We start from the raw sequence: 225,482 nt of genomic DNA, 5'->3' as shown, positions 1-225,482 counted from the left end.
TTTGATCAGCTGATGCGTTAGCGGCGGCCAGCCTCGAGGCCATACGAGATACCGCGCGGCGGTATTCCGGAGAGTCGGTGGCGCAGAACCTCAACTCGGTCCAGTCCTCCCACTGGAATCGCCGCACGAGCTCGATGGCCTCGTTGCCCGTTGGGTTGTTTTCCAGAGCTGGGAAGTCGATGTACTTGATCGGCATAATTAGTTCGCCGAGACCTAGGGTGTCTGCACGCCGCACAAAATAGTTTAGTTCGCGACGGCACTCGATGCTCTGGAAGTATCGGGGGGTGATGACTGGAATGAAGAATGCCACTGAAGCCAGGGAGGCGTCGATTTTGCCGTGCCAGTCGTCGCCCCAGTGGAGTTCGTCCCGGTCCAGGAAAAGCGAGATGTGTTCACCTGTGATCATCTCGAACTGGGCGACCACGTCTCGGGCCAGTTTGGCGATGCGTCCACTCTCGGCGTCGTCGTCTGCGTGTACGTACGACCAGAAGCCCTTTTGGGTTTGTCATGGCCAGGACCTTAGCCCAGATAGTTGAACGGGCGATTGCGCTCCGCGTAACTACAAGTTCTCGTCGGGATCATGCCGCCGCCGGTCCGCACGTCCGCCCCGGTCGGTGCGGGGATCTCCGGATCGAAGGGGATCATCGGCCGGTCGATCCGGGTGTGACCCAGCCGCAGCAGGTCCTGGTCCACGCCGCCCGGTGTGAGCGCCAGCATCCAGTCCGCGGCGGCCTCGTACTGGTCCGGCTCGAGATAGCCCATCTTCACCGTGACCACGTCGAAGCCGGTCATGGACAGCCCGAGCCGGGCGAACATCCCGCGCGTCGCCCACTGGGAGCGGCGCGCGGTGACCACGACGGTCAGCCCCGTCCACGCCGCATCGGCGAGAGCGGCCGACGGGTCCGCATCCGTCGGCGCTGCGGCCGATACGTCGGCACCCGGCCCGCCGGACCGGAGCCCGTCTGCGGTGCCCGCCCCGCCGTCCAGCACCCGCAGCGCCGCCGCGCGGCCCGTCGGCCCCGAGTCGTCCAGCGCCTCCACCTCCACCGCGAGTGGGACCGGACCCGGGGCGCGGGCATCGATCCGGCCTCCCATCTGCACGTCCAGGCGTCCGCCGACGCCCGCCGACCAGGCGGCGTCGGCCGATCCCGGATCCACGAGCGAAACCATCAGGGCGCTCACCTCGCCGCCGCGGATCTCGGGCCGGGCCGCGAGACGGGCGAGGCAGGGCGTGGTGTCGTCGGCCCCGCCGGCGCCGGGGTTGTCGCCGGAGTCGGAGATCCAGAACGGCCGGGCCGACGAGGCGATCGCCCGGTCCAGGCAGTCGTCGAAGCTGCCGGTCGGGGCGACGAACTCGAACTCGTGCCGCACCTCCCACAGCGCGGTCGCGAGCTCGAGCGCCGCCTGCCGGACCGCTTCCGCGCTGTCCCCGAAGGCGACGATCGCCGCCTTGCAGCGCGGCTGGTCGGCCCAGGCGAAGCCGATCCAGCAGGACACGTCGGTGACGCCGTCGCGGCGGGTCAGCTCCGGGATCCGCGCGTACAGCGAGCGCGCCGGCTCGATGCGGGTGGAGGTCTTCTCGCCGGGCAGCAGGATCGGCACATGGACGAGGGCCTTGTGCGGCCGGGCCCCGCCGTCCCGCACCCGCGCCGCCGCCTCGACGAGGTCGCGCAGGCCGCGCTCGCGGGTCTCCCAGGGGTCGATGTGCGGGGCGTGGCGGTAGCAGGTCATGAGGTCGCAGCCCTCGAACAGGGTTTCCGACACGTTGCCGTGCAGGTCCATCGCGGTGCCGACCACCACGTCCGGACCGATCACGGCGCGGATCGACGTGAGCAGGTCGCCCTCGGCGTCCTCGAGCCCCACCACGCTCATCGCGCCGTGGATGTCGAAGAAGAACCCGTCCAGCGGTGCCTCGGCGTGGGCGGCGGCGAGCCCGCCGGTGATCTCCGCCTTCCAGCCCTCGTAGACCTCGCGCTCGAGCTGCCCGCCGGGCAGGGCGCGGGCGTGGAGGACGCCCACGTACTCCGCCTCCGGCGCCTCGGAGGGATAGCGGTCCAGGATCTCCGCGGTGCCGCGTCGCACCTCGAAGTCCGCCGCGCCCGAGCGGTACGGGGTGAAGGTCGAGGACTCGATCGCGATCCCGGCGATCGCGATCCGGGGCGGCGGGGGAGGGGTCTGCGTCGTCGCAGGCATGGGGGCTCCGATCAGTCGAGCAGCAGCCGCAGCCCGGTCCACAGCGACAGCGCCGCTCCGATGAAGCCGAGCACGATCACGAGCCGGTGGATGCCGAGCTCCCCGAGCTTCCGCTGCAGCGTCTCGCCGAGACCGACCGCGAGGACGAGGGCGCCGAGCATCGCCGCCCACACCCAGACCGGCATCTCCGGCAGCTGGCCGTCGTCCCAGGCCAGCTTGGTGCCGAAGGAGACGAACGAGACCAGGATCCACAGCGGCTGCAGCGTGGCGACCATCGGCAGGGCCGGCCACCGCGAGAGGACCGCGTACACGGTCGCAGCCGGTCCGCCGACCCCGCCCAGCACGGTGCCCAGACCGATCCCGATCCCGGTGCCGAGCTGCACCGGGACACCGTCGACGGTGGTGTGCACGCGGGCGAGGAGCACCGAGATCACCAGGCTCAGCAGCACCAGCGTGGAGACCACCAGGTACAGCGGCGCGGGCGGGGAGATGGAGGACAGCCAGGCGGCGAAGGGCATCACCGCGATCGCCGGCAGCCCCAGCCGCAGCACCTTGCCCCACTCGATCTGCGACCAGATCCGCGGCAGCATCACCACCGGCACAAGCCCGCCGAGCAGGTTCGCGAGCATGATCCCCTCGTGCGCGCCGATCAGCACCACCGCGTAGGGCGCGAAGACGATGCCGAGCCCCATCCCGGCCACGCGCTGGATGATCGCGCAGACCAGGACCAGGGCGATCAGGCTCAGGGACAGGGTGAGGGACACACGGCCACGGTATCGGGAAGCCCCCCGGCTGCCGCCGCCGCGCTCACGGGGCGCCGCTGCGCAGCATGCCCTCATGACGATGCCCGGGACGACGGAGGCGGGCGCCGGGGATCCCGCCCAGATCCGGCTGCGCCCCGTGCGGAGCGCAGACGCGGACCTCTACCTCCGCCTGCGCTGCGATCCCGCGCTGATGGCGGAGCTCGGCGGCGCGCTGCCGGCGGAGCGGGTCCTCGCCAGCCTGCGACGCGAGGTGGAGGAGACCGAGCAGTGTCGCGCCCGTGTGGTCATCGTCGAAATGCGCGATGGGGCGACCTGGCACGGCGCGGGCAGCATCACGCTCGTGCCCGAGGCGCCCGGGGAGAGCGAGATCGGGTGGATGCTGCTCGCCCGATGGCAGGGCGCCGGCCTCATATCCGCGGCGCTGCGGAAGTTCCTGGCCGCACTCGACCGGGACCGCTTCGGGACCGTGAACGCCTACCCCTCGATCACGAACTCCGAGTCGAACCGGCTCTGCGCCGCGCGGGGGTTCACCCTCCGCGGGACCGTCGAGGTCGACTTCGCCGGCAGCACGTTCTCCTGCCACCACTGGACGTGGTGAGCGCAGGCGGCGGCCTACCAGTCGGACGATCGTTGTCGACCCGGAGCCCGCAGTCATAGGCTGGGCCGGCAAACGCATACCGAGGAGGCCCCGTCCATGACCGCTGTTCCCGCTCTGCCCTTCCATGACGGCAACTCCGTCCCTCAGCTCGGCTACGGCGTCTGGCAGGTCGAGGACGAGGTCGCGGCCGACGTCGTCCGCCAGGCGATCGACGCCGGCTACCGGCACATCGACACCGCGGCCGGCTACCAGAACGAAGGCGGCGTAGGCCGCGCCGTGAAGGCCTCGGACGTCCCGCGCGAGGACCTGTTCATCACCACCAAGCTCGCCAACGAGGACCAGGGATTCGACTCCGCGAAGGCGGCTCTCGACGCCTCGCTCGAGAAGCTCGACACGGACTACGTGGACCTCTATCTCATCCACTGGGCCAGCCCCCAGCGCGGGAAGTACCTCGAGTCCTGGAAGGCCCTGATCGAGCTGCAGCAGGAGGGGAAGGCGAAGTCCATCGGCGTCTCGAACTTCCCGATCCCCCAGCTCGAGGAGATCATCGCCGAGACCGGAGTGGTCCCCGTGATGCATCAGATCGAGCTGCACCCGGAGTTCCAGCAGTCCGAGCTGCGCCGCTACCACGCCGAGAAGGGCATCCTCACCGAGGCGTGGTCGCCTCTGGGGCAGGGCGGCGACATCCTGAAGGATCCGGTGATCACCGCGATCGCCGAGACCCACGGCGTCGACGCCGGCCAGGTGATCATCGCCTGGCACCTGGCGATCGGGAACGTCGTGATCCCGAAGACCGTCACGCCCGAGCGGATCGTCTCGAACCTCGCCGCCGCGCAGCTCGTCCTCACCGACGAGGAGGTCGAGCGCATCGACGGCCTGGACCGCGCGGACGGACGGATCGGCGCGGACCCCGCGAACCCCGGGTTCTGACTCGCCCGGTCCCGACCGGCGGGGTCGGAGCCGCCGGGCCGGGCAGCGGGGGTTCGCAGCGGATCGTGTCCGCCGAAGGGACGTGAGGAGCACGTGGGCTGTCATATGCAGGCCGCGTGCCGCTGACGTCCCTTCGGAGGGCACACCGTGCGGAAAGGCCGACGGCGGGGCCACGGCCGGGCACCTGTGAGGGATCGGCCCCCGCCTCAGCGGCCGGAGAACAGCGCCGCGATCTGCGGGTGTCCGGCCTCGTACCCCTCGAGCAGCCTCCGGCCGAGCTCGGGGGAGCTGACCAGCGGATGCGTGGCGAAGCCCTGCCAGGCCGCCTCGCGGGAGCCGGTCGTCGCGGCCTCGAGGATCTTCCGCTCGGCGGCGCGGAGGGTCGACATCATCCCGAGCCTCCCCAGCTCCACCGGGGCGATCGGCAGGGGGTGCACCCCGTCGCCGTCGACCTCGCACAGCACCTCGAGCACGCAGTCCGCGGGCAGCTCGGGCACGATCCGCTCGCTCGCGGGGGCGTCCTCGCGGCCGGCGGCGATGTTGCCGACGTCCAGGATCATCCGCTCGGGACGGCCGGTGGCGAGCGCGGTCATCAGCCGCATCGCGACCTCCTGGTAGCCGCCGCCGGCGACGTCCTCCTCGCGCCGCTCCTCGTCGCGGGACTCGGCCATGTAGGTCGCCTCCCGCTCGTGGAGCGTCTCGCGCCAGAGGTCCAGCGGGGAGGTGCAGCAGGACTCGGCGGCGCGCGCCTCGGGCCTCCGCCCGTCGGCCTCCGCGGCGGCGAGGTAGAAGTCGCCCTGCTGCTTGGCCAGGAACTCCCCGCGCGTGGTCGCGGCGCCGGTGATCCGCTCGATCGCGTCGTCGGTGTGCAGGTAGTAGAAGAGGTACTCGTTGGGCAGCGCGCCGTCGGCCCGCACCCAGTCCTTGCCGATCAGCCGCGCCTCCTCGATCTCCTCGAGGGCGTCGTCGTCGGCGAGCAGGCCGGGCAGGCGCTCGGTCCCCTCCAGCCGCACCGAGCGCAGCCAGCCCAGATGGTTCAGGCCCACGTAGTCGACCTCCGCGCCGCGCTCGCCGGCGACGAGGTCCGCGCCCAGCAGCCGGCCGACGCGACGCACCAGCCCGATCGGGGTGTCGCAGATGCCGACGACGCGGTCGCCGAGCACGGAGCGCATCGCCTCGGTGACGATCCCGGCGGGGTTGGTGAAGTTGATGGTCCACGCCGACGGGGCCAGCTCGGCGATGGTCCGCGCGATCTCGAGGGCGACGGGGATAGTGCGCAGCGCGTAGGCGAGGCCGCCCGGGCCGATCGTCTCCTGGCCCAGCAGGCCGAGGCCGAGCGCGACCCGCTCGTCGATCGTGCGGGCCTCCGCCCCGCCCACGCGCACGGCGCTGAACACGAAGTCCGCGCCGGTCACGGCCTCGCGCAGGTCGGTGGTGGCGATCAGGCGGGGGAGGGCGACGGCCCGCCCCTCGGCGGCCAGGCGCGCGCCCTGCTCCTCGACGACCGCGCTGATGGTCGCCAGGCGCTCGGGGTCGACGTCGTGCAGCGCGATCTCGTCGACGGTGAGGCCGGTGGCGGCGGTGGCGACCGCCTCGTGGACGAGGGGGACGCGGAACCCTCCGCCTCCCAGGATGGTGAGCTTCATGGCAGCAGGACCTCCACGGCCTCCCCCTCGGGGAGGTCGATCTCGATGGGCAGGGGGCGGTCGGTGAGCAGGGCGGTGAAGCGCGGCAGGCGGGCGACCTCGAGGAAGCCGGAGCCGGGGAACTTCTCGTGGTCGGCCAGCAGGTAGGAGCAGGTCGCGACGTCGAGCAGGCCCCGCTTGACGGGGACTTCGCTGGGGGTGGAGTCGAGCACCGCGCCGTCGGCCCGCACCCCGGCGGTGCCGAGGAAGGCGCGGTCCACGCGCAGCTGGCGCAGCGCCGACTCGGTGAGGGTGCCGACGAGGGAGTCGTAGTTGGGGCGCAGCAGCCCGCCGAGCACGACGATGTCGATCGCCGGGGCGCTCGCGAGCGCCCGGACCACGGCGAGGGAGGCGGTGACCACGGTGAGGGATCGCTCGGCCAGCAGCGGGCACATCGCGGCGACGGTGGTGCCGATGTCCAGCGCGATCACCTCGCCGTCGCGGATCTGGGTGCAGGCGAGCGCCGCGATCGCCTGCTTCGCGGCGGGGGCGGAGGCGGCGACGTCCGCGAAGGAGCGCGGATCGGCCTCGGGGCGCACGGATCCGCGCGGATCGGTGGCGCCCCCGCGGACCCGTCGGACCAGGCCCTGATCGGCGAGCACGTCGAGGTCCCGGCGGATCGTCGCCTCGGAGACGTGCAGGTCAGCGCTGAGGGCGGCGACGGTCGCCGCGCCGCCGCGACGGATCGCCGACACGATCGCCCGGTGGCGCTCCTCGCTCAGCATGGCGATACCGTAGCACCGAGCACGCAACTTCACGCAGCTTCGAACAGGAACGTGCAGTCCCGCGCAGATCATGCCATCATGGTGTCGTGCACCACACCCGGGTGCTCGGACGGGCGGACGCGACGGAGCGGCACCGCCGACCCTTCAGGAGGACACCATGCGACGACGTCATTTCCTCGGGACCAGCGCAGCGCTCGGCGGCCTGGGGCTCCTCGCGGCCTGCGCCCCCGGCTCGGACGGCGGCGGCGGGGACGCCTCCGACGGCGGCGGCCCGGCGGCCGGCGAGGTCGAGACCGACATCGCCTCCCTCGGGGACGTGACCCTCACGGTCTGGGACCAGGAGGTCCGCGGCGCGCAGAACGACGCGATCGAAGCGCTGATCACCGCGTTCCAGGAGAAGTACCCCAACGTCACCGTGGACCGGCAGAGCCAGTCCTTCGACGACCTCCAGCAGCAGACCGGCCTGGCCCTGTCCGGCAACGACGTGCCCGACGTCCTCCAGGTCAACAACGCCCGCGGCGACATGGGCGCCTACGTCGCCGACCAGCTGCTCACCGACCTCACCGGCTACGCCGAGGCCTACGGCTGGGAGGACCGCTTCAGCGACAGCGTGCTGGCGAAGATGCGCTACTCGGCCGACGGCGTCACCTTCGGCGAGGGCGCCCTCTACGGCCTCGCCCAGACCGGCGAGATCTGCGGCATCTACTACTCCCAGAAGAAGCTCGACGCGCTCGGCCTCGAGGCGCCCACCACCTGGGACGAGCTCTTCGCCCTGGTCGACGCCGCGAAGGAGGCCGGGGAGCAGCCGATCATGCTCGGCAACCTCGACCAGTGGCCGGCCCTGCACGTCTTCGGCCCGCTGCAGGCGAACTTCGTGCCCGCCGAGGAGATCGTCACCCTCGGCATGGGCAACGCCGGCGCCGACTGGACCACCGAGCAGAACGTCGCCGCCCTCACCCAGCTCGCCGAGTGGGGCACCACCGGCGCGATGGGCGACTCCCCCAACGGCCTCGCCTACGACGACGCCTGGCCGCTGTACACCAAGGGCACCGGCGTGCTCCTCATCGGCGGCTCCTGGCTCGCCCCCGACATGGAGGCCGTGATGGGCGAGGACCTGCGCTTCATGGCCCCGCCGCCCGGGGTCGACGGCACGGTCGCCACCACCGGCGGCACCGGCATCCCCTTCTCCATCCCGGCCGCCGCCGAGAACAGGGACGTCGCCGCCGCCTACATCGACTTTCTCACCAGCGACGAGGCGATGCAGCTCATCGCCGACAACGGCGGCATGCCCGTGAACCGCACCGCCGAGCTCGCGCCCGAGTCCGGGGTGAACAAGGACGTCTACGAGGCCTTCGACGCGGTCTCCACCGACGGCACCCTGCTGCCCTATCTCGACTACGCCACCCCGTCCTTCGCCGACACCGCCGGGGCCACCCTGCAGGAGGTGATCGGCGGGCAGACCGAGCCCGCGGCCGCCGCCGACGCGCTGCAGGAGGACTACGCCGCGTTCACCGAGGGGTCCTGACCACATGGCGTCAGCTCACGGGAGCACGGCCCGGGCAGGCGGCGGGGCCGACGGGGCGGCCGCGCGCGCGTCCGCCGACGGAGCGGCCGTCCGCGCGTCGGGCGACGGGGCGCCCGCCCGCGCGTCGACCGACGGGACGCAGGTGACACGACGTGGCACATATGCCACATCGCGCCGCCCGCGTCCCTCGGCCGTGGCCCGCTCGCGGGCCACGCCGCTGCTGTTCTTGCTGCCCGCCTTCGCGGTCTACGCCGCGTTCGCGCTCTACCCGCTGGGCCGCGCCGCGCAGTTCTCCCTCTTCGAGTGGCGCGGCTTCGGCGCGTCCACCTTCGTGGGCCTCCAGAACTACGTCGACCTCGCCGGGGACGCCGCCTTCCGCGCCGCGATCGGGAACGCCCTGGTCCTGATCGTGTTCTACGCGGTGATCCCGCTGGTCGTCGGCCTCGTGCTCGCCGCGATCCTGCGCCGCGGCCAGGTGCGCGGGATGGGCTTCTTCCGCACCGTGATCTTCCTGCCGCAGGTGATCGCGCTGGTCGTCGTCGCGGTCGCCTGGCGACAGATCTACTCGCCCGTCGGCCCGCTGAACCAGATCCTCGAGGCCGTCGGCCTCGGCGGCCTCACCCGCGGCTGGCTCGGCGACCCGGGCACCGCGCTCGCGTCCGTCGGCTTCATCGGCACCTGGGTCGAGATGGGGCTGGTGATGCTGCTGATGCTGTCCGGGATGAGCCGCATTCCCGCCGAGCTGTTCGAGGCGGCGCGGCTGGACGGCGCCGGCCCCGTGAAGGAGTTCTTCGCGATCACCCTGCCCGCGGTGCGCGGCGAGATCACCGTCGCGCTCGTGCTGACCATCATCGCGGCGCTGAAGACCTTCGACCTCGTCTACATGACCACCTCCGGCGGCCCCGGAAACTCCACCACCGTGCCCAGCTACGAGGTGTACTTCCGCGCCTTCGACCTGCGCGAGGTCGGCTCCGCGAGCGCCGTCGCGATCGTGCTGACTCTGCTGATCTTCGCGATCAACGTGGGCGTCACCCGCATCGGGGAGCGTGAGTCATGAGGGTCTCCCGCGGCGAGGTCGTGATGAACTACGTCCTCCTGATCGCCTTCGCGCTGTTCGCGCTCGCCCCGGTGCTGACGATCCTGATCGGCTCCGTCTCGGCGCCGCTGGGGGAGCCGGCCGGCTTCTACCCCGGCAACTACCTCGAGGCATGGACGGTGGGCGGCTTCGGCAGCTCGCTCGGGAACTCCGTCGTGGTCGCCGCGATCGTGGTGGGCCTGGCGACCGTGCTCTCGATCGGCTCCGGCTACGCGCTGGGCACCATGCGCTTCCCCGGCGCGACGGTGCTCTTCTACCTGTTCCTGCTGGGCATGATGATCCCCGCCGAGGCGACGATCATCCCGCTGTTCTTCGACCTGCGCACCCTGAGCCTGACCGACACCTATCTCGCGATCGCCCTGCCGCAGGTCGCCCAGTCCATCGCCTTCGGCACCTTCTGGCTGCGGGCGCAGTTCCGCTCGATGCCGACGAGCCTGCTCGAGGCCGCCGCGCTCGACGGCGCCGGCCCCCTGCGCGCGCTGCGCAGCATCCTCGTGCCCGCCTCCCGGCCCGCGATCGTGACGCTCGTGGTGCTGGTGTTCATGTGGACGTGGAACGAGTTCCTCATCGCCCTGATCATGACCCCGAGCGGCAGCCGCCGCACCGCCCCGCTGGGCCTGGCGACCTTCCAGGGCCAGTACACCTCCGAGACCGCGCTGCTCGCTGCGGCCGCCGTGATCATCGCCCTGCCCACCGTGATCCTGTTCCTGTTCCTCCAGCGCCACTTCATCCGCGGGATGCTCGAAGGAGTCGCCAAGTGATGACCGAACGCCCCGACGCCCCGACCGACGGGCCCGTCGCCGACGGATCCGCTCCCGACGGAGCGACCGCCGGCCGCATCGCCCCCGCCGACGGGCCCGCCGTCGGCCGCGCCGCCCATGACGCCGCCGGGTCGCACGCCCCGGGCGCCGCGACCCCGGCCCCGCCCGAGGCCGCCGAGCGGCAGGACTGGGACCCGCTGGCCTCGCTGCGCGCCCCGTCGGACCCGCCGCTGGACGTGCTGCTCTCCGGCACCGTGTTCTTCGACATCGTCTTCACCGGCATGGACCGCCTGCCCCAGCCCGGCGAGGAGCTGTGGTCCAAGGGGATGGGCTCGAGCCCCGGAGGGATCGCGAACCTCGCCACCGCCGCCGCCCGGCTCGGCCTGCGCACCGGTCTGGTCGCGGGCTTCGGCGACGACGCCTACGGCGACTGGATGTGGCAGACCCTCGCCGAGGAGGAGGGCATCGACCTGTCCGCCTCGCGACGCTTCGACGACTTCCACTCGGCGCTGACCGTCTCCATCGCCGCCCACGGCGACCGGGCCATGGCCACCCACGGCCACGACCTGCCCGAGCCGCTGTCGGCGATGATCGCCCGCGCCCCCGCGGCCCGCGCCGCCGTCGTGGACCTCGCGGGGGAGACCTCCTGGTGGGCGGAGCTCGCCCGCGGCGGCGCGCTGATCTTCGCCGACATCGGCTTCGACGCGACCGGCCGCTGGGATCCCGCGGACCTCGCCCCGCTCGCCCACTGCCACGCCTTCACCCCCAACGCCCTCGAGGCCACGGCCTACACCCGCACCGACAGCCCCGGCCGCGCCGTGCGGGCGCTCGCCGAGATGGTGCCGCTGGCGGTCGTGACCGACGGGGTCGACGGCGCCTACGCGATCGACGCCTCCACCGGCGAGGAGGCGTTCTGCCCCGCCGTGCCCGTCCACGCCATCGACACCACCGGCGCCGGGGACGTGTTCGCCGCCGGGATGGTGCTGGGCACCCTGGCCGAGTGGCCGCTCGAGCAGCGGCTGCGCTTCGCCTCCCTGTGCTCGGCGCTGGCCGTGCAGCAGTTCGGAGGCTCCCTCGCCGCGCCCGGCTGGGGCGACATCACCGACTGGTGGCGCCACCTCAGCGACGCGTCGGCCGACGGGGATCTCCGCGCCGCCTACACCCGCGGCGGCTACGAGTTCCTCGACGGCATCGTCCCCGACCACCCCGTCCTCGGCCGACGCCGCGCCCAGGGCACCTTCGCGCTCCGCTCCGACGCCGGCCGACACTGACCCCGGCCGGACCCGTACGACCCCGACCCGCCTGGACCCATCCACCGGTGCATCGACGCACCGCCGCACGAGAGAAGTCAGGAACCATGTCGCACCGTCCCCTCCCCGCCCGCCCCGCCGCTTCCGCACCCGTCCCCGATGCCCCCGCCCCGCGCGGGCTCTCCCGCCGTCGCCTCCTGCAGGGCTCGGCCGTGCTCGGCCTCGCCGCCGGCGCCACCGCCCTGGACCTCAGCGGGCTGCCGCCGATGGAGCGCGCCCTCGCCGACGGCGGCGTCGACCTGGACATCCTCTACATCGGCGCCCATCCCGACGACGAGGCCTGGACCCTGGCCGCCTTCGGGCAGTGGAACGAGTACGAGGACCAGACGGCCGGGGTCATCACGATCACCCGCGGCGAGGGCGGCGGGAACGCCGTCGGCCTCGAGGAGGGCCCGGCGCTGGGCCTGATCCGCGAGGGCGAGGAGCGCACCGCCGTCGGCTTCGCCGGGATCGAGCACGTCTTCAACCTCGACGCGGTCGACTTCTTCTACACCCTCTCCGCACCGCTCAGCCACGAGGTGTGGGGCGGACGGGACGTGCTCAGCCGCGTGATCCGCGTCGTGCGCGCGACCCGGCCGGACGTGATCGTGACGATGAACCCCTCGGCCGTGCAGGGCAACCACGGCAACCACCAGCAGGCCGCGATGTTCGCCGTCGAGGCGTACCTCCTCGCCGGCCGCGAGGACGTCTTCCCCGAGCACTTCGAGGAGGGGCTGAAGCCCTTCGCCCCGAAGCGACTGCTGCGCTCCGGCTCCGACGGGCAGGCGCCGACCGGGCCCGACGCCGTCGCGACCGGGTTCACGCCGCTGGTGGCGAGCGACGTCGTGTTCGGGGCGTGGAACGGCACCGAGTCCGAGAAGCACGGCAAGCGCTGGTCGGCCGTGCGCGACGACTCGATCCACGCCTATCGCACCCAGGGCTGGCACGTCTTCCCGCCCACCACCACGGACCCAGCGAAGATCCCCGCCGCCTGGTTCACGCTCATCGACTCCCGCACCCCGTTCCCCGACCCGACCAGCGGCGACACCGCAGCGCTCGGCGGAGCGAGCCTCCCGGTCGAGGGCGGGCTGCCGCTCGGCACCACGCTCGAGCTGCGCAGCGAGCAATTCGCCGTGCAGACCGGCGGCAGCGTCGAGGTCCAGGTGGAGATCGGCTCCCCGGGCAGCGCCCTGCCCGGCGTGCAGGTCGAGCTCGAGGCCCCGGACGGCTGGGACGCCGGGCGGAAGCAGGTCCTCGGCACGATCCCCGCGAAGCAGTCCCGCACCGCGACCTTCACCGTCGAGGTGCCGGAGAGCGCGACCCCCGGCGAGCACGTGCTGCTGCGCGCCCGCGTCACCTCCCGCAAGGGCAGCGGCGAGAACGTGCTCTCGCTGCGCACCGCCGGCGTGGTCGAGGCCGGCATCGCCGACCGCGCCGAGATCGCCGCCTTCCTCGAGTGGACCGAGGAGCTCGGCATGCAGCGCCTCGACGCGCTCGTGCCCACCCGGCGCTCGCTCGGCCAGGGCCGCGCCGAGGAGTTCGAGATCGTGGTGCGCAACCGCTCCGAGCAGGTGCAGGACGCGGAGGTCACCCTCGCCCTGCCCGACGGATTCACGGCCGAGCCCGCCCAGCTGCTGGTGGAGGACGTGCCCGCGCTCGGCGAGTCGACGGCCACGGTGCGGATCGAGAACACCGATGCCTCGCTGCCGACGGCGAACCGCGCCCCGGACGGCGGCGTCTACGCCGTCACGGTCACCGCGTCGGCCGGAGGGGTCGCCGCCGCGACCGCGCAGGGCCTGCACCTCGTGCCGCGGCTGGTCGCCTCTCGCACCGAGGGCGTCGAGGTCGACGCGGTGCGCGGCACCGGGGAGTACCCCGGCGAGCCGATCGACATCGGCACCCTGTGGGAGGGTGCGGCGGTCACCCCCGAGGACGCCTCCGGCTCCACCTGGGTCACCTACGACGACCAGGCGCTGCACGTGTTCGTGCAGGTCATCGACGACGTGATCGGCACGCTGCTGCCGCCGGAGGACAACAAGCAGCGCTTCCGCACCGACTCCGTCGAGATCATGATCGACCCGCGCGGCACCTCCGACCACACCGCCACCACCTTCATCCTCGGGGCGCTGCCCGGCACGGACGACGGTGCGGGCGGGATCGGCGGGCCGGTCGCCGGACGCGACCACGACAACCGCCAGGGCCCGATCGAGGAGGTCGCGCCCTCGGTGCGGATCGCCGCCGAGATCTCCGAGCCCTACCAGGGCTACGTGCTCGAGACGACGATCCCCTTCGCGGAGCTGCCCGACGGCATCGACCCCACCCGCATGGGCTTCAACGTGGTCGTCTACGACTCCGACACCCAGGACCGCACCGGCCAGTCCCGCATCGGCTGGTCCACCTTCCCCGGCGTGCAGGCCGACCCCTTCCGCTGGGGCGTGCTTGAGCTGCCGGACCTGGAGGCCCAGCCGTCGGCGCCGGTCGAGCCGCGGATCCCGAACACCTCGGCCCGCTCCGTCGCCTCGCCCCAGTCGATCCTGCAGTCCGCGGCCGACGGGGTGGGGCTCGGCGGCTCCCCCTCGCTCGGCGCGGACGCGGTGCGGGTGGACAAGGCGACCCGCCGACGCCGCGAGATCAGCGCCGTGGTGCGCACCGCGGCGCCCGGCACCCGACGCGTGTTCGTCTGGGACGGGGAGCGGACCGTCGGCGCGCTCGAGGCCACCGACGTCCGCTCCGCCCGCGAGGTCGTGACGATCCCGCTGGTCGGGGACGTGCCGGCCGATGCGACGCTGACCGTGGCCGTGTCGCTGGAGAACGAGGACGGCGCCGGGGCGGGCGCCGCGGCGGTGCGCTGAGCGGGCGGGCGGCGGCTACTCCGCCGTGACCGCTCGCTCGAGCGCGGCGAGGGACTCCTCGAGGAAGCTCGGCGGGAAGGGCGGCAGGCCGAACTGCTCCTTGAGCGCGGCGGGCACGGCGCTCCAGTCGTAGGTCAGCGTGACCTCGGTGGCTGAGTCCCCGTCGCCCGCGCCGCCTGCCGGGGCGAGGTCGTAGCGCCAGGTCCAGCCGCCGGTGCCGAGCTCGCCGTCCGGGCCGTACTGCCCGGGCTCCCACGCGATCGTCCGGTCCTGCGCGAAGGCGATCACGCGGTTGTGCATGTCGTAGCGGCCGTGGGCGTTCTCGTGGAACATCTCGATGCCGAACACCTGCCCCACCTCCGTCAGCGGCGCCGGATCCTCCTCGAGGGAGCCGCGGACCCAGTCCGTCGGCTCGGTCTCGTGGTGCCGGGCCGGGTCGGCGAGCAGGGCGAACACCGCCTCGGGCGGAGCGGCGATCGTGCGGGTGACGGCGTAGCGGGTGTCGGCGTCCGGGGAGGGGTCGGCGGTGGTCATGAGCGGTCCTTCCGGGAGGTCCAGCGGGTGTAGGTGACGCCGGCGGCGAAGGCGTGGTGCTCGACGAGCTCGAGGCGCTCGCTGTGCCCGTCGGGGAAGAGGCGGCGCCCGCGCCCCTGCACGTACGGGTAGGTCCACAGGCAGTAGCCGTCCACGAGACCGGCCGCGATCAGCGCGTGGCACAGCATGATCGAGCCGGTCAGGGAGATCTCCGCACCCTCCGACTCCTTCAGCGCGCGCACCTGCTCGACGGGGTCGCCGGTGAGGATCGTGGAGTTCTGCCAGGCGGGGTCCGTCATCGTGGAGCTGACCACGTACTTCTGCAGGGCGTTCAGCTCGTCGGAGACGCCGGTGGTGTCCTCGGTCTGCTGCGGCCAGAAGCCGCGGAAGTCCTCGAAGGTCTGCCGGCCCAGCAGGATCGCGTCGCAGGCCGCGCTGTCGCGGGCGACGATCTGGGCCTGGTCGGCGTCCTGGGCCATCGGGTCGAACCAGTCGTCGAGCATCTCGACGCTGCCGTCGGCGGTGATGTTCTGGGTGAGGATCAGGGAGCGCACGGGACCTCCTCCGGTCGGTGCCTCGGAGCGTCCACGCTAGTGGGGCGGGGAGGCGCAGGTGCGTCCGATCCTGCGCAGTCCGGGCCAGTCGCCACGGCCGGCAGAAACGCGCAGTCCGGGGACCGTCGTCGCGGCCGGCAGAAAGGGGCTCCCAGCGGCACGCCGCGGAGCTCAGCTCCACGGCGTGCCGCTCAGAGCCCCATTGTGCAGATCACCTGCCGCCGCAGGCTGATCCGGGAGACGCCGGCCGGTGCCGCCGCAGGTCGACTCCGGCCGTCCCGCCAGGTCAGCGGTCCTCGATCTCCAACAGGCTCGCGGCGCTCTCGATCTCCTCGTGCTCGGGGCGCTCCTTCTGCATCCGCTCCATGTACGGCCGCGCCCGCTCGACCTGCTGCTCCAGGTTCGTCACCGTGGTGAGGAAGTTCTGGTTGGCCTGGGTGCGGAAGGAGTCGATGCCGTCCATCGTGGTGAACAGGTTGTCGAAGGCCTTCTGCAGCGTCTCGGCGGAGACGCCGGAGCTCGCGGCCTGCTGCTGCACCTTCACCGAGTTGTCGGCGAGCATCTTCGAGGTCGAGGAGATGAGGTTGTCGGTGGTGGCGTTGACCGCGTCGATCTGGTCGAGCACGAGCTTCTGGTTCTCGAGCGCCTGCGCGGTGATCACCGCGGTGCGCAGCGCGGTGACGGTGGTGGTGCGGGCCCGCTCCACGCCCTGCTGGAGCTTGGTGTTGTTGTCCTCGATGACGCCCATCGAGAGGTAGGCCTGCACGGTCACCGCGATCTGGGTGGCGACGTCCTGGCGGCGCTGACGCACGGCGAAGAGAACGTCCCGTTCGAGCGCGTCGGCGTCGGCCTGCTTGCCGGAGGCGCGCATCTCCTCGGCCTTGCGCACGGCCCGATCATCCAGCAGCCCCAGCAGGTGGGAGGCCTTCTGGAGGGCGCCGAGGTCCTCCCAGAGGGCGCGGCGCTCCACGGCGAGCTCGGCGTTGTCGCGCTGGAGCCCCTCCTGGCCGCGGGAGAGCGCGCCGAGGACGTGGTCGAGCTGGTCCTGGTTCGACTCGAAGCTGCGGAAGTAGCGCTTGGCGCGGTTGCGGCCGGGCAGGAAGCCGAGCGCCTTGTCGGCGAAGGTCTCCTCCTTCGGCGCGAGCTCCTCCATGGTGGTGCGCAGCTCGGTGAGCGACTTCGCGACGTTCTCCTGGGCGCTGCCCTTCTTGTCCTTCGCGTCCCGCAGCGACTGCTCCATGAAGCGCGAGGAGGTCTGCGAGGTGCGCTCGAAGGTGCGCCGCGCGACCGCGCCGAGGGCGTTGACCTGCGCGGTGAACTCCTGGGAGTGCGGGTTCAGCTGGGAGACCTGGTCGACCCAGGCGTCGGCCCGCTGCTCGAGCTCCTGCTGCTGCTCGGCAGGGAGGTCGGGCAGGACGGAGACCGCGTCGTCGTCGCTGATCTCCTCGACCGGCTCGGCCGGGGTGATCTCCTGGGCGGGGGTGGGCGGCTGGAGCTTGTCCATCGGTGCCTCCTGGGCGGGTCGCGGATGATGGCTGGTGGTCGATGCCGGCGGGGCCGGGCATCTCTCGGGCGGATGGTCGGTGAGTGCGGGTCGGTCGGCGGTGGTGCGGACGGGCGGCGGCGCGGCCGACGGGGCGGGTCAGACGTCGATGATCGGGTCCAGGTGCTGGTCGGCGAAGCGCTGGCGCAGGAACTCGGAGTGCACCTCGAGCGAACGGGAGACGCCGCCGACGAGATCGCTCTCGATCCGCTCGACGCCCTCGCCGAGCACGTCGAGCTGCCGGTCGATCGAGGCGAGGTTCTCCAGCGCCTCCTCGCGGGCGGATCCGGCGAAGGTGCGCAGGAACCCGATGATGTCGGCGGCGGCGTCGACGAGGTCGGGCACGTAGCGGGTGGCGATGCCCTCCAGCATCGTCACCTCTCCCGCGGACGGTCGCATCGCCTGCAGCTGCTCGGCGCCGACGAGCGCGTCGATCCTGGTCAGCAGCGAGTCGACGTCGTCGAGCACCTGCATCGCCGGAGCCGCGGCGGCCTGCGGGCGCAGCTCCCGCACCCGGGCGCGGCTCTTCTCGTCGGCGGCGAGGATCCGCTCGAGCACCTCGCGGGTGCCGCCGGCGACGCTCGCGTCGATCACGGGACGCTCGGCGGATCCCGACCGGGGCCGGTTCACGGCCACGCCGACCCCGCCGAGGGCGACGGCGCCGACGCCGACCGCGGCGCCGAGGGCCAGCACGGGCCCGCCGAGGCCGGTGCCGAGCACGACCAGCAGGGTCGCGAGGCCTGCCAGACCGCCGAGGACGACGGGAGCGCCGAGCCGCACCAGCCAGGAGGGACGCGGCGCGGACACCTCGCGGGAGGCGGGGCCGCGGACCGTGCCCTCGAGCGCAGTCTGCTTCGGTCCCCACAGGTCGCGTCGCTCCGCGGTCGCCTTCCACGGCAGGTCCCGGGCGCCGGGGCCGACGGATGGCCCGTCGGCCGACGGGGTGGGCCGCTGCGCCGGAGAGCCGGACTGGTGGGCCTGCGGAGGCGGCGAGTCGGGCGCGAAGGGGTCCGGGAACCGGCTGCTCCCGCTGCTCGGCCGCTCGGCCGAGGGTGTCTCTTCTGCGCTCACTGCGATTCGCTGTCCTCCCCGGGACGGTGACGAGGCCCGAGCGTCGGCCCGTGCAGGCGGGGGACCGCCTCGAGGGCCGTGCGCACGCCTCGTCCTGGGCGTGCTGGAAGGCTACCGCGAGCAGCTGGACCGCAGGTGGGCGCGGGCTGGATTCGGGGGATGGCCGGGGGAGGGCATGGGGAGTTCTCCCCAGGCAGTTCGCCCCATCGCGCATTCCGGGCGCCCGTCATAGATTTCAGGCACTGGGTGCGGGACTCTCGGGGGAGAGGGATGACGGCCCTCCGCGGGGGCGGAGGCCGGCGCCGGGCCCGTGGCCCAGCGGAGGCGGGAGACGGATCGGGGGATCCGCTCCCGCCTTCATGCCGTCCGCGCCGTGCAGGTCCTCCCACAGCGGCGCTGCCCTTCGGCGGCATCGTCGAGGGCGCCGCGCGGGAAGGGCGCAAGACGGGGCGACGAGCAGTGCGCCCGGGGCGGTGTGATCCCGCTGACGGGTGGTGGACAGCTCTTTCGCGCGCGCCCGCGAGGACCCTAGTCTTGACCGGTGCGCCGAGGCGCACGATTTCCCCGACTGACCTGGCAGGACGCGTCTTGCACCAGGCGCGTCCCACACACCGCTGAAGGAGGCTTCCGGCATGGATCCTCGCCCTGACATCCACCTCGGTCACGAGATGACCCCGACGACCCATACCGGGCCCATCCCGGTCGTGTCCGCGAGCGCGGACGCCGGGCAGCGCGATTCCTCCGCGCGCACCACCGCCGCCGTGATCATCGCGCTCGTGCTCGCCTTCATCGGCATCGTGCTGATGGGGCTCTGAGAGGCAGGTCCCTCCCCGGGAACGGCCCGGGAAGGATCCGCGAGCCCGCGGCGTTGCTCCCTCGCAGCCCGGGGTGTGAGGCCCGCGAGGCACGAGGAGAGGACCCACCCATGATCGATCTGGACCTGACCGGCAGGGCGGCTTTCGTCAGCGGCTCCACGCAGGGCATCGGCCTCGCGATCGCCCAGCGGCTCGCGCTCGCCGGAGCGCGCGTGGCGGTCAACGGCCGCAGCGCAGAGCGGGTGGAGGAGGCGCTCGATGCCCTGGTCGGCGCCGGGGTCGACCCGTCCCGTCTGATCGCGGCGCCCGGCGACGTCACGGCGGAGGACGGGCTCGCCGCCGCGCTCGAGGCCGCCGGCGAGGTGGACGTGCTGGTGAACAACCTCGGCATCTTCGGCGCCGCGCCCGCGCTCGAGATCACCGACGAGCAGTGGCAGCGCTACTGGGACGTGAACGTGATGGCCGCGGTGCGGCTGATCCGCACGACCCTGCCCGGCATGAAGGAGCGCGGCTGGGGGAGGGTGCTGAACATCGCCAGCGACTCCGCGATCGTCACCCCGGCCGAGATGATCCACTACGGCGTCTCCAAGACGGCGCTGCTGGCCGTCTCCCGCGGCTTCGCGAAGGACGCCGCCGGCACCGGCGTCACCGTGAACTCCGTGATCGCCGGGCCCACATACACCGAGGGCGTGCAGGACTTCGTCTACGAGCTGGTGGATCCGTCCCTGCCCTGGGAGGAGGCGGAGGCCGAGTTCATGCGCCTGCACCGCCCGCAGTCGCTGCTGCAGCGCCTGATCCGGCCCGAGGAGATCGCGAACATGGTCGTCTACCTCGCCTCGCCGCTCGCCTCCGCCACGACCGGCGGGGCGCTGCGCGTGGACGGTGGGTACACGGACGCGATCCTGCCGTGAGCGCTGCGGCGTGCGGGAGCGTGCCTCGCAGTTTTTCTGCACAACCGTGTGATGTCGGCGGCATCGGACGAAAGTCCTGCTCATTCGTGGTCGTTGAATCGTAATCTTCAAGGGTCTCTGCTGTGGAAACGCAGGGGACGGGCGACTGCCGCCGACGCCCCGGTCCGTGCCGCGCACGGACATCGATGACGATCACGAAGGATGGGCATGAACGCTCAGAACCCGACTCCGCCGCGCCCGGACGGGAGCCAGAACTGGCCCTCGGCGCCTACGTACGGTCAGAGCCCGCAGGGAGGCCTGCCCTTCGAGCCGGCCACCTCGGCGCGGCAGCCGCAGCGCCCCGTGCAGGCCCCGGCCAAGAGTTTCCCGATCGCCTGGGTGCTCTCGCTGTTCCTGGGGGTGTGTGGAGTGGACCGCTTCTACCTCGGGAAGTGGAAGACCGGTCTGCTGAAGCTCGTCACCACGGGAGGCTTCTTCGTGTGGTGGCTCATAGACCTGGTGCTCCTGACCATGGGGCAGGTGAAGGATTCCAAGGGCCGTCCCCTGCGCGAGTTCGAGACGATGAAGTGGCCCTCGCGCGCAATCTCCGCAGTGGTCACGCTCGGGTTCGTCGGCGTGATGATCCTCGGCGCCACCGCCCCGACGCCTCCGCCCGCGGAGGTGACCGCCGCCGAGTCCGCAGCCCTTGAGGAGGCCTCGGTCCCGTCGGAAGAGCCCACCACGGCGGAGCCGACGGCGGAGGCCCCGACCAGCGAGGCGCCGACCACTCCGGCGCCCACCACCACGGCCACCCCGACGCCCACCACGGCCCCGCAGCCCGTCGCCGCCGAGGGCACTGCGCTCGCAGTCCTCGGGGGACTCGACGAGAAGGGCCGCGCCCCGAAGACCGACTACGACCGCGAGCTGTTCGGCTGGCGCGACGACATGGACCGCAACGGCTGCGACACCCGCAACGACGTCCTGCGCCGCGACCTCACCGCGATCACCCTCAAGGGCGGCACGAACGGCTGCGTGGTCCAGCGCGGCACCCTCGCCTCCCCGTACAGCGGCGACACCGTCGACTTCGACCGGGAGAACAGCACGGTGGATATCGACCACGTCGTCGCGCTCTCCGACGCCTGGCAGACCGGCGCTGCGAGCTGGGACGAGCAGACCCGCCGCGAGTTCGCCAACGACCCGCTGAACCTGCTCGCCGTCGAGTCCAGCCTGAACCGGCAGAAGGGCGACGGCGACGCCGCCACATGGCTCCCGCCGCTGAAGGACTACCGCTGCGATTACGTGGCCCGGCAGATCGCCGTGAAGGATAAGTACGACCTGTGGGTCAAGCCCGCCGAGGCCGACGCCATGGAGCGCGTGCTCAGCAGCTGCGAGGGTTTCCTCGCGGTCGAGGACGACGACCAGTGGCCCGCGACCGGCGAGGGCGACGTCGTCGCGACCGAGGAGGAGCCCGCGCCGGAGCCTGAGCCGGAGCCGGCCCCCGAGCCCGAGCCTGCTCCGGAACCCGAGCCCGAGCCCGCTCCCGCGTACGAGCCTGCCCCGAAGGAGGAGTCGAACGACAGCGGCTCCGGTGGCGGCAGCGCCTATTACAAGAACTGCGACGCCGCGCGCGCGGCCGGTGCGGCCCCCGTGCACGCCGGCGACCCCGGCTACAGCAGGAAGCTGGACCGCGACGGCGACGGGGTCGGCTGCGAGTGAGGCCGACGGCGCGGGCATGACCTGACCGGTCATGCCCGCGCTCCACGAGGGCGTCCCGCTCCTACCCGCTGAGGGCGAGAGGTCGTCAGCGCCGCTGCAGCACCAGCACCGCGTCGAGGTGCTCGCCCTCCGACCCGTCGGGCGCGGTCCCTACGCGCGGCCGCTCCTCGGCGAGCTCGACCTCCCACTCCTCGGCCGAGCCGCCTAGCTGTGCCGCCTCGTCCTGCACGGAGACCATCGTCGCCGGGTGGTCCTTCGCCCAGGAGGGCGGCGCGGCGTGGGAGACGGTGACCAGGCGTCCGCCGGGGCGCAGCGCGGTCATGCCGCGGCGCAGGATCGCGATGCGGTCCAGCGCCACGCTCGACTGGAAGAAGCTCGCAGTGACCAGATCGACCGATGCAGGCTTCGGCTCCCAGGTGTCGAGGTCGACGGCCTCGAAGCTCGCCCCGTCGAGGCCCCGCGCGGCGGCCTCGTCACGGGCCCGGCCGACGGCGGTGGCGGAGATGTCGAGACCGAGTGCGGTCCAGCCCTGCTCGGCGAGCCAGAGCACGTCCCCGCCCTCCCCGCAGCCGAGGTCGATGGCCGTGCCCGGCGACAGCTCGGCGACGACGGAGGCCATGGTCGCGTTGACCTTCCCCGACCAGACCCGCTCGCTGCCGGAGTAGCGCTGCTCCCAGTACTCGGTGGGGGAGAGATCGGTGTCCGGTTCGGCGTGCGCGGGCGCGTGGGCGTGCGAGGCGTGATGGTGTGCGGTCATGGGCTGAGCCTCGCAGACCCTCCCGCAGCGCGAAAGCGCTCTTGCCGGGGACGCCAGAGCGAGCCGGTCCCGCGTGCGGAGTGCGGAGCTCGGGGTAGATTGTCGCCACTTCCAGCGGCTCCGCCGCCGGGTTGAGGGGAGGGGACCCGATGACGAGCACGCGCCCGAGCCGCGCCGAGAAGGTCGACGCCGCGACGCCCGCGAGCCGTAATCGCGTGGTCGACTTCCTGCGCGCCGCCGCGATCACGGTGGTGGTGCTCGGGCACTGGACGATCATCGCCGTCGACCCCGACGGCGGGATCCTCCCGCACGGCGTCCTCGATGGCGCGCGGTGGACCCATCCGCTGACCTGGCTGTTCCAGGTCATGCCGATCTTCTTCCTGGTCGGCGGCTACTCCAACGGCCTCTCCTGGCGCTCCGCGAGGCGCAAGGAGATCGGCTACGCCGAGTGGCTGCGCACGAGGCTCCGGCGCCTCGGCATCCCGCTGATCCCGCTGCTGCTGGCCTGGCTCGTGATCGGCGTGGTCGCGGTCGCGCTCGGCGCCCCGCACGCCACCGTGCAACTCGCCTCGCAGATGGCGCTGATCCCCACCTGGTTCCTCGCCGCGTACCTGATGGTGATCCTCGTGGGCCCGCCGTGCCTGTGGCTGTGGGAGCGCTTCGGCTGGTGGTCCATCGTCGGCGGCATCGCGCTCGCCGGGATCGTCGACACGATCAGCATCGCCGCCGACCAGCCGCTGCTCGGCTACCCGAACTACCTCCTGGTCTGGGCGGCGTTCCACCAGGTCGGCTACGCCTGGCTCGACGGCCGGCTCTCGGGCGTCGGCCGACGGATGCTGCTGGCCGGGATAGGTCTTGTCGGCCTGCTGCTGCTCGTGCTTGTGGGTCCGTATCCGGTCTCGATGATCACCGCGGGGGGAGACGCGATCTCCAACTCGAGCCCGACGCGCGTGACCATGGCGTTCCTCGGCATGCTCCAGGCGGGGCTCGTCCTCTCCCTCGAGAAGCCGCTCGAGGCGCTGCTGCGTCGGCCGAAGCTGTGGTTCGTGACCGTGCTCGTGAACCAGCGGATCATGACCTGGTTCCTGTGGCACCTCACCGTCATGGTGGGCCTCGCCCACCTGCTGCTGGCGCTCGATGCCGGGGTGCTGCTGCCCGAGCCGCTGACGGGGATGTGGTGGGCGACGCGGCCGTTGTGGGTGTTCGTGCTGCTCGCTCTGACGGGCCTCGTGGTGCTGGTGATGGGCCGCTTCGAGACACTGCGGCCCGACGATCGCCCCGCGCCGCCGCTGTGGAAGCCGCTCGCTGCCGCGGTGTGCGTGATCGCGGGGCTCGCGGTGATGGCGAGCGTGGGCGTGGCGGGGGAGGGCGGCGTGACCTGGTGGTGGCCGCTGCTGCCGGTTGCGGGGCTGTGGGGGTTTGGGGTGGTGTCGGTCGGTCGTCGTCGCGGCCTTTAAAACCCGGCCGGTTGGACGTGCCTACGCCACCGACCGAGCTTCCATGAAGAGGTCTGCGGGCATCGTCCTGTCTAGCCGCCAAACGATCTGCATCGGCCGAGACCCCGTCGCTTGCTGGAACTGGGCAGTGCCGAGGCAGGTGTAGGGCTCGGTGCCGATGTCGCCGGTCTTCGCGCGCCGTACAAAGAGGACGACGCTGGAGCCGCGCGATGCGTGGTTGATGTACCGCTGCCCCGTGGGGCTCTCCACGCTCGTCGTGCTCTGGGACTCCCAGTGGAAGAGCTGCTGGTTGATGGCGTAGTCGCGATACATAGTCGTGGGGGAGTAATCCGCTTCGGACTTCTTGAGCGTCACCAGTAGCGCGTCCACGTTCATGCCGGGGAGCCACTTCACGCCTTCGCGGATCGAGCCCGGCGCGCCGGCGTCCAAGGTGCCAAGCCCCAACCCGGCCAGGAGCTCCTCGCGGGAGTAGCTCGCATGCGATCGCAGCGGTGAGTCCGCGACCGAACCAGACAGTGCTTCCGGGCGGACTCGAGAGGACTGCTCCTGGAACGCGAGCAGGTGGAGTAGCTCTTCGACTACCGAGGCGTGTGAACGTAGCTCGTCGAGGCCCGTACGAATGTTCCGCTCCCCGGCGGGCCAGAAGGAGTACACCAGCATCGCGGCGTGCAGATCCTTCTCAATCCCGGTGGGAAGAGTCGGCGCGGTGAGAAGCCGGCGGTACGCCTGGATCCGCTCAGGATCATCGATGTGAGTCAACGTGCCCACGCGGCGCAGGAGGGCTTCGGCCATGTCTGAGAGCGGCTCTCCCCGGTTGGCAGGGAAGGCCCAGTCCACGAGAGTGGACCAGCTCGCTGAGCGCTTTTGGCTGTTCAAGCTGCGCGTCCCCGGACCGTAGATGTCAGCGAGGGACCGTTCTGCCGCGTGCAGGTAGGAGCCCAAGCCGTAGTCACTCGGGGTGGCGCCGGTCGGCTTGTGCTGACGAACGTCTGCCACCAAATCGCGCGTGGAGAGCTTGAGCTGTTTCTTCACGTTCGAGAGCACGATGTCCTGCGCAACGCGGTCGAAGACGATCTGCGTTCCGGGAGGAAGGAACGGGAACCCCTCGCGAATGCTGCGCTCGAGCCGGTTCCGCGAGAGTCCAGTGAGTGCCCGGTACTTCAGATCGAAGCGGAAGTTTGTGTGCTGGAGCCCCACGAAGTCGAGGACCGTCAGCACGGCCTTGTTGTCCGCGCGCCGGAGGCCGCGGCCGAGCTGTTGGAGGAAGATCGTCGCGGACTGTGTGGGGCGCAGCATGAGGACGGTGTCTATCTCGGGGATGTCGAGGCCCTCGTTGAAGAGATCGACTGCGAACAGGCAGACGATGTCGCGCTTCCGCAGCTTTGTGAGCCCTTCTCTTCGCTCGTCGGACCCGGAGGCCCCGCTGAGGGCGAGCGACGGCAGCCCGGCGCGGCTGAACACCTCGGCCATGTAATGGGCGTGCTCGACGCTGACGCAGAATCCAAGCGCTCTCATTCGACTCGGATCAGTGACCTTGGATCGCAGGGCCTGAAGCACCTTGGCGGCTCGAGCATCGTTGCCGGTGTACAAGCTGTTTAGCTGGTCAATGTTGTACGCACCGCGGGTGAATCGCAGCCCGCTGAGGTCCACACCGTCGGCGATCCCGAAGTAGTGGAAAGGCACAAGCAGGTCGGCGCTGAGCGCGTCCCACAGCCGCAGCTCACTCGCCACGCGACCCTCGAAGAACTCCTGAGCCACGTCCACCCCGTCGGCCCTCTCGGGTGTCGCGGTGAGTCCAAGGAGTTCGCTGGGGGTGAAGTAATCGAGGACCTTTCGGTATGTCGCCGCCTCGGCATGATGGAACTCGTCGATGACGATGATGTCGAAGTGGTCGCGCGCCCATCGCTCGAGCTCGCCGGCCTGCTGCAGCGACTGGATCGAGGCGAAGACATGCCGCCGCCGGATGGGCTTCCGCCCGTCGACGAACAGTTCCCCGAACGCGCCGTCCTTCAGAACGTCGCGGTAGGTCCTCAGGGACTGCTCGAGGATCTCCTTGCGGTGCGCGACAAAGAGGATCGCCGGTTGGTCGGAGTCCGATGACCGCAAGCGCTTGTAGTCGAGCGCGGCAACCACGGTCTTGCCCGTGCCAGTTGCCGCGACAAGCAGGTTGTGGCGTCGATCGTGCACCTCCCGCTCGGCGGCGAGGTCATCCAGCATCTCCGTCTGATGCGGGTATGGACGCACGTCGAGATGGCTCATCGACAGGTCTGCCGAGGAGACGCGGCCGCTGTTCTTCGCGAGAAGTGCATCGAGAAACTCGGCGTCGGTGTCTGGGTTGTACGGCGCAAACGCCGCGTCGTCCCAGTAGGTCTCGAAGGTCGACTCAAACTTGTCGACCAGGCTCGGGGTCGCGAGGTGCGAGAGACGGACGTTCCATTCCAGTCCGTCGACGAGCGCTGCCCGGCTCATGTTCGAGCTGCCCACATACGCGGTGGTGTAACCGCTGGACCGATGGAACATCCACGCCTTCGCGTGGAGATGGGTGGACTGCGCGTCGTAGTTGACCCGCACTTCGGCGTTCAGTGAGCGCACGAAGTAGTCCAGCGCCTTCCGGTCCGTGGCACCGATATATGTGGTGGTCAGAACCCGGATGGGCACTCCGCGATCAGCCGCCTCGCGCAAGGCCGATTCCAGCACGCGGATCCCGCTCCACTGCACAAACGCGCACAGCAGGTCAATCCGATCTGCGCTCGCCATCTCGAGGCGCAGTTCCGAGCCGAGCTGCGGGTCCATTCGCGAGTTCGTGAAGAGCGCGACGTCGCTGAGTGGCGTTGATGGGCGGGGCAAGAGCGGTGTCTCCGTTGGCGTCACCGAGGTAAGGAGACGCGGTCCAGGTGACACTTCGGGGTCCGGGGCAGAGGAGGGCAGCGCGGAGAGGAGGCGGTTCGCGAGGGCAATGCGCTCCTCGCGGGGTGCAGTCTTCAGCGCGTGCTCGACGGTCCGTGCGACGTGCTGAGTGAGGACGTGCGCGACATCTGCGTCGTCGACGTCTTCCGTCGGGGTGAGGAAGCCCTGCTCTTCGGTCGACTGGACTGCCTTGGTGAGGCCCGTGGTGAGGAGCAGTTCGTAGAGACCAGGGTCCAGAGCCTGTTGCGCTTCCATCACTCCGCCTCGGACTCGCGGCGAAGAGAGGCAAGCCGCTCTGGCAAACTGTCGAGGAGGGGGACATCGCCCGGCGCCCATTCCAGCAAGGACAGCTCCGCGAGCGGCACCCACTGCATCGCGTCGTGGTCGCTGCTGGCGGTGGGGTCCTCGCCCGTGAACTGCGCGGCGTAGCAGGAGAGCTCTATGCGCGCATTGCCGAGATGGCTCAGGCTCCGGTCGACGAACGGGCCGACGGCGACGTCGACGCCCAGTTCCTCCTGGAGTTCGCGGCGCAGCGCGTCCTCGGCAGTCTCTCCCGCTTCGATCTTCCCGCCGGGGAACTCCCACAGCCCGCCAGCACTGCGCTCGGCGTTGCGTCGGGCGGTGAAGACTGCACCGTCACGTTCGACGATGGCGCCAACGACTCGGATGATTGGACTCTCCACCGCGAATGCTCCTCTGCCTGGGCCGACACCGTCGATCGTACGAAGAGCCGGTGACAGGCGCAGCGAAAGCCGCAGGACGGATGGGAGCTTATGTGGCGAGGGTGAGCTCTCGCTTCGCCCGCACCCCCAGCACCCACGCCCCCACCAGCGCCACGACGATCCCGTTCAGCGGCGCGATCCCGATGCCGTACTCGTTCGACACCCACGCCACCACGCAGCCGAGCACGTACGGCACGAGCGCCTGCCAGCGCACCTTCTCGGTCAGCGTGGACAGGGCCGGCTGTCCGCTCCGCCAGCGGGCGATCCAGTCGCCGAGGAGCACCCCGCCGACCGGCGGGATGAGGATGCCGATGAGGCTGAGGTAGCCCACGATGTGCCCCTCCACGCCGAGCAGCGCCAGCACGGTGCCGATGGCGACGCCGCCGATGATGAAGGGGCCCTTGCGCCTCGCGTTCGCGAGCTCGGCCCCGGCGACGCCGAAGGCGTAGGCGGCGTCGGCGTTGGACTTCCACAGGTTCCCGAACAGGAAGAACAGTCCCCAGCCGATCATCCCCATGCCCAGCAGCAGGGTCGTGAAGTCGCCCTCGCCGAAGGCGAGGGCGGAGACGGCGCCGAAGAACACCATCAGGCCGTTGCCGATCACGAAGCCGAGCCCGCAGGCGATCACGGCGTCGCGGCCGCGTTTCGCGAAGCGGGTCCAGTTCGCGGCCTGCGTGCCGGCGGAGGCGAAGGTGCCCACCACGGTCGTCACGGCCGCGGCCCAGGTCATGGAGGTGGTGGGGGCGATGTCGAACAGGCCCCGCCAGCCGCCCACCTCGGTGAGCGCGAGCGCGGTGATCCAGAAGGCGAGCACCAGGATCAGCGGGGTGGAGATCAGCGAGACCCAGTACATGCCCTCGTAGCCGTACAGCGCCGTGAGCATCATCAGGGCGGAGACGCCGATCATCACCAGCGCCGGCGCCCAGGCGCTCTCCCAGCCGAAGGCCAGCGCGGTCATCTGCCCGATCGAGCCGACCGCCACTCCGTACCAGCCGATCTGCGTGCCGCCCAGCAGTACGGAGACGAGCTTCGACCCGGCGGTGCCGAAGGTAAACCTCGACATCACCACAGTGGTCAGCCCCGTGCGGGCGCCGAGGAAGCCGATCGCGGCGACGTACGCGCCGAGCACCACCGAGCCCACCAGCAGTACCGCCAGGAACTCGCTGAAGCGGAAGGCCGCGCCGATGGAGGCGCCGGCCATGAGCGTCGGCGCGAAGACGGTGAAGCCGATCAGCACCACCGAGATCGAGACGACGCCGCGCCGCGCCGAGGCGGGGACCGGAGTGACCGGGTAATCAGGGTCGACGGGCTCCGTGCCCGCCTCCTCGCGCAGCTCGGCCGCGGTCACCGGCCGGCGCCGTCGATGTCGGAACCCTCGGCGCCGGCAGCGCCCGCGCCGTCGGCAGACGCGCTGAGCTCGTCGGCCTCCACGCCGATGTCCTCGCTCCAGATCTCGGGCCGCTCGGCGATCATCCGCTCCATCAGCGCGATGCAGTCGGGGTCGTCGAGCACGTCCACGACCACACCCCGCTCGCGCAGCAGGTCCTCGGCCATCTCGAAGGTGCGGTTCTCGCCCACCACGATCCGCGGGATCTCGTACAGCAACGCGGTGCCGGAGCACATGATGCACGGCGACAGGGTCGTGTACAGCACCGACTGCCGGTACACGCTCGCGCGCAGGCGTCCGGCCTTCTCGATCGTGTCGGTCTCGCCGTGGAGGATCGCGGAGTCCTTCTGCACGCGCTGGTTGTGACCGGCGGCGAGCACCTGCCCGTCGTGGACCAGCACCGCGCCGATCGGCACCCCGCCCTCTTCCCAGCTCTTCTGCGCCTGCTCGATCGCGAGGGAGAGGAAGCGGCGGTCGTCCTCGGCGGTGGGGGTCCAGGTCATGGCGGTGCTCCTGCGGAACGGGGGAGGGGGCGCAGAGCATCGTAGAGCCGATCCTGCCGCCCCGCGCGCCGGGCCCAGTGGCGAGACCGTGCCGTTCCCTGCCGACACCGCCCAGGGCGTTCCCGCGGGAACGCCCGCGATGCTCTCCGCCGGCTCCGGCCTCCAGGACTCGCGGCCCGGACGCCGCCGTGCTACGCATGGGGCATGGCCCTCACCTGTCCCGCCCGCACCGCCACCGCCCTCGCCGCGCTCGTGCTCTCCCTCGCCGCCTGCACCGGGACCGAGCAGGAACCGGCGCCGAGCAGCGACGGCGGGGGCGCCGAGACGAGCGACTCCGCGCCGGAGGCCTCGGAAGCGCCGTCGGCCGAGGGCGGCGCGCAGCCCGGCCACGAGACCGGCACGCTGACCATCACGCACGACGGCGAGGAGACCGCCTTCACCCCGGAGGTCGTGCGCTGCGAGGGGGAGCCCGGCACGATCCGCCACCTCACGCTCAAGATGGAGGGGGACGAGCTCCCGCTGGTCGAGGTCACGCCCGGCGAGTTCGCGATGGTGAAGCTCGAGCGCGAGGGCGCGCCGGAGAAGAGCACGTCCACCGCGGGGATCACCGCCGAAGACGGTGCGGTCGAGTTCGACGCCGCCGAGATCGGCGACGTCGTGGTCCACGGGACGGTCAACTGCCCCGAGGGAGCGCAGGACTGAGGGGCCGCGCCGGGTGAGACCACGGGGGCAGGATCGCGATCAGCACCGGTGCTGGGCCGGCCTTGCGCATGCCCGCAGCGATCCTCAGCCCATGTACGCCTCCGCCAGCAGCTCCGCGGACCGCAGCCGCTGCTCCACCCGCGGGCCCTGGTGGGCGATGATCAGCTCGTCGGCGCCGGTGGCATCGGCGAACTCGGCGACCTGGTCCCGCACCACGTCCGGCGTGCCGACGGCGCTGTAGGTCGCCATCTGGTGCAGGTGCTGGGCCTGGGGCGCGGCGAGCAGCTCGTCGGCCTGCTCGTCGGTGTACTCGGTGCCCGGGCGCAGCAGCAGCGCCACCCGGCTGCGCATCATCTCGTGCTGCTGGCGCTCGGCATCGGCCCGATCATCGGCGGCGATCACGTTGAAGCCGGCGATGACGTGGGGCTTCTCGAGCTGCTCGGAGGCCTGGAACTCGCGGCGGTAGAGCGCGATCGCCTCATGGAGAGCGCCGGGGGAGAAGTGCGAGGCGAAGGCATAGGGCAGCCCGAGCGCGGCCGCGAGGCCCGCGCCGAACAGCGAGGAGCCGAGGATGAACAGCGGGACGTCGGTGCCCTTGCCCGGATAGGCGTCCACGCCCGGGATCCGCGACCGGCCCTGCAGGTAGCCCTGCAGCTCCATGACGTCCTCGGGGAAGGAGTCGGCGGAGGCGCCGCTGCGACGCAGCGCGCGCATCGTGTTCTGGTCGGTGCCCGGCGCACGGCCGAGACCCAGGTCGATCCGGCCCGGGTGGAGCGTCTCGAGGGTGCCGTACTGCTCCGCGATCACGAGCGGGGAGTGGTTGGGAAGCATGACGCCGCCCGCGCCGAGCCGGATCGTGCTGGTGTGCGCGGCGACGTGGGCGATCAGCACCGAGGTCGCGGAGGACGCGATCGACGCCATGTTGTGGTGCTCGGCGTACCAGACCCGCCTGTACCCGGCCCCCTCCGCCTTCCGGGCCAGGGCGACCGTGCCCTCGAGTGCGTCCGCCGGAGACTGGTCGCGTGCGGCGGTCGCGAGGTCGAGGATCGAGAGCGGGACGGGCATGGGGCACCTTTCGTCGAGTGTGGGTGCCGGCCGGCTCGCCCGGCACCCACGGGGTCAACGCCTCACGTGCCGTTCCTCTTCCCGGGCGCCGGGGACTGCGGGGAGTCCGCGCCCCGCTCGTCCTGGCGGACCGCCTGACCGTCGCCGGCGCCGCGAACGCCTCCTGCTCCACCGGCGCCACCATCCTCCGCCCCGCCCGGGGTCCACCCTGGTGCTGTGCGGGGCGCGCGAGGACGGCTGCGTGAACGCACTGAGGCCGAGGGACGTGTGCTCGGACGTTCCCGTGGGAACGCCCCGCCGCGTCCGCGCCGCCTGAGACTTCGGATCACGAGAAGGTCACGGGCCCCTCCGGGCCTTCGCCGGGGCCGCCGCACCGGACACGATGGCCGCACCCCGCTGCAGGCGCACGGGACATGACCGACCCCGCCCACGCCAGGAGCTGCCATGTCCTACGTCCAGCCCGCCGATCTGGTGGACCGCCTCACCGCCGCCGGCGCCGCGAAGGCCTCCTACTCCACCGGAACCACCCTCCTCCGCGCCGCCATGGGCGGGGCGATCCTGGCGCTGGCCGCCGCCTTCGCCGTCACCGTCTCCACCCAGACCGGCCAGCCGCTGCTCGGCGCACTGCTGTTCCCCGTCGGCTTCATCATGCTGTACCTGATGGGCTTCGACCTGCTCACCGGGGTGTTCACCCTGGTGCCGCTCGCCTGGCTCGCCCGCCGCGACGGCGTCACCTTCCCCGCGATGCTGCGCAACTGGGGTCTGGTGTTCCTGGGGAACCTTCTCGGAGCGATCACGGTCGCCGTGCTGATGGCCATCTACTTCACCTACGGCTTCTCCACCGAGCCCAGCGCTGTGGGGGAGGCGATCTCCGAGATCGGGCACGGCCGCACCGTCGGCTACGCCGAGTACGGAGCGGCCGGGATGCTCACCCTGTTCGTGCGCGGGGTGCTGTGCAACTGGATGGTCTCCACCGGGGTGGTCGGCGCGTTCATGTCCGACAGCATCCTCGGGAAGATCGCCTGCATGTGGATGCCCGTGATGCTCTTCTTCTACATGGGCTTCGAGCACTCCATCGTGAACATGTTCCTGTTCCCCTCGGGCCTGCTGCTCGGCGCGGACTTCACCCTCATGGACTACCTGATCTGGAACGAGATCCCCACCGTGATCGGCAACCTCGTGGGCGGCCTGACCTTCGTGGGCCTGCCGCTCTACCTCGCCCACCGCCGCCGCTCCGCCCCGACGGCCGATACCGCGCCCGTCATCACGGCCGACGCCGCTGCGGTCGCCCCCGCGGCTCCCGCCGATCTCCCCGCGGCCGTCTCGCCCGCCGCCGCCCCGGCCGCCCCGTCGGCCGACGGCCCCACCGAGACCCCCGACCTGGTGGGAGCGACCCGATGAGCCCCCGCATCGTCGTGATCGGCGCCGGGATGGCGGCGCACCGCCTGGTCGACTCCCTGGTCACCCGCGCCGACGGCCGCATCTCCCTCACCGTCCTCGGCGACGAGGACCGCCGCCCCTACGACCGGGTGGGCCTGACCCGCTTCTTCGACGGGGAAGGTCCCGAGGAGCTCACGCTCCCGGACACGATCTTCGCCGACCCCCGCGTCACCCTCCACGAGGACGACGCGGCCACCTCGATCGACCGCGCAGCCCGCACCGTCACCACCGCCTCCGGCGCCGTCCACCCCTACGACCACCTCGTCCTCGCCACCGGCTCGGTCGCCGCCCGGCCCCCGGTCGACGGTGCGGAGCTGCCCGGCTGCTTCGTCTACCGCACCCTCGCCGACGTCGACTCCCTGCAGCGCCACGTGCAGGAACGGGCCGCGGCGCTGGGACGCCCGGTGCGCGGGATCGTCGTCGGCGGCGGACTGCTGGGCCTCGAGGCGGCCGGCGCCCTGCAGGGCATGGACGCCGAGGCGACCGTGCTCCAGTCCAGCGACCGGCTCATGTCCGCGCAGCTGGACCTGCCCGCCGGGACCGTGCTGCGCCGCCTCATCGAGGCCCGCGGCATCGCCGTGCGCACCGACGCCCGCACCACCGCGATCCTGCCCGGGCCCGACGGGGCCGTCGAGGCCGTCGCCCTCCGGGACGGCACCGAGCTGCCCGCGGACCTCGTCGTCCTCACCGTCGGCGTCCGCCCCCGCGATGAGCTCGCCCGCGCGGCGGGCCTTTCCTGCGAGGAGCGCGGCGGGGTGCGGATCGACGCGGCCTGCACCACCTCCGACCCCTCCGTCCACGCCATCGGCGAGGTCGCCTCCTTCGAAGGGCAGTGCGTGGGCCTCGTCGCCCCCGGCTACGCCATGGCCGAGGTGGTCAGCGACCGGATCCTCGGCGGGGACGCGACCTTCGACGGCTACGACCTCTCCACCAAGCTCAAGCTCTCCGGAGTGGACGTCGCCTCCTTCGGCGACGCCTTCGCCACCACCCCCGGCGCCCTCGACGTCGTCTACACCGACCCCGTCTCCGGCGTGCACAAGAAGCTCGTCCTCTCCGACGACGCGAAGACGCTGCTCGGCGGGATGCTCGTGGGCGATGCGAGCGCGTACGGGGCGCTGCGCCCGCTGGTCGGCGGACCCCTCGGCGCCGACCCCGCCGTGCACCTCCTGCCCGCCGGCGGCGCCGCGGCCCCCACCCCCGAGCTGCCCGACGAGGCGATCGTCTGCTCCTGCTCCTCGGTGAGCGCCGGCACCATCCGCCACGCCGTGCGCGAGCAGGGCTGCGCCGACGCCGCCGAGGTCACCGCCTGCACCAAGGCCGGCGCCACCTGCGGCTCCTGCACCGTCATGGTGAAGTCCCTGGTCACCGGCGAGCTCGCGAAGCTCGGCAAGGCCGTCTCCACCGGGCTGTGCGAACACTTCGACCTCACCCGCCGCCAGCTGTTCGACGCCGTGCACGTCTCGGGCCTGACCACCTTCAGCGCCGTCATCGAGCGCTTCGGCCGCGGCCGCGGCTGCGACGTGTGCAAGCCCGTGCTCGCCAGCATCCTCGCCGTCCTCGGCGGGGAGCATGTGCTCGACGGCGAGAACGCGACCCTGCAGGACACCAACGACCACGTCATGGCGAACCTGCAGAAGGACGGCACCTACTCCGTCGTCCCCCGCATGCCCGGCGGCGAGGTCACCCCCGAGGGGCTGATCACCGTGGGGGAGGTCGCGCGCGACTTCGGGCTGTACACGAAGATCACCGGCGGCCAGCGAGTGGACATGTTCGGCGCCCGCCTCGAGCAGCTGCCCCTGATCTGGCAGCGTCTGGTCGACGCCGGCTTCGAGTCCGGCCACGCCTACGGCAAGTCCCTGCGCACCGTGAAGTCCTGCGTCGGCTCCGCCTGGTGCCGCTACGGCGTGCAGGACTCGACCTCCATGGCGGTGCGGCTCGAGCTGCGATACCGGGGCCTGCGCGCCCCGCACAAGTTCAAGCTCGGCGTCTCCGGCTGCGCCCGCGAATGCGCCGAGGCCCGCTCCAAGGACGCCGGCATCATCGCCACCGCCCAGGGCTGGAACCTGTACGTCGGCGGGAACGGCGGCGCGACCCCGCGCCACGCCGAGCTGCTCGCCGAGGGCCTGGACGACGACACGCTCATCCGCACCCTGGACCGGTACTTCATGTACTACATCCGCACCGCGGACAAGCTCCAGCGCACCGCCCCCTGGGTCGAGTCCCTCGACGGCGGGATCGACTCCCTGCGCGAGGTGATCATGGAGGACTCCCTGGGCCTGGCCGCCGACCTCGACGCGGCGATGGCCCGCCACGTCGAGGGCTACCGCGACGAATGGGCCGCGACGCTCGCCGATCCCGCCAAGCTCGCCCGCTTCCGCTCCTTCGTCAACGCCCCCACCACCCCCGACCCCGGCCTCGCCCACGTCCCCGAGCGCGGTCAGATCCGTCCCGCCCGGCCCGAGGAGCGCGGCAGCGACTCCGTCCTGATCGCCGGCACGACCCTGGAGGTACGACGATGACCACGACCCTCACCACCCCCACCCTCGCCCCGCAGCTCGCCGCGAACTGGGAGCGGCTGTGCCCGCTGGCCGATCTCGAGGTGGAGCGCGGACGCGCCGCCCTCCTCGGCGAGGAGCAGGTCGCCCTGTTCCTGCTGCCGGACGGGGACGTGCGCGCCGTCGACAACCACGACCCCTACTCGGGCGCGAACGTCATCTCCCGCGGCATCGTCGGCTCCCGCGCGGGACGCCCCACCGTCGCCTCCCCGATGTACAAGCAGGTCTTCGACCTGCGCTCGGGCACCTGCGTCGACACCCGCGGGAAGTCCGTGGAGCGGCTGCGCGTCTGGCCCGTGCGGACCCTCGACGGGGACCTGTACGTGCTGCGCGGGGGTGCGCGGTGAGCGGCGCCGTCCCCGGCCGCGTCGCCCTCGTCGGCGGCGGGCCCGGGCCGCTGGATCTGCTCACCGTGCGCGCCCTGCGCCTGCTGCGCGCGGCCGACGTGGTGATCGCCGACCGGCTGGGCCCCGCCGCCGAGATCCGCGCGGAGCTGCGTCCCGACGCGCTGCTGGTCGACGTGGGCAAGCGCCCCGGCCACCACCCCGTCCCGCAGGAGCGGATCAGCGCGCTCCTGGTCGAGCACGCCCTCGCCGGACGCACGGTCGTGCGGCTCAAGGGCGGCGACCCCTTCGTGCTCGGCCGCGGCGGGGAGGAGGTGCTCGCCTGCCGGGCGGCGGGGATCGAGGTCGAGGTGGTCCCCGGGATCTCCAGTTCCCTCGCCGTGCCCCAGGCCGCCGGTATCCCCGTCACCCATCGCGGCACCTCGGCAGGCCTGCACGTGGTCAGCGGTCACGACGCCGCCGGGCCGCACGGCCCGTCCCCGGCGACCCTCGCCGCGCTCGCCGACGACAGCATCACCACCGTGGTGCTGATGGGGGTGCGGACCCTGCCCGCCCTCGTCGCCGCCGCCCGCGCTCACGGCGTGCCGGGGGAGAGGCCCGTCGCGATCGTCGAGAACGGGCACACCCCGCTCCAGCGCACCACCCGCACCACCCTCGAGCGCGCCGTGCGCGCGGCGGAGGAGGCGCAGGTGCGCAGCCCGGCCGTGATCGTGATCGGCGAGGTCGCCCGGCCCGGGCTGCTCGGCGAGGAGCCGCCGGCGCTCGACGCGCGCGTCCTCACGGCTGCTCCGTCCGGCTCCTCTCCCGCGCCCCTCGCCCCGCCGATGGAGTCCGCCGGCTCCGCGGCACCGACCGCACGGCCGACCGTCGCGGGACCCGGGGCGTGAGCGCCCCCGCGAGCCTCTCGTCCGCGCTCGAGGGGCGTCGCCTCGTCCTGGCCCTGGACCGACGGGCCGACGAGCTCGCCGCCGCGCTCCGGCGGCACGGCGCCGCGATCCAGCACGCCCCCGCGATGAGCATGATCCCGCACGTCGACGACCCGCTGCTGCTGGAGCGCACCGCCGAGCTCGTCGCCCGGCCGCCGAAGCTCCTGATCGCGACCACGGGGGTGGGGATGCGCGGCTGGTTCGAGGCGGCCGAGGCCGCCGGCATCGCCCCCGCTCTGCGCGCCGCGCTCGCCGGCACCCGCGTCCTCGCCCGCGGCCCGAAGGCCCGCGGCGCCGCCCAGAACGTCGGCCTCGCCGTCGACTGGGTCGCGGCCGACGGCACCTCCGCCGAGATCATCGAGCACCTCGCGGGCCGTGACCTGCACGGGATCCGCGCCGCCGTGCAGCACCACGGCTCCGGCGCCGACGGCCTCGACGAGGCGCTCGAACAGGCCGGCGCCCAGGTCACCGCCCTGACCGTCTATCGCTGGGGGCCGCCCCGCAACCCCGCGGCCGTGCACCGCTCCGCGCTCGCCGCCGCCGCCGGCGAGGTCGATGCGGTGCTGTTCACCGCCGCACCCGGCACCGAGAACTGGCTCGCCGCGGCCGAACGGGCCGGTGCCCTGCCCGGCATCGCCGCGCACGCCCGCGCCGGGCGCCTGCTGATGGCGGCCGTCGGCCCCCTCACCGCCGGGCCGCTCGAGGCGCGCGGCATCCCCGCTCTGCTGCCCGCCCGCAGCCGGATGGGCGCGCTCGTGCGCACCGTCGTCCAGCACTTCGATCCCGCCGACGCCGACGCCCACCATCCCGCCGCCCCTCGGAGCCGCCGGCCCGCCCGTCACCAGGAGGACGCCCCATGACCACCCTGGTCGCCTGCTCCCACGGCACCCGCTCCCCGGCCGGCCGCACCGTCATCGCCCGGATCCGTGCCGCGCTCGCCGTCGCCGTGCCGGACGCCGCGGTGCGGGAGGCCTACGTCGACGTCGAGCAGCCCGAGGTCGCGGAGGTCATCGCCGAGGCCGCGTCGCGCGGACCCGTGGTGGTGCTGCCGCTGCTGCTCTCGACCGGCTTCCACACCTCCGTCGACATCGCCGCCGCGGTCGCCCCGCATCCCGGCGCCGTGGCCGCCGAGCCCCTCGGCCCCGACGGGCACCTGGTGCGGGCCCTGCGCGACCGACTGGCGGCCGTGAGCGGCGGCGATGCCGGGCACCGACCAGGCGATCACGTGGTGCTCGCCGCCGCCGGCTCCACCGACCCGGCGGCCGCCCGCGCCGTGGAGCGGATGCGGGACCTGCTCTCCGCGCGCCTGCCCGCTCCCGTCACGACCGGTTACGGCGCCGGCTGCGCGCCCGGTCTCCCGGAGGCCGTGGCCGCGGCCCGCGCGGCCGGGGCGCGCCGCGTGATCGCCGCGAGCTACGTCCTCGCTCCCGGGCACTTCGCGGGTCTCGTCCACCGGGCCGGCGCGGACCTCGTCTCCGCCCCGCTCGGCGACCACCCGGAGGTGATCGCCGTGGCCGCCCAGCGCTATCGGGAGGCTCGCGCCGCCCTCGCGCTGGCGGTGGGCTGAGGCCGCGGTCCGTGAGCGCCCACGAACGCGGCGCGCGAGGTCGCCTGCCGGTCTGGGAGACTCCTGTCCAGAGCGCCGCCCATCAAGGGGCGGTCCGGAGAACGCGAGGTCGACGATGTCCATGCAGCACCGCACCCCTGCCCGCCTCGGCCGCCCGCTGTCCGTGATCGGCCAGGGATGCTGGCAGATCGGCGCGGACTGGGGCGAGGTCGGCGACGACGCCGCCCAGGAAGTGCTCGCCGCCGCCCTCGAGGCCGGGGTGACCTTCTTCGACACGGCCGACGTCTACGGCGACGGCCGCAGCGAACGGCTCGTCGGCGCGATGCGCGCCCGCGTCGCCGCCGACGCCACCGCTGCCGAGGGCCTCCCGTTCCTCGCCACCAAGGCGTCCCGGCGTGCGGAGCCCTTCGCGCCGGAGTCCTTCACCGAGGAGGCGCTGCGGGGCTGGGTGGAGCGGTCACGGCAGAACCTCGCCATGGACACCCTGGACCTGGTGCAGCTGCACTGCCCGCCGCCGGCGATCTACCGCGACGACCGGGTGTTCGAGGTGCTCGACGCACTGGTCGAGGAGAGGCGGATCGCCGCGTGGGGCGTCAGCGTCGAGACCTGCGAGGAGGCTCTGATCAGCCTCGAGCGCGAGCACCTCGCCTCGCTCCAGATCATCCTCAACCCCTTCCGCCTCAAGCCCCTGGACGAGGCGCTGCCCGTCGCGCGGGCAAAGGGCGTGGCGGTCATCGCCCGGGTCCCGCTGGCCTCCGGGCTGCTCACCGGCAAGTTCTCCGCGACGAGCGAGTTCGCCGAGAACGATCATCGCCGCTTCAACCGTCACGGGGAGGCGTTCGACCAGGGCGAGACCTTCTCCGGCGTCGACTACGCGACGGGCCTGGAGGCCGTCGCCCGGCTCGAGCAGGCGCTCGACGGGGAGATGGCGCTGCCCGAGGCGAGCCTGCGCTGGATCCTCGCGCAGCCCGGGGTCACCACCGTCATCCCCGGCGCGAGCAGCGGCCGGCAGGCCCGTGCGAACGCCGCCGCGGGCTCCGCGCCCTCGACCGCGGAGCAGGACGTCCTGGCCCGGTTCGACGCGGCGGTGCACGAGACGTACGATGCCCTGCTGCGGGACAGCATCCATCCGCGATGGTGATCGCGCGGACCCCGAGCACCACGCCCCCGCCGACGACGGCGGGCGGACCCCGGAGCTAGAGCACCTTCGCCGCTGCGACGACGAGCTAAACAGCCCCGGTTCCTCGCACCGGGCCGACGGCGCAGTGGCCTGCGGCGGCCCTCAGGCCTTCGCGTCGGCCGCGTCGTCGGCGGTCACGTCGTGCTCGGCATCGCGAAGCAGGTGCTCGCCGCCGACGGGGCTGGAGATCCAGTCCTCGACACGCCAGCCCGACGCCGGGTCCCCCACCAGGGTGACCAGGCCCGTGTTGTACAGCGGCCGCTCGGACAGCGAGGCGGCGCCGAGCCCGCCGGCGACCGAGGCGAACACGCGGATCGCGGCGCCGTGGCTGACCACGACGACGGTCGCGTCCTCGGCGTGCTGATCCGCGATGTGCCGCAGCGCCTGGGTCCAGCGGTCCCAGAACTCCCGCCCGGTCTCGCCGCCGGGCAACCCGCCCTCGAGCTCGCCCGCGCTCCAGCGGTGGTGGTTGTCCTGATAGGCGTCGACGGCCTCCGCGTCCTGCCGGCCCTGGTGGATCCCGGCGCGGATCTCCTCGATCCCCTCGGTCAGGCGCGGGCTGAGCCCGCGCGCGGCGGCGAGCGGGGCCGCGGTCTCATGGGTGCGCAGCAGGCGGGAGACGTGGATGGCGGCGATGTCCTCGTGCGCGAGCGCGGCGGGGACCGCACGGGCCTGGGTGTGGCCGAGCGTGGTCAGCCCCGGCCCGGGATAGGCGGCGTCGAGGATCCCCTCGACGTTGGAGGGCGTCTGGCCGTGGCGGAGAAGGAGGAGGCGCATGCTCAGCACCGTACGAGATCCGTCCGGCAAGTGCAGGACCGGTCGCGCCGCGGCGGTGTGCGTCACAGTCCGAGCGTTCCTGACCAGGGGCTCCCAGCCGGCTCCCGGGCACCCTCCCGGCAGATCACGGAAAGCTGACAGCGGCTCTACAGCCTGCGCTTCTAGCTTTCCGGCTCCACACCAGGAGACCGAGAGGACCCGTCATGGACACCACCGACCCCCGCCACGTCGGCCGCCCCTATCCCGAGGCGCGCGAGCACACCGCCGCACAGAACTCCGCCGGATCGGTCCCCTCGGGCACCGCACCGCGCAACAGCTTCGAGGGCCGGCCCCTCCACCACCCGGACGAGGACGTCGAGGACCAGGGCCTCGCCTTCGACGTCGGCACTCTGGTCTCCCGACGCGGCGCGCTCGGCGTGCTCGGTGCGGGCAGCGTCACCGCCGTCCTCTCCGCCTGCACCGGCGGCTCCGCGTCCACCACCGCCGCCGCGAGCGACGGGGGAGGGGCGAGCGATGCCGGCGGCTCCAGCGCCACCTCCGAGCTGACCGAGATGCCCGGCGAGACCGCTGGCCCCTACCCGGGCGACGGCTCCAACGGCGCCGACGTGCTCGAGACCAGCGGTGTGGAGCGCTCCGACATCCGCTCCTCGATCGACGGAGGCACCACCGTCGAGGGCGTCCCCCTCGACATCACCATGACCATCATCGACATGGCCGGCGGCGACGTGCCGATGGAGGGCGCGGCCGTGTACCTGTGGCAGTGCGACGCCGCCGGACAGTACTCGATGTACTCCGAGGGGGTGGAGGAGGAGACCTACCTGCGCGGCGTGCAGATCGCCGACGCGCAGGGCAAGGTCACCTTCACCTCGATCTTCCCCGGCTGCTACACCGGCCGCTGGCCCCACCTCCACTTCGAGGTGTTCCCCGACGCGGAGTCCATCGTCGATGCGACCAACGCGATCCTCACCTCGCAGATCGCGCTGCCCCAGACGGAGGCGGACGGCGTCTACGAGCTCACCGAGTACGCGGGCAGCGCCGAGAACCTCTCCCAGCTCACCCTCGAGACCGACGGGATCTTCTCCGACGGCTACGAGCAGCAGCTCGCGAGCCTCTCCGGCGACCTCGAGGCCGGCTACTCCTTCGCCATCGACGTCCCGATCGACACCACCACCGAGCCCGAGGCCGGCGGGATGGGCGGCGGCGAGGGCGGTGCGGGCGGCCAGCCGCCGGCCGAGGGAGAGGGCGGTCCCGGCGGTGAGGGTGGCACCCCGCCCGAGGGTGCGCCGGGCGAGGGCGGCGAACCCCCGGCGGATGCGCCGTCCGACGGCGGCGGAGACACGCAGAGCTGATCCGGCGCTCTGCGCGGCCCGGCGCTCTGCGCGGCCCGGCGATCGCGCGGCCCGGCGCAGAGCTGACGCGGCATCGGCAGAGCTGATGCGTGCGGGTGGATCCGACGCCGGGAGGGGGATCAGCAGAAAAGGGACTCCAGCGGCACACGGCGGAGCTCAGCTCCTCGCCGTGCCGCTGGAGTCCCCTTTGTGCAGGCACCTCCTCAAGAGGCAGCGCGCCAGGGAAACGGGACGTAGCCGATGATCATCCAGCTGCCGTTGAGGATGATCCCGATGACGGCCAGGAACACCAGGGCGAAGCCGATCCGCATCACCGGGCCCCTCGCGGAGATGCCGCGCCCGTTCCGCGGGGCGATGAAGCGCTCGGGCCGGTCGCGGTCGTGGAGCACGGTCACGCTCATCCCGCTGCGATCCACGGTTCCGATGTCGCTGACCACCGGGTTCGCGCGGACCGTCTGCCCGCGGTCGGTCGTGAACTCGATCGTCTCGACGACGCGGCTGGAGCGGTCCTCCCGGGTGGCGCTGTAGTGCACGTGCGAGGAGATCACCCGCCCCTCGGCCCGCATCCCGCTCGAGGCCAGACGCCGCGCCCGCAGCAGGTCCCGCACGGCCGAGAACATCATCCACAGCGCCACCAGCACCAGCAGCAGCACGACCAGCGCGAAGAGCGTCGCGAACGCGCCGAAGCCCAGGCGCACCCCGTCCATGCTCCCCCCTCGTCCTCACCCGTCGGCCCCCGCCGACGTGTCCCTCCGGCCGAGCGTACCGGGCACGGTGCGGCGCGGGACGGCGGAGGCTAGAGTCGGGATCGAGCATCCGCCCGCGGGAAGGACCCTCATGCGACGCAGCATCGTCAACGACCCCGACCAGCTCGCCCCCGAGGCGCTGGAGGGCTTCGTCCTCAGCCACCCGGGACGCCTCGCCCTCGACGTCGAGCACCGCTTCGTCCGACGCGCCGAGCCCGCAACGGGCAAGGTCGGCCTCGTCTCCGGCGGCGGCTCCGGCCACGAGCCGCTGCACGCCGGCTTCGTCGGGAAGGGCATGCTCGACGTCGCGGTCGCCGGTGCCGTCTTCGCGAGCCCCACCGCCCTGCAGGTCCTCGAGGCCACGAAGGCCGCGGACTCCGGCCGCGGCGTCGTCCAGATCGTCAAGAACTACACCGGCGACGTGCTGAACTTCCGCATCGCCGGGGAGATCAGCGGCGACGACCAGGTCGAGACCGAGATCGTGCTGGTGGACGACGACCTCGCCACCGACACGGCCGACGGGGGCGGCCCGGGCCGCCGCGGCACCGCCGCCACCGTGATCGTCGAGAAGGTGTGCGGCGCCGCCGCCGAGGAGGGCCAGGACCTCGCGGCGGTCGCAGGCGTCGGCCGACGCGTCGCCGCCTCCGCCCGCACCATGAGCCTCGCGCTGACCGCCGGCACCCACCCCGGCGACGAGGAGCCCCAGTTCGCCCTCGGCGACGACGAGGTCGAGCTCGGCGTCGGCATCCACGGCGAGCGCGCCGCCCGGCGGGCCCCCTTCACCAGCGCCGACGGACTCACCGACCTGCTGCTCGACCCTCTGCTCGAGGAGCTCTCGCTCGAGCGCGGCACCGAGGTGCTCGCGATCGTCAACGGCCTCGGCGGCACCTACCCGCTCGAGCTGAACCTCGTCGCCCGCCGCCTCCACCACCGCCTGGGCGACGCCGGCGTCGCCGTCGGCCGCAGCCTCGTCGGCTCCTACGTGACCAGCCTCGACATGCACGGAATCTCGCTGACCCTGATGCCGCTGGACGACGATCTGCGCCGCCTCTGGGACGCGCCCGTCCAGACCCCTGCCCTGACTTGGTGAGGAGCACCGCGATGACCGACCACGCCCTGCCCGACGACGTCGGACGTCTCGTCGTCACGACCCTTCGCGAGACCCTCGAGGCCGCCGCGCCCGCGCTCGGCGACCTCGACCGCCGCGCCGGGGACGGCGACTTCGGCGACAACGTCCGTACCGCCATGAAGAACCTCGGCCGCGAGCTCGAGGCCGGCGAGCCCGCCGACTACCGCGGCTGGGTCACCGCCATGTCCCGCGCCTGGCTCGGCGTGGGCGGCACCTCCGGCCCCCTGTTCGGCATGTTCTACCGCGACCTCGCCAAGGCCGCCGGCGACGGCGAGGTCCCGGACCTCGCCGCGCTCGCCGAGGCGCTCGAGGCCGGGCAGGCCGTGATCCAGAAGTACGGCGAGGCCGAGGTGGGCGACCGCACCATGGTCGACGCCCTCGCCCCGGCCGTCGCCGCGCTGCGCGAGGCCGCCGGCTCCGGGGCCGATGCCGTGCACGCGCTCGGCGCCGCGGAGAAGGCCGCGATCGACGCCGCGAAGGGCACCGCCGAGCTCACCGCCCGACGCGGCCGCGCCAGCTACGTCGGCGACAGCGCGAAGGGAGTCATGGACCCGGGAGCCTGCGCGATGGCGCTGGTCGTCGGCGCGCTGCGCGCCGCGGTCGGGGCCGACGGGGGAGAGGTCCGCGCCGACTGGATCGGGTAAGGCTCCCTCACGTCTGAGCGGCACCGCGTTCCGGCGGCGACCTGCCTGCGGACGCCCCGCCGATGTCGGGGCATGCGCTGATAGGTTCGCTGATCGTGTCCGACCTCGCCGGCCTGCTCCCCGAACTGAGCACCAGCTCCTGGCTGCTGGTGGTGCTCGGCGCGCTCATCGTCGGATTCTCCAAGACCGCGCTGCCCGGCGCAGGGACCCTCGCCGCGGGCGCGTTCGCGCTGGCCATGCCTGCCAAGGAGTCCACCGCCGCGCTCCTGCTGCTGCTGATCCTCGGCGACATGACCGCGCTGTGGGTGTACCGGCGGGAGCCCGACTGGCGCACCCTCGTGCGCCTGCTGCCCAGCGCCATGGTCGGCGTGATCATCGGCGTGTTCTTCTTCGCCGCGGTCGACGACACGACTGTGCGCGTCACCATCGGCGTGATCCTGCTGGCGCTGGTCACCCTCACCCTCGTGCGCCGCGCCCAGGCCGCGCGGCGCACCGCCGCAGAGGCCGAGTCGTCGGACGGCCCGCCCGCGACCCGCGCCGAGGCCGAGGGCGGCAGCCGCAAGGGCGCCGCCGCGACTGCGCAGGGCGTCGGCTACGGCCTGCTCGGCGGGTTCACCACCATGGTCGCCAATGCCGCCGGGCCCGTCATGTCGCTGTACCTGCTGATGATGCGGATGCCGGTGCTGACCTTCCTGGGCACCTCGGCGTGGTTCTTCGCGGTGATCAACCTGTTCAAGCTGCCCTTCTCCGCGGGGCTGGGCCTGTTCACCGCCGAAACCCTCGCGATGGACGCGCTGCTCGTGCCGGTCGTGCTGCTGGCCGCGTTCGCGGGCGCGAAGGTCGCCCGCCGCATCCCGCAGTCGGTCTTCGACAAGCTGGTGCTGGGGCTGACGGTGCTCGCCGCGATCGGCCTGCTCATCCCCTGACCGGGGCAGCCCGGCCGCTCACCGTGGCCCCGGCCCTCACGGGATCTCGTCGGCCGTCAGGCCGGCGGTGAAGCCCCAGTCCCGCAGGTCCTCGTCGCTCGCCGCGAAGAGCACCTCCCGCACCTCGACCCGCCGCGGTTCCCCGCCGTGCTCCTCGAGCTCCGCCGTCCACACCGGCTCCTCGCGGTCGAAGTAGAGCGTCGCGGTGGTCTGGTCCAGCAGCAGTGCCGAGTCCGCGCCGCAGTGGAGCCAGGACTGCCGGCCCGCGCGGTGCTCGAGGTCGTCGCGCGGCACGGCTCCGCACTGCGTCCCGTCGGCCAGCACCACGACCATCGGGTTCGGCATCTCCGAGGCGGGGGAGGTGAAGCCGACGAGCATCGAGGAGCGGATCCGGGCCGCGGAGCGGGTGAGCGGATCGCGCACGCACAGCGCCTCCCCGGCCTTGCCTCCCTGGACGGCGCGGCAGACCAGCAGGCGCTTGTCCGCGCTGCCGCAGCGGAAGTAGTCCTCGCCGATCGCCCAGTCCGTCGCCCGCGGCAGACTTCCTGCGCAGGCGTTCCCGGGAAGGTCGACGATCTCCCAGGTCGAATCCGGCCAGACCCCGGCCACCCGGGTGCGGGTCAGCGGCGGGGACTCCGCAGTGGGCCTCAGGCTCGCAGCGGGCTCCTCATGCTGCCCGACCGACGCGGTCGTCGGGGACGGGTCGGGGGCGAGCGGCACCTCCTGCGGCGCGTCCTGGCGGACGGCGATCGTCGCCGGGGCGGACGTGGACTCGGTCGCCTCCGGGGCCGCGGGCCCCGCGAGGCACCCTGCGAGCACGGCCCCCAGCAGCAGCGCACCGCTCGGTGCGAGAGCGCGCCCGGCGGAGGCAGGGTGCCCGGGGGCGGCGAGGCGCCGGGGCGCGGCCGGGCGTCGGGGCGCGGCCGGACGTCGGGACGCGGCGGGGGACGGCGAGGAGCGGCGCGGGGTCATGGCGCATCGAGTCCGTTCGGAGGGGTCCGCTCCCTCGGGGAAAGGCGATCCGCTGCCGCCCCCGGGGATCATGACCAGGATAGATCGCGCCCGCCGCAGGACACAGGGGGCCTACCGCTCGGGTACCGGCCCGCTCCCCGTCGGCCCGGTCGCTCCGGGCCCGGCCGACGCCGCCCAGCGGCCGAATCGCCGGATCTCCTCCAGCAGCGCGGGCGGGTCGATGACCTCGACCGGCGCGCCGACCCCGGCCAGGTGCAGCGCCACCCAGGTCAGGTCATCCGCGCCGGCGCGGAGCACGCAGGCGTCCTCCCCGTCGGCCTCGAGCGTGCCGGAGCGCGCCGGGATGTGGGGTGCGATCTCGTCGTAGGGGGCGAGGATCCGCACGGTGCAGGCGGTGGGATAGGCGCTGACGGTGATCGACTCCCGCACCGCGGCCTCGATGTCCGGGACGGGGCGGTCGGCGATCGGCAGGGTCGAGGCGCTCACCTCGTGCATGCGGTCCAGGCGGAAGGTGCGCCAGTCCTCCCGCTCGAGGTCCCAGGCGAAGAGGTACCAGCGCCCCTCCATCGACAGCACCCGGCGAGGTTCGATCCGCCGCTCGAACCGCTCGCCGTCGGCCCGTTCGTAGTCCACCCGCACCCGCACCCCGTCCCGCACCGCGGTGACCAGGGACAGCAGCACCTCCGAGCGAGCGCCGGGAGCGTGGCGGGAGATCACGCCCATCGCCTCGGAGACCGCGCCGACCTCCGCGCGCACGGACGCGGGCAGGATCCGGTCCAGCGCCGCGAGCGCCCGCAGCGCCTCCTCGTCCAGCCCCTCGAGCCCCGAGGAGGCGGCGAGCCGCAGGCCGACGGCGACCGCGACCGCCTCCGGGGAGCTCAGCAGCAGCGGCGGCAGGGCCCGGCCCGCGCCGAGCTGGTAGCCGCCGCCGTGCCCGGCCGAGGTCAGCACCGGGTAGCCCATCTGCCGCAGACGGTCGACGTCGCGGCGCACGGTCCGCGTGGTCACGCGCATCTCGTCGGCCAGCTCGGGACCGGTCCACACCGAGCGGGACTGCAGTAGCGCCAGCAGCCGCAGCGCCCTCGTGGTCACGTCGCTCATCGCGCCTCCTCACCTCGTGGTGCACAGTCTGCCCCGCTTCACGGACAGGATCTGTCCGCATCCCTGTGGAGGGTGGGTCCTGTCAGCATCCGCACCCACGAGGAGCACCCCATGCCATTCCTGACCCCCGAGGCCACCGGCGAGAACGACAGCCTCGCCACCTTCGCCCAGCAGCAGATCGAGCAGGTCGCCACCGCCCTGCACGGGCTCGACCAGGAGCAGCTCGCCCTGGTCCCGAGCGCCTCCGGGATGAGCCTCGGCGCGCTGGCCCGCCACGTGCTGTTCATCGCGGGCGGCGCGGCGCTGTCCATCGCGGCGGCTCCCGGGCCGGGCACCGATCCCGAGCGCACCCCGCAGCAGCTGCAGGCCGAGGGCGGGCTCGCCCCCGACGCCCTGCGCCCCGAGGACACCCCGGCCTCCCTCATCGCGCAGCTGCACCAGGTGGGGGAGGAGCTCGCCGCCGCGATCCGCGCCGCCGACCTCGACATGCTCGCGCCCGTCCCCGACGCGCCCTGGTTCGAGGGCCGCACCCGCTGGAGCCTGCGCTGGTACGCCCTGCACCAGATCGAGGAGAACGCCCGGCACGCCGGCCACGCCGACATCCTGCGCGAGAGCATCGACGGGAAGGGCGCCTACGAGCTCAACGCGCTCGCCGCCGGCCAGGAGTGGCCGCCCGCCGGGTGGTGAACGCCGGGCGCCCCCGCGCTGCACTCCTTGACCCCGCACATGAACCGACCCTGCACACGAGCGACCCCAGGAGGACCGCCATGACCGCCGACGACACCGACCGCACCCCCGCCCCGACGACCCGCGGACGCGACGGCGACCTGCCCACCGTGCTCGTCGACCAGATCGAGTTCCACATGCGCGAGCAGCTGCGCCCGCGCCTCGAGGGGCTCACCGACGAGGAGTACTTCTACGACCCGACCGGCGACGGCGACCTCTGGACCGTCCACCCCCGCACCCCCGGGGGCGGCACGGCGCCGACCTCCATCCAGGGCGGCGCGGGGGAGATGGTCATCGACTTCGAGTTCCCGGAGCCCGACCCCGCCCCGTTCACTTCCATCGCCTGGCGGCTCGGCCACGTCATCGTGGGCGTGCTCGCCGTGCGCAGCCACTCCCACTTCGGCGGCCCGCCCGCGGACTACATGAGCTGGGACTACGCCGCGACCGCCGAGGAGGCGCTCGCCCAGCTCGACCGCGAGTACGCCCGCTGGATCGAGGGCGTGCGCGGCTGGGACGAGGAGGACCTCCAGGTCGCCGTCGGCGAGGCCGAGGGACCGTGGGCCGAGCACTCGCGCGCCACCCTCGTCGCCCACATCCACCGCGAGCTGATCCACCACCTCGCCGAGGTCGCGCTGCTGCGCGACCTGTGGGCCCATCGGGGCTGAGCGGCCGGTGGGCGGCGCCGCCCGGACCGCCCGCACGTGGACCGCCCTGGCCACGGAAAACGCCTGCCCATAGACTCGCGAGGGTGAGCATCCCCGACGCCGAGCAGGCACCGCCGACCCTGACTCGACGCCGCACCGCCGGGGCCCGCATCACGCTCACCCTCGCCGCGCTCGGCATGCTCGGACCGTTCACGATCAACACCGTCTTCCCCGCGTTCGCGCAGATCGGCGAGGAGTTCGGCGCCTCCGACGTCGTCCTCCAGCAGCTGATCAGCGTCTACCTCGCGTCCTTCGCGGTGATGAGCGTGTTCCACGGCCCGCTCTCGGACGCACTGGGCCGCAAGAAGGTCATGCTCACCGGGCTCGCGATCTACATCCTGGCGATGTTCGGGGCGGTGCTCGCCACCGGGCTCGGGGCGCTCATCGCACTGCGGATCCTGCAGGGCGTCAGCGCCGGCGCCGCCACGATCGTCTCCCGCGTCGTGGTGCGGGACCTGTTCGCCGGCGCCGAGGCGCAGCGGCTGATGGCCCGGATCATGATGATCTTCGCGCTCGCCCCCGTGATCGCCCCGATCCTCGGCGGCTGGCTGCTGCTGCTCGGCGACTGGCGCTGGGTGTTCGCCGGCGTCGGCCTCTACGGCGTGCTCGTCCTCGTGCTCACCGCCCTGATGCCCGAGTCGCTGCCGAAGGAGGCCCGGATCCCGCTGCGGCTCGGCGCCGTGCTCGGCTCCCTGTGGGAGGTGGGCCGCTCCCCGGTGATGCTGCGGATCGCACTGGCGACCGCCTTCGGCTTCGCCGCCCACTTCGTGTTCGTCGCCGCCGCGCCGATCATCGTGGTGCGCCTGCTGGGCCTGGGCGAGCAGGACTTCTGGGTGCTCTTCGCCCCGCTGATCATCGGGATGATGGCCGGCTCCCTGGTCGTCGGCCGCGCGGCCGACGTCATGGACCGCAGCCGGCTGATCACGATCGGCTACATCGGCACCCTCGCCACCAGCGTGCTGAACCTCGTGCTCGTGCTCCTGGCGCCCGACCCGGCCGGCGGCCTGGACCTCACGCTGCTGCCCGTCCTCGTCGGCCCCGCGCTGATGTCCTTCACCGCCTCCCTGTTCTTCGCCCCGATGCAGCTGGAGATCCTCGAGCTGTTCCCGCACCAGCGCGGCGCCGCCGCCTCGATGGGCACCTTCTTCACCCTCGTGATGAACGCGCTGCTCTCCGGCGTGATCGCCCCGCTGATCACCGGCAGCCTCACCGTGGTGGCGCTCGCCGCGCTCGGCTATGTGATCGTCGGCGCGCTGCTGTGGGCCTGGCACCTGGCGGATCGCTCCCGGCGGCTGGTCGCCGCCGCATGAGCCGACCGGCCGACGGGCCCGCTCGTCGCCGCGCCGGGATCGACCCCGCCCCGTCCCCGGGCTACGGTGGTGCCGCCACCGCGCCGGCCCGGCCGCGACCGACCTCGGGAGAGCACATGAGCATCACCGGAAGACTCGACGGCAGCGACCTCGTGCTGCGCCGCACCGTCCCCGCCTCGCGGACGCGGATCTGGCAGCACCTCACCGACCCGGACCGCCTCGCCACCTGGTACGGGACCTACTCCGGCGACCCCGCGAGCGGCGTCGTCGAAGTGACCATGACCGCCGAGCCGGGCGAGCCCTCCACCTCCCCGTGGAGCATCCACGCCTGCGAACCCGAGAGCCTGCTCGCCGTCAGCTCCGCCCTGGGGGACCAGGTCTGGAAGCTCTCGCTCGAGCTCGAGGGCGGCTCCGACGGGGCCGGCGGCGCCGCGGGCGACCTCACCCATCTCGCGCTGCGCCACCACGACGCGCCCGCCGACATGGTCGAGCACATCGGCCCCGGCTGGGAGTGGTACCTCGACCGGCTCGTCGGCGCGGTCACCGGCTCGCGGATCCCGGACATGGACGTGTGGGACGCTGAGTACATGAGCCGAGCCCCCGAGTACGCCGCGCTCGCCGGCTGAGGCGCGCCCCTCAGAGGAGCTGGAGGAGACCCCGGCCGAGCGCGATCAGCGCCCCGGCCGCGAGCGCGGTCACCACGATCGCTGGGCGTCGATCAGAAGAAGCGCCCCAGGGCGTCGCGGAGGTCGTCGGCGGTGTGCTTTAGGAATCTGGTCACGACCTCGCGCTCGTCGGCGGTCAGGCTCGCCGCCGCGTGGAATCGCTGCGCCTGAGCCCTGCCCATCGACGCCATGGCCGCGGCCTTCGTCTGCTCGGAGAGTCGAATGGTGCGAGACCTGCGGTCGGTCGGGTGCGCCAGACGTTCGATGTGGCCACCGCGCTCGAGACGGTCGAGCAGCTTCGTCACCGAGGCGTTCGATATCCCCAGGTGCGCGGAGAGGGCGCTCGCCGTGGGCGCCCCGCCCTTGTTCGCGGAGACGATCAGGAACTGGACCGCCTTCATGTCGGTCGTCCCGAGCCGCATGTACTCGCGGCCGGCGAGAGACAGTGCCTCCTCGGCTCGGCGCAGATCAGCCATGGCGCCCATCAGGCGACCGATCTGGACGATGTCCTCACGACTCACGTGGTCGCGGGAGACGAGCTCGGACAGCGGATCGGTCGCGTCGAGGTCGTACAGCCATCGATGCGCCCCGTCGCCCTCGGCGTCGCCGCTCGCTTCTTCGCCGTCCTCCCGATCGCCCATCCGTAAACCGTACACCAGGGCATATGTATGCTGAGCGTATAACTTCCTCGGCTAACTAGTTTCAGGAGCCCCCCTGTGCCACGCTCTCTCGCCCGCTGGCTGCGGGTTCTCGTACCGGCCGTGCTGATCGTCGCCTGGCTTGCCGCGGCCGCCGTGGGCGGGCCCTACTTCGGCCGGGTCGAGGAGGTCTCCTCGAACGATCAGACGACCTTCCTGCCGGAATCGGCGGATGCCACGGTCGTCCAGAGCAGGCTCGATGAGTTCCAGGACAGCGACTCCCTGCCCGCGATCCTCGTCTTCACCTCGGACGAGAAGCTGTCGGAGAGCGCGCTCGGCGAGCTGCAGGAGAGCCTCGACCGGGCCGCCGGCGTCGACGGGGTGCTGGAGGGCGGCTCGCCGGCCATACCCTCCGAGGACGGGCTCGCCGTCCAGGCGATCCTGCCGCTGGACCCGGATGCCGAGACCGGCGAGGTGCTCGCGGAGGTCGAGGACGCGGCCACGGACGGCATGCAGGAGGGGGTTCGCCTCCACATCACCGGCCCTGCGGGATTCTCCGCCGAGTTGAGCGAGGCGTTCGCCGGGATCGACGGCGTGCTGCTGCTGGTCGCACTCGCGGCGGTGCTGGTCATCCTGGTGCTCGTCTACCGCTCGGTGATCCTCCCCATCGCGGTCCTGCTGACCAGCGTCCTCGCGCTCTCCGCCGCGCTGCTCACCATCTGGTGGCTCGCGAAGGCCGGAGTCCTCCTCCTCAGCGGACAGACGCAGGGGATCCTGTTCATCCTCGTCATCGGCGCGGCGACCGACTACTCCCTTCTCTACGTCGCGCGATATCGCGAGGCTCTGCGGGAGAACCGGAGCAAGCGCATCGCCACCGGCGTCGCGCTCCGCGGCACCATCGAGCCGGTGCTGGCCTCCGGCGGCACCGTGATCGCCGGCCTGCTGTGCCTGCTGCTGAGCGACCTGCGGTCGAACAGCACCCTCGGGCCGGTGGCGGCGATCGGCATCGCGTTCGCGATGCTGGCTGCTCTGACGTTCCTCCCGGCAGTCCTCTACGCGCTGGGGAGGGTCGCGTTCTGGCCGCGGCGTCCGCACTACGATCCCGAGCTGTCCGCCTCCGGCACCCAGGCCACCGCACGAGGGGTGTGGGCCGCTGTGGCACGCTTCGTGCGCCGCCACCCCCGACCGATCTGGATCATCACGACCCTGCTGCTGGTCGTCGGCGCATCCGGTCTGACGCAGCTGCGCGCCGACGGCGTCCCGCAGTCGGACCTGGTCCTCGGCGAGTCCCAGGCGCGAGATGGTCAGGTCGCGCTCGGCGAGCACTTCCCCGGAGGATCCGGCTCGCCGGTGTACGTCCTCACGCCCGAAGAGGACATGGAGGAGGTGGCGGGGGTGATCGCCGGGAGCGAGGCGATCGATGGAGTGACGATCACGGTCGACGGCTCCTCGTCCACCACCGCGACCCTGAGCGCTGACGGCGGTATCGAGTCGCTCGTCCCCGGCGAATCGCCGGCGGCGAGGGTCTCCCAGGGCGACGTGCTGATCCAGGCAACCCTGGTGGAAGCGGCGGACTCCGAGCAGGCCGCGGAGGACGTGCGCGCGCTCCGCGGGCCGCTGCACGAGATCTCCGAGCAGGTGTACGTGGGAGGGGTCACGGCCACCGCGGTCGACACGAACGACGCGGCCGTCCACGACCGCGATCTCATCATCCCGCTGGTTCTCGGAGTGATCTTCGTGATCCTCGTGCTCCTGCTGCGCTCCCTGCTCGCTCCGTTCCTCCTGATCCTCACGACCGTGCTCTCCTTCGGGACGGCGCTGGGCGTCTCGGCGATCGTCTTCAACGAGATCCTCGACTTCCCGGGCGCGGACGCGGCCGTGCCGCTGTACGGCTTCGTCTTCCTGGTGGCGCTGGGCATCGACTACAACATCTTCCTGATGACACGGGTCAGGGAGGAGGCCAAGGCGCACGGCACACGGGACGGGATCACGCGAGGTCTCGCCATCACGGGCGGCGTGATCACGTCGGCCGGGGTCGTGCTGGCCGCCACGTTCTCAGCGCTCGCCGTCATCCCGATCCTGTTCCTCGCGCAGCTCGCCTTCATCGTCGCGTTCGGAGTGCTGCTCGACACCTTCGTCGTGCGCTCTCTCCTGGTCCCTGCGCTGGCCGACGACATCGGCAAGAGGATCTGGTGGCCGTCTCGCCTCGCGCGTGCGGACGACTAGGCGCATCGCACACCGCGCTCGAGGGGGAGCGGGGCCTGCCCTGGGCCACGTCGGACACAATGGCTCCGTGACCTCCACCGCCGCTCTCGACACCGTCCTCGACCTCCTGCGCACCGATCCGCAGAGCGAGGCCGAGCTCGAGCACCTCGCCCGAGAGGCGCAGCTCCTGCCCACCGGCGAGCTCGTCTACCTCGTCGGCGCCCGCCCCGCGACCGAGGCCGCCCTGCTCTTCCGCGTGCTGGACAAGGCCCGCGCGCTCGCCGTCTTCGAGGGCCTCAGCTCCGGCCACCAGGCCGAGCTGATCTCCGCCCTGCGCACCCCGCAGGTCGCCGAGATCATCGGAGACCTCGACCCCGACGACCGCGCCTCGCTGTTCGACGAGCTGCCCGCCTCCGTCGCCGAGCGCCTCATGCACGGCCTGGACGCCGACGAGCGGGCGATGACCACCGCGGTGCTCGGCTACCCGCGCCATGCCATCGGGCGCTACATGTCCCCGGAGGTGCTCGCGCTGCGCCCCGAGCAGACCGTCGCCGAGGCGCTCGCCGAGGTGCGCGAGCGCGGCGAGGACGCGGAGACCGTGTACCTCCTGCCCGTCGTGGACTCCTCTCGCGTGCTGCTGGGGGTGGTGGGCCTGCGCCGTCTGCTGCTGACAGATCCGGAGGAGCGCGTGGGCGACCTCGCCCACGAGGCCGTCCGCGCCCTGGCGACCGACGACCGGGAGGAGGCCGCCCGGCGGTTCTTCGCCGCGAAGCTGCTGGCCATGCCGATCGTCGACGCGGAGGAGCGGCTCGTCGGAGTGCTCACCGTCGACGACGCGGTGGACATCATCGAGCGGGAGAACGCCGAGGACTCCGCCCGCACCAGCGGCTCCGAGCCCCTGACCCGCTCCTATCTCGCCACCCCGATCCTGCGCGTGGTCCGCTCCCGCATCGTGTGGCTGCTGGTGCTGGCGGTCTCCGCGATCCTCACCGTGCAGGTGCTGGAGATCTTCGAGGACCGGCTCGATCAGGTGGTCGTGCTCGCGCTGTTCATCCCGCTGCTCACCGGCACGGGAGGCAACACCGGCAACCAGGCCGCGACCACGGTCACGCGCGCGCTCGCCGTGGGGGAGGTGCGCGTGCGGGACCTGCCGCGGGTGGTGTGGAAGGAGCTGCGCGTCGGTGCCGTGCTCGGCGCGGTGCTCGGATCCCTCGGCTTCGTGGTCTCCGGGCTCGTCTACGGCCTGTCGATCGGGCTCGTGATGGGGCTGACGCTGCTGTCCATCTGCATCATGGCCGCGATCGTCGGCGGGCTGATGCCGCTGCTCGCCAAGCGGATCGGTGCGGACCCGGCCGTGTTCTCCAACCCGTTCATCTCGACCTTCTGCGATGCGACGGGGCTGATCATCTACTTCACGATCGCGACGTTGGTGCTGGGGCTGTAGGAGCGGGGCGTCAGCCGAGCGCCGCGACGGTGAATCCCGTCGGCGCGAGCGTCGCCAGCTGCTCCCGCAGTAGCGCTCCGACCTCCTCGCGCCGCGCCGCGTCCATCCGCTCGATCGGACCGGTGACGCTCACCGCGAGTGAGCGCCCGCCCGGCCGCACCAGCGCCACGCCGACGCAGGCGATCCCCGCCTCGTTCTCCTCGACCTCGGAGGCCCAGCCCCGCTGCTCCGCCTCCTCGATGACCTCCTCGAGGTGCGCCGTCGTCACCGTGCGGCCGCCGTCGGCGCACTCGCTCGCCCGGGCGTAGGACTCCAGCCCCGCACCGCGGACCCCGTCGGCCGTGAGGATCGCCCGGCCCATCGCGGTGCGGGCCGCGGGAGCCCGGCTGCCCACCCGCGACCACACCCGCAGGGCGCGCTCGGGCTCGACCTTGTCCAGGTAGAGCACGTGCGGCCCGTCCAGGCGGCCCAGGTGCACCAGCTCCTGCACCTCCTGCGAGATCGCGGCCAGGGCCGGCGCCATGAGGACGGGCAGATTCTCCTCCCGCTCGAAGCGGCTGGCGAGCATCGGGAGCGCGGCCCCCAGGCGGTAGGTCTGGTCCGAGGCGGCCTGCTCGGCGAAGCCCCGATGCATCAGCGCGCGCAGCAGCCGGTGTGCCGAGGCCTTGTTCAGGCCGCTCTCGGCGGAGATGTCGCGCAGTGTCATCCCCTCGGGCCCCGCCTCGGCGAGGACCTCGAGCAGGGACAGCGCCTTGTCGACGCTGCCGACGGGGGAGGGGCCGGGGGAGGGCGTCGTCGTCATGGGGTCCATTCTCTCCGGGGCTGTCCACTGCCGCCCCGACGTCGAGAACCGGTTCCTCGAGAGTCGTTGCCGTCGGCGGCTCGCACAGTCTATGCTTGTAACGCATGATGAAACTAGCGTTTTGAAACACGAAACGCACGCGGTGGAAACTGCTCTGACAACTGCGTCAGGCCGGTGCGAAGCCGTTGCACCCCTGAAGACCGCATCAACTAGCTGTCGGTTCCGGACGTCGTCTCCTGATCGAGGACGCATCTCCTCGATGCTCGGCGAAGCGGATCGCTGACGGGGCCCGTCACGGATGACGTGCCCGCGAAGGAGACACGATGAAGTGCAAGCTGTGGCTGAGCGGCGTGCTCGCTGCTGCGCTCACGACGCTCACCGGATGTGCGCAGTTCACCCCCATCGACGAGAGCGCGATCCTCGAAGGCGGATCGGGCATCGAGGCCGAGACGGTGTATCGCGTGGCCTTCAACCAGCCCGAGAGCCACCCGCAGTACGTGGCTCTCAGCCATCTCGGCGAGCGGATGCGCGACGCGACCGGAGGCGCCTGTGCGCTCGAGGTCTTCCCGAACGAGTCGCTCGGACCGCAGGCCGACACGATCGAGCTCGTCCAGGCGGGGAGCGTCGACTTCTCGATGGTCGCCGGCTCCCTCATGGAGAACTTCAATCCCGACTTCGTCGTCTTCAACCTGCCCTATGTCTTCGACTCCAAGGAGCATCAGCGCCAGGTCCTCGACGACCCGGAGATCACCGGGGAGCTCTTCAGCTCCCTCGAGGACAAGAACATCACCGTCGTCGCGGGATTCCACGGCGGCATCCGGAACGTCTACAACTCCGTGAAGCCCGTGGAGACCCCTGAGGACCTCGCCGGGATGAAGATCCGGGTCATCGAGTCGGACACCAATATCGAGATGCTGCGGCTCATGGGCGGGTCTGGCGCGCCGATGGGGCAGGGCGAGGTCTACACGGCGATCCAGTCCGGGATCCTCGAAGGCGGCGAGAACAACGAGTCCATCTACGCGAACCTCTCGCACGACGAGATCGCGCCGTACTACTCGTACACGCAGCATCTGATGTTCCCCGACTACCTCATCTCCAGCCCGGGGACGCTCGATCGGATGGAGCCGCAGTGCCGCGACTTCCTCGAGCAGGACATCCTCGCCACGACCGAGGAGGAGGGCGAGCTCTGGGTCGAGGAGATCGAGCGATCGCATCAGCTTGCCGAGGAGTCGGGGGCCCAGTTCAACGAGGTGGACCTCGACGTCTTCCGCGAAGCGGTCCAGCCGCTCGTCGACGAGAGCCTCGACAACGACGTGACCCGTCGGCTGTACGACGACGTGCGCGCAGTCGCGGAAGAGGACTGAGAGGACGCCGTCATGAACATGCTCAAGGAGAAGCTCGACAGAGCACTGGAATGGGTCTGCTTCGGCCTGTTCGTCGTGCTGGTCGCCACCGTCGCCTGGCAGGTCTTCACCCGTCAGATCCTCAACAGTCCCAGCGGCTGGTCCGAGGAGCTCGCGAAGTACGTCTTCGTCTGGCTCGGCCTCTTCGGAGCCGCACTGGTCTTCGGGGAGCGAGGGCACATCGCGGTCGACTTCCTCGTCCGGAGGCTCCCGGCCGCGCCGCAGAAGGTCGTCGGGATGCTGAGCCATGTCCTCGTCCTCGCGTTCACGGCGCTCGTGCTCGTCTACGGCGGCAGCTCCATCGCCTCGCTCGCGTGGGGGCAGACCATCCCGGCCCTGCCCGTCTCGGCCGGGCAGATGTATCTCGCGATCCCGGTGTCCGGGGTCCTGACCCTCTTCTACTGCGTCCACCACCTCGTCCAGATCGGGGCGGGGCGCATGGAGCCCCTCGAGGCCGAGCAGGCAGAAGCCCTCTAGGAGACATCGTGGACATCACCACCCTCATTGGCCTGATCCTCCTCGTCGGGATCTTCCTGCTCCTCGCCATCGGCGTGCCCATCGCCGTCGCGGTCGGCATCGCCTCAGCGCTCGCCGCGATCGTCGCCATCGGCCTCGACAACGCCATGCTCACCTCTGCCCAGCAGATGTTCCGGGGAGTCGACTCCTTCGCGCTGCTCGCCATACCGTTCTTCGTGCTCGCGGGCGTCATCATGAACAACGGCGGCATCGCGCTGCGGCTCATCAACGCGGCGAAGGTGCTCGTCGGCTGGGCACCCGGCTCGCTCATGCAGACCAATGTCGCGGCCAACGCCCTGTTCGGCTCGGTCTCCGGCTCCGCGGTCGCCTCGGTGGCGGCGGTCGGATCGACGATGGCGCCGCTGCAGGCGAAAGAGGGGTACGACCGCAACGTCGCGGCGGCGACGAACATCGCCTCGGCCCCGTCGGGGATGATCATCCCCCCGAGCAATCTGATGATCGTGTACTCGCTGGTCTCCGCCACGTCGATCGCCGGCCTCTTCGTCGGCGGCTACATCCCCGGCATCCTCTGGGCGCTCGTGTGCATGTTCATCGTGTACCTCTATGCCAGGAAGCGCCCGGAGCTGCGGGTCCAGGAGAAGGCGTCCTGGGGGCAGCGGGGCAAGGTACTGCTCGACGCGCTGCCCGCGCTCCTGCTGATCGTCATCGTCATCGGCGGCATCCTGGCCGGAGTCTTCACCCCCACCGAGGCGTCCTGCATCGCTGTCCTCTACGCGTTGGTCCTGTCCTTCGTCTACAAGGCGATCAAGATCTCGGACCTCAAGCCGATCTTCCTCGATGCCGCCCGGACCACCTCGGTCGTGCTCTACCTGATCGCCGTCTCGAGCGTCATGAGCTGGGTCATGTCCTACGCCCGGATCCCCGCGCTGGTCGCCGACGGCCTCTTCGCCATCAGCGAGAACCCCTACGTGATCCTCGGGCTCATCATCGCCGGGCTCCTCGTCGTGGGCGCCTTCATGGACGCGACCCCGGCGGTGCTGATCTTCGCCCCGATCCTCCTCCCGGTGGTGACCGCCTTCGGCATGGACCCGCTCCACTTCGGAGTGTTCATGGTGATGGCGTTGTCGATCGGCACGATCACGCCGCCGGTGGGGCCGGTCCTCTTCGTAGGAGTCCGCGTGGCCAATCGCAGGATCGAGGACGTGATCCGCCATCTGGTGCCGTTCTTCATCGCCCTTGTCGTCCTGCTCATCCTGGTCGCCTACACGCCGTCCCTCTCCACCTGGCTGCCCGGGCTGCTGGGCCTCTGACACCCATCCCCACTCATCACAGGAGCAGATACATGGATCTCATCGAACAGCGCTACGCGACGCATCCCGGAGACATCCCTCGGATGGACACGGCGGAGCTGCGCGAGAGATATCTGGTGGAGGACCTCTTCGTCCCCGGTGAGGTGCGCGCGGTCTACACCCATCACGACCGTGTGGTGCTCGTGGGCATCTCGCCCACGGACGAGCCGCTGGCGCTGGAGGGCTTTCCGGAGATCCGCTCGGAGGAGTTCTTCGAGCATCGCGAGGCGGGGATCGTGAACGTCGGAGGAGCGGGCACGGTGGACGTCGACGGGACGACGTACGATCTCGCCCACGGGGCCTGCCTGTACATCGGCCGCGGCGCCTCCACGGTGACCTTCTCCTCCGGGGAGGCGGCCGACGCGCGCTTCTACGTCTTCTCCGCGCCGGCCCATGCATCGCATCCGACCACGCTCGTCGGACCGGGGGAGGGGAACGTTCGCGAGCTGGGAGACCCGCTGACCTCGAACCGCCGCACGCTGAACCAGTACATCCATGAGGGCGGCGTGCAGTCCTGCCAGGTCGTCATGGGGGTGACCACCCTGCATCCCGGATCCATGTGGAACACCATGCCCGCGCACACTCATGACCGCCGCACCGAGTGCTACCTCTACTTCGACCTCCCCGAGGAGGCACGCGTCATCCACCTCCTCGGCCGTCCCGACGAGACGAGGCACATGACCGTCGCCGATCAGCAGGCCGTCATCTCCCCGAGCTGGTCCGTGCACTCCGGAGTGGGGACATCCGCCTATTCGTTCGTCTGGGCGATGGCCGGGGAGAACAAGTCCTTCGACGACATGGACAGCTTCCCGGTGTCGGAGATGCGCTGACCGTCCTCGCAGATCGGGAGGTCCCCGATGCCTGCACATGCCCCGCACGATCCACGAGAGAGGAACCTCCACATGACGAACCGCACGGTGGTCATCACCGAGTGCGACCACGATGCCTTCGAGCCCGAGACCGCGGTGGCCGCCGAACGCGACCTCGAGCTCCGCATCGAGCAGTCGACCCCTGAGACCCTGGTCGGCAACATCCAGGACGCGGACGGGATCCTCGTGCAGTACGCGCAGATCACCGCAGAGGTGATGGACGGTGCCCCGAGTCTTCGCGCCATCGGTCGGTACGGGGTGGGCGTCGACACCGTCGACATCGACGCCGCGACCTCCCGGGGCATCGCCGTCACGAACGTGCCCGACTACGGGACCGAAGCCGTGTCCGACCATGCGATCGGACTCGCGGTCTCGCTGGCCAGGGGCATCCCGCTCCTGGACCGCAGCCTTCGCGCCGGCACCTACGACGTCAACCTGGCCAAGCCGCTGTTCGGCTTCCGGGATCGTGTGTTCGGCGTGCTCGGGCTGGGACGGATCGGGACCGCGACGGCGCGCAAGGCCGCCGGGCTCGGCTACAAGGTCATCGGATACGACAGCGGCACGACCCCAGGGGCTCGGAAGGACGGCATCGAGACGGTGACCTTCGAGGATCTGCTCGAGCAGTCCCAGGTCCTCTCCGTCCACGTCCCGCTGACGGACGAGACCCGAGGCCTGATCGGCACGAAGGAGCTCGGTGCGATGCGGGAGGACGCCGTGATCATCAATACGGCGCGCGGCGGCATCATCGACACCGACGCTCTCGTCGACGCACTGCGGGACGGCGCCCTCCTCGGTGCCGGCATCGACTGCCACGACCAGGAGCCGCTGCCGGCGACGCACCCCATCACCGCGTTCGACAACGTCGTGCTCACGCCCCATGCCGCCTGGTACACGGAGCAGTCCTACACCGAGCTCAAGCGACGCACCCTGGAGGGCGTCGCCGACGTGCTCGCCGGACGCAGCCCCAGGAACCTCGTGAATCCCGAGGTCCTCGAGCATCCGCGCTTCGCGACGGTGGCCGCGCAGAGCTGAGCCCGCCGTCGAGGTGAACGCGCGAAGAGGCGCCCCCGCGGATGTCGCGGAGGCGCCTCTTCCCGTGCGGAGCAGGTCAGACGAGGGAGACGACCCCGTAGATGACCAGGACCAGCACGAACCCGGTGACGGACTCGATGGTCTGCTGCACCGTCCAGGTGCGGAGGGTCGTCTTCACGTCCATCCGAAGGAGCCTAGAGACCAGCCAGAACCCTGAATCGTTGACGTGTCCCGCCAGCACGGAGCCGGCGGCCAGGGCGAGCACGATGCACGCCACCTGCAGCTGACTCAGATCGCTCGCGAGCACTCCGGGCGCGACCAGCGCCGCAGCAGTGGTCAGGGCGACCGTGGCCGACCCCTGAGCGATGCGGATCGCCCCGGCGATGATGTAGGCCGCCAGGATCAGCGGGATGCCGACCGACGCGAGCGAGTCGGCGATCGCGTCACCGATCCCGGTGGCTCGCAGCACGCCGCCGAACATGCCTCCCGCGCCGGTGATGAGGATGACCGAGCAGACCGGACCGAGCGCGTTGTCCAGCGTCCGTTCGATCGCCGTGCCGCTCTCGCCTCGGCGGAACCCGAGCAGGAGCGTCGTGGCGATGACCGCGATCAGCAGGGCCACCGGGGTCTGGCCGAGCATCCGGAGAGCCTCGACCCAGCCGGCCTCGGCGTCCACCACGCCGGCGGAGCCCAGGGCGTCCAGACCGGTGTTGAGGAGGATCAGGAAGAGCGGGAGCAGCAGGAGGAACACCACGGTCCCCGGTCCCGGGGGATTCTCGATCTCCTCCTCCTCGCCGGTCATCTCGCCGAACACCGCATCCGGGACGTCGACGAAGAAGCGCTGCGCGACGACCTTGCCCCAGAGATGGCCGGAGACCCACCAGATCGGGAAGATGACCAGAAGGCCGAGCAGCAGCACGTACCCGAGGTTCGCCTCGACGAACTCCGTCGCGGCGACGGGGCCCGGGTGCGGCGGCAGGAACACGTGCATGGTGGACAGCGCTGCCGCGACCGGAAGTCCGACGGCGATCAAGTTCATCCCGAGCCGCCGCGCGACGGCGTAGACGATCGGGATCATCAGCACGAAACCCGCATCCATGAAGATGGGGAAGCCGATGAACAGGGAGGCGACGCCGAGGGCGAAGGGGGCGCGGTGCTCGCCGAAGACGTCGATCATCTTTTCGGCGAGGGCTCGTGCGCCCCCCGAGGTCTCCACGAGCGCACCGAGCATCGCGCCGATGGCCACCAGGAGGGCGACGTTCCCGAGCGTGCTCCCGAAGCCGGAGACGAGCGTGTCTACGACGTTGCCGACGGGGATGCCGGCTGCGAGTGCGGTCAGGAGGCTGACGATGATGAGCGCGAGGAAGGCATGCACCTTGAAGCGCATCACCATCAGCAGAAGCAGGAGGACGGCGACGACTGCGACGCCGATGAGGCCGCCGGTGCCGAGCCAGCTCTCCCAGCCGGTCTCTTCTATCCACTCCATCGTGGTTCCTTTCTGTCGGGCAGGGCAGCAGGGCCCGCCCAGGGGGAGGTCGGTCAGGCGATGTGGGAGCCGCCGTTGACGTCGTAGGTCACGCCGGTGAGATAGCCGCCCTCGCGACCGAGGAGGAAGTTGATGACTCCTGCGACGTCGTCGACGGTGCCGACGCGTCCCACGGGGAGCTCCTTCAGGAGGAACTCCTTGCGCTCGTCGGTCAGGCGGCCGCCCATGATGTCGGTGTCGATCGAGCCGGGGGAGACGGTGTTGGCCGTGATCCCGTAGGGGCCGAGCTCCCGCGCGAGGGTCTTGGCGATTCCCATGAGCGCGGCCTTGGAGCCGGAGTACGCCGCCCGGCCGTACACCCCGCCGCCTCGCTGTGCCGAGGCGCTCGCGATGTTCACGATGCGACCGAGGGAGTGCTCCACCATGATCGGAGCGACGGCGCGGGTCACGTAGAAGGTGCCGTTGACATTGATGTCGATGACCCGCTTCCACTCCTCCGAGGTGACCTCGAGGAACGGGACGGGCGATGAGACTCCCGCGTTGTTCACGAGGCCGACGATCTGCGGGAGCTCGGCCTCGATGCGGGCGACGGCCTCCCCCACCGCCTCCTCGTCGCTGATGTCGACGCCGAGGCCGAGGGTGGGGACGCCGTGCTGCTCGGCGACCTCCGTCGCGATGCCCTCGCTGGCCGTCTGGTCGAGATCGATCACCGCGACGGCCCAGCCGTCCTTCGCGAGTCGATGTGCGGTCGCGCGGCCGATGCCGCGCGGGGACGCGGCCCCGGTGACGATCGCCGTGGGGGTGGTCGGGAAGTCGGATGCCGGGTAGGGCGTCAGCGCCATCGGGCTGCCTCCTTGCAGTGGGACGTCTGGTCGGTCCAGATAGTACACAATATATAATCAGGGCAGAAGCCTCCCCGGGGCGATCGATGAAGACGAGGTGTGAACGTCATGGCCAGCACGACAGCGGTCCTCGGACTCGGCCCGATGGGGGCACCGATCGCTCGGAACCTGCTGCGCGCAGGGATCCCGCTCCAGGTGTGGAACCGGACCCGCGGGACCGCTCTGCCGTTCGCGGACGAGGGCGCCGAGGTCCGCGACGAACTGGCCCGGATCGACGCGGCCGTGATCCTGTCGGTCCTTCCCGATGTGCCCCATCTGCGCGGGAACCTCACGGAGGAGGTCCTGGAGGCATGGAGTCGTGTCCGTCCGCTCCTGGTGATCATGTCGACGACGTCGCCCGCGCAGGTGGAGGAGCTCGCCTCCGACCTCGCGCCATGGGGGATCCGCGTGGCCGACGCACCGATGTCCGGCGGGGATCGCGGGGCGCGGAACGCGACCCTGAGCCTGATGGTCGGCGCCGAGGAGCGGGATTTCGTCGAGCTCGAACCCGTCCTGCGACCTCTCGGCCGCACGATCGTCCGTTTCGGGGGTCCCGGCACCGGGTCCCTGGCGAAGCTCGCGAACCAGGTCGTCGTGGCCGGGACTCTGAGCGCGATCGGCGAGGCCATCGCCCTGGCCGAACGGGCGGAGATGGATCCGAAGCTGCTCGTGCAGGTGCTCGAGGGAGGACTCGCCTCCAGCGCAGTACTCTCCCTGAAGAAGGAGAAGCTGCTCGACGGCGACTACAGCCTGGGCGGGAGCGCCGCCAACCAGCTCAAGGATCTCGTCTACGCGTCCGACGCCGCCGAGCGGCTCGCAGCACATGCTCCGCTGACACGAATGCTGCGGGAGATCTTCGACGAGATCGTGCGCTCCGGAGAAGGGGAGCAGGACCACAGCGTCGTGCTCGAGCACTTCCGCCGAGGCGCCGGCCGGCGCAGCGGGGCATCAGCTGCTGCCGGGGACGAGGAGAATCATGGCCGATGAGACAGTCGCACGGGTTCCGCTGACCGATGCGGTCCACGATCGACTCCTGGAGATGATCATGGACGGGTCCCTCGCCCCCGGGGCACCGCTTCGCGTCCAGGCCCTGGCGGCACGGCTCGGCGTGAGCCAGACCCCGGTCAGGGAATCCCTCGGGCGACTGGCCGGATCCCAGCTGGTGGTCCGGGCGCCGATGCGCGGGTACACCGTCGCGCCCCTCCTCTCCGACAAGGAGGTCGTCGAGCTCATGCATGCGCGGCTGCTCCTCGAATCGGAGATCGCCGCCCAGGCCGCCGGCGCGGAGGGGCTCGACGACGCCCTTCGGGAGAACCTGGAGCGGTCGCGCCGAGTGGAGGTCGGACCGGCCTACGAGCACTATCGCGAGTACCTGGAGCTGAGCGCCGAGTTCCACACCCTCATCGGGCAGGCGTGCGAGAACAGGTTCCTCCGCTCCGCGCTGGATTCGCTGCCCGTCCATGTGCAGCGCTTCCGTCTCTTCGGCTCCGAGGGTGTCGATGACGTCGAGGTATCCCTCGCCGAGCATGACGCGGTGCGGCGCGCGCTCGCCACCGGCGACCCGGAGAGTGCCCGGCGCGCGGTGGAGGAGCACATCCGAGGAGTCGAGGCGAGGTCGAGGCGCTCCCTCGAGCGCTGACCGGCGCACAGGATCCGGCGTGGAGTCCTCGCGCCGCCCCGCTCACCGCGAGACCGGATCCGCCTCCCCGCCGTGCAGGAACGCCTCCAGCGCCGCGCCGTCGGGCGCCCCCTCCCAGTCCCCGGGAGCGGTGCAGGCCAGCGCCCCGCAGGCGTTCGCGCGCTCGAGCCGGCCCGCCACGTCCCGCCCGTCCAGCCGCGCGCTGAGGTAGCCGGCGACGAAGGCGTCCCCGGCCCCGACCGTGTCGACCACGTCCACGCGATGCCCGGCCGCCTCGTCCAGCCGCCGGTCCACGAGGGCGGCCGCGCCGTCGGGCCCGAGCTTCGCGACCACCTCGCGGCCGGGCCGGGCGAGCGCGGTCAGGAGCGCGTGGGCATCGCTGCCGTCGACCTGCGGGGCCAGCAGCGCGAGCTCCTCCGTGCCGCCGAAGAGGACGTCCACGTGCTCGAGCACGTCCCCCAGCAGCTCGGCGAGATGCTCGGCGGAGCCCAGGCGGGAGCGGTGGTTCACGTCGAGGCTCACCGTGGTGCCCGCCCCGACCGCGCGCTCCACGGCGACGCGCACGGCCTCCCGCGCGGAGGGGGACAGCAGCGGCGTGATGCCGCTGACGTGCAGGATCTCCGCCTCCTCGATCAGGCCGCCCGGAAGGTCCGCGGGGGAGAGGGCGGAGGCGGCGGAGCCGGCGCGGTAGTAGTCCACACGGGTGGTCGTGCCCGTCGGGCGGGACTTCAGCATCAGCCCCGTCGGCCGTTCGGGATCCACCGCGCAGCGCACCTCGACGCCCTCGCCCCGGATCTCCCGCACCACCCGCGTGCCCAGCGGGTCGGCCCCGACCCGGCTGATCCAGGCGGCCTGCACCCCCAGGCGCTGCAGCCCGATGGCGAGGTTCGACTCGGCGCCGCCCAGGGAGATGTCGACCGACGGGAGATGCGCGAGCGAGCCGATCGTGCCGCTGCGCAGCAGCGCCATGGTCTCGCCGACGGTCACCACGCGGGCGCGTGCGCTCATGCCCCGGCCTCGCGCGTGGTCACGGCGACGAACTGCGCCGCCCGCTCCGCGAGCGCCTCGAGGCTCCCGCCGGAGAGCGCATCGCCCAGCAGCGGCCCGCCGACGGAGACCGCGTCGGCCCCGGCGCGCAGCCAGGCCCGCGCGGCCTCAAGGTCCACGCCGCCCGAGGGCACCACGCGGATCCCCGGGAAGGGGCCCCGCAGGTCCTTCACGTAGCCGGGCCCCACGACCGAGGCGGGGAACACCTTCACCGCCGCCGCCCCCGCGGCCCAGCCCCCGTGCAGCTCGGACGGGGTCAGCCCGCCGGGCACGATCGCGATGCCGGCCTCGGCGGCCGCCTCGAGCAGGTCCGCCCGCGTGATCGGGGTGACGATGTAGTGCGCGCCCTGCCGCACGGCCGTGGCGAGGTCCCACGGGTCCGTGACGGTGCCGATCCCGATGTCCATCCGGTCCCCGAATCGCTCGAGCAGCTCCGGCAGCGCCTCGAGCGTGCCGGGCGTGGACAGCGTCAGCTCGACCGAGCGGATGCCGGCGCCCGCGAGGGTCTCGAGCACCGGGGCGTACTGGTCCGCCTCACGGCCCCGGATCACGACGATCAGACGGGCGGCGGCGGTGCGCTCGGGGAGCGGGGGGCGGGCGGTGTCGGTCATGCGGGTCTCCTGGGAGGTCGGGCGGGTGGCGGACGGGCTCAGAGGGCCAGCAGCACCTTGGCGGAGCGGGAGGCGTCCCGCGCGGTGGCGAAGGCCTCCGCCGCCTTCTCGAGCGGGATCGTCTGGGTGACCACGGCGTCGAAGCGCGCATCGCCCGCGAGCAGTGCGATCGCCTCGTCGATCTCGGTGTCGAAGCGCTGGGTGCCGCGCAGCTGGACCTCCTTGGACACCAGCGCGGCGAGGTTCACCGGGATGTCCTTGTCGGGAAGGATCGCGACCTGCACGATGATCCCCGCGGGCCGCACGGCCTGGACTGCGGAGGACAGCGAGACCGGCGCGGCCGAGCACTCGAGGACCACGTCGTAGGAGTTCGCCTCGGGCGTCTCCTCGGTGACCAGGATCGTGCGCTGCGCGCCGAGCGCGGCTGCGCGCTCGAGCGGCTCCGGGCGCACGTCGGTGACGTGCACGGAGGCGGCGCCGCGGTGCAGCAGCGAGGCGACGGCGAGCAGGCCGATCGGTCCCGCGCCCAGCACGAGGCAGTCCTTGCCCGTCACGTCGCCGGCGATCGTGACCGCGTGCAGGGACACGGCCAGCGGCTCGGCCAGGGCGCCCCGCTCCAGCGGCAGCGACTCCGGCAGCACGCGCAGGTTCGCACGCTCGATCACGAGGTACTCGGCGGCGGCGCCCTGGCGGTGCGGGGTCACCGAGGCGCTGCCCAGGTAGTCGCCGCCCGGCCACAGGTGGGGGCGGTCCTCGATGCCGGGGGCGCTGGTGCCGTAGCGGGCCGGGTGCACGGTGACGGGGGTGCCCGGGGCGAGCTCGCCGCTGGGGTCCAGGTCCACCACGGCCGAGAGCTCGTGGCCCGGGATCAGCGGCTCCGTGATGACATAGGCGCCGTTCGCCCCGTTGTAGTAGTAGTGCAGGTCGGAGCCGCAGATGCCGACGTAGGCGACCTTCAGCCGCACCTGCCCCTCCTCGGGCTCGACGATCGGGACGTCCTCGAGGCGGGCGTCCTCGGCGGCGTGGATGAACAGGGCCTTCATCAGCGGTTCTCCTTCAGGGATGCGTCCAGGGCCTCGGCGGCCGCGGCGCGCGGACCCGAGGTGACGAGGGTGGTCAGCAGCGCGCCGACCAGGTCGGTGAACTCCTCGCGGGCGGCGAGCTCCTCGGTGAGGCAGCCGCTCTCGAGCAGGATCCTCGCATGCTCCGCCGGGGAGCTCGCCCGGGCGGCGACCTCCTGCAGACGAGCCTGGGCGGGGTCGGTCATCGCGCGCGCCTGCTCGCCCGGGTCGAACCCGCGCGGCGGGACGACGCAGGCGAACCAGGCGGCGACCGTGAGGGCCAGCAGCGCGGGCGTGCGGCCGGCCTCGAGATGGTGCAGGGCCGGGACGGGGATCCGCTGCGGCAGCCGCATCGACCCGTCGGAGCCGACCTGGCGGGTGCGGTGGCCGAGGTCGTGGTTGTGCCAGCGGTGCGCGAGGTCCTCGAGATAGGCGTCGGGGTCGAAGCCCGCGGGCCGGTCGATCGTGGGGAGCATCTCGTCGCGGATCAGGCGCATCGTCGCCTCCGCGATCCAGTCCTGGTCGAAGGCCTCGGGGATGATGACCCGGCCGTCGAGCGCCCCGAGATACGCGATCAGGGAGTGGGGGCCGTTGAGCAGGCGGAGCTTCACCTGCTCGTAGCGCTCGACCTCGGAGGCGTCGGGGGTGAGGATCGCGCCGCCGCGCTCCCAGGCGGGGCGTCCCGCGGCGAAGTCGTCCTCGACCACCCACATCGAGAAGCGCTCGGCCCGCACCGGGGCCTCGTCCCGCACGCCCAGCAGCGCGGCGACCTCGTCGCTCGTCGCCGCTGTGGTGGCCGGGACGATCCGGTCCACCATCGCGTCGGGGAAGGAGACGTGCTCCCGCACAAAGCGCAGCACGTCGCTCCCGGCGTTCGAGAGCTCGAGGAACTCCTCGACCATCCGGCGTGCGGTGCGACCGGCGGCGGAGACGTTGTCGCAGGGCAGCACCGTGAACGGCTCCCCGCCCTCTGCGCGGGCGGCGAGGCCCCGGGCGAGCAGGCCGATCACGGTGCGCGGCGTGCCGGCGCCCTCGAGGTCGGCGCGCAGGGCGGGATCGTCCACGTCGAGACGCCCGGTGCGCGGGGAGACGTAGTAGCCGCCCTCGGAGACGGTGAGGGTCAGCAGGCGGCGGTGCGGGTCCGCGATCTCGCGCACCACCCGGTCCGGCTCCTCGGTCATCACGCCGAACCCGCGATGCACGTCCACCAGGTCCGCGCGGGTGCCCGCGTCGGACATCTCGAGGACGGAGTAGATCCCGTCCTGACGGGCCATCGGCTCGATCACCGAGCGTGAGCGGTTCGCGAAGCCGATGATGCCCCAGTCGCCCTCCTCCGCGGCGAGGGCGCGGGCGGTGTGCACGGCGGCGTGCGCGCGGTGGAAGGCGCCGAGGCCCAGGTGGATGATGCCGGCACGCGCCGGGTCCAGCGGGGCGGAGGCGCCCAGCTGCGGCAGGCCGCCGAGGCGGGAGCGGTCGAGCCGGGGTGCGGGGGCGACGTCGGACACGGGACCTCCTGGTCGATGCGAGATCGCGGGGACGCCGCGATGCGATGCCCCGACGGCGAGGGGTCGTGCTCGAGCATCGCACCCCCGGTTAGCGTTTTGCATAGCAGAACGCATGTTTCGGAACACGCAACAGCTTAGCAAGTCAGGCGTCCGACGGGAATCTCCGCGAGCGGGCCGGCTCTCACACCTCGTCGCCGGCGGTGATCGCCTCGGCCTCCTCGGCGGCGCTCAGGTGGTGCTCCTGGCCGACCGCGGCGAGGTGCCGCCGGCCGATCGTCAGCATGGCCATGCTGAGCGCGAGGGCGAGCGCCGCGAGCAGGTAGGGGGCCCCGGCGGTGGTCGCCGCCGCGAGGGGTCCGGCCACGGCCGGGGCGATCGCGCCGCCCAGGAAGCGCACGCCCGAGTAGGCCGAGCTCGCCACGCCGCGCGGCAGATCGGTGGCCTCCATGACCGTCTCGGTCAGCGCCGTGTTCATGATGCCCAGCAGCAGCCCGCCGATCACGATCAGCACGATCATCGCGGTCATCGAGGTGTGGACCAGGGCGAGCACCACCATCAGCACGGTGAGCAGGCCGAGCGTCGTCAGCAGCGTCGGGATCAGGCCCAGGCGGCGGGTCAGCACGGGCGCGGCGAACACCGAGGTGATCGCGAGCGCGAGGCCCCAGCCGAAGAACACCCCGCCGATGCCCATCGCGCCGAACTCCATGCCGTGCGCGGCCGCGGCGGCCTCGAGCGGGAAGGGGGAGTAGGCCAGCAGCGTGAAGAAGCCGAAGTTGTAGAAGATCGCGGTCAGCGCCAGGGTGCGCAGCGCCGGGTTCCCCAGCGCCCGCAGCGCCGCGAGCGGGGAGACGTGCGCGGGCTTCGCCTCGCGCTGCAGCAGCACTGCGATCGCGAGCGCGCCGATGCCCATCAGCACTGCGGTGCCGGCGAAGGGGGCCCGCCAGGAGACGGAGCCGAGCAGACCGCCGAGCAGCGGCCCGAGGGCCATGCCGATCCCGAGCGCGGTCTCGTAGAGGATGATCGCGCTGCCGCTCGGGCCCGCGGTCGCGCCGACGATCGCCGCGAGCGCGGTCGAGATGAACAGGGCGTTGCCGAGTCCCCAGCCCGCGCGCAGGCCGATGATCTCGTTGACCGAGCCCGCCCCAGCGGCGAGCGCCGCGAAGAGCACTACGAGCACGAGGCCGATCATCAGCGTGCGCTTCACGCCGACGGCGGAGGCGAACCAGCTGGTGAAGAACATGGCGATCGCGGTGATGAAGAGATAGCTGGTGAACAGCAGCATCGCCTGCGAGGGGGAGGCGTCCAGCTGCTCGCTGATCGCGGGGAGGATCGGGTCCACCAGGCCGATGCCCATGAAGGACACGGTCGCGGCGAAGGCGATCGCCCACACCGCGCGCGGCTGGTGGAAGGCGTCGCGCAGCGTGGGCGCCGACGGGGCCGCCTGCGCGGCGGCCTGGGTGGTCGTGGTCATGCGGTACTTCTTTCCGGGGAGGGGAAGGGGTGGGCGGGGTGCGGCGGCTCAGCCGTCGTGCGCCTCGAGGATCCGGGCCAGGAGCTCGGAGGCGCGGGCGAGGGTCGCCAGGTCCTCCTCGGGCAGGGGCTCGAGGAGGGCGCCGACGCCGGTGGCGAGCTGCCCGCGCCAGGCGGTCAGCTGCGTGGAGCCGGCCTCGGTGGTGCTGACCAGGGACGAGCGGGAGTCGGTCGGATCCGCCTCGCGGCGCACCAGGCCCTCCTCCTCCAGGCGCTTGATGACGGTGGTCGCGGTGGGGCGGGAGACCCGCTCGCGCTCGGCGATCTCGCTGAGCCGCAGCGGTCCGAGCCGCTCGATCGTCGCCACCACCCGCCAGGACACCGAGCCGACGCCCACCTCGGAGCGGCGCGCGGCGAGCCGGGCGAACTGGCTGCACACGAGCGCGAGGTGCTGGGGCAGCTCGGCGAGGGCGGGATCGGTGGGCGTGGGATTCACGGCCGACGGGGTCGCGGCGTCCCGCTCGGCATCACCCTCCGGCCCCGACGTGGTGCCGGCAGGGGTCTGCGGGAACGGGGAGGGAGGCGGTGTTCTGGTCACGACGACCGATAGTAGTTCGCAATGCTAACTAGTGCAAGGGGGCCTGCTCCTCCGAACCGTGCCCCCGACCCCGCCCCCCTCTGCCCCGATTCCCGACCCGGTCCGCGCGCCTTCTCCTCCCGGAGCGCGACGACGTCGGCGGTGTGTCCCCGACCCTCTCGCTCAGCCCGTCCCCTGCCAATCCGTCCTCTTCCCGCCGGCGCGACCGTTCCTCCACATCGACCATCGGTCCACATCCGTGCAGGTGAGGGTGCATTCCGCGGCGGCGTCGACTGGACTGGGGAGCCGCACTCCCGTCACCCGGTCGGAGGACGTCATGACCCTCATCGCCCCACCACCGCCCAGCCCCGACATCGACCCGCCACCGTCCGACTCCGCTCCGCCCGCGCGGCTCGACCGCGAGGACGCCGAGCGGCTCGGCCGACGGATCCAGAGCCAGGCCGCGGTGATCGCCCAGGCCACATGCGAGTTCCTGCTGATGCTCGCGGAGTTCGACGCGCGCGAGGGACTGCGGTTCTACGAGGGCCTGAAGTCGACCGCGCACTGGCTCGGCTGGGCCTGCTCGATGGCCGCCGGCACCGCCCGGGAGCACCTCCGCGTCGCCCGAGCGCTGCCCGAGCTGCCGCTGACCGTCGCCGAGTTCCGCGCCGGCCGGCTCTCCTTCTCCAAGGTCCGCGAGATCACCCGCGTCGCGGACCGCGTCGAGGAGGAGGCCCTGGTCGAGATGGCCCGCGCGATGACCGCCTCCCAGCTCGCGCGCACGGTCTCCTCGTTCCGGGCGGTCGACGGCTCCCGGCTCGACCAGGACTCGCGCCGCGAGGCGCGCTGGCACGTGCGGGAGGACGGCATGGTCGAGATCCGCGCGGTCCTGCCGGCCGAGACCGGCGCCGAGCTCCTCACCGCCCTCGAGCTGGCGCTGGACCGCGACGGCACGGCCCCGCCGTCGAGCGCGGAACCGGTCGAGGCCCCCGACACGATCGCCGAGCGCTGCGCCGAGATCACGACCGAGGCGACCCTGGACCAGCGACGGGCCGACGCCCTCCACGACCTCGCCCGCACCTATCTCGCCGCCGAGCCCGACGACCGCTCCGGCGAGGACCGGCACCTCGTGGTCGTGCAGGTCAACGCCGAATCCCTCTCCGAAAGCGTTCCCGCGGGAACGCTTCCGCGCTGCGGAGTCGCAGGCGGTGGTCCTCTCGAGCCCCGCACCGCCGAACGCCTCGCCTGCACCGGGAAGGTCGCCCTCGTGATCGCCGACGTCCACGGCGAGATCCTCCACCTCGGCCGCGCCCGGCGCCTCGCCTCCCGGGCCCAGCGCCGCGCCCTGCGGCTGCGCGACGGGACCTGCGTCTTCCCCGGCTGCCACCAGAGCAGGCACCTCGACGCCCACCACCTCACGCCCTGGTCGGAGGGCGGGCCGACGGACCTCGACGAGCTCGCGCTGCTGTGCCGTCGCCACCACGTGATGGTCCACGAGGGCGGACTGCGGCTGGTCCGCGCCGACTCTGCGCCCGGTGGTACGGGCCCGCGATTCCAGGTGCTCGACGCCGACGGCCGGCCTGTCCAGGCGCGCTGGCCGGCCATGCTCGAGCGGCTGATCCTCCGCCCGGACGCGGCGACGGACGGAGCCGCACCCGTCGCCCATGGAGGGACCGGCACGCCGGACAACCGCGACCTGGAACGGATCGCGGCCACCACGGGCGGGGCAGGATTCCGCCTCGCCGACTGCGTGCAGGCGCTGTGCGAGAGCGTGCAGGCCCGGGCTGCGTGAGCGCGGGCTCAGTCCTCCTCGAGCCGGATCGCGGTCACCGGGCAGGCCAGCACCGCGGCCCTGGCCTGGCCGCGCAGTTCCGGGCCCGGGGTCTCGTCGAGCACCGTGGCGACCTCGTCGTCGTCGCCGAGGGCGAACAGGGCGGGGGCCACGAGCACGCACTGCCCGTGCGCCTCACAGAGGTCGGTGTCCAGATGCAGTCGCATGATCTCCTCCGATGCTGGGGACTGGGGTCGGGGCGGCGAGGCGGCGCTGGTACTCGCGGTGGACCGACGCGGCGTTGAGCGTCACCGCCCCGAGCAGCGCACCGTCCCGTCGGGCCTCCACGACCAGCCGGCCCCGCGACGGGTCCTCCTCGAGCACGGTCATCGAGGTGGCGTCCTGGATCCAACCGGCGGCGCGGACCCGCAGCTCGCCCTGGTCGGACCAGGAGGTGGGGACCGGGTCGTACACCGGCCCCGGCCCGGGACCGGCCAGCAGCGTGGCCGCCGCGGCGCGGGCCATCTCCGCCGCATGCGACCAGTGCTCGAGCACCCGGGGCATCCCCGTGGCGACGTCCTGCCAGGCGGCGACGTCCCCGGCGGCGACGATCCCGTCGAGCCGCGCCCCGTCGGGGCCGGTGCCCTCGGCGCCGAGCACGCGGCAGTCGGCGCCGCACAGCACCCGGCCCCGGTGGAACATCGCGCCGCTCGCGACCAGCCAGCCGGTGTTCGGGACCGCGCCGAGCGCCACGAGCACCACGTCGGCCTCCAGCGTCGTGCCGTCGGCCAGATGCACCTGCTGCACCCGGTCCAGCCCGCTGATCGCGGTGACCGCGGTGCCCAGGTGCAGGTGCACGCCGTGCTCGCGATGGCCGGCGGCGATGCGCTCGCCGACGGCCGTGCCCAGCGCCGGCAGCGGCAGGGCGGAGCGGCCCACCAGGTGCACCGTCTCCACCCCGCGGGTGCGCAGGGAGAAGGCGGCCTCGCTGCCCAGGAAGCCGGCCCCGGCGATCACCACCTTCGCCTCCGGGCCGATCTCGCGCTCCAGCGCCTGGACGTCGGCGAGCTCGCGCAGGGTGTGCACCCCGGCGGCGGGCACCGGACCGGGCCAGGGCGCGGCCCGGCAGCCGGTGGCGATGACCAGTCCGTCGTAGCCCAGCGCCGTCCCGTCGGCCAGCGCCACGCGCCGGGCGGCGGGGTCGAGTCCGACGGCCGATGTGCCGAGCCGCCAGTCGACCTCCAGGTCCTCGGCGGGGAAGGGCTGGGAGGCGGCGGTCCCGGCGAGGACCTGCTTGGACAGCGGAGGCCGGTTGTAGGGCCGGTGCGGCTCCTCGCCCAGCAGCGTCAGCCGGCCGTCGAAGCCGCCCTCGCGCAGCGCCTCGGCCGCGCGCAGCCCGGCCATCCCTGCGCCGACGACGAGGATGCTCTCCCTGCTCTCCCTGGTGCGCATGATCCGCTCACCCCTTCCCGATCCGCAGCACGACGGACTTGGTCCGCGTGCAGCTCTCCAGCGCGACCAGCCCGCGCTCGCGGGCGTTGCCGGAGAGCCCGTCCCCGCCGAAGGGGACCTCGACCCCGCCGGCGAAGTACTCGTTGACGGTGATGTAGCCGGCCCCCAGATCCCGGGAGAAGGCCAGCGCCCGGTCCACGTCCTGCGTGTACACCCCGGCGGCGAGGCCGTAGTCGGTGTCCTCCGCGAGGGCGAGCGCCTCGGCGTCGTCCTCGAAGGTCTGCACGGTCAGCACCGGCCCGAAGATCTCCTCCCGCGCCACCGTCATCCCGGGCGTGACCTGGTCCAGGATCGTCGGCGCGAGGAAGAAGCCGCGCTCGGGCAGGCCGGTGGGGGCCGTGATCAGGCGCGCCCCGGAGCGTCGGCCCTCCTCGATCAGGGCGCGCACACTGGCGCGCTGGTCCTCGGAGATCAGCGGGCCCATGTCCGGATCCTCGGCGCCGGGGCCGATCCGGAGGCGGGCCATCCGCTCGGCGAGGTCCTCCACCAGCTGCGCGTGCACGCTGCGATGGACCAGCAGGCGGGAGCCCGCGTCGCAGTACTGGCCGGTGTTCGAGCAGATGCCGGTGAGGACCTGCTCGGCGGCGAGGTCCAGGTCCGCGTCCTCGAGCACGATCTGCGGCGACTTCCCGCCGAGCTCCGCGACGACGGGGGTGATGTGCTCGGCCGCGGCGCGCAGCACCTGCCGCCCCGTCGCCACCGATCCCGTGACGGTCAGCGCGTCGATCCCGGGATGGGCCGCGAGCGCCGCCCCCGCCTGCGCGCCCGTCCCGGTCAGCACGGAGAAGGTGCCGGCCGGCCACTCGCTGCGCTCCACGATCTCGGCCAGCGCCAGGGCGGTCAGCGGTGTCAGCAGCGCGGGCTTGACGATCACGGCGTTGCCGGCCGCGAGCGCGGGCGCGACGGAGCGGCACAGCAGCGACAGCGGCGCGTTCCACGGGGTGATGTGGACGGTCACCCCGAGCGGCTCCCGCACCGTCATCGCCAGATGCCCCGGCCCCAGCGGGATGGTCTCGCCGTGGAGCTTGTCCGCCGCGCCCGCGTAGTAGTCCAGGTAGCGCACGCAGGTGCCGATCTCGCCCCTCGCCAGGCTCCACGGCTTGCCGGTGTCCCGCACCTCCAGGGCGGTGAGGCGATCGGCCTCGGCCTCCACCGCCCGGGCGAGGCGCGAGAGCAGCGTCGCCCGACGGGACGGGGTCATCCTGCACAGGGGTCCGTCGGCCGCGCCGCGCGCGACGGCGACCGCCTCGTCCACGTCCCGGGCGGTGGCGAGGGCGACCTCGGTGAGGACCTCCTCGGTGGAGGGGTCGATCGTCGCGGCGGTCGCGCCGTCGCCGGAGGGACGCCGGCGCCCGCCGAGGAAAAGCTCGCCGCGGGGCAGCCGCCCGGCCTGCTCGATCTGCCCGACCTGCTCAGCCATCGCCGCTCACCCCCGCCTCCGCCTCGTCGACGAACATCGGGGTCATCTCCTTCTCGTCCCCGCCGGGGACGCGGCGGATCCCCACCATCCGGTCGATGACCATGTTCTGGAAGCGCTGCAGCGGCTCCTCGAAGCGGTAGCACATGCGTCCGCCCTGGTAGGCGGGATCGGAGATGCCCTGCTGCACCCGTTCGACGATCTCGATGTCCTGGTCGTTCACGAGCGTCCAGAAGGCGAGCAGCCGGTCCAGCTCCTCCTGCGCCTCCGGGCCCTGGATGCTGTCGGGGTGGGAGAGGATCACCGCGTCCTCGATCGTGAAGTCCACCCGCTGCGGCTTCGTGAGCAGCACGAAGGCGTGGTTGGGCAGCACCACCAGGGCGGTGTACGGGAACAGCCACACGAACCGTCCGGAGACCGCGTCCTGCGGATCGAGGCCCGGCATCGGCGGCAGTCCCTTCCAGCCGCCGGAGGCGCTGTTCTCGGCGATGGGGGAGGTGCACATGCCGGTGTACATCCCCGGGCCCTGCCAGCGGTAGTGGTCCTCCAGCGGGGAGACCTGGATCAGCTCCGGGTGCACCCACGGCAGGTGGTAGTACTCCATGAAGTTCTCGCCGATGAGCTTGTAGTTCGCGCCCACCTCGAAGCGGGTGCGGCGCTGGGTGGTCCACTCCTCCAGGCGGTACCCGGCGAAGCGCTCGGGCAGATCGCCGAGCTGCTCGGCGAGCGGGCCGGCGTCGGGGTCGCGGGTGACGAACACCAGGAACCCCCAGGTGTCCACGCGGACGGGGTGCAGGCCGTAGTCGGCCTTGTCGAAGCCCTTGACGTCGGACATGTCGAACACGCCCTGCTGGTCCTCGGGCACGTCGGAGCCCTCGAACAGCGGGGTGCCCAGGCAGTTCCCGTCGAGGTCGTAGGTCCAGGAGTGGTACGGGCAGCGGATCCGCTGGCTGCGGCCGACGGACTCCACGCCCTGCAGCAGCCGGGTGCCTCGGTGGCGGCAGGTGTTGTGGAAGCCGCGCAGCTCGCCGTCGCGGTTGCGGGTGATGATCAGGGAGCTGCGTCCGACGTCGGCGAGGATCACCCGGCCGGGGGAGGCGATCTGGTCGGTGGTGCCGACCGCCACCCAGCCGCTGGAGAGGACCCGCTCCCGCTCGATCGCGAAGAACTCGGGGGAGGAGTAGGCGTCCGGGATCAGGGTGGAGGCGAGGTCCACCGGCAGGCGGGTGAGACGGTAGGTCTCCTCCGACGTGAAGGCCTCGACGGGCAGGGGGCGGGCGGAGTCGCTGATGCTCATGGGGGACCTCCTGGGCTCAGGTGGCGACGGCCCGCGCGAACGCGGGGTCGGTCAGGGCGGGCCGATCCAGCGCGAAGGCGTCGATCGGGTGGCGGGAGCGGCCCTCGCAGGCCAGCTCGGTGAGGATCGTGCCGATCAGGGCGGAGAACTTGAAGGCGTGCCCGGCGCCGACGGCGACGACGACCCGGGGATCGTCCGGGACGGCGCCGAGGACGAAGTGCTCGTCCGGCGGCAGCGTGTACAGGCAGGTCCGGGTGCTGATCTCGTCGGCGGCGAAGCCGGGCAGGCGGTGGTCGAGGAACTCCCGGTAGCGCTGCTGCCGCACCGGGTCGGGGTCGGTGCCGCGGGTGCGGGCGGTGGTGACGGGCCCGCCCATGTGCTCGCCGAGCTTGGTCATGCCGCCGGCGTGGAGGGGGAAGCCGTAGAAGTTGTGCTCGCCGTGCCACATGAACACCCCGAAGCGGTCCGGGGCGAAGGGGGCGGGGTCGTGCGGGCGGTAGTAGGTGACCTGCTCCTGGGTGACGGTCAGCGGCATCGGCGGGCCCCAGCCCTCCAGCAGCTCGGCGGTCCAGGCGCCGGCGGCGATCACCAGCCGGTCCGTGAGGAGCACGGCGTCGTCGGTGTGCACCTCGACCCCGCCCGGGGAGGGCCGCACGGCGCGGACCGGGGTGTGCTCGAGGATCTCCGCTCCCGCGGCGCGGGCGAGCTCCTGGTGCGCGGCGACCGCCGCGGCGGCGTCGACCACGGCCGTGTCCCGCTGGTACAGGCCCTGCTCGTCCCCGTCCAGGCGGAACTGGGGCCAGCGCTCGGCGAGCTGCGCGGCGTCCAGGAACTCGTGCTCCACCCCGAACTCCGCCAGCAACGGGGCGTAGCCGGACATGGTTCGGGTGCCGATGCCGGCCTTCGCCCGGTGGGCGGCGTCCTCGATGATCAGCCCGCCCGTGATCGTCACGAGCTGCCGTCCCGCGAGCTGCTCGACCTCCCGCCAGGCGTCGTAGGCGGGATTCACCAGCAGGGCGTCGGCCCGGTGGTGCTGCACGCGGCGCAGGATCCGCGAACGGTCCTGCGAGGCGCCGAGCTCATGGCCGAGGGCGTGCTGCTCGAGCCCCAGCACCCCCGGTCCGAGCCGGGCCGCGAGCCGGTACAGGGCGGCGGACCCGAGGCCGCCGCAGCCGATGACGATCGCCGGATGACGGGCCATCACGCACCACCCTTCGTGCGGAGCTGCTCTGCTCCTGAGCCCAGGATGGACCCGCCGACCATCCGCGTCCATCTCAACTGTTCGCCAGGAACCGTGTACCGTCCGTACATGATCGATCGGCGTCTCGAGCTGCTGCGCGCCGTGGAGCGGCAGGGCACCGTCACGGCCGCGGCCGAGGTCTGCCATCTCACCCCGTCGGCCGCCTCCCACCAGCTCAAGGCGCTGGCCCGCGAGCTGGGGGTGGAGCTGCTGGAGCCGATCGGGCGCAATGTGCGCCTGACCGCCGCGGCGCACACGCTGCTGACCCACGCCCAGATCCTCTCCGCGCAGTGGGAGCAGGCCCGGGCGGAGCTGGCCGAGTACCGGGACGCGGCCGCCTCCGGTCCGCTGCGGCTGTGCGGCTTCTCCTCCGCCGCGACCGCCCTGGTGCCCGATGCCGCCGCCCGCCTGCGCGACACCCATCCGCATGTGATGGTGCAGGTCAGCGACGCCGAGCCGCGTCAGGCCTTCGACCGCCTGCTCTCCCGCGACGTGGACATCGCCGTGGTGGTCGCGACCCCGGACATCCCCTCCCGCGCCGATCCGGACTTCGAGCTGCGCTCCCTGCTGGAGGACCCGCTGGACCTGGCCGTGCCCGTGGACCACCCCTTCGCCGCGCGCGAGTCGATCGCCCTGTCCGAGGCGGCGGAGGAGCCGTGGATCGTGGGCGCGACGGGCAGCACCTACTACCAGCTGGTGATGCTCGCCTGCGTCGATGCGGGCTTCGCGCCGGGCGTCGCGCACCACGCCTCCGAGTGGGACACCGGCGCCGCCCTGATCGCCCACGGCTTCGGGGTCTCGCTCGCCCCGCGCCTGGCGCACCTGCCGCTCGGCGACCGCATCGTGCGGGTGCCGCTGGCCGGACCCACCCGCCCCGCCCGGCACGTGCTGGCCGGGATCCGCGCCGGCTCCTCCCGCCAGCCCTCGATCGCCGCGGGGCTCGAGGCGCTGCAGGCGGTCGCGGACAGCAAACGGCCGGACGGCGCAGGAGTGCGCCGTCCGGCCGATCGTCCGTGAGGCCCTGAGAGTCCGGGCCGAGCCGGCTCAGGCCGTGCGGCCGGTGAGCTCCTTCGCCGCCTCCTGGGCCCTGAGCGCCAGCTCGACGGCCTTGAAGGCGTGCTCCTGGGTCATCGCGTTCTCGGTGCGGTGCAGCACGTCGAGCACGAGCTCGCCGAAGAAGGGGTAGCCCACGTTCCCGTCTGCCTCGAGGCGGTGCTCGCCCTCGGCGTCCACGAGGATGACCTGGTTGGGGCCGTTGTCGGTGGTGACGTCGACGTACTTGCGCAGCTCGAGGTAGCCCTCGGTGCCCACCACGAAGGTGCGGCCGTCGCCCCAGGTGCGCAGGCCCGACGGGGTGAACCAGTCCACGCGCACGAAGCCGGTCGCCCCGGAGGAGAGCGCGATGTGCGCGTCGCCGAAGTCGTCGAGCTCGGGATGCTCGGGGTTGCCGAAGTTGCCGATCGAGGAGGAGAGGATCTCCGCGTCGTCCGAGCCGGTGAAGGTGAGCATCTGCTCGAAGTTGTGCGAGCCGATGTCGGTGAGGATGCCGCCGTAGCGGGCCCGCTCGAAGAACCAGTCGGGACGGGTCGAGGGGTCGCCCATGCGGTGCGGGCCCATGCCGGTGACCTGCAGGACCTTGCCGATCGCGCCCTTCTGGATGAGCTGCGTGGCGAGCACCGCGGCCTCCACGTGGATGCGCTCGGAGTAGTAGACCATGTACTTCTTCCCGGTCCGCGCGACGGCCGCCTTCGCCTCGGCGAGCTGCTCGAGGGAGATCAGCGGGGTCTTGTCCGTGAAGTAGTCCTTGCCGGCCTCCATCACGCGGATGCCGAGCGGGGCCCGGTCCACGGGGACGGCCGCGGCGGCGACCAGGTGCACCTCCGGGTCGGAGAGCACCTCCTCCTCGCTCGTGGCGATGGTGACCTCGGGGAACTGCTCCTTGAACGCGGCGGCGCGCTCGGGCTGCGGGTCGAACACCCACTTCAGCGTGCCGCCCGCACCGAGCAGGCCCTGGGTCATCCCGCCGATGTGGCCGTGGTCGAGATGCATCGCGGCGAACACGAACTCCCCGGGCTCGACCACCGGCTTCGGCATCGCGGCGGGGGCGTAGTTGGCACCTTCGGAGTCGGCCATCGACAGTCCTTTCGGTCGAGAGTGCGGGCTGGGGCCCGGTCATAGTCGCCACCAGTGTCGTGCACCACGAGGCGCGATGGCGCGGAGTGCCGGGGGTTGCCAGTCGCGCGGGGCGGCGCCGTCGCGCGGGCCGCGAGCACCGTCGGCCCTCCCTTCCGGCGTGACCTCGGACAACCCCGGCTCGTCGGGCACGGCCGACGGGCCTATCGTGGACCTGAACCCCACACTGCGGTGCCCGTGCACGAGCGCGCCCGTCCCGCTCGAGGGCGGGCCCGGGAAGGACCCCCGTGATCGACGCCCTCGCGAACAGCCCCCTGCTCACGCTGTTCCTGGTCGTCGCGACCGGGGCCGTGCTCGGCGCGATCCCGTTCGGCCGGATGCGCTTCGGCGCCGCGGGCGCACTGTTCACGGGCCTGGCGCTGTCCGCGATCGCCCCGCAGCTCGGCGACGGGATGCAGATCGTGCAGACCCTCGGGCTCGCCCTGTTCGTCTACACCGTCGGCATCTCCGCCGGCGCCACCTTCTTCGCCACGCTGAACAAGCAGCTGCCGCTGCTGGGCGCTGCGACCGTCGCCACCGTCATCGCCGCGCTCGCGACGATCCTGCTCGGCCACGCCCTCGGGATCGAGCGGGACCTGGGCCTGGGCCTGTTCACCGGCGCGCTCACCGCCGCCCCCGCGCTCGACGCCGCCTCGCGCCTGACCGGCACGGCGGGACCGTCCGTCGGCTACTCCTTCGGCTATCCGATCGGCGTGATCGTCGGGATCGTGCTGGTCTCCATGGTCGTCGGCCGTGCCTGGCCCGGGCGGGGCGACACCCCCGCGCTCGCCGGGACCAGCCTCGCCTCCACCACCGTGCTCGTCCACCGCACCGTGAATCTGCGCGACGTGCCGCAGTGGTACCAGCAGCGGGTGCGCTTCTCCTACCTGCGCCGGGACGGCACGGTACGCGTGATCGTGCCCGGCGAGGACCTGCTGGCCGGGGACGAGGTGGTCGCCGTCGGGATGCCCGAGGCGGTCGAGGAGGTCGTCGCCGAGCTCGGCGAGCGCTCGACCCGGCACGTCGCCCACGACCGCTCCCTGGTCGAGTTCACGCGCATGACCGTCTCGAACCCGGACCTCGCCTCCCGCTCCATCGCCGAGCTGAACCTGCCCGTCCGCTTCGGCGCCGTGGTCACCCGGGTGCGGCGCGGGGATCTGGAGCTGCTGGCCCGCGACGACCTCATCCTCGAGCCCGGGGACCGCATCGCCGTGGTCGTGGACCGGGCGGAGCTCGACGCCGTGCACCGCTTCCTCGGCGACTCCGACCGCCAGGTGAGCGAGCTGGACGTGCTCTCCCTCGGCCTCGGGCTCATGCTCGGCGTCGCGCTGGGCATGATCACCGTGCCGCTCCCCGGCGGGGGCGCCTTCGCCCTCGGCCCGGCGGCCGGCCCGCTGATCGTCGGCATGGCGCTCGGCGCGCTGCGCCGCACCGGCCCGATCGTCTGGTCCCTGCCCGGCGGCGCGAACACGACCGTGCGCCAGCTCGGGCTGCTGCTGTTCCTCGCCGCGCTCGGCCTCACCGCCGGGCCCGAGGTCGCCTCCGTCCTCGCCTCCCCGACGGCGTGGCGCGCCGCGCTGCTGTCCGTGGTCGTCGCCGCGCTCTCCTGCGTGGTGCTGCTGCTGGCCGCCCGCTGGGTGCTGGACCTCTCCGCCGCCCGCGCCGCCGGCGCGGTCGCCGGCTTCCTCGGCCAGCCCGCGGTGCTCGACGCCGCGAACTCCCGGAAGGCCGACGAGCGGATCGAGACCGCCTACGCCACCCTCTTCGCCTTCGCGATGGTGGTGAAGATCCTGCTGGTCCCGGTCATCTGGAACGTGTGACATAGCGTTCGCCCATGGAGCTGTTCACCACGACCTGGTCCGCGCTGCGTCGCGCGGTCGGCGACCTGCCGGCGGGCGCCTTCGATCTTCCCTCGGGATGCCGTGGCTGGCTGGTGCGCGACCTCGTCGGCCATCTCGTGATCGACGTGCAGGACGTGCTGATCACGCTGGCGACCCCCGCGGAGGACGCCCCGACGGCGGACGCGCTGAGCTACTGGACTCCGTCGCCCACCCCGCCCGACGGCACCGATCCGCACGACGCCCTCACCGTGCGCCTCGCCGCCGCGTACGAGGATCCGGGACTGCTTCGGAAACACCTGGATGATCTCGGCGGGGCCGCCGAGCGGGCCGCGCTGCTCGCGGAGCCGGACCTGCCCGTCGCCACCCAGGGCATGAGCCTCACGGTGCGGGACTACCTGCATGCCTACGTGCTCGAGTGGACCCTGCACCACCTGGACCTGCTCGCCCACCTCGACCCTGCGGATGCGCCCGCTGGCCCGCCGGCCGACGGTCTCGCCGAGGCGCGCTCGATGGTCGAGCGCCGGCTGCGGCTGTGCCTGCCCGCCACCTGGTCCGACGCCGATGCGCTGCGGCTCGCCACAGGCCGGATCCCGCTCACCGACGCGCAGCGGGCCGAGCTCGAGAAGCTCGGCCCGCGCGGGGGAATGCTGCCGCTGTCCTTCGGGTGAGCGGCCCCGTCGTCAGCCGGCGACCACCGCGCCGTCGGCCGCGGTCAGCGGCACCGCCGCCGGACGCTCCACGGTGCTGGTGATCTCGACGCGCGTGCCCGACGCGGCGGCCTCGAGCACCCCGTTCATCACCTCGAGCACGTGCTGGCCGAGCTCGCCGGAGGCGCGCAGGTCCGCGCCGCGCACGGCCATGTCCTGCAGCCCGATGCCGCGACCGGCCTGCTCGTAGCCGCCGGTCACGGGCAGCGTCTCCCAGCTCTCGCCGCCGAGGCGGTGCAGGCGCACGTCCCCGTCGAAGCGGTTCGGATCCGGGACGGCGAGGGACCCGGCCGTGCCGTGGATCTCGATCGGGTGGGCGGCGGTCGCGACCGCGTCGAAGCTCATCACGAGCGTGGACAGCACCCCCGACTCGTGCACCAGCACGCCGGTGACGTGCGTGTCCGTGGTGACGGGGATGGTCTCGCCCTCGCGGGGGCCGGAGCCGATCGTGCGCTCGGTGCGCAGCCGGCTCGCCGCACCGATGACGGCGCTGACCGGTCCGAGCAGGGTGACCAGGGCGTGGATGTAGTAGGGGCCCATGTCCAGCAGCGGGCCGCCGCCGTGGACGTAGTAGAAGTCCGGCTGCGGGTGCCAGCGCTCGTGGCCCGGGGTGACCATCGTGGCGGTCGCCGCGATCGGCGTGCCGATCACGCCGTCGTCGATCACGGCGCGCGCAGTCTGCGTGCCGGTGCCGAGCACGGTGTCGGGGGCGGAGCCGGTGAGGACGCCCGCCTCCGCCGCTGCGGCGAGCACGTGGGCGCCCTCCTCGGTGGTGACCGCGAAGGGCTTCTCCGAGTAGACGTTCTTGCCGGCGGCGATCGCGCGCAGGTCCACCTCGGCGTGCGCGGCGGGGATGGTGAGGTTCAGGACGGTGTCCACCTCGGCGTCGGCGATCAGCTCGTCGACGGTGAGCACCCGCACCCCCTCGCGTCCCTCGGCGGCGGCCTCCGCGCGGGCGCGGTCGAGGTCCGCGACGGCGACGAGCTGCACGTCGGGCAGGCGGTCGAAGCTGTCCAGGTACTGGCGCGAGATGACCCCGCAGCCGATCATGCCGACCTTCATCGGGTCGCCTCCTTCGCTCGGGTCCTGCCGTGGTCGCCGTAGGGCATGTCGCTGCCGCGCGCGGCCCAGAGCATGCCCCGCTCGACGATGGTGCGGACGTTCGGGTCCTCGAGCACCTCGACGCGGTGCCCGGGCGTGGTCACGAAGATCCGGCCCTTGCCCCACAGCCGCGTCCACAGCGCAGGCGAGGTGATCTCCCGGTGCCACGGATCCCAGTCCCGCACCTTCTGCGTGGTGGTCGCGAGGACGTCGCAGTAGTCGTCGGCCAGCACCCAGTACTGCTCGGTGACCAGGTCGAAGTCGCTGATCCCGGCGGTGATCGGATGGTCCGCCGCCTCCGGGAGCAGGTTCACGGTGTAGGGGACGTAGTTGTCGGCCTGCTCGCCCTTGCGCTCGTCGGGGTGCTTGCCCGGGTGGCAGCCGAACTGCCCGCCGATGAGGGTGAGGTAGTCGGACTCGTTGCGGTAGCTGTCGGCGATCCCGCCATGCCAGCCGGCCATGCCGGTGCCGGCCTCGATCGCGGCGCGCAGCCCCTCGAACTGGGGCCGCTCGATGGTGCTCATGGTGTTGCACTGGACGATCAGGTCGACCGTGGCCATGTACTCGGCGTCGGCGTAGACCGCGGGGGACTCCTCGATCCGGACGCTGAACCCGTTCTCCTCGAGGAAGGGGAGGAACATGTCGGTCGCCTCGACGGGCTGGTGGCCGTCCCAGCCTCCGCGGACGACGAGGGCGACTCGGGTGGGGGCGGTGCTCATGCGGTGGTCTCCTCGGTGGTGGGGGTCTCGACGGGGGTCCAACGTGAGCCGTCGGCGTCGCTCGCCTCGACGGCGGCGAGGACGCGCTGGACGTGCAGCGCCTCGGCGAAGGACGGCGAGGGGTCGGTGCCCTCGCCGATCGCGCGGACCAGGTCGGCGATCTCGTGGGTGAAGGTGTGCTCGTAGCCGAGCCCGTGGCCGGTGGGCCACCACGCCGCGGCGTAGGGATGCTCCGGCTCGGTGGTCAGCACGCGGGTGAAGCCCTGCCGGCCCGCCGGGGCGGTCGCGTCGTAGATCTCCAGCTCGTTCATCCGCTCGAAGTCGAAGGCGACCGACCCGTTCGCGCCGTTGATCTCCACGCGCATCGCGTTCTTGCGGCCCTGCGCCATGCGGGTCGCCTCGAAGGCGCCGAGCACGCCGCCGGCGAAGCGGGCGGAGAACAGGGCGACGTCGTCGACCGTGACCTGGCCCCGCTCGCCGGAGGCGTCGCCCTTCCCGCCGAGGCCCTGCGCGGTGCCGGCCGCGGGACGGGTGGGGACGACGGTGGCGAGGGTGCCGGAGACCTGCTCGATCTGGGTGCCGGTGATCCACTGGGTCAGGTCGATGACGTGCGCGCCGATGTCGCCGAGCGCGCCGGAGCCGGCCTTGTCCTTGTCGAGCCGCCAGGTCATCGGGGCGTCGGCGTCGGAGAGCCAGTCCTGCAGGTACTGGGCGCGGACCTGCCGGATCTCGCCGACGAACCCGTCGGCCACCAGCTGGCGCGCGTAGGCCAGCGCCGGGGTGCGGCGGTAGGAGAAGCCGCAGATCGAGCGGATACCGCGCTGCGCGGCCTGGGCCGCGGCCGCCGCCATCTCCCCGGACTCCGCGACCGAGTTCGCCAGCGGCTTCTCGCACAGCACGTGCTTGCCGGCCGCGAGCGCGGCGAGGGCGATCTCGTGGTGCGTGTCGCCCGGGGTGCAGATGTCGATGACATGGATCTCGGGGTCCTCGATCAGGTCCTGCCAGCGCGTGGTGTGCCGGGCGAAGCCGTACTGCTCGGCGGCGTCCGCGACCGCGGCCTCGGTGCGGCCCGCGATCGTGTGCAGCACCGGGGTGGCCGGCAGGTCGAAGAAGCGGTGCGCGGTGCGCCAGGCGTGGGAGTGGGCGGCGCCCATGAAGCCGTAGCCGATCAGGCCGACGTTCAGGGGGGTCGAGCGGGCAGGCGTCGAGGTCACGACGGGGACGTCTCCTTGCAGTTCGCGAGCGGGGTCGGGGGTCACTTGCCGGATCCGGCGGTCATGCCGCTGACCAGGTAGCGGCGGCCGAAGGCGTACAGGATCACGATCGGGATCGAGGACAGCACCACGGCGGCCATCACGACCGGGACGTTGGTGGCGTACTCGCCCTGGAAGCTCCACAGTGCCAGCGGCAGGGTGCGCTTGTCCGGGCTCTGAGTGAGGATCAGCGGGAACAGGAAGCCGTTCCAGGACATCAGCGCCTGGTACACCGCGACCGTCACGAGCGCCGGGCGCACGATCGGGAAGGCGAGGCGCCACATCTTCTGCCACTCGGTGGAGCCGTCGACGTCCATCGCCTCGAAGAGCTCCTTGGGCACATCCCGCAGGGAGTTCGAGATGATCAGGATGCTCAGCGGCAGGCCGAAGGCGATCGCCGGGATCATCAGCGCGGCCAGGGAGTCGTACATCCGCATCGAGATGATCATCAGGTAGATCGGCACGATGGTGGCCTGCACGGGGATCGCCAGTCCCAGCAGGAACAGACTCCGCATCGGGCTGAACACCCGGCGGGTCCCGCGCACGAGGGAGTAGCTGGCCATGAAGGCCATCAGGACCAGGGGGATCACGGTGCCCACGGCGACCAGCACGCTGTTGAGCAGGTACTGGGTGAAGTCTGCCTCGAGGACCGCGGTGACGTTCTCGAACGCCAGCGGCAGCGAGGGCAGCACCGGGTTGGAGCCGAAGTAGGTCGAGATCGACTTGAGGCTGGTGATCAGCACGAAGTAGATCGGGAGCAGCACGACGGCGAGCCACAGCCAGCCGAAGGCCCCACCTATCCAGTTGCGCTTCATGTCAGGCTCCTTCCATCTGGCTGGCGGCTGAGTCCTTGCCGCCGAGTCGCTGCACGCCGAGGGCGAGCCCCAGCCCGAGCACCACGAGCATCACGGCCAGAGCGCTCGCGACGCCCATCTCGTTGCCGCGGAAGCCGGTGAGGTACATGTCCAAGGGCAGGATCCGGGTGGCGGCGCCCGGGCCGCCCTGGGTGAGCACGAAGATGATGTCGAAGTAGGTCAGGGCGCCCACCACCATCAGTGTCGAGCTGGTGATGAGGGTGTACTTCAGCTGGGGCAGGGTGATCGAGAAGAACTGCCGCACGCGGCCCGCCCCGTCGATCTCCGCCGCCTCGTACATCGAGCGGGGGATCTGCCGCACCGCGCCCTGGTAGATGAGGGTGTGGAAGGGGATGAACTGCCACGCGATGATGAACAGCAACACCACCCAGACCAGCACGGAGTCGCCCAGCCAGTTCTGCTTGAGCAGCGGCATGTCCAGGCCGTTGGCGAGGCCGAAGTTGGGGTCCAGCAGCGACTTGAAGGTGATCGCGATCGCCGCGGAGGAGAGCAGCAGCGGCAGGAAGTACAGCACCGCGAGCACGTTGCGGTACCGCTGCGGGCCCGCCAGGAAGGCTCCGAGCAGGATGCTCATCGGGGTCTGCAGCAGCCACGTCGCGACGATCATGAGCAGGACCAGCCCGAGACCGTTCCAGGTGCTGGACCTCCCGAGCGCCTCGATCCAGCTGGTCAGCCCGGTGAACTCGATGGCGCCGATCCCGTTCCAGGTGGTGAAGGAGAGCGCCACGACCCCCACCAGCGGCAGCAGCGCGAATACCGCGAAGAACAGCAGCGCCGGCAGGACGAAGAGGAGGTGGGAGATCTTCACCCGGTCCTCGCGAGGACGACGGACCGACGGGGTCGAGCGCGCTGACTCCGCGCGCTCGACCCCCGCCCCGGTGGCGGGGAGGGCGGACTCCCTGGACAGGGCCGTCATGCTCAGGCCCCCTTGCCGGCGGCCATGTTCTCGGCGAACTGCTCGGCGGTGATCGCGCCGAGGAAGAGCTGCTCGGTGTTCACCAGCAGCGTCTCGGCGTCAGTGGGCTGCAGGGCCTGGTCCCAGGACTGCGTGAAGGCGGGGGCCTCCTGGATCGAGGAGTAGACCCACTGGAGGTACTCGGCGTCCTCGCTCGCGGCGAGGGCCTCGTCCTGGCCGACGATCACGGGGACCGAGCCGGAGGCGATGAGGTCGGCGGCGACCTGGTCGGACATCGCCCCGTCCTTGAGGAACGCCTTGGCCACCTCGATCTCCTCGTCGGCTGCGGCCGAGGAGAGCGAGAGGTAGTTGCAGGGGTTGCCGACCAGGTTCTTCAGCTCGCCGGCGCCGCCCTCGATCGTGGGGAACGGGCCGAAGCCCAGGTTGCCGCTCGGTACGAACTCCCCGCCGCTGGCCTTCATGCTGCCGAAGGTCCAGCCGCCGTGGAGCATGAGGGCGGCCTGGTCGGTCCAGAGCAGGGCCTGGTCCGTGTTGGAGTCGGCCGCCATGGACTCGAAGCCGTCGGCGAAGGCCTTGATCTCGAGCAGCTCGTGGACCTTCTCGCCCATCGCGAGGACGGCGTCGTCGAGCCACGCCTCCTTGTCGCCGGCGGCGATCTTCGCGAAGACCTCGGGGCCGCCGACGCGGTCGAGGAGGTACTCGAGCCACATCATCGAGGTCCACCTCGACTGCCCGGCGAGCGAGATCGGCGCGATGCCGGCGGACTTCGCCTTCTCGACCACGCCCAGGAGGTCCTCCCAGGTCTCCGGCGCCTCGGCGCCGATGTCGCCGAGCACCTTCTTGTTGTGGAACAGGATGATGGGCTGAGTGGCGCCCTGGGGGAGGGCGTAGATCTTGTCGTCCACCGTCGCGGCGTCCCAGACGGACTCGACGAAGCGGTTCTTGTAGTCCGCCTCCTCGTCCAGCCAGGCGGTGACGTCCAGGACCTGCGACTCCTCGGCGTACGTGCGCAGACCGCCGCCGCCCCAGCCGTAGATGATCGTCGGCGCCTCACCCGCGCCGATCGCGGTGCGGATCTTCTGCTTGTAGGCGTCGTTCTGGAAGAACGTGACCTCGACGGTTCCCTGGTCGCCCCCGTTGAAGGCATCCACGGCATCGCCGTAGATCGTCTCGTTGGGCTCGCCGGACAGGGCCCAGTAGGAGGCGCTGTCGCCGCCTCCGCCGCCGCCGGCACCGCCGGGTCCGGAGGTGCCGCAGGCGCCGAGGGTGAGGGCGGAGAGCCCGGCGGTGGCGCCGAGCAGGGAACGGCGGGAAAGCTTCTCGATGGTCATGACCTTCTCCTGGTGTCGACGATGACGGGATGCGACGGCCTGGCGGGAGCGCGCTGCTCCGGCGTGAGGGTCCTAACGTACGGAACAGAAAGTCTTGCGGTCAAGCACGTAGAAGTTTCGGGATGGTCTCGGTGTGCCGAGTGAGGAACGGTCCGTACGGCGTGTGGGTGGTGCGGCCACTGGACGCACCGTCCTTGCTGGGAGACGAGAGGGCATTGACCGTCGGACGCCCGCTGCCCTAATCTGTGCCCAGCCGAAATTGGACAGAAAGATTTCTGGACATGCCCTCGTCGGGCAGATGGACCGGGTGCCTCGCACCCCTCAGGATCGTGCGAAGGAGCACCCCATGACCGCTGCCCCGTGGAGAGACCCTGCGGTGAGCGTCGAGGAGCGCGCGGAGGCGCTGCTCGCAGATCTCACGCCTGAGGAGAAGATCGCCCAGCTCGGAAGCTTCTGGAAGCGCCCCGAGATCGGCGATGCCGAGGGCTTCGCCCCCATGCAGTCGACGTTCGACGAGGGCCGCGACCCCTTCGAGGAGGCCGTGCGCCACGGTCTCGGCCACCTCACCCGCACCTACGGCAGCGCGCCGCTCACCTCCGAGGAGGGTGTGGCGACCCTGCGCCGCCTGCAGAGCGCCGTGGTCGCCGGCTCCCCGCACGGCATCCCGGCGATCGCCCACGAGGAGTGCCTGACCGGGCTCATGGCCCACGAGGCCACCACCTACCCGGCGGCCATCGCCTGGGGCGCCTCCTTCGCGCCGGACCTGATCGGGGAGATGGCCGCCCGCATCGGCCGGGACATGCGTGCCCTCGGCACGCACCATGGGCTGGCGCCCGTGCTGGACATCGTGCGCGACTACCGCTGGGGCCGCATCGAGGAGACCATGGGCGAGGACCCGTATCTCACCGGGGTCCTGGCCGCCGCCTACGTGAAGGGCCTCCAGAGCGCCGGCGTCATCGCGACCCTCAAGCACTTCGCCGGCCACGCCGCCTCCCGCGCCGGCCGCAACCACGCCCCCGTGTCCATCGGCACGCGCGAGCTGCACGAGATCGACCTGGTGCCCTTCGAGATGGCTGTGCGCCAGGGCGGCGCCCGATCGGTCATGAACTCGTACGCCGACATCGACGGCATCGCCCCTGCCGCCAGCCGCTGGCTGCTCACCGAGCTGCTGCGCGAGACCTGGGGCTTCGAGGGCACCGTGGTCTCGGACTACTGGGCCGTGAACTTCCTCCAGTCCATGCACCGCGTCGTGGAGACCACTCGCGAGGCGGCGGTGACCACCCTGCGCGCCGGGATGGACGTGGAGCTGCCGGAGACGAACACCTTCCCGGAGCTGCTCGAGGCCATCGAGGCCGGGGAGCTCGAGGTCGAGGTGCTCGACACGGCGGTGCGACGCGTGCTGCGCCAGAAGATCGAGCTGGGGCTGCTGGATCCCGACTTCGACCCCGCCACCACTGGTGAGGCGATCGATCTCGACCCCCCGGAGAACCGCGAGCTCGCCCGCCGGGTCGCCGAGGAGTCGATCGTCCTGCTGCGCAACGACCGCGGCACCCTCCCGCTCGCCGCGCCCGGCCGCATCGCTCTGCTCGGTCCGGCAGCCGCCGAGCCGCGCAGCTTCCTGGGCTGCTACAGCTTCACCAACCACGTCTTCTCGCGCCTGCAGGACAACGGCACCGCGGTGCCCGTGCCCTCCCTGGGCGACTCCCTGCGCGCCGAGTACCCGGAGGCGAGCATCACCGAGGCGGGCGGGGTGCCCTTCCTCGAGGCCGACACCTCCGGGATCCCCGAGGCCGTCGCGGCCGCCGAGGCCTCCGACGTCGCCGTGCTCGCCGTGGGTGACATCGCGGGCCTGTTCGGGGCCGGCACCTCCGGCGAGGGATGCGACGTGGCGGACCTTCGTCTGCCCGGCGCCCAGCACGAGCTCGTCGAGGCCGTGCTCGCCACGGGCACGCCGGTGGTCCTGGTGCTGGTCACCGGCCGTCCCTACGCGCTCGGGGGCTACGTGGACCGCTGCGCGGCGATCGTCCAGGCCTTCATGCCGGGGGAAGAGGGCGGCAGCGCCCTGGCCGGGGTGCTCTCCGGCCGGGTCAACCCCTCAGGACGCCTTCCGATCGGGATCCCCGGCGGCATGGGCGGTCAGCCCGGCACCTATCTCGCCCCGGTCCTCGCCTGGGTCAGCGACGGCATCTCCAACATCGACCCCAAGCCCCTGTTCCCCTTCGGCTTCGGCCTCGGATACACCCGCTTCGAGTACTCCGATCTGCAGGTCTCCGCCGCGGAGATCGCCGCCGACGGCACCGTGGAGATCTCCGCGACCGTCACGAACGTCGGCGACCGCGACGGCAAGGAGGTCGCCCAGCTCTACCTCAGCGATCCCGTCGCCTCGGTAGTGCGACCCCTCAAGCGGCTCGTCGGCTTCACCAAGATCGCCCTCGCGGCGGGAGAGGCGGCGCGGGTCGTCTTCCGCCTCCACGCCGACCGCACCTCGTTCATAGGGCCCGACCATCGGCGGATCGTCGAGCCCGGCGAGTTCCGGGTGTGAGTGGGGTCCTCGAGCGAGGACATCACGCTCGAGGGCGGCTTCCGCGTGACCGGCCCGGTGCGCACCGTCGTCGACGGCGAGCGTGTGCTGGGCACCCCGGTCGAGGTCGCCCCGGTCCCTGTCGCCACCGGGACGGCGGACGCGGCGGCCCCGGCGGCCGCCGGTCGATGAGCCGGGGCGCCGCCCCCGCTGGGCGCCTCGAGATCCTGGAGGTCCAGCTGGTCGACGAGGCGGGCTCCCCGCGCGTCGGGGTCCCCGTCGGCGTCGAGCAGACCTCCCACGCCTTCGGCTTCGGGTGCATCGCGTTCAGGATGCCCGTCACGCAGGACGAGCGCGAGCAGGACCCGGACGACGCCCGGCTCGCCGACCAGTGGCTGGACCTGTTCAACACGGCGACCCTGCCGTTCTACTGGCGCTGGTTCGAGCCGTCGCCCGGCGGGCCGACGGACGCCCCGCGGCTGAGAGCCCTCGCCGAGCACCTGCGCTCTCGCGGTGTGCGGCTGAAGGGGCACCCTCTGCTGTGGCACACCCTCGCACCCATCTGGCTGATGGAGCGCGACCAGCAGGCCATCGAGGACGCGATCCGCGCCCGCATCACACGGGACGCCGGCGACTTCGCCGGGCTCGTGGACCACTGGGACGCGATCAACGAGACGGTGATCCTGCCGGTGTTCGAGGCGGAGGAGAACGCGGTGACGCAGCTCGCCCGGGCTCGTGGCCGGATGCATGTGATCCGACTGGCCTTCGAGGCCGCCCGCGCCGCGAATCCTGCAGCGCGCCTCGTGCTCAACGACTTCGACCTCACCGCCGACTACGAGGCTGTCATCGAGGAGTGTCTCGAGGCGGGCGTGCCGATCGACGCGATCGGCCTGCAGACCCACATGCACAAGGGCTATCGGGGCCAGGAGCAGATCGCCGAGGTCCTCGAGCGCTTCTCCCGCTTCGGCCTGCCGCTGCAGATGACGGAGACGACGCTGCTCTCCGGGGACCTCATGCCCGCGCACGTCGTGGACCTCAACGACCACCAGGTCGAGTCCTGGCCGTCCACGGCCGAGGGCGAGGAGCGACAGGCCGAGGAGCTCCTCAGCCACTACCGCACGGTGCTCGCGAGCCCTGCCGTCGAGTCGCTGACCTATTGGGGCCTGGACGACGCCTCGGCGTGGCTGGGCGCCCCGGCCGGACTGGTGCGGGTCGACGGCACGGCCAAACCCGGCTACGACGCGCTGAAGCAGCTGATCACCGAGGACTGGTGGGTGGACCGCGAGGAGCACCTCAGCGATGCGGAGGGGCGCGTCAGGCTGCAGGGCTTCGCCGGGGACTACCGCCTCGAGGCAGGCGGAACCGCGCACGAGGTGAGCATCCCGCGCGGCGGGGGCACCCTCCGGCTCGGCGCGGGCGGCGTCCTCACGACGCCGGGCTGACCGACGGCTCCGCGCCGACCGCGGGCTCCCCCGTCGTGAACTGCTCGGTGAGCAGCTGGGCGATCGGGCGCTCCGAGGCCCACAGGGCGAAGACGAGCAGGGACGCTGCGGCCGTGAGCACGAACTCGCCGACCGCCAGGACGATGCCGAGGGTCAGCACTCCCAGCGAGAGCAGCGCCAGGGTGGACAGGGGCCTGGTCAGCAGGGTGAACACCGACAGTCGGAGCACGTCCCGGGCACGGAAGCTGAACCGGGAGACGATCGAGAGCGCCCGGATCAGCACCAGCAGCGCCGCCGCGCCCACGACCAGGAAGGCGATCTCGCCCGCTCCGAGTGCGGGGGAGGAGCTCCGGGTCAGGTTGAACGCCGCCAGCGCCGCCACGAGCAGCACGGGAGAGCCGGCCACCAGGCTGTCCCGGACGTTCACCCGGTAGCCGCGCAGGAACTGCCGGGCGGGGACCAGGTCCTGGTCCTCCCGCCAGGATCGGCAGGCGTACAGGCCGGCGGACAGCGCAGGCAGGAGGGGCAGCGCGGCGACCACGAACAGCAGCGATCCCAGCGGCCCCGGGGACATGACGGTCCACAGCAGGATCGTCGGCGATGCCGACAGCAGCAGCATGACGTCGAGCACGAGGAACCAGTACACGCCCTCGGTGAGCTCGGAGAACAGCCCGCGGGGGCGGAGGTGTGACGTCATTGCTCCTCCAGGGGGGCGAGCGCGGCGAGGCCGACAGCCACGGTGACGTCGGCTCCACACCATAGTGAGCGAAAGTTTCGCGCTAGTCCAGTGATGGTCGCCGAGTCGTTACCGACTCGTGTCCTATGGACGGAGTGGCTACGAGTGTGGAGTGGGCGCCGAAGATGCAGGCAGAAGTAGTTTCTCCGTGCGATCTCCGTGGTTCGCAAGGTTTCGGGAAGTTCTTGACCGATGTAGCTCGCGCAGTTATGTTAACCAGCACAACTAACACATGACGTGAGTCACGTGGTTCCGCCGGCACAGTCGCCGAGCGGAGTCGCACACCCCGACCCCGCGGTCGGGCTCGGACGGGTGGGGATGCCGTGAGTGCAACCCGCCGCCGAGGCATCTGCAGCACCGGTTCGATCTGCTTCGCCCCTCGCCGCACCGTCCGGTTCGGCTCAGATCCCCATGAGGAGACGGCAATGACCACACCCCGCCCCTTCCCCTTCGCTCCCAGCCGGCGCAGCTTCGTCGGCCTCTCCGCCGCGGCCTTCGCCACGGTGGCCGTGTCCGCCTGCGGCTCCGGCTCCGGAGAGACCGTCGACGCCGAGGCCCAGAACGTCGGCGCGATGGACGACTACACCGCAGACATGCAGTTCAAGGCGACGGAGCCGATCCAGGTCAGCATGCTGTGGACCGACTGGCCCGAGGTCCCGGTCGAGGACACCTGGAGGATCTTCGACCACATCAAGGAGCTCACCAACGTCGAGATCACGCTGACCCACATCCCCTTCAGCGATGCGACCGAGAAGCGCAGCCTCCTGATCAGCGCGGGTGACGCCCCGACCCTGATCCCGCTGGTCTACACCGGCGAGGAGGCCCCCTTCGTCTCCTCCGGCGCCGTGGTCCCGATGAGCGACTACGTCGACAAGATGCCCAACTTCCAGAAGTACGTGAAGGAATGGGATCTCGGGGACATGATCGACAACCTCAAGCAGTCCGACGGCAAGTACTACATGGTGCCGGGCCTGCAGGAGGTGTCCGTCCCCGTGTTCAGCCTCGTCATTCGCAAAGACGTCTTCGAGGAGCTCACCGGCGCGGTGCCGAACACCTGGGAGGAGCTGCACGAGGGTCTCAAGCTCATCAAGGAGAAGTACCCCGACGCCGTGCCGCTCGCGGACGGCTTCGAGGCCGCCTCGATGCTGAACTACGCCTCCCACGCCTTCGGCACGAAGGCCGGCTGGGGCTTCGGCGACGGCTCGATCCCGGGGCCGGACGGGAAGCTCACCTACGTCGCGATCACCGACGAGTACAAGCAGATGATCGAGAACTTCCGCGTGCTGGTCGAGGAGGGGCTGCTGGACAAGGAGTCACTCACCGCCTCGAACGACGGCAGCGGCGCCGCCTCGGTCAGCGAGAAGTTCGCCGCCGAGACCTGCTTCGCGGCATCGGGCTCCTCCGGCACCGCGATCGAGTTCGCCACCGCGCTCGACGAGACGGTGGGCAAGGGGAACCACTCGGTGACCCTCATCCCGCCGCCCGCGGGCCCGGCCGGCGACAACGTCGAGCCGCGCAACTTCTGGCACGGCTTCATGCTCAACTCGCAGATCACGAAGTCAGAGAACTTCCTCGCCACGCTGCAGTTCCTGGACTGGCTCTACTACAACCCCGACGCCCGCGAGATGCTGCGCTGGGGCGAGAAGGACACGAACTACACCAAGGCCGAGGACGGCACGATCACGCTGAAGGACGAGTTCAGCCTCGACGACTACGCGATCAACCCCGACGGCACGACCGACATCAAGGTCGACCTCGGCTTCCCCACCTTCCCGGCGGAATCCAGCGAGTCCCGGGCCCTCAAGGAGTCCTACAGCACCCCGGAGTTCGTGGAGTACATCGACGAGGTGCTGTCCGTGCGCACTCCGCGCGAGCCCTACCCGCCCAAGCCCATGGACGAGGCCGAGCTCGAGCAGGCCTCGCTGCTCGCGACGCCGATCAAGGACGCTGTGGACACCGCGACCTTGCAGTTCATCATGGGCGAGCGCGACATGAGCGAGTGGGACGCCTTCAAGGGCGAGCTGGAGGCCGCGGGCCTGCCCCAATATCTCGAGCTGCTCAACACCGCCCGTGACCGCTTCGTCGAGGCGAACGGGTGAGCGGCGCGCTGACGCCGACCTCGGGACCGCTGTCATGACACTCGCAGAGCCCACGATGGCCGGGCCGCAGGAGACTGCGCCGCGCCCACCGTCTCCCGCGCGCCGGCCGGGGAGGTGGAAGCGGTCGCTGAGGCGCGACTGGCCGCTGTACACGCTGGCGGTCCTGCCGCTGATCTTCCTGGCGATCTTCCGGTACCTGCCGATGCTCGGCAACGTGATCGCCTTCCGGCGGTTCCGTCCGGGCGGCAGCATCTTCGGCGACGAGTGGGTGGGAACCTTCTACGTCGAGATGTTCATCCACGATCCCGCGTTCTGGAAGGTCTTCGCGAACACGGCCATCATCGGCGGCATGACCCTCGTGGTCTGCTTCCCGCTGCCGATCGTGCTCGCGCTGATGCTCAACGAGGTGCGGCGCACGCACTTCAAGCGGATCGTGCAGTCCATCAGCTACCTGCCGCACTTCCTCTCGGTCGTGATCGTGGTGGGCATGGTCTACCAGCTCCTGGCCCTGCAGGGGACGGTCAACCAGATCGTCGACGCCTTCGGCGGGGACGCCGTGGCGTTCCTGCAGAAGCCCGAATGGTTCCGCTTCGTCTACGTGGCCTCCGAGGCCTGGCAGACCGTCGGCTGGGGCACGATCCTGTACCTCGCCGCGCTGACCGCCGTGGACGATGCGCTCTACGAGGCGGCCCGCATCGACGGCGCCAACCGCTGGCAGCAGACCTGGCACGTCACGATCCCCGGGATCCGGCCCACGATGGTCACCCTGCTGATCCTCAACATCGGCAACTTCCTCAACGTCGGGTTCGAGAAGGTCCTGCTGCTGTACAACCCCATGACCTACTCCACCGGTGACGTCATCTCGACGTACCTGTACCGGGTGGGCCTGGTGTCCAACAACCTCAGCTACGCCGCGGCCATCGGCCTGTTCCAGGCGATCATCGGATTCGCGATGGTCATGACGGCGAACTACATCTCGAAGCGATTGGTGGGGACGAGCCTGTGGTGATCGAAGCAATGGCCCCGGACTCTCCGCGTCCGGCGCCCGTCAGGGCCAGGACCTCCCGGATCAAGGACTCCACCTCGTACCGGGTGTTCACGGTCGTCAACACCGTGCTGTTGGTGCTGATGTGCGCCGTGATGCTCTACCCGTTCGTCATGCTGCTGGCGCAGTCCTTCAGCTCGGCCGGGGCGATCAACGCCGGCAAGGTGAACCTCTTCCCGGTCGACTTCAACCTCGACACCTATCGGGCGGTGGCGAACAACAACAGCTTCTGGCGCAGCTACGGGAACACCGTGGTCTACACGGTGATCGGCACGAGCATCGCGATGGTGCTCACCACGACCTACGCGTTCGTGCTGTCCAAGAAGCACCTGCGCGGCCGCGGACTGCTCATCGGCATCGCCGTGTTCACGATGTTCTTCAACGGCGGCATCGTTCCCAACTACGTGCTCATCTCCTCGCTGGGCATGAAGAACACGATGTGGGCGGTGATCCTGCCGCCGGCGCTGTCGGTCTTCAACCTGCTGGTCATGAAGGCGTTCTTCGAGAACCTGCCCACGGAGCTCGAGGAGGCGGCGCACATCGACGGCCTGAGCTGGTTCGGGATCTTCTTCCGGATCGTGCTGCCGCTGTCCAAGGCGGTCATCGCCACGATGGTGCTGTTCTACTCGGTGCAGTACTGGAACGACTGGTTCGCCGCGTTCCTCTACCTGGACCGGACCGACCTGTTCCCGGTGACGCTGTTCCTGAGGAACCTGATAGCCGGCGCCTCCACGGCGGCGTCGGAGGGCGCGGCCGCCTCGGGCGGCAGCGTCAACGACATCAACGCCAACATCCAGTCGGTCACGATGATCCTGATCCTGATCCCCATCCTGTGCGTGTATCCGTTCGTGCAGCGGTACTTCGTCTCGGGGATCATGCTCGGCTCCGTGAAGGGCTGAGCACCCAGCGTCCCGTCGGCTCTCCTCCGCCGGAGGGGGCGCCCGCACGAGGCGCGGCAGTCCCGTAGTGGAAGACCCGTCGAAGACGTCGAAGGAGACAGCATGAGACGCCGCCAGATCCTCACCGCCGGAGCAGTGGCCACGACCATGGCCGCCGCCGCACAGTCAGCCTCCGCCGAACCCGGTGGAGGGCGCGGGCCGACGCGGCCCCCGGGGGACGGGGCGTCGAAGCCCCCGGGCCTGGCGAAGAAGGACAACCTCGCGTTCGCCGCGGGCGGCGCCCTGAAGATCGGCTGCGCCGTCGCCGGCGGCGGGCACCATGCGGACGCGGACTATCCCGACCCGTTCACCGCCGACGAGCCCTATCGCGACGTGCTCGCGACCGAGTTCACCTCGCTCTCGGCGGAGAACCAGATGAAGTGGGACCACCTGCGACCGGCGCAGGACACCTACGACTTCGCCGACGCCGACGCGATCATGGACTTCGCCGAGGCGAACGGCCAGGTGGTGCGCGGCCACACCCTGATGTGGCACAGTCAGAACCCCGCCTGGCTCACGGAGGGAGGGTTCGGCCCCGAGCAGCTGCGCGAGATCCTGAAGGACCACATCACCACGGTGGTGGGCCGCTATGCGGGCCGGATGCAGCAGTGGGACGTGGTCAACGAGATCGTCGGCGACGACGCCGAGCTGCGCCTCGAGGGGAACATCTGGCTGCGGGAGCTGGGTCCCGAGATCATCGCCGACTGCTTCCGCTGGGCGCACGACGCCGATCCGCAGGCGCTGCTGTTCGTCAACGACTACAACGTCGACGGCATCAACCCCAAGTCCGATGCCTACTACACCCTGGTCCAGGATCTGCTCGCCGACGGCCTCCCGGTCCACGGCTTCTCCACCCAGGGCCACCTGTCCACCCGCTACGGCTTCCCCGGGGATCTCGCCGAGAACCTCCAGCGCTTCGCCGACCTCGGGCTGCAGACCGCGATCACCGAGCTCGACGTCCGCATGGATCTGCCGGAGAGCGGGGAGCCGACGCAGGCGCAGCTCGAGCAGCAGGCCGACTACTACCGCCGCGTGGTCGAGGCGGCACTGGCCGTGGACGGCTGCGAGTCGCTCACCCTGTGGGGCGTGCTCGACAAGTACTCGTGGGTGCCGGGCACCTTCCCCGGCGAGGGAGCGGCGACCGTGCTGTGGGACGACTTCACCCGCAAGCCCGCCTACTTCGCGGTGCAGGATGCGCTCGCCGAGGCCAGCGGACGCGCGGGGCATCCGGCGCTGCGGCGCTGAGGATTCCGTTCACAGGCGGGCCCGCAGCCAGTCGAGCTGTCGGCGCTGCTGGGCGGGCCCGCCGCCCTCGTGGTGGTTGTACGGGTAGACGACCATCTCCCGTTCGGGATCGGTGCCGCTCGCGCTGGCGTAGAGGTTGTGGGCGGCGAAGACGGTCGACGGCGGGCAGATGGTGTCGCGCAGGGCGACCGAGAACATCGCGGGGGCGGTTGCCCTGCGGCCCAGGTGCAGGGCGTCGACGTAGGACAGGGTGCGGAGGGTCTGCTCCTCGAGCTCCCGGTGCACCGCCAGGTAGCGCACGATCTCCTGGTATGGATCGGCGTCCGTGATGTCGATCGCGCGGCGCATGTGGGTCAGGAACGGGACGTTGGCGATCAGGGCGTCGACGTCGGGCACCAGGCCGGCGGCGCCGAGCGCGAGCCCGCCACCCTGGCTGCTGCCGGTCACCGCGATGCGACCGTCGGCGCCCGGAAGGATGCGGGCGGCGTCGACGGCGCGGACCGCATCGGTCAGCAGACGGGTCAGGTAGGCGGTGTGCGGGGAGGCGATGCCACGGGTCATCGATCCCGGCGCGGCCGGGCCGGAGCCGACCGGATCGGCGGTGTCGCCGCCCGCGCCCCAGGCGGAGCCCTGGCCGCGCGTGTCCATCACGAGGTGCCCGTACCCGGCGGCGGAGAAGGACAGGCGTTCGAGCGGCTCGCCCCGGCCGCCGCCGTAGCCGAGATACTCGACCACGACCGGCAGCTCCGCCTCGGTGACGGCGGGCCTGTTGTACCAGGCGCGCACGGGGGAGCCGTCGTGTCCGGCGAGGGCGAGGTCCCAGGTGTCGATCAGCGTCAGGCCATTGTCGACCGGCTCCAGCGAGAGGATCGGCGAGGAGGCGTCCCGCGCCCGGGAGAGCGTCCTGTCCCAGAAGGACATGAGATCGTCGGGTTCGTCGAGCTGTGGTCGGTACTCCCGGAGCTCGTCGAGCGGCAGGTCGAACAGTGCCATGCGGGAGGCCTCCACGATGGTGACCGGGCGGAGTCCACGCTCCTGCCCCGGCATGCGAAACTGACATGAAACTGCGCTGAAAGTTGCGTGCTGATTTAGGCTATGGACGCCGCCGGGGCAGGTCAAGACCTGTTCGCGCGGGTAACGTTCACGATGGTGCGCCGGAGTCGGCGCAGCCGAGCCGGTCGGAGCAGGGAGGTGCGAGGACATGACGCAGAGCGAGTCGCGAGGCGAGCGCGTCACCTTGAAGGACGTGGCGGAGCGAGCCGGGGTCTCCCTGGCCACCGCGTCCAAGGTGATGAACGGGCGAGCGGACGTGCGCCAGACCACCCGCGAGACCGTCGCCCGCTCTGCCCGCGAGCTCGGCTACGAGCCCCGGCGCCGCGACACCGACCGTCGGCGGTCCGCCCTGATCCACTTCGACACCCTCACCAGCCCCTATTCCCTGCAGGTGCTCGAAGGGGCCGAGCAGGCCGCGCACCGCGCTGGCGTGGATCTGCTCGTGATCAGCGGAGATCAGACCCCTGCCGGGCTCACTCGCGCCTGGATGGCCGATGCCGCCGCGCGAGGTGTCGAAGGCGTCATCCTCGTGACCACCCCGATCGGCGCACAGCACGCGCGCTGGAGCAAGGATCTGCGCCTGCCGCTGATCGCGATCGACCCGGTCTCCATCGATCCGGACGTCAACGGCATCGTCACCATCTCGGCGACCAACTGGGAGGGCGGCAGCTCCGCGGTGCAGCATCTGCTGGACCTCGGCCACCGCCGGATCGGCGTGCTCGCCGGGCCGAAGGACTCGGTGCCCGCCCGCCAGCGCCTCCAGGGATACCACTCGGCGCTCGGTGCGGCCGGAGTGGTGTGGGAGCGGGACCTCATCGAGCACGGGAACTTCTCCTACGAGGACGGACAGATCGGCGCCGAGCGCCTGCTGGCGCTGCCCGAGCCGCCGAGTGCGATCTTCGCCGTCGCGGACACTCTCGCCGTCGGCGCCCTGCGCGCGGCGCGCGGACTGGGGGTGGACGTCCCCGAGCGGCTCAGCGTCGTCTCCTTCGACGACACGATGATCGCCCGGTGGGCCCATCCGCAGCTGACCGCCGTGCGTCAGCCGCTGTTCTCCATGGGGCAGGTCGCGATCGAGCGCCTGCTCGCCCTGTCCTCGGATCCCGGGCTGTTCGCCCACCCCTTCAAGCTCGAGACCCACCTGATCGTGCGGGAGTCCACTGCGGCACCGCAGGACGGGGACTGAGGCACCGCCGGCCGGGGTGTCCTCAGCGTGCTCGGGAGCGGGGGTGTCCGATCCATTCCCCGGGGGTGCTGAACACCGGCTGCAGCGCCGCTCGCGCGGCCCCGTGGAGTGCAGGATCCGTGAGGCAGTCCGAGCGCTCGATCAGCACGGGCCCCGCCTCGGCGGCGAGGGCGTGCTGCTCGACCGTCTCCCGGATCACCGGCGTGATCTCCTCCGCGATCGGCGCGAGATAGCCGGAGAGCACCACGGTGGACAGGTCCAGCACGTTCAGGGCGTTGGCGATCGCGAGGCCGAGGGAACGGCCGATCACCCCGATCACCTCGGCGCGGCTCGAGCTGCGTGCGAGCTCCTCGACGAGGTCCTCGATCCGCACGTCGTCGGAGAGCCCGGCCTGGCGCACCAGCGAGAGGTAGGAGATGTAGGCCTCGAGGCAGCCGCGCCGCCCGCAGCGGCACCGTCGACCGTCGGGGGCGACGACCGTGTGCCCGAACTCGCCGGCCCAGCCGTGCGCGCCCTCGAGGATCGTGCCGTCCAGCACCACCGCGCCGCCCACGCCCGTCGATCCGCGCACGTAGAGGAACGACTCGCCGGGGCGGCGATCGATCTCCGTGAGCACGGAGAGCCGGTTGTCGTTCTGCGCGTCGACCGGCCACTGAGCCGGGGCGAGCAGCTCCTGCAGACGGGCGATCACGGGCACGTCCGCCCAGTCCAGGCCCGGGGCGGAGAGGATCCGGCCGTCCTCGGGGGCCAGGCGGCCCGGGATCGCGGCGGTCACGCCGACGACGGGCAGGTCCGGCGCCTCCTCGCGCACCTCGTGCACGAGCTGCGCGGCCAGCGCCAGGGCGTCCTCGGCGGTGCCCTCGGCGACCCGGTGGTAGGTGGTGCGGCGCGCGAGCTCGGCGCCGGTGAGATCGATGCCGAGGCAGGAGATGTGGTCCGCGGCGACCTCGAGGCCGATCGCGAGCAGTGTCCCGGAGGCGGTGCGCAATGGCACCATCGGCCGCCCGGCGCCCGCCGCGACCGGCTCGCCCTCGGTCACCAGGCCCGCGCCGATCAGCTCCTCGACGAGCTTGGAGACGGTGGGCTTGGTGAGGTTCGTGAGCGTCGCGAGGCCTGCACGGGAGGTGGGGGAGGGGGCGGTCTGCAGGGCGCGCAGCACGGCGGAGAGGTTGTGCTCGCGCAGGTGGGTGGACTGCATCGGGTCCGTCCTCTCGTGCTCGTCCGTGCTCGTCGTCATCGGCGTCCGGGGTTCGTCGGCGCCCCGGGTTGTGCGGGACAGCCTCCCATGCGTAGATTAGTAACGGAAAGTTACTAAGGGAAGGGGTGCACCGCCCCACGGCGGACCGCCGCCGTGCGCAGCACCCCCGACGACGCCGTCGACCACCACCGAGGAGCACCCCATGACCGCACCCACCCCCACCCGTGACGACAAGTTCTCCTTCGGCCTGTGGACGACCGGCTGGGAGGCCCGCGACCAGTTCGGCCTCGCCACCCGCCCGCCACTCGAGCTCACCGCCCACATCCGCCGCCTCGCCGAGCTCGGCGCCTGGGGCTTCACCTTCCACGACAACGACGTGATCCCCTTCGACGCCACCCCCGAGGAGCGCTCGCGGATCATCGACCAGGTCAAGAAGGTCACCGAGGAGACCGGCCTGGTGATCGAGATGGTCACCACCGACACCTTCGCCCACCCCGTCTTCAAGGACGGCGCCTTCACCTCCAACGACCGCTCCGTGCGCCGCTTCGGCCTGCGCAAGGTGCTCGCCAACGTCGACCTCGCCGCCGAGCTCGGCGCGAGCACCTTCGTGATGTGGGGCGGCCGCGAGGGCTCCGAGTACGACGGCTCCAAGGACCTCCACGCCGCCCTCGAGCGCTACCGCGAGGGCCTGGACACCGTCGCCGGCTACATCAAGGACAAGGGCTACGACCTGCGCATCGGCCTGGAGCCCAAGCCCAACGAGCCCCGCGGCAACATCTTCCTGCCCACCGTCGGCCACGCGCTGGCCTTCATCGAGCAGCTCGAGCACGGCGACATCGTGGGCATCAACCCCGAGACCGGCCACGAGCAGATGGCGACGCTGAACTACACCCACGGCCTCGCCCAGGCGCTGTGGAGCGACAAGCTCTTCCACATCGACCTCAACGGCCAGCACGGCCCGATGTACGACCAGGACCTCGTGTTCGGTCACGGCGACCTGATCAGCGCGTTCTTCACCGTGGACCTGCTCGAGAACGGCTTCCCCTCGAAGCCCGGCGCCTACGAGGGCGCCCGCCACTTCGACTTCAAGCCCTCTCGCACCGAGCACGAGCAGGGCCAGTACGACTCCGCCGCGGCGAACATGGAGATGTACCTGATGCTCAAGGAGCGCGCGATCGCGTTCCGTCAGGACTCCGAGGTGCAGGAGGCCATGGCCTACTCCGGCATCGAGGAGCTCTCCCAGCCCACCCTCGGCGAGGGCGAGACCCTCGAGGACCTGCTCGCGGACCGCTCCACCTTCGAGGACTTCGACGCCGATGCGGCAGGGGAGCGGAACTACGGCTTCGTGCGCCTGCAGCAGCTGGCCATGCAGCACCTCCTCGGCTTCCGCGCCTGACGCCTGCGGGGCCCGGCGTCGGCCCCGTGTCCCCTGGTGGTGCTCAGCCCGCCTCCATCGACCCGGCCCGGGTCCCGAGGCTGGTCGGCAGGCGCCCTGCGTCGGGCCCGTGTCTCCCACTGGCGCTCAGCCCGCAGCCATCGGCCATAGGCCGGGTGGTTGCGGGCTGAGCACCACTGGATGCAGCGGCCAGGCCCGCGCACGCGCCGGCACTACCCCGGGCCGAGGCCGGCTTCCGGGGCGGCCGGTCGCTCCTCGCCCGTACCCTGGCCTCGTGCGCGGGGCGCGGTGCGCGTCCGCGCCCCGCAGGCCGCCTGACATGCCCCGCCCCACCTGCTCTTCCGTCCCGACCCGCTCGCAAAGGACCCCTCATGGCCCCGCTCGTCCTCGGCATCGACTCCTCTACCCAGTCCACGAAGGCGCTGCTCGTCGACGCCGAGACCGGGCAGGTGCTCGAAGAGCGCCGCGCCTCCCACCCCGACGGCACCGAGGTCGACCCCCGCGTCTGGCTCCGGGCGGTCGACGAGGCGGCGGGCCCCATGCTCGAGCGAGCCGACGCGCTCGCCGTCGGCGGCCAGCAGCACGGCATGGTGCTGCTCGATGACCAGGGCGAGGTGGTGCGGCCTGCGCTGCTGTGGAACGACACCCGCTCCGCCGACGCCGCGACCGCGCTGATCGAGGAGATGGGCGGCGCGCAGGCGAGCGTCGAGGAGATCGGCAGCCTCATGGTCGCCTCCTTCACGGCGTCCAAGCTGCGCTGGGTGCGCGACGAGGAGCCCGAGAACGCGCGGCGTGCTGCGCAGGTGCTGCTCCCGCACGACTTTGTCTCCCTCCACCTCGCCGAGTCCGGCACCGCCCCGTTCACCGATCGCGGCGACGCCTCCGGCACCGGCTACTACTCCACCCGCGAGGAGGCGTGGAAGCCCGAGCTCGTCGAGGCCGCGCTCGGGAAGGGCCTCGAGCTGCCGCGCCTGCCCGAGGCCCCGAACGAGGTCATGGCCCGCACCGCCTCCGGGGCCGCGATCGCGGCCGGCACCGGCGACAACATGGGCGCCGCACTCGGCCTGTCGCTGGGCCCCGGCGACGTCTCCGTCTCGATCGGCACCTCCGGCGTGTGCGCGATGGTCAGCGATGCGCGACCCGGCGATGCCAGCGGCACGGTGACCGGGTTCGCCGACGCGACCGGCCGCTTCCTGCCGATGACCACCACCATCAACGCCTCCCGCATCCTCGAGGCCGGCCGTGCCCTGCTCGGCGTCAGCCACGAGGAGATGGCCGAGCTGGCGCTCGCCTCCGAGCCCGGCGCGCGCGGCGTGACCCTGCTTCCCTACCTCGACGGGGAGCGCACCCCGAACCGGCCCCACGCCCGCGCGACCCTGACCGGCATGAGCAGCCCCACCACCCGCGAGGACGTGGCCCGCGCCTACGTCGAGGGTCTGCTGTGCTCACTCGCCGACGGCATCACCTCCCTCGAGGAGCGCACCGGCACCGACGCCCGCCGCATCACCCTGATCGGCGGCGGCGCCCGCTCCCGCGCCGTCCAGCAGCTGGCGCCCGCGATCTTCGGCCGCGAGGTCACGATCGCGCCCGACGGGGAGTTCGTCGCCCTCGGCGCCGCCCGTCAGGCCGCCTGGGCGCTCGCCGGCACCGAGGAGCCGCCCGCCTGGGAGATCAGCGGCTCGCGGATCGTCACGGCCGACGCGACGCCGCAGGTGCTCGAGGCGTACCGGGAGCTGAAGGAGCGCACCGCGGACTGGAGCTGAGGGCGCGGAGGCGTTCCCGCGGGAACGCCTCCGGGCCGTGGTCAGGCGAGCGAGCGCTCGTCGGCGGTGCCGGAGGGGTTCGCGGCTCGCTCGATGTCGTGCAGCACGGTGATCACGGCGTCGGCGTCCTGTTCGCGTGGAAAGACGTAGTCGATGCGTGTCGCTGCGCGGTCCTCGTACGGGGACTGGAACAGTCGATCGGGCGTCATCTCGCCGCGCCGGGTGAGCTCGTCGATCACCATCGTAAGGAACTCGAGCTGGGTGGCGTTCAGCCCGCCCATGGCGATCTTCTCCGCGAACGCAGCCTCGGCGGCAGCTCGATCGAGGCCCACGAGGGAGCGCACGAAGATCCCGAGCCCGCGCTCTCCGCTCACCGACGCGAGGGCTTCCGGAGTTCCTTCGCCCTGTTCGACGAGGATTCTCTCCAGCTCTTCGAGGTCAGTCTCGGTCAGCGGCATGTTGCGACGCAGACGCTGGATCGCGATGTGGTCCTTGTGCTCACGGATGTAGGCGGTGACCTTCTCGCGGAAGCGCTTCTGGTCGACGCCGGCAGTCGCGAGCGGCAGGTCGACAGAGCGGGACTGCCCGAGGTCGTCCTCGAAGTCCGTGATGATGATCGAACGCTTCTTCCGGTCTAGGAACTGCACCAGGGCACGCATCCCGCGCCGGGCCCGTTCGAGCATCGGGAGGGTGACATCCTCCCACCACTCGTCCCCGGCCACCTCCTGCAGCAGTTCCGCAGCGGCGGCGACCTGCGGGATCGTCTGCTTCTCGAGGAGCTGGGCCGCCACCGACTGCATGACCGTCCGCGTGCGTGCGGCGAGGGCGTCGTCGTTCTCGAGCTGGGCCAGCTCTCGCTGCAGGACCACGAGATCGAACCTCTTGGCCTGCTCGTCGTCGGTGGCGGCCGACGACGGCAGGGCGCCGAGGGCGGCGGCGACGTCGTCGGCTGTGATCGCGCTCAGCGGGGCGTCCCATCCTTCGGGTGACGAGTAGGCGTCGAGAAGTCGACGGTGGGGACGGGCGAGGAAGGAGTCGGCGGGGACGCCGGCGACGAAGCCGCTCAGCCAGGTGACCGCCTCGGCACGGACCTCGTCGTCGCCGGCCGTCGCGTCGATGCCTGCGACCAGTCGTGCTCGCACGGTGAACAGTCGCTGCGAGAGGGGGACCTGCACGCTCGCGGCGCGATCGGCGGGGTCCTGGGCGAAGTACTCGACGTTCCCGCAGACGTCGAGGACGCGGAACGCCGTCTTGTCCCCGTCGCCGAAGATCCCGGGTGAGAGCCGGGTTCCGCGGCCGATCATCTGCCAGAACTTGGTCTTGGAGAACACCTGCTTGAACAGCACCAGGTTCAGCACCTCGGGCACATCGATGCCGGTGTCGAGCATGTCCACGCTGATCGCGATGTGCGGGGCTTTCTCCGGCTGGGAGAAGGAGTCGATGAGGGTCTGGGCGTAGGCGGAGTGGCTCGTGATCACCTGGGCGAAGTCCCCGCCGAGGTGGGGGTACTGCGCGTCGAAGCGCTCCTTGAGGAACTGGGCGTGACGCTGGTTCATCGCGAACACGATGGTCTTGCCGATCCGGTCGCCGCCCGCGACCGTGAATCCGTGCTGCATCAGCTCGGCGAGCACCTTGTCGGCGGTGTCCGCGTTGAACAGCGAGCGGAACACTCGCGGCGCCTCGACCTCGGTGGGCATCTCCGTCTCGGGATGCTCCTCGCCATCGACGCCCTCCCAGTCGATCTCCTCCCACTTCTCCTTCTCGTCCTCCGGCAGGTCGTCGTAGCGGATGCCCTTGCGATGGAATCCGAAGTCGTAGACCAGGTTCTCGGGGCCGACGAGATAGCCCTCGGCGATGGCCTCGTCCAACGCGTACAGGTCTGTAGGGACCCCGTCCTCGATGTTGAACAGCCGAAAGGTGCTGCGGGCGATGTCGTCGACGGGGGTGGCGGTGAGCCCGAGCAGGAGGCCGTCGAACCAGCCGAACAGCGCTCCGTACTTCTGGTAGACGGAGCGGTGCGCCTCGTCGATGACGACCAGGTCGAAGAACCCGGGGCCAAAGCGTCGGCCCCGCGCATCGCGTGCGGCATCGACGAGGTTGAGCATCGTGGGATAGGTCGAGAGGTAGACCCTGGCCTCGGTCTCCTTGTCGACGGTGAGATTCACGGACGCGACGTCCGGCAGGAGGCTGGAGAAGGCGCGGTGGGCCTGCTTCACGAGCGCAGCACGGTCGGCGAGGAACAGCACCCGCTTCGCCCATCCCTGCTCCATGAGCTGCTTGACCAGCGCGATGGTGGTGCGGGTCTTCCCGGTGCCGGTCGCCATGACGAGCAGGGCGCGCCGCTGCTTCTGATCGAAGTGGGCGCCGACCTTCGCGATCGCCCGCTGCTGGTACGGGCGCCCAGCGATCGCGGGATCGACGTGCGCGCCGGAGAGCGGGGAGCGCAGCGCGCGCCGGCGGATCATCGTCTCGAGCTCGCCGCGGGTGAAGAAACCCGCGACCTCCCGGGGCGGGTAGCCCGCCGCGTCGTCCAAGAGCAGGTGCCGGTCGCCGTTGCTGAGGAAGATCACCGGGCGCTGCTCGAACCGGGCCTCGAGCGCGTCGGCATACAGCCTTGCCTGCTGTTCTCCGGCCGACGGGTCGACGGTGGAGCGCTTAGCCTCGACGATGCCGAGCGGCCGCCCGTCGGCTCCCCACAGCACGTAGTCGACGCGGCCGATGCCGGTGGCGTTGATGCCGGGGTTGATCGGGAGGCCGTCGACGGGATACTCCCGGTCCTGCGGGTCTTCGAGCGCCCAGCCCGCATCGCGCAGCTGCTCGTCGATGAGCGCGGTGCGGGTCTCGTCCTCGCGGTAGTCGTGGGTATCGGCAGCGGTGTCGGCAGCCTTCGCCTCGGCAATCTGCTTCCGCAGCGCCTCGAGCTCCTCCTCCAGGGCGGAGAGCTTCTGGTCGCGCTCGGCGATCTCGCGCCGAGAGGTCTCCTGTTGCTCGGTGAACCGCTTCGCCAGCTTGGCGAGCTCGGCGGGGCCTAGCGGTGCGCGCTTCTGGGCGATGGTGACGTCGAAGGCGGTGCCAAGCGGTGCGGCCTCCGGGAACGTGGACTGGTGCTTGACCGTCCACACGATCACGTCGAAGAGGTCCCGCAACGTGGCGACGCCCTCCTGGCGGGAGAGCCGACGGTTGCCGTGGGCGGCGTCGTTGCCACGCCGGCGCAGGAGGTTCAGTTGGTTGTTGATGGCGTTCGTGCGGTTCTTGAACGCCGGGGCGTTCATCCGGGCGCTGAGATCGGAACGGTATCCCTCGGGCAACCCGAACACGTCCACGAAGAGGTACTCGACGACCTTCTCCACGGCGACGCGCGCGTGGAAGGCGGCGCTGTCGGGGTCCGAGAGGGCATAGGACTCCGCGCGCTGGCACGTGTCGAAGAGCTCCGGCCAATGCTGCCGGATGAACCCGAAGTTGCTCACTGCCGCCCTCCTTGGTCGTTCCCCAAGTCAGAGTGTATCGGCGAGGTGGGACGGTTGGCGAAGTTCGATCCTTTTGGCGTAGTGGCACGCGTGGCCACGATCGGATTCTCGAGAGGCCGTGTTTCTCTTCATGGGAAACAGTGCCTCTCGAGAAACGGAGCCAATGGGTGGCGCTCTCCGGGGACGGTTCGGGCACCTCATCCGGGACGGAAGACGAAGCGCGGGTCAGGACGCCCGAGTCTGATCGGAGTAGGCTTAGGGCTCGAGTGAAGAACGTGTCCTGGGGCTGTTACAAGGCTTCGCCTCACACAAGGCCGACGGGCATGCTCGTGCCGTCACAGTAGAGGCCACCAAGATTTACCGCGCGGAAACCTTGACGGTGAACGGCCGGATTGCACAGCCGCAGCCGCAACGGCGCACGGCGACAGGGACGGTTGCGCCGTAATTCGCGACGTTGGCGGCGGAACTTCTGGGCGAGCTCTGAGGGGGGTCAGAGCTCCCCGCGAAACGCACGGTGCTGAAGGGTGGCGAACAGCTCTTCGTCGGTTCTGAGGGCTGTGGCGACCCGGTCGCGCTCGGCACGAATGTACTCGTCATTGTGTGCCACTTCGATTGCGCGTTCAGAAAAATTCTCTGGCACAGGGAGTTCAAGCACGGCTTTCTGATTGATGTTGAGCATCGTGACTCCAGAGGCGCTTGCTTCGAGTTGCCTTCTAGTTCTTGGGCTGTTCAGGTAGCTGGCGATGAGTTGACCGTGTTCGGGATTGTTCGGTCTAACAATCATGGAGCCGGTGCCACAAAGAGCCGGACCGCTGTTCGGGAGGAAGATGCCAGCTCGGCCCATCTGGCCCCGGCGCGCCAATACGACGTCGCCTGGTTTTAACGAGAAAGCAGACAGCTCTTCAGCCTTGGCTCGAGGGACCGATATGGCTGCGTCTGGCTTTACGAGACCTTCGATAAGGTGTGTCGGATTGATAAGGGGCACTCCGCCTGTCACGTAGTCTTCGCGATGGACCGAACTGCCGAAAGGTCCTGTCTTCAGGGTTGCAAAATCTCCTAAGCGGCTGGAGGGATACCTGTTGCCCTCAGCGAGTTTGCTGGCATGGGTGGCGCTCTTCAGTTCCTCGAAATGGGCGAGCTGCGCTCGGCGCTTTGTGCGGATCGCGTCGGCCCCATCGAGGATTGTGGCGATGCGTCGCTGCTCTTCGAGAGAGGGGATCGGGATCTCAATCCGCTTAACGTGTTCTGGGCGGGCGCGGAGGAGTGAACCCCCGACGCCCGACACGGTTGCCATGAATTGAGTGTGAAATTGGTCGCTGACTAGGAAGTGGCGTAGGTACCCAGGGGCGGCTTTATCTCCGCGGAAGACGATCCATTCGCTTGACGCGATCTGCGTCGCGCCACCTCGTTCTTCGACAATGTGGGCCCTCCGAATGTGCGGAACAAGCTTTGATAGGAGAGTGTCGCCTGGGCTGACTATTTGCTTTGTGGATCCAATATTTCTGCCGTGAATTATCTCAGGCGTTCCATGGTCATGTGCGGGGATGCTGTGAAGTTCAAACAGCTCGTCCGGTGTTTTCCGGGGGTCTATTGACTTCGCTCGAGCGGGCATCAGAGTGCCTAGAGGTACGCTTTCCCATTCGCTCACCCCAGCACCTCCCGTAGCCGTGAAACCCCCGCTGAGATCTCGTCGTTCAGTCGCGCCACATCGGCGAGGATCTCGTCGGTCGAGCGATGCTCAACCTCCTCGAAAACGACTTCCTTGTAGCGGTTTACCGAGAGGTTGTAATTCTCGGCGACAATGTCCGCCTTTGGCACCAGAAAGCTATTTTCGGTGCGCTCGCGATCACGCTCGCCATCGAGGTTCTGCCAGCGCACCAGCACATCGGGTAGATCGGACCCGGCGAGCGGCGTGCGCTTGTCATCGAGCGAGAAGCCGTCGGAATCGACGTCGTAGAACCACACGTTGTCCGTGCCGCCCGCGCCCGTCTTCGTGAAGAACAGGATCGCGGTGGAGACCCCGGCGTAGGGCTTGAAGACGCCCGAGGGGAGCTTCACCACGGCGTCGAGCTTGTGGTCCTCGACCAGCATGCGACGCAGCTCCTTGTGCGCCTTCGTCGAGCCGAACAGCACGCCGTCCGGAACGATCACCGCAGCCCGGCCGCCAGTCTTCAGCAGCCGCAGGAACAGCGCCAGGAAAAGCAGCTCCGTCTTCTTCGTCTTGACGACGCGCTGCAGGTCCTTGCTGGTCTCCTCGTAGTTGAGCGACCCCGCGAACGGCGGGTTCGCGAGGATCATCGAGTACAGGCCCTCATCGCCCGACGCGCCCTCAGAAAGCGAGTCGCGGTAGCGGATGTCCGGCGCGTTCACGCCGTGCATCAGCATGTTCATGCTGCCGATGCGGAGCATGGTCGAGTCGAAGTCGAAGCCGTGGAACATCGAATGGTGGAAGTGACGGGACTGCTCCCGGTCCACCAGGGCGTCGGGGTGCTTCTCGCGCACGTGCTCGCTCGCTGCCATGAGGAAGCCAGCCGTTCCGCAAGCGGGATCGCAGATCTCGTCGGCCGGGGTCGGGGCCATCATGTCCACCATCAGGCGGATGATGTGCCGAGGTGTTCGGAACTGACCGTTCACGCCGGCGGAGGCGAGTTTGGAGAGCAGGTATTCGTACAGGTCGCCGTTGGTGTCCCGATCGTCCATCGGGATCTGGTCGAGCATGTCGACGACCTTGCCGAGCAGGTTCGCGCTCGGGATCGTGTAGCGGGCATCGTGCATGTGCGCGCCGTAGGTGGTGGTCTCACCCGCGATGTCATCGCCGAGCCCGCGCAGGAACGGGAACACCTCGTTCGTCATCAGGTCGTGCATCGCCAGGGTGTCGCCCATCTCGCGGAGCCGCGACCAGCGCAGGTGCTCCTTGGGCTGCGGGAAGGGCATCGGCTTGTCGGTGCGCCCCAGACGGCGCAGCTCTCGCTCGGCGGAGGTCTGTTGATCGTCGAGCCGGCGCAGGAACAACAGGTACGTGACCTGCTCGATCACCTCGAGGGGGTTCGAGATGCCCCCGGACCAGAACGCGTCCCATACGCGGTCGATGCGACTCTTCAACTCACCTGTGATCACCCTGGTGAGTGTATTGGTCTACTCAGACCATCGTCACCGGCAGCCGCACGCTCGCCTGCACCGGCAGGTGGTCGCTCGGGAACACCCCTCCCGGCCGCTCTGCGTTGATCGACGCCTCGAGCACTTCCACGCCTGGGCTCGCGAGGATCCAGTCGATGCGGAAGTCGGAGACCTCGACCTCGCCGAAGTGGGGGAAGGTGCCCCAGCCGGGCGTGGTGCGCTCGGCAGCCTCCCGCCACGTGTCCTGCAGCCCGAACTCCTCGACCAGCACCTCATAGGCGGGGGAGTCCCCGGCGACCGAGTTGAAGTCGCCGGTGACCACCGCCGGCAGGTGCAGGAGGTGGAACTGGCGCAGGTGGTCGGCGATGAGCTGGGCGCCCTTGACCTTCGCCTGCGTGATCACGTGGTCGAGGTGGGTGTTCAGGTGCACGAGCTCCCCGCCGGTCTCACGGTCCCGGAAGCGCGCCCACACCGCGACCCGCGGTCCGGCGTTCCCCCAGGTCGCCGAGCCGATCTCGCGCGGCCTGTCCGAGAGCCAGAACTGGTTCCACGCCACGAGCTCGAGGCGGTCCGTGTCGTAGAGGATCGGGTTGATCAGCCCGTCGCCGCCGCCGCGCGTACCCATGCCGAGGCGCCGGTACGTCGGCCCCAGCCCCCGCTCGACAGGCCCGAAGGTGTGCTCCTGCATCTCCTGCAGTCCCACCAGGTGGGGGCGCTCGGTGGCCAGCAGCGACTCGATCGCGGGGGCGCGGTGGGGCCAGTGCCCGGGATCGGCCTCGGTGGTCGTGTCGGTCGCGAACAGCGCGTTGAAGCTCATCACCCGCAGCGGCGCGAGATCGGCCGACGGGGCGGGCAGGGCGGGGCTGGTCATGCAGGGACTCCTGGGTGGGGCGGTGCGAGGGAAGGGTGGACGGGGCGGGTGCGAGGGGCACCGATGGCCGGACGGTGGGCGCGGGCGGGACCGTCGGCGTCGGCCCCCCGCTCACCAGTACCGTTCGAGCGCCTCCTCGACGGAGGAGAGCGCCTCGAGGGAGCGCTCGTGATGGCGCACCACCACACCGCTGGCGAGCACGTCGGCGAGGTACATCTCGGCGATCCGGCTGGTCAGCGTGCCGACGCGCAGCGGCGCCCGGTCCTGCACGGCGAGCAGCACGTGGTCGGCGATCTCCGCGGCCGGGGAGCTGGACAGCCGCGTGATCAGCACCGTGAGGCAGCCGCGTCGCTTCGCCTCGGCCAGCTGCGGCACGGTCTCGCTCGCCGTGCCCGTCTCCGAGACCGCCACGAACACGTCCCCGGGCCGGGCGGCGGCGAGCCCGATCACGGCCGACGGCGGGTCGTGGAAGGTGGTGGCCGGGATGCCGAGGCTGCGCAGCTTGTGCTCGAGGGAGACCGCGACCACGTGCGCGGAGCCGGCGCCCGTGGCGAACACCTGCCGGGCATCCCCGAGGGCCTGCACGATCGTGGCGACCTCGGCCGGGTCCAGCAGACGGGAGGTCTCCTCGATCGAGCCGGTGGAGAGCACGCCGAGGCTGGCGATCAGCTCCGGCAGCGGAGTCTCGGCCGTGATGTCCCCGGTGACCCGCGGACCACCGCCGGCGGCGGGACGCTCCGCGGCCAGCACCAGCTCGGTGCGCAGCGTCGTGAACCGCTCGATGCCGAGGGTGCGGCACAGGCGGGTCACCGAGGCGGCAGAGGCGCCGGCGCGCTCGGCGTACTCCGTGATGGTCATCCGCCCCACCTCGGCGGGGGACTCGAGGGCGAGCACCGCCAGGCGCTGCAGCTGCGGAGGCAGCGTCGGCAGCGAGGTGCGCAGCAGCGCGAGGACGGGCGGATGCGGCGTCCCCGGGGCGCCAGGTCCCGGTGCGTCGGGTGAGGTCGAGGGCATGGGGCCTTCCTGGTCGTGGGCTCCCGGACGGGGCCGGGCCCGTGTGCTGGGCATCATGGCATGTGGGGCAGGGCGAGCGGCGCGGGCAGGGCGGGCGGCCCGGCGTGGGGCCCCGGGTGCTACTTCAGGGCGCCGGCGCTCAGGCCCTCCTGCACCTGCCTCTGGAAGAGGACGTACACGATCAGCACCGGGAGCATCGAGATGATCAGCCCTGCGAACAGCTGCGCCATCGACGTCGGTGAGGTCTCGTAGTTCTCCCCGAGGGCCAGCGCCGCCAGGCCCTGGCTGAGCACGAAGTTCGAGCGCTCCTCGTCCTGCTGCGGGTTCAGCACCTGCGGGAGCAGGAACTGGTTCCACTGCCCCAGCACGTTGAACACCCCGATCGAGATCAGCCCCGGCCTGGCCAGCGGCAGCATGATCCGGAAGAACACCCCGAAGTGCCCGGCACCGTCGAGGAACGCCGCCTCGGCGAGCTCCTTGGGGAGGGTGCGGAAGAACCCGGTGAGGAAGAAGATCGAGAACGGCAGGGAGAACGCGGCGTAGACGAGCACCAGGCCCAGGTTCGTCGCGAACAGTCCGAGCCCCTGCACGATCCGCACCAGCGGCACGATCGCGAGGAACACCGGGAAGGTCATCCCCGCCAGGTACAGCCAGTACAGCACCCGGCTGCCGGGGAAGGGATAGCGCGCCATCACGTAGGCGGTCATCACCGACAGCAGCATCGTCAGCACCACTCCGCCGCTGACCACGATCACGGTGTTGGTGAAGAACGCGCCGATGTTCGCCTGCTGCCAGGCGTCGACGTACACGCCCAGTCGCAGCTCGCCCGGCAGGCCGAAGGGGTCGTTGTAGATCTCCTCGTTGGTCTTCAGCGAGGAGGCGAGGATCCAGACCAGCGGCACCAGCACCACGAGCGCCCAGGGCACGAGCATCAGGTGCGGCAGGCCCGAGCCGCGGGGTCGATGCGGCCGACGGGGACGGTGCGGCCCGTCGGCCGACGGAGACGCGGTCGTCGCCGACGAGGCGGACCCGTCCGGGGAGTGCCCGGCGGGCTCGCCCGGCGGCCGGTCGTCGAGCGCGGGGCCCGTCGGCGCGGAGCTGACCTCGGGGCGCGGCTGCGCCGGTGCGGACGAGGAGGTCGCGGGGGAGGGGGTCATCAGTACTCGAGCTCCTCGCGCTTGGTGAGGCGGAAGGTGACCAGGGCCAGCGCCACGGAGCCGAGCATCATCACGGTGCCCATCGCCGAGGCGTAGCCGAACTGGGAGTTGAAGGAGAACGCGGTGCGGTAGAGGTAGGTCGACATGACATCGGCCCCCGAGTCCGCCGCCGTACCGGTCATCGACATCACGGCGACCAGCGCGTACGAGTCCAGGGTGCCGATCGCCAGATAGATCAGCGCGGTCTGGGCGTGGGACCAGATCAGCGGCAGGGTCACGTGCGCGAAGCTGCGCAGCCTCCCCGCCCCGTCCAGCGACGCCGCCTCGTACAGCTCCTGCGGCACCCCGCTCATCGCGGAGAGGAACAGGACCATGTAGAAGCCGACCGAGGACCACACCGCCGCCAGCGCGATCGCGAGCAGGATCGTGCGCGGGTTCCCGAGCGGGCCGTTCGGCACGACCGCGAGGATGTCGGTGCCCACCAGGCGCAGCAGGCCGTCCAGCAGTCCGCCGCGGGAGGCGTAGATGTAGCTGAACATGATGCCGATGATCACCACCGGCACCACCTGCGGGAAGAAGAACAGCACCCGGTAGGCGCCCGCCCCGCGGACGGCCCGGAGCGTGCCCGAGCCGCCGCGGGTGATCAGCGTGGCGAGCAGCAGCGCGAGCCCGAGGGTGACCACCGGGATGATCACCAGCAGCACCGCATTGTGCGACACCGCCCTCCACCACGCCCCGTCCCTCGCCATCCGCACGTAGTTGTCCAGCCCGACGTACTCGAGCGTGGGGGTAAAGCCCGTCCAGTTCGTGAACGAGATCTGCACCCCCTGCGCGAAGCTCGACAGGACGAACACCGAGTACAGGACCAGACCGGGCGTGATGAAGGTGAGGATCAGCCACCACCTTCCGCGCAGATGCATCAGCGGGTCTGCTTCGCGATCGCGTCGTCACCGGCGACCTGGTCCGCCGCCTTCTGGCAGCGGGCCAGGAAGCCGTCCACGTCGAGGTCGTCCAGCAGCAGCGCGATCAGCGCGGCGCGGGTCTCCTCCGCCATCGCCGGGTACCAGGTCGGGTACTTCACGACCTGCCAGGGCTCGACCGCGTTGGAGCGCTCGATCATCTCGGTGAGCGTCATGAACGGGTCGCTGAGCTGCTGGTCGTCGTGCGCGCCGGCGACCATGGTCACGCTGTTGGAGAGCTCGGCGTAGTTCTGCGAGGACTCCTTCGACAGCAGCGCGCGCAGCAGCTCGAGGGCGGCGGGCTTGTTCGCGGCGCCCTCGGGCACGAACCAGCCGGCCCCGGGGTTGTTCGGGGTGAGGTCGGCGAGCGTCGGATCCGGGGAGGGCAGCGCCGCGGCGGTCATGCGGAAGCCCTCGGGGATCGCGGACTTCATCTCGTTCTCCAGCCAGGCGCCGACGGGGATGAACACCGCCTCGTGGTTCAGCCACGCGGTCTGCGACTGGACGTGGGTCATCTGGGCGACGCCGGGGAGGATCAGCTCGTCGGTGCGCAGCTGCAGCAGCGCCTCCGCGGCCTCGCGCACGGCGTCCTGCTGCCAGGCACCGTCCTCGAGATTGTCGATGTTCTTCCAGACCTCCTGCCCGCCGATCTTCGCCACCAGAGGCTGGAGGATGCCTTCGTCGGGGTAGTTCGCGTGCTGGCCGGTGAAGGCGAACGGGAAGATCCCGTCGGCCTTGATCTCGGTGCAGAGCGTCATCAGCTCGTCCCAGGTGGTCGGCGCCTCCCAGCCCTTCTCCTCGAGGAGGGCGGCGTCGTGCCAGAGCGCCCAGGCGTACTGGACGGTGTTCAGCCCGACGAGGGTGCCGTCGACGGTGCCCGCCTCGCGCACGCCCGGGTTCAGGGACTCCTCCACGGTGATCTCGGAGTCGTCCCAGCTGGGCGCGGCCATGAGGTCCTCGAGCGAGGCGAGCTGGCCGTTCGCGGTCAGCGAGGTGATGTCCAGGGCGCCGGCGCCGGAGTTCTGGAAGAGGTCCGGGGGAGTGCCGTTCACGAACTGGGGCTGGAGGGTGCTGAGGTCCTCGGTGCGCACGATGTCCGCGGCGAGGTCCGGGTGCTTCTCCTCGAGGAGCTGCTCGGTGAGGTCGAGATACGGCACCCCGCCGCCGCCGTCGAAGACGAAGGCCTTCAGCTCGCCGCCGGCGACGCCGAAGGGATTCTCGGGGCTGGTCTCCGCGGCCCCGGCGGAGCCGCCGTCGGAGCCGCCCGCGTCGGCGCCCGGAGCGCCGGAGGTCGCGCAGGCGGAGAGGCCGGCCGCGCCGAGCGCCCCGGCGAGGCCGAGCAGCGCGCGGCGCGTGGTGCCGGTGCCGGCGCTGCCCGGGGCGGCGGGAGCGGGGGTGGTGCGGTGCGTGGAGAGGGCGGAGAGGCGGGAGGAGCGAGGGGTGGACACGACGGGCCTTTCGACGTCCGAGGGGTGACGACGACAGCGTGGCGGGCCGAGATGACGAGCCGGTGACCTCGAGATGAAAAGCGGCACCACGTTGTGTCGGCATGATGGTAACTATTTCCATCCGCTCTCGGAAGGGGCGCGCCCTCGTCGGTGCGCCCGCCCGGGAGGCGGACGTGCCGCAGCTCCACGAGCTGGGAGGCAGCTCGACGAGACCGGGAGCGCCCAGCGGCCGGCGGCGGGTACAGTCGGTGATCGACACGGGGTGCCCCGCCAGGGGCTGAGAGCACACCCGGAGAACCTGATCGAGTTCATGCTCGCGGAGGGATGTCGTCGATGCGCTGCGCGCTGTCGCCCTGCAGGCCACGGTCCTGCGGGCCAGGGCCGTGCTGGTCGCGAACCGGCACGCCGCCGCCCTGCACGCCGCCATCCCCTCTCCCGGTCCCCGTGTCGCCTCCCGCGCAGCGCCGCGCCCCGATCCGGCCCTGCTCCGACCGCGACGCGTCCCTCCCGCTCGGCGGCGGGCGTGCTCGCATGCCCTGAAAGGACCGCACGACCATGACCCCCTCCACCCCGATCACCCCCGCCTCCCGTACCGCCCCGCCGCTCTCGACGCAGGTCGTGCTCGTCACCGGGGGCGCTCGCGGCCTCGGCCGGGCCCTCACCGAGGCGTTCCTCCGCGAGGGAGCCAGGGTCGTCATCGACCACCTCACCAGCGAGGCCGCCGCCCGGGAGATCGCCGACGCGCACCCCGGCCGGGCGATCGCCGTGCGCGCCGACGTGCGCGAGCGCGACCAGGTCGGGGACCTGTTCGCCCGGGCCGAGGCCGAGTTCGGCGACCCCGTCGACACCGTCGTGAACAACGCCCTGGCCGGCTTCTCCTTCGACGGGGACGCCCGCGCGAAGGCGCACGAGATCGGCTACGAGGCCTTCGCGGGACAGTTCTCCGGCGCCGTGCAGGGCGCGCTGCACACCATCCAGTCCGCCCTGCCCGGCTTCGACCGCGCCGGCTCGGGACGCGTCGTCAACATCGGCACGAACCTCCTCCAGCACCCCGTCGTGCCCTACCACGACTACACCGCGGCGAAGGCGGCGCTGCTGGCCCTGACCCGCACCTTCGCCGCCGACCTCGGCCCCCGCGGCATCACGGTGAACATGGTCAGCGGCGGCCTGCTGCGCACCACCGACGCGAGCTCCGCGACCCCGGAGGCGGTGTTCGACGCGATCGCCGCGAGCACCCCGCTGCGCACTGTGACCACGCCCGCCGAGCTCGCCGACGCCGTGCTCCTCCTCGCCTCGCCCTGGGCACGGGCGATCACCGGGCAGAACCTCGTCGTCGACGGCGGGCTGGTGATGGACTGATGGCCGCCCACGCCCATGCCTCCGTGACCGGCGCCGCCCGCCGCCCGGTGCGACTGAACCTGTTCGCCCATGCCTGCGGCCACCACTCCGCGGCCTGGCGTGCGCCCGGCTCCTCGGTGGAGCGCCTCGCGGACATCACGTACTGGGAGGAGCTCGCGCGGATCGCGGAGCGGGGCCGGCTCGATGCGGTCTTCCTCGCCGACGGCCAGTCGATCGGCACGGCCGGCGTCGAGCGCGGCCCCGCCTGGATGCTCGAACCGCTCACCGCGCTCACCGCGATGGCCCGCGCCACGGAACGGGTCGGGCTGGTCACGACGGTCTCCAGCACCTTCTGGGACCCGTTCCACGCCGCCCGGCTGCTGGCGAGCCTGGACCACATCTCGCGCGGCCGGGCCGGGGTCAACGTCGTCACCTCGATGACCGACGAGGAGGCTCGCAACCACTCCATGACCGCCCTGCCGGGCCATGCGCAGCGCTACGCCACGGCGGGGGAGTTCCTCGAGGTGCTCCAGGGGCTGTGGGACTCCTGGCCGATGGACAGCATCCTCGCCGAACCGGACGGCGCCTACGTCGACCCCGCTCTCCTGCGTCCGCCGCTGCATCGCGGGGAGGCCTTCGCCGTCGACGGGCCCTTGAACGTGCCGACCCCGCCGCAGGGCCGCCCGGTCCTCTTCCAGGCCGGTGCCTCGGAGCCCGGGCGCGCGCTCGCCGCCCGACACGCCGAGGGGGTCTACGCCGTGGCCTGGGATCTCGCCTCCGCCCGCACCTATCGCAGCGACATCCGCTCCCGCGCTGCGGCGCTCGGACGCGACCCCGACGCCCTCGCCGTCATGCCGGGTCTGGTCCCCTACGTCGCCTCGACCGAGGAGGAGGCACGACGCCGCAAGGCCGAACTCGACGCCCTGCTGCCCGTGCAGGACTCGCTGCGCCAGCTCTCCTTCTTCGTCGGCCAGGACACGTCGGACTGGGAGCTCGACGCCCCCGTCCCGCCGCTGCCGCCGCTGGAGGAGTTCACCGGGCCGAAGGGCCGCTACGCCACGGTGCTGCGCATCCTCGAGACCGCCCGCCCGACCGTCCGCGAGCTGCTGGGGCTCCTCGCCGCAGGCGGCGGCCACGCGACCGTGATCGGCACCCCGGAGCAGGTGGCCGACGAGATCGAGCGCTGGGTCGATGGGGGAGGGGCCGACGGCTTCAACCTCATGCCCCCCACCCTGCCGGGCGGCATCGAGGAGTTCGTGGACCAGGTGGTGCCGGTGCTCCAACGGCGTGGGCGCTTCCGCTGCGAGTACGAGGGGACGACTCTGCGCGACCATCTCGGCCTGCCGCGGCCGCCGCAGGGGATGCCGGTGCCGACGGGGCGCTGACCGACGCTGGAGAGCGGCCGGTCGGACGGGACCGCTGAGGGAGGGGACGGGGCCTGTTCGCGGCGCCGGCCCCTCCCGCGGGAGGGGCGTCGCCCCGAGCGCTCAGAGCGAGCGCTCGGGCTCCGTCGCTCGGACCCGTCCCAGGATCGCGTCGACGAAGAGCTCCGTCACCTCCGGAGCGAGGTGCAGGTTGTAGGTCGGCTCGAACAGCTCCGCCTCGATCAGCACCCGCCCGTGCTCGGCCGAGTCGACCAGGTCGATCCGTCCGTACAGCGGCGTGCCGAGGCCGGTCACCTCGGCGACCGCCGCGAGCACCCGCTCGGCGAAGGCCTGCTCGTCGGCGGAGGCGCCCACGAGCTGGGGGTTCTCCTGGTACTGGCCGCCGCGCAGTCCGCCGCCGCGGGCGAGCAGCGCGCCCTTGGCGACCGCATGGGTGAAGCGGCCGTCGAGGGTGTAGACCGCCTTCTCGAGGCCCTCGGAGAGCTCGGGCACCTCGGGCTGGACCATCACGGTCCCGCCCGCGTCGAGGATCTCCCGGGCGAGGGCGAGCGCGGCGGGGTCCTCGCGCGCGAACAGGCCCGTGCGCTGCGATCCCGCGCCGACGGCGGGCTTCACGACCACGTGAGCGGCCTGCGTCGGCGCCGCAAGGGCGTCGCGGACCGGGTCGAGCGTGCGGTGGTAGCTCGTGGGGATCACGGGGATCCCCGCGGCCTCGAGCTCGAGGAGATAGTGCTTGTCCATGTTCCAGCGGATCAGCTTCGGCTCGTTGAGCACGCGGGTCTGCGTCCCCGCATGCTCGAGCCACGCCGCGAACTCCGCCGGGTGCTGGGCGTAGTCCCAGGGGCTGCGGAGCACGGCGAGGTCCCAGGAGGCCCAGTCGACCGACGTGTCGTGCCAGTCGAGCGAGTCCGCCTCGACGCCGCGATCGCGGAGGGCAGCGACCAGCGGCGCGCAGTCGCGGTCGGGATCGGCGGAGGTGAAGGCGCCGGGGGAGGTGGTCACGATGCCGATGCGCGTCATGATTTCGAGGGTAGGGCGCAGGGCGGGAGGTCCGACGCCGCGTCCGCCCGTGGGGCGGGCGGGAGCGAGCGCCCCCGGCCGAGGAGGGCGCCGACGGTCCTGCCGCAGGGGAGGGGCGCGCCGAGGGAACGTCCTGCATCTGTATGCGACGCATGCAGCCACGGTGTCCCGATCGCCACCCTGCGAATGTCTGACAATCAGCAATACCATGTGACCTGCAGTAGTTACTCGTTCGTTACCGGCTGCCTGGCAATCCCCTGAGGTCTGTGCGAGTATCTATGCGACTCCACGCGTGATCGAGGGCGGGGGAGCGGCCCGGGAGGGCCCACCCGTCCCCGCCGTCAGGGCGCGCCCCATGCGGCGCAGAGGCGAGACCTCGCCCGGGCGATGTTCGACGCGATCCGCGACGGGGGTCGATCGCCGGTCGGCCCCGCGAGGGGTCCCACCTGGCCCGAAGCGCCCCACGGCGCGGGGGACCGGCTGTACGTGACCGGTCCACCGCGACGAGAGGAAGTCCATGCCGCCCGCTCCCTCAGGCGAGATCATCCAGCTGGGAATCATCGGGATCGCCCTGCTCCTGCTCCTGTTCTACGGGGGCACGATGTGGATGTCCGTGGCGATCTCCCGCAAGCAGGAGAACGCCGACGACTACATGACCGCCGGCAACCGCATCGGCTTCGGCGTCTCCGCCGCCTCGATGACCGCCACCTGGATCTGGGCGTCCTCGATGTACGCCTCGGTGACCGCCGGCTACACCTACGGCGTCTCCGGCCCCATCCACTACGGGCTCTGGGGCGCGCTGATGATCCTGTTCATCTACCCCTTCGGCAAGCGGATCCGGAAGGTCGCCCCGCGCGCCCACACCCTCGCCGAGGTGATGTACGCCCGCCACGGCCGCTCCTCGCAGCTGATGCTCGCCGGCTCCAACGTGCTCGGCTCCGTCATCTCGCTGACCTCGAACTTCATCGCCGGCGGTGCGATCATCGCGATGCTCTCCCCGCTCAGCTTCGGCGCGGGCATCCTCATCATCGCCGGCGGCGTGCTCCTGTACACGCTGTGGTCCGGCTTCCGCGCCTCCGTCCTGACCGACTTCGCGCAGGTCCTGGCGATGCTCGGCGCGGCCGTCGTGATCATCCCGTCGGTGTTCTTCCTCGCCGGCGGCCCCTCGATGTTCGCCGAGGGGGTCGCGGCCGGGAACGTCACCCCGCAGCAGGAGAGCTTCTTCTCCTCCGACGCCTTCATGAACCAGGGTGCCCCCTACATCGCCGCGGTGCTCGCCTACGCGATCGGCAACCAGACCATCGCCCAGCGCCTCTTCGCCGTGCGCGAGGACCTCATCAAGCCCACCTTCGTCACCGCGACCGTCGGCTACGGCGCGACCGTGATCGGCGTGGGCATGCTCGGCGTGATGGCGCTGTACCTGGGCGTGGAGCCCATGGGCGGCGACGTGAACAACCTGATGCCGCAGATGGTCGGCACCTACCTGCCCGTCGCCCTGGTCGCTCTCGCCTTCGTGATGATCATCGGCTCGCTGTCCTCCACCGCGGACTCCGACCTCGCGGCGCTGAGCTCGATCGTGATGACCGACGTCTACGGCCAGTCCGTCGGCCGGAAGAACGTCGACCCGAAGCTCATGCTGCTCATCGGCCGGATCACGATGATCGTCGCGACGGGCCTCGCGCTCTACTTCGCCACCGCGCGCTTCAACATCCTGGACCTGCTGGTGTTCGTCGGCGCCCTGTGGGGCTGCCTGGTGTTCCCGGTCATCGCCTCCTTCTACTGGAAGAAGGTCACCAACCGCGCCTTCACCCTCTCCGTGATCGCCGCGCTGGTGGTGTTCCTTCCGGTGCGCTTCGAGCTGCTCCCGCTCGAGGGTGCCTGGGCGCTGGTGGTCGAGCTGCTGGCGATCATCGGCGTGGGCGTCGTGCTGGGGATCATGGCGTTCGGGTTCTTCGGACTGCGCGCCGCGATCGTGATCGGCGCGACGGCGACCATCGCGGTGCTGCCCTTCGGGTTCGGATACCTGCGTGACTACGAGACCCTCTCGGGATCGCTCGTCGCCTACGCCGTCTCGTTCCTGGTGTGCTGGGCGCTCAGCGTCCGCTCCTCGCAGGACTTCGACTTCTCGGTGATCCAGAAGGTCACCGGCGACTTCGACGAGGAGACGCTCGCCTCCGACCGCGAGGGCCTCGCCGACGACGACCGCCTCGCCGGGCGCGGCCCGGTCCGCTGACCCGTCGGCACCCTCACCGCCGGCGGCCCCGCGACGACGGGGCCGCCCCGACCACCGACCCTGCCGGCCGTGCGCCGGCCCCGCTCCCCGAAGGAGAGACCATGACCGCTCTGCTGACCGCCTACGTGCTCATGTGGCCTGTGCTCGTGCTCGGGATCCTCATCACGATCGTGCGCGGCTTCGCGAAGGACGCGCGCGAGGCCCGCAAGGAGGGCCACCCGATCATCTGAGCCCCGCTCGCCGGCCTGCGCGGCCGGTGCGCTGCGGGCACCTGCAGAAAGGGGCCTCCAGCGGCACGGTGCGACGACAGTCGTCGCGGCGTGCCGCTGGAGGCCCCTTGGTGCCGACGGTCCGGCGATGCGAACGCCACCGGGCCAGGCGGGGTCAGTTCCCGACGCCGCTGTTGCGGTAGGCGTCCTTGAGGATCCGCAGCGAGTCCATCGCCTCGGCGGGCCCGATCCAGAACGGCGCCTCGGAGTCCAGCCCGGCGTAGAAGTCGCGGATCAGCTCCTCGTGGGAGACGCCCCAGTAGGAGCGGCCTCCCGCGGTCGCGACCCGGTCGGAGAAAGAGTCCACCCGCCCGTCCTTCCAGCGCACGGTGAGACCGCCGACGGCGCCGGAGCGAACCTCGAGATAGGCGTTGTCGGTCTCGACCTCGATCTCGACGGGCCGCGCGACCGGCGCGGTGAGCGTCCCGTAGAAGGTGGTGGTGATGCCGGAGGCGTGATGGAGCACGAGGTCGGCGGTGTCCTCGGTCTCGACGACGCCCGCGAACTTCTTCTGCGAGACCAGTCCCTCGGTCCGCTCGACCGGGCCCAGCAGCCACTGCACGAGGTCGAGGGTGTGGATCGCCTGGTTGATCAGCAGCCCGCCGCCCGCGGTCTCCCAGCGGCCGCGCCACGGCTTGGCCGCGTAGTACTCCGCAGTGCGCGACCAGACCACCGACGCATAGGCGCCGCGGACCGCGCCGAGGTCCCCGCTCGCCAGCAGGCGGCGCAGCTCCTGGCTGCCGCGGTTGTAGCGGTTCTGGAAGCAGATCGCGATCTTCGGCGCGCCCGCACCGCCGTCGGCCCGCGGGGCGGAGACGGCGTCCAGCGCCTCGACCAGGCGCTCGCCCTCGGCGAGCGTGTGCGCGAGCGGCTTCTCCTGGAGCACATGCACGCCCCGCTCGAGCGCGGTGAGGGAGGGGCCGACGTGCTGGTCGTGCGGCGTGGTGACGTGCACGGCGTCGGGGCCGAGGGCGTCGATCAGCTCCTCGACGCACGCGAAGGTCGGCAGCCCCGTGTCGGCGGCGGCGCGCTCCCGCGCGGCGGGGTCGACGTCCGCGATGCCGACGAGCTCGAGCCCGTCGATCGCCTCGATCGCCCCGGCATGGACGACGGAGACGTCCCCGTAGCCGATCAGACCGATGCGACGCTGCGCCATGAGCCGTGCCTCCTCGCCGCTCCGCTGCGGCACCTGGATGGATAGAGAGAATCCCGACCATTCTCCCCGGTGGGGTGACGGCGCGGTAGCCGTTGCCATGCGATGCCCGTCCTCGCCTGCCCGCGCCCGGGGACTTCTCCCCATCGACGGCGGCGCGGGGGTCGGCCAGACTGAAGGCGACGGCCCCGGGGAGGGCCGGCATCGCATCGACCTCCAGGGGGAGCCATGACCGCAGGCCAGCGTTTCGAGGACCAGAGCACCATGCGTCCGGGGGACGCGCCGCGCAGCCTGTGGGTCGGGCTCGTCGTCGGCCTGCTCGCCTTCGTCCTGAAGCTGACGTTCTCCTCCACCCGCACCGTCAACGGCGCGATGGTCGAGTGCTCGTACTTCGACGCGGGCGCCCTGATCGCCGCTGGCGTGTGCCTGCTGTGCGGGATCCTCGCGATCACTTCGAAGCTGCGCCGCCCCCGTCACTTCCCGATGCACGCCGGGGTCGTGCTCGGGGTGTCCGGGTTCGTGCTGCTCCTGGCCGTGGTGCATGTACTGCGGGCGTTCGGGATCGTCGGTGGGATCTGCTGAGCGGGGCCCGCCGACGCGGGGGGACGCCGCAGGGGTCGGCTCAGGGCACGATCCAGCCGGCCGCGCGGAACAGCTCGTACCACTCGGCGCGGGTCAGCGGCACCTCGGAGCCGGCGGCGGAGTCCGCGACCCGCTGCGGGGTGGTGGTGCCGAGCACCACCTGCATCTGCGCCGGGTGGCGGGTGATCCATGCGGTCGCGATGCCCTCGGGGGCCACGTCGTACTTCGCCGCCAGGCGGTCGATGACGGCATTGAGCTCGGCGTGCTCCGGATGGCCGAGGAAGACCCCGTCGAAGAAGCCCGCCTGGAACGGGGACCAGGCCTGGACCGTGATGTCGTTCAGGCGGCAGAAGTCGAGGATCCCGCCGCCGTCGCGCACCAGCGCCTGGTCCGTGCCCTGCATGTTCGAGGCGACGCCCTGGGCGATGATCGTCGAGTGCGTGATCGACAGCTGCAGCTGGTTGGCGACGATCGGCTGGTCCAGATGCTTCTGCAGCAGCTCGATCTGGCGCGGGGTGTGGTTGGAGACGCCGAAGTGGCGCACCTTGCCGCTCGCGTGCAGCTCGTCGAAGGCACGCGCGACCTCCTCCGGCTCGACCAAGGCGTCGGGGCGGTGCAGCAGCAGGATGTCGATGCGGTCCGTGCGCAGCGCCTTCAGCGATCCCTCGACCGACTCGACCAGGTGCTCGTAGCTGTAGTCGAAGTACGGGCCGTCGGTGACGATCCCGGCCTTGGTCTGGATGGTGACCTGGTCGCGCTCCGACGGGGTCAGTGCGAGAGCCTCGGCGAAGCGCTCCTCGCAGCGGTGCTTCTGCCCGCCGTAGATGTCGGCGTGGTCGAGGAAGTCGATGCCGGCGTCGCGTGCGGTGCGGACCAGGGTGCGGATCTCGTCGTCGGACTTCTCGGCGATCCGCATCAGACCGAGCACGACGTTCGGGGCGGTGATGTCGGTGTGGGGGAGGGTGAACTGCTTCATGGCATGACCTCGTCGGCATTCTGGGCGGGGCGCCGGCTCCCGGCGCAGGACGCCCGTGCGGCGCCGCCGCACCGAAGCCTACGCGCCCCCGCCGCGTGGCCTCTGCCTCCCCGCCCTCTGCCTCCGGTCCTGCCCAAGCCCCGTCACCCTGCCCCCGCCGCCCGCAAACTTCTGCGCTCTCTGTGTGACCTCAATGCCCTATGGCGGTTGAGGTCACGCAGAGAGCGCATTTGTGTGCGGCAGGACTCGCACGTCGGCTGCGGCGGGGCCTGCGCGGCAGCGCGAGGGGAGGGTCAGCGCACGGCGGGGGAGAGCTCCCGCTGCAGGAAGAGCGCCGCCGCGCCGAGCGCGCCGACCCCGTCGCCGAGCTGCGAGGACTCGATCGCCACCTGCTCGGGCGGGGCGTCCCGCCGCACCCGCTCCTCGATCCTCGCCAGCACGTGCGGGGCGAGCACGTCCCAGTGCGGCCCGCCGAGCACCACCCGGTGCGGGTCGTGGATGCCGACGAGGCTGCGCAGCGCCTCGCCGAGCGCGGCGCCGTAGCCCTCGAGCAGCGCCGCGGCGACCGGCTCCCCGTCCTGCGCCGCGCGCGCCAACGGTGCGAGCGAGTCGGGGCACCCGCCGCCCGACCGCTCGGGGTCGGGCAGCCCCGCCTCCGCCATCGCGGCCAGCAGCACGGAGACGTCCGTGAACCGGCTCAGGCAGGCCCGGCGCCCGCAGCCGCACATCTCCCCATCCAGCCCTGTCGGCAGGTGGCCGATCTCCCCAGCCAGCGCCGCGGCGCCGTGGTGGACGCGCCCGCCGACGCTCACCGCCGAGCCGATCCCGGCGCCGGCGAAGACGTACAGCACGGTCTCCTCCTGCACCCGCTCCTCGGGCCGCCGGCCGGCGGACCAGTTCTCGGCCGTGAGCGCGGCGTTGGTGTCCTTGTCGAGCACCACCGGCAGCCCGGTCGCGGCGCCGAGCTCCTGCACCAGCGGCACGCCGCGCCAGCCCGGCAGCCAGGGCGGGTTCACCACCAGTCCGCGCCGCACGTCGATCCCGCCGGGGCTCGCGACGCCGATCCCGAGCATCGCCTCGCGCGCCGTGGCGCCGCCGGGCGTGCGCCAGCCCTCCGCCTCGAGCGTCTCCTGCATCCCGCGCAGGGCGTCCGCGATCCGGGCGATGTCCTCGGCAGGGGAGTCCGTCGGCGCCGGCAGCGAGCGGTGCAGGACCGGCCTGCCCAGCAGGTCCACCACGACCAGCGCGATCTGCGAGGGGTCCAGGTGCACGCCGGCCGCGAGCTGCGCCGTGGGCACGATCCGCAGCACCGTGCGGGGCTTGCCGCGGGAGCCGGCGAGGGTCCCGTCGGTCTCGATCAGGCCCCGCTCCCGCAGGCGCCGGGTGATCAGCGAGACCGCCTGGCGGGAGAGCCCGCTGGTGGTGACCACCTCGGACTGCGAGGTCCCCTCGGGGGCGCTGCGCACCGCGTCCAGCACGATCAGCTCGTTGCGCTGACCGAGGTCGAGCATCGTCCTGCCCTGCATCCCCACCACACCCTCGCCTCCCGGAATGTCCGGATCCCGTCTGTGGATCCCGAGTATCTCCCGTCGGCCCCTTCCCTTTAGTCCAACGGTGTGAGTAATGTACGTCACCAGCGTCGCACCGCGGCGTCGGTCCCGGGATCGGAGGCGACTCCGCCCGGGTCGGGTGCCCGCCTCGCGCGGCCCCCTCGGCCCCGCAGCAGCGGCCGAGCACCTCACCGGCACGACACGGACGTCGTGCCCTTCAGTGGAAGGAGGGACCGATGAGCTCACCCCAGGCAGTCGACTCGCGCACCGCGGGTCCCGGCATCGCCGCCGCCCGGGCGGCCGTCGCAGCGCAGCCCGCGCGTCCCCGCCCGGGCAGGTCGACGGTCCGCCGTCACAACCTGCGCACCGGGCTGCTGTTCATCTCGCCCTGGATCGTCGGCGTGCTGATCTTCATCGTCTACCCGGTCGCGTACTCGATCGGGCTGAGCTTCACGCGCTACTCGGGCATGGAGGCCCCCACCTGGGTGGGCCTGCAGAACTACGTCACCGCCTTCATGGACCCGCTGGTGCGGACCTCGGTGGGCAACACCGTCTTCTACGCCGTGATCGCGGTGCCGCTGGGCCTGATCGTGGCGCTGTCCCTGGCGCTGGCGATGAACCAGAACGTGCGCGAGGTGGCGCTGTACCGCACGATCTTCTACGCCCCCTCGCTCATCCCGGCCTTCGCGATGTCGTTCATCTTCATCGTCTTCCTGAACCCGCAGTTCGGTGTGTTCAACCAGGTCCTGGGCCTCTTCGGCGGCTCGAACGTGAACCTGCTCGGGGACCCGACGGGCGTGAAGATCGCGATCATCCTGATGGCGCAGCTCGGCGCCGGCAACGCCGCCCTGATCTTCCTGGCGGGTCTGCGGAACGTGCCGCGCACCGTCTACGAGGCGGCGCGCGTGGACGGCGCCGGACCGATCCGGCAGTTCGTCTCGATCACCTTCCCGCTGCTGACCCCGGTGCTGCTGTTCAACCTGATCACCGGCGTCTCCGGCGCCCTGCAGGTGTTCACCGAGGCGTACATCGTCACCAACGGCACCGGCGACCCTGACGCGGGCGCGCTGTTCTACATGATGTACCTCTACAAGAACGCCTTCGGCTTCGCCGAGCTGGGCTACGCCTCCGCGCTCGCGGTGCTGCTGTTCCTCGTCGGCCTCGCCCTCGCCCTGCTGATCTTCTGGCTCTCGCGCCGGTTCGTGAACTACGACGTGGAGGCCGGCTGATGAGCAGCATGATCCAGACCGACACCTCGAAGGTCGTCCGCTCCAAGAAGGCGGGCGCCGAGCAGTACAACCGTCGGGCCGACGGCACGCCCCGCCCCTGGTACTCCACCGCCATCGCCCGCGTGGTGATGATCGCGCTGAGCCTTCTGTTCCTGCTCCCGCTGTACTGGATGATCGCCTCGGCGCTGAAGTCCGACGAGGAGCTGGCGCAGTTCCCGCCCACCCTGATCCCGCAGAGCTGGGAGTTCGGGAACTTCGTCGACGCCGTCACCGCGATGCCGTTCCTGCAGTTCTTCGCGAACTCCGCGATCATCACCGTCTCGGTGGTGGTGCTCTCGGTGCTGTCGAACTTCGTGATCGCCTACGGCTTCGCCTGCATCGACTGGCCGGGCCGGGACAAGATGTTCTACGTCGTCATCGCGACGTTGTTCCTGCCCTTCCCGGTCACGCTGATCCCGATGTTCGACCTGTGGGCGCGGCTGGGACTGGTCAACACGCTGTTCCCGCTGATCATCCCGGCGGCCTTCGGCTCCGCGTTCTACGTGTTCCTGCTGCGCCAGTTCATGCTGCAGATCCCCCGGGCGATGCTCGACGCCGCACGCGTGGACGGCGCCAGCGAGTGGCGGATCCTGTGGACCATCGCGTTCCCGACCTCGCTGCCGGCGCTGACCACCGTCGCGATCTTCGCCGCGGTCGCCTCGTGGAACGACTTCATGGGACCGCTGATCTACCTGCAGGACCAGGACGTCCAGACCCTCTCAATCGGTCTGCAGGCGTTCCGCTCGGTCAATGCGCAGGACGTCTCCTTCAACCTGCTGATGGCCGCATCGTTCCTGGTGATCCTGCCCCTGCTGGTCCTGTTCTTCGTCTTCCAGCGGTACTTCATCCGCGGCATCACGATCGGAGGCTTCAAGTGATCTCGAGGCGATCCCTCCTCGCCGGCGCCACCGCCGCCGGCCTCGGCCTGGGCCTCGGCGCCTGCGCCTCCTCCCCCGACGCGGGGCCGAACGTCATCCGCTACTGGGGCGTCGGCGCGGCCGACAAGGACAAGGACGAGCAGGTCCGCGACGCCTTCCTGGAGACCGACGCCGGGAAGGACGCCCAGATCTACATCGATCAGGTGCCCTCCTCCGGCGTGGCCGACATGTCCCAGATCATCACCGCGGTGCGCGGCGGGACCGCCCCGGACCTGTGGTGGATGGACCGCTTCAACGCGGTGCAGAACGCCTCCATCGGGCTGCTCGAGCCGCTGGACGACCTCATCGAGAAGTACGAAGACGTCTCCCCGGAGGAGTTCAAGTCCCAGTGGATCCAGTTCGCGGTCGACGAGCTGACCTACGAAGGGAAGCTCTACGGACTGCCCTGCACCACCGACGCCCGCGGCCTGATGTACAACGAGGACGTGCTGCGGGACGCCGGGGTGGACCTGGACCTGTTCGACCCCGCGAAGCACGTCATCACCTGGGACCAGCTCGGCGACGTCGTCGAGCAGGTCGTCGAGACCGACGACCGCGGGAACTACACCCGCTTCGGCTTCGCGCCCTGGCTCGGCGAGGGCTGGCCGTACACCTGGGCCTTCGGGCTCGACGCCCAGGCGTACGACAACGACAGCGCGACCGTCACCCTCGACTCGCCCGAGTGGGAGTCGGTGTTCCAGCTGTACGCGGACTGGGCCGAGCGCTTCCCGTACGCGACGGTCGACGCCTTCATGGCAACCTACCAGCCGCCGAACGCGCCGCCCACCCAGACGGCGATGTTCAGCGGACGGCTCGCGATCGACATCACCGGCCCCTGGCAGATCTCCGGCAACGAGAAGTACGCCCCGGACCTGCCGCTGAAGTTCACCTATCTGCCCGTCGCGCAGGAGGGCGATCCGACCTACACCTGGTCCGGCGGGCAGTGCCTGGTGATCCCCGCCGGCGCGAACATCACGAGGACCCTCTGGGAGTTCCTGAAGTTCTACGCCGGCTTCCAGGGCCAGTCCACCGTGGTGCCTCAGTTCGGCAACCTCCCCACGAACCTCCGCGCCATCGAGGAGGGGACGTACAACCCCAAGGCCGAGCTGTTCCGGCAGATGCTGCCGAACTCGACCTCCCGCCCGCCGCTGCCCGTCGGCTCGGCGATGTGGGACACCCTCACCCGCGCCCGCTCCTCGGTCGCGCTCGGCTCCCGCACCCCGGCCGCGGCGGTCGCCGACAACCAGTCGATGATCGCCCCGAAGATGGACCTCTTCGAGGGGTACCGGATGCCGGACACCTACGGGCAGCCGAGCCCCGTGCCCGGCAGCTGACCGACGGCGGTAGGGGCTCGTCGGGCCCCTGCCGCCGCCCCGACCCGTCGGCCCGAGCGGCCGACCCATCGACCCGTCGGCCGAAGCGGCCGACCCCTGAGACCCGTCGGCCCGCCCGGGCCGGCGCCCCACCCCCGACCACGACGGGAAGAAGGACCCCACCTCATGACCCACCCCCTGCGCATCGCCGTGCTCTCCGCCTGGCACGTCCACGCCGAGGAGTACGGCCGCGCCGCGATCGACCACCCGGACACGGAGCTCGTGGCCGTCTGGGACGACGACGCGGAGCGCGGCCGCGAGCTCGCGGACCGCCTCGGCGTCCCCTTCGAGGCGGACCTCGAGGCGCTGCTGGCCCGCGAGGACCTCGACGGCGTCACCAACACCACCGCCACCACCGACCACGACCAGATCCTGGGCCGCGTGATCTCCGCCGGGAAGCACGTCTTCACCGAGAAGCTGCTCTCGCCCACGGTGGAGGGCTGCGACGCCCTGACCAGCGCCGCGGAGGCCGCGGGCGTGCAGATCACCGTGTCCCTGCCGCGCCTCGCGCACGCCTACACCCTCGCCCTGCGCGAGGTGCTCGACGCGGGCCGGCTCGGCCGCCTCACCTACTCCCGCGTGCGCCTGGCCCATAACGGCTCGATCGCCGACTGGCTGCCCGCGCGCTTCTACGACCCGGCCGAGGCGATCGGCGGCGCGTTCTCCGACCTCGCCGCGCATCCCGTCTACCTCACCCAGCTGATCCTGGGGGAGGAGGCCGCGACCGTCCGCGCGAGCTACACCGACATGACCGGCCGCGGCGTCGAGGACAACGCAGTCGTCACGATCACCACCCCGGACGGCGCGATCGGCGTGATCGAGACCGGCTTCGTCACCCCCGCCAGCCCCTTCTCGATCGAGGTGCAGGGCACCGCCGGGACCGTGCAGTACGACGACGCCGAGAAGCGGATGCGGCTCGGCACGGCCGACGGGTGGGAGGACCTCCCGCTCCCGGCCGACGGGCCCGCCCCCTTCGACCAGTGGGTCGAGGCGATCCGCAGCGGGGTGCCGACCAGCGAGAACCTCGCCCGCGCCCGCGCGCTGACCGCCCTGACCGTCGCCGCCAACAGCGCCGCGAGCGCCTGACCCCGGCGGCCGACGGTTCGGGCCGTCGGCCGCCTCATGACCTGCCGGGACCGATCCCGTCGGCCCGGCCTGCACGACCGCACCGCAGACCTCCAAGGAGCACCCATGACCGTCACCCTCCCCGTCCGCATCGGCATCATCGGCGGCGGCGGCATCGCCAACGCCCACCTCAAGGGCTACGCCGCGATCACCGACCGCGCCCGCATCACCGCGATCGCCGACGTGAACCCCGAGGCCCTCGCCGCCCGCACCGAGGAGACCGGCGCGACCGGCTACGCCGACTTCCACGAGCTCGTGAAGGACCCGGACGTCGACGCCGTCGACATCTGCCTGCCCCACCACCTGCACCGCGACGCGATCGTCGCCGCGGCCGAGGCCGGCAAGCACATCCTGTGCGAGAAGCCGCTGTGCCTGACCGGCGAGGAGGCCGCCGAGGTGCGCGCCGCCGTCGAGAGGGCCGGCGTCACTCTCATGTGCGCCCACAACCAGCTGTTCCTCCCCGCCGTCGCCAAGGCGAAGGAGATCATCGACTCCGGGCAGCTGGGCGACGTCTACGAGGTGCGCACCACCGACTCGTTCTACAACGACTTCGACCCCGCGAACATGGGCTGGCGCGCCCACGCCGCGACCAGCGGCGGCGGCGAGTACATCGACACCGGCTACCACCCCACCTACCTGCTCATGCACCTCTCCGGCGGCAAGCCGGTCTCCGCCTTCGCGATGATGTCCACCCACCGCCTGAAGTTCATGGAGGGCGAGGACTCCGCGCAGGTGCTGGTCCGCTTCGACAACGGCTCGGTGGGGCAGCTGGTGACCTCCTGGGCCTACGAGGCCGCGCCCGGCACCGACCGCTTCTCGGTGGTCGGGGAGAAGGGCTCGCTCTCCTCCGACGGCACCACCCTGCGCGTGAAGCTGCGCGGCGGGGAGGAGCAGGTCGTCGAGCACGAGAGCGTGGACACCTTCGCCGCCGAGATCGCGGACTTCGTCACCTGCCTCGAGACGGGCCGCCGCCCGCTGAACACCGAGGACGAGGGCATCGCCGTGCTCGGCATCATCCTCGCGGCCTACGAGAGCTCCCGCACCGGGGCCGCCGCGGAGGTGCTCTCCGTCTGAGCCGCTGCGGTTGCGCATGATTCCGCGTCCTCTCCGTGACCTCGCCCGCCATAGGGCGCCGAGGTCACGGGGAGGACGCGGAAGTCTGCGCCCGTTGCTCGGCGGGCACGTGCCCGGTGAGCATCGCGCGACCTCCCGGTGAGCGGCCGGTGACGGGCGACCGTCCGTCCCGGCCCGACGCCGCGCCTGTCGGTTACAGTCGGACTCGCACGTCAGGCACCGATCGGCCTGTCGCCCCGGCAGGTCAGGACGCCCGGCGCACGCATGCGACGACCCGCACTCGACGACGAGGGAGACCCCCGATGACCAACCCTGCCTCCACTCCTACCGCCCCCGATCGCAACCTCGCCCTCGAGCTCGTGCGCGTCACCGAGGCCGCCGCCATCGCCGGCGGCCGCTGGGTGGGCGCGGGCGACAAGAACCGGGCCGACGGCGCCGCCGTCGACGCCATGCGCTCCTTCATGGACACCGTGCAGATGAACGGCACGGTCGTGATCGGCGAGGGCGAGAAGGACGAGGCGCCGATGCTGTTCAACGGGGAGCAGGTCGGCGACGGCACCGGCCCCGACGTCGACGTCGCGGTCGACCCGATCGACGGCACCCGCCTCACCGCGCTCGGCTACAACAACGCCCTCGCCGTCTTCGCGGTCGCCGAGAAGGGCAGCATGTACGACCCCTCGGCCGTGTTCTACATGGAGAAGATGGTGGTGGGGCCCGAGGCGGCGGAGTACGTGGACCTCCGCCTGCCGATCGAGCAGAACATCAAGCTCGTCGCGAAGGCGCTGGACAAGCCCGTCAACCAGGTCACCGTGTGCGTGCTCGAGCGGCCGCGCCATGAGCCGCTGGTGCAGGAGATCCGCGAGGCGGGCGCGCGCGTCAAGTTCATCATGGACGGCGATGTGGCCGGCGCGATCGCCGCCGCCCGCGGCGCCGGGGTGGACATGCTGCTGGGCACCGGCGGCACCCCCGAGGGCATCATCGCCGCATGCGCGGTGAAGGCCACCGGCGGCATGATCCAGGGCCGCCTCGCCCCGACCGACGACGAGGAGCGGCAGAGGGCGATCGACGCCGGCCACGACCTGGACCGCGTGCTGACCACGGACGACCTGGTCACCTCGGACAACTGCTACTTCGCGGCGACCGGCATCACCGACGGCGACCTGCTGCGCGGCGTGCGCTACCGCCACGACCGCATCGTCACCGAGTCGATCGTCATGCGCTCCACCTCCGGGACGGTCCGCCTGGTCGAGGCCGAGCACCGTGCCGACAAGTGGGGCCGCTGGCTCTCCGAGTGAGCCGGACGGGCCGACGGGCGACGCGCCGGGGTGCGCGACCCGTCGGCACCTGTCCGTGCAGGTCACGCGCCTGCGCGGAGATTACCTGTGAGTCGCCCGACCAACTGGTGTCACAGTGACCAGAACCCCGCCTATCGTGGACGCATGTCCTCCTCGCCCCAGAGCAGCGTCCCCGAGATCCACGTCGCGGTCGACCTGATCGTCCTGACGCTCCGCGGCGGTGAGCTGAGCGTGCTGCTGATCCAGCGCGACGACGAGCCGCACAAGGGGTCGTGGGCCCTCCCGGGCGGCTTCATCGAATACGGTGAGGACCTCGACGGCGCCGCCTACCGGGTGCTCTCCGACGAGGCGTCCCTGGGCAGCGGCGCCGTGCACCTCGAGCAGGTGCGCACCTTCGGCGCCCCCGGCCGTGACCCGCGCGGTCATGTCGTCTCCGTCGCGTTCATGGCCCTCGGCGCGGACCTGCCCGACCCCCTGCGCGGTGAGGACGTGGCCGATGCGCGCTGGTGGTCGATCGCCGACCTCGACGGCATCTCCCTCGCCTTCGACCACGCCACCGTGCTCGAGGCCTCGGTCGAGCGGGCGCGCAGCAAGCTCGAGTACACGACCCTGGCGGTGACCTTCCTGCCCGAGGAGTTCACGATCTCGCAGCTGCGCGGGGTGTACGAGAGCGTCTGGGGCCGTTCGCTGGACGCCGGGAACTTCCACCGCAAGGCCACCCGCTCCGAGGGCTTCCTGGTGGAGCTGGACCGCCACGCGGCGCCGACGGGCGGACGCCCGGCCCGGCTGTACCGCGCGGGCTCCGGCACCTCGCTCGTCCCGCCGCTGCTGCGCGCCGGGGACTGACCCGGATCGGCGCTGCGACCAGCGGCCTCCCGTGTCGTCGACGGGCCTAAGGTGGTGCGAGCCGGCCATGTATGCACTTCGCCTCACCATCGGCCCGTGCGCGACACCGCCGGCAGAGCGGCGTCCGGTCGACGGGACCTGAGTCCCGCGGGACGGGCTCTCGGCGGGCCTACTGTCTATTCATCGCCTCCCTCCGGCAACGGGGGTCGAGGCGGGAGGACCCCGGGTCGGCAGGGGAGAGCGGACTCGGCACGAGGGCGGTGAGCAGTGCTCACCGCCCTCGGTCCTGCCCGGGGATGCCCAGCACCTGCCCGTCGGCCCGCCGCTTGATCGGCCCCACGCGCTCCGTGGGCCGGCAGCTGTGGCGTGGCGCACCCACGAACAGTTAATGCTTGAAGTTTATATCAACCCGGCGCATGCTGGTCCCAACGCCCGCCGCACGAAAGGCAGCATCATGACCGCCTCGCCCCTGACCTCCGCCTCCGCCGCCCCGACCGTCGGCGAGCAGCACCTCTCCGCCGATCTCGCCATGGACGCCGTGACCCTTCGCGTCGGCGACCTCGAGCTGATGAGCTCCTACTACGAGAACGCCCTCGCGCTGTCCCCGATCGAGGAGCGCGCCCGTGCGAACGGCGAGGTCCACCGCGTGCTCGGCCGCGGCGACGTCCCCTTCTTCCGCCTCGTCGCCACCCCCGGGCTGCCCGGCGTCGACCCGAGCCAGGCCGGCCTGTTCCACACCGCGATCCTGTTCGAGGACCAGGCGTCCCTCGCCGGCACCGTGCTCCGCGCCGCGCAGGACCCCCGCTCGCGCTTCGCCGGCACCGGCGACCACCTCGTCTCCGAGGCCTTCTACTTCACCGACCCCGAGGGCAACGGCATCGAGCTGTACTGGGATCGCCCGCGGGACCAGTGGCAGTGGACGAACGGCCAGGTCGCGATGGACACCCTGTTCATCGATCCGAACAAGTACCTCGCCGAGCACCTGACCGACGAGGTCAGCGCCACCCCGGGCATGCGCCCCGGCATCGTCGGCCACGTCCACCTGCAGGTCGGCGACGTGGACACCGCCCGCCGGTTCTACGTCGACACCCTCGGCTTCGAGACCACCGTCGGCTCCCACCCGGGCGCGCTCTTCGCCGCGGCCGGCGGCTATCACCACCACGTCGCGATGAACAGCTGGAACAGCCGCGGCGCCGGCCCCCGCGCGACCGCCCTGGGCCTCGCCGACGTGGCGATCACCCTCCCCGGCCGCGAGGACCTCGACGCGCTGACCGCCCGCCTCAGCCGCGCGGGCCTCTCCTTCGCCGACACCGGCCGCTCGGTCCGGGTCGAGGATCCGTGGGGCACCCCCGTCACCCTGAGCCTGCCGGGCACCGGCACCGAGGAGCTGCTCGTCCGCTGAGCACCCGCGGATGCGGAGCCGCCGCACGCAGAACGGGACCGACCTCTCCGGAGGTCGGTCCCGTTCTGTCTGGAGGTCGTTCGGGGGTCGCGTCAGTCGCAGTTGCCGTCGGCGTCGCAGGCCTGACCGCCCGCGAAGGATCCGCCCAGCAGCGAGGAGAGCGAGGCCAGCGGCTGCGGTGCGGCCTCGGCCGGCTCGGTCGCCTCGGGTCGGACGGCGTCGGGCTGTGCGGTGTGGGCGCTGCTCGCGGGGCGGCGGGCTGCCTCGGTGGCGTCGTCGTGCGTGCGGTCGGTGTCGCTCATGCCTGCTCCGCCTCGCCGCGCTCGGCCCGCGCCTCCTCGGCGATCTGCCGCAGCGCCTGACGGAAGGCGTCCGTCGGCAGCGCCCCGGGCGCCGTGTACTTGTCGTTGAACAGGAAGAACGGCACGCCGCGGGCGCCCATGGAGGCCGCCTCGCGCACCTCCGCCTCGACCGCCTCGTCGTGGGCGCCGCCCTCGAGCGCCTCGCGCGCGACCTGCTCGTCGAGACCGGCGGCGATCGCGCGGGAGAGGACCACGTCGGCCTCGAAGGGGTTCAGCGCGCCGGTGAAGTAGCCGCGCTGCAGCTCGAGGAAGAACGTGGTCGCGGCGTCGGCCCCGTGCGCCGCGCTGATCGCCTGCATCACGCGGTGCACGCCCCGGGTGTTCGCCATCGGCCGCTCGGTGGAGTACTCGCGACCGATCTCCTCGGCCATGGCCTTGATCTGCGCCTCCATCTCGCGCACCTGCTCGGCCGGCATGCCCTTGGCGCGCACCAGGTGCTCGATGTTGTCCTGCGAGCCGCCGACGGGAGAGGTGGGGTCGAGCTCGAAGGAGTGGGCGCGCACGTGCACCTGACCGGTCAGGCCCTCGGCCTCGATCGCGTCCTGGAGGCGGGACTCGCCGATGTAGCACCACGGGCAGACCACGTCGGTCCACACGTCGACCGTGATCAGCGGGGCGGCGTCGGTCGGGGCGTCCTGGGACGTGGTCATCGGGTCCTCCGGGTGGGGCGGGTGCGGCCGGGGCGCGCGGGGCGCCGGCCGACGGGGTGGTGAAGATGGTTCCTTGAAAACTGTACTGGTGGGCTCCGGGGGCGGCCAGGGGAGGGCGACGAGTTTCGCTCGCGGCACAGGCACAGGCACAGGCACAGGCACAGGCACAGGCACAGGCACAGGCGCAGGTGCGGGAGCACGGGGGAGGCGCGTGCGCGGAGCAGAGGCGGGCGGAGGTGCAGGCGCGGGAGCGGGTCCAGCGCCGGCAGCCGGCGTCGCGATGTCGTGATGCCACACTGGAGGATGCTCCGCCGCCGCGCGGAGCGACGGAGACGAGCAGGAGACGAGCCGATGACCGCGCACGCCACCCCCGAGCAGCCAGGCCCCGAGCCGGCCGACGCGCCGGATCCGCACGACCCCGCGGCCGGGACGGTCTCGGAGAGGCCCTCGCCGCCCGTATGGTCCGCGTCCGAGGCGCGCGACGTCTGGTCCGAGCAGGGAGCCGACGGCACCGCGGGCGCGCAGGACTGGCTGCAGGGTCCCGTGGAGCCGCGCCCGGAACCGCCGACCGACGAGCTGCCCGTCGCCGAGCCCTCGCCGGACGAGCCCTCGTCGGCCGAGGCTTCCACGGCCGAGCCCTCCGCGGCGGAGCCCGCTGCCGCCGATCCCCCCGTCGCCGAGCTTGCCCCTGAGAGCTCCGCCCCGGCCACACCCCTCGCTGCGGCGCCCGACGCGGCGACGGGCCAGACCGACACCCCGACCGCCCCCGACGTCGAACCCGACCGCGACCCCGAGTCCGGCGAGCACTGGCACGTGGTCGACCAGCCGCTCGGCTCCGACACGCAGAACGCAGACCCGCAGGTCGCAGCACCGCAGTCCGGCGCCGCGCAGGCCGGCACCGTCCCGTACGGCATGCCGCCCGTCGCCGGCGCCCCGTCGAGGCGGCCCGCCGAGGACCACGCGCTGCCCGCCGACGCCCGCCGCGACACCGCAGGAGCGGACCCGCGGGACGCCAGGACCTCGGAGAACGGCGGCGCCGTCGCGCAGCGGATGCCGCATCGTCCCCCGCACCGCCCCTCGCAGCCCGGGCCGGCCGCAGCCCACCACGACGAGGCGCCCGCCGCCCCTTCCCGCCCGGCCGACCTCGTCCCCGCGCCGCCCGCCCGGCCCGGCGGCACCCTCTCCGCGACCTTCGAGCTGCTCGCCCCGCACCTGCGTCCGCAGCGACCCGCCCTGGCCACGGGCGGGATCACCCTGGTCCTCGGCACGATCGCGCTGGCACTCGCACCCCTCGCCCTGCGTGCCGGCCTCGATGCGGTCAGCGGCGCCGGCGCCGGCCCGTCGGCCGCCCTCCCGGCCGCGATCGGCCTCGCCGTGGCCGCACTGATCGGGGTGGGGCTGCGCGCGCTCGCGTCCACCTCCCTGGACGGCGCCGGCTCCCGCGCCGCGACCGGGCTGCGCTCCCGCCTGCTGCACCACCTCCATCGCCTCAGCCCCGGTCGGGACATCGAGGACCTCGAGGGCGCCGCGACCCCGCTGCTCGAGGACGTGGCGAGCCTGCGCGACCTCGTCGGCCGTGCCGGACCGCGCCTCCTCGGGGCCGTGATTGCGCTGGTCACGCTGCTGATCACGGTGCTCGTGATCGCCCCGGCCCTGGCTCCCGTACCGATCCTGGCCGCGGTCCTCGCTGACCTGGTCAGCATCCTGGCCGGACGCAGCGGGGCACGCCGCGAGACCGTCGCGAGGACGGACGCCGCCGCCCTCGCGGACACCGCCCAGGAGCTCCTCGCCGCGACCCGCACCGTGCAGTCCTACGGCCTCGAGGACCGCGCCGCCGGCACCCTCGCCGAGATTGGTGCCCGTGCCGCCCGCTCCCGCTCCGCCGCCCGCCGCGGCCGGGTGCTGGGCCTGGCCGCGCACTCCCTCGTCGGCGCGGCCGGTGCGGTCGCCGTGGTCCTGCTCGCCGGGGCGCAGCCCGGGGGAACGAGCGCCGGCGACCTCGTCGTCGTGCTCGCTGCGACCCTCGCCGCGGTCCCCCTGGCCGGCGCGATCGTCCGCTCCCGCGCCGAGATCGCGTCCGCTGTCGCCGCCGCGTCCGGGCTCTCCGACCTCCTCTCCCGCACCGCCGCGATCGGCGAGCCGCCCCGCACCCTCGGCGTCGGCCGCCTGCGCGGCGAGGTCATGTTCTCCGCGATCACCGCGCACTCCGAGCGCGGCCCCCGCTTCGACGGCATCTCCGTCGTCATCCCCGCCGGTCAGCGCGTCGCGCTCATGGACCGCAGCGGCGCCGAGGCCTCCGCCCTGCTGTCCTACCTGCTGCGCTTCGACCAGCCCGAGACCGGGCGGGTGCTGCTGGACCGCTACGACACCCGCTCCCTGTCGCTGGCCGACCTGCGCGGCGCGCTCGCCGTCGTCCAGCGCGAGCCGGCGCTGTTCTCCGAGACCGTGCGCGAGAACATCCGCGCCGGCCGGCCCGAGGCGGACGATCTGGAGGTCGCCGAGGCCGCGCGCCGCAGCGGCGCCGACGTCCTCCACTCCGAGCTGCCGAACGGGTACGAGACGCTGCTGGTGCGCCGCGGCGCCGCGCTCACCGACGGGCGCCGGCGACGCATCGCCATCGCGCGCGCCCTGCTGCGCGATGCGCCGGTGGTGCTGCTGGACCGTGCCGACGCCGAGCTCGCCCCGCGCGAGCGCGCCGAGGTGCTCGCCGCGCTCGATGCGCTGGGGGAGGGCCGCACCGTGCTGATCCACAGCCGCGACCCCGAGACCGTGCGCGGCGCCGACCGGGTGCTGTGGTTCGAGGACGGCCGCCTGGTCGAGGACGGCCACCCCGACCGCCTCGCCGACGACCCCGACAGCCGCCTGGCGACCTGGTTGCTGGAGGCCGACGACCCCGAGGCCTGACCCGCGCCCCGCCGGGCACCTGCTCCTCTCCTGCCCTCCATGCCCGCGACACCTCGATGACACCTGCGCCTGCCACGGTGACAGGGACTCGTCCGGGACCGGCCGCGGCCGCCAGTGGGAGGGAAGCGCAATGATCGTCTCCGTCATCGGTGTGGGATATCTGGGAGCGGTGCACGCCGCCGCGATGGCCGAGCTCGGCCACGACGTGATCGGCCTGGACGTGGACTCAGGCCGCGTCGCGGCCATGCAGGCGGGCCGCGCCCCCTTCCATGAGCCCGGCTTCGAGGAGATCCTCCGCCGCGGCCTGGCCGCCGGACGTCTCCGCTTCACCACCGACTACGCCGAGATCGCCCACGCCGACGTGCACTTCCTGGGGCTCGGCACCCCGCAGCGGGCCGACGGATTCGGCGCCGACCTGCGCTCTCTTGAGGCCGCCGTCGCCTCCCTCGCCGCGGTGCTGCCCGCCCGCGGCGGCGGGCCGACCCTGGTCGTCGGCAAGTCCACCGTCCCCGCCGGCACCGCCCGCCGACTGCGCGCCCAGCTCACCGCGGTGCCCGGCGCGGACCTGATGTGGAACCCCGAGTTCCTGCGCGAGGGCTTCGCCGTCCAGGACACCCTCGCCCCCGACCGTCTCGTCTACGGCGTGGCCGAGCCGGAGACCCCCGCGGCCGACGCGCAGGTCGCGATGCTGGACGCGGTCTACGCGCGGCTGATCGCCGGCGAGGTGCCGCGCCTGGTGATGGGCTTCGAGACCGCGGAGCTGGTGAAGGTCTCCGCCAACGCCTTCCTCGCCACCAAGATCTCCTTCATCAACGCGATCGCGGAGCTGTGCGAGGCCACCGGCGGCGACGTCACCGACGTCGCCCGCGCGATCGGCATGGACGACCGCATCGGCGGGAAGTTCCTGCGCGCGGGGATCGGCTTCGGCGGCGGCTGCCTGCCCAAGGACATCCGCGCCTTCATCGCCTCCGCGGAGGATCTCGGCGTGGGCGAGGCGCTCGGCTTCCTCCGCGAGGTCGACGCCGTCAACCAGCGCCGACGGGTGCGCGTGGTCGAGATCGCCCGCGAGCTGCTCGGCGACCTCGCCGGCCAGCGCATCACCGTGCTCGGCGCCGCGTTCAAGCCCGACAGCGATGACGTGCGCGACTCCCCGGCCCTCGAGGTCGTCTCCCGCCTGATGTCCGCGGGCGCCCATGTCACGGTCACCGACCCCGAGGCCCTGGACAACGCCGCGAAGAGAGTCCCCGGCCTGGTCGGCGAGCCCCACACGGAACAGGCGCTCGCCGGCGCCGAGCTGGTGCTGCTGCTGACCGAGTGGCGCGAGTACAGGGGCCTGGACCCGGTGCGCGTGCGGAACCTGGTCGCCGCGCCGCGCATGATCGACGGCCGCAACGTCCTGGACCCGGGGGCGTGGCGGGACGAGGGCTGGGAGATCCGCTCGCTGGGCCGCGGCGCGGGGCCCGCGAACGGGACCTCCGTCGTCGACGGCCCCGTCGCCCGTCCGGACCTGCCGATCCCCGCCTGACCGGCCCGGCCCGCCGTGCCCCGTCCGGCCTGTGGGCTCGGCCTGTCCGGCCGTTTCCCGGCCTGACCGGCCGGGGCCGGTCTGGCCTGCCGATCCCCGCCTGACCTGCGGTCCCGGCAAGGCCTTCCGATCCCGGCCTGACCCGCCGCGTCCGGCCTGGCCTGCCGATCCCCGCCCGACCTGCGGTCCCGGCAAGGCCTGCCGTTCCCCGTCCTGCCCGCGCACCTGGCCCGTCGGACCCGAGGGGAATGGACGGGTGCTGGCGCAGGGCGTACCTCTATGCCTATATAGGCATAGAGGTACGCCCTGCGCCATGACCTGACCACGCCCACCGCCACACCCCATGAGACGGCACGTTCAGGAGGCGAGAGGGCGGCGGTGCTCCCGTCGGCGCAGGATCGTGAGCAGCAGCTCGGAGGTCCGCTCCCAGTCGAGGAAGACCTGTTCCCAGGTCAGCCTGGTCACGGTGTAGCGGTGCGCCTGCAGCTGCAGATCACGTGCCCGGTCCTGGTGGTACTGCCGGGGGTTGTCGTGGAACTGGACGCTGTCGCACTCGATAATCCAGTTCCGGCCGAGCTTCAGATCCACTCGTCCCACGCCCGGGACGACGACCTGAGGCGTCACCGGCACGTGCAGCGACTCGAGCCACCAGCGCACGGCCGTCTCGGTCCCGGACTCGGCGAGCGGGGAGACGCGGGCCAGCTGCCTTCGTCGGGAGGAGGGGAGACCGGAGACGATCCGCTGCGCCACATGCCAGGTCAGCAGCCCCTTGTTCAGCGCCGATTCGAAAAGGATCGCCGCGTCCCGAACGGGGAGGCACCGGCCGGCATGCTCGAGCGCCAGCTCGAGGTCGGCGACGGGATCGCGATCCGGCCAGCTTCTCATCTCACTGCCGTGCAGGACGAGCGACGTCGGCCGGCCGGACTCCGGAAGGGCGCGAGGGCGGTAGACGTGCTCGCCGGCGTGGAGAGGGATCCACAGGCCGTGGTGCCGGGCAGCGCTGACGCAGGTCGGCCGCACTCCCTGCCCCAGAAGTGCGACGAGGTCGGCCGGCGCCGTGCTCCGGACGTACCAGCAGTCCACCCTCTGCATGAGACCGTGTCGAAGGAATCGTCGACGCGCCGCCTCGTCGATGCCGACAGCGCGCAGGTCTGAGCGATGGATGATCCCGGGTATCTGCATCGCCTCAGTACAGCCATGACATTGCCGCTGTTGAGGAGCGAGGGCCGTGATGTGGACGAGCTAGGGCTGTGGAGGGGAGGTGCGGGGAACCGGCAGGGGCGGAGCCGGACAGGGCGAGGAGCAGGGAGCGGGCAGGGGCGGAGCCGGACAGGACCGGGAGCAGGGAGCGGGCAGGGGCGGCCGGGCCGATGGGGCCTCAGGGCTCGGACCGACGTCGCCGAGGTTCGACGGAGGTCGTCGACCGATAATGCGGCGCGGTGGGTGACCGGGCGGATAGGGGGCGACCCGGCGGGCGAGAGGACCAGTGAGGGCAGGTGCTGGGGTGACGGGTATTGGCGCAGGGCCTACCACTATGCCTATATAGGCATAGTGGTACGCCCTGCGCCATGACCTGACCACGCTCCCGTCGGGGCACGGGGCACGGGGCACGGGGCACGGGGCACGGGGCACGGGGCACGGGGCACGGGGGCACGGGGGCGCCGGGCGCCTGGGTGCGGTGCCTGGCCTGTCGGGGCCGACCCGGCGCGGCTGACACGGCGAAGCGCCGGCGCCTCAGGCGCGGGCGGCGGAGCCCGTGGCGGGCTCCGGCTCCTCCTCGTCCGCGCCGTCCGGTCCGCCCTCGTCCGTGCCGAGCGTGCGCAGCGTGCGGCGCCGCTGGACGACCGCGCCGAGCAGCCCCAGGACGACGCCGACCACCAGCCAGCCCGCCAGCCAGGCGAGGTCCCCGGCCGGGTCGATCCAGCCTCCGCCGATCGCTCCGCGGAAGGCGTCGACCGCATGGGTCATCGGCAGGTACGGGTGGAGCATCTGGAAGAAGCCCGGCAGGGTCGGGACCGGGTAGGTGCCGCCCGCCCCGGAGATCTGCAGCGCGATCAGCACCAGGGCGACGAACTTCCCGACCGGCCCGAACAGGGCGCCGAAGCCGTGGTTCAGCGCGACGAACACCAGCGAGGTCAGCCCCGCGAGCCCGAACATCAGCGGCAGGTCGTCGATGGTGAGGCCGATCAGCCAGTGCAGAGCCCCGACGGCGATCAGCGTCTGGACGAGACCCAGCAGGAAGGCGGGGATGAGCCCGCCTGCCAGCAGTCGCACCGGCCCCGTCCCGCGCGCCATCGCGTCGGAGGAGAACGGCGGCATCATCAGGAAGATCGCCATGCCGCCGACCCACAGGCTGATCGCGAGGAACAGCGGTGCGAGGCCCTCGCCGAAGCGGCCCAGATCGTTCTGGCGCTCGAAGTCCATCTGCACCGCGTCCGAGGCGGTGCCGGCGAGCGCGCTGCTCTCCTCGTCGGAGTAGGAGGGGACGTCGTCCTTCGCGTCGGAGAGGCTGTCGGCGAGCTCGGTCGAGCCGTCGTCGAGCTTCTCGGCGCCGTCGTCGAGGTCTGTCGCGCCGTCGGCGAGCTGCGTCGCGCCGTCGTCCACCTGGCGGGCGCCGTCGGCGAGCTCGGCCGAGCCGTCCGCGAGGGTGCCGGTGCCGTCGGCGAGCTGCTGCGCCCCGTCGCGGGCCTCGCCCGTCTTGTCGGCGAGCGTGCCGGCGCCGTCCCTGAGGGTGCCGGTGCCGTCGGCGAGCTGATCAGCGCCGTCGCGGGCCGAGCCGACGCCGTCGGTGTACTGGGTGACGCCGGAGGCGAGGGCCTGGGCGCCGTCGCGGGCGGTGCCCGTCGCGGCGGCGAGCTGGTCCGCGCCGGAGGCGACCTCGCGGGCGCCGGAGTTCAGACGGTGGATGTCCTGCACGCCCTGGTCCAGGGTGCGGTACGCCTCGGGCAGCGCGAGGGCGGCGGTGCGGGCCTGGTCGGCGAGCTCCGCGGCGAGGTCGGAGGCGCTCTGGCCGGGCTCGGCCGACGGGACGGCGGAGGCGAGGTCGTCCCGCGCCGTGCCGAGGTCGCTGCTGAGGGTCGAGGTGTCCTCGGCGAGGGTCGAGGTGGTGCCCTCGAGAGCAGCGGCGCCCTCGGCGAGTGCCGAGGTGGTGGTGGAGAGGGTCTCGATGTATTCCTCGATATCGGAGGCGGCGTCGCTCATGCCCTCGGCCGTGTCGGCGACGTCGGTGGAGGTCTCCGCGGCGGTCCGGGCCAGGCGGTCGGCCTCGGCCGCGTCGGTGGTGGCGGTCTCGGCGTCCTCGCGGACCTTCTGCGTGGTGCCGGCGAGCTCCTCCGCCTTCTGGCAGACGGCTGACTCGGCCGCGGAAGGCTGCTCGGACCCCTCGCCGCCCCCGTCGGACGCCTCGCCGGGGCCTCCGTCGGCCTCGGCGCAGAGTCCTGCGAGCTCGTCGACGCCGTCGGCGAGCTCCCCGGCGGAGCCCTCGGAGTTCTCGGCGGACTGCGCCGAGGTGGAGGTGGCCTCCGCCGCGTCCTGCACGGCCTGGTCGAGCGTCTCGACGTCACCGGCGATCGACTCGACGCCCTCGCGCAGGGTGCGGGCGTCCTGGGCGCGATCGCCCGTGGACTCGTCGAGGTTACGGGCGGTCTCGGCGAGCCCGCCGGCCTTCTCGTCGAGGCTCTCGGTGGTGGCTGCGATGGTGGCGGCGGCCTCGCCCGGGGCGTCCAGCAGCTCCGGCATCCCGTCGATCGCGCGCTCGAGGTCGTCGATCGCGGTGACCAGGTCCTCGCTCGTGGCCTGGACGCTCTCTTCGGTCACGCCCAGCTCGCGGGCGCGCTCAGCGGCGTCGGTGACGGTCTCGTCCAGCTGCTGGGTGCCGTCGGCGACCTGCCCCGCCCCGCCGGCGAGATCGCTCGCCCCGGTCGCGAGCTGCTCGGCGCCGCCGGCGAGCTCGTCCGCGCCGCTGCGCAGCGGCCGCCCCTTCTCGTCGAGGGTCGCCAGCCCGCCGGAGAGCTGCTGCGCACCGGCGTCGAGGGTCGCGACGCCGTTGCGCAGCGTGACCGCGCCGGAGGTGAGCTGATCCAGTCCGACCACGAGGTCGAGGCTGCCGGAGTGCAGGTCGACCGCGCCCGCGGCGAGCTCGGCGGACCCGTCCGCGAGCTGGCCGGTGCCGTCGGTGAGCTCAGCCGTGCCGTCGACCAGGTCGCCGGTGCCGTCGTGGAGATCGCTCGCTCCGTCCGAGAGCTCGGCGGCGCCGTCGGCCGCGTCGACGATCCCGTCATGGATCGTCGTGAAGCCGACGTAGATCTTGTCGAGGTACTCCTCGAGCACCGAGGCGCGCAGCGCGTCGGTCAGCGCGGTGCCGACGGACTTGGAGAAGTTGCCGCCGACGTAGTTCACCGAGTCGTTCGTGCTCACGGTGATCATCGCGGGGGCCGCTTCCATCGCGTCGCCGCCGAGGGAGGCGATGTTCTCGGAGAAGTCGGAGGGGATCGTGATGGTGGCGCCGAAGGTGCCGTCGGCCAGGCCGCGCTGCGCCTCGGCGGGGGAGGCCTCCACGAAGTGGTAGAGGTTCTCCTGGTCCTTCTCCAGCAGGGTCTCCGTGAACTCCTCGCCCACGTCGATGTGGGAGACCTCCCCGTCCGGACTCTCCGCGTCCGCGCCGGTGTCCTCGTTCACCACGGCAGCGGTGATGTGGTTCAGGTTGTTGCTCGGGTCGATGAACGACCAGGTCATGTTGCCGGAGTAGACCAGCGGCACGAGGGCCAGTCCGGTCACGAACAGCGCCGCGATCGGCTTCTTCCACTCCCGGGGCAGCAGGGCGACCGCGCCCCGACCCGCGGCGGACGCGCCCCGCCCGAGGGCGGCACCGGCGGTGCCGAGAGCGGACAGGACGGCGTGCAGCGCGGAGGAGAGCGCGGTGAGGAGAGCACGGAGGTATCGCATCACAGGGCGACGATACATCCGTGTATCGAGTTTTGTGACCCCGTCTGTGATGAAGTGTGGTGGGAGGAACCCGGCCGCTGTCTCCAGCTCCGGTCGGCTGACGGGGGCAGACCCGGCCCGGGCGGCTCAGGCCGGCAGATCCACCACCCACGGTCGACGGGACATCCCTGCCGGGTCCCATGACTCCAGCAGATCGGCCGCGGAGCGGCAGCCCGGCGCTCCCAGCGAGTCCCCGATCCGCTCGACGACGTCGGCCGCGCTCTCCCCGGCGGCGAGACGGTCCCGCAGCGTCACCGCGCCGTCGCGCTTGGCCAGTCGCGCGCCCGCGGTGTTCAGTGCGAGCGGGACGTGAGCGTAGGTCGGCTCGGGAAGGCCCAGCAGGTGCGCGAGATGGGCCTGGCGCGGGGCGGAGCTGAGCAGGTCGTCGCCGCGAACCACCTGGTCGACCCCGGCCGCGGCGTCGTCGACCACGACGGCGAGGTTGTAGGCGACCACGCCGTCGCCGCGGCGCAGCACGAGGTCGTCGACCGTGCCGCGGACCTCGCCCTCCCAGAGGTCCTGCACGCTCCACTCCGTCACCTCGGCGCGCAGCCGCAGAGCGGGCTCCCGTCGCAGCTCGCGCATCCGCGCGCGGCCGGCCTCGCGCTCGGCGGGGGCGAGGTCACGGCAGGTGCCGGGATAGGCGCCGGGCGGGGCGTGCGGTGCGCTCGGCGCCTCGAGGATCTCCCGCCGGGTGCAGTAGCACTCGTAGACGAGGCCCTGCGCCGTCAGGGAGCCGATCGCGGCATCGTGGTCCGCGCCGCGCTCCGACTGGCGGACGACCTCGCCGTCCCAGTCCAGGCCCAGCGCCTCGAGGTCCTCCAGCTGGCGCTGCGCGGCGCCCTGCTGCACCCGGTCGAGGTCCTCGACCCGCAGGTGGAAGGCGCGGTCGGTGCGGCGCGCCAGCGCCCAGGCCAACAGTGCGGTGCGGAGGTTGCCCAGGTGCAGGTCACCGCTGGGGGAGGGGGCGTAGCGGCCCGCCCCGGGGTCGGGCATGGCGGCAGGCATGCGCCCCAGTCTAGGGAGGTGGGCCGGCGGGTGCGGGTGCCGGCGCGCTCAGGTGGCCGCCGACGGGTCCAGCAGCAGGAGCACGTCGTCGGCGCGTCCGCCGGGCACGGGGCGGCCCGGTGGGGCCGGGCGGAAACCGAGGCGCGCGGCGAGGGCGAGCGAGGCCGTGTTCCCCCGGTCCGTGATCGCGACGATCTCGAACGGGACCGTGCGGTCATCCTGGACTGTGCTGTCGTCCAGGGCTGTGGCGTTGTACAGGGCTCTGCCGTCGTGGGTGCCCGTGTCGCTGCCCGCCGCGTGGGGGCCGCGCCGTGCCCCTGCGGGCAGCGCCTCGAGCACCGCGCGCATCGCCTCGGTCGCGACGCCGCGACCGGTCACCTCGGGCGAGAGCCGCCAGTACGCGCTCAGCATGGTCCTGGCAGGGGCGGCGGTCGTGACGCCGGAGCCGTCGGTGGCGCCAGGAGCGGGGCCGTGGGTCCGGCGTGCGTCCGTCGCCCGGTCCACGTCGCGCGCGAGCGGGACGAGACCCACCACGCCCAGCAGGCCGACCGGAAGGTCGGCGCCCTCCCGTGCCCGTACCGTCAGGTGGCCCGCCCCGTGGCGCTCCCAGCTCTCGCGCCACTGCGCGAGCACCCAGCGCATCTGCGCCGGGTCGGTCAGCGGCTCCGTCGAGTCCTCGACGAAGGCGCGCGGATCCGCATGGAAAGCGAACAGCTCCGCTTCGTCGGCCTCCGTGACCGGCGCGAGCCGCAGACGCTCCGTCCGGATCCTCCCGACCTCGCGACCGCTCGGTCCGCCGACTCCGCACGCACCACTGTGCTCGCCGGCGTCCCCGGACGCGCCGACGGCGCGGCGCTCCTCGTCCGGGGACGGGACCGCCGCGCCGTCGGGCACGTGCGTCACGCGAGTCGTTCGCGCTGGCTGGGGCCTGGGATCAGGCGTCGCCGCGGTGGTTGCCGCGCTTCTCCTCGTCGGCCGTGGCGGCTTCGGGATCCGAGTCCACCTTGACCTCCTTGGGGGTGGTGTCCCCGCCGTGGGAGTCGCCCTTCAGGGCGGAGGCGACGTCGCCGGCATCGGCCGAGCCGACGGTGTCGGAGACGGTCGAGGAGTCGGACTCGGTGCCCGCCGAGGCGGGGTAGTGCGCGCGGGCGAAGTCCGCGGGCGGCGCCCACGGGTCCTCGACCGGGCGGGTCTTCTGCCAGGCGATGTAGCCCGCGGCGGCACCGGCGGCGGCCAGGCCCAGGATGAGCAGCACCTTGCCGGCGCGGCCCTTCTTCTTCTGCGGGGTGGGCTCCACGATCGCGGAGCGGATGTCGCCCTGGCCCTTGTCGAGCTCCTTGCGCGCCGCGTCGACGGCGGCCTTGAGCACCGTGCCGGTGGTCTCGGCGGTCTTGCGGGCGCGGGGGAGGTAGTCGTCCTCGAGGTCGTGGCGGAGCTTGTCCGCGCGCGGACCGAGGTTCTGCGAGAGCTTGTCGCCCTGCTCGCGCAGCCTCTGCTGCGCCTCGGGGACGTACTGGCCGTACAGGTCGGTCGCCTTCGAGCGAGCCTCGCGGGCGCCCTCGGACACCACCGGACCCACCTGGGCTGCGAGCTTCTGCAGCTCCTCGACGGCCTTCTGGGCGTTCTGGCTGGACGCGCCAGCGGCGTCGACGGCCTTCGAGGCCTTCTTCTTGGCCTTCTTCGCCTCGGCCTTGGTTCCAAGCGCCATGGGGTTCCCCTTTCGGTCGAATCCGTCGGGTCGGGCCGACGGTGGTCCCTGGGCCGGGGCAGCCGACGACTGCCACGACCCGTGTGGCACAACCTTAACGCGACCACCCCGCGGCGTTCACAGCGGATGCGGAGTCGCGGAGGATGTGCCAGGCCGCGGCGATGTGGAGGATCGGTCCGGTCCGCGCAGCGTCCGTGCGCACGGCCCGCACGCACGGTCTGTGGGAGGATTGCGCCATGTTCGCAACTCTGCACACCAACCACGGGGACATCCGCATCGAGCTGTTCCCGCACCACGCCCCCAAGACCGTCGAGAACTTCGTGGGCCTCGCCGAGGGCTCCAAGGAGTTCTCCGATCCGGAGTCCGGCGAGAAGGTCACCCGTCCGTTCTACGACGGCGTCGTCTTCCACCGCATCATCTCCGGCTTCATGATCCAGGGCGGTGACCCGCTGGGCACCGGCACCGGCGGCCCCGGCTACACCTTCGACGACGAGATCTCCGAGAAGAACTTCAACGAGCCCTATGTCCTCGCCATGGCCAACGCCGGCACCCGCCGCAACGCGCTGACCGGTCGCCCCTCCGGCACCAACGGCTCGCAGTTCTTCATCACCGTCGGCCCCACCCCGCACCTGCAGGGCAAGCACACCGTGTTCGGCGAGGTCGCCGACGAGGACTCCAAGAAGGTCGTCGACGAGATCGCAGCGGTCAAGACCGACATGCGCGACCGTCCCCTCGAGGACGTCGTCATCGAGAAGGTCTCGATCGAGAAGTGATCTGGCGGGCGCCCCGCGGCCACCGGACCCCGACGCCGCCGGCGTCGCCGCATGTGTGGCGACCCGGCGGCGTCGTGCGTCTCATGAGAAGGTGAGCGTCGCGGTGATCGGGTCCTCGACCTGCTCGAAGTCCGTATCCAGCACCTGCGTGAAGCGCGGGGAGAGGGTGAGCGTCGCGGAGCGCTCGTTCGCGGGGATCGTGAAGGTCGCGATATGGGAGCCGAGACCGCCGAAGATCTGGTTCGTGTCCTGGGCGGGGCGCAGCTCGGTGCCGTCCTCGAGGGTCAGCTTCACCTCGGTCACGTCCCGGACGTTCGAGGAGTCGTCGATCTGCCAGTCCAGGGGCACCATGAGATGGAGCTCGTCCTCCGCCGCCCAGAAGAGGTTGCCACCATGGTCGAAGGTGTCGATGTACGGGGTGAGGAGCGCGCTCTTCACCGTGCCGCGCAGGGTCATGAACTCCTGGGCGAAGCCGTCGGGGACCTTCGTGTCCACGACCCCCGCCTCCGTGACCTCGACGCCGAGCTCCCGCTCGTAGAGGGAGGGGCAGGGCGTGGCGAGGATCGAGCCGTCCACGAGGGAGATCTCCGAGACCCCGTCCCGGATCTCGGCGCGCAGCCCCATCGCCTCGGGTGCGGGGCTGCGGTCGACGATCGCGAGCACGATCCCGCTGCGCTCTGCGTTGCCGTGCTCGGCCTGCGGCACATGGATGTTCACCTCGTTCCCCTCGTGCGTGATGTGCAGCGTCGTGCTCTCGTGCGAGGCGACCGCGGGCTGCCACTCGGAGTCGGTGGACTCCCAGGCGGCGAGGAGGAACTGCTTGCGCTCGCCGGGGAGGATCGTCTCCGCCGCGGTGCCCTCCTCGGCGTCGTCGGCCGCAGGGGGCTCCTCGCCGGTGAGGGCGGTGTAGTCGGCGGCGGTGAGGCTGTCCGCGAGTCCGCTCGCGGTGACCGTCGCCTTCACTCGGGGGGCGAGCAGGGTCTGGGAGGTCTCGAGCCGGGACATGAGTCGGCCTGCGACCGCCTCGTCGGTGACCTCGGTGGGCTGCAGGTCGACGACCGCGCTGGTCGCCGGATTCGCGGTTTGCGCGGCGCCGTCGGCCGCGCCCTCGTCCGCCTGCCCAGCGGCGGCACCGCCGCCCTTCTCGTCGTCCGTGCCGCCGGGGAGAAGGCCGCAGCCGGCGAGGAGGAGGGTCGGTGCCGCGAGCAGCACGCCGCGGCGGGCGAAGGGCGTGGCGGGGCGGCGGGAAGGGCGTCGGGTCGTCATGGCGCACTCTCGTCAGGGTGAGGAAAGGGATGTCCGTCGAGCCTAGTCATCGGACACCTGTCCAGAGAGCCCGTGCTCCGCGAGGTGATCAGGGACACGACGGCCCGGCACCGCGGGAGGTGCCGGGCCGAGGCGTGAGCCGTGGGGTGTGTCGCGCGGTCAGCCGATCGCGACCCCGAGCGCCGCGCCGATCCCGTAGGTGACCAGGAGCGCGAGCACCCCGCCGATGATCGTGCGCACGGTGGCGGTGCGGGCGTCGGCCTGTCCGAGGCGGGCGCTGACCACGCCCAGCAGCGCGAGCGCGACCACGACGGCGACGAGCGTCGCGGGCAGGCGCAGCACGGGCGGGCTGGCGAGGATCGCGAGCAGCGGGATGATCCCGCCGAGGGTGAAGGAGAGCAGCGAGGCCAGCGCCGCCGACAGCGGCGAGACCACCGTGCCCTGCTCCACGCCGTGGCGGAAGCGGGTGTGGGCGGTGAGCGCGTCGTGGCGCTCCATCGAGTCGGCGACCTCGCCCACCACGTCGTCCGGGATCCCCGACTCGGTGAGCGCCGCGAGCAGGTGCCGGTGCTCCCCGGCGGGGTCGGCGGCGAGGTCGGCGCGGGTGCGCGCGATGAGGGCGCGGTCGGTGTCGCGCTGGGTGGAGACGGAGACGTACTCGCCCATCGCCATGGACAGGGCGCCCGCGACCAGCGAGGCGAGTCCCGCGATCAGCAGCCAGCGCGTGTCGGTGGTGGCGCCGGCGACGCCGACGGCGAGGCCCGCGACCGAGACGATGCCGTCGTTCGCGCCGAGCACCCCGGCGCGCAGCTGGTTGATGCGGTCCGAGCGCGTGGTGCGGTCCTCGGCGTGATCGCGCGGAACGGAGGTGCGCGGGTCCCGATCGGCCGACGGGGTGTGCGCATCGGCGGGCCCGGCGGACCGCCCGACAGGCGGCGCAGGGCGCTCGGCGGGCGACGAGGGGCGCTCGGCGGGCGGCGCACCGCCGTGCGACGCGGCGGGGGCGGGGGTGTCGGGGGAGTCGAGAGCGGGCGGGCGGCGAGAGGGCATGTCGAGGAGGCTCATGCCCCGACCCTAGTCTTTGGACTAAGTCCAATCAAGCAAGGTGAGCCTCGCCTGACCTGCAAGAACGAAGTAAGGGGAGCCTCTCCGCACCGGTCCTCGCAGGCTCCCCCGAACCGGTCCCCGTCGGCTCCCCCGAACCGGTTCCCGCCAGCTCCTCCGACAAGGTCTCCCGCCTCGCCCCTCCTCCTCGCGGCGTCCCCGCCCTACCCTCGAGCCATGACCCCGCGCCACCTCGCCGGCCATCGCCTCGTCGCCCAGGGCCTCGTCGGTCCGCCCCGCAGCGAGGACCCCGCCGAGATCGCGCGCGCCTTCGCCGCGAGCCAGGGCCAGGACCTTCCCGGCGTCCTCTCCTCCCTCGCCCTGCGCAGCGGCGGCAGCATCGACCCCGTGCTCGCCGCCTTCGACGAGGGGAGGATCGTGCGCGGCTACCCGATGCGCGGCACCGTCTTCGCCGTCGCCGCCGACACCCTCGCCTGGCTCACCGGGCTCTGCGTCGCCGGCCCCCTGCGCGCCGCGATCGCGCGCCGCGGCCAGCTCGGACTCGACGAGGCGCAGGTGGACCGGGGCCGCGAGGTGCTCGAGCGGGTCGCCGCCCCGCACTCGGGCCCCGGCGGCCGGGGGACCCTGCGCGCCGAGCTGCGCCGGGCGTGGGAGGAGGCGGGCCTCGCCTGGGAGGGCGGCCGCGGCTACCACCTGCTGGCCGAGCTGATCTCGATGGGCGATGCCTGCTATGGGCCCTGGCGCGAGGGCGAGACCGCCGTGGTGCACGCCCCGACCTGGCTCCCCGCCGGCACCGACCTCGAGGGTGCCTTCAATGGCGACCGCACCGCCGCCGCGGCCGAGCTCGCCCGGCGCTACTTCACCAGCCGCGGCCCGGCGGGGGAGAGGGACCTCGCCTGGTTCTCCAAGCTCCCCCTCGGCCTGCTGCGCGAGGCGCTGCCGCAGGTCGAGGCCGAGCTCGAGAGCGGCTTCGCCGACGCCGACGGCCGCCTCCACACCACCGCCGAGGCCGCTCGCGGCGGGGACGGGGAGCGGCTGTTCTGGCGGCCCGGCCTGCGCGAGGAGTACCAGGCGCTCGAGAAGGAGGCTATGAAGGAGCTTCTGCTGCCCGGCTTCGACGAGCTCGTGCTCGGCTACCGCGACCGGCTCTACCTCATGGACGTGGCGCGTCACGACGCGATCACCCCCGGCAACAACGGCGTCTTCCGCCGCACCGCGCTGCGCCGCGGCGAGGTCGTCGGCACCTGGGCGCGCAAGGGCTCCGGCGCCCGGCGCCGCCTCGACCTGACCGCGCTGCGCCCCGTGAGCGAGGGGCAGCGGAAGAGGTTCGAGCGCCTGTTCGCCGCGTTCCCCGCCGTCGGCTGAGCGCCTGCCCGCCGCCCCCGGCCGGAGCATCCCGCTCTCGACACCGCTCCCCGGAAGGGCGCTGCGCCCCGCCGGAGCGCCCCGGCTCCCTCCAGCCGCCCGTGGTGGAATGAGACCCATGGACAGACCCAGCTACGGCTACAGCGCCGCCGACGCCCCACCGCCGCAGGGCCCCGTGGGCGGCGGGCCGCAGGAGCAGCCGGTGTGCCCCCGCCACCCGGATCGCGTCAGCTACGTGCGCTGCAAGCGCTGCGACCGTCCGGCCTGCCCCGACTGCCAGCGCCCCACCGACGTGGGCGTGCTGTGCGTGGACTGCGAGCGGGAGCTGGCACGGGCGCAGGCCTCGACCCGGCCCCGCACCGCGATGGGCGGACGCATGCGCACCGGCGCCCCGGTCGTCACCTACACGCTGATCGCGCTGTGCGTGCTCGCGTATCTCGGGCAGATGCTCGCTCCGCAGATCGTCGAGCAGCTGGGCATCTTCGCCCCCTTCCGGGCGCTCGCGATGCCGTGGACCTTCCTCACCGCGGGCTTCCTCCACGGCGGGATCATGCACCTGGCGCTGAACATGTACGCGCTGTGGGCGATGGGTCAGTTCCTCGAGCGGTCCCTCGGCCCCGCGCGCTTCGCCGCCGTCTACTTCGTCTCGATGCTCGGCGGGCACACGGCGGTGTACGTCCTGGCCGACCCGATGGGGTACTCCTGGCTGACCGGCACCGTCGGCGCGAGCGGCGGCGTGTTCGGCCTGTTCGCCGCGGCGTTCATCGTCAACCGGCGCATGGGCGGCCAGGTCGCGCAGATCGGGGTGCTGATCGCGCTGAACCTGGTGATCACCTTCACCATCCCCAACATCTCCTGGCAGGGCCACCTCGGCGGACTCCTGCTCGGCGCGGCACTCACCGCAGGGATGTACGCGCTGCGCCCCAAGGCGATGGCAGGTCAGGACCGGCAGGCCCTCGCCCGCCGCTCCGCGATCACGCACGGCGCGCTGGTGGTCGCCGCCGTGGTGCTGTGCGCGGTGCTCGTGGCGGTCAAGACGATGCTCCTCCCCGGCCTCTGACCGGCGCTGCGCGCGGCACGTTCGAGGGCCGACGGCGCACTCCTCCCGCACGACGGGGCGGCCCCTCGGGGCCGCCCCGTTCTGCGTCCCCGGACCGTGCGCGAGAGCCCTGTCACGACACGGACGGAACTACACCGGTGTGGTTTTCCCCAGCTGTGGATCGCAATGTGGATAACCCGCTGCTGCATTGGGGATGACGCGTTCTGGCTGTGGACAACTGCCGATGTGCTGTGGACGGACAGTGGGGACAGCGCAGGTCCATACACCGTGGATGCGAGGTGCGCAGACGTTCCCGACCACTGCGCGAAGCCGATCCGAGGTCGAGGAATGCGCGCAATGTCCGATTCGGGCGCTCGGCGGAAGTCCTGTGACCTGCAGTGATGTGCCGGATGATGGAGGCTGCCGACGGGCTGCGGAGGGGAGCCGCACAGACCGGTCGTCGCGCCGGTGCGATGTTGCGACACGCCCGGGACAACGCTCGTACGTGCGGAACTACAAGGGTGTCATTCCTCCACCGCTGTGGAGAACGTTGTGGATAACTTCCTGTGGAGGGTGGACAGTGGGGATGTGCACACCCGTGCGGACCCACGTTTCCACCGAGTCACCGCCCTCGTCGGTGGACCGCCACGGCGCTGTGCACTCCGCTCGGGGCATCGCGGCACGGCTGTGTCGGGGCGGGGAGTGCCGGAGGGCGGGAGACTCCCGCTCAGCGCCCGCCGCTCAGCGCCTCGGCCGCTCGATGCTCGGCGCTCAGTGCTCAGCGCCCGCATCTCAATGCTCGGCGCCGCCGGCGAGGCGGACGTCGGCCTCCGTGGAGAGCGCCACCTCGACCATCCGCACCAGCGCCCGCGCGGCGGCGGGGGAGTCGACAACGTCGGCCGTGGGGACGTGGACGAACCCGCCCCGGATCCCCTCGAGCGCCGGGTCGGTCGCCAGCAGGTGCTGCAGCGCGTAGAAGACGTCATTGCACACATAGGTCCCGGCGGTCTGCGACACCGCCGCCGGCACTCCGTCGGCCGCGAGCGCGGCGATCATCGCCTTGACCGGCAGGGTCGAGAAGCGGCCGACGGGCGCGCCCGGGACCACCGGCTCGTCCACCGGGCTCGCGCCTGCGTTGTCGGGGATCCGGGCGTCGCGGATGTTGATCGCGACCCGCTCCGGGGTGATCGCGGTACGCCCGGCGGCGAGGCCGACGGCGACCACGAGCCGCGGCCGCAGTCCCCGCACCGCCTCCTCCAGACGCTCCGAGGCGGTGCCGAACTCGACCGGCAGCTCGACCGCCTCCGCGTCCACGCCGCGCGCGACGAGGGCCGGGACCGCCTCCCGGACGGCCTCCCAGGACTCGTTCGTCGCCGCCCCGTCGAAGGGCGCGAAACCGGAGAGCAGAACGTCGATGGTCATCGGGACAGGGTACGGCGGGCCGCCCGCCGACGGGCTGCGCGCCACGACGATGCTCTCGCCGGCGTCGACCAGCGCTGCGCCCGTCGCGACATCGCCCCCGTCGCCCGCGACTACTCTGGGGCGATGTCCGAGCAGACCCGTGCTGAGCCGTTCCCCGCGCTGTCCGCGCTCTACCCCTCCCTCGGGCTCGTCGTCCGCGCCGGGGACCTGACGCTGCGGCCGCTGGCCGATGAGGACCTGCCCGAGTACGCCGCACTGATCCGTCGGCCGATCTTCGAGGACCCGGCCTCCCCGCAGGTGTTCCCCTGGTACCGCGCCGAGCCGGAGACGCGCGTGCGCGAGGCGCTGCGCTTCCAGTGGACGCTGCGCAGCGGGATCTCTCCCGAACGCTGGACACTCGCCTTCGGCGTGTGGGCGGGAGGCCGGCTGATCGGCGCGCAGGACGTCTCCGCCGACCGCTTCGCCGAACGGCGCACCGTCACCTCCGGCTCGTGGCTGACCCTCGATGCCCACGGGAACGGGTACGGCAGGCTCATGCGCCAGGCGATGCTCGTGCTCGCCTTCGATCACCTCGGCGCGCTGCGAGCCGAGTCCGCCGCCGTGATCGGCAACGCCCCCTCCTATGGGGTCTCCCGCGCCTGCGGCTACATCGACAACGGCACCGAGATCTCCACGATCCCCGGCTCGCACGAGGAGCAGCAGCGCTTCCTCGTCACGCCCGAGCTGCTGCGCCGGCCCGACGTGCCGGTGGAGATCGAGGGGCTCACGCCCGCGCTGCGGGAGATGCTCGGCGCCTGAGCCGGCGGCGGGAGAGGGCAGAACGGCCCGATGCGACGTTCCTGCGGGAGCGCGTCGGGCGGCTCGGCCGCAGGTTTCTGACAGAACCGACGGCGATGACGTTCCCGCGGGAACGCGTGCGGGGCCGACGGGCAGCGGTCGGCCCCGCGCCGGATCAGCAGTAGGCGGTCGTCGCGTCGGTGCGGACCGTCGTCTTCGTCGCCTTCTTGACGCCGCCTGCGAACTTGCACGACTCGAGCAGCGTGCCCTTGGAGCTGTACAGGCGCGCGGTGTCGCCGGTGTTGTTCCAGATGTAGCTCGCCTTGCCCCAGTACAGGGTGGTGGAGGTGTTCTTCCCGGTGCCCGAGCGGATCGTGACGGTCTTGCCGGGGGCGATCTTGAAGCCCTTGGGGAAGGTGTACTTCTGGGGGCCGTTGTCGCGGATCACGAAGCCGGTGAGGGTCAGCGCGGTCTTCCCGGTGTTCTTGACCTGGATGTACTCCTTCACGTACTCGGAGTTCTTCGAGTAGTCCCGGCCGGGCGGGTCGTAGTACACCTTCACGATGTCCAGCGGCTTCTTCACCGCGGCATCGGCGGGTGGGGCGACCGCGAGCGGGACCGCGACCACGAGCGCGGCGAGCAGCAGCGCCAGGAATCGGGCGCGCGAGAGCAGGGGCAGGTGCATGGGATGACCTCTGAGGAGCAGGGGATCCGCGGGTGACGGCCGACTCTCGTCGGCTCTCCTCAGGATCGGGATCGGTGTGACAGCAGGAAGATAACCGGCGCTGACCTCCTGCGCCAGAGTTCCCGCACAACTGTCGTGGGAACTGCGCCACATCGGCTGCCGGGCGCGGGGCCCGTGCCGCGCACTCCCGGTGAGAGGGGACGATCCCGGCGCGCTACATCGACTCCTGCCACGCCTGGTACAGCGCCGCGAAGCGGCCGCCGGCGGCGACGAGCTCGGCGGGGGAGCCGTCCTCGACGACCTGCCCGTCGTGCACCACCAGCACGCGGTCCGCGATCATCACGGTGGTCAGGCGATGGGCGATGATCAGCGAGGTGCGGCGGCCCAGCAGCTTCGTCAGCCCCTCCTGCACCATCCGCTCGGAGGGGATGTCCAGCGAGCTGGTCGCCTCGTCGAGGATCAGCACCCGCGGGTCGGCGAGGAAGGCGCGGGCGAAGGAGATCAGCTGCCGCTGACCGGCCGATACGCGGCCGCCGCGCTTGTTCACGTCGGTGTCGTAGCCGTAGGGGAGCTTCTCGATGAACTCGTCGGCCCCGATCGCGCGGGCCGCCGCCTCGATCTCCTCGCGGGGCGCGCCGGGCCGGCCGAGCGCGATGTTGTCCGCGACGGTGCCGGAGAACAGGTACGCCTCCTGCGTGACCATGACGATGTTGCGGGTGAGGTCCTCCATGGACACCTCCCGCAGGTCCACCCCGTCGAGCTTCACCGCGCCCTCGGTCGCGTCGTAGAAGCGGGCGATGAGCTTCGCGACCGTCGACTTCCCGGCACCGGTCTGGCCCACCAGCGCCACCGTCTGACCGGCGGGGATGTGCAGGTCCATCGGCTTGAGCACGAGCGGCCCGTCGGCCGAGTAGCGGAAGGCGACGTCCTCGAAGTCGATCTGCCCGTCCGAGCTGGGCAGCGGCGTCGGGGTCTGCGCCTCCTTCACGTGGGGCTGCACGGCCAGCAGGTTCGCGATCTTCTCCAGCGCTGCGACCGCGGACTGGAAGGCGTTGTAGAAGTTCGCGATCTCGTCGATCGGCTGGAAGAAGCGGCGCGAGTAGAGCACGAGCGCGACCAGCACGCCGACCTGCAGGTCGCCGCTGAGCACCCGGAACCCGCCGACGACCAGCACCGCGGCGATGGTGACGTTCGCGAGCACGCGCAGCGCCGGCTGGTAGATCCCGAACACGTTGATCGAGCGCAGCGACGCGTCGCGGTAGTCCTGGGCGAGGCGGTCGAACTCGGCCTGGTCGCGGTCCTCCTTGCGGAACGCCTTCACCGCGCGGATCCCGGCCATCGCCTCGACGAAGTGGACGATCAGCCGCGCCGAGTGGGTGCGGATCGCGCGGTACTCGACGCTCGAGCGCTTCTGGAACCACACCGTCAGCGCCACGCACGGGATCAGCATCAGCAGCATGACCAGGCCCGTCACCGGGTCCATGCCCACGATCACCACGATCGTGAACACCATCGACAGCGAGGCGCCGATCATGACGTTCACGCCCGAGTCCAGCAGCTCCCGCAGCGCCTCCATGTCGGAGGTCTGCCGCGAGACGATCCGGCCGGAGGTGTAGGACTCGTGGAACTCGAGGTCCTGCTTCTGGGTGAAGCGGAAGACCTTCCGGCGCAGGGCGAGCAGCATCCGCTGGCCGACGACGACGGACTGGCGCACGTACCCGAACGTCAGCACGCCGCCGACGATCGCGGCGGCGACGGCGAGGGCCGCCGCCTCGAAGGCCGGCCATGGATCGCCGTCCAGCAGGGCGGGCAGGCCGTGGTCGATGCCCCGGGCGATGATCGCCGGGCCCGCGACGACGGCGAGCTGCGCGACGACGACCATCACGCCCATCACCACGAACTGGCCCTTGACCGGGGAGATCAGCTCGCCGAGCAGGGAGAGGGAGCGCTTGCGGGAGGCCTTCGCCTCCTCGGGGGTGAGGGCCCCGCCGTCGGCGCCGTCCTGGTCGAGCGGTGCGGTGGTGGTCATCGGCCCTCCTCCTGGATGGCCCGGAGCTCGAGCTCGCCGGTGAGCGTCTCGATGTCCTGGTCGCGGCGCCGCTCCTCCTCCTGGTTCGCGATCACCCAGCGGTAGCGGGCCGAGCTCCCCAGCAGGTCGGTGTGGGTGCCGACGGCGACCACTCGCCCGTCGTCCAGCAGCGCGACCCGGTCGGCCAGCGCCACGGTCGAGGTGCGGTGGGCGACGATTAGGGTGGTGGTCCCGGCGAGCACCTCGCGCAGGCGCGCGGTGACGGTCTCCTCGGTCTTGGTGTCGAGGGCGGAGAGCGGGTCGTCGAGCAGCAGCACGGCGGGCTTCGCCGCGATCGCGCGGGCGAGGGCCAGGCGCTGGCGCTGCCCGCCGGAGAGGCTCATGCCCTCCTCGCCGATGCGGGTGTCGACCCCGTCCGGCAGCTCGTAGGCGTAGGTCGCATCCGCCGTGCGCAGCGCGAGGTGCAGCAGATCCTCCGCCTCCTGCGCGGACAGGGCCGGGTCCGCGCCGAGGAGCACGTTGTCCCGCACCGAGTCGGAGAACAGGGTCGCGTCCTCGAAGGCGACGGCGGTGAGGGTGCGCAGCGTGGTGAGGTCCATGTCGCGGATGTCGACGTCGTCGATCGTGATCGCGCCGGCGGTCGTGTCGTACAGCCGCGGCACCAGCTGCAGCAGCGTCGACTTGCCGCTGCCGGTGACGCCGACCAGCGCCATCGTCTCCCCGGGGCGGACCTCGAGGTCCACCCCGTCCAGCACGTCGCCGACGTGCTCGGGGGCGTCGGCGTAGCGGAAGTGCACGCGGTCCAGGCGCACAGCCCCGATCGCCGCGGCCGGGTTCACCGGCGCCGGGCGCTCGGGCGAGACGATCGTGTTCTCGGTGTCCATCACCTCGTAGTGGCGGTCCAGCGCAGTGCTCGCGTTCACGGCCTGGCCCAGCAGCATGCCGAGCATCCGCACCGGGCCGACCACCAGCGTGGCGGTCGCGAAGTAGGAGGCGAGCTGGCCGGTGGTGATGGATCCGTCGGCGGTCAGGTGCAGTCCCACCAGCAGTGCGACGCCGAGCGCGAGCTCGGGGAGCATGAACATGAACATGTCGAAGCGGGCGATGGCGGTCGCCTTCTTCACCTCGGTGCGGCGCAGCTCCTCGGCCTGCTCGGTGAAGCCTTCGAGCGCCGTCGGGCCCCGCCCGAAGGCCTTCAGCACGCGGATGCCCTGCACGGACTGCTCGATGGTGGTGGCGAGGTCGCCGTTCTGGTCCTGCGATCGGCGGGAAAGGACCGAGAAGGTGCGGTTGAAGCGGTAGGCGATGATCGAGACGGGCACCGCGGCGATGAAGAAGATCAGGGCCAGCAGCGCGCTGGAGCGGATCAGCAGCACCATGCCCACCGCGATCGTCACCGCGTTGGTGACGGCCATGATCATGCCGAACGCGATCCAGCGGCGGATCTGGCTGATGTCGCTCATCATGCGCGAGAGCAGCTGGCCCGAGCCCCAGCCGTCGTGGAAGGTGACGGGCAGGTGCTGGACCTTCTGGTAGAAGCCCACGCGGATCTGCTTCTCGACGGTGGTCGAGGGGGCGACGGCGAAGGTGCGGCGCAGCCAGATCAGGGTGGCCTCGACGATGCCGAGGCCCAGCACGATCGCGCCGCCGGTCCAGATGGTGATGGCGGTGGCGTCGCTGCCGAGCCGGTTGACGATGACCTCGAGGACCTGCGGGATCATCAGCGCTACGAGTGAGGCCGTCATGGCGCTGAGGAGGCCGAGGAAGAGGCGGATGCGGATGGGACGGACCGTCTGCCAGAGGCGGCGCATGGTGCCGAGCATGGGGGAGAGAGTTCCTCAGAGGGGAGTGCGCCCCGACGTTCGGGGACGAGGACTTAGCCTAGTCAACTATCCCGACAGGTGACAGCGCATTCCGGGACCGTCCGCTCCGGCGCGTCGCTCGTCTCGCCTCCTCTGTACGGGTCCATCCCCTCTGAGGTGTCGTTATGGGGCCGGATGCCGACAGCTCGGACGGGATGGGCTCAGGGTGCGCGGGGTGGCGGGCTGCTCCCTGCGGTGTCGCCGATGGGCGCGTAGTGACGCGATGTGGCGATATCGCCACGACGTGCCGTGGAGCGCCCGCCCTGGTCAGGCGTCTGCGTCGGCGGGCAGCCACTCGCCGTAGGCGGCGTCGGACAGCAGCGCCGCGGCGCCGGCGGAGGCGGCGGTCACCGTGAGGACCGCGGGCCAAGCCCCGATCTTCTTCGCCAGCGGGTGGGAGAGGCCGAAGCCGAGCACGTAGGTCGCGCCGAGCACGGCGGTGGTCGCCGGCCCGCGACGGGCGAGCCAGGTGCGGCCCGCGTAGATCCCGGCCGCGGCGAGGACCACTCCGCCGAGCGGGCGGATGCCGGTCTCCCGCGCAGTCAGCCAGCCGCCGATCAGTCCGGCGGCGACGACGGGGGCGGTGTTCACGGACTCGGCGGGCTTGATCGCGGTGCTCATGCCTCGAGCCTACGTCGTGAGTCCCGGTGGCGGCTGAGACGTCGGATCGCCCCTCAGCGCACCACCGCGATGCCGTGGGCGGGGACCGTCCCCTCTGCGGCGGGACCGACGGCGTCGAGCATGTCCGCGCCGCTGACCGCCTCGAGCACCTCGCCCGGGGCGGGCAGGGCCTCGTCGCCGAGGTTCAGCACCAGGGTGAGCGGGGAGGGGCGCTCGCCGGCCGCACCGTCGGCCGCTGCTGGATCGGTCCCGCCGTCGGCCCCGCCCTCGCCGGCGTCGGCCGACGGGGTCAGCACGATCTGCGCCCAGGTGTTCGTCAGCGTCGACTCGTCCACGGCGACCGAGGCGGTCGTCAGCCACCGTTCGCGGCGGCGCAGGGAGAGCAGGCGGCGGTGGACGTCGAGGATCCGCCCGGCCGCCTCGGGGGCGAGCAGATGCAGGGAGCGGGGGGACTCGCCGCCTGCGTCGGCCGCCTGGTGCGCGGCGACGACCTCGTCGGGCGAGCCGGGGAACCAGGGACGGATCGCGTCGTCCCCGCCCTCGCGCTCCTCCTTCACCGCAGCGGCGCCGAACTCGTCCCCGGCGTAGAGCGCGGGGACGCCCGGCAGCAGGGCGAGCAGCGCGATCGCGGCGGCGAGGTCGCGGCCGTCGGTCAGCTGGGAGGCGATGCGGGTGGTGTCGTGGTTGCCCACGAAGGTCAGCGGCAGAGCGCCCTCACCGGACTCCCGGAACTGCTCGAGGAAGTCCTGGTGGCGGCCGAGCGCATGCGCGAGCTCGAAGAGGTTCCCGTCGCGCAGCGAGGACCAGATCGCCTTCCACAGCTCGTACTGCGTGATCGAGTCCGCGCCGGAGGCGGCGGCGAAGGCGGGGTAGTCGCCGTGGATCACCTCGCCGAGGATCCACGCCTCGGGATGCGCGGCCCGGATCCGCTCGAGGATCGGCGCCCACGCCTCGGCGCCCGCGGCGTACATCGCGTCCAGCCGCCAGCCGTCGGCCCCGCGCTCGAGCCAGCGGCTCATGATCTCCACGATCCGGTCCTGGATGACGGGATCGGAGAGGTCCACCTCGACCAGGTCGTCGTTGCCCTCGAAGCCGTAGGGGCTCGTGCCCGACCAGCGGATCCGGTCCCCCTCCTCGGTGCCGGGGCCGGCGGCGATCGCGCGGCGCGCGGTGGGGTGGAGGCGGGAGATGTGGTTGAAGACCCCGTCGAGGACGAGGCGGATCCCGCGCTCGCGGCAGCCCGCGACCAGTGCGTCGAAGTCCGTCTCGTCGCCGAGGCGCGGGTCGATCCGGCGGTGCTCGAGGGTGTCGTAGCCGTGGGAGACCGAGTCGAAGATCGGGTTCAGCAGCAGCACGTTCGCGCCGAGGGCCACGAGGTGGTCGAGCCAGCCGGTCAGCCGGCGCAGGCGGTGCACGACGTTCTCGCCGTCGGCCCCGCCGTAGGTCTCGCCGGTGAGGTCCTCGCGGTGGCGGGGCGCGCCGCAGAAGCCCAGCGGGTACACCTGCCAGCAGATCGCGTCGCGGACCCAGGCTGGGGCGGCGTGCGGTGCGGGCTCGGCAGGGGCGGCGGGAGCGGTCTCGGTCATGCCGCCATCGTAGGCAACGCGGGGCGCAGGGGCACCTGGGGTGGGATGCTGGGGCCGACGCCCGCCCGCTCATCGAGGAGAGACATGATCCGCCTGCGCACCGACTTCTTCGCCGAGTCCCTCGGCATGGGTACCTCGATGGTGGTGCTGATGCCGCAGGCCGCCTCCGGGATCGGGATGGAGGGCGCCGACGGCGGTGGCACGGGCGACGCGGCCGACGGGCCGGGCGTCCCCGTGCTCTACCTCCTGCACGGGCTCAGCGACGACTGCACCATCTGGGAGCGCCGCACTTCGATCGAGCGCTACGCGACCGAGAAGGGGATCGCCGTGGTGATGCCCGAGGTGCGCCGCTCCTTCTACGCCGACGAGGCGGTGGGGGAGGCGTACTGGACCTTCGTCGCCGAGGAGCTGCCGCAGATCGTCGCGCGCACCTTCCGCGTCTCCACCGCGCGGGAGGACACCTTCGTCGCGGGCCTGTCGATGGGCGGCTTCGGCGCGCTCAAGCTCGCGCTGAACCATCCGGAGCGCTTCGCGGCCGCGGCGAGCCTGTCCGGAGCGGTCGACCTCACCTCGATGGACCTCGACTGGACCGGCACCCTCGCCCAGCGCGTCTGGGACGGCCGAGAGATCGCCGGCACCGCTGATGACCTGCTCGGACTGCTCGGCAAACGCGATCCCGCCGAGCTGCCGGCCCTGTTCCTCGACTGCGGCACCGAGGACCAGCTCATCGACCAGAACCGCCGCTTCCTCGCCGCGGCCGAGCAGGCCGAGGTCGAGGTCGCCTCGCGCCTGCGTCCCGGCGCCCACACCTGGGAGTTCTGGGACGAGGGCATCCAGGACGTGCTGGACTGGCTGCCGATCCGGGGCTGAGGCAGGGCGTCGGCCGGTACGGAGATCGACACCTGACGCGCCCAGGATCCCGCTCGGGACGAGGCGCGGTCAGCCGGCGATCAGCGCCACGACCACCAGCGCCAACCAGAACAGCACCTCGATGAGTGCGGAGCTGCGCGGCGGCGGGTCCAGGAGCTTGGTCTTGCGGGGGCTCGGCTCCGACGGCGGGGTGCCGACGAGCAGACGCCGCGCGGAGAAGGCGATGCCGAGCAGGATCGCGAGCGTGAACGCCCAGCTGACCCACCACAGCGCAACCGGGAGGAGCCCCGCCAGGCCGATCACGCCCATCAGCGAGGCGGCGCCGACGGCTTGCAGCGCGAGGCGCACCGGGTGCTGGTAGCGGGTCCAGATCTGCACGATCGTCACCACCAGCGCGACGACGAGATACGCCCCCACCAGCAGCGGCAGCAGCGCGAGCACCGTGTTCACAGCGCCACCTCCCCGGTCAGCACGCCCACGGCGAGCCCGTCGAGGGAGCGGGCAGTGTCCGAGAACAGCGCCAGCCCCCGCCCGCTCGACGGATCCCAGCCGACGAACGACGCATAGCCGCCGGTCATGCCGTTGTGCCAGGTGATCGGCTGACCGCTGCCGAAGTCCTCGAGGAACCAGTTCATCGCCGTGGAGCTCTCCGCGCTCTCCTCGAACAGCATCTCCGTCGCGGCCGCCGCGCCCGGGGCGGAGCCGTCGATCATGGCGGTGAGATAGCGGGTCATGTCGGCCGGGGTGGAGCGGATGCCGCCGGCAGGGGCGGAGCCGTGCATGGTCCACATGCCCTGGCGCAGGCCGCTCGTGCCGTGCCCGCGCCGGGCCGACTCCCGCAGGTTCTCGGCCGTGATAGGTGCATACGTACTGGTCATGCTGAGAGGGGCGAGGGTTCGCTCGGCGAGGAGCGTTGCGTAGTCGCTGCCTGCGGCCGTCGCGAGCAGCTGCCCCTGGAGCGCGACGGCGAGGTTCGAGTAGGCGTGCTCGCCGCGGCCCGACGGGGTCTCGGAGAGGGCGTCGGCGATGACCTGCTGCGCATCCCGGCCCCGGTAGGGGTCCTTCCGCAGCAGCCCGGCGAGGATGCTGCCTCCGGCGGCGGCCGAGCCCAGTCGCGGCAGGCCCGAGGTGTGGGTGGCGAGCTCGGCGAGGGTGACGTCAGCGATCGCGCTGCCCTCCGCCTCCGCGCCGAGCAGCTCGGCGACGGTGGTGTCCGTGGCGACCTCCCCGCGCTCGACCGCGACGGCCAGCAGCGCACCGGTGAAGGTCTTGGAGACCGAGCCGATCTCGAACTCGGAGCCCTCCAGCGCGGCGCCGTCGCCGGTGCCGAAGCCGGCCAGGCGCGCCTGCCCGTCCTCGACCAGGACCGCGGCGACCCGTCGGTGTCCGCGCAGGTGAGGGGCGAGAGCGCTGGCGAGCTGCTCGTCGCCGGCCGGCTCGCCGAGGGAGGCGGGACGCGGCGCGGTCAGCGCCGTCAGGCCGACGACGGCTGCCGCCGCGGGCACGGCCGCGGTGAGGACGGTGCGCCGCGCCGGGCGGGCCGGTCGGGCTGAGCGGGCGGGGTGAGAAACGTGCGCGGCGTGGGCGGACTGCTCGGGACCTTCGGCCGACGGGGCGTCGCTCGAGGGGCCAGCGGCGTCGTGGGGTGGGGTCTCAGGCAGGTCCGGCATGGTCAGCCTTTCTCGAGGGCGGTGACGATGGCGAGGAGCGGGACGATGCGGCTCGGCGGGATCGCCCAGCTTCCCCTGCGCGGGGACGTGGCCCAGCCGCCGGCCTGGAGAGCGGAGAGGTGGTGGTAGGCGACGCCGGTCGAGGCGAGCTCCAGCTCGTCCACGAGCTGCGCGACGGTGTGCTCACCGTCGACCAGGCGGCGCAGGATCGCCAGGCGCAGCGGATGACCGAGCGCGGCCACGGTCTCGGCGCACTCGGCCCAGTCCGCGGCCAGGAGGTGCTCGGTGGGGCGGCCCCACTGGTACTCCACGTGCCCCGCCCCGACCTCGACGCTGCCGGCGTAGACGACGGCACCCGGGGCAGGGACCTGCGCCTTCATCGCGGTGAGGGCCCAGAACGGGTCCTCAACGGCGGAGGGGCGCGATGATGCGCCAGCGGGAGGGGCGTCGACAGGCGCGGGATCGGGCGGAGCGGGCTCCTCGAGCTGCGCGATCCGGCGCTCGAGCGCATCCAGCCGTCGCAGAAGCTCCGGATCCTCGGCCATGTCCCACCTCCTGAGGTGACGGATCGGCGGCGGTGGCCGTCGACCACGACCAGAGTATCCGGAATTACGGAGGAACGGAATAGTGGGGGCGGAGGATCGAGGTGGCGCGGCTCGGTGAGGCGAAGGCAGGCGCAGTTCGGTCAGGACCATCGGGCCCAGGCCGGTGCTGTCGGGGTCGCCGGCGCCTCCGGGCCCGGACGTCCCGTCGGCCGCGGCGCGCGGTGCGGCAGGATGGGGGAGATCATCGGCTGGCATCGCCGTCGGCCGCCGCGCACGAAGGGGAACCCATGGCCGTCTTCGCCGTCCAGTACACCTACATCGACGACGCCCAGCGCCTGGCGACGTTCCGGCCCGAGCACCGCGAGCACCTCGCCGAGCTGCTCCGCGAGGGCACGCTGCTGCTGTCGGGTCCGCTGGACGACGGGTCGGAGGCGCTGCTGATCGTGGTCGCGGACTCCGCCGAGGACGCGCTCGCCAAGCTCGACGGCGACCCCTTCAAGCGCGAGCGCGTGATCGTGGACCGCGTCGCGCGCGAGTGGAAGGTCGTGATCGGGGAGCTGCCCGGCGCCTGAGCCGGGGACGGCCGCGCGTCCTCAGATGCGCGGCGAGTCGGACTCGTCGTCTCCCGGCTCCTCGGTGTGTGCCGTCGGCTCGGAGCGTCCCGACGGGGCGGCGCCGGGGTCAGGCGTCGTCGACCCTGCCCCCGTGGCGCCGCCGGGCGCACCGTCCTGCCGGGTCCGGTCCTGGAAGGCGAAGAGCTCGGAGACGCTGTCGATGCACGCGGCGTCCTCGCCCTGCAGCGCGAGGGGCAGCATCCGCTCCCCGCCGTACCGGCCCAGCAGCTGCTGCGCCGCCGGGTCCTTGAACACGTTCACCCAGATCAGGTCCTCGCGCGGCGCACGGATCGCGGCCTGCAGACGTGCCGAGGCCGGGTCCCCGGGCGCCCAGAGCACGATCGTCGGCGCCGTCCCGTCGGCCTCCCGCATCCGTGCCTGCGCGTCGGCGAGCGGGATGTGCGGGCCGGAGCGCAGCGGGCTCGTCCAGTACGCCATGAACAGGGAGAACGCGCCCACCGCGATCGCGGCGATGAGCTGATCGGCCAGCACCATCAGCAGCGTGAGCAGAGCACCGCCGACGAGCAGCAGCACGGGCCGCAGCCACGCCCGGGCAGGAACGCGGGGTGTGGACGGGGCAGGATCGGTGCCGGACATCTGCCCAGGGTACGGCCGTCGCCTGGACCCGCGTCGAGAGCGATCTGCAGGAAGGGGACTCCAGCGGCACGCGCTGGAGTCCCCTTTGTGCAGGCGGGGCGGAGCCGCGCCCGGCTCAGATCAAGGCGGCGGTGGCGAGGCGCCCGGTGGTCTCGGCGGCCAGGGCGTCCTTCAGCGCGGCGACGGCCGGGATGGCCAGCGCGCCGCGACGGTTGATCAGGCCGATCATGCGGTCGTCGAGATCGGGTAGGTGGCGCACCACGAGATCGTCGGTGGGCGGGGCGGCCTCGAGGGTGGTCTCGGGCATCAGCGCGACGCCGCCGCCGTGCGTGATCAGGCGCTGCACCACGATCGAGTCGTCGGTCGAGTGGCGCACCTTCGGCGTGAATCCGGCGCGGCGTGCGCTCGAGAGCAGGTTCGCGCGGCAGCGCTCGCAGCCCGCGATCCACGGCTCCTCGGCGAGGTCGGCGAGGGTGAGCTCGGGGTCGTGGGCGCGGGGGTGGGCCGCCGGCAGCACCGCCATCACGCGGTCCTCCATCAGCGGGGTCCACTCCAGGGCGCCTTCGTCGCCGATGTCGCTGCAGGGGTAGCGGAACACGAGCGCGAGGTCGAGATTGCCCTCGCGCACGGCCGGCACCGCGTCCGGCGGCTCGAGCTCGTCGAAGGTGACGTCGAGGTCCGGGGCGCTCTCGCTCAGGCGCGCGAGCACCGGCGGCAGCAGCACGGCCGCGGCCGACGGGAAGGTGCCGAACTTGACCGTCCCGCGACGCAGGGCGGTGATGTCGGCGAGCTCCTCCTCCGCGGCGTGCAGCTGCGCGGCGATCGCCTCGGCGTGCAGGGCCAGGCGCGAGCCCGCCTCCGTGGGGGTGACGCCGGAGGAGGAGCGCAGCAGCAGCTGCGTGCCCACCTCCTTCTCGAGCGCGGCCAGGTGCTGGGAGACGGCCGGCTGGGTCCAGCCCAGCTCGCGCGCGCCCGCGCCGATCGAGCCGTTGCGCACGACGGTCCGGAAGATGAGAAGCCTGCGGGGGTCCATGACAGTCATGGTATCCGCCAGTGGCAAGCCTGGCTTATGACTTCGCCGACGGCGTTCTGGGTGGTTCGTGAGGCGGGCCTGGGCGTCGGCGGGAGCGGCGAGACGTGGCTTTCTGCCGGAATGAGAGGTCATACCGGCAGAAAGCCACGTCTCGGTGGCGGCGGAGCGGCAGCAGAAGCTGGGATAGGAGGCCGGGGAGGGGAAGGGGGCGTGACCGGCCTCCCGCCCCGCCCCGTTCACCGGGTCACAGCGGCGGGAGGCCCAAGTTCTCGCGCAGCGTGGTGCCGGCGTACTCGGTCGGGTACACGCCCCGCTCCTGCAGGCGCGGGATGAGGTGGTCGACGATGTCGTCGAGCCCGGAGGGGATCAGCCACGGCGTGATGTTCAGGCCGTCGATCGCACCGAGCCGCGCGAACTCGACCAGCCGGTCCGCGACGGCGTCGTAGCTGCCGGTGAACTCGCCGCGGCGCGCCCCGGACTTCACGCGGGCGAACTCGAGGATGCTCTGGCCCTTCTCGGCCGCCTCCTCGCGCCACTGGCGGGTGAGCTGCTCGGCCTTCTCGAACTGGAAGCCGGCGCCGCGGGTCACGCCGGACTCGACGACCTCCGGCGGCACGTCCGGCAGCGGCCCCTCGGGATCGAACTCGGAGAGGTCGCGGCCCCAGTACTGCTCGAGCAGGGCGATGGCCTGCTCGGGGCCGATCTGGTGGTCGCGCACCCAGCGCACCTTCTCGTCGGCCTCCGCCTCGGTGGGGGCGAGGATGATCTCGGCGCCCGGGAGGATCTTCACGGCGCCCGCGTCGCGGCCCGCGGCGACGGTGCGCTCGACGATGCTGCGACGGAACTCGACGGCCGCGGCGAGGGAGCCGTGGGGGGAGAAGATGACGTCGGCCGTGCGCGCGGCGAAGTCCTGACCGGCGGGGGAGGCGCCGGCCTGGAAGAGGACGGGGCGGCCCTGCGCGGAGCGGGGCAGGTCGCCCGGGGCGCGCACCGTGTAGTGGGCGCCGTCGTGGCTGATCCGCTCGCCGGCCCAGTACTGCTCGGCGACCTGCAGGAACGCCTCGGCGTGGGTGTAGCGGTCGGCGTGGTCGAGGTAGCCGCCGCGGCGGAAGTTCTCTCCGGTCCAGGCGTTGTCGGTGGTGACGATGTTCCAGCCGGCGCGGCCGCCGGAGAGCAGGTCGAGGGTCTGCAGGCGCCGCGCGAGGTCGACCGGGTCGTTGAAGGTGGTGTTCTGCGTGGCGACCAGGCCGATCTTCTCGGTCACGCCGGCCAGCGCCGCGAGCAGCGTCTGGGCGTCGGGCCGGCCGGCGACGTCGAGCTCGAAGGGCACGCCGCGGTGCTCGCGCAGACGCAGCCCCTCGCCGAGGAAGAACGCCGCGAACTTCCCGCGCTCGGCGGTGCGGACCAGCGACTCGAAGGACTCCCACGCGACCTGGTCGCCGCTCTCGGGAAGGCGCCAGATGGTGGAGGAGTTCACGCCCTGGAAGAAGGCGCCGAAGGAGAGCTGTCCGGTGGGGGTGTGCGCGGGGTGGAGCGGGTGCGCGGCGGGGCCGGTCGCGAGCGCGGCGGCCTCCTCGGACAGCGGCGCGTCGGACAGCGGGGTGGTGGCGGTGCTCATGCGTTCTCCTCGGAGGTGAGGCGGGCGCGGTCGGCGCGCCGGGCGGGATCGAGCTGGAAGGGGGTCTCGGGCAGGCCCAGCAGGTCGCGGAGGGTGCGGCCCGACGCCGACGCCGAGGACGGCGCCGCGCCCGATGCGTCCGACGCGGCCGGGGCGGGGGCGATCAGGCCGCGGGAGCGGAGCTCGTCCGTCAGCTGCCGGACGGTGCCCAGCGGGTCGGCCTCGAGGTCCAGGCCCACCAGGCGCACGAGCCGCACCTGCTGCGAGGCGGCCGACGGATCGGCCTGCTCGCCCGCGCCCGACGCCGCCTCCGTGCCGGTCTCCGCGAGGGCCGAGCCGATCTGGGCGGCGAGCTCCTCGACGCGGGCCCCGCCGGAGACGTCGAGGTCCAGCACCCGCCCGTCGGCCAGCTCGTCGCTCACGCGCTCGCCGGCGGCCGCGCGGTCGGTGTCGGCGACGAGGACGGGCAGCAGCCCCTGCGGGGAGCGGGGCGTGATCGCGGGGCCGCGCACGGAGAAGGTCTCCGCCTCGACATCGGCGTACTGCAGGCGCGAGGCGTCGACGTACACGCCGCGCTCGGTGTCGCGCACGACGGCGTCCGGCGCCCAGGTGCCCCAGACGGTGCGGACGGCCTCGAGCACGTCGGCGGCCTCGCGGGCGGTCGCCTCCAGGCCCAGCACCTCGCGGCCCACCGCCTCGGCGGCCGACGGGTCGGTCTCGGCCTGCAGCAGCCAGCCGGCCCGGCCGTGGCTGATGTGGTCCAGGCTCATCAGCTGCGTGGCCAGGTGGAACGGCTCGACGTAGATCGCGTCGGTGCGGGGCAGCAGGCCGATCCCGCCCGTCAGCGGCGCGAGGTGCGCGGCGACGTGGATCGGGTGCAGGCCGCCGTCGGAGAGGGTAAGCGCGCCGATCCCGGCCTCCTCGAGGCCGCGGGCGAGCGGGGCGAGGCCCTCCAGCAGGGACGGCGCGGTGACGAGGTCGACGGCGAGGACGGGCAGCGCGCCCGCCCCGTCGACCGGACCGGCGGCGGGCGAGGTGCTCGACGCGGTGGTCTCGTCGGGCGTGACGGTGGTGCTCACGGGTTCTCCTTGGTGTGGACGCGGGATTCGGGGAGGGCCTCGTCGCTCAGCTGCCAGCGCTCGAGGACCTGGGCGTAGGTGCCGTCGGCCATCACGGCGTTCAGCGCGGCGGCATAGGGCTCCGCGAGGCCGGTGCCGGCGGGGAGGGTGGCGGCGACCAGCGTCTGGTCGGGCCAGCCGGCGTCGATCCGGCCCTGCACCTCCATGTCATCGCGGCGGGAGGCGGTGAAGCTCTGCGTGGGGAAGGGCGCCAGGTAGCCGTCGACGCGGCCGGAGCCGAGGGCGAGGAGGGTGTCGGCCTCGGTGGAGTAGTTCTTCAGCTCTGCCGGCGCCCTCCCCGCTTCCTCGAGCTCCGCGTTCCAGTCGACGAGGATCTTCTCCTGGTTGGTCGCGGCGCCGACGGCGATGATCTTCCCGGACAGCGTGTTCGCGTTCTCGAGCCAGCCCTCGGCGCCCTTCTGCACGAGGAAGGCCATGTAGGCGGCGCGATAGGAGGCGAAGTCGAACTTCTCCAGGCGCTCGGCGTTGATGCCGACGTTCGCGTGGACCACGTCGAACTCGCCGCCCTCGAGCTTCAGCGGCCAGTTCTCCCAGGTGGTCAGCCTCAGCTCGAACTCCAGGCCCAGCTTGTCGGCGACGAGCCGCGCGATGTCGATCTCGGAGCCGATGTAGGTCTGGTTGTCGTCGGCCAGGAACGACAGCGGCGGCGGGGAGGCGCCGTTGATGCCCACGCGCAGCACACCGGACTCGGCGATCTCCGCAGGCACCAGCGCAGCGATCTCCTCGTCGACCTCCGCGCGGATCAGCTCCTGGGTGCCGGAGGTGTCGATGGTGGGGGCGGTGCCGCCGTCGCCCTCGGAGGCCGCGGCCCCGGCGGCGTCGCCTGCGGCGGTGCCCGGGACGGCCACCGGATCGGCGCAGGCGGAGAGCAGGCCCAGCGGGAGCAGCAGGCCGCCGGCGGCGACCGTGCGACGGGTGGGGCGCAGGCGTGCGCGAGCAGGGCGGGTCATGAGAGGTCCTTCGAGGGGGAGCGGAATGCGGCGCCGACGGGATCGGGGCCGGCGGAGGCGGCGCGGGCGGAGTCGAGCGCGTCGGCGTCGGTCGCCTCGGCGCCGGTGGGCTCAGGACCGGCGGACTCCGCGCGGACCCGCTGCAGGAAGGAGCGGGTGCGCTCATGGGTGGGGGAGTCGATGACCTGCGCGGGAGGGCCCTGCTCGACGATCCTGCCCTGGTCCATGAACACGACGGTGTCGGCGACGTCGCGCGCGAAGGAGATCTCGTGCGTGACGATCACGAGCGTGGTCCCGGCGCTGGCGAGGGAACGGATCACCGCAAGCACCTCGTCGACTAGCTCGGGATCCAGGGCGCTGGTCGGCTCGTCGAACAGCAGCACCTTCGGGCGCAGGGCGAGGGCGCGGGCGATCGCGACGCGCTGCTGCTGGCCGCCGGAGAGCTGGCGCGGATAGGCGCCCGCCTTCTCGGACAGGCCCACGAGCGCGAGCAGCTCCCGGGCATGCGCCTCCGCCTCGGTGCGCTTCACGCCGAGCGCCCGACGGGGCGCCTCCGTGATGTTCTCCAGCGCCGTCATGTGGGCGAAGAGGTTGAAGGACTGGAACACCATCCCGATCGCGGTGCGCTGGCGCAGCACCTCGGGCTCGCGCAGCTCGTGCAGCAGGTCGCCGTCGCGGCGGTAGCCGATCACCTCGCCGTCCACGCTGATCAGACCGCTGGTGACGGGCTCGAGATGGTTGATCGAGCGCAGCAGGGTGGACTTGCCGGAGCCCGAGGGGCCCAGGATCGCGGTCACCTCGCCGGGCGCGATCGTGAGGTCGATGCCGCGCAGCACCTCGAGGTCGCCGAAGGACTTGTGCACCCCGCGGATCTCGACGAGACCGCCGCGGGGGCCGTCGGCCGACGGACCGGGCCGGGCGGCTCGGGAGGCCGACGTGCCGGGCCGGGTAGCCGACGGGCTGGTCGCGTCGGCCGAACGGGCGCCGGCGGGCTTCTGCGTCCCGTCGGCCGAACGACGGCGCAGCAGGGAGGTCAGCGGGCTCATGCGGTGGCTCCTGCGGTGACGGGGCGGCGGCCCAGGCGGGCGCGGAGCCGCTGCAGCGGGGTGGGCGGCAGGGTGCGCACCGCGCCCTTGGAGTAGTGGCGCTCGATGTAGTACTGCCCGACCGAGAGCAGCGAGGTGATCACGACGTACCAGACCGTCGCGACCAGCAGCATCGGCAGCACCTGCTGGGTGCGGCCGTAGATCAGCTGCACGGTGAAGAACAGCTCGGCGTGCGCGAGGACGTACACGATCGAGGTGCCCTTCACCAGGCCGATGATCTCGTTGAACGCGGTGGGGAGGATCGCGCGCATCGCCTGGGGCAGCACGATCCGCAGCGAGCGGTCGCGGGCGGGGATGCCCAGGGCGCTGGCGGCCTCGATCTGGCCCTGGTCCACCGACAGGATCCCGCCGCGGATCAGCTCGGCGGCGTAGGCGGCCTGGTGCAGGCCGAGCCCGAGGACCGCGGCGATCATCGGGGTCATCAGGTCGCTGGTGCGGGCGTCGACGAAGGTGACGTCGGTCAGCGGGATGCCGAGCGTGATGTGCTCGTAGAGGTAGCCGAGGTTGTACCAGAGCAGCAGCTGCACCAGCAGCGGCGTGGAGCGGAAGATCCAGGAGAACGTCCAGCTCACCGACGAGATCAGGGAGGACTTCGACAGGCGCATCAGGGCGAGGACGAGCCCCAGTCCGAAGCCGACGGCGCCGGCGAGCACGGTGAGCTTCAGCGTCTCCAGCAGCCCGCGGATGATCGACTCGGCGAAGAACCACTGCGCGACCACGCCCCACTCCCAGCGCGGATTGGTCACGAAGGACCACAGCACCGCGGCGGCGAGCAGGCCCACCAGCACCGCGAGCACGATCCTGCCCGGGTGGCGGGCGGGGATCACGCGCAGGCGGGAGAGTTCCTCGTCGCTCACGGCGCCGAGGGAGCCGCGGTCCGCGGGTCCGGTCCCGGGCGCGCACGACATGACGTCGGCCCCGGAGGCGGCGGCGGGCGCGTCGGCGCGGCGGGCTGTGTCGTGGGTGGCGACGGAGGAGGTCATGGTGTGCCTTCCGTGACGGAACGTGAACCGCAGGCCGGTCGAGGCTTGCGAGGCTCGACGTTATAAGCGAATCTAATGCGGATGCAAGGTGGCGACTATGACACGTCACGTTGTGACACAGAGGCACCTCGGAAGGGATCCGCACGCATGAACTCCCGGCACAGCGCACCGACCCCCACCAGCGCGGACGACACCGGCCGCGGCGCCCCGTCGCGCCTGGTGATGGTCGGCGGCGGGCCGCGCGCGATCGGCGTGCTCGAGCGGCTCGGCGCGAACGCCGGCGTGCTCGGGACGGCCGAGCGCCTCGCCGGGACGCCGCTCCACGTGGACATCGTCGACCCGCACATGCCCGGCGCCGGCCGGATCTGGCGGGCCGAGGAGAGCCCGCTGCTGCTGATGAACTCCCGCGCCGCGGACGTCTCGATCTTCACCGATGAGACCGTCGAGGTCGAGGGGCCCGTGGTCGCCGGTCCGTCGCTGGCCGAATGGGCCGACGGGATCCGCCGCGGCACGATCGCCGCGCCGACGGCCGGCACCACCCGTCTCGCCGAGATCCACGCGCTCGGGCCGACGGACTTCGCCTCCCGGCGCGTCCAGGCGCTCTACCTCGAGTGGTTCTTCGGGCAGGTGCTCGCGGCGCTGCCCTCGACCGTGTCCGTGACCGTGCACCGCACCACCGCGACGGCAGTGCGCGCGGGCGACGGTCCCGCGGCCTGGAACGTCGAGCTCGAGGACCGCGCCCCCCTGCCCGCCGACCTGCTGCTGCTGGCCGCCGGCCACACCGACTCCCGCCCGAACGCCGCCCGCCACGAGCTCGCCGCCTTCGCCCGCCGTCACGGCGGCACCTATCTCGGCCCCTCCCAGGCCTCCGACGCGCAGGTCGAGCTGCTCGGCGCCGGGCAGGACGTGATCGTGCGCGGCATGGGACTCGCGTTCATCGACCTCATGGCGCTGCTGACCGAGGGGCGCGGCGGCCGCTTCGTGCCCTCCGCCGAGGCGGAGAGCGCAGGCGAGGACGCGGCCGCCGATCTGCGAGGCCGCCTGGACTACCTCCCCTCCGGCGAGGAGCCCCGGCTCTGGGTCGGCTCCCGCCGCGGCGTCCCGTACCACTCGAAGGTGCGCGACGAGGGCGCCCCGACCGGGCTCGGCGAGCTCGTGCACGTCACCCCCGCGAACCTCCGCGCCCTCGAGGACGAGAACGGCCTGCTCGACTTCCGCACCGATGTGCTGCCGCTCATCGCCGCCGAGATCGCCCACCAGATCCCCGGCGCGCCACTCCCTCCGGAGGGGGAGGAGTCGCTGGCCTGGCTCGACGAGCCGCTCTCCGATCTCGGCGCGACCACGCTGCCCGAGGCCGCGCAGCAGGCCACGCGCGATGCCGTCGTCGGCCATATCGAGGCGGACCTGCGCGACCGCATCGGCGACGAGGTCACCGCCGCCCGCACCCTCTTCCAGCTGCTGCTGCAGCTGCACGGCGTGCTGGTGGACCAGCTTCCCGCGACCCGCCTGCGCGGCGGCGCGGCCAGCGGCTACCCCCGCTGGTGGCATTCGCTGTTCAGCTTCGTCGACTCCGGCCCGCCCCCGCACCGCCTCCAGCAGCTGCTCGCCCTCGAACGCGCGGGCATCATCCGCTTCCTCGGACCGGGCCTGCGAGTCACGGCCGACGAGGCCAGCGGCCGCTTCCGCGCCCGCGGCGCCACCGGCATCGAGATCGCGGCCGGCGCGCTCGTGGACGCCTTCCTGCCCGAGCCGTCCCTGGCCGAGTCCACGAACCCGCTGCTGCGCGACCTGGTCACGGGCGGCGACGCAGCCCTCGGGCGGGAGTCCGCCGCCTCGCCCGGCGCCCTCGACACCGACGCCCGACACCGCGTGATCGGCCCCGACGGCACGGCGCGCGAGCGGCTGTGGGCCGTCGGCCCCTGGACCTCCGAGCTGCCCATCGCCGCCTTCGCCCGCCCGAATACCAACGCCCCCTGTCACCGCCGCAACGACGCCCTCGCCCGCGAGCTGCTCGAGACCGCGCTGCGCGGGCACGCGCCCCAGCCGGAGACCGAGGAGCCCGAGGGAGGGGAGGCCGACCGCGGCACCCCGGTGCTCGCCCCTGTCGCCATCCGCGCCCCGCACACCCCGCGGCTCGGCGTGCTCGGCCCGGGCAAGATCGGCTCGGCGCTGACGCGCACGGCGCTGCGCCGCGGGCTCGAGGTCGCCGTCACCGGCCGCTCCGCCCCGCCCGCGCTCGCCGCGAAGCTGCCCGGTGCCCGGCACGTCGGCCTTCCGGATCTCGCTGCGACCAGCGACGTCATCGCCCTGACCCTGCCGCTGCACGTCGCGCTGACCCTCGAGGCGGGCGCCCTGCAGGGCGCGGTCGTGGTCGATGCGACCAACCCCTGGGGCGAGGCCGATGCGACCGCCGTCGACGCCGCCCGCGCCGAGCTCGGCGACCACGCCGGCGAGCTCTCCACCAGCGAGCTGCTCGCCGCGCGCCTGCCCGGCGCGCACGTCGTCAAGACGCTGAACCACATCGGCTATCACGATGTCGAGGAGCACGGCCGCGACCACGGCGACCCGTCCCGTCGGGCGATCGCGCTCGCCGCCGACGACGACCGGGCCGCAGAGCTCGTCACCACGCTGCTGCACCGCCTGGGCTACGAGCCCGTGCACCTCGGCGTCCTCGCCGCCGGCCGCGACCTCGAACCGGGCGAGGCCCTGTTCGGCGGCTGGTCCACCTCCGCCGAGCTCGACCTCCGCCGCGCCGAGCACATCCGCGCCGCCTGAGCGACGGCCGGGGCGGCGGCCGGCCACCGAGACGAGGGCACCTGACCGCCCGACTCGGAGCGGCATCGGGAGGTGGGTACCTCACGGCCCGCCTCGGAGCGGCGTCGAGTCGTGGATCTGTGTCGTTATCGGGGGAAATACCGACACATATTCACGTCTCGACGGGGCGGGGACGGGGAGCCCGGTGCTCAGGCGTGCCGGACGGTCCTCGTCGAGGAGGGCGTGACCTCCCCGGACAGGAATGACAGGCCGATCAGCACGATCGCGATGACCAGATAGGCCCAGGTGTCCACCGCGTTCAGCGGCATGAAGTTCGACATCGAGCCCTGGTCGACGAGCAGGCCGAAGATCCACAGCACCGCGGCGAGGCCGCCGACGATACGCAGGTACCTCCGCGCCGAGGACGAGAACCTCGACTGGGCGATGCCGAGCGCTCCCAGCAGCAGGTGGATGATGTTGTGCAGCACGGAGACCTGGAAGATGCCCAGCACCATCGCCCCGGAGCCGAAGCCCATCTCGAGCGTGTTGAAGTGCTGGGTCAGCCCGGGGAAGAACCCGGCGAAGCCGATCGCGAGGAAGAACATCCCCACCACGATCGATGCCCAGCGCACGGGTGCTCGGCTGGGGTCCTCATCCGCTCGGGTCAGGGGCGGGTGCACGGGGCCGTCGATGAACATGTCAGTTCCTCCGTTCGTCTGCTCCGTTCGGGAGCGTCGACGGGCCTGCCGGCGCGGTGTTCGCACCGACCGCACGGCTGAGGGGCGGAGACTGCGCTCGACGCCGTGGATTCCAGAGTACGCCTGCCCCGCAGGGACCGGAAGGGGCCGGCGGGCAGGGCTGTGACCTGGGGTGATAGGGCTTCTCGTGCCGGGCCGACCGGCCAGCACGGGCTGCGCGGAACCGACGGGCCAGGCGGTGGGTCGCGTCAGCCGGAGCCGGCGACCGATGTCGCGACAGGCCGGGCCGACGGGCTTCCCTCGGACCTCCGGCGCCGAGGAGCTCAGGCCCCGGCGGCGCGGGCGACGGCGTCGGCGAGCACCACGTCCCCGAGACCGGAGCCGAGGTTCTGCGCGACGACCAAGCCGCTCGGCCGACCGTCCCGCAGCAGCTCGCCGGTCGACCCGGTCGCGCGGGGGTAGTCCTCGCCGTGCTTGAGGGGCCGCAGCGACTCGAACTGCTCCGCGTCGTCGGCGACGACCGTGCCGGTGCGGGAGATCTCGGCGCCGGCGACGGAGGCATAGTCGATCGGCAGCAGCGTCGCGTCGTCGGCGACCTCGCCCGGGCGCAGCGCCTGGTTGGTCAGCCCGATCGGCAGGCCGCTGATCACGACGCCCGCGCCTGCGAGCGCCTCGGCCCGGTCGGTCGTGGTGCGCAGCTCGAGGCCGGGCGTGTGCTCGGCGCACCAGGCGGCGAGCTCCCGGAGGGCCGCAGGGCGGCGGCCCCACACGGTCAGCGGGCCCCGACCCAGCGCCTCGATCACCCGGGCGTGGGAGCGGGCCTGCACACCGGTGCCGACGAAGGTGATCGGCCGGTCGTCCAGCGCGAGGCTCGCGCCGGTGACTGCGGCGGTGCGCTGGGCGGTGAGCTCGGCGGCGTCCATCGTGGCGCGGGTCGAGCCGTCGGCCGCGGAGAGCACCATCAGCCCGCCGATCATCTCCCGGCCTCGCGCACGGTTCGACGGGGTGACCGTCACCCACTTGACGCCCAGCAGTCCGCGCTCCGGCCAGGCGGCGGGCATCGCGTTGGCGAAGCCGCCCTCCTCGTGGACAACCTGGGTCTTCGGCGTCACCGAGGCGGAGCCGTCGGCGAGGGCGAGCAGCGTCTCGCGCATGAGCGCGACCTGCTCGGTCGGGGAGGGGAGGAGCGTGCTGACCTGGGCATCGTCGAGGTGGATCACGCCTCGACGGTATCGCGGGGCGTGAGGCCGTCCCTGTGCCCCATTCGGGGTCCGGGACCGGGGGGGGGGGGGCGACCGTCGTGCGAAGAATGTCTACCCTGTGAGCATGATGAATCAGTGGGGGAACGACGAGCACGGGCCGGGCGGGGATCCGTCCTGGCTCGGGGGCAAGGACCGCGGGGGATCGGGAACGGGGGCGGACGGTGCCGGGACGGCGGAGAGCAGGCCCGGGCCGCTGCCGAGCGGGGACAGCACCTGGTCCTCGGACTTCGACTCGCGCAGCTCGTCCCGTCGCGCTGACCAGGACTTCGGCTCGAGCTCCCCGGAGCCGCAGCACTCCGGGCCGCGCTTCGGCGAGTTCGGGGACGACGCTCGCGAGAGGGCCGAGCGCCGGTACGAGGAGTGGGAGTCCGGCGGCCGTTCCGACCCCGAGGACCGCAACCGGGCGAGCGAGGTGGGCAAGGCTCTGGTCAAGATGGCCCCGACCGTCGTGTTCCTCGTCATCTTCATCGGCTTCTTCTCCAGCAACGGCTTCTTCAGCCACGGCTTCAGCTTCTGGTGGATCGCTCTCGTGGTCCTGGTGCCGCAGGTGATCGACCTGGTCAAGAAGGTCCTGAAGTAGCCGCGGCCGGGCCGGCGTCGAACCGGCCTGCCGACGGGCCGGGACAGCACTGAGGCGGTCGGCTGCGCGGCCGACCGAGCCGCCGGCTGAGTGGTCAGCCGGCCAGGCGGTACCAGGCGCCGTCGGCCGAGCGCTCCAGCACGCCCGAGTCCACGGCGTCGCGCCGGACGAGCGCCACATCGGCCGCGAACATCGCGATCGCTGCGTTCAGCTCCGCCTCGCCGAGGCTGCGCGCCGACCCGACCCGCTCGAACACGATCCGCGCGATCCTGCCGCTGACCTCGCGGGACTCCTCGGTCTTCACCGGGATGCCGTCCAGCCGCGGCACCTCGAGGATCGCCCGGTCCGAGCGCATCAGCGCGAGCGAGTCCGCGATGCGACGCAGCGCCGGGACGTCCGCCGTGCCGTCCTCGCCGAGCCAGTCCAGGCGCGAGAGCGGCCCGCGCACCGAGGGGTCCTCGGCCGGCCCGTCCCCGGCGAGCAGGCGCCCGAGTCCGCGGCGCAGCTTCTCGGCGGAGAGCAGGGCGACGAGCTGCCGGGCGCGGCCCAGCTCGGCGGGGTGGTCGGGGGCGGTGGTCATGGGTCCTCCTTCGCGGCTCGCTCCAGGGTGGCACGACCCCGTGTGATCTCGGTGACTGGGCGTCTTCCCGAGGTGCGGTTGTCGCACCGGTCGGAGATGCTTCAAGCATTGACGAGCAGGTGCTCTCGAGAGGAACTAATCAGTTGGTCATGGGCAGGTCCAGCGGGTCGCGTCGGGGTCGGGGCACGATGGTCGGCGGGGAGCGTCGCGCATCCCCCGCGGTGCTGGACGAGCACCGTGCGCTCGAGGCCCGGGACGTCCGACGCGGGCACACGCTCCGCGACGGAGCTCGGCCGCTGCGTGCGCGGAGCCTGGGCCTCGCCCTCGGCGCCCTGCTCGCGGGGACCCTGCTCACCGGCTGCGACGACGGCAGCGGCGAGGGGACCGTGGTGCGCGTGGTCGACGGCGACACCCTGGTCGCGGTCGTCGCCGGGGAGGAGACCACGATCCGCCTGCTCAACATCGACACCCCCGAGACGAAGCACCCCGACCTGCCCGTGCAGTGCCTGGGCCCCGAGGCGACGGACTTCCTCGCCGAGCGGCTCCCGGCCGGCACCGAGATCGAGCTCGAGTACGACGAGGAGCGGCTGGACCGCTACGACCGCACCCTCGCCGGTGTCTACGAGTCGGGCTCGCTGGTGAATGCCGAGATCGCCGCGGAGGGACTCGGCGTGCCGGTCTACTTCGAGCCTAACGACCGCTTCCTGCCCGAGGTCGAGGAGGCTGCGGCGACCGCGCAGTCCGAGGGGCTCGGCCTCTTCTCCGCCGCGACCGAGTGCACCGTCCCCGCACAGGTCGAGCAGCTCGGTGCCGCGGCCGAGGCGATCCCGCAGACGGTCGCGGGAGACCCCGCCCAGGCGCTCGCCGACGCGACGACGCTGGTCGAGGACGCGGAGGCGCTCGTCGACGCCCTCGACGCGGACGTGCTCGCGACCGGCCCGAACGCCGTTCTCGCCCTGCCGCTGGCCGCCCCCTTCCTCGACGGGCAGCGGGAGGCCGCCGACGAGGTGCGCGAGCGCGCCGTCGACGGGCGAGACCGGGTGCAGGGCCTCAAGGACGACTGGGATGAGGAGCAGCAGCGGCTGCGCGAGCAGAAGGAGCGCGAGGAGCGGGAGCGGCAGGAGCGCGAGCGGATCGAGCGGGAGGAGCAGGAGCGCCAGGAGCGTGAGGAGCAGGAGCGTCGCGAGCGGGAAGCGGCACCGGCCGCGGACTCGTCCGACGAGGAGACAGCCTCCGGCGCGACGAGCTCGGGCAGCGGCAGCGGCTCGGGGTCCGACGGGAAGTCCGGCTCCGGCGGCGGGTCCTCGAGCTCTGGCGGTTCGAACTCCGGCGGCAACTCGGGCGGCGGCGCTTCCGGCGGTGACTCGTCCGGCGGCGGCAGCTCGGGCAGCGGGAAGTCCGGTGGCGGGAAGTCCGGCTGTGAGCCCTACGGCCCGGAGATCCCCTACTCGGACGACGGCGGTTACACCGGCAAGCGCTACGGCATGCCCGGCGGCAAGACCTTCCGCAAGTGCGGCTGACCGGCCGCTGACCGCGCCGCGCGGCGGACGGCGGGGTGTCGAGAGGATTTGTTCGACCTCCGGTACCTCCTGCGACGCGGTGTGGCGCAGTTGTTCGACCTCCGGTACCGCTTTTCTGGTACCTCCCGTCGAACAACTAGTCAGGCCGTGGCACGTTTCGTCGAAGAACTCCGGGATCGCCATAGCGGAGCTCTGCCGTGCGTCTGCGACGGCGCTGCCCGGGCCCGCATCCGGAGTTGTTCGACGTCCCGTACCGCTTTTCTGGTACCGGACGTCGAACAACTGGGCCGGCTCCGGCACGTCTCCTCGACCGGGCGGGGCAGCGGGGCGTCGTTCGTCGGCCGTGCGAGGGGTGCTCTGACAGGTCCTCCCATCCCGGCGGATCACAGGCCAGCATGGAACTCGTCGGGCGAGCGACGCCCGCACCATCGCAGGAGGAGCACCGCATGGAGTACGTGAAGCTGGGCCGCACCGGACTGGACGTGTCGCGGCTGTGCCTGGGCACGATGGGCTTCGGCAATGCCGAGCGCTGGGTCCACAAGTGGGTCCTGGAGGAGGACGACTCCCGCCCCGTCATCAAGCACGCCCTCGACGCAGGCATCAACTTCTTCGACACCGCGAACGTGTACTCGATCGGCCGCAGCGAGGAGATCGTGGGCAAGGCCCTGGTCGACTACGCGAACCGCGACGAGATCGTGCTGGCCACGAAGGTGCACGGGAAGATGCACGAGGGCCCCAACGGCGGCGGGCTCTCCCGCAAGGCGATCCTCGCCGAGGCGGAGGCGAGCCTGCGCCGGCTCGGCACCGACTACATCGACCTGTACATCATCCACCGCTGGGACCACACCGTCCCGATCGAGGAGACGATGCAGGCGCTGGACGACCTGGTCCGCTCGGGGAAGGTCCGCTATCTCGGGGCGTCGGCGATGTTCGCCTGGCAGTTCCTGCAGGCGCAGCACGTCGCCGAGGTGAACGGCTGGACGAAGTTCGTCTCGATGCAGAACCACTACAACCTCCTCTACCGCGAGGAGGAGCGGGAGATGATGCCGCTGCTGCGCGAGCTCGGCGTCGCCTCCACCCCGTACAGCCCGCTCGCCGCCGGCCGCCTCACCCGTGACTGGGATGCGGACACCGAGCGGGCCCGCACCGACCAGACCGCGAAGTCGAAGTACGACTCCACCGAGGACACCGACCGCGCCATCGTCGAGCAGGTCGCGAAGATCGCCGCAGACCGCGGCGTGGAGCGCGTCCACGTGGCGCTGGCCTGGCTGCTTGCGAAGAACCCGGTCGTCTCCCCGATCATCGGCGCGACCAAGACCTCGCACATCGACGGGGCGCTCGGCGCGCTGGAGCTCGAGCTCACGGCCGACGAGATCTCCGCGCTCGAGGCGCCCTACGTCCCCCACAGGGTCGTCGGCGCGCTCGCCCCGGGCGAGAGCACGACTCGTCCCGGCACGAAGGCCGCCACCCGCTGAGGCCGACGGGGCGAGCGCCCCGCGCGGGGTTCTGCCCCGGGGCGCCCGGTCCGTCCTCCCGCAGTCATCGTGTAGGCCGCTGTGCTCCCGTCATGGAACACGGCGGCCCACAAGCTGCTGAGGAGCTGGCGCGCCGGGGGTACCAGGCCGGCGGTGGGCGACGGGGCGGCCCGGGTCACCGCCTCCGCGCGTGCAGCAGATGCCTGGTCGAGTGGGCGACGAAGGCGCCGTCGCGGCGGATGATCCGGTCCACCTCGAGCAGCTGCTCCCGATGGGCCTCCACCGAGAAGCCCGGCACCCACCACGGGCACTTCCGCAGGATCCAGGCGACCGCGCCGATGTCGAAGAACTCCATCCGCAGCCGCGCCTCGCGCCGCTCGAGGATCTCGAGACCTGCCGCCTCCGCCGCGGCGACCTCGTCGTCCGGATGGCGGCCGCGGCGCTGCGCCTCGGTGGTCGGGCCGTGCACCGCTTCGATCAGTTCGAAGGCGGAGCCGGGGCCGACGTGCTGGGCGAGGTACTGCCCACCCGGCGCGAGCACCCGGGCGATCTCGTCCCAGTCCGGGGCGACGGGGTGGCGGGAGGTGACCAGGTCCGCGGCGCCGTCGGGCAGCGGGATCGGGGCGCCGGGCGCGGTCTCGTGCACGATCACCCCACGAGGGCCGAGTCGCTGTCGCGTGCGCTCCGCGTTCGGTGGCCAGGACTCGGTGACGTGCTGCTCGCGGGCCAGGCGCGGGCACCCGCCGAGCACCTCGCCGCCGCCGGTGTCGAGGTCGATCGCGACCTCCGCGCCCGCGACTGCCTCGGCGAGCAGGCGCGCGTAGCCCCACTCGGGACGCTCCTCGGTGGCGCGGCCGGTGAGCCAGTCGAAGCCCCATCCGTCCACGTCGGCCGCCGCGGCTTCGGCGATCAGGTCCTCGGCCGGACGCTCCTGGTCGGCCCGCTGCAGGCGTGCCCGCAGCGCCTCCCGCTCCTCCTCCGGCCAGGGCCCGGAGCAGCCCAGCGGGATCTCGGTGAGGTGCCGGCGCTGCTCCGGCGGGAGCGTGGTGACGAAGCGGTCCGGGTCCTCCTGCGCCATGCCGTACAGCGCCGGGCCGTCGGCGTAGAACGGGTCGATCAGCACCAGGCGCCCGTCGGCCCCGCGCATCACGTTCGACGGGTTCGCATCCAGCGGACCGCACCAGGGCAGCTCCTCGAGCGCCGCGGCATGGATCCGGTGCACGATCGCGGAGAGCTCTGCGAGCTCGCCGTCCCCGTCGCGCACCCGCGCGAAGAACTCCTTCGCCTTCTCCGTGCCGACGGGCTGCAGGAACTCCATGACCAGCAGGTCAGCGCCTCCGGCGAGGCGGCGGTGCAGGTCCAGGCGGGGCACGGCGCCGGTCGCGGCCGCCTCCTCGTAGAGGTGCGCGGTGAACGGGCCGACGGGGTCGAAGGGGCTGATCCGGGCCGCGGCCGTTCCGTCCGGGGAGGCGAGCGCGACGGCCCAGTCACCGGTGCCGCAGGGCGTCCAGCCCTCGCCGCGCAGCATCCACTCCACCTCGCGGTAGTGGGTCTCGGGGCCGACGGCGTCGAGGGCGGAGGGGAGGGGGGCGGCGGGCATGGGCGCGAGGCTATCGGCACCGCCGTCGCGGGGCACGAGGATTTCCGGCGCGGGCTCTCACGCCGCGGGCACTCTTCGTCTCCTCGCCGTCATGTGGTGGGCCGCTCTGTTCCGCGCATGGAACACAGGGGTGCATGACACGGCAGAGCCGAGGACTCAGGCTGCGCGGTCGTCGGGATGGCGCGGTGTGGCCGCCGGGACGGGGAGAGGGCGCAGCGGTGTCACCGCGTCTACGGCGCCTCGGCCGACGGGATCCGCACCCGGATCTCGAGCGTCGCCGCGGCCGGATCATGTGTGGCGGCGACCGTGCCGCCCATGCCGGTGACCAGCACCTCCACGATCGACAGGCCCAGTCCGCTGGTGCGGGCGGAGCGGGAGGCGTCGGCCGTGAAGAAGCGGTCGAAGAGGCGGGCGGTGTCGATCTCGGCGTCGGGAGCGACGCCGTTGCGGAAGCGCAGCTCGACACCGGCGGTCGGTCCTGTGCTCGCCATCGGCGTGACGCCGGTCCCAGCGACCCCGGCTGTCGGCCCGTCGCTCGTCGTCGGCGCGACGTCCGGCCCGGCGCTCTCGGCACCGACCCGCGGCCGAGCCGCTGCCCCTTCCCACGCCGACACCTCGACGGCGAGCTTTCCGCGGCCGTGCTGGACGGCGTTGCGGCCCAGGTTCTGCACGATGCGGGTGAGCATCTCGCGGTCGCTCCCGATCGCGAGGCCCGTCGGCGGGTCGAGCTCCACCTCGAGCCCCGCGCGCTCGATCTCGCCGCTCATCCCCAGCAGCACCTCGCCCACCAGCAGGCCGACGTCGAGGCGCTCGACCTCCTGGCGCGGCTCGACGTCCAGCAGGTACGCGTACTCGTACAGCCGATCCACCAGGGCGCCGAGCTCGACGGTCTGGCGGTGCGCCGCGGCGAGGCGCTCGTGCTGGACGGCGTCGAGGTCGGTGCGCTCCAGCAGCTGGAGGTAGCCGCGCACCGAGGTCAGCGGGGTGCGCAGGTCATGGGAGACGTCCGCGATGAAGGAGCGGATCCGCCGCTCCTCGGCGCGGGTGCGGGTCGAGGCCTGCCGGGCCTGCTCGACGGCCTCGTTGACCCGGGCAGTGAGCTGCTCGAGCTGCGGGACCACGAGCGCGAGCGTCACGGCCGACGGGGACTCCTGCCCGGCGCGCTCCTCGAGCCGGCGCCGCACCATCGTGATCTGGCGCAGCACCACCACGAGATACGCGGCGGTGCCCAGCCACAGCGCGACGATGACCACGAGCAGGACCGTCATCGGGCCTCCCTGGTCGACGAGTCCCCGGGCCGACGGAGCGGGGCGGGTCCGGCCATGATCCCAGACCCGCCCCGCACGGCGCGGCCACCCGGACAGCGCCGCCCGCGGGCGGCCCCGCGCGGCGAGGCCTCGGCCCCGGCTCACTTCACGTCGGCCCGTCGGAAGATCAGCCAGGACACCAGCCCCATCAGCGCGATGAACACGAGCGAGAAGGCGAGCGTGCCCACCAGGTCGCCGCCGGTGGCGTCGAGGCCCGGCACGTGGTCGCGGGCGAAGGGGGTCAGGCGCACGAGCGCGTCGAGGCCCTCGACGTCGGCCGCGGTGGAGCCGATCAGGTCCGCGAGGAAGCCCCACACGAAGCCGATCGCCATCACCACCAGCGGGCGCCGCAGCACGAACGCGAGCGGCAGGCACACCGAGAGCTTCGCCGTGGTCAGCACGGCCATGGCCACGGTGATCGCGAGGATCTCGCCCACGCGGCCGCCGTCGAGACCGCCGCCGGCGGCGAGCAGCTGCGAGAACGCGGTGGGGATCGCCGGGGCGAACTCCTGCTCGGTCGCGAGCCCGATCAGCACCGCCACCCCGTAGGGGAGGGACAGGGCGGTCACGGCCGCGGCGGTCAGCACCGTCTTCGCGCCGACGAACGCTCCGCGCCCGGAGGCGAGCAGGGAGTCGTGCACGGACTTGGTCTCGAAGGGCTGGGCGACCAGGGCCCCGAACAGCAGCGGCCCCATCAGCGAGACCATCAGCGCGTCGCTGAGCACCTGCACGCCGCTGGCCGCCTCGGGGCCGAGGTCGCCGGCGGCGAGGCTGTGCTGCAGCACGGTGTACAGCGCCGCGGCGAGCACGGCGACGGCGAGGCAGATCAGGACGGGGCCGGTGCGGCCGATGGCGTAGAGGTCTGCGCGCAGCTGGTTGATCATGCTCTCTCTCCTCCGATCACGGACAGGAAGAACGATTCGAGGCTCTCGCCCTCGCGGGCCAGGCGCGTGGGCCACACGTCGGCGGCGACGAGGGTGCGCAGCACCTGCTCGGCCTGGTCGGCGTGGTAGGGCAGGCGCACGGTCCCGCCGGGCATGACCCGCGCCTCCGCGTCCGGCCAGGCCTCCTCGAGCGTGGTGAGCAGGGCGGCGGGATCGGCGGCGGCGACCTCGAGGTACTGCTGGGTCTGGGTCTCGAGCTCCTCGAGGGTGAGGGTCATGCGCAGCTCGCCGCCCTCGACGATGAGGTAATCGGTCGCGGTCTGGAACAGCTCGGGCAGGTTGTGGCTGGAGATCAGCACGGTCATGCCGCGCTCCTCCGCGAGCGAGCGGACCAGGCGCCGCACCTCGACCACGCCCTGCGGGTCCAGACCGTTGACGGGCTCGTCGAGGATCAGCAGCTCCGGGTCCGCGATCAGGGCGAGCGCGATCCCGAGCCGCTGGCGCATGCCGAGGGAGAAGTCGCGGACCCTCTTCCGGCCCGTCCCGGCCAGGCCCACGAGCTCGAGCAGGCGCTCCTCGACGCCGGGGTCGGGCACGCCGCGCAGCAGCCGGTGCAGGTGCATGTTCTGCCGTGCGGTCATCCCGCCGTGCAGGGAGGGGGACTCGATGAGGGTGCCGATGCGGGAGAGGTCCGCGGTGCGGGGGCGCTCGGCGTCGGCGTCGAACAGCTCGATGCTTCCGGAGCTCGGGATCGACAGCCCCGCGATCAGCCGCATCAGCGTGGTCTTGCCGGCGCCGTTGCGGCCGATCAGGCCGTAGATCCGCCCGCGCTCGAGGCGGATGCTCATCGCGTGCACGGCGGCGTGGTCGCCGTAGCGCTTGGTGAGGTCCCGGGTCCTCAGGACGGTCTGACCCATGCCGGGCTCCCTTCTGGCTCGTGGTGTCGGGGACGACGCTACGGAGAAGAGGTCGGGCAGGCGTGAGGAGCGGGGCGGAGAAGGTCAGGAAAGCGTGAAGATCGGTGCGGCCGACGGGGCAGGCGCCCCGGCCGACGGGTCAGAGCGCGCGCAGCCGGTAGCCGAGCCCCCACACGGTCTCGATGGGGTCCAGCGCCGGCGCGGCCTCGCGCAGCTTGCCGCGCAGGTTCGAGACGTGGGTCTTCACCGCCGCGTCGTCGCCGACGAACGGCTCCTCCCACACCGCCTCGTAGATCCGGGGCCGGGAGAACACCTGCCCGGGCGAGGCCAGCAGCAGGTGCAGCAGCCGCAGCTCGGTCGCGGTCAGCGCCACCTCGGCCCCGTCCAGCCGCACCCGCGCGGTCGCGGGGTCGAGGGAGAGCGGCCCGTGGACCAGCGGCGCGGGCTCCGCGGCGGCGGGCGGGGCGGAGCGGCGCAGCAGCGCCTCGACCCGGGCGGTGAGCTCGGCGAGGTCGAAGGGCTTGGTCACGTAGTCGTCGGCGCCCAGGCGCAGCATGTCCACCTTGGTGTAGACGGCGTCCTTCGCGGACAGCACCAGCACCGGCACCACGCCCGCGCGGCGGATCTCCGCCAGCAGCACCGACCCGTCCACGTGCGGGAGCATCAGGTCCAGCACCACCAGGTCGACGCCCGCGGCCTCGCCGCCCGGGGCGAGAGCGGCGCGGGCGGCGAGCCCGTCGGCCGCGGTGAGAACCTCGTGCCCCTCGTCGCGCAGGGCCTCGACCAGCAGGGCACGGACGTCGGGGGAGTCCTCGACGACGAGGACGCGGGAGGCGGTCACCGGGCGGAGCCCGGCCCCGTCACCGCATGGACGATCGCCTCGACGGCAGCGACCTGGGAGAGGCGCGAGGTGTTCAGGACCATGTCGTAATTCTCCACCGCGCTCGGGTCCCAGCCGTACAGCGACTTCGACATGTCCACCCGCACCTGATCCTCCCGCTTCTGCCGCTTGGCCGCACGGTCGTGGGAGATCCCGGCGCGCTCGGCGGCGCGGACGATGCGGGACTCCGGATCGGCGGTGAGCAGCACATGGAGGGTACGGGGGCGGTCCGCGAGCAGCACGGTGGCGTTCCGGCCGACGATCACCCCGCCCTCCTCGGCGAAGCGGTGCACGGTCGCGTCGTTCTCGGCGATCAGCGTGCGCTTCTGCTCCTGGGTGTCGATGATGTCGCGGCCGTCGAACCCGCCGTACATCCCGCCCATCGCGGAGAACACCTGCGCGAGCGCGAGGCTGGACTCGATCTGCGCGGCCTTCTGCTCGGCGGAGGGGCCTCGGTCGCGGCCGTCGGACTCGATCTCCTCGGAGCTGAAGGCCTGCTGGTGGTAGGGCAGGGCGAGCCGCTGGGCGACCTCGCGGCCGATCGCGTCGGCCCCGGCCCCGAAGTGCTCCCAGAGGGTGACCACCGGGAGCGGTCCCTCGGCCCCGGGCGATGCCGCGCGATGCGCCCCGCCCGCGGCGGGCGTCGCGGCGCCGGTGCCCCCGGCCGGACTGCCGTCGTGCTGGTCCATGACAACCTCCCCATCGAGATCCGGCCTCCAGGATACGAGGATTCTGTCGCGGAAGGGAGTTCTTGTCAGCTCGGAACACCGGGGCGGTGCGGCCGGCGGGTGGCCCGCCCCACCTCGTCGGTCGGCATCGTCCCCGGTCAGCGCGGTGTGTACTACCATTCGGCGGGTCGGGGCAGAGCGAGGGAAGGACCATCGATGGCGACGTCGACGCAGAGCACGGGGGAGGCGGCATGAGCACCGCCGTCGTGCTGCTGTTCCTGCTCTCCGGCATGCTGATGTTCGCGACGATCATCTCGCTCTACGCCACCGTCGTGACCTCGAAGAGCAAGAACGTGCCCGCGTGGGTGTGGGGCCTCGGCACCGCGTGCCTGCTCGTCGCCTTCGCCGCCGTCGTCCTGATGAACTGAGACGCGCTCAGCCCCCCAGCTCGAGCACCGCGATCGCGAGCTGCACGCGGTTGGTGACCTGCAGCTTCTGGTAGAGCCGGCCCAGGTGGGTCTTCACCGTCGCGACGGACATGAACAAGGTCGCGCCGATCTCCGGGTTCGCGAGCCCCTGCGCGACCAGCCGCGCCACGTCCCACTCCCGCTCGGTGATCCCCTCGGGCACGGGGGAGGGGAAGGGCTCGACCGACGGGGATCCCGCCGACGGGGACGCCGGTCCCGCCCCTGCGGCCGACGGGGAACCCGCCGACGTGGCGCCCGCCCCTGCGGTCGACCCGGTCCCCACCCTGGTGCCGGAGGCGCTGGTCGCGGCGCTGCCGGCCGAGGAGCCGGGTGCAGGCCCGTCGACAGGAGTGCCGATCGCACCGCCGTCGGCCGCGAGGCGCACCAGGCGGCGCAGCACCTCGGGGGAGAAGCGGGGCCGCTGCGCGGCGGCGGCGAGCACCGCCTCGACCACCTCCTCGGGCGGGGAGTCCTTGAGCAGGAAGCCCTCCGCCCCGGAGCGCAGCGCCTCGAGCAGGAACTCGTCGGTGTCGAAGGCGGTCAGCATCACGACCCGCGCCTGATCGCCGCGCTCGCGCAGCGCGGCGAGGGCCTCGAGCCCTGTCATGCGCGGCATGCGGATGTCCATCAGCACCACGTCCGGAGTGAGCGCGGCGACCTGCTCGAGGGCGACGTGCCCGTCGGCCGCCTCGCCGACCACCTCGATGCCGCGCGCCCCGTCGATCATCAGGCGCAGGCCGGAGCGCATCAGCGCCTCGTCGTCCACCAGCAGCACCCGCACGGGGGCGGCGCCGCCCCGCCTGCCCGTGCCGTCCGTGCCGCTGTCGTCGCGGGCGGCCCCGTGCGCGATCGATCCGTCGTTCACCATGGCAGCCATGCTTCCATCTCGAAGGTGCCGTGCTCGGTGCGCGTCCAGCGGGCCCCGCCGCCGAGCAGACGCGCTCGCTCCTCGACTCCGATGAGCCCGTGACCGGTCGAGGGGGGCCGCATGCCGTCGTCCGGGCCGGGCTCCGGCTCGCCGCCGGCGGCGTCCGGCCCGTCACTCGCGTCGTCCGGCCTGCCGGCCGCGTCGTCCGGCCTGTCGGCCGCGCCGTCCGGCCGGTCGATCGTGTCCGGCCCGGTCCGTGCGTCGTCGCCGGTCAGCGGGTTCCGGACGGTGAGCGTCACCTGCTCGCCCCGTCGGGCGAGGAGCGCGGTGACGGCGCTGCCGGGCGCGTGCTTGGCCGCATTGGTCAGCGCCTCGCCGAGGATGCGGGCGAGAGCGACGACGGTGCCGCGTCCGAGCTGCTCGAGCTCGGCCACGTCCAGCCCGTCGAGTGCGAGGGTGACCTCCTGCCCGCCGGCCCGCGCCCGGTCCACCGTCTCCTGGAGGGTGGGGACGGTGGCGAGCGGCGCGGCGTCGTCGGCGGCGTGATCGTCGGCGGTGCGCAGCGCGCCGAGCACCTCCCGCAGCTCCCGGTTCGCGTGCTCGGCGGCGTCGCGCACGGTCCGCGCGGTCTTGCGCAGCGTCGCGGGGTCGAGGTCCTCGCGATAGGCCATCGCGCCGGCGTGCATGGCGATCGAGGCGAGGTGGTGGGAGACGCTGTCGTGCATGTCGCGGGCCAGCGCCGCCCGCTCCTCCGCCCGCACCCGGGCGCTCTCCGCGTCGCGGCCGCGCCGCAGGGCGTCGGCCTCCCGCTGTGCCGACTGTCCGGCCTGCTCGGCCGAGCGTCGGGCCTGGTCCGCCGAGGACCGGGCCTGCTCGGCGGCGACCCGCTCGCGCTCCGCCGCGACCCGTTCCCGCTCCGCGGAGGCGCGCTCGCGCTCGGCCGCGTCCGCGCGCTCGCGCAGCGTGCGGATCAGCTCGTGGCGGGTGCCGACCACGCGGCCGATCAGCAGCGGCACGAGGGCGCCGATGAGCATCACCCCGAGCGCGGCCGCGAGGACGCGCAGGTCCTCCTCGCCCCGCAGGTGCCCGTCGAGCGCGAGCCAGGACGCGGCGACCGCACCCAGCAGCACTGCGGCGGCGATGTCCAGCACCAGCCGACGCCGCAGCCCGATCCGGTACAGCGCGATCCCGGCCGCGGGCACGCTCCACACGCTCAGCCCCGCCACCGCCGTGATCAGCAGGTGCACCGCCGCATGGAGGCGGCCCGGGCGCAGCAGGCGCAGCGGACCGATCGCGGTCGTCACCACGATCCCGACCAGCGCGTCGACGGCCGACATCGCCAGCAGCCCCTGCGGTGGGGCGTCGTCGAACTCGAAGAGCAGGTCGCCGAGGACGATCAGGAAGATGAGGCCGCCGAGCCCCAGGCAGAGCAGGGTCTGCGCCGCGGCGATCGCCCAGCCGCGCAGGCTCCGCCACGACGGCGTCCCGGGCCCGGGCGGCGTGCTCGGCCCCGGATGCTCGGCGGGGGCGGGAGGTCCGACGGATGCGGGCGGTGCGCCATGCCCCGGAGCGCCGGCGGTGGCCGTGGCAGCAGGGGCCGGGGCGGCCTCCTGCGGCGAGGCGGGGCCGACGGGCCGGGATGCGGTCATGCAACCAGCGTAGGGACGCGGCCCGGCCGACGGATCGTCCGCGCGGCCGACTTCCTGCGGCGGACCCCCTCCTCGCGGCGGTGCCGAGCGTGGCTCAGGCCCGGGTGGTGAGCATGGCTCAGACCCGGGCGCCGAGCGCGGCCATGACCTCCCGGCCTCGGTCCGTCTCGGGGAACCGCTCCACGATCTCCCGCAGGCCGTCCGCATCGGTGCTCGCCCCGAACGCCTCGGTGAAGGGCTGCAGGCGCACCCCCTCGCCGAGCTCCCCGATCAGCACCGGGTCGAAGCCGAGGCCGTCCACGAGACGGGCGACCTCGTCGGCCGCGGGGGAGGGGCCGGCGATCCCGATCGCGGCACGGGGCGCGGGCCGATGGGCGAGGTCCTCGAGGTCGTGGTAGCCCATGTGGTTGAACGCCTTGACCACGGTCGCGCCCGGCAGCTGCTCCTGGACGAACACGCTGGTGGAGGCGCTGGGGGCGGAGAACTCCTCGATCTGGCCGTCGGTCGCCCACCAGTAGTTCATCGCATCGATCACGACCTTCCCCTCCAGGGCGTCGGCGGGGATCGTGGCGTGCTTGCCCAGCGGCAGCGCGAGGATCACGAGGTCCGCGCGCTCGGCCGCCTCGCGGGCGGTGACCGGCTGAGCGCCCGGGGCCAGGAACTGGGTGATCAGCGTGATCTTCGCGGGGTCGCCGGAGCCGGCGATCAGCACCTCGTGACCGGCGGCGACCGCGTGACGGGCCAGCACCGTGCCGACCTTCCCGGCGCCGAGGATCCCGAGCATGGGACGAGAGTAGTGGTTCACGTCCGGCCGAACGCGCCGGTCAGCGCGGTCCTTCCCGAAGGTGACGGGTCTCGCGCCGCGGGTGCGCGGCAGGGGGAGGGGCGTGCAGCGGGGCGTGGGTGACGAGTACTGGCGCTGGGCGTACCTCTACGCCTATATAGGCGTAGAGGTACGCCCAGCGCCACCACCTGACCATGCCCGCGCCCTGCCTTCGGTGTCGGCCCTCACGGCGCCCACAGGCCTCCCGCTCTACAGTGGAGGCGTCATGTGCCGACTCTTCGCCCTCCATTCCGACCAGCCCATCACCGCCGACTTCTGGCTGCTGGACGCCCCCTACTCGCTGCTCAGCCAGTCCCGCTTCAACGCCGACGGGACAGGGGTGGGCTGGATCGACGAGCACGGCGCCGCGCAGGTCGCGAAGAAGCCCGTGGCCGCCTACGCCTCCGAGCGCTTCGGGCAGATCGCCACCGCTGTGCGGTCCCGCGCGATGATCGCGCACGTGCGACTCTCCTCCGGCACCGGGCACAGCGACGAGAACACCCACCCCTTCCTGCAGGACGGGATCCTCTCCGCCCACAACGGGGTGCTCGAGGTGACCGAGCAGATGAAGGAGCGGGTCCGCGAGCTCGGCGCCGCCCATCACGTCCGCGGCGTCACCGACAGCGAGTGGATGGCCGCGCTGATCACCGGGGAGGTCGCCGCGCACCGCGGCGACCTGCGCGGCGGCGTCGTCGCGGCGCTGGACTGGATCGCCCGGAACGTTCCCGTGTACTCGGTGAACGTGCTGGTGCTGAAGGACGAGGAGCTGATCGCGGTGCGCCTGCCCGCCACCAACGAGCTGTGGGTGCTGGAGCGCGAGGCGACCACGTCCGCGCCCCGCGAGGCGCTGGACCAGTCCTCCGCCACGCTGCGCACCCGCAGCGAGGACCTCGCCGGGATCGACTCGGTGGTGATCGCCTCCGAGCCGATGGATGATGACCCGGCCTGGCGCCTCATGGACTCCGGCGAGCTGCTGCACCTCGCGGCCGACGGCGCCGTGCGCCGCGAGCGCCCCTTCGGCCCGCTCGCCCAGCCGCTGGCGCTGGAGGACCTCGGCCTCTCCGCCGCCGCGTCCCAGGCGCACGCCGCCCAGGACCAGGCGCAGCATGAGCGTCGCCGCCGCCTCGCCGAGCGCGCCGCATGAGCGCCGCGAGCTCCGGGCCGGCCGGCGCTGCCGCGCCCGACAGCAGCCCCGACGCCGCACCGTCGGCCACCCCCGCGACGGCGTACCACCGCCTCGCGACCCTCCGCCCGGCCTGGTCCCGGCCCGCGAAGCCGCTGCTCAGCCTCGGCGCGGCCCTCCTCGCCTATGTGGTGCTCAGCTCCGTCGTGCTGGTCACCGCGGTGCTGCTGCTCGCGGTGGTGCCCGGCGTGAACATCGCCCGCGGCGTCACCAGCGGCGACCCGACCAGCCCTCTGGACGTCGGCCTGGCCCTGGCGATGGGCGCGATGTGGCTGCCTGCCGGGATCGTCGGCGTGCGCGGGGGCGCCTGGCGACCGCTCGGCACCGCCTGGTCGGTCGCGGCCCGTCTGCGCCCGGACCGCTCCCTGCTGCTCGCCGGAGCCGGGGGAGGGCTCGCGGTGGTCGTGCTCGCCGCGCTCGCCGGAATGCTCGCCGGCGCCCCCGTCATCGCCGCCGGGTCCGGTGCCTCGATCCCGCAGCTGCTGCTCGTGGTGCTGCTGGTGCTGGTCCTCGCCCCGGTGCAGGCGATCGGACTCGAGCTGAGCCTGCGCGGCACCGTGATGCAGGCGCTCGGCACCTGGCTGCGCAGCCCCGTCCTGCCCGTCCTCGCCGGCACCGCCGTGATGCTGATCGGCCGGGATCTCACCCCGGCGGTGCTGCTGCCCGCGCTCGCCCTCGGCCTCAGCGCCGGCGTGCTCGCCTGGAAGACGGGCGGGCTCGAGCTGCCGATCGCGCTGACCACCACGCTCACCGTCCTCGCGCACCTGGTCGGGGCGTTCGGCGCGGGCAGCGGCGCGGGCGCCGGCGTCGGCGCCGTCGGGGCGGCCGCCGCCGCGCCGGGCACCTCTGCCGCCGCGCTCTCCGTCCCCGCCGCGGCCGCGCCCGAGGCCGCGCTCGCCGGCGGGATCACGGGCGCGATCGCGCTGCTGGCGCTCACCGGCCTGCTCGTGGTGTGGATCGGCCGACGGGAGGGCGTGCGCCTGCTCCAGCCCGTCACCCGGCCTGCAGGCCAGGAGGCCCCCGACCCGGTGCACATCTGAGGCATCGGCCTCACCGGCTACGGTCGAGCCATGAGCGACCTCGCTGCCACCCCCGCCGACCCCTACCTCCTGCTGCCGCTGCGCCAGCGGATCCTGGAGCAGCGCCTGGGCGTGCGCGCCCTGCATCTGCACCGCACGGGCCGTCCCGAGCTCTCCCACCGATTCGTCGAGGACACCGCCGAGAACGTCTACTCGGTCTCGAAGACCGTCACCGCCCTCGCCGTCGGGATGGCGGAGGCCGAGGGGCTGCTGCAGGTCGAGGACCGGCTCACAGACCACCTGCCCGCCCCGGACGGAGGGTACGGGCAGGGCGTGGACGAGGTGCGGCTGCGGCACCTGCTGACCATGACCTCCGGCTCCCCGGTGCTCGGCTTCCTCGACGCCGAGCGCGAGCACGAGGACCTCACCGCCCACCTGCTCGCCACCGACCTCACCGCCGCACCGGGCGAGCGGTTCGAGTACTCCAACGGTTCGATCTTCCTGCTCGCCCGCGTGATCGAGGAGCGCACCGGGCAGACCCTGCGCGACTGGCTGATGCCGCGCCTGTTCGCACCGCTCGGGATCCTGAACCCGCAGTGGTTCACCACCCGGGACGGCCACACGTGGGGCGCGACCGGCCTGCACCTGAAGAGCGGACAGCTCGCGCGCCTCGGCCGCCTCCTCCTGGACCGCGGTGCCCACGAGGGCACCCAGCTCGTCCCCGCCGACTGGATCGACGCCCTCCACGCCGAGGGCACCTGGGTCACGACCGGCGACCCCGAGCCCGAGGCGGCCCGCTACGGCTTCGGAGTCTGGGACTGCACGGCCGACGGGGCCTGGCGGGCCGACGGTGCCTACGGACAGTTCCTGCTGGTCCTGCCCGCGCAGCAGGCCGTGCTCACCGTGACCTCTCACCTCGAGGGCCGCTCCGGCGCGGAGATCCTCCGTGCCGTGTGGGAGGAGCTGCTGCCGCTGCTGTGAACAGTCCGGCGCCGCCCTCCGGTGCGTGCCGCGAGGGACGACCCTGCCGCGACCGGCGCGGCCCGTTGCCTGAGCCGCGCCCCAGGCCCGCACCGGTAGGTTTGCCCCATGGATCCTTCCGTCCTCCTGAACATCGCCCTCGTGTTGCTCTTCGTGCTGATCGGCGGCGTGTTCGCGGGCACCGAGATGGCGATCGTGAACCTCCGCGAGTCGCAGATCGACCAGCTCGAGGAGTCCGGGCCCCGCGGCGCGAAGACCGCGACGATGGTCCGCGACCCCAACCAGTTCCTCTCCGCGGTGCAGATCGGCGTGACCGTCGCCGGGTTCTTCTCCTCCGCCTACGGCGCCTCCACGATCGCGCCCTCGCTCGTGCCGGTGCTGACGGGGCTGGGCCTGCCGGAGGCCACCGCCGGGACCGCCGCGCTGATCGGGATGACGCTGATCATCGCCTACCTCTCCCTCGTGCTCGGCGAGCTCGTCCCCAAGCGCCTGGCCATGCAGAACGCGCTGGGCATGACGCGGATCGTCGGCCCGCCGCTGCACCTGTTCGGGCAGCTGATGCGCCCGGTGATCTGGCTGCTGTCGGCCTCCACCAACCTCGTCGTGCGCCTGCTGGGCGGCGACCCGAACGCGAACCGCGAGGCGGTCTCCGCCGAGGAGATCAAGGCGATGGTCCGCGACTCCGACGCCCTGGACCAGGCCGAGTCGCGGGTGCTGGCCGACGTGTTCGACGCCTCCGAGCGCACCGTCGTCGAGGTCATGCAGCCCCGCCACCAGGTCCACTTCCTCGACGGCCGCCAGAGCGTCGAGGAGAGCCGACAGGAGATCCGCGACACCGGCTTCTCCCGCTACCCGGTCACCGGCGACGACGTCGACGACGTGCTCGGCTTCGTGCACGTGCGCGACATGCTGCTGGTCGAGGACCCGGCCCGCACCCGCATGTCGGAGCTGGTGCGCCCCATCGAGCACATCCCCGGCACCGTCCAGGTGCTCTCGGCGCTGAACCGGATGCGCGCCCACGCCGATCAGATCGCCGTGGTCGTGGACGAGTACGGCGGCACCGACGGGATCGTCACCCTCGAGGACCTGCTCGAGGAGCTCGTGGGCGAGATCTACGACGAGTTCGATGCGGAGAGCTGGCCTGCGCCGGGCGGCCTGGACAGCATCCTCGCGGCCGACGGCACCTTCGAGGGCGGCCTGATCCTGCAGGAGTTCGAGGCCGCGACCGACATCTCCCTGCCGGACACCGGCGGCTACGAGACCGTCGGCGGCTTCCTCATGGCGCAGCTGGGACGCATCCCCGAGGCGGGGGACACGGTCGCGATCGACGGCGGCACCCTCGAGGTCGCCGAGGTCGACGAGCGCCGGGTGAAGACGGTGCGCTTCATCCCGGGGACGCCCGCCGAGGGCGAGGAGCAGGCCGACGAGGAGACTCCCTCCGTCTGAGCCGGCAGGGCCCGCCCCCGCCGCGCCTCGCCTCCGCTGCCGCCCGCGCCCGATCCGTTCCCGAGCCGATCGGTCGGGGCTCAGCCCTGCCGTCGGGGCATCTCGCGAGTAGGGTCGAGGACATGCACTCCGTCCCGGGACCGTGCTCCCGGGTACCCACACCTCGGGAGGACCTCTCATGGCTCGCAGCACCTTCGCCCAGCTTCTCGTCGCCCAGCTCCGCGACCTCGGCGTGGAGCGCATCTACGGGGTGGTCGGCGACTCGCTGAACCCCGTGGTCGACGCCGTCCGAACCACCGAGGGCATCGAGTGGGTGCACGTGCGCAACGAGGAGGCCGGCGCCTTCGCCGCGGGAGCCGAGGCCCGACTGACCGGGAAGCTCGCCGTGTGCGCCGGCTCCTGCGGCCCCGGCAACACCCATATGATCCAGGGCCTGTACGACGCGCACCGCGACAACGCGCCGGTCCTCGCGATCGCCTCCCACATTCCCTCGGAGAAGATCGGCACCGGCTTCTTCCAGGAGACCCATCCCGAGCGGCTGTTCCAGGAGTGCTCCCACTTCTGCGAGATGGTCAACTCCGGCCCCCACGGCGCGACGATGCTGCACATCGCGATCCAGACCGCGATCGCGAAGAGCGGCGTCTCCGTGCTGGTGCTGCCCGGCGACGTCGCCGACCAGGGGGTCGACGCCCCGCTCACCCGGGATCTCGCCACCGAGCTCGGCGCGGTCCAGCCCGCCGCGGGCCCCGTCGGCCGCCTCGCCGAGCTGATCGACGAGGCCGACACCGTGATGCTGTTCGCCGGCGCCGGGGTGCGCGGCGCCCGCGAGGAGGTGCTCGCGCTCGCCGAGCGGGTCAAGGCCCCGATCGGCCACGCCTTCGGCGGCAAGGAGTGGATGCAGTACGACAATCCCTACGACGTGGGCATGAGCGGTCTGCTCGGCTACGGCGCCTGCTACGAGGCGATGCACGAGGCGGATCTCGTGATCCTGCTGGGCACCGACTTCCCCTACAGCGAGTTCCTGCCCGGGAAGGACGGGAAGGCGGCGCCGCGGATCGTGCAGATCGACGCCGACGCGTCCCGACTGGGCCGGCGCGTGGGCCTCGACCTCGCCGTGCACGGCGACGTGGCGCTCACCCTCCAGGCCGTGCTGCCGCTGCTGACCTCCACCAAGGGCCACCGCTACCTGCACCGCCAGCTGAAGGCCCACCACAAGGCGCTCACCGGCGTGGTCGCCGCGTACACGAAGAACGTCGAGCGGATGAAGCCGATCCATCCCGAGTTCGTCGCCGCGACCCTCGACGACCTCGCCGACGACGACGCCGTGTTCACCGTGGACACCGGCATGTGCAACGTGTGGGGCGCCCGCTACATCACCCCCAACGGGAAGCGGCGCGTGTTCGGCTCCTGGCACCACGGCACCATGGCCAACGCCCTCCCCCAGGCCATCGGCGCCTCGAAGGCGTTCCCCGGCCGACAGGTGATCTCGATGAGCGGCGACGGCGGGCTCGGCATGCTGATGGGCGAGCTGCTGACCGTGAAGCTGCATGAGCTGGACACGAAGATCCTGGTGTTCAACAACTCCAGCCTGGGGATGGTGAAGCTCGAGATGCTGGTCGAGGGCCTGCCCGATCACGGCACCGACCACGAGGCCGTGGACTACGCCGCGATCGCCGAGGGCGTGGGCATCGGCGCGGTGCGCATCACCGAGCCGAAGAAGCTGAAGAAGCAGCTCGCCGCCGCGCTCGCGACCCCCGGCCCGGTGCTCATCGACGTGGTCACCGATCCCGACGCCCTCTCGATGCCCCCGAAGATCACTGCCCAGCAGATCCGCGGCTTCGCCACCGCCTCGACGAAGGTCGTGCTCGGCGGCGGGGTGGGGAGGATGGTCGACATGGCCGCGAGCAACCTGCGGAACATGCCTCGCTGACGGCGGTCCTCCCGCCGCGCTTGGATCGGGGCGGGCGCCTGCTCCACGCCGCGCCGCCGGCACCGTGCGCCGGTCGAGGGAGGGGGAGGTCCGTCCGCGCGGTAAGTCGTGCCGGATGACACACCCCCCTCGACTGTCCCCCGGTGGACTGCGGGTTCTTCTCGAGCCCCGCCCCGTTCCCGGGGACGCGGACAGCCGACGCGGGTGCTTCGACGGCACCGCTTCGCGCACCGCTTACTCTTATTCCGCGCGGTGCACCGGGCGCCACACGTGCCCTCGCCGGAGGAACCCGCGTCGTGGGCCGGCTGGGACATCTCCTCTTTATGGGAGGCGCTCTGGGAAGAGGTGGTCGATGGGCCGCAGGAGCATGGCCGACGGGGGTCGGCCTCGCCGCGCCCTCGCGCGCGGTGCGGCCTGGTCCGCCGCCGAGCGGCCGTCCGCGGTGCCCGCACCGGCCATCGCCCTGAGCTGCTCCGCCCAGCCGCTCGCCCTCTCCGAGGACGACCCCCGCCACACCACCCGCCACGGACCCGAGATCCCGCGGGATCGGACGAGTTATCGACTGCTGGACCTGCAGGGAGAGGACGTGGGGACGGTGAGCGTCGTCTCGGAGGGCGCTCCGTTGCTCGCGGCCGAGGGGGCCGGGCTCGCCCTCGCCGGGCAGTCACTGGAATGGCGGGTCGATGTCACCCTCGACCGGCCCGCGCTGCGTCTCACCCTGAGGATCCACGGCGTCGACCTCGTCCTCCCGGACGGGACGGGCACCGGTCGCGGCGATGCGGTCACGGTCGCCGTCGCCGGCGGGAGCGCCTCGATCATCGGCGAGTCGGTGCCGACCGCAGCCCGCGCCGCCGCGGGGGAGGGCCGAGGGCCGTGGCCGGCCATCCAGCTGACCCTCACGGGGGCGGTCACCGCGTTCTCGCTGCAGGGCCCGCCCGCTCCCGCCCCGGTCGGCAGCGGGCGCCCGATCCGCGTGACCGCCCCGGAGGCGTGCTTCTGAGGGGTCAGAGGGCGGCGAGCAAGAGCAGCGCTGTCACCGAGGAATCATCGCGCCGTGAGACCTGGAGCACCATAAACGGCATGCCGGGCATTCGAGGCATATCGATCACGTCGGACGGATCGGTCGCCCGCGCCGGCGACGCGATTACCTCCCGGGATGCCGCAGCGCATGCCTCACCTGGCGTGATGTGGCCCCGGCGACTCGGCCGGTGCAGTTTCGGTCACCGGCAGGTGAACACAGGCACAGGGTCGGGCGAAGCGCCTGTTCGTGACGTGGTCGTGATGACATTCCGGTCGGTTGTTCACCGGTTTCACCTAATATGACCAGGCCCCCTCGAATGATCTCAGAAGAAGAGTTCCGGTGACGATCGAAGACTTCCTTAGGCTGCTGCTGCGCAACCTCCTGCTCCTCGTCGCCGGCCTCGTGCTCGGTGCCGCCGCCGGCTACGGGCTCTCCTTCACGCAGAGCACCACCTACTCCGCGAGCGCGCTCGGCTACGTCTCCGCCAGCGCGCAGTCCGACGAGAACGGCGACCCGATCCAGCAGGCCAGCGGGAACATGGCCTTCCAGTACCAGAAGGCGCAGTCCTACCTGCCGCTGTTCAACACCCGCGCGGTGGGCCAGCGGATCGTGGACGAGCTGGGCCTCGAGGCGAGCCCCGACGAGGTCGCCGGCTCCCTGCAGACCACCCTGGACCCCAACGCCCCGATCATCACCGTCGAGGCCGTCGCGCCCACCGCCGAGGAGGCCTCCGCGATCGCGAACGCCGCCGTCGAGGCGACCGCCGCCGAGGCCCGCTCCCTCGAGACCGGCGGGAACGAGGACGCCGCCGTCGGAGTGCAGCTGACCAACTACCAGAACGCGGTCGTGCCCGGCGCCCCCGTCTCCCCGGACCGCGAGAAGTTCCTGCTCGCCGGCGCCGCCTTCGGACTGCTCGTCGCCCTGGGCCTCGCCTGGCTGCGGGACCGCAACGACAGCCGCCTGCGCACCGCCGACGACGTCACCGATGTGGTGGGCCTGCCCACCCTCGGCGCGCTCCCGGACGCGAAGGAGCTCGCCCGCGGTAAGGACGGCGTGCTGCCCGAGCCCACGTCCTTCCCGAGCCGCGAGGCGCTGCGCAAGCTGCGCACGAACCTGCGCTACATCGACGTGGACAACCCGCCCCGCTCGATCGTGGTGACCTCCTCCGCCCCCGGCGAGGGCAAGTCCACCGTCGCCGCGAATCTCGCCCGTGTCATGGCCCGCGCCGGCCAGCCCACGCTGCTGGTCGATGCGGACCTGCGCCGCCCGATGATCGCCCAGCAGTTCTCCGTGGACGGCGAGGTGGGCCTGTCCCAGCTGCTCGCCGCCTCGGTGAGCCTCGAGGACGTCGCCGAGCCGACGACCGTCCCGCTGCTGACCCTGCTCCCGGCCGGGCAGATCCCGCCGAACCCCTCCGAGCTGCTCGGCTCGCGCCGCATGCAGGAGCTGATCGAGGAGCTCTCGCGGCAGTACTTCGTGATCATCGATGCGCCGCCGGTGCTCGCGGTGACCGATGCGCAGCTGCTCACCCGTCACTCCGACGGCGCGATCCTCGTGGCCGTCCCCGGCCAGACCCGCACCGCCGCGATGCAGAAGGCGGTCGAGGCGATCCGCGCGGTCAACGGCACCGTCTACGGCGCCGTGCTCAACCGCGCCTCGACCGGTCGCCTGAACCGCCTCGCCTACGGCGACGCCGTCTACGGCTACAGCGCCTACGGCAAGTACGGCTACGGGGCGCTCGGCGGCTATGACGAGTCCGCCGTGGTGCCGGATGCCGAGGAGGTCGACGTCGAGCAGGCCGGCGGTCCCGCCCAGCCCGGCCCAGTCACCGCGGCCGCCGAGCCCGGCCCGGTCGTCGAGCATGACGAGCACGAGCCCGAGGGGGACACCGCGGCCGCCGCGCGCACCTCCCCGCGCGGTCGCCGCGCCGCGTCCACCTGGGGCCGGTGATGAGCCTCCGCGGGCTCGGGGTGATCATCCCTGTCCACGGAGCGCTCGCTCCCGTGCTGCCGCTGCTCGAGTCGCTGTGCGGCGAGGACGTGCCCGCCGCGCAGCGCCCCGCCCGCGTGGTCCTGGTCGACGACGCGAGCCCCGTCCCCGTCCCCGCCGACGAGCTGGCGGCAGGGGTGGAGCTGGTGCGACGTCCCGCCAACGGCGGCTTCGGCGCCGCCGTGAACACGGGACTGGAAGCGCTCGCCGCACCGGTCGCTGGGGCCGACGCCGCGGGCGGGCCCGCGATCGAGCACGCCCTCGTGCTGAACTCCGACCTGCAGATCCCGCCCGGCTTCTGCGCGGACCTGCTCGCGCATGCCCTGCCCTGGATGCCCGCTGTGGTGGGCTGCCGGAACGTTGGCGAGGACGGCGGCTCCGGCTACGCCGCGCGGTACTTCCCCACGATCTCCCACCAGGTGGTGGAGTGGCTGGTGCCGCTCGCCTCCCAGCGCCACCGCGATGTGCTGCACCGCGCCGTCGGCCACGACCTCGATGCCGAGCGCGGCAGCGGGATGGTGCCGGTGGACTGGGTCTCCGGGGCGGTGCTGCTGCTGCCGCTCGCGGAGGTGCGGAAGGCCGGCGGCTTCGACGAGGGGTACTTCATGTACACCGAGGAGGTGGACCTCCAGCTGCGGCTGCGCCGCGCCGGGATCCCCGCCCTGCTCGATGCGGACCTCGAGGTGCGCCATGTGGGCGGCGGCTCCTCCGGCGGGGAGGCCCGCCGGCGCCGCTGGCTCGTCGGCGCCCGCATGCGCTTCGCCCGCAAGCACGGAAACGTGCACCTGCTTCGCGGCGCGATGACCCTGGCCACCGGCGCGAACCTGCTGTGGAACAGCGGGCGCCGCGCCGCCGGACGGGACGTGGCCCCGCTGGCCGTGGCCCGCGAGGAACTCGACCTGATCCACCGCGCCGGAAGGACCCTCCCGCGATGAGCCCTGCCCCCTCCGCCCCGGAGCGGCTCCTGCTGATCTCCCCGGCCTTCCACGGCTACTGGCGCAGCATCGGCGACGCCCTCGCCCGCCGCGGCTACGAGGTCCACACCGCCCGCTACGACGCCTACGACACCGTGGGGGACAAGCTGCGGCTGAAGGCGACCGTCGAGCTGCCCGACCGCCTCCACCTGCCCGGCGACCGGCGCACCGCCGAGCGCGCCCGCCTCACCGACCGCGTGATCGCGGCGATGCGGGAGGTGCGCCCGCACCGCGTCGTCGTCATCAAGGGCGACGGCCTGGATCAGCGGTTCTGGGACGCGCTGGGGGACACCCCGCGGATCCTGTGGCTCTACGACGACCTCCACCGCCACGACTACACCGACGAGTTCCTGCGCCAGGTCGGGCCCGTAGTGGACTACGCCCGCTCCGAGACGGACATGCTCCGCGCCCGCGGCGTGGACGCGCACTTCGTGCCCAACGCCTTCGACCCCCACCGCAGCGAGCCCACCAGCCGCCGCACCGACGAGATCGTGTTCATCGGCTCCGGCTACGCCAACCGCAGGGAGCTGCTCACCCACCTTGCCGAGCACGACCTGCCCGTGCACGCCTGGGGCCGGGACTTCTCCCGCCACCCGTTCGACCGCGCCCGCACCTTCTCCTGGTCCCGGCCCCCGATCGCCGCCTCCCGCGAGGTGCCGCTCGAGCGCGCCTATCAGATCCACGCCGAGGGCGCGGCGGCCGTCGCGATCCACGGCCTGCAGAACGGGCACGCGATGCGCACCTTCGAGATCCCCGGCATGGGTGGGGTGCAGCTCGTGGACCGCGACGACGTGGACCAGTTCTACGAGGTCGGCACCGAGGTCGCCGTGTGGCACGATCGCGAGGAGCTCGTCGATCTCGCGCGGCGCGCCCTGCAGGACCGGGCCTGGGGGGAGAGGATGCGAGAGGCCGGCAGGCGCCGCACCCTCGCCGAGCACACCTTCGATCATCGCCTCGAGGAGGTCGATTCGCTGTGGCAGGACTGATCCACCCCAGCTCCCTGGAGCGCTGGCAGGAATGGCAGAGCACGCGGAACCGCGCCCGACAGGTCAAGCACGTCGTCACCAGCGCGGTGCGCTCCCGTCGCGGCACCCAGCAGATGCCCGGCCTGGTGCTCCACTCCCGAGAGGGAGAGGGCGACACGCGCCTGCTGATCGGGCTGGACTCCGCCTCCCCGACCTCCCGCGCGAGCCTGCTGACCTCCCTGCCCTACCTGCGCATCGGCGTGGACGTGCTCAGCCCCGCCGGACTCGACCTGCCCGAGCTCGCCGGCGACGAGTGGACCCATCAGCGGATCGAACCGGCCACCACCGAGGACGAGCAGCGCCGCCGCCTCGCCGTCGTGCTGGACAGGCGCGGGATCGGCGCCGTGCTCACCCTCGGCCAGCACCTTGCCGCGGGCCGCGCCGCCCACGAGTGGGCGCTCGCCACCGACACTGCCTCCGCCGTGGTCCAGCACGGGGCCCTGACCCCGTACGCCCCGCCGCTGCCGCCCCGCACCACGCTGCTGGCCTGGAGCGACGCCGACGCGGAGTTCTACCGCTCCGGCCGCGACGACGTCGAGGTGCGCACCGTCGGCTCCCAGCTGCTGTGGCAGGCCGGCAAGGAGAGCGAGGGCGAGGTCGACGTGACCGGACAGAAGCCCCTGTTCCTCGGCCAGATGCACGGCGCCGAGCTGCCGCGCCGCCTCACCGCCGGAATCGCGATGTCCTTCTGCCGCGCCGAGGGCGCGCTGTACCGCCCGCACCCCTCCGAGGTGGACGTCCTCTCCCGCGCCGCGCACAGGCTGATGACGCGCCGCGGTGTCGAGTTCCAGGACACCTCGATCCCGCTGCACGAGGTGGGCGCCCCGGTGGTCGGGATCTTCTCCACCGGCGTGCTCGAGGCCGCCGCCCGCGGCATCCCCTCCTGGGTCGCCGGCGAGAAGGTCCCCGCCTGGGTGCGTGAGTTCTGGGACCGCTACGACATGCGCCGCTGGGGCGGGGAGCCCACCCCCGCGCTGGCCACCGGGGCCGACGAGCCCTCCCGCCTCATCGCCCAGATCCTCGAGGGCGCCGGATGACGGCAATGGTCGTGATCCCCGCGCGGGGCGGATCCAAGGGCATCCCGCGCAAGAACCTGCTGCCCGTGGGCGGGCGGCCGCTGATCGCCTGGACGATCGCGCAGGCGCTCGAGGCGCAGCAGGACGATGACGTGATCGTCGCCGTCTCCACGGAGGACGCCGAGATCGCGGAGGTCGCCGCCGCGCACGGCGCCCGCGTGATCCAGCGCCCCGCCGAGCTCGCGACCGACGACGCCCCCACCGAGCCGACGGTCCTGCACGCCATGGACGTGGTCGAGACGGAGGGCACGGCGCTGGATGCCGTGGTGCTGCTGCAGGCCACCTCGCCCGTGCGCCGCCCGGACACGATCCGCCGGGCGCTCGCCATGTTCCGCGAGAAGGGCGTCGACGCGCTCGTCGGCGTGGTGCCGGAGTCGCCGTTCTTCTGGCGCCTGCCGGAAGCGCCCGGGCAGAGCGCCCGCGCCGCCTATGACGTGGACGCCCGGCCCCGCCGCCAGGAGCTGACCGCGCAGCAGATGCACTACTTCGAGAACGGCAGCCTCTACGTGACGGCGCCGCACATCTACCGCACCAAGAACAACCGCATCGGCGGACGCACGGACCTGTTCGTGCTGGACGAGGTGGAGGGCGTGGACATCGACACCCTCACCGACGTCGCCGCCGCCGAGAGCATGCTCGCCCGACTCGGATGGAGGACCTCGTGATCCTGGACCGCACCACCGCCCCCTACACGGTCGACGTCACGTCGACCGTGCTCGAGGCGCTGCGGCGCATCAGCGCGAACAAGGCCCGGGTCGCGTTCGTCCTGGACGAGCACGGCACGGTGCGCGGCACCCTCAGCGACGGCGACATCCGCCGCTGGCTCGTGGAGCACACCGCCCCCGACCTCGCCGCCCCCGCGGTCGACGCCGCGAACCCGCGCTTCGTCTCGGTCCCCGAGGGCACCCCGGTCGCCGACATCGTCCCGCTGTTCCGCGACGGCGTGGACCGCATCCCCGTGCTCGACGAGCGCGGCCGCCTCGTCGCCGTCGCCACCCCCGGCGCACGCACGCTCACCATCGGCCGCCGCACCGTGGGCGAGGACCATCCCGCGCTGATCATCGGCGAGATCGGCAACAACCATCAGGGCGACGTCGAGCTCGCCAAGACCCTCGTGGACCACTGCGTGGCGGCTGGCGTGGACGTCGTGAAGTTCCAGCTGCGCGACATGGCGGCGCTGTACCGCTCCGGGGGCGCCGCGAGCGCCGGCGAGGACCTCGGCCCGCAGTACACGATGAACCTGCTGGCCAAGTACTCCCTCTCCGTCGAGGACATGTACCGCGTGTTCGACCACTGCGCCGCGCGCGAGGTCGACGTGATCTGCACGCCCTGGGACCTTCCCTCGGCCGACGCCCTGCAGCGCTACGGCGTGCCCGGATATAAGATCGCCTCCGCCGATCTCACCAACCACGACCTGCTCGCCCACGTCGCCGGCTTCGGCGCGCCGATGATCGTCTCGACCGGCATGAGCACCGAGCAGGAGATCACCGGCGCGGTCGAGGTGCTGCGCGGCCAGGGCGCCCCGTTCGCGCTGCTGCAGACCCAGTCGACCTATCCCGCGCCCTACAAGGACGTGAACCTGCGGTACATGGACCGCCTCGCCGAGCTCGGCGACGGCCTGGTGGGCTACTCCGGGCACGAGCGCGGCTGGCACGTCCCGGTCGCGGCCGTGGCCCGCGGCGCGCACATCATCGAGAAGCACGTGACCGTGGACAAGACCCTCGAGGGAAACGACCACAAGGTCTCCCTGCTGCCCGACGAACTGGGGCAGATGGTCCGCCAGATCCGCGACGTCGAGGAGGCGCTGGGCACCGATGGCCCGCGCGAGCTCTCCACCGGCGAGCTGATGAACCGCGTGAACCTCGCCAAGTCGCTCGTCGCCGCCCGCGCCCTGCGCTCCGGCGACGTGATCACCGCCGCGGACGTGGAAGTCAAGAGCCCCGGCCGCGGCCTGCAGCCCAACCAGCGCGAGGCGCTGCTGGGCACCACCCTGCACCGCGACGTGCCCGCCGGGGATTTCTTCTACCCCGGTGACCTCGCCGGCCGGCCCCAGCAGCGCAGCGGCTACAGCTTCCGCCGCCCCTGGGGGCTGCCGGTGCGCTTCCACGACTTCCGCGCCCTGCTGGAGGTCTCCGAGCCGGACTTCCTCGAGTTCCACCAGAGCGCGAAGGACATGGACCTCGACCTCTCCGAGTTCTTCGCCCCGGGGGAGAGGCTCGAGCAGTTCTTCACCGTGCACGCCCCGGACCTGTACCCGGGCGACTTCCTCATCGACCTGGCCTCCCCGGACGAGGCGATCTGGGAGCGGTCGATCCACGAGGTGCAGCGCGTGGTGGACCTGGCCCGCGACCTGCGCGAGCACTTCACCTGCGAGCAGGACCCGATCGTGGTGGTGACCATGGGCGGGTTCCTCCCGGACCGTCACCTGCGCCCCGAGGAGCGCTACCCGCTGTACGAGCGGGTGCAGCAGGGCTTGGAGCGGGTGGATGAGGCCGGGGTGCGCCTGACCGCGCAGACCCTCCCGCCGTTCCCGTGGCTGATGGGCGGCCAGCAGCACCACAACCTGTTCATGGAGCCCGAGGACACGGTGTGGTTCTGCGAGACCTACGGCCGCCGCCTCACCTTCGACGTGTCCCACTCGAAGCTCGCCGCGAACTTCTACCAGCGCCCCTTCAGCGAGTACATCGACCTGATGGGCCCGCACACCGAGCACCTGCACATCGTGGACTCGGTGGGCGTGGACGGCGAGGGCGTGCAGGTGGGCGAGGGCGAGGTCGACTTCAAGGACCTCGCCGAGCGCATGGACCGCCTCGCCCCCGGCGCGCCGTTCATCCCGGAGATCTGGATGGGGCACGTCAACACCGGAGAGGGCTTCTTCGTGGCCCTGGATCGGCTGCAGGAATGGTTCTGACCGAGACGACGCCCAAGCGGCGGATGGAGTGGATGGACCTGCTGCGCGGCGTCGCGGTGCTCCTCGTGGTCGCCTGGCATGCGGTGTCGATCCCGGAGCAGTTCGGCGGCAAGGAGACCAGCGACGCCCTCCAGTCGTTCAATGCGGCCGTGGCACCGTTCCGCATCCCGACGCTGCTGGTGCTCTCCGGGCTGCTCCTCGAGCGCTCGCTGAGCAAGGGGCCGCGGCGGTACGCCGTGGGCAAGCTCCGCCACATCGCGTGGCCGTACGCCCTGTGGTTCGTGCTGATCATGGGATCGATCGACTCGCTGGCGACCCTCACCAACCCGACCAACTGGCTCTCGGGCGGGATCCTCTGGTACCTGGCAGTGCTGCTCGTCTGCTACGCCGTGGCGCTGCTGAGGCCCAGGTGGCTCCCGTGGGAGGTCCTCGTGCTGGCACCGCTGGTGCTGCTGTGGCTGCTCGAGCCGCAGGGTGGCGTGCCGCAGCGGCTGCTGTGGTTCGGGGCCTTCTTCTTCCTCGGCGCCGCGCTGAGGCCGCATCTGGACACCCTGCAGCGGGGGCTGCCGGGGTGGGGCGGTGCGCTGCTCGGCCTCGTCGTCGTGGCCGGCGGCATCGCCGCGGCTGAGAGGTTCGTCGTCTCCCAGAGGCCCGCGTACTTCCTCGTCTCCGTCCTCGGGATCCTGTTCGCGCTGTGGCTGGCGCCGCGCATCCCGAGCTCCCCGGTGACGCGGCTCCTGCAGTGGTACGGACGGAACTCGATCGTGGTCTACGTCGGGCACGCGCTCGCGGTCTATCTGACCTACCGCGTGCTCGCCGCGATCGGGGCGGGGGAGTCGGGGATCGTGATCCCCGTGCTGGCGATCGCGGGTGTCGGCGTCCCGACCCTGCTGATCCTGGCCCGCCGACGGCTCGACTGGCTCTTCGTGCTCCCCGAGCTGCGAGTGCCCACGAAGCACGCCCCGCGCCATCTCGCGGAGGCGCGGTCGTGACCGCAGTGACTGCAGGGAGCCGAGATCGGATCGCGCTGTGGTGCGTGCCCGTCGCCGACCTCGGCGGCGTGGCCCGCCATGTGCTCGACGCCGCCCGTGCTGGGATCCCCGGCTGGCGTCTGGTGGTGCTGTGCCCCGAGGGGCCGCTCGCCGAGGCGCTGCGCGCTCAGGGCACACCGGTGGTGACCGGGCCGGTCTCCCCGGCCGACGGCACCTCTATCGCGGTGCGCGCCATCCGCCGCACCCTGCAGCGCCTGCGCCCCGACCTCCTGCACACCCATCTCGCCTTCGCGGACCTCGCCGGGGTCGCGGCCGTGACCGGGCTGCGCTCCGGCCGCGGTGAGCGGATCCGTCTGGTCTCGACCGAGCACGGGATCTCCGGGGTGCGGGGCTACTACCAGTCCGGTGACCTGCAGGCCCGGGTGAAGGCCGGCGCGCATCGCGCCCGCCTGCTGCGCGCCGACCGGGTGATCGCCGTCAGCGACTCCACCGCCGCACAGGTCGCCGAGCAGTGGGGGAGCGGGCAGAAGCTCACCGTGATCCGCAACGGAGTGGACTCGCCGCAGCCAGCCCCGCAGCCCCGTCCGGGCCTGCGCGTGCTGTCCCTCGCGCGCCTCGCCCCGGAGAAGAACATCGACCAGCTGATGCAGGCCTTCGCCCTCGTCGCCCGCGAGCACCCTGAGGCCTGCCTCACGATCGCCGGCCGCGGCCCGGAGGAGGGCGCCCTGCGAACCCTCGCCTACTCCCTGCACCTCGAGGACCGGATCGACTTCCCCGGCCACGTGGACGCGGACGAGGCGCTCCGTGCCCACGACGTGGTCGTCCAGCTCTCCGCCTGGGAGAACCTCTCCTACACGCTGCTGGACGCCGTGGCCCACGGCCTCGGCGTGGTCGCCACCGACGTGGGCGGCAGCGGCGAGATCGTGCCCGAGCGGTGCTTGGTGACGGCTGAGGAGGCGCGCTCGTCGGAGGTCGTGGCCGCGCGGATCGTCGAGCAGGGGAGCGTCCTTGCGGTACGGCCCGAGCTAGCGGAGCACGGGCTCGCCGTCGCGGAGATGACCGCGGCGATCGCGGACGTGTACCGGGAGGTGGCCGCATGAGCGCCCGCACCGCCTCGCGGGACGCGCGGATCGACCGCACCACCTCCGCGCTCGGCTCCCGATTGCGGAGCGAGACCAAGGGTGTCCTCTCCGCGATCGGATCGTTGCGCATCCCCGAGTGCTTGCTGTTCTTCGGCCTGGTCTTCGAGGGCACGATGTTCGGTCTGCCGCTGCCGTTGAACCAGGTGGTGATGGTCGGGATCGTCCTGCTCGCGCTCACCCGCCGGCCCCGAGTGGACCTCGGCCGGTTGCAGATGCTGGTGCCGCTGCTGGTGATCGGGCTGTTCTATCTGGCTATGATCTCGATGTTCACCGAGGCGACGTATTCCGCGTTCAGCTGGGAGCGGCGCCTTCTGCGGCTCGGACTGACTGCGGTGTTCCTGCTCGTTCTCGCCTCCGGGCGCATCGACCTCCGCTCCGGCCTCGCCGGCCTCGCGACCGGGATGATACTCAACGCGATCGCGTTCTACCTGGGCCTGGCTCCGGACAACTACGGAGGCGTGCTCTCGGGGTTCTTCATGGACAAGAACGTCGCGGGGATGGCGTACGCGATTGTGGGAGTGCTGATCCTCGCGGTGGTCGACAGGCGCTGGGTAAAGGTGGCGCTCGTGCTGGTCTTCGCCGCGCTGGTGTGGCTCACCGGGTCCCGCACCTCCATTGCCGCGATGGGCGCGGGCGTGGGGTGGATCCTCATCGCCCCGCGGCTGCCGCTGGTGGGTCGCTGGATCTTCGGCCTGCTGATCTACCTCGGAGTCGACCTTATGTCGGAGGACTACTCCCAGATCGGCATCTTCTCCAACCGAGTGGGATCGGATCTGCTGCGAAGCCGGATCGATGCCGCCTCCGAGGTGAAGGTCGACGGCGCAGGGTTCTTCGGCATGGGCCTCGGCGAGGCGTACGTGTCCTTCCCCGACGAGCCGGGAAGCCAGTGGCTGTTCCACAACTCGTACTGGAGTGCCCTGGTCGAGGGCGGCTGGCCCTGGCTCCTCCTCGTCCTCGGGATCACCGTGGTGTTCGCCCTGCGCCCCCTCGAGACCCGCCTGACGAAGCCGGAGCTCGCCGTGCAGGCAGCAGCGATCGCAGTGCTCATCTGCGCATGGCGCCTCGGGGAGGTCTTCTTCACGCTCCAGTGGGCGCTGGTGGTCGGTGCGGCGATCTGGTTCTGGGCGAACGCCCGTCAGGAACGTGACCGTCATGTCGCCGGCAGCAAGGAGGAGCGGTGACAGGGGTGCAGCCACGACAGAGCCGCTTCCTCGAACTCGATGGTCTGAGGGGGATCGCCGCCGTCGCCGTCGTGCTCAGCCACCTCACCGGCGGCTACGACAGCAAGTATCACGGCGGCGAATCCGTGGTGCCGAACGCCTGGTGGGGTGCCTACGGCGTACAGCTCTTCTTCTTCATCTCGGGCTTCGTGATCCTGATGTCCGCACGTCGCGCGCGTGTCCCGAGCGATTTCGTGATCTCCCGGGCTTCCCGGCTCTATCCGGTGTACTGGATCGCGGTGACCGTAAGCATCATCGTCTCGATCGTCTTCCGCGTGCCGAGCACCGACATCGGCTGGGTGGATCGACTGATGAACTACACGATGATCCAGAGGCTGCTCCTCTTCGACAACGTCGACGAGGTGTACTGGACGCTCGCGATCGAGATGCAGTTCTACATGCTCGTCCTCGCCCTCCTCGTGATCACCCGCGCGCAGCTCACGACAAGACTCGTGCTGTGGCTGGTCGGAGCGTGGTTCACCGTGTCGCTGGTGGTCGCCGCCGCTGCGCGCCCCCACACCCTCGGGATCGATCCGCAGAACGTCGACACCCCATGGAAGATGGTGCTGAACCTGCTCCTCGTCGAATGGGGCCCGTTCTTCGCCGCGGGGATGCTCGCGTACCTCGCACGAGAGGACCGACGGCTGCGGCCCCTGGCGATCGCCGCGGCAGCCGGCACGATCGCGGTGTCGTGGATCCTCCATGGCTGGGTGCAGGCAGCGTGCGTCGCTGTGGTCGCTGCGCTGTTCCTTGTCGTGGCGACCAGGGAGAGGACCACGATCCTCCGATGGAAGCCCATCCAGTTCTACGGCCGGATCAGCTACTCCCTCTACATCGGACATGCCGTGACCGGGTACGCGTTGCTGCACCTCATCGAACCGCTCACCGGACGGTGGCTAGGGATGGTCATCACCTTCGCCGCTGTCACCGGCATCGCCTGTCTCTACCACCGGTACGGAGAGATGTACCTGTCGTCGAAGGCAAGGACCGGCTTGGTGGCGCTCCGCGATCGCCTGTCGAGCCGCCCTGACCCAGTCTCCGAGGTCGCGCGATGACCACGGACAGCCACAGCCACCACGTGCAGTTGGTACAGCACATCCAGGCGGACCGAGCAGAGATCGCGATTGCCACGAACAACGGTGACATGGGCGGCGGCGAGGTCATGCTGATCAATATCGCGACAGCCCTGCGGTCGATGGACATCGACGTGACCGTGCTGGCGCCGACCACGCCGGGCGAGCTGCTCGAGGAGGCACGGTCACGCGGCTTCCACGTGGTGCCGCTGAAGGCATCGACCCGTCTCGGATACATGCGCGCGCTCGCCGCCTGGCGAATGCGGAACTGCACGGTCCCGCTGTGGTGCAACGGTCTCGTGCCGACCGTCGCGACGACCGCGATGGGGCCGCGGATCGCCCACCTTCACATCCTTCCCACCGGGGTCAAGGCGGTGGCGGCGCGGATCGGTCGCCTCGGCGCTGCACGGGTTCTGGTCCCTTCGCACTTCATGGCCTCTAGGGTTAGCGGCACTCGCGTGCTGGAGAACTGGACCGAGGACATCGCCTTCCTGGGCAAGGAGTCCCGCCCGGAGGAGCCGTTGCGCGTGGGGTTCCTCGGCCGGCTCACGAAGGACAAGGGCGTGCACGTGCTCGCTCGCGCCATGGTCGAGGTGATCGCACGGGCGGAGCGCGAGGTGCGCCTCGTCCTCGCAGGCGAGAACCGCTTCGGCGACTCGGCCGACGATCGCGAGATCCAAGCCGCGCTCGAGCCGCTCACCGGATCCGTGGACCATCTGGGCTGGGTTCACCGAGAAGCATTCTTCGACCAGGTGGATCTGGCAGTGTTCCCCTCCGTATGGGAAGAGCCGTTTGGACTCGTCGCCGCCGAGACGATGGCGCGAGGAGTGCCGTTCGTGATCTCGGATGCTGGAGCGCTTCCCGAAGTGACAGGCCCGGACCATCCCTGGGTCGCACGTCGAGGCGACGACGCGGCATTGGCGGAGACGATCATGACTTTGATCGGGGAACTTGACGTCGACGGTGTCCGGCGCGACGCCCGTCGTCGATGGGAGGAGTGCTTCTCGCCGGAGGCTGGTGCTGGGCGCGTGGCAGAGCTCCTCCTCGGCCTCGTACAGAATGCAGGCACTCGGAACGCAGGAGACAGAAGTGGCCGTTGAACCGCTGGCATCGATAGTCGTGCCGTCGTTCCGCGGAGCGGATCGGCTCCCGCAGCTTCTCGACAGCCTGGCTGCACAGCAGGAGGGCACGCTGCCCTTCGAGGTCATCGTCGTCGTGGACGGAGTCGACGACGGCTCGGTGGCGCTGCTCGAGAACGAGTCCCGGCTCGACCTGCGCATCATCGTATTTCCGGAGAATCGCGGGCGCGTCGGCGCGCTGAATGCAGGTTTCGAGGCGGCTCGCGGTGACGTGCTGATCCGCTGTGATGACGACCTCGTTGTCCCACCCGACTATGTCGCCGTGCACGTCGAGGCGCACACCTCGAGCGGGGCCGTCGGTGTCGTCGGACCGACGCGGGACATCCACGCACCGAGTGCGTACGCCCGGGCCTACGGAGAGGACGCGGCGAGGAAGTCTCTCGCTCATGCGCTCAGCCGACCGCCCCAGGAGAGGTGGCGTCTGTGGGCCGCGAGTTGCTCGATCTCACGGGAGACCTGGGAATCGGTCGGCCACTACGACGATCGGTACCAGGGGTATGGCTGGGAGGACGTCGACTACGGCTACCGGCTCCACGCGGCGGGCATCCCGATCGAGGTATTCGAGGCATTGACGGCTGAGCATCATGGACCGGCACGCACTGTCGGCGCTCGTTCCGTGAAGGCCTTCGAGGCGGGAGGCGCACGCTCGACCTTTCGCCGGCTGCACCCTGAGGTGTCGATCGGCGACCCGGCAACGGGGAACGGCGTGTGGGGACTGGGAGTCCGGCTCACCGCTGCGTCCATGCGCTCCCGGCGTGCAGTCGAGCGCGTGGCAGGGTTGATCAACCGGATGCTTCCGATCGTGCCGAGACCCGTAGGGCGCAAGCTCGTCGCCCTCGCGGTCGAGGGAGCTGGCGTGGCAGGTGCGAGCCATTCCGTCGACGAGGAGAGGAGGGCTCGATGAGCGCGCGCATCGCGATCGCGCACGACTACCTCACGCAGCGCGGGGGAGCCGAGCGGGTGGTGCTCTCCCTTGCGAAGGCATTCCCCGAGGCGGAGATCCACACGCTGTTCTACGAGCCGGGGCAGACCTACCCGGAGTTCCAGGAGATGCAGATCCGCACCAGTGGTCTGAACTGCATCGGCGTCTTCCGGCGGGATCCCCGGATCGCACTGCCTCTCCTCGCCTCGGCCTCGTCGCGGATGCGGATCGATGCCGACGTCATGATCGCCTCGTCTTCCGGCTGGGCGCACGCCTTCCCGACGACGGGGAAGAAGATCGTGTACTGCCACTCGCCCGCTCGCTGGCTCTACCTGCCCGACGACTATCTCGGTGACGCCGGCCCGCTCGATCCGAAGCGAATCGCGCTCAAGGCGCTCACCCCGTACCTCACCCGCTGGGATCAGCGCGCCGCGCGGACGGCGGACCAGTACCTCGCGAACTCGTCCGTCGTGCGTGAACGGATCCAGCGCGTCTACGGGATCGACGCCCCCATGCTGTTCCCTCCGTTCAGCCCCGCCGTCGCCGAAGGAGAGCAGGAGCCGATCCGCGAGCTCGCAGGATGGGCCGGGGAGGACGGGACCGAAGGAGGCCACTACCTCGTGGTCTCGCGGCTCCAGCCGTACAAGCACGTCGACGCGGTGATCGAGGCATTCGCCGGGATGCCGGAGCGGCGTCTGCTCGTGATCGGTAGAGGGCCCGAGAAACAGCGCCTGGTGGATATGGCTCCCTTGAACGTGCGCCTGGTCGAGGGGCTCTCCGACGCGCAGATGCGATGGGCATATGCCAACGCGACGGCGCTCGTCGCCGCGAGCCACGAGGACTTCGGCCTGACCCCGCTCGAGGCCGGAGCGCACGGAGTGCAAACGATCGCACTGAAGGCCGGCGGGTATTTGGACACAGTCGAGCAGGGAGTTACGGGGTCCTTCTTTGACACGCCCAAGTCTGAGTCAATCGCGGACGCTGTGCTCTCCGTCAAGGCGGACGCGTTTGGGTCGGCGGGGGCGATTAGGGCTCGTGTTGAGAAGTTCTCCGAAGCGCGCTTCGTCGATGCGATCCGTAGAGCCGTCACAGAGGTCATCAGAGCGGAATGAGAATCTTGTGCATTGATGGGACTCAAAGCGTTCGCTTGCCGAGATGCAGGCCGCGGCGTGCAGGTATGGCCGGGAGGGAATAGGTATGCGTTCAGACTTTAGTTACTTGAGGCGAATATTCGCGTTGCTTCCCTGGAGGATGGGGTGGCCGATTGTGCTACTGGTCCTCTCCGCGGTTCTCGCAGCTGGTCTCGACATGGCCGCAGTTGCGGCCATGCTGCCGCTGACTCAGCTGTTGACCGCCGGGGGAGGGGTTCCGTCAATTATTGCTGATTTGCTCGCCCCAATTGTGCCAAATGGCGATCGTCCCACAATACTGCTCGTGCTCGCGCTCTTTGTTGGACTGGCATTCATTGCGAAGAATATTGCTCTAATTGGCATCCGATGGTGGACGCTCGGAGTGACGTCCAGGGCCACAGCGCGGCTCCAGGCCGAGTTGCTGAAGAAGTACGTTGCGGCTCCCTACTCGAGTCATCGAATGCGGTCTAGATCTGCGGTACTCCAGAACGTCACGAACGCTGTGCCCGGAGGTATCGAGGGAGTATTTCTCGGATATATCACCATAGCGGTTGACGGTGTCACAATCATCGCCCTCGTCGCGATGCTGGTCGTCATCTCGCCGCTTGCGTCACTCGGTGCGATAGTAATATTTGGCGGTGCCGGGCTTCTGATCTCCCGCCTCCTCAAGCCAGCTGCGCTGAAGTACGCTCACAGGGCGATGGGCATCGAGACCGAGTCGTGGGGACTTGTCAATCCTGCGATTGAGGGATTTAGGGAGTCGCGAGTTTTTGGGCGTGAGCAGTTGTTCGTCGGCCACTATCTGACTAATCGTGACAGATTCGCGCGCACCAAGCGACCTCAGGCACTCCTTGGCGAGATGCCCAAATATCTTCTCGAGATTGTCATGATATTCGGGATTCTCGTAGTCGCACTGATGCTCTTTGCTACGCAATCGGAGGCTCAGGCCTTCGGTCTGTTAGCAATGTTTGCTGCCGCCAGCATCCGGATTATCCCGGCTTTGAACCGATTGGTGGCAACCTATAATGGTGTACGGGCAGGTCGTCCATACCTGACCGCGGTTTCGTCGGCCATCGCGGAGCTGGACGCTGAACAAACAGCTCCACCCGGTGTGGGTGAGGTGGATATCGAGGTTTCGGATGGTGAACCTATCGTCGTAGACAACGTGAGCTTCCGATACCCCGACTCGGATCAGATGGTGCTTCGGGGGGTGTCTGCGGAGATCGCGCGCGGCAGCTTCGTTGCGCTCGTCGGCACCTCCGGGGCAGGCAAGACCACTTTTGCCGACATTCTCGTCGGATTGTTGGAGCCGTCGGAAGGTGCGGTCTCTGTCGGAGGGGTCGATGTCGCGGAGCACCCTTCCTCGTGGCGTCGTGAAGTTGCGATGGTCTCCCAGCGTGTCTATCTCTGGGAAGCGCCAGTCAGGGATTTGATTACCTTCGGCCTCCCGCGGGACGAGGTCGACGATAGGTTGCTCGCGGAGGTATTGGATCGTGCACGGCTCTGCGAGCTCGTCGAGAGCATGCCTGAGGGCCTAGATACTGTCGTTGGCGAATCGGGGGCCAGGCTGTCCGGAGGCCAGGCTCAGCGCATCGGGATCGCGCGCGCGCTATATGCGCAGCCAAAGGTGTTGGTCCTCGATGAGGCGACAAGTGCTCTGGACAACGAGACCGAAGCTGAGATCAGCAGGACCCTCGAGCAGTTGCGAGGAGAGGTGACATTGGTCGTGATTGCTCACCGTCTCTCCACGGTTAAGAAGGCCGATGAGATCTTCTTCTTCTCCGGCGGGCGCCTTGCGGCGCGCGGGACGATGAGCGAACTGAACCGCTCCACTCCTGAGTTTGCACGCCTTGTGGAGCTCGGGAACCTGGAGGTGGATGCGTTGTGAGAGTTGCAGTTCGGCCGCAAGAGAGCGATGCAAAGATCAGTGTGGTCATTCCGACCCTGCAGCGGTCCGATGATCTGGAGCCGCTCGTGAAAATGTGCTCCGAGCATCCGCTGGTGAAGGAGGTGCTCCTGGTCAATAACGCCCAAACTGATGTCTCGTTCACGTACGCCAAGCTGGTGGTCCTCCAGCAGGCCGATAATATTTTCGTTAACCCTGCGTGGAATCTAGCCGTCCGAAGAGCTCAAGCTCCGTACCTGGCGATCCTCAATGATGACGTTTCTTTCGATCCTGAGTTGATTGATCTAGCGTGCCGTCTTCTCGCGCGACCCACTGTGGGCATGGTCGGCATCGACGGGAGTTTCATCAATCGACCACGCGAGCCCCGCTTGCGAGTGAGGATCGCTACTCATGAACATGTCTCACTCGGGTTCGGGATGGCGATGTTCATGCGTAGAGCAGACTACGTCCCGATCCCGGAGAGCATGCGAATCTGGGGTGGTGACGATTGGCTGTTCCTTCAGCAGAGGCGGCTGAATCGCGTGATTTGCGGTGCCCGATTCGAGACTGAAGTGAGCGTCACAAGTTCGTCCGAGGAGTTTCAGCTCCTGCGGGCAGCCGAGTATGTGGAGATAGATAAGCATCTCAAGAGGGTGGCAGGGAAGCGATGGTGGCATTACCCGTCCAGAGGGCTTGCGGCGTTGAGGGCCCTGAGGGGACGATTGAGGAAGATGTGACCTCGTGATCGAGATGCCAGACTTTCTCTACATCGGCTTCTTGTTGAGCTGAGACAATTCCCTGTCGAGTTGGGCGAGTCCTACAAGTCCGAGCGACTCGGAGATATCTCGGAGTCGCCAGCGCCAGTCAAGTGATTCGCGTGCGCGTATCCAATTCGCAATGGACTTGCTCGGGTCCCACATCAGTGCGAGATCGCGGACTCTCTCAAGGCCGTGACTGAGATCGTAGGGGCTGATCTCCGCAGTCGCGCCGGGCCAGAACAGGTATTCAGCCGAAACTGGCGCTGTTCCGATGACGGCCGCCCCTGTGCCGAGCGCATCGGTCCAGCGCCCGGTCACGTAGTCCCTGGTCGGATGCGTGTAGTCCGCAGGGCTCACGAGATTGGAGAAGGCGAGCACGAACTTGGAGCGCAGTAGGGCCGAGCGCACGTTCTGCTGATTCACTGCAGGATCCGGGTCCATGGCAGGCCGACCCTCGAACGTCAGCCCCACGGCCGCAGCGGCTTCCGCGGTGCGACGGTCGTCGTCCCAGGCGGCCGGCTGTCGCCCGATGCGGAGCAGGTCCACGGGGCGTTCGGTCGGCAGCTCGTCGATCGCGAGAGTGTCCGTGCCCCACGGTGCCCAGTGGATCTGGGTCCCCGTGGTGGACGCCCACTCGTCCTGCAGATCTCGGTCGGTGATGAAGATGTGGTCGAAGTGTCCTCGGTGCCGGGCCATGCGCGAGATGCGGTCGCTCCAGAAGGAGTCGATGACCCAGGCGGCGGTCGTGCGATACCCGGGCAGCAAATGGCGGATGCGGGCGGCGTAGGCGAGGTGTGCAGGGTTCGATGCGAGGACGAGGAGCGCTCGGCGGCCCGATCTGTGCCTCGGGAGCTGGCCGAGGAGCTTGCGGGAGATCGAGACCTCGCCCTGGTCCTGCAGGGTGACGAGGTTGCCCTCGAGGAGCCGCGCGGTGAGATCGGCGAGCTGGTCGATGGGCCCCCAGCCGTTCCCACCCGCTCGGATGTAGAGGATGTCGAGAGTCATCGCGCAGACACCCCCAAAGTCTCCGTTGTGATGGACTGCGGTGCGGGGTTACGGTGCAGGACTCGGAAAGCGAGAATGCCCTGAAGAGCCCCCACGTTCCCGCCGAGGATCTGTGCCGTGCGCAGGCGGTCGGCTCGGCTCTGTCGTCGCAGCAGATTCGGAATCTGGCGTGCGATCTGGATGAGCGAGTACTTGAAGCTCGGCCCGGTCATGCCGCTCGAGCGATAGCGGGTCCACAGGAGGATCCGTGCGTAGTGCTGGATGCGCTGCTGGCGGAAGAGCGCCCTCGGCGCGTGCTTGAGGCGGTAGTGCACGACAGCTCGGGGACGCGTGACTACCTTTGTTCCTGTCAGCTGCGCGCGCCACGCGAAGTCCGTCTCCTCTGCCCCGCCTGGATAGGAGGGGTCCATCCCGTCAAGCGCGAGATAGCGGTCGCGCCGGATGGCGAAGTTCCCGCCTGGGGCGGTGGGCAGGTAGCCGGCGTACCCCGCTGCGGTCATGGATTCCGGAGTGGAGGCCGGATCGGGATCCGGGGCGATGCTGTACGCCGCGAGGACATCCGTGTCGTTGAACCGCTCATGGTGCAGGGCGCCGGCGGAGATGACATCAGCTCCGGCCAGGAGCGGTGCCGAGAGCTCGCGCACCCAATGCGCATCGACGAGGTCATCCGCATCGCAGAACAGCAGGACGGAACCGCGTGCGGCGGTGGCGCCACAATTCCGGGCGTGACTGGCGCTCGACGGGCCCGCGGCGTCGACTATGCGGAGATCTAGGGTGCCTGCGTGCGCGGCGGCGACAGCACTGGTTCCGTCGCTGCTGTTGTTGTCGCACACCAGGACCTCGAAGTGCTCGGCTCCTTCTTGGGCGCGCAACGATTCGAGCTGCTCGCCGAGCACGTTCGCGGCATTGTGTGCGGGGATGATGACGCTGAGCCTGGGCGGGGTCTCGCTCACGTCAGTCCGCCTCTCCGCCCTGATCTCCAGGCTCCAGGTCGCGCAGCTTCCGGGCGGGCACTCCGGCATAGACGCTGTCGGGGAGACAGTCGGAGGTCACCACGGCCCCGGCGCCGATGATGCTTCCGGCGCCGACGGTGATGCCCGGGAGCACGATGGCTCCTGCTCCGATCCATGCACCGTCGCCGACGTTGATGCCTCGATGGGCACCATCTGCGGCCCGTCGAGCGGACGGACCTATTCCGTGATTGCCGGTCACGAACATCGCTCGAGGCCCCACGGTGACGTTGGTTCCGAGCCGGATCGGACCGGCGTCGAAATAGGCCTGATTGTTGATGAAGCTGCCGGCGCCGACCCGAATCGAGTTCGGATTGCAGAAGGTGATGCCGTGCCCGAGGGCTACGTCGTCGATGCCGGCGAGCCCCAGTCGAGCCAGGAGCTGAGCGCGATATCGGATGGGTACCACGGAAGACCCGGCGGTCTGGAAGAGAGCGCGCCTTACGGACCCTGCGAGCGGCATCTTCATACGGACATCGTCCCTTCCGAAGGATCGTCGTGGTGGGCGGACGGCGCGGTGAGCCCGAGCCCCGGCGTCGACGCGGGCGCCGTGCGCGGCCATCCGAAACGGAGCGCGCCACTCGCGTTCCCGAGCGCATAGGACCATCGCATGGCGATGTCGAAGAGCGAGGCGGAGCGACGGAACGGCATCAGGACCGTCGCCGCCAGGCAGCGTGCGATGTCGACCGGCCACGGCGGGACGGGCGACTGCGAGGACGCTCCGTGGACGATCAGCAGTCGCCGTCGGGCCCGTGCGTCCTGGAACCCGCGGCGCATGCGCTGCTTCGCGGACCACTTCCCCCGATACGCGATGCGGACTGACTCCGCGACGGGGATTCGATGTCCATCCCGCCGAGAACGGAAGGCGAGATCGTTGTCGTCGCCGTAGTGAGCGAACTCTTGGTCGAAGCCTCTCAGCTCGAGGAGCGTCGACCGGGCCCCTCCGAAGTTTCCCGCCATCAGGACGGGGAACGGGCCGGGCTGCTTGTCCGCCGGCGCAGACCACTCCGGGGGCGAGGCGTCGAACTCCCGGCGGACCGTCTCGAGGCCGTCTGAGAAGGGCGCTTCCGCCAGCAGGATCGACTCCCCGGTCCAGAGCTGGGTGTGCTGGGACGAGAGATATCCATTCCTCACCCAGGTCCGTGAGACGACGTCATCCGCATCGCAGAACTGCAGTGACTCGGCGCGAGCATGGGAGATCCCCACGTTCCGCGCATAGGAGGAGCCCTGGTGCTCGTGTGCGGGGACGATCCTCAGCTCGAAAGCGGTGGAGTGCAGGAAGTCCGCAGCGGCCTCATCGAGTCGTTGCGCCGGGTCGTTGTCCACGAGGATCACCTCGAACGGTGGCGCGTCGACCTGATCCGAGAGCGACGCCAGCTGCAGCGCGATGGTCGACTGCGCCTGGAAGCACGGGATGACCACGCTGACCGATGGACCGGCCACGTCCCCTCCTTGCTCCTCATCCGGGGCCCGCGCTCGGTGCGCGTGCGACGAGTCGAACGATAGCGGCAACTCGGCGGCCACCGCCGAAAGTCTCGTCGGTCCTTGTTCACCTCTCAGGTCGCGACCTCGCCTCGAGTCCGGGCTGTTCGCCGTCAGGCGGACGCGGTTGTGACGCCACCCACCGATCGGAAGCGAGGAAAGTCTTCAGATAGCAGTCGTGGGAGGCGCTGTGCTTCAGCGGTGATCTCGCGCGTGACCGGCGCGTGGCATCTGCCGTGCGACGTCTGTCGAGCCTCGATGCCAACTTCGAGTTCCGTCGGCCAATGCCGAGACGGCACCCGAGAAGGAGGTCCTGAGCAGGGGCTGCGGCGGCTGAGCATGGTCACCCTGAGCCCCGTTGAAAGCGACGACGTCGTGGATCCGTCGCGCCGCTCGCACAGTGCTCAGGGGCATCGAGAGACGAGGGGATGAGAGATGACCACGCCACAGCAGGAGACCAGGCCGACCCGGCGCGCCGTCGTGCGCGGTGCCGCGTGGGCGGCACCCGTCGCCTCGTGACCGTCGCCGCGCCCGCGGTCGCGGCGAGTCAGCCGCCTGCGCAGTACGAGATGGATCCGGGGATATTCGTCTCCGCCTCGGCGTCGGCGGACACCGTCGGACGCGTCGGCTACTTCGGAGGCAACGGTGGCGGCGTCCAGACCGCGGCTGATACCCCTGAGGAATCGTTCCGCAACGGAACGACCTGGGCGGAGTCCGACCTGAACTGGGTGGACGGGCGAGGGACGACCGCGACAACCTGGAATGCCAAGAACGCCGTCAACGGCGAGGGCAGCTTCACCCCGACCGGGAACTCGCAGACCACGGGCGTCTACCCCTCCACCACCGGGTTTTGGTCCTCCCGCCCCACCTCGACTCCGGGGACAGGGCAGACCGCGGACTACAGAGGGTCCACGACTCTCGCCTCGGGCGCCGCCCTCACCTCCACCGTCACGGCGATCTACGCGCCGGGCACGAACGCATCCGTCGCTGGGCAGATCGCCGTTGGTCCTTCGTACACGACCATCAGTCCAGGTAACGCAGCGAAGACCTTCACCTACACGGATGGCATCTCGGGGAGCCCGAAGTACGTCTCGCCCCTGTCCGCGAAGGAGGGCACAACCTTCAACGCGCCGACCGTCACGACGAACAGCAAGGGGCAGGTCGTGGTCGCGATGAGCTACACGTTCGCCACGAACCAGGCGATCACCGCCGGCAGCGCGAAGCCCTACGCGCAGATCATTTCCCCGCACACCTTCGGGCTGTCCAAGCCC

Annotated in this window: 195 protein-coding genes and 1 riboswitch (2 of these 196 only partly in view); of the genes, 98 read left to right on the top strand and 97 right to left on the bottom strand. The window is 71.8% G+C overall.

What is annotated here, in order from left to right; genetic code table 11:
• The 3 genes from A4A78_RS01970 to A4A78_RS01960 form a co-directional block, all read right to left on the bottom strand.
• Nucleotides 1-424, bottom strand: the 5' portion of a protein-coding gene (locus tag A4A78_RS01970) for a toll/interleukin-1 receptor domain-containing protein (RefSeq protein WP_062946755.1). It extends 611 nt beyond the left edge of the window; 424 of the gene's 1,035 nt are visible here — the first part of the coding sequence; it begins with the start codon at nucleotides 422-424; the stop codon falls past the left edge of the window.
• 95 nt (nucleotides 425-519) lie between these two features.
• Nucleotides 520-2,193: a M81 family metallopeptidase gene (locus A4A78_RS01965; protein WP_082835136.1), complete on the bottom strand. Its 1,674-nt coding sequence runs from the start codon at nucleotides 2,191-2,193 to the stop codon at nucleotides 520-522.
• A gap of 11 nt (nucleotides 2,194-2,204) precedes the next feature.
• The gene (locus A4A78_RS01960; RefSeq protein ID WP_062946754.1) at nucleotides 2,205-2,957 is read right to left on the bottom strand and encodes a TSUP family transporter; all 753 of its coding nucleotides are present in this window, start codon (nucleotides 2,955-2,957) and stop codon (nucleotides 2,205-2,207) included.
• Between the two features lie 73 nt (nucleotides 2,958-3,030).
• On the opposite strand from A4A78_RS01960, the gene A4A78_RS01955 reads away from it, so the two are divergent.
• Entirely contained in the window at nucleotides 3,031-3,555 is a 525-nt protein-coding gene (locus A4A78_RS01955) for a GNAT family N-acetyltransferase (RefSeq protein WP_062946753.1), read from the top strand.
• A gap of 96 nt (nucleotides 3,556-3,651) precedes the next feature.
• The gene (locus A4A78_RS01950; RefSeq protein ID WP_062946752.1) at nucleotides 3,652-4,485 is read left to right on the top strand and encodes an aldo/keto reductase; all 834 of its coding nucleotides are present in this window, start codon (nucleotides 3,652-3,654) and stop codon (nucleotides 4,483-4,485) included.
• A 206-nt stretch (nucleotides 4,486-4,691) separates the two neighbouring features.
• On the opposite strand, the gene A4A78_RS01945 is transcribed toward A4A78_RS01950, so the two are convergent.
• Nucleotides 4,692-6,131 carry a 6-phospho-beta-glucosidase gene (locus tag A4A78_RS01945; RefSeq protein WP_062946751.1) on the bottom strand — a complete coding sequence of 480 codons (1,440 nt, stop codon included), beginning with the start codon at nucleotides 6,129-6,131 and terminating at the stop codon, nucleotides 4,692-4,694.
• Nucleotides 6,128-6,895 carry a DeoR/GlpR family DNA-binding transcription regulator gene (locus tag A4A78_RS01940; protein ID WP_062946750.1) on the bottom strand — a complete coding sequence of 256 codons (768 nt, stop codon included), beginning with the start codon at nucleotides 6,893-6,895 and terminating at the stop codon, nucleotides 6,128-6,130. The genes A4A78_RS01945 and A4A78_RS01940 overlap by 4 nt, the downstream gene beginning before the upstream one ends.
• Nucleotides 6,896-7,052: 157 nt before the next feature.
• On the opposite strand from A4A78_RS01940, the gene A4A78_RS01935 reads away from it, so the two are divergent.
• From A4A78_RS01935 to A4A78_RS01915, 5 genes are all read left to right on the top strand, one after another.
• Nucleotides 7,053-8,420, top strand: coding sequence for an ABC transporter substrate-binding protein (locus A4A78_RS01935; RefSeq protein ID WP_062946749.1), 1,368 nt, complete (start codon nucleotides 7,053-7,055; stop codon nucleotides 8,418-8,420).
• A 193-nt stretch (nucleotides 8,421-8,613) separates the two neighbouring features.
• Nucleotides 8,614-9,477, top strand: a complete 864-nt coding sequence (locus A4A78_RS01930) for a carbohydrate ABC transporter permease (RefSeq protein WP_062946748.1) — start codon at nucleotides 8,614-8,616, stop codon at nucleotides 9,475-9,477.
• Nucleotides 9,474-10,277, top strand: coding sequence for a carbohydrate ABC transporter permease (locus A4A78_RS01925; protein ID WP_062946747.1), 804 nt, complete (start codon nucleotides 9,474-9,476; stop codon nucleotides 10,275-10,277). The genes A4A78_RS01930 and A4A78_RS01925 overlap by 4 nt, the downstream gene beginning before the upstream one ends.
• Complete coding sequence (locus tag A4A78_RS01920) at nucleotides 10,277-11,548, top strand: carbohydrate kinase family protein (protein ID WP_082835134.1); 1,272 nt, start codon at nucleotides 10,277-10,279, stop codon at nucleotides 11,546-11,548. The genes A4A78_RS01925 and A4A78_RS01920 overlap by 1 nt, the downstream gene beginning before the upstream one ends.
• A gap of 86 nt (nucleotides 11,549-11,634) precedes the next feature.
• Nucleotides 11,635-14,418 carry a sugar-binding protein gene (locus A4A78_RS01915; protein WP_062946746.1) on the top strand — a complete coding sequence of 928 codons (2,784 nt, stop codon included), beginning with the start codon at nucleotides 11,635-11,637 and terminating at the stop codon, nucleotides 14,416-14,418.
• Nucleotides 14,419-14,433: 15 nt separating this feature from the next.
• On the opposite strand, the gene A4A78_RS01910 is transcribed toward A4A78_RS01915, so the two are convergent.
• From A4A78_RS01910 to A4A78_RS01895, 4 genes are all read right to left on the bottom strand, one after another.
• Nucleotides 14,434-14,952: an SRPBCC family protein gene (locus A4A78_RS01910; RefSeq protein WP_062946745.1), complete on the bottom strand. Its 519-nt coding sequence runs from the start codon at nucleotides 14,950-14,952 to the stop codon at nucleotides 14,434-14,436.
• Nucleotides 14,949-15,506, bottom strand: coding sequence for a dihydrofolate reductase family protein (locus A4A78_RS01905; RefSeq protein WP_062946744.1), 558 nt, complete (start codon nucleotides 15,504-15,506; stop codon nucleotides 14,949-14,951). Before A4A78_RS01905 ends, A4A78_RS01910 begins: the two co-directional genes overlap by 4 nt.
• A gap of 286 nt (nucleotides 15,507-15,792) precedes the next feature.
• Complete coding sequence (locus tag A4A78_RS01900) at nucleotides 15,793-17,010, bottom strand: toxic anion resistance protein (protein WP_062946743.1); 1,218 nt, start codon at nucleotides 17,008-17,010, stop codon at nucleotides 15,793-15,795.
• A gap of 138 nt (nucleotides 17,011-17,148) precedes the next feature.
• Complete coding sequence (locus tag A4A78_RS01895; protein ID WP_062946742.1) at nucleotides 17,149-18,120, bottom strand: hypothetical protein; 972 nt, start codon at nucleotides 18,118-18,120, stop codon at nucleotides 17,149-17,151.
• 632 nt (nucleotides 18,121-18,752) lie between these two features.
• Between A4A78_RS01895 and A4A78_RS01890 the strand changes: the two genes are divergently transcribed.
• The 3 genes from A4A78_RS01890 to A4A78_RS01880 all read left to right on the top strand — a co-directional run bounded on the left by A4A78_RS01890 (nucleotide 18,753) and on the right by A4A78_RS01880 (nucleotide 21,541).
• The gene (locus A4A78_RS01890; protein ID WP_062946741.1) at nucleotides 18,753-18,935 is read left to right on the top strand and encodes a hypothetical protein; all 183 of its coding nucleotides are present in this window, start codon (nucleotides 18,753-18,755) and stop codon (nucleotides 18,933-18,935) included.
• Nucleotides 18,936-19,045: 110 nt separating this feature from the next.
• Entirely contained in the window at nucleotides 19,046-19,846 is an 801-nt protein-coding gene (locus A4A78_RS01885; RefSeq protein ID WP_369816724.1) for an SDR family NAD(P)-dependent oxidoreductase, read from the top strand.
• 207 nt (nucleotides 19,847-20,053) lie between these two features.
• Nucleotides 20,054-21,541: a DUF1524 domain-containing protein gene (locus tag A4A78_RS01880; protein WP_062946740.1), complete on the top strand. Its 1,488-nt coding sequence runs from the start codon at nucleotides 20,054-20,056 to the stop codon at nucleotides 21,539-21,541.
• An 85-nt stretch (nucleotides 21,542-21,626) separates the two neighbouring features.
• On the opposite strand, the gene A4A78_RS01875 is transcribed toward A4A78_RS01880, so the two are convergent.
• A complete protein-coding gene (locus A4A78_RS01875; protein WP_062946739.1) occupies nucleotides 21,627-22,298 on the bottom strand; it encodes a bifunctional 2-polyprenyl-6-hydroxyphenol methylase/3-demethylubiquinol 3-O-methyltransferase UbiG in 672 nt (223 codons plus the stop codon).
• A gap of 149 nt (nucleotides 22,299-22,447) precedes the next feature.
• Here A4A78_RS01875 and A4A78_RS01870 point away from each other — a divergent pair, with 149 nt between their 5' ends.
• Nucleotides 22,448-23,755 (top strand): acyltransferase family protein, encoded by a 1,308-nt coding sequence (locus A4A78_RS01870; protein WP_062946738.1) that lies wholly within the window; start codon nucleotides 22,448-22,450, stop codon nucleotides 23,753-23,755.
• A gap of 21 nt (nucleotides 23,756-23,776) precedes the next feature.
• On the opposite strand, the gene A4A78_RS01865 is transcribed toward A4A78_RS01870, so the two are convergent.
• The 4 genes from A4A78_RS01865 to A4A78_RS01850 all read right to left on the bottom strand — a co-directional run bounded on the left by A4A78_RS01865 (nucleotide 23,777) and on the right by A4A78_RS01850 (nucleotide 29,274).
• Nucleotides 23,777-26,917 (bottom strand): DUF3427 domain-containing protein, encoded by a 3,141-nt coding sequence (locus A4A78_RS01865; protein ID WP_062946737.1) that lies wholly within the window; start codon nucleotides 26,915-26,917, stop codon nucleotides 23,777-23,779.
• Nucleotides 26,917-27,345, bottom strand: a complete 429-nt coding sequence (locus A4A78_RS01860) for a (deoxy)nucleoside triphosphate pyrophosphohydrolase (protein WP_062946736.1) — start codon at nucleotides 27,343-27,345, stop codon at nucleotides 26,917-26,919. Before A4A78_RS01860 ends, A4A78_RS01865 begins: the two co-directional genes overlap by 1 nt.
• An 88-nt stretch (nucleotides 27,346-27,433) precedes the next feature.
• The gene (gene codB, locus A4A78_RS01855; RefSeq protein WP_062946735.1) at nucleotides 27,434-28,732 is read right to left on the bottom strand and encodes a cytosine permease; all 1,299 of its coding nucleotides are present in this window, start codon (nucleotides 28,730-28,732) and stop codon (nucleotides 27,434-27,436) included.
• Nucleotides 28,729-29,274: a nucleoside deaminase gene (locus A4A78_RS01850; protein WP_062946734.1), complete on the bottom strand. Its 546-nt coding sequence runs from the start codon at nucleotides 29,272-29,274 to the stop codon at nucleotides 28,729-28,731. The genes codB and A4A78_RS01850 overlap by 4 nt, the downstream gene beginning before the upstream one ends.
• Before the next feature lie 204 nt (nucleotides 29,275-29,478).
• Here A4A78_RS01850 and A4A78_RS01845 point away from each other — a divergent pair, with 204 nt between their 5' ends.
• Complete coding sequence (locus tag A4A78_RS01845) at nucleotides 29,479-29,976, top strand: hypothetical protein (RefSeq protein ID WP_062946733.1); 498 nt, start codon at nucleotides 29,479-29,481, stop codon at nucleotides 29,974-29,976.
• A gap of 84 nt (nucleotides 29,977-30,060) precedes the next feature.
• Here A4A78_RS01845 and A4A78_RS01840 read toward each other — a convergent pair whose 3' ends face one another.
• Complete coding sequence (locus A4A78_RS01840; RefSeq protein ID WP_062946732.1) at nucleotides 30,061-31,041, bottom strand: LLM class flavin-dependent oxidoreductase; 981 nt, start codon at nucleotides 31,039-31,041, stop codon at nucleotides 30,061-30,063.
• Nucleotides 31,042-31,485: 444 nt separating this feature from the next.
• On the opposite strand from A4A78_RS01840, the gene A4A78_RS01835 reads away from it, so the two are divergent.
• The 7 genes from A4A78_RS01835 to A4A78_RS01805 all read left to right on the top strand — a co-directional run bounded on the left by A4A78_RS01835 (nucleotide 31,486) and on the right by A4A78_RS01805 (nucleotide 39,014).
• Nucleotides 31,486-32,442, top strand: coding sequence for a formate/nitrite transporter family protein (locus A4A78_RS01835; protein WP_062946731.1), 957 nt, complete (start codon nucleotides 31,486-31,488; stop codon nucleotides 32,440-32,442).
• Entirely contained in the window at nucleotides 32,439-35,000 is a 2,562-nt protein-coding gene (nirB, locus tag A4A78_RS01830) for a nitrite reductase large subunit NirB (protein ID WP_197466611.1), read from the top strand. The genes A4A78_RS01835 and nirB overlap by 4 nt, the downstream gene beginning before the upstream one ends.
• A complete protein-coding gene (nirD, locus tag A4A78_RS17670; RefSeq protein WP_062946730.1) occupies nucleotides 34,997-35,383 on the top strand; it encodes a nitrite reductase small subunit NirD in 387 nt (128 codons plus the stop codon). The genes nirB and nirD overlap by 4 nt, the downstream gene beginning before the upstream one ends.
• The gene (gene cobA, locus A4A78_RS17375; protein ID WP_197466610.1) at nucleotides 35,380-36,267 is read left to right on the top strand and encodes a uroporphyrinogen-III C-methyltransferase; all 888 of its coding nucleotides are present in this window, start codon (nucleotides 35,380-35,382) and stop codon (nucleotides 36,265-36,267) included. Before nirD ends, cobA begins: the two co-directional genes overlap by 4 nt.
• Nucleotides 36,264-37,166: a uroporphyrinogen-III synthase gene (locus tag A4A78_RS01815; RefSeq protein WP_062946729.1), complete on the top strand. Its 903-nt coding sequence runs from the start codon at nucleotides 36,264-36,266 to the stop codon at nucleotides 37,164-37,166. The genes cobA and A4A78_RS01815 overlap by 4 nt, the downstream gene beginning before the upstream one ends.
• Nucleotides 37,163-37,873: a sirohydrochlorin chelatase gene (locus A4A78_RS01810; protein WP_062946728.1), complete on the top strand. Its 711-nt coding sequence runs from the start codon at nucleotides 37,163-37,165 to the stop codon at nucleotides 37,871-37,873. Before A4A78_RS01815 ends, A4A78_RS01810 begins: the two co-directional genes overlap by 4 nt.
• Nucleotides 37,874-37,994: 121 nt before the next feature.
• Nucleotides 37,995-39,014 carry an aldo/keto reductase gene (locus A4A78_RS01805; protein ID WP_062946727.1) on the top strand — a complete coding sequence of 340 codons (1,020 nt, stop codon included), beginning with the start codon at nucleotides 37,995-37,997 and terminating at the stop codon, nucleotides 39,012-39,014.
• Between the two features lie 141 nt (nucleotides 39,015-39,155).
• On the opposite strand, the gene A4A78_RS01800 is transcribed toward A4A78_RS01805, so the two are convergent.
• Complete coding sequence (locus A4A78_RS01800) at nucleotides 39,156-39,830, bottom strand: histidine phosphatase family protein (protein WP_062947936.1); 675 nt, start codon at nucleotides 39,828-39,830, stop codon at nucleotides 39,156-39,158.
• A gap of 203 nt (nucleotides 39,831-40,033) precedes the next feature.
• Here A4A78_RS01800 and A4A78_RS01795 point away from each other — a divergent pair, with 203 nt between their 5' ends.
• Nucleotides 40,034-41,179: a 3,4-dioxygenase subunit beta gene (locus A4A78_RS01795; RefSeq protein WP_062946726.1), complete on the top strand. Its 1,146-nt coding sequence runs from the start codon at nucleotides 40,034-40,036 to the stop codon at nucleotides 41,177-41,179.
• A gap of 203 nt (nucleotides 41,180-41,382) precedes the next feature.
• Here A4A78_RS01795 and A4A78_RS01790 read toward each other — a convergent pair whose 3' ends face one another.
• Nucleotides 41,383-41,886: a DUF3592 domain-containing protein gene (locus A4A78_RS01790; RefSeq protein WP_082835131.1), complete on the bottom strand. Its 504-nt coding sequence runs from the start codon at nucleotides 41,884-41,886 to the stop codon at nucleotides 41,383-41,385.
• A gap of 130 nt (nucleotides 41,887-42,016) precedes the next feature.
• On the opposite strand from A4A78_RS01790, the gene A4A78_RS01785 reads away from it, so the two are divergent.
• The 3 genes from A4A78_RS01785 (at nucleotide 42,017) to A4A78_RS01775 (ending at nucleotide 44,624) form a co-directional block, all read left to right on the top strand.
• A complete protein-coding gene (locus A4A78_RS01785) occupies nucleotides 42,017-43,015 on the top strand; it encodes a dihydroxyacetone kinase subunit DhaK (protein ID WP_062946725.1) in 999 nt (332 codons plus the stop codon).
• Nucleotides 43,016-43,026: 11 nt separating this feature from the next.
• Nucleotides 43,027-43,698 carry a DAK2 domain-containing protein gene (locus tag A4A78_RS01780; RefSeq protein WP_062946724.1) on the top strand — a complete coding sequence of 224 codons (672 nt, stop codon included), beginning with the start codon at nucleotides 43,027-43,029 and terminating at the stop codon, nucleotides 43,696-43,698.
• Nucleotides 43,699-43,793: 95 nt separating this feature from the next.
• Nucleotides 43,794-44,624 carry a sulfite exporter TauE/SafE family protein gene (locus tag A4A78_RS01775; protein ID WP_197466609.1) on the top strand — a complete coding sequence of 277 codons (831 nt, stop codon included), beginning with the start codon at nucleotides 43,794-43,796 and terminating at the stop codon, nucleotides 44,622-44,624.
• A 36-nt stretch (nucleotides 44,625-44,660) separates the two neighbouring features.
• Here the strand turns inward: A4A78_RS01775 and A4A78_RS01770 are convergent, their stop codons facing one another.
• Nucleotides 44,661-45,596: a hypothetical protein gene (locus A4A78_RS01770; protein ID WP_062946722.1), complete on the bottom strand. Its 936-nt coding sequence runs from the start codon at nucleotides 45,594-45,596 to the stop codon at nucleotides 44,661-44,663.
• A gap of 111 nt (nucleotides 45,597-45,707) precedes the next feature.
• Nucleotides 45,708-46,697, bottom strand: coding sequence for a YafY family protein (locus tag A4A78_RS01765; RefSeq protein ID WP_062946721.1), 990 nt, complete (start codon nucleotides 46,695-46,697; stop codon nucleotides 45,708-45,710).
• 111 nt (nucleotides 46,698-46,808) lie between these two features.
• Between A4A78_RS01765 and A4A78_RS01760 the strand changes: the two genes are divergently transcribed.
• From A4A78_RS01760 to A4A78_RS01745, 4 genes are all read left to right on the top strand, one after another.
• Complete coding sequence (locus A4A78_RS01760) at nucleotides 46,809-47,384, top strand: DUF664 domain-containing protein (protein WP_062946720.1); 576 nt, start codon at nucleotides 46,809-46,811, stop codon at nucleotides 47,382-47,384.
• Nucleotides 47,385-47,464: 80 nt separating this feature from the next.
• Nucleotides 47,465-48,088, top strand: coding sequence for a DinB family protein (locus tag A4A78_RS01755; protein WP_062946719.1), 624 nt, complete (start codon nucleotides 47,465-47,467; stop codon nucleotides 48,086-48,088).
• A gap of 83 nt (nucleotides 48,089-48,171) precedes the next feature.
• Nucleotides 48,172-49,437, top strand: coding sequence for an MFS transporter (locus A4A78_RS01750; protein ID WP_062946718.1), 1,266 nt, complete (start codon nucleotides 48,172-48,174; stop codon nucleotides 49,435-49,437).
• A 116-nt stretch (nucleotides 49,438-49,553) separates the two neighbouring features.
• Nucleotides 49,554-50,063 carry an SRPBCC domain-containing protein gene (locus tag A4A78_RS01745; protein ID WP_062946717.1) on the top strand — a complete coding sequence of 170 codons (510 nt, stop codon included), beginning with the start codon at nucleotides 49,554-49,556 and terminating at the stop codon, nucleotides 50,061-50,063.
• A 92-nt stretch (nucleotides 50,064-50,155) separates the two neighbouring features.
• Here the strand turns inward: A4A78_RS01745 and A4A78_RS01740 are convergent, their stop codons facing one another.
• Nucleotides 50,156-50,743 (bottom strand): MarR family winged helix-turn-helix transcriptional regulator, encoded by a 588-nt coding sequence (locus tag A4A78_RS01740; protein WP_082835129.1) that lies wholly within the window; start codon nucleotides 50,741-50,743, stop codon nucleotides 50,156-50,158.
• Nucleotides 50,744-50,818: 75 nt separating this feature from the next.
• On the opposite strand from A4A78_RS01740, the gene A4A78_RS01735 reads away from it, so the two are divergent.
• Nucleotides 50,819-52,966, top strand: a complete 2,148-nt coding sequence (locus A4A78_RS01735; protein ID WP_062946716.1) for an efflux RND transporter permease subunit — start codon at nucleotides 50,819-50,821, stop codon at nucleotides 52,964-52,966.
• Between the two features lie 67 nt (nucleotides 52,967-53,033).
• On the top strand, nucleotides 53,034-54,389 hold the full coding sequence (mgtE, locus tag A4A78_RS01730; RefSeq protein ID WP_062946715.1) for a magnesium transporter: 1,356 nt from the start codon (nucleotides 53,034-53,036) through the stop codon (nucleotides 54,387-54,389).
• A 10-nt stretch (nucleotides 54,390-54,399) separates the two neighbouring features.
• On the opposite strand, the gene A4A78_RS01725 is transcribed toward mgtE, so the two are convergent.
• A complete protein-coding gene (locus tag A4A78_RS01725) occupies nucleotides 54,400-55,191 on the bottom strand; it encodes an IclR family transcriptional regulator (RefSeq protein WP_197466608.1) in 792 nt (263 codons plus the stop codon).
• Between the two features lie 323 nt (nucleotides 55,192-55,514).
• Here A4A78_RS01725 and A4A78_RS01720 point away from each other — a divergent pair, with 323 nt between their 5' ends.
• The 5 genes from A4A78_RS01720 (at nucleotide 55,515) to A4A78_RS01700 (ending at nucleotide 60,321) form a co-directional block, all read left to right on the top strand.
• Complete coding sequence (locus tag A4A78_RS01720; RefSeq protein WP_062946713.1) at nucleotides 55,515-56,555, top strand: TRAP transporter substrate-binding protein; 1,041 nt, start codon at nucleotides 55,515-55,517, stop codon at nucleotides 56,553-56,555.
• 12 nt (nucleotides 56,556-56,567) lie between these two features.
• Nucleotides 56,568-57,071: a TRAP transporter small permease gene (locus A4A78_RS01715; RefSeq protein WP_062946712.1), complete on the top strand. Its 504-nt coding sequence runs from the start codon at nucleotides 56,568-56,570 to the stop codon at nucleotides 57,069-57,071.
• Nucleotides 57,072-57,079: 8 nt separating this feature from the next.
• Nucleotides 57,080-58,381 (top strand): TRAP transporter large permease, encoded by a 1,302-nt coding sequence (locus A4A78_RS01710; protein WP_062946711.1) that lies wholly within the window; start codon nucleotides 57,080-57,082, stop codon nucleotides 58,379-58,381.
• A 32-nt stretch (nucleotides 58,382-58,413) separates the two neighbouring features.
• Nucleotides 58,414-59,250: a 5-dehydro-4-deoxy-D-glucuronate isomerase gene (gene kduI, locus A4A78_RS01705; protein ID WP_062946710.1), complete on the top strand. Its 837-nt coding sequence runs from the start codon at nucleotides 58,414-58,416 to the stop codon at nucleotides 59,248-59,250.
• 72 nt (nucleotides 59,251-59,322) lie between these two features.
• The gene (locus A4A78_RS01700) at nucleotides 59,323-60,321 is read left to right on the top strand and encodes a C-terminal binding protein (protein ID WP_062946709.1); all 999 of its coding nucleotides are present in this window, start codon (nucleotides 59,323-59,325) and stop codon (nucleotides 60,319-60,321) included.
• Between the two features lie 76 nt (nucleotides 60,322-60,397).
• Here A4A78_RS01700 and A4A78_RS01695 read toward each other — a convergent pair whose 3' ends face one another.
• Nucleotides 60,398-61,807, bottom strand: coding sequence for a GntP family permease (locus A4A78_RS01695; RefSeq protein ID WP_062946708.1), 1,410 nt, complete (start codon nucleotides 61,805-61,807; stop codon nucleotides 60,398-60,400).
• A gap of 53 nt (nucleotides 61,808-61,860) precedes the next feature.
• Nucleotides 61,861-62,649, bottom strand: a complete 789-nt coding sequence (locus tag A4A78_RS01690; RefSeq protein WP_062946707.1) for an SDR family NAD(P)-dependent oxidoreductase — start codon at nucleotides 62,647-62,649, stop codon at nucleotides 61,861-61,863.
• Nucleotides 62,650-62,757: 108 nt separating this feature from the next.
• Between A4A78_RS01690 and A4A78_RS01685 the strand changes: the two genes are divergently transcribed.
• Together A4A78_RS01685 and A4A78_RS01680 are read left to right on the top strand one after the other, a co-directional pair.
• On the top strand, nucleotides 62,758-63,675 hold the full coding sequence (locus A4A78_RS01685) for an NAD(P)-dependent oxidoreductase (RefSeq protein WP_062946706.1): 918 nt from the start codon (nucleotides 62,758-62,760) through the stop codon (nucleotides 63,673-63,675).
• Nucleotides 63,665-64,327 (top strand): GntR family transcriptional regulator, encoded by a 663-nt coding sequence (locus A4A78_RS01680; RefSeq protein ID WP_062946705.1) that lies wholly within the window; start codon nucleotides 63,665-63,667, stop codon nucleotides 64,325-64,327. The genes A4A78_RS01685 and A4A78_RS01680 overlap by 11 nt, the downstream gene beginning before the upstream one ends.
• Before the next feature lie 42 nt (nucleotides 64,328-64,369).
• Here A4A78_RS01680 and A4A78_RS01675 read toward each other — a convergent pair whose 3' ends face one another.
• From A4A78_RS01675 to A4A78_RS01650, 6 genes are all read right to left on the bottom strand, one after another.
• The gene (locus A4A78_RS01675; protein WP_062946704.1) at nucleotides 64,370-65,335 is read right to left on the bottom strand and encodes a sugar kinase; all 966 of its coding nucleotides are present in this window, start codon (nucleotides 65,333-65,335) and stop codon (nucleotides 64,370-64,372) included.
• Entirely contained in the window at nucleotides 65,332-65,985 is a 654-nt protein-coding gene (locus A4A78_RS01670; protein WP_062946703.1) for a bifunctional 4-hydroxy-2-oxoglutarate aldolase/2-dehydro-3-deoxy-phosphogluconate aldolase, read from the bottom strand. The genes A4A78_RS01675 and A4A78_RS01670 overlap by 4 nt, the downstream gene beginning before the upstream one ends.
• A gap of 38 nt (nucleotides 65,986-66,023) precedes the next feature.
• Complete coding sequence (locus A4A78_RS01665; RefSeq protein ID WP_062946702.1) at nucleotides 66,024-67,028, bottom strand: L-idonate 5-dehydrogenase; 1,005 nt, start codon at nucleotides 67,026-67,028, stop codon at nucleotides 66,024-66,026.
• A complete protein-coding gene (locus tag A4A78_RS01660; protein WP_231880809.1) occupies nucleotides 67,028-68,551 on the bottom strand; it encodes a mannitol dehydrogenase family protein in 1,524 nt (507 codons plus the stop codon). Before A4A78_RS01660 ends, A4A78_RS01665 begins: the two co-directional genes overlap by 1 nt.
• Nucleotides 68,552-68,732: 181 nt before the next feature.
• Nucleotides 68,733-70,022 (bottom strand): MFS transporter, encoded by a 1,290-nt coding sequence (locus tag A4A78_RS01655; protein WP_062946701.1) that lies wholly within the window; start codon nucleotides 70,020-70,022, stop codon nucleotides 68,733-68,735.
• Nucleotides 70,023-70,070: 48 nt separating this feature from the next.
• A complete protein-coding gene (locus A4A78_RS01650) occupies nucleotides 70,071-70,619 on the bottom strand; it encodes a MarR family winged helix-turn-helix transcriptional regulator (protein ID WP_231880808.1) in 549 nt (182 codons plus the stop codon).
• Nucleotides 70,620-70,935: 316 nt separating this feature from the next.
• Here A4A78_RS01650 and A4A78_RS01645 point away from each other — a divergent pair, with 316 nt between their 5' ends.
• Entirely contained in the window at nucleotides 70,936-72,390 is a 1,455-nt protein-coding gene (locus A4A78_RS01645) for an HNH endonuclease signature motif containing protein (RefSeq protein WP_062946699.1), read from the top strand.
• Between the two features lie 8 nt (nucleotides 72,391-72,398).
• On the opposite strand, the gene A4A78_RS01640 is transcribed toward A4A78_RS01645, so the two are convergent.
• The 5 genes from A4A78_RS01640 to solA are packed head-to-tail and all read right to left on the bottom strand — an operon-like array spanning nucleotide 72,399 to nucleotide 77,796.
• A complete protein-coding gene (locus tag A4A78_RS01640) occupies nucleotides 72,399-72,596 on the bottom strand; it encodes a ferredoxin (RefSeq protein WP_062946698.1) in 198 nt (65 codons plus the stop codon).
• Nucleotides 72,565-73,821: an NAD(P)/FAD-dependent oxidoreductase gene (locus A4A78_RS01635; protein ID WP_062946697.1), complete on the bottom strand. Its 1,257-nt coding sequence runs from the start codon at nucleotides 73,819-73,821 to the stop codon at nucleotides 72,565-72,567. The genes A4A78_RS01640 and A4A78_RS01635 overlap by 32 nt, the downstream gene beginning before the upstream one ends.
• Nucleotides 73,822-73,828: 7 nt before the next feature.
• Nucleotides 73,829-75,301 (bottom strand): aldehyde dehydrogenase family protein, encoded by a 1,473-nt coding sequence (locus A4A78_RS01630; RefSeq protein ID WP_062946696.1) that lies wholly within the window; start codon nucleotides 75,299-75,301, stop codon nucleotides 73,829-73,831.
• Nucleotides 75,294-76,595 (bottom strand): aromatic ring-hydroxylating dioxygenase subunit alpha, encoded by a 1,302-nt coding sequence (locus A4A78_RS01625; RefSeq protein ID WP_062946695.1) that lies wholly within the window; start codon nucleotides 76,593-76,595, stop codon nucleotides 75,294-75,296. The genes A4A78_RS01630 and A4A78_RS01625 overlap by 8 nt, the downstream gene beginning before the upstream one ends.
• 16 nt (nucleotides 76,596-76,611) lie before the next feature.
• On the bottom strand, nucleotides 76,612-77,796 hold the full coding sequence (solA, locus tag A4A78_RS01620; RefSeq protein ID WP_062946694.1) for an N-methyl-L-tryptophan oxidase: 1,185 nt from the start codon (nucleotides 77,794-77,796) through the stop codon (nucleotides 76,612-76,614).
• A gap of 108 nt (nucleotides 77,797-77,904) precedes the next feature.
• On the opposite strand from solA, the gene A4A78_RS01615 reads away from it, so the two are divergent.
• Nucleotides 77,905-78,852 carry a LysR substrate-binding domain-containing protein gene (locus A4A78_RS01615; RefSeq protein WP_062946693.1) on the top strand — a complete coding sequence of 316 codons (948 nt, stop codon included), beginning with the start codon at nucleotides 77,905-77,907 and terminating at the stop codon, nucleotides 78,850-78,852.
• Between the two features lie 27 nt (nucleotides 78,853-78,879).
• Here the strand turns inward: A4A78_RS01615 and A4A78_RS01610 are convergent, their stop codons facing one another.
• Nucleotides 78,880-79,968 (bottom strand): Gfo/Idh/MocA family protein, encoded by a 1,089-nt coding sequence (locus A4A78_RS01610; protein WP_062946692.1) that lies wholly within the window; start codon nucleotides 79,966-79,968, stop codon nucleotides 78,880-78,882.
• Between the two features lie 287 nt (nucleotides 79,969-80,255).
• Between A4A78_RS01610 and A4A78_RS01605 the strand changes: the two genes are divergently transcribed.
• Both A4A78_RS01605 and A4A78_RS01600 read left to right on the top strand, forming a co-directional pair.
• On the top strand, nucleotides 80,256-81,827 hold the full coding sequence (locus A4A78_RS01605; protein ID WP_062946691.1) for an aspartate:alanine exchanger family transporter: 1,572 nt from the start codon (nucleotides 80,256-80,258) through the stop codon (nucleotides 81,825-81,827).
• A gap of 14 nt (nucleotides 81,828-81,841) precedes the next feature.
• A complete protein-coding gene (locus A4A78_RS01600; protein ID WP_062946690.1) occupies nucleotides 81,842-82,516 on the top strand; it encodes a maleylpyruvate isomerase N-terminal domain-containing protein in 675 nt (224 codons plus the stop codon).
• A gap of 12 nt (nucleotides 82,517-82,528) precedes the next feature.
• Here the strand turns inward: A4A78_RS01600 and A4A78_RS01595 are convergent, their stop codons facing one another.
• Genes A4A78_RS01595 through A4A78_RS01570 form a run of 6 tightly spaced genes read right to left on the bottom strand, consistent with a single transcriptional unit; the run spans nucleotide 82,529 to nucleotide 88,750 of the window.
• The gene (locus A4A78_RS01595) at nucleotides 82,529-83,617 is read right to left on the bottom strand and encodes a Gfo/Idh/MocA family protein (RefSeq protein WP_062946689.1); all 1,089 of its coding nucleotides are present in this window, start codon (nucleotides 83,615-83,617) and stop codon (nucleotides 82,529-82,531) included.
• Nucleotides 83,614-84,375, bottom strand: a complete 762-nt coding sequence (locus A4A78_RS01590; RefSeq protein ID WP_062946688.1) for a ThuA domain-containing protein — start codon at nucleotides 84,373-84,375, stop codon at nucleotides 83,614-83,616. The genes A4A78_RS01595 and A4A78_RS01590 overlap by 4 nt, the downstream gene beginning before the upstream one ends.
• Nucleotides 84,372-85,589, bottom strand: a complete 1,218-nt coding sequence (locus A4A78_RS01585; RefSeq protein ID WP_082835127.1) for a Gfo/Idh/MocA family protein — start codon at nucleotides 85,587-85,589, stop codon at nucleotides 84,372-84,374. Before A4A78_RS01585 ends, A4A78_RS01590 begins: the two co-directional genes overlap by 4 nt.
• Nucleotides 85,590-85,630: 41 nt before the next feature.
• Nucleotides 85,631-86,443: a carbohydrate ABC transporter permease gene (locus A4A78_RS01580; RefSeq protein ID WP_062946687.1), complete on the bottom strand. Its 813-nt coding sequence runs from the start codon at nucleotides 86,441-86,443 to the stop codon at nucleotides 85,631-85,633.
• 1 nt (nucleotide 86,444) lies between these two features.
• The gene (locus tag A4A78_RS01575) at nucleotides 86,445-87,419 is read right to left on the bottom strand and encodes a carbohydrate ABC transporter permease (protein WP_062946686.1); all 975 of its coding nucleotides are present in this window, start codon (nucleotides 87,417-87,419) and stop codon (nucleotides 86,445-86,447) included.
• A gap of 2 nt (nucleotides 87,420-87,421) precedes the next feature.
• Nucleotides 87,422-88,750 carry an extracellular solute-binding protein gene (locus A4A78_RS01570; protein ID WP_062946685.1) on the bottom strand — a complete coding sequence of 443 codons (1,329 nt, stop codon included), beginning with the start codon at nucleotides 88,748-88,750 and terminating at the stop codon, nucleotides 87,422-87,424.
• A gap of 346 nt (nucleotides 88,751-89,096) precedes the next feature.
• Between A4A78_RS01570 and A4A78_RS01565 the strand changes: the two genes are divergently transcribed.
• Genes A4A78_RS01565 through A4A78_RS01560 form a run of 3 tightly spaced genes read left to right on the top strand, consistent with a single transcriptional unit; the run spans nucleotide 89,097 to nucleotide 92,713 of the window.
• Nucleotides 89,097-91,292 carry a glycoside hydrolase family 3 N-terminal domain-containing protein gene (locus A4A78_RS01565; RefSeq protein ID WP_231880807.1) on the top strand — a complete coding sequence of 732 codons (2,196 nt, stop codon included), beginning with the start codon at nucleotides 89,097-89,099 and terminating at the stop codon, nucleotides 91,290-91,292.
• A complete protein-coding gene (locus A4A78_RS18040; protein ID WP_231880806.1) occupies nucleotides 91,293-91,463 on the top strand; it encodes a hypothetical protein in 171 nt (56 codons plus the stop codon).
• The gene (locus A4A78_RS01560) at nucleotides 91,460-92,713 is read left to right on the top strand and encodes an endo-1,4-beta-xylanase (RefSeq protein ID WP_062946684.1); all 1,254 of its coding nucleotides are present in this window, start codon (nucleotides 91,460-91,462) and stop codon (nucleotides 92,711-92,713) included. Before A4A78_RS18040 ends, A4A78_RS01560 begins: the two co-directional genes overlap by 4 nt.
• On the opposite strand, the gene A4A78_RS01555 is transcribed toward A4A78_RS01560, so the two are convergent.
• Nucleotides 92,697-93,410 carry a DUF624 domain-containing protein gene (locus tag A4A78_RS01555; RefSeq protein ID WP_062946683.1) on the bottom strand — a complete coding sequence of 238 codons (714 nt, stop codon included), beginning with the start codon at nucleotides 93,408-93,410 and terminating at the stop codon, nucleotides 92,697-92,699. The genes A4A78_RS01560 and A4A78_RS01555 overlap by 17 nt on opposite strands.
• 464 nt (nucleotides 93,411-93,874) lie before the next feature.
• Between A4A78_RS01555 and A4A78_RS01550 the strand changes: the two genes are divergently transcribed.
• From A4A78_RS01550 to A4A78_RS01535, 4 genes are all read left to right on the top strand, one after another.
• On the top strand, nucleotides 93,875-95,548 hold the full coding sequence (locus A4A78_RS01550; protein ID WP_062946682.1) for an extracellular solute-binding protein: 1,674 nt from the start codon (nucleotides 93,875-93,877) through the stop codon (nucleotides 95,546-95,548).
• Nucleotides 95,549-95,582: 34 nt separating this feature from the next.
• Nucleotides 95,583-96,557, top strand: a complete 975-nt coding sequence (locus A4A78_RS01545; protein WP_062946681.1) for an ABC transporter permease subunit — start codon at nucleotides 95,583-95,585, stop codon at nucleotides 96,555-96,557.
• A gap of 8 nt (nucleotides 96,558-96,565) precedes the next feature.
• Entirely contained in the window at nucleotides 96,566-97,492 is a 927-nt protein-coding gene (locus A4A78_RS01540) for a carbohydrate ABC transporter permease (RefSeq protein WP_062946680.1), read from the top strand.
• Nucleotides 97,493-97,594: 102 nt separating this feature from the next.
• Nucleotides 97,595-98,776 (top strand): endo-1,4-beta-xylanase, encoded by a 1,182-nt coding sequence (locus A4A78_RS01535; RefSeq protein WP_062946679.1) that lies wholly within the window; start codon nucleotides 97,595-97,597, stop codon nucleotides 98,774-98,776.
• Between the two features lie 9 nt (nucleotides 98,777-98,785).
• On the opposite strand, the gene A4A78_RS01530 is transcribed toward A4A78_RS01535, so the two are convergent.
• On the bottom strand, nucleotides 98,786-99,769 hold the full coding sequence (locus A4A78_RS01530) for an acetylxylan esterase (RefSeq protein ID WP_062946678.1): 984 nt from the start codon (nucleotides 99,767-99,769) through the stop codon (nucleotides 98,786-98,788).
• Nucleotides 99,770-99,977: 208 nt separating this feature from the next.
• Here A4A78_RS01530 and A4A78_RS01525 point away from each other — a divergent pair, with 208 nt between their 5' ends.
• Nucleotides 99,978-101,015, top strand: a complete 1,038-nt coding sequence (locus A4A78_RS01525; protein ID WP_062946677.1) for a LacI family DNA-binding transcriptional regulator — start codon at nucleotides 99,978-99,980, stop codon at nucleotides 101,013-101,015.
• A 22-nt stretch (nucleotides 101,016-101,037) separates the two neighbouring features.
• Here A4A78_RS01525 and A4A78_RS01520 read toward each other — a convergent pair whose 3' ends face one another.
• The gene (locus A4A78_RS01520; RefSeq protein WP_231880805.1) at nucleotides 101,038-102,252 is read right to left on the bottom strand and encodes an ROK family transcriptional regulator; all 1,215 of its coding nucleotides are present in this window, start codon (nucleotides 102,250-102,252) and stop codon (nucleotides 101,038-101,040) included.
• 163 nt (nucleotides 102,253-102,415) lie between these two features.
• Here A4A78_RS01520 and xylA point away from each other — a divergent pair, with 163 nt between their 5' ends.
• Together xylA and xylB are read left to right on the top strand one after the other, a co-directional pair.
• Nucleotides 102,416-103,609, top strand: coding sequence for a xylose isomerase (xylA, locus tag A4A78_RS01515; protein WP_062946676.1), 1,194 nt, complete (start codon nucleotides 102,416-102,418; stop codon nucleotides 103,607-103,609).
• Between the two features lie 371 nt (nucleotides 103,610-103,980).
• Nucleotides 103,981-105,372 carry a xylulokinase gene (gene xylB, locus A4A78_RS01510; RefSeq protein WP_062946675.1) on the top strand — a complete coding sequence of 464 codons (1,392 nt, stop codon included), beginning with the start codon at nucleotides 103,981-103,983 and terminating at the stop codon, nucleotides 105,370-105,372.
• Nucleotides 105,373-105,413: 41 nt separating this feature from the next.
• Here xylB and A4A78_RS01505 read toward each other — a convergent pair whose 3' ends face one another.
• The 8 genes from A4A78_RS01505 to ngcE all read right to left on the bottom strand — a co-directional run bounded on the left by A4A78_RS01505 (nucleotide 105,414) and on the right by ngcE (nucleotide 117,405).
• On the bottom strand, nucleotides 105,414-108,839 hold the full coding sequence (locus tag A4A78_RS01505; RefSeq protein ID WP_062946674.1) for a DEAD/DEAH box helicase family protein: 3,426 nt from the start codon (nucleotides 108,837-108,839) through the stop codon (nucleotides 105,414-105,416).
• A 490-nt stretch (nucleotides 108,840-109,329) separates the two neighbouring features.
• The gene (locus tag A4A78_RS17370) at nucleotides 109,330-110,451 is read right to left on the bottom strand and encodes a restriction endonuclease subunit S (RefSeq protein ID WP_231880892.1); all 1,122 of its coding nucleotides are present in this window, start codon (nucleotides 110,449-110,451) and stop codon (nucleotides 109,330-109,332) included.
• 32 nt (nucleotides 110,452-110,483) lie between these two features.
• Nucleotides 110,484-111,956 (bottom strand): class I SAM-dependent DNA methyltransferase, encoded by a 1,473-nt coding sequence (locus A4A78_RS01500; RefSeq protein WP_062946673.1) that lies wholly within the window; start codon nucleotides 111,954-111,956, stop codon nucleotides 110,484-110,486.
• Nucleotides 111,957-111,978: 22 nt separating this feature from the next.
• Entirely contained in the window at nucleotides 111,979-112,827 is an 849-nt protein-coding gene (locus tag A4A78_RS01495; RefSeq protein WP_062946672.1) for an endonuclease/exonuclease/phosphatase family protein, read from the bottom strand.
• A 111-nt stretch (nucleotides 112,828-112,938) separates the two neighbouring features.
• Nucleotides 112,939-113,841 (bottom strand): MurR/RpiR family transcriptional regulator, encoded by a 903-nt coding sequence (locus tag A4A78_RS01490; RefSeq protein WP_062946671.1) that lies wholly within the window; start codon nucleotides 113,839-113,841, stop codon nucleotides 112,939-112,941.
• 119 nt (nucleotides 113,842-113,960) lie between these two features.
• Complete coding sequence (locus tag A4A78_RS01485; protein WP_062946670.1) at nucleotides 113,961-114,998, bottom strand: carbohydrate ABC transporter permease; 1,038 nt, start codon at nucleotides 114,996-114,998, stop codon at nucleotides 113,961-113,963.
• Nucleotides 114,998-115,918, bottom strand: a complete 921-nt coding sequence (locus tag A4A78_RS01480) for a carbohydrate ABC transporter permease (protein WP_062946669.1) — start codon at nucleotides 115,916-115,918, stop codon at nucleotides 114,998-115,000. The genes A4A78_RS01485 and A4A78_RS01480 overlap by 1 nt, the downstream gene beginning before the upstream one ends.
• The gene (gene ngcE, locus A4A78_RS01475; protein ID WP_062946668.1) at nucleotides 115,918-117,405 is read right to left on the bottom strand and encodes an N-acetylglucosamine/diacetylchitobiose ABC transporter substrate-binding protein; all 1,488 of its coding nucleotides are present in this window, start codon (nucleotides 117,403-117,405) and stop codon (nucleotides 115,918-115,920) included. The genes A4A78_RS01480 and ngcE overlap by 1 nt, the downstream gene beginning before the upstream one ends.
• Before the next feature lie 248 nt (nucleotides 117,406-117,653).
• Nucleotides 117,654-117,747, top strand: a riboswitch (TPP riboswitch).
• A gap of 213 nt (nucleotides 117,748-117,960) precedes the next feature.
• On the opposite strand from ngcE, the gene A4A78_RS01470 reads away from it, so the two are divergent.
• Together A4A78_RS01470 and A4A78_RS01465 are read left to right on the top strand one after the other, a co-directional pair.
• A complete protein-coding gene (locus tag A4A78_RS01470; protein ID WP_062946667.1) occupies nucleotides 117,961-118,764 on the top strand; it encodes a 3-oxoacyl-ACP reductase in 804 nt (267 codons plus the stop codon).
• On the top strand, nucleotides 118,764-120,128 hold the full coding sequence (locus tag A4A78_RS01465; protein ID WP_062946666.1) for an LLM class flavin-dependent oxidoreductase: 1,365 nt from the start codon (nucleotides 118,764-118,766) through the stop codon (nucleotides 120,126-120,128). The genes A4A78_RS01470 and A4A78_RS01465 overlap by 1 nt, the downstream gene beginning before the upstream one ends.
• A gap of 102 nt (nucleotides 120,129-120,230) precedes the next feature.
• Here A4A78_RS01465 and A4A78_RS01460 read toward each other — a convergent pair whose 3' ends face one another.
• Nucleotides 120,231-121,148, bottom strand: a complete 918-nt coding sequence (locus A4A78_RS01460) for a RimK family alpha-L-glutamate ligase (protein ID WP_062946665.1) — start codon at nucleotides 121,146-121,148, stop codon at nucleotides 120,231-120,233.
• A gap of 517 nt (nucleotides 121,149-121,665) precedes the next feature.
• Here A4A78_RS01460 and A4A78_RS01455 point away from each other — a divergent pair.
• Both A4A78_RS01455 and A4A78_RS18035 read left to right on the top strand, forming a co-directional pair.
• A complete protein-coding gene (locus A4A78_RS01455) occupies nucleotides 121,666-123,381 on the top strand; it encodes a sodium:solute symporter family protein (RefSeq protein ID WP_062946664.1) in 1,716 nt (571 codons plus the stop codon).
• A gap of 101 nt (nucleotides 123,382-123,482) precedes the next feature.
• A complete protein-coding gene (locus tag A4A78_RS18035; RefSeq protein WP_126988771.1) occupies nucleotides 123,483-123,611 on the top strand; it encodes a putative transporter small subunit in 129 nt (42 codons plus the stop codon).
• A 154-nt stretch (nucleotides 123,612-123,765) separates the two neighbouring features.
• Here the strand turns inward: A4A78_RS18035 and A4A78_RS01450 are convergent, their stop codons facing one another.
• Nucleotides 123,766-124,806, bottom strand: a complete 1,041-nt coding sequence (locus tag A4A78_RS01450; RefSeq protein WP_062946663.1) for a Gfo/Idh/MocA family protein — start codon at nucleotides 124,804-124,806, stop codon at nucleotides 123,766-123,768.
• Between the two features lie 225 nt (nucleotides 124,807-125,031).
• On the opposite strand from A4A78_RS01450, the gene A4A78_RS01445 reads away from it, so the two are divergent.
• Nucleotides 125,032-125,385 carry a hypothetical protein gene (locus A4A78_RS01445; RefSeq protein WP_062946662.1) on the top strand — a complete coding sequence of 118 codons (354 nt, stop codon included), beginning with the start codon at nucleotides 125,032-125,034 and terminating at the stop codon, nucleotides 125,383-125,385.
• A gap of 40 nt (nucleotides 125,386-125,425) precedes the next feature.
• Here the strand turns inward: A4A78_RS01445 and A4A78_RS01440 are convergent, their stop codons facing one another.
• Both A4A78_RS01440 and A4A78_RS01435 read right to left on the bottom strand, forming a co-directional pair.
• Nucleotides 125,426-126,361, bottom strand: coding sequence for an aldo/keto reductase family oxidoreductase (locus A4A78_RS01440; RefSeq protein WP_062946661.1), 936 nt, complete (start codon nucleotides 126,359-126,361; stop codon nucleotides 125,426-125,428).
• A 293-nt stretch (nucleotides 126,362-126,654) separates the two neighbouring features.
• Nucleotides 126,655-127,887, bottom strand: a complete 1,233-nt coding sequence (locus tag A4A78_RS01435) for an ROK family transcriptional regulator (RefSeq protein WP_062947924.1) — start codon at nucleotides 127,885-127,887, stop codon at nucleotides 126,655-126,657.
• Nucleotides 127,888-128,147: 260 nt separating this feature from the next.
• On the opposite strand from A4A78_RS01435, the gene A4A78_RS01430 reads away from it, so the two are divergent.
• From A4A78_RS01430 to A4A78_RS01395, 8 genes are all read left to right on the top strand, one after another.
• Nucleotides 128,148-129,140: a carbohydrate ABC transporter permease gene (locus A4A78_RS01430; protein ID WP_062946660.1), complete on the top strand. Its 993-nt coding sequence runs from the start codon at nucleotides 128,148-128,150 to the stop codon at nucleotides 129,138-129,140.
• Complete coding sequence (locus tag A4A78_RS01425; RefSeq protein WP_062946659.1) at nucleotides 129,140-130,057, top strand: carbohydrate ABC transporter permease; 918 nt, start codon at nucleotides 129,140-129,142, stop codon at nucleotides 130,055-130,057. Before A4A78_RS01430 ends, A4A78_RS01425 begins: the two co-directional genes overlap by 1 nt.
• Entirely contained in the window at nucleotides 130,054-131,430 is a 1,377-nt protein-coding gene (locus A4A78_RS01420; protein ID WP_062946658.1) for an extracellular solute-binding protein, read from the top strand. Before A4A78_RS01425 ends, A4A78_RS01420 begins: the two co-directional genes overlap by 4 nt.
• 165 nt (nucleotides 131,431-131,595) lie before the next feature.
• Nucleotides 131,596-132,555 (top strand): Gfo/Idh/MocA family protein, encoded by a 960-nt coding sequence (locus A4A78_RS01415; protein WP_062946657.1) that lies wholly within the window; start codon nucleotides 131,596-131,598, stop codon nucleotides 132,553-132,555.
• 105 nt (nucleotides 132,556-132,660) lie between these two features.
• The gene (locus tag A4A78_RS01410) at nucleotides 132,661-133,668 is read left to right on the top strand and encodes a Gfo/Idh/MocA family protein (protein ID WP_062946656.1); all 1,008 of its coding nucleotides are present in this window, start codon (nucleotides 132,661-132,663) and stop codon (nucleotides 133,666-133,668) included.
• 302 nt (nucleotides 133,669-133,970) lie between these two features.
• On the top strand, nucleotides 133,971-134,963 hold the full coding sequence (glpX, locus tag A4A78_RS01405; protein WP_062946655.1) for a class II fructose-bisphosphatase: 993 nt from the start codon (nucleotides 133,971-133,973) through the stop codon (nucleotides 134,961-134,963).
• A 144-nt stretch (nucleotides 134,964-135,107) separates the two neighbouring features.
• Nucleotides 135,108-135,809, top strand: coding sequence for an NUDIX domain-containing protein (locus A4A78_RS01400; RefSeq protein ID WP_062946654.1), 702 nt, complete (start codon nucleotides 135,108-135,110; stop codon nucleotides 135,807-135,809).
• A gap of 454 nt (nucleotides 135,810-136,263) precedes the next feature.
• Nucleotides 136,264-137,211 carry a VOC family protein gene (locus A4A78_RS01395; protein WP_062946653.1) on the top strand — a complete coding sequence of 316 codons (948 nt, stop codon included), beginning with the start codon at nucleotides 136,264-136,266 and terminating at the stop codon, nucleotides 137,209-137,211.
• A 92-nt stretch (nucleotides 137,212-137,303) separates the two neighbouring features.
• On the opposite strand, the gene A4A78_RS01390 is transcribed toward A4A78_RS01395, so the two are convergent.
• Together A4A78_RS01390 and A4A78_RS01385 are read right to left on the bottom strand one after the other, a co-directional pair.
• Nucleotides 137,304-137,513: a hypothetical protein gene (locus tag A4A78_RS01390; RefSeq protein WP_062946652.1), complete on the bottom strand. Its 210-nt coding sequence runs from the start codon at nucleotides 137,511-137,513 to the stop codon at nucleotides 137,304-137,306.
• Nucleotides 137,510-138,223, bottom strand: a complete 714-nt coding sequence (locus tag A4A78_RS01385; protein WP_062946651.1) for a DsbA family protein — start codon at nucleotides 138,221-138,223, stop codon at nucleotides 137,510-137,512. Before A4A78_RS01385 ends, A4A78_RS01390 begins: the two co-directional genes overlap by 4 nt.
• A 351-nt stretch (nucleotides 138,224-138,574) precedes the next feature.
• On the opposite strand from A4A78_RS01385, the gene A4A78_RS01380 reads away from it, so the two are divergent.
• Both A4A78_RS01380 and A4A78_RS01375 read left to right on the top strand, forming a co-directional pair.
• On the top strand, nucleotides 138,575-141,127 hold the full coding sequence (locus A4A78_RS01380; RefSeq protein ID WP_062946650.1) for an ABC transporter ATP-binding protein: 2,553 nt from the start codon (nucleotides 138,575-138,577) through the stop codon (nucleotides 141,125-141,127).
• Between the two features lie 130 nt (nucleotides 141,128-141,257).
• Entirely contained in the window at nucleotides 141,258-142,652 is a 1,395-nt protein-coding gene (locus tag A4A78_RS01375) for a UDP-glucose/GDP-mannose dehydrogenase family protein (RefSeq protein WP_062946649.1), read from the top strand.
• Nucleotides 142,653-143,009: 357 nt separating this feature from the next.
• On the opposite strand, the gene A4A78_RS01370 is transcribed toward A4A78_RS01375, so the two are convergent.
• The 5 genes from A4A78_RS01370 to A4A78_RS01350 form a co-directional block, all read right to left on the bottom strand.
• Nucleotides 143,010-143,537 carry an endonuclease domain-containing protein gene (locus A4A78_RS01370; protein WP_231880804.1) on the bottom strand — a complete coding sequence of 176 codons (528 nt, stop codon included), beginning with the start codon at nucleotides 143,535-143,537 and terminating at the stop codon, nucleotides 143,010-143,012.
• Between the two features lie 849 nt (nucleotides 143,538-144,386).
• On the bottom strand, nucleotides 144,387-147,596 hold the full coding sequence (locus A4A78_RS01365) for a YhgE/Pip domain-containing protein (RefSeq protein WP_062946648.1): 3,210 nt from the start codon (nucleotides 147,594-147,596) through the stop codon (nucleotides 144,387-144,389).
• Nucleotides 147,597-147,722: 126 nt separating this feature from the next.
• Nucleotides 147,723-148,643, bottom strand: coding sequence for a tRNA glutamyl-Q(34) synthetase GluQRS (gluQRS, locus tag A4A78_RS01360; protein WP_062946647.1), 921 nt, complete (start codon nucleotides 148,641-148,643; stop codon nucleotides 147,723-147,725).
• A gap of 48 nt (nucleotides 148,644-148,691) precedes the next feature.
• Entirely contained in the window at nucleotides 148,692-149,546 is an 855-nt protein-coding gene (locus A4A78_RS01355; RefSeq protein ID WP_062946646.1) for a GNAT family N-acetyltransferase, read from the bottom strand.
• A gap of 31 nt (nucleotides 149,547-149,577) precedes the next feature.
• Nucleotides 149,578-150,351 (bottom strand): hypothetical protein, encoded by a 774-nt coding sequence (locus A4A78_RS01350; RefSeq protein WP_062946645.1) that lies wholly within the window; start codon nucleotides 150,349-150,351, stop codon nucleotides 149,578-149,580.
• A gap of 236 nt (nucleotides 150,352-150,587) precedes the next feature.
• Here A4A78_RS01350 and A4A78_RS01345 point away from each other — a divergent pair, with 236 nt between their 5' ends.
• A complete protein-coding gene (locus tag A4A78_RS01345) occupies nucleotides 150,588-151,124 on the top strand; it encodes a peptidylprolyl isomerase (protein WP_062946644.1) in 537 nt (178 codons plus the stop codon).
• A gap of 81 nt (nucleotides 151,125-151,205) precedes the next feature.
• Here A4A78_RS01345 and A4A78_RS01340 read toward each other — a convergent pair whose 3' ends face one another.
• Nucleotides 151,206-152,390 (bottom strand): hypothetical protein, encoded by a 1,185-nt coding sequence (locus tag A4A78_RS01340; protein WP_062946643.1) that lies wholly within the window; start codon nucleotides 152,388-152,390, stop codon nucleotides 151,206-151,208.
• 159 nt (nucleotides 152,391-152,549) lie between these two features.
• Entirely contained in the window at nucleotides 152,550-153,455 is a 906-nt protein-coding gene (locus tag A4A78_RS01335) for a VIT1/CCC1 transporter family protein (protein WP_062946642.1), read from the bottom strand.
• 216 nt (nucleotides 153,456-153,671) lie between these two features.
• On the opposite strand from A4A78_RS01335, the gene A4A78_RS01330 reads away from it, so the two are divergent.
• Together A4A78_RS01330 and A4A78_RS01325 are read left to right on the top strand one after the other, a co-directional pair.
• Complete coding sequence (locus A4A78_RS01330) at nucleotides 153,672-154,820, top strand: winged helix DNA-binding domain-containing protein (protein ID WP_062946641.1); 1,149 nt, start codon at nucleotides 153,672-153,674, stop codon at nucleotides 154,818-154,820.
• Nucleotides 154,821-154,938: 118 nt separating this feature from the next.
• Nucleotides 154,939-155,880: a rhomboid family intramembrane serine protease gene (locus A4A78_RS01325; protein ID WP_062946640.1), complete on the top strand. Its 942-nt coding sequence runs from the start codon at nucleotides 154,939-154,941 to the stop codon at nucleotides 155,878-155,880.
• Nucleotides 155,881-156,651: 771 nt separating this feature from the next.
• Here the strand turns inward: A4A78_RS01325 and A4A78_RS01320 are convergent.
• On the bottom strand, nucleotides 156,652-157,281 hold the full coding sequence (locus A4A78_RS01320) for a pyroglutamyl-peptidase I (protein ID WP_062946639.1): 630 nt from the start codon (nucleotides 157,279-157,281) through the stop codon (nucleotides 156,652-156,654).
• Nucleotides 157,282-157,404: 123 nt separating this feature from the next.
• Here A4A78_RS01320 and A4A78_RS01315 point away from each other — a divergent pair, with 123 nt between their 5' ends.
• On the top strand, nucleotides 157,405-158,079 hold the full coding sequence (locus A4A78_RS01315; RefSeq protein WP_062946638.1) for a GNAT family N-acetyltransferase: 675 nt from the start codon (nucleotides 157,405-157,407) through the stop codon (nucleotides 158,077-158,079).
• Between the two features lie 154 nt (nucleotides 158,080-158,233).
• Here the strand turns inward: A4A78_RS01315 and A4A78_RS01310 are convergent, their stop codons facing one another.
• The 5 genes from A4A78_RS01310 to A4A78_RS01290 all read right to left on the bottom strand — a co-directional run bounded on the left by A4A78_RS01310 (nucleotide 158,234) and on the right by A4A78_RS01290 (nucleotide 164,841).
• On the bottom strand, nucleotides 158,234-158,743 hold the full coding sequence (locus tag A4A78_RS01310) for a lamin tail domain-containing protein (protein WP_062946637.1): 510 nt from the start codon (nucleotides 158,741-158,743) through the stop codon (nucleotides 158,234-158,236).
• A gap of 214 nt (nucleotides 158,744-158,957) precedes the next feature.
• Nucleotides 158,958-160,772 carry an ABC transporter ATP-binding protein gene (locus A4A78_RS01305; protein ID WP_062946636.1) on the bottom strand — a complete coding sequence of 605 codons (1,815 nt, stop codon included), beginning with the start codon at nucleotides 160,770-160,772 and terminating at the stop codon, nucleotides 158,958-158,960.
• Complete coding sequence (locus A4A78_RS01300; RefSeq protein ID WP_062946635.1) at nucleotides 160,769-162,595, bottom strand: ABC transporter ATP-binding protein; 1,827 nt, start codon at nucleotides 162,593-162,595, stop codon at nucleotides 160,769-160,771. The genes A4A78_RS01305 and A4A78_RS01300 overlap by 4 nt, the downstream gene beginning before the upstream one ends.
• Before the next feature lie 306 nt (nucleotides 162,596-162,901).
• The gene (locus A4A78_RS01295) at nucleotides 162,902-163,255 is read right to left on the bottom strand and encodes a hypothetical protein (RefSeq protein ID WP_062946634.1); all 354 of its coding nucleotides are present in this window, start codon (nucleotides 163,253-163,255) and stop codon (nucleotides 162,902-162,904) included.
• A 53-nt stretch (nucleotides 163,256-163,308) separates the two neighbouring features.
• A complete protein-coding gene (locus tag A4A78_RS01290; protein ID WP_062946633.1) occupies nucleotides 163,309-164,841 on the bottom strand; it encodes an alpha-amylase family glycosyl hydrolase in 1,533 nt (510 codons plus the stop codon).
• An 84-nt stretch (nucleotides 164,842-164,925) separates the two neighbouring features.
• On the opposite strand from A4A78_RS01290, the gene A4A78_RS01285 reads away from it, so the two are divergent.
• Nucleotides 164,926-165,711 carry an alpha/beta hydrolase family protein gene (locus tag A4A78_RS01285; protein ID WP_062946632.1) on the top strand — a complete coding sequence of 262 codons (786 nt, stop codon included), beginning with the start codon at nucleotides 164,926-164,928 and terminating at the stop codon, nucleotides 165,709-165,711.
• 69 nt (nucleotides 165,712-165,780) lie between these two features.
• Here the strand turns inward: A4A78_RS01285 and A4A78_RS01280 are convergent, their stop codons facing one another.
• Genes A4A78_RS01280 through A4A78_RS01270 form a run of 3 tightly spaced genes read right to left on the bottom strand, consistent with a single transcriptional unit; the run spans nucleotide 165,781 to nucleotide 167,926 of the window.
• On the bottom strand, nucleotides 165,781-166,161 hold the full coding sequence (locus tag A4A78_RS01280) for a hypothetical protein (protein WP_062946631.1): 381 nt from the start codon (nucleotides 166,159-166,161) through the stop codon (nucleotides 165,781-165,783).
• On the bottom strand, nucleotides 166,158-167,381 hold the full coding sequence (locus tag A4A78_RS01275; protein ID WP_062946630.1) for a serine hydrolase: 1,224 nt from the start codon (nucleotides 167,379-167,381) through the stop codon (nucleotides 166,158-166,160). The genes A4A78_RS01280 and A4A78_RS01275 overlap by 4 nt, the downstream gene beginning before the upstream one ends.
• A 2-nt stretch (nucleotides 167,382-167,383) precedes the next feature.
• Nucleotides 167,384-167,926, bottom strand: a complete 543-nt coding sequence (locus A4A78_RS01270) for a helix-turn-helix transcriptional regulator (RefSeq protein WP_062946629.1) — start codon at nucleotides 167,924-167,926, stop codon at nucleotides 167,384-167,386.
• Nucleotides 167,927-168,213: 287 nt separating this feature from the next.
• Here A4A78_RS01270 and A4A78_RS01265 point away from each other — a divergent pair, with 287 nt between their 5' ends.
• Entirely contained in the window at nucleotides 168,214-168,498 is a 285-nt protein-coding gene (locus A4A78_RS01265; RefSeq protein WP_010551819.1) for a YciI family protein, read from the top strand.
• A 21-nt stretch (nucleotides 168,499-168,519) separates the two neighbouring features.
• On the opposite strand, the gene A4A78_RS01260 is transcribed toward A4A78_RS01265, so the two are convergent.
• From A4A78_RS01260 to A4A78_RS01230, 7 genes are all read right to left on the bottom strand, one after another.
• Nucleotides 168,520-169,137: a hypothetical protein gene (locus A4A78_RS01260; RefSeq protein WP_231880803.1), complete on the bottom strand. Its 618-nt coding sequence runs from the start codon at nucleotides 169,135-169,137 to the stop codon at nucleotides 168,520-168,522.
• Between the two features lie 115 nt (nucleotides 169,138-169,252).
• Entirely contained in the window at nucleotides 169,253-170,170 is a 918-nt protein-coding gene (locus A4A78_RS01255; protein ID WP_062946627.1) for a LysR family transcriptional regulator, read from the bottom strand.
• Nucleotides 170,171-170,414: 244 nt separating this feature from the next.
• The gene (locus A4A78_RS01250) at nucleotides 170,415-171,788 is read right to left on the bottom strand and encodes an LLM class flavin-dependent oxidoreductase (RefSeq protein WP_197466607.1); all 1,374 of its coding nucleotides are present in this window, start codon (nucleotides 171,786-171,788) and stop codon (nucleotides 170,415-170,417) included.
• Nucleotides 171,785-172,867, bottom strand: coding sequence for an LLM class flavin-dependent oxidoreductase (locus A4A78_RS01245; protein WP_062946626.1), 1,083 nt, complete (start codon nucleotides 172,865-172,867; stop codon nucleotides 171,785-171,787). Before A4A78_RS01245 ends, A4A78_RS01250 begins: the two co-directional genes overlap by 4 nt.
• Entirely contained in the window at nucleotides 172,864-173,877 is a 1,014-nt protein-coding gene (locus tag A4A78_RS01240) for a transporter substrate-binding domain-containing protein (protein WP_062946625.1), read from the bottom strand. The genes A4A78_RS01245 and A4A78_RS01240 overlap by 4 nt, the downstream gene beginning before the upstream one ends.
• Nucleotides 173,874-174,923, bottom strand: a complete 1,050-nt coding sequence (locus A4A78_RS01235) for an amino acid ABC transporter ATP-binding protein (RefSeq protein ID WP_062946624.1) — start codon at nucleotides 174,921-174,923, stop codon at nucleotides 173,874-173,876. Before A4A78_RS01235 ends, A4A78_RS01240 begins: the two co-directional genes overlap by 4 nt.
• Complete coding sequence (locus A4A78_RS01230) at nucleotides 174,920-175,966, bottom strand: amino acid ABC transporter permease (protein WP_156488514.1); 1,047 nt, start codon at nucleotides 175,964-175,966, stop codon at nucleotides 174,920-174,922. Before A4A78_RS01230 ends, A4A78_RS01235 begins: the two co-directional genes overlap by 4 nt.
• Before the next feature lie 147 nt (nucleotides 175,967-176,113).
• On the opposite strand from A4A78_RS01230, the gene A4A78_RS01225 reads away from it, so the two are divergent.
• Complete coding sequence (locus A4A78_RS01225; RefSeq protein ID WP_062946623.1) at nucleotides 176,114-178,741, top strand: FAD/NAD(P)-binding protein; 2,628 nt, start codon at nucleotides 176,114-176,116, stop codon at nucleotides 178,739-178,741.
• Between the two features lie 188 nt (nucleotides 178,742-178,929).
• On the opposite strand, the gene A4A78_RS01220 is transcribed toward A4A78_RS01225, so the two are convergent.
• Both A4A78_RS01220 and A4A78_RS01215 read right to left on the bottom strand, forming a co-directional pair.
• Nucleotides 178,930-179,418: a DUF4383 domain-containing protein gene (locus A4A78_RS01220; protein ID WP_062946622.1), complete on the bottom strand. Its 489-nt coding sequence runs from the start codon at nucleotides 179,416-179,418 to the stop codon at nucleotides 178,930-178,932.
• A 323-nt stretch (nucleotides 179,419-179,741) separates the two neighbouring features.
• Complete coding sequence (locus A4A78_RS01215) at nucleotides 179,742-180,638, bottom strand: ornithine cyclodeaminase (RefSeq protein WP_062946621.1); 897 nt, start codon at nucleotides 180,636-180,638, stop codon at nucleotides 179,742-179,744.
• Nucleotides 180,639-180,744: 106 nt separating this feature from the next.
• Here A4A78_RS01215 and A4A78_RS01210 point away from each other — a divergent pair, with 106 nt between their 5' ends.
• A complete protein-coding gene (locus A4A78_RS01210) occupies nucleotides 180,745-181,260 on the top strand; it encodes a hypothetical protein (protein ID WP_062946620.1) in 516 nt (171 codons plus the stop codon).
• Nucleotides 181,261-181,354: 94 nt separating this feature from the next.
• On the opposite strand, the gene A4A78_RS01205 is transcribed toward A4A78_RS01210, so the two are convergent.
• A complete protein-coding gene (locus A4A78_RS01205) occupies nucleotides 181,355-181,840 on the bottom strand; it encodes a DUF2087 domain-containing protein (RefSeq protein ID WP_062946619.1) in 486 nt (161 codons plus the stop codon).
• 188 nt (nucleotides 181,841-182,028) lie between these two features.
• On the opposite strand from A4A78_RS01205, the gene A4A78_RS01200 reads away from it, so the two are divergent.
• On the top strand, nucleotides 182,029-183,360 hold the full coding sequence (locus A4A78_RS01200; protein ID WP_231880801.1) for a thermonuclease family protein: 1,332 nt from the start codon (nucleotides 182,029-182,031) through the stop codon (nucleotides 183,358-183,360).
• 446 nt (nucleotides 183,361-183,806) lie between these two features.
• A complete protein-coding gene (locus A4A78_RS01195; RefSeq protein WP_062946617.1) occupies nucleotides 183,807-184,835 on the top strand; it encodes an aldo/keto reductase in 1,029 nt (342 codons plus the stop codon).
• A 175-nt stretch (nucleotides 184,836-185,010) separates the two neighbouring features.
• Here the strand turns inward: A4A78_RS01195 and A4A78_RS18320 are convergent, their stop codons facing one another.
• The 6 genes from A4A78_RS18320 to A4A78_RS01165 form a co-directional block, all read right to left on the bottom strand.
• On the bottom strand, nucleotides 185,011-186,435 hold the full coding sequence (locus A4A78_RS18320; RefSeq protein ID WP_369816723.1) for a hypothetical protein: 1,425 nt from the start codon (nucleotides 186,433-186,435) through the stop codon (nucleotides 185,011-185,013).
• A gap of 230 nt (nucleotides 186,436-186,665) precedes the next feature.
• Nucleotides 186,666-187,703 carry a sensor histidine kinase KdpD gene (locus tag A4A78_RS01185; RefSeq protein ID WP_062946616.1) on the bottom strand — a complete coding sequence of 346 codons (1,038 nt, stop codon included), beginning with the start codon at nucleotides 187,701-187,703 and terminating at the stop codon, nucleotides 186,666-186,668.
• A 140-nt stretch (nucleotides 187,704-187,843) separates the two neighbouring features.
• Entirely contained in the window at nucleotides 187,844-188,626 is a 783-nt protein-coding gene (locus tag A4A78_RS01180; protein WP_062946615.1) for a hypothetical protein, read from the bottom strand.
• Nucleotides 188,623-189,543: an ABC transporter ATP-binding protein gene (locus A4A78_RS01175; protein ID WP_062946614.1), complete on the bottom strand. Its 921-nt coding sequence runs from the start codon at nucleotides 189,541-189,543 to the stop codon at nucleotides 188,623-188,625. The genes A4A78_RS01180 and A4A78_RS01175 overlap by 4 nt, the downstream gene beginning before the upstream one ends.
• A 139-nt stretch (nucleotides 189,544-189,682) precedes the next feature.
• Entirely contained in the window at nucleotides 189,683-190,384 is a 702-nt protein-coding gene (locus A4A78_RS01170) for a response regulator transcription factor (protein WP_062946613.1), read from the bottom strand.
• Nucleotides 190,381-191,112, bottom strand: coding sequence for an AAA family ATPase (locus A4A78_RS01165; protein WP_062946612.1), 732 nt, complete (start codon nucleotides 191,110-191,112; stop codon nucleotides 190,381-190,383). The genes A4A78_RS01170 and A4A78_RS01165 overlap by 4 nt, the downstream gene beginning before the upstream one ends.
• Before the next feature lie 230 nt (nucleotides 191,113-191,342).
• On the opposite strand from A4A78_RS01165, the gene A4A78_RS17665 reads away from it, so the two are divergent.
• Nucleotides 191,343-191,519 (top strand): hypothetical protein, encoded by a 177-nt coding sequence (locus tag A4A78_RS17665; RefSeq protein ID WP_156488513.1) that lies wholly within the window; start codon nucleotides 191,343-191,345, stop codon nucleotides 191,517-191,519.
• A gap of 7 nt (nucleotides 191,520-191,526) precedes the next feature.
• Here A4A78_RS17665 and A4A78_RS01160 read toward each other — a convergent pair whose 3' ends face one another.
• From A4A78_RS01160 to A4A78_RS01150, 3 genes are all read right to left on the bottom strand, one after another.
• Nucleotides 191,527-192,435, bottom strand: a complete 909-nt coding sequence (locus A4A78_RS01160) for a response regulator transcription factor (RefSeq protein WP_231880799.1) — start codon at nucleotides 192,433-192,435, stop codon at nucleotides 191,527-191,529.
• Complete coding sequence (locus A4A78_RS01155) at nucleotides 192,420-194,075, bottom strand: histidine kinase (RefSeq protein WP_062946610.1); 1,656 nt, start codon at nucleotides 194,073-194,075, stop codon at nucleotides 192,420-192,422. The genes A4A78_RS01160 and A4A78_RS01155 overlap by 16 nt, the downstream gene beginning before the upstream one ends.
• 118 nt (nucleotides 194,076-194,193) lie before the next feature.
• Nucleotides 194,194-194,859, bottom strand: coding sequence for an NADPH-dependent F420 reductase (locus tag A4A78_RS01150; RefSeq protein ID WP_062947912.1), 666 nt, complete (start codon nucleotides 194,857-194,859; stop codon nucleotides 194,194-194,196).
• Between the two features lie 265 nt (nucleotides 194,860-195,124).
• Between A4A78_RS01150 and A4A78_RS01145 the strand changes: the two genes are divergently transcribed.
• The 21 genes from A4A78_RS01145 (at nucleotide 195,125) to A4A78_RS01045 (ending at nucleotide 220,693) form a co-directional block, all read left to right on the top strand.
• Nucleotides 195,125-196,042, top strand: a complete 918-nt coding sequence (locus A4A78_RS01145; protein WP_062946609.1) for a class II glutamine amidotransferase — start codon at nucleotides 195,125-195,127, stop codon at nucleotides 196,040-196,042.
• On the top strand, nucleotides 196,039-197,121 hold the full coding sequence (locus tag A4A78_RS01140; RefSeq protein WP_062946608.1) for a type II CAAX prenyl endopeptidase Rce1 family protein: 1,083 nt from the start codon (nucleotides 196,039-196,041) through the stop codon (nucleotides 197,119-197,121). Before A4A78_RS01145 ends, A4A78_RS01140 begins: the two co-directional genes overlap by 4 nt.
• Before the next feature lie 30 nt (nucleotides 197,122-197,151).
• Nucleotides 197,152-198,081, top strand: coding sequence for a serine hydrolase (locus A4A78_RS01135; RefSeq protein WP_062946607.1), 930 nt, complete (start codon nucleotides 197,152-197,154; stop codon nucleotides 198,079-198,081).
• 108 nt (nucleotides 198,082-198,189) lie between these two features.
• On the top strand, nucleotides 198,190-199,527 hold the full coding sequence (locus tag A4A78_RS01130; RefSeq protein ID WP_062946606.1) for a hemolysin family protein: 1,338 nt from the start codon (nucleotides 198,190-198,192) through the stop codon (nucleotides 199,525-199,527).
• Nucleotides 199,528-199,705: 178 nt separating this feature from the next.
• On the top strand, nucleotides 199,706-201,457 hold the full coding sequence (locus tag A4A78_RS01125) for a pyruvate dehydrogenase (RefSeq protein ID WP_062946605.1): 1,752 nt from the start codon (nucleotides 199,706-199,708) through the stop codon (nucleotides 201,455-201,457).
• A 367-nt stretch (nucleotides 201,458-201,824) separates the two neighbouring features.
• The gene (locus A4A78_RS01120) at nucleotides 201,825-202,457 is read left to right on the top strand and encodes a hypothetical protein (protein WP_062946604.1); all 633 of its coding nucleotides are present in this window, start codon (nucleotides 201,825-201,827) and stop codon (nucleotides 202,455-202,457) included.
• 360 nt (nucleotides 202,458-202,817) lie between these two features.
• The gene (locus tag A4A78_RS01115) at nucleotides 202,818-204,428 is read left to right on the top strand and encodes a polysaccharide biosynthesis tyrosine autokinase (RefSeq protein ID WP_062946603.1); all 1,611 of its coding nucleotides are present in this window, start codon (nucleotides 202,818-202,820) and stop codon (nucleotides 204,426-204,428) included.
• On the top strand, nucleotides 204,428-205,402 hold the full coding sequence (locus tag A4A78_RS01110) for a glycosyltransferase family 2 protein (RefSeq protein ID WP_062946602.1): 975 nt from the start codon (nucleotides 204,428-204,430) through the stop codon (nucleotides 205,400-205,402). The genes A4A78_RS01115 and A4A78_RS01110 overlap by 1 nt, the downstream gene beginning before the upstream one ends.
• Nucleotides 205,399-206,427 carry a glycosyltransferase gene (locus A4A78_RS01105; RefSeq protein WP_062946601.1) on the top strand — a complete coding sequence of 343 codons (1,029 nt, stop codon included), beginning with the start codon at nucleotides 205,399-205,401 and terminating at the stop codon, nucleotides 206,425-206,427. The genes A4A78_RS01110 and A4A78_RS01105 overlap by 4 nt, the downstream gene beginning before the upstream one ends.
• Entirely contained in the window at nucleotides 206,415-207,503 is a 1,089-nt protein-coding gene (locus A4A78_RS01100; protein ID WP_062946600.1) for a hypothetical protein, read from the top strand. Before A4A78_RS01105 ends, A4A78_RS01100 begins: the two co-directional genes overlap by 13 nt.
• A complete protein-coding gene (locus A4A78_RS01095; RefSeq protein WP_062946599.1) occupies nucleotides 207,500-208,207 on the top strand; it encodes a cytidylyltransferase domain-containing protein in 708 nt (235 codons plus the stop codon). Before A4A78_RS01100 ends, A4A78_RS01095 begins: the two co-directional genes overlap by 4 nt.
• Nucleotides 208,204-210,453: an N-acetylneuraminate synthase family protein gene (locus A4A78_RS01090; RefSeq protein ID WP_062947909.1), complete on the top strand. Its 2,250-nt coding sequence runs from the start codon at nucleotides 208,204-208,206 to the stop codon at nucleotides 210,451-210,453. Before A4A78_RS01095 ends, A4A78_RS01090 begins: the two co-directional genes overlap by 4 nt.
• Complete coding sequence (locus A4A78_RS01085) at nucleotides 210,444-211,445, top strand: acyltransferase (protein WP_082835120.1); 1,002 nt, start codon at nucleotides 210,444-210,446, stop codon at nucleotides 211,443-211,445. Before A4A78_RS01090 ends, A4A78_RS01085 begins: the two co-directional genes overlap by 10 nt.
• Entirely contained in the window at nucleotides 211,442-212,545 is a 1,104-nt protein-coding gene (locus tag A4A78_RS01080; RefSeq protein WP_062946597.1) for a glycosyltransferase family 4 protein, read from the top strand. Before A4A78_RS01085 ends, A4A78_RS01080 begins: the two co-directional genes overlap by 4 nt.
• Entirely contained in the window at nucleotides 212,542-213,768 is a 1,227-nt protein-coding gene (locus A4A78_RS01075; RefSeq protein ID WP_062946596.1) for a hypothetical protein, read from the top strand. The genes A4A78_RS01080 and A4A78_RS01075 overlap by 4 nt, the downstream gene beginning before the upstream one ends.
• A complete protein-coding gene (locus A4A78_RS01070) occupies nucleotides 213,765-214,862 on the top strand; it encodes an acyltransferase (RefSeq protein WP_062946595.1) in 1,098 nt (365 codons plus the stop codon). Before A4A78_RS01075 ends, A4A78_RS01070 begins: the two co-directional genes overlap by 4 nt.
• Nucleotides 214,859-215,980, top strand: coding sequence for a glycosyltransferase family 4 protein (locus A4A78_RS01065; protein ID WP_062946594.1), 1,122 nt, complete (start codon nucleotides 214,859-214,861; stop codon nucleotides 215,978-215,980). Before A4A78_RS01070 ends, A4A78_RS01065 begins: the two co-directional genes overlap by 4 nt.
• Nucleotides 215,970-216,923 carry a glycosyltransferase family 2 protein gene (locus A4A78_RS01060; RefSeq protein WP_062946593.1) on the top strand — a complete coding sequence of 318 codons (954 nt, stop codon included), beginning with the start codon at nucleotides 215,970-215,972 and terminating at the stop codon, nucleotides 216,921-216,923. The genes A4A78_RS01065 and A4A78_RS01060 overlap by 11 nt, the downstream gene beginning before the upstream one ends.
• Nucleotides 216,920-218,053, top strand: a complete 1,134-nt coding sequence (locus A4A78_RS01055) for a glycosyltransferase (protein WP_062946592.1) — start codon at nucleotides 216,920-216,922, stop codon at nucleotides 218,051-218,053. Before A4A78_RS01060 ends, A4A78_RS01055 begins: the two co-directional genes overlap by 4 nt.
• A gap of 43 nt (nucleotides 218,054-218,096) precedes the next feature.
• Nucleotides 218,097-219,959: an ABC transporter ATP-binding protein gene (locus A4A78_RS01050; protein ID WP_082835118.1), complete on the top strand. Its 1,863-nt coding sequence runs from the start codon at nucleotides 218,097-218,099 to the stop codon at nucleotides 219,957-219,959.
• A 41-nt stretch (nucleotides 219,960-220,000) separates the two neighbouring features.
• Nucleotides 220,001-220,693 (top strand): glycosyltransferase family 2 protein, encoded by a 693-nt coding sequence (locus A4A78_RS01045; RefSeq protein ID WP_062946590.1) that lies wholly within the window; start codon nucleotides 220,001-220,003, stop codon nucleotides 220,691-220,693.
• A 27-nt stretch (nucleotides 220,694-220,720) separates the two neighbouring features.
• On the opposite strand, the gene A4A78_RS01040 is transcribed toward A4A78_RS01045, so the two are convergent.
• From A4A78_RS01040 to A4A78_RS01030, 4 genes are read right to left on the bottom strand one after another with little or no spacing between them, the layout of a single operon-like run.
• Nucleotides 220,721-221,719: a hypothetical protein gene (locus tag A4A78_RS01040; protein ID WP_062946589.1), complete on the bottom strand. Its 999-nt coding sequence runs from the start codon at nucleotides 221,717-221,719 to the stop codon at nucleotides 220,721-220,723.
• Nucleotides 221,716-222,672 (bottom strand): glycosyltransferase family 2 protein, encoded by a 957-nt coding sequence (locus tag A4A78_RS01035; protein WP_062946588.1) that lies wholly within the window; start codon nucleotides 222,670-222,672, stop codon nucleotides 221,716-221,718. Before A4A78_RS01035 ends, A4A78_RS01040 begins: the two co-directional genes overlap by 4 nt.
• A gap of 1 nt (nucleotide 222,673) precedes the next feature.
• Entirely contained in the window at nucleotides 222,674-223,198 is a 525-nt protein-coding gene (locus A4A78_RS17885; protein WP_197466604.1) for a DapH/DapD/GlmU-related protein, read from the bottom strand.
• Nucleotides 223,195-224,253 (bottom strand): glycosyltransferase family 2 protein, encoded by a 1,059-nt coding sequence (locus A4A78_RS01030; RefSeq protein WP_062946587.1) that lies wholly within the window; start codon nucleotides 224,251-224,253, stop codon nucleotides 223,195-223,197. The genes A4A78_RS17885 and A4A78_RS01030 overlap by 4 nt, the downstream gene beginning before the upstream one ends.
• A 386-nt stretch (nucleotides 224,254-224,639) precedes the next feature.
• Here A4A78_RS01030 and A4A78_RS01025 point away from each other — a divergent pair, with 386 nt between their 5' ends.
• Nucleotides 224,640-225,482, top strand: partial view of a hypothetical protein gene (locus tag A4A78_RS01025; protein WP_156488510.1) — the 5' portion only. 138 nt of this gene lie beyond the right edge of the window; the window shows 843 of its 981 coding nt (coding positions 1-843); the start codon lies at nucleotides 224,640-224,642; the stop codon falls past the right edge of the window.

This window comes from Brachybacterium sp. sponge (assembly GCF_001613775.1).
In the GTDB taxonomy this organism is placed as follows: Bacteria; Actinomycetota; Actinomycetes; order Actinomycetales; family Dermabacteraceae; genus Brachybacterium; species Brachybacterium conglomeratum.
Note: the sequence above shows the minus strand (reverse complement) of the source record. Positions and strands in the feature narration are given on the sequence as shown.

What these genes read in the sequence shown, in the direction of transcription:
- A4A78_RS01965 (WP_082835136.1), bottom strand. Translation starts at nt 2,193, where the DNA reads ATGCCTGCGACGACGCAGACCCCTCCCCCGCCGCCCCGGATCGCGATC.
- A4A78_RS01955 (WP_062946753.1), top strand. Translation starts at nt 3,031, where the DNA reads ATGACGATGCCCGGGACGACGGAGGCGGGCGCCGGGGATCCCGCCCAG.
- A4A78_RS01950 (WP_062946752.1), top strand. Translation starts at nt 3,652, where the DNA reads ATGACCGCTGTTCCCGCTCTGCCCTTCCATGACGGCAACTCCGTCCCT.
- A4A78_RS01945 (WP_062946751.1), bottom strand. Translation starts at nt 6,131, where the DNA reads ATGAAGCTCACCATCCTGGGAGGCGGAGGGTTCCGCGTCCCCCTCGTC.
- A4A78_RS01940 (WP_062946750.1), bottom strand. Translation starts at nt 6,895, where the DNA reads ATGCTGAGCGAGGAGCGCCACCGGGCGATCGTGTCGGCGATCCGTCGC.
- A4A78_RS01935 (WP_062946749.1), top strand. Translation starts at nt 7,053, where the DNA reads ATGCGACGACGTCATTTCCTCGGGACCAGCGCAGCGCTCGGCGGCCTG.
- A4A78_RS01925 (WP_062946747.1), top strand. Translation starts at nt 9,474, where the DNA reads ATGAGGGTCTCCCGCGGCGAGGTCGTGATGAACTACGTCCTCCTGATC.
- A4A78_RS01920 (WP_082835134.1), top strand. Translation starts at nt 10,277, where the DNA reads ATGACCGAACGCCCCGACGCCCCGACCGACGGGCCCGTCGCCGACGGA.
- A4A78_RS01915 (WP_062946746.1), top strand. Translation starts at nt 11,635, where the DNA reads ATGTCGCACCGTCCCCTCCCCGCCCGCCCCGCCGCTTCCGCACCCGTC.
- A4A78_RS01910 (WP_062946745.1), bottom strand. Translation starts at nt 14,952, where the DNA reads ATGACCACCGCCGACCCCTCCCCGGACGCCGACACCCGCTACGCCGTC.
- A4A78_RS01900 (WP_062946743.1), bottom strand. Translation starts at nt 17,010, where the DNA reads ATGGACAAGCTCCAGCCGCCCACCCCCGCCCAGGAGATCACCCCGGCC.
- A4A78_RS01890 (WP_062946741.1), top strand. Translation starts at nt 18,753, where the DNA reads ATGGATCCTCGCCCTGACATCCACCTCGGTCACGAGATGACCCCGACG.
- A4A78_RS01885 (WP_369816724.1), top strand. Translation starts at nt 19,046, where the DNA reads ATGATCGATCTGGACCTGACCGGCAGGGCGGCTTTCGTCAGCGGCTCC.
- A4A78_RS01880 (WP_062946740.1), top strand. Translation starts at nt 20,054, where the DNA reads ATGAACGCTCAGAACCCGACTCCGCCGCGCCCGGACGGGAGCCAGAAC.
- A4A78_RS01875 (WP_062946739.1), bottom strand. Translation starts at nt 22,298, where the DNA reads ATGACCGCACACCATCACGCCTCGCACGCCCACGCGCCCGCGCACGCC.
- A4A78_RS01870 (WP_062946738.1), top strand. Translation starts at nt 22,448, where the DNA reads ATGACGAGCACGCGCCCGAGCCGCGCCGAGAAGGTCGACGCCGCGACG.
- A4A78_RS01865 (WP_062946737.1), bottom strand. Translation starts at nt 26,917, where the DNA reads ATGGAAGCGCAACAGGCTCTGGACCCTGGTCTCTACGAACTGCTCCTC.
- A4A78_RS01850 (WP_062946734.1), bottom strand. Translation starts at nt 29,274, where the DNA reads ATGACCTGGACCCCCACCGCCGAGGACGACCGCCGCTTCCTCTCCCTC.
- A4A78_RS01845 (WP_062946733.1), top strand. Translation starts at nt 29,479, where the DNA reads ATGGCCCTCACCTGTCCCGCCCGCACCGCCACCGCCCTCGCCGCGCTC.
- A4A78_RS01840 (WP_062946732.1), bottom strand. Translation starts at nt 31,041, where the DNA reads ATGCCCGTCCCGCTCTCGATCCTCGACCTCGCGACCGCCGCACGCGAC.
- A4A78_RS01835 (WP_062946731.1), top strand. Translation starts at nt 31,486, where the DNA reads ATGTCCTACGTCCAGCCCGCCGATCTGGTGGACCGCCTCACCGCCGCC.
- nirB (WP_197466611.1), top strand. Translation starts at nt 32,439, where the DNA reads ATGAGCCCCCGCATCGTCGTGATCGGCGCCGGGATGGCGGCGCACCGC.
- nirD (WP_062946730.1), top strand. Translation starts at nt 34,997, where the DNA reads ATGACCACGACCCTCACCACCCCCACCCTCGCCCCGCAGCTCGCCGCG.
- A4A78_RS01810 (WP_062946728.1), top strand. Translation starts at nt 37,163, where the DNA reads ATGACCACCCTGGTCGCCTGCTCCCACGGCACCCGCTCCCCGGCCGGC.
- A4A78_RS01805 (WP_062946727.1), top strand. Translation starts at nt 37,995, where the DNA reads ATGCAGCACCGCACCCCTGCCCGCCTCGGCCGCCCGCTGTCCGTGATC.
- A4A78_RS01800 (WP_062947936.1), bottom strand. Translation starts at nt 39,830, where the DNA reads ATGCGCCTCCTCCTTCTCCGCCACGGCCAGACGCCCTCCAACGTCGAG.
- A4A78_RS01795 (WP_062946726.1), top strand. Translation starts at nt 40,034, where the DNA reads ATGGACACCACCGACCCCCGCCACGTCGGCCGCCCCTATCCCGAGGCG.
- A4A78_RS01790 (WP_082835131.1), bottom strand. Translation starts at nt 41,886, where the DNA reads ATGGACGGGGTGCGCCTGGGCTTCGGCGCGTTCGCGACGCTCTTCGCG.
- A4A78_RS01785 (WP_062946725.1), top strand. Translation starts at nt 42,017, where the DNA reads ATGCGACGCAGCATCGTCAACGACCCCGACCAGCTCGCCCCCGAGGCG.
- A4A78_RS01780 (WP_062946724.1), top strand. Translation starts at nt 43,027, where the DNA reads ATGACCGACCACGCCCTGCCCGACGACGTCGGACGTCTCGTCGTCACG.
- A4A78_RS01770 (WP_062946722.1), bottom strand. Translation starts at nt 45,596, where the DNA reads ATGACCCCGCGCCGCTCCTCGCCGTCCCCCGCCGCGTCCCGACGTCCG.
- A4A78_RS01765 (WP_062946721.1), bottom strand. Translation starts at nt 46,697, where the DNA reads ATGAGCGACGTGACCACGAGGGCGCTGCGGCTGCTGGCGCTACTGCAG.
- A4A78_RS01760 (WP_062946720.1), top strand. Translation starts at nt 46,809, where the DNA reads ATGCCATTCCTGACCCCCGAGGCCACCGGCGAGAACGACAGCCTCGCC.
- A4A78_RS01755 (WP_062946719.1), top strand. Translation starts at nt 47,465, where the DNA reads ATGACCGCCGACGACACCGACCGCACCCCCGCCCCGACGACCCGCGGA.
- A4A78_RS01745 (WP_062946717.1), top strand. Translation starts at nt 49,554, where the DNA reads ATGAGCATCACCGGAAGACTCGACGGCAGCGACCTCGTGCTGCGCCGC.
- A4A78_RS01740 (WP_082835129.1), bottom strand. Translation starts at nt 50,743, where the DNA reads ATGGGCGATCGGGAGGACGGCGAAGAAGCGAGCGGCGACGCCGAGGGC.
- A4A78_RS01725 (WP_197466608.1), bottom strand. Translation starts at nt 55,191, where the DNA reads ATGACGACGACGCCCTCCCCCGGCCCCTCCCCCGTCGGCAGCGTCGAC.
- A4A78_RS01720 (WP_062946713.1), top strand. Translation starts at nt 55,515, where the DNA reads ATGAAGTGCAAGCTGTGGCTGAGCGGCGTGCTCGCTGCTGCGCTCACG.
- A4A78_RS01715 (WP_062946712.1), top strand. Translation starts at nt 56,568, where the DNA reads ATGAACATGCTCAAGGAGAAGCTCGACAGAGCACTGGAATGGGTCTGC.
- kduI (WP_062946710.1), top strand. Translation starts at nt 58,414, where the DNA reads ATGGATCTCATCGAACAGCGCTACGCGACGCATCCCGGAGACATCCCT.
- A4A78_RS01700 (WP_062946709.1), top strand. Translation starts at nt 59,323, where the DNA reads ATGACGAACCGCACGGTGGTCATCACCGAGTGCGACCACGATGCCTTC.
- A4A78_RS01695 (WP_062946708.1), bottom strand. Translation starts at nt 61,807, where the DNA reads ATGGAGTGGATAGAAGAGACCGGCTGGGAGAGCTGGCTCGGCACCGGC.
- A4A78_RS01690 (WP_062946707.1), bottom strand. Translation starts at nt 62,649, where the DNA reads ATGGCGCTGACGCCCTACCCGGCATCCGACTTCCCGACCACCCCCACG.
- A4A78_RS01685 (WP_062946706.1), top strand. Translation starts at nt 62,758, where the DNA reads ATGGCCAGCACGACAGCGGTCCTCGGACTCGGCCCGATGGGGGCACCG.
- A4A78_RS01680 (WP_062946705.1), top strand. Translation starts at nt 63,665, where the DNA reads ATGGCCGATGAGACAGTCGCACGGGTTCCGCTGACCGATGCGGTCCAC.
- A4A78_RS01675 (WP_062946704.1), bottom strand. Translation starts at nt 65,335, where the DNA reads ATGAGCGCACGCGCCCGCGTGGTGACCGTCGGCGAGACCATGGCGCTG.
- A4A78_RS01670 (WP_062946703.1), bottom strand. Translation starts at nt 65,985, where the DNA reads ATGACCGACACCGCCCGCCCCCCGCTCCCCGAGCGCACCGCCGCCGCC.
- A4A78_RS01665 (WP_062946702.1), bottom strand. Translation starts at nt 67,028, where the DNA reads ATGAAGGCCCTGTTCATCCACGCCGCCGAGGACGCCCGCCTCGAGGAC.
- A4A78_RS01655 (WP_062946701.1), bottom strand. Translation starts at nt 70,022, where the DNA reads ATGACCACGACCACCCAGGCCGCCGCGCAGGCGGCCCCGTCGGCGCCC.
- A4A78_RS01645 (WP_062946699.1), top strand. Translation starts at nt 70,936, where the DNA reads ATGACCCTCATCGCCCCACCACCGCCCAGCCCCGACATCGACCCGCCA.
- A4A78_RS01640 (WP_062946698.1), bottom strand. Translation starts at nt 72,596, where the DNA reads ATGCGACTGCATCTGGACACCGACCTCTGTGAGGCGCACGGGCAGTGC.
- A4A78_RS01635 (WP_062946697.1), bottom strand. Translation starts at nt 73,821, where the DNA reads ATGCGCACCAGGGAGAGCAGGGAGAGCATCCTCGTCGTCGGCGCAGGG.
- A4A78_RS01630 (WP_062946696.1), bottom strand. Translation starts at nt 75,301, where the DNA reads ATGGCTGAGCAGGTCGGGCAGATCGAGCAGGCCGGGCGGCTGCCCCGC.
- A4A78_RS01625 (WP_062946695.1), bottom strand. Translation starts at nt 76,595, where the DNA reads ATGAGCATCAGCGACTCCGCCCGCCCCCTGCCCGTCGAGGCCTTCACG.
- solA (WP_062946694.1), bottom strand. Translation starts at nt 77,796, where the DNA reads ATGGCCCGTCATCCGGCGATCGTCATCGGCTGCGGCGGCCTCGGGTCC.
- A4A78_RS01615 (WP_062946693.1), top strand. Translation starts at nt 77,905, where the DNA reads ATGATCGATCGGCGTCTCGAGCTGCTGCGCGCCGTGGAGCGGCAGGGC.
- A4A78_RS01610 (WP_062946692.1), bottom strand. Translation starts at nt 79,968, where the DNA reads ATGGCCGACTCCGAAGGTGCCAACTACGCCCCCGCCGCGATGCCGAAG.
- A4A78_RS01600 (WP_062946690.1), top strand. Translation starts at nt 81,842, where the DNA reads ATGGAGCTGTTCACCACGACCTGGTCCGCGCTGCGTCGCGCGGTCGGC.
- A4A78_RS01595 (WP_062946689.1), bottom strand. Translation starts at nt 83,617, where the DNA reads ATGAAGGTCGGCATGATCGGCTGCGGGGTCATCTCGCGCCAGTACCTG.
- A4A78_RS01590 (WP_062946688.1), bottom strand. Translation starts at nt 84,375, where the DNA reads ATGAGCACCGCCCCCACCCGAGTCGCCCTCGTCGTCCGCGGAGGCTGG.
- A4A78_RS01580 (WP_062946687.1), bottom strand. Translation starts at nt 86,443, where the DNA reads ATGAAGCGCAACTGGATAGGTGGGGCCTTCGGCTGGCTGTGGCTCGCC.
- A4A78_RS01575 (WP_062946686.1), bottom strand. Translation starts at nt 87,419, where the DNA reads ATGACGGCCCTGTCCAGGGAGTCCGCCCTCCCCGCCACCGGGGCGGGG.
- A4A78_RS01570 (WP_062946685.1), bottom strand. Translation starts at nt 88,750, where the DNA reads ATGACCATCGAGAAGCTTTCCCGCCGTTCCCTGCTCGGCGCCACCGCC.
- A4A78_RS01565 (WP_231880807.1), top strand. Translation starts at nt 89,097, where the DNA reads ATGACCGCTGCCCCGTGGAGAGACCCTGCGGTGAGCGTCGAGGAGCGC.
- A4A78_RS01560 (WP_062946684.1), top strand. Translation starts at nt 91,460, where the DNA reads ATGAGCCGGGGCGCCGCCCCCGCTGGGCGCCTCGAGATCCTGGAGGTC.
- A4A78_RS01555 (WP_062946683.1), bottom strand. Translation starts at nt 93,410, where the DNA reads ATGACGTCACACCTCCGCCCCCGCGGGCTGTTCTCCGAGCTCACCGAG.
- A4A78_RS01550 (WP_062946682.1), top strand. Translation starts at nt 93,875, where the DNA reads ATGACCACACCCCGCCCCTTCCCCTTCGCTCCCAGCCGGCGCAGCTTC.
- A4A78_RS01545 (WP_062946681.1), top strand. Translation starts at nt 95,583, where the DNA reads ATGACACTCGCAGAGCCCACGATGGCCGGGCCGCAGGAGACTGCGCCG.
- A4A78_RS01540 (WP_062946680.1), top strand. Translation starts at nt 96,566, where the DNA reads ATGGCCCCGGACTCTCCGCGTCCGGCGCCCGTCAGGGCCAGGACCTCC.
- A4A78_RS01535 (WP_062946679.1), top strand. Translation starts at nt 97,595, where the DNA reads ATGAGACGCCGCCAGATCCTCACCGCCGGAGCAGTGGCCACGACCATG.
- A4A78_RS01530 (WP_062946678.1), bottom strand. Translation starts at nt 99,769, where the DNA reads ATGGCACTGTTCGACCTGCCGCTCGACGAGCTCCGGGAGTACCGACCA.
- A4A78_RS01525 (WP_062946677.1), top strand. Translation starts at nt 99,978, where the DNA reads ATGACGCAGAGCGAGTCGCGAGGCGAGCGCGTCACCTTGAAGGACGTG.
- A4A78_RS01520 (WP_231880805.1), bottom strand. Translation starts at nt 102,252, where the DNA reads ATGACGACGAGCACGGACGAGCACGAGAGGACGGACCCGATGCAGTCC.
- xylA (WP_062946676.1), top strand. Translation starts at nt 102,416, where the DNA reads ATGACCGCACCCACCCCCACCCGTGACGACAAGTTCTCCTTCGGCCTG.
- xylB (WP_062946675.1), top strand. Translation starts at nt 103,981, where the DNA reads ATGGCCCCGCTCGTCCTCGGCATCGACTCCTCTACCCAGTCCACGAAG.
- A4A78_RS17370 (WP_231880892.1), bottom strand. Translation starts at nt 110,451, where the DNA reads ATGCCCGCTCGAGCGAAGTCAATAGACCCCCGGAAAACACCGGACGAG.
- A4A78_RS01495 (WP_062946672.1), bottom strand. Translation starts at nt 112,827, where the DNA reads ATGACCAGCCCCGCCCTGCCCGCCCCGTCGGCCGATCTCGCGCCGCTG.
- A4A78_RS01490 (WP_062946671.1), bottom strand. Translation starts at nt 113,841, where the DNA reads ATGCCCTCGACCTCACCCGACGCACCGGGACCTGGCGCCCCGGGGACG.
- A4A78_RS01485 (WP_062946670.1), bottom strand. Translation starts at nt 114,998, where the DNA reads ATGACCCCCTCCCCCGCGACCTCCTCGTCCGCACCGGCGCAGCCGCGC.
- A4A78_RS01480 (WP_062946669.1), bottom strand. Translation starts at nt 115,918, where the DNA reads ATGCATCTGCGCGGAAGGTGGTGGCTGATCCTCACCTTCATCACGCCC.
- A4A78_RS01470 (WP_062946667.1), top strand. Translation starts at nt 117,961, where the DNA reads ATGACCCCCTCCACCCCGATCACCCCCGCCTCCCGTACCGCCCCGCCG.
- A4A78_RS01465 (WP_062946666.1), top strand. Translation starts at nt 118,764, where the DNA reads ATGGCCGCCCACGCCCATGCCTCCGTGACCGGCGCCGCCCGCCGCCCG.
- A4A78_RS01460 (WP_062946665.1), bottom strand. Translation starts at nt 121,148, where the DNA reads ATGACGCGCATCGGCATCGTGACCACCTCCCCCGGCGCCTTCACCTCC.
- A4A78_RS01455 (WP_062946664.1), top strand. Translation starts at nt 121,666, where the DNA reads ATGCCGCCCGCTCCCTCAGGCGAGATCATCCAGCTGGGAATCATCGGG.
- A4A78_RS18035 (WP_126988771.1), top strand. Translation starts at nt 123,483, where the DNA reads ATGACCGCTCTGCTGACCGCCTACGTGCTCATGTGGCCTGTGCTCGTG.
- A4A78_RS01450 (WP_062946663.1), bottom strand. Translation starts at nt 124,806, where the DNA reads ATGGCGCAGCGTCGCATCGGTCTGATCGGCTACGGGGACGTCTCCGTC.
- A4A78_RS01445 (WP_062946662.1), top strand. Translation starts at nt 125,032, where the DNA reads ATGACCGCAGGCCAGCGTTTCGAGGACCAGAGCACCATGCGTCCGGGG.
- A4A78_RS01440 (WP_062946661.1), bottom strand. Translation starts at nt 126,361, where the DNA reads ATGAAGCAGTTCACCCTCCCCCACACCGACATCACCGCCCCGAACGTC.
- A4A78_RS01435 (WP_062947924.1), bottom strand. Translation starts at nt 127,887, where the DNA reads ATGCAGGGCAGGACGATGCTCGACCTCGGTCAGCGCAACGAGCTGATC.
- A4A78_RS01430 (WP_062946660.1), top strand. Translation starts at nt 128,148, where the DNA reads ATGAGCTCACCCCAGGCAGTCGACTCGCGCACCGCGGGTCCCGGCATC.
- A4A78_RS01425 (WP_062946659.1), top strand. Translation starts at nt 129,140, where the DNA reads ATGAGCAGCATGATCCAGACCGACACCTCGAAGGTCGTCCGCTCCAAG.
- A4A78_RS01415 (WP_062946657.1), top strand. Translation starts at nt 131,596, where the DNA reads ATGACCCACCCCCTGCGCATCGCCGTGCTCTCCGCCTGGCACGTCCAC.
- A4A78_RS01410 (WP_062946656.1), top strand. Translation starts at nt 132,661, where the DNA reads ATGACCGTCACCCTCCCCGTCCGCATCGGCATCATCGGCGGCGGCGGC.
- glpX (WP_062946655.1), top strand. Translation starts at nt 133,971, where the DNA reads ATGACCAACCCTGCCTCCACTCCTACCGCCCCCGATCGCAACCTCGCC.
- A4A78_RS01400 (WP_062946654.1), top strand. Translation starts at nt 135,108, where the DNA reads ATGTCCTCCTCGCCCCAGAGCAGCGTCCCCGAGATCCACGTCGCGGTC.
- A4A78_RS01395 (WP_062946653.1), top strand. Translation starts at nt 136,264, where the DNA reads ATGACCGCCTCGCCCCTGACCTCCGCCTCCGCCGCCCCGACCGTCGGC.
- A4A78_RS01390 (WP_062946652.1), bottom strand. Translation starts at nt 137,513, where the DNA reads ATGAGCGACACCGACCGCACGCACGACGACGCCACCGAGGCAGCCCGC.
- A4A78_RS01385 (WP_062946651.1), bottom strand. Translation starts at nt 138,223, where the DNA reads ATGACCACGTCCCAGGACGCCCCGACCGACGCCGCCCCGCTGATCACG.
- A4A78_RS01380 (WP_062946650.1), top strand. Translation starts at nt 138,575, where the DNA reads ATGACCGCGCACGCCACCCCCGAGCAGCCAGGCCCCGAGCCGGCCGAC.
- A4A78_RS01375 (WP_062946649.1), top strand. Translation starts at nt 141,258, where the DNA reads ATGATCGTCTCCGTCATCGGTGTGGGATATCTGGGAGCGGTGCACGCC.
- A4A78_RS01370 (WP_231880804.1), bottom strand. Translation starts at nt 143,537, where the DNA reads ATGAGAAGCTGGCCGGATCGCGATCCCGTCGCCGACCTCGAGCTGGCG.
- A4A78_RS01365 (WP_062946648.1), bottom strand. Translation starts at nt 147,596, where the DNA reads ATGCGATACCTCCGTGCTCTCCTCACCGCGCTCTCCTCCGCGCTGCAC.
- gluQRS (WP_062946647.1), bottom strand. Translation starts at nt 148,643, where the DNA reads ATGCCTGCCGCCATGCCCGACCCCGGGGCGGGCCGCTACGCCCCCTCC.
- A4A78_RS01350 (WP_062946645.1), bottom strand. Translation starts at nt 150,351, where the DNA reads ATGGCGCTTGGAACCAAGGCCGAGGCGAAGAAGGCCAAGAAGAAGGCC.
- A4A78_RS01345 (WP_062946644.1), top strand. Translation starts at nt 150,588, where the DNA reads ATGTTCGCAACTCTGCACACCAACCACGGGGACATCCGCATCGAGCTG.
- A4A78_RS01340 (WP_062946643.1), bottom strand. Translation starts at nt 152,390, where the DNA reads ATGACGACCCGACGCCCTTCCCGCCGCCCCGCCACGCCCTTCGCCCGC.
- A4A78_RS01335 (WP_062946642.1), bottom strand. Translation starts at nt 153,455, where the DNA reads ATGAGCCTCCTCGACATGCCCTCTCGCCGCCCGCCCGCTCTCGACTCC.
- A4A78_RS01330 (WP_062946641.1), top strand. Translation starts at nt 153,672, where the DNA reads ATGACCCCGCGCCACCTCGCCGGCCATCGCCTCGTCGCCCAGGGCCTC.
- A4A78_RS01325 (WP_062946640.1), top strand. Translation starts at nt 154,939, where the DNA reads ATGGACAGACCCAGCTACGGCTACAGCGCCGCCGACGCCCCACCGCCG.
- A4A78_RS01320 (WP_062946639.1), bottom strand. Translation starts at nt 157,281, where the DNA reads ATGACCATCGACGTTCTGCTCTCCGGTTTCGCGCCCTTCGACGGGGCG.
- A4A78_RS01315 (WP_062946638.1), top strand. Translation starts at nt 157,405, where the DNA reads ATGTCCGAGCAGACCCGTGCTGAGCCGTTCCCCGCGCTGTCCGCGCTC.
- A4A78_RS01310 (WP_062946637.1), bottom strand. Translation starts at nt 158,743, where the DNA reads ATGCACCTGCCCCTGCTCTCGCGCGCCCGATTCCTGGCGCTGCTGCTC.
- A4A78_RS01305 (WP_062946636.1), bottom strand. Translation starts at nt 160,772, where the DNA reads ATGACCACCACCGCACCGCTCGACCAGGACGGCGCCGACGGCGGGGCC.
- A4A78_RS01300 (WP_062946635.1), bottom strand. Translation starts at nt 162,595, where the DNA reads ATGCTCGGCACCATGCGCCGCCTCTGGCAGACGGTCCGTCCCATCCGC.
- A4A78_RS01295 (WP_062946634.1), bottom strand. Translation starts at nt 163,255, where the DNA reads ATGAGCACCGCGATCAAGCCCGCCGAGTCCGTGAACACCGCCCCCGTC.
- A4A78_RS01290 (WP_062946633.1), bottom strand. Translation starts at nt 164,841, where the DNA reads ATGACCGAGACCGCTCCCGCCGCCCCTGCCGAGCCCGCACCGCACGCC.
- A4A78_RS01285 (WP_062946632.1), top strand. Translation starts at nt 164,926, where the DNA reads ATGATCCGCCTGCGCACCGACTTCTTCGCCGAGTCCCTCGGCATGGGT.
- A4A78_RS01275 (WP_062946630.1), bottom strand. Translation starts at nt 167,381, where the DNA reads ATGCCGGACCTGCCTGAGACCCCACCCCACGACGCCGCTGGCCCCTCG.
- A4A78_RS01270 (WP_062946629.1), bottom strand. Translation starts at nt 167,926, where the DNA reads ATGGCCGAGGATCCGGAGCTTCTGCGACGGCTGGATGCGCTCGAGCGC.
- A4A78_RS01265 (WP_010551819.1), top strand. Translation starts at nt 168,214, where the DNA reads ATGGCCGTCTTCGCCGTCCAGTACACCTACATCGACGACGCCCAGCGC.
- A4A78_RS01260 (WP_231880803.1), bottom strand. Translation starts at nt 169,137, where the DNA reads ATGTCCGGCACCGATCCTGCCCCGTCCACACCCCGCGTTCCTGCCCGG.
- A4A78_RS01255 (WP_062946627.1), bottom strand. Translation starts at nt 170,170, where the DNA reads ATGGACCCCCGCAGGCTTCTCATCTTCCGGACCGTCGTGCGCAACGGC.
- A4A78_RS01250 (WP_197466607.1), bottom strand. Translation starts at nt 171,788, where the DNA reads ATGAGCACCGCCACCACCCCGCTGTCCGACGCGCCGCTGTCCGAGGAG.
- A4A78_RS01240 (WP_062946625.1), bottom strand. Translation starts at nt 173,877, where the DNA reads ATGACCCGCCCTGCTCGCGCACGCCTGCGCCCCACCCGTCGCACGGTC.
- A4A78_RS01235 (WP_062946624.1), bottom strand. Translation starts at nt 174,923, where the DNA reads ATGAGCCCGCTGACCTCCCTGCTGCGCCGTCGTTCGGCCGACGGGACG.
- A4A78_RS01230 (WP_156488514.1), bottom strand. Translation starts at nt 175,966, where the DNA reads ATGACCTCCTCCGTCGCCACCCACGACACAGCCCGCCGCGCCGACGCG.
- A4A78_RS01225 (WP_062946623.1), top strand. Translation starts at nt 176,114, where the DNA reads ATGAACTCCCGGCACAGCGCACCGACCCCCACCAGCGCGGACGACACC.
- A4A78_RS01220 (WP_062946622.1), bottom strand. Translation starts at nt 179,418, where the DNA reads ATGTTCATCGACGGCCCCGTGCACCCGCCCCTGACCCGAGCGGATGAG.
- A4A78_RS01210 (WP_062946620.1), top strand. Translation starts at nt 180,745, where the DNA reads ATGATGAATCAGTGGGGGAACGACGAGCACGGGCCGGGCGGGGATCCG.
- A4A78_RS01205 (WP_062946619.1), bottom strand. Translation starts at nt 181,840, where the DNA reads ATGACCACCGCCCCCGACCACCCCGCCGAGCTGGGCCGCGCCCGGCAG.
- A4A78_RS01200 (WP_231880801.1), top strand. Translation starts at nt 182,029, where the DNA reads ATGGTCGGCGGGGAGCGTCGCGCATCCCCCGCGGTGCTGGACGAGCAC.
- A4A78_RS01195 (WP_062946617.1), top strand. Translation starts at nt 183,807, where the DNA reads ATGGAGTACGTGAAGCTGGGCCGCACCGGACTGGACGTGTCGCGGCTG.
- A4A78_RS18320 (WP_369816723.1), bottom strand. Translation starts at nt 186,435, where the DNA reads ATGCCCGCCGCCCCCCTCCCCTCCGCCCTCGACGCCGTCGGCCCCGAG.
- A4A78_RS01185 (WP_062946616.1), bottom strand. Translation starts at nt 187,703, where the DNA reads ATGACGGTCCTGCTCGTGGTCATCGTCGCGCTGTGGCTGGGCACCGCC.
- A4A78_RS01180 (WP_062946615.1), bottom strand. Translation starts at nt 188,626, where the DNA reads ATGATCAACCAGCTGCGCGCAGACCTCTACGCCATCGGCCGCACCGGC.
- A4A78_RS01175 (WP_062946614.1), bottom strand. Translation starts at nt 189,543, where the DNA reads ATGGGTCAGACCGTCCTGAGGACCCGGGACCTCACCAAGCGCTACGGC.
- A4A78_RS01165 (WP_062946612.1), bottom strand. Translation starts at nt 191,112, where the DNA reads ATGGACCAGCACGACGGCAGTCCGGCCGGGGGCACCGGCGCCGCGACG.
- A4A78_RS17665 (WP_156488513.1), top strand. Translation starts at nt 191,343, where the DNA reads ATGAGCACCGCCGTCGTGCTGCTGTTCCTGCTCTCCGGCATGCTGATG.
- A4A78_RS01160 (WP_231880799.1), bottom strand. Translation starts at nt 192,435, where the DNA reads ATGGCTGCCATGGTGAACGACGGATCGATCGCGCACGGGGCCGCCCGC.
- A4A78_RS01155 (WP_062946610.1), bottom strand. Translation starts at nt 194,075, where the DNA reads ATGACCGCATCCCGGCCCGTCGGCCCCGCCTCGCCGCAGGAGGCCGCC.
- A4A78_RS01150 (WP_062947912.1), bottom strand. Translation starts at nt 194,859, where the DNA reads ATGCTCGGGATCCTCGGCGCCGGGAAGGTCGGCACGGTGCTGGCCCGT.
- A4A78_RS01145 (WP_062946609.1), top strand. Translation starts at nt 195,125, where the DNA reads ATGTGCCGACTCTTCGCCCTCCATTCCGACCAGCCCATCACCGCCGAC.
- A4A78_RS01140 (WP_062946608.1), top strand. Translation starts at nt 196,039, where the DNA reads ATGAGCGCCGCGAGCTCCGGGCCGGCCGGCGCTGCCGCGCCCGACAGC.
- A4A78_RS01135 (WP_062946607.1), top strand. Translation starts at nt 197,152, where the DNA reads ATGAGCGACCTCGCTGCCACCCCCGCCGACCCCTACCTCCTGCTGCCG.
- A4A78_RS01130 (WP_062946606.1), top strand. Translation starts at nt 198,190, where the DNA reads ATGGATCCTTCCGTCCTCCTGAACATCGCCCTCGTGTTGCTCTTCGTG.
- A4A78_RS01125 (WP_062946605.1), top strand. Translation starts at nt 199,706, where the DNA reads ATGGCTCGCAGCACCTTCGCCCAGCTTCTCGTCGCCCAGCTCCGCGAC.
- A4A78_RS01120 (WP_062946604.1), top strand. Translation starts at nt 201,825, where the DNA reads ATGGCCGACGGGGGTCGGCCTCGCCGCGCCCTCGCGCGCGGTGCGGCC.
- A4A78_RS01110 (WP_062946602.1), top strand. Translation starts at nt 204,428, where the DNA reads ATGAGCCTCCGCGGGCTCGGGGTGATCATCCCTGTCCACGGAGCGCTC.
- A4A78_RS01105 (WP_062946601.1), top strand. Translation starts at nt 205,399, where the DNA reads ATGAGCCCTGCCCCCTCCGCCCCGGAGCGGCTCCTGCTGATCTCCCCG.
- A4A78_RS01095 (WP_062946599.1), top strand. Translation starts at nt 207,500, where the DNA reads ATGACGGCAATGGTCGTGATCCCCGCGCGGGGCGGATCCAAGGGCATC.
- A4A78_RS01085 (WP_082835120.1), top strand. Translation starts at nt 210,444, where the DNA reads ATGGTTCTGACCGAGACGACGCCCAAGCGGCGGATGGAGTGGATGGAC.
- A4A78_RS01075 (WP_062946596.1), top strand. Translation starts at nt 212,542, where the DNA reads ATGAGCGCCCGCACCGCCTCGCGGGACGCGCGGATCGACCGCACCACC.
- A4A78_RS01065 (WP_062946594.1), top strand. Translation starts at nt 214,859, where the DNA reads ATGACCACGGACAGCCACAGCCACCACGTGCAGTTGGTACAGCACATC.
- A4A78_RS01055 (WP_062946592.1), top strand. Translation starts at nt 216,920, where the DNA reads ATGAGCGCGCGCATCGCGATCGCGCACGACTACCTCACGCAGCGCGGG.
- A4A78_RS01050 (WP_082835118.1), top strand. Translation starts at nt 218,097, where the DNA reads ATGCAGGCCGCGGCGTGCAGGTATGGCCGGGAGGGAATAGGTATGCGT.
- A4A78_RS01040 (WP_062946589.1), bottom strand. Translation starts at nt 221,719, where the DNA reads ATGACTCTCGACATCCTCTACATCCGAGCGGGTGGGAACGGCTGGGGG.
- A4A78_RS17885 (WP_197466604.1), bottom strand. Translation starts at nt 223,198, where the DNA reads ATGAAGATGCCGCTCGCAGGGTCCGTAAGGCGCGCTCTCTTCCAGACC.